The following is a 230,686-nucleotide window of genomic DNA, read 5'->3' as shown; positions in this document are numbered from 1 at the left end:
TCTGCCCGGACGGGAGCGTGACGGTCCTGGATTTCGGCCTCGCGATGCTGCGGGAGGCCGACGCGGCGCGCTTCACCAGGGCCGGGCAGATCCTCGGGACCCCCGCCTATATGGCGCCGGAGCAGATCCAGCGGGGTGTCGCCGGGCCGCACAGCGACCTCTATGCCCTCGGCTGCGTGCTGCACGAGATGCTCACGGGCAGACAGCTCTTCACCGGCCCGACCGCCTACGCGGTGTTCGAACGCCAGGTGAAGGAGCCCGCTCCGCCGGTGCCGGGCGTTCCCTTCGAGTTGAACCGCATCGTGCTGGATCTGCTGGAGAAGCAGCCCGCGGATCGACCCGCCGATGCGAACGCCCTGTACTCGCGGTTGGCACCGTTCGCCGTGAGTCCTCCCATGCTTCCCGGATTCCTTCACCCGCCGTCGACGCCCAGCCCCGGCCGGATGTACGCCCGCGCGTTGGGCGAGGTGCTCACCGACTCCGCGTGACGCGCCGAGGGCACGGGTTCGCCCGCCCGGCGTGGCCCGCGTCGTGGGCGGGAGCACGTACTCGCGCCGGGCGGCCCCGGACCGCCCGGCCCCGCCCGAACCGGGGCATCGCCCGCGGTTCGGGCCTGCCCTCGTCACACCATGGCCGACCATCCGCGGGGCCGACGGTCCGCGGGTGGCGGGCCGGCGCAGGCGACAGGCGAGTACTCCGACCTAGGGCAGTCCCCGCCGTCGGCCCCTCCTACGACGGACCCGGCCTCGACTCACCGGCCTCGACTCACCGAGAGCACGCCGCTCTGGACACCGCCCCGCGCGTCCAGCGGGTCAGCCCGCCTCGGCCGCCGCCGCCCGGAGCCGGGCCGCGCCCTCGCCGAGGATCGGGTCGCCGTGGCCGACCAGGACCAGGTCCACATCGAGCCCGGCCATCAGGTGCAGCGAGGCGGCGGCTCGCGCGCGATCGGTGTTGAACACGCCGAGCATGGTCCGACCGCCCACGTTCGCCACCGTGTCGCCCGTGAACAGGGCCCGATGCACGGGCAGGTGCAGGGCGATGCTGCCGTCGGTGTGACCGGGGACGGCGATCACGGCCGCGCCGCCCGCGAAGTCGAGCAGCTCGCCGTCGACCAGCTCCCGGTCGACCCGTACCGGCGGCGCGGCGGGGACGCCGGAGGTGACGCGGTCGTGCAACGGCCGTTCCCAGTCGAGCAGAACCGGCGGCGGCCCCGGCCGCTCGCCGCGAATCACCGGGGCGTCGGCGCGGTGGGCCAGGATCGTGACGCCGTCGTGCCAGTCCGCGACCTCCGCGGCCGAGCCGGTGTGATCGGGGTGCCAGTGCGTCAGGATGACGAGTTTCAGCTCCGTCGGCTGTCTCCCCAGGCCGCGGATCGCCGAGGCGATGTCCGCGCCGGAGCCCGCATGACCCGTGTCGATCAGTGTCAGCGAGTCCGGGTCGCTCCACAGATAGACCTGGCCGTGGTCGAAGACGATCACGTGCAGGCTCGGCAGCAGTTCGACGACCTTCATGCCGTCGACGCTAGCGGGCCGCTGCCCACTCGGCCGTTCCGTTCACGCGGCGCGCAGCCGGGACCGGACCGCCCGAGTCGACGGGACGGACTCGACGCCGGGGGCGGCGGTCGACCGACCGTCGTCCACGCCGAGCCGAGTCCGAGGCCGTCCGGGCCGATCCGGGTTGACGGTGTCCGATGGGAGAATCCCAGGTAAAGGATCGAGAGGTCACCCCACGATGACATCGAGGTTCGCAGTGGACACGTTTCGACGCAGACGACAGATCCAGATCGGCGACGACCTCGTCGCCGTCGCCATCGTGGACGGCAGTCTCGTCTCCCGGTTCAGCGTCCTGCTGAACGGACGGGAACTGGTGAAGACCAAGACCGCGCGGCTGATCACCGAGTTCGATGCCCGGTTATCCGACGAGAGCGCCGTCAACGTGTCGATCGAGCAGAGTTGGACGCGATCCAACCGCGTCGCCGTACATCACGAGAACCGCCTGATCGAGGAGTTCGCCCTCGTGACGGACTGACCCGGCGCGCCGGGCTCGTCGACGTCAGGCCGGACGCGAGTGCCCGCCCGTCCCTGCCCGCCTGTCCGGGTCCGCCCGTCCGGGTGCCACCCGCCCGGCCCGAGGTCGCCGCGGCGACGGCACGCCGCCGCACCAGGGCCGGGCCGGGCCGAAGGTCCGTCGCGTCGACGGCACCACTCCGTCAGGCCCCGGCCCCGATCTGATCCGGGATCCACGGCGCCGATCCGACGCACGACCGGTCGAAGCCGCCCGACGAGCGCCCGATCGGCGGGTCTAGCCGCTCAACGCCGTCGTCGGCGGGGTACGGGCCGCTCGCACCGCCGGATACAGGCCCGCCAGTCCGCCCAGCAGCACGGTCGCGGCGACGCCCGCCGCGAGCACCTCCACCGGGACGACCATCGGCCAGCCCTGTACCGCGGCGAACGCCGTGGTCACGCCGACGCCGAGGAGGGCGCCCGCGAGCCCGCCGAGCGTGGACAGCACGAGGGGCTCGGTGAGGAACCGGGATCGAATGTGCCCTCGGGTGGCTCCCAACGCCCGCCGGAGACCGATCTCCCGTCGCCGCTCCAACACCGAGATGATCACGGTGTTGGCGACGCCGATGCCGCCGACGAGCAGCGCCACCGAGCCGAGGCCGACGAGCAGGCCGGTGAAGGCCTGGTCCGCCGCGTTGCGGACGGCGAGCGCGTCGACGGCCTGCTCACGGCCACGTCCTCCGGCGCGACCGGATTGGCCGTCGCGGGCAGCAGCTCCCGAACCGCCTCGGCGCGGTGATCGAGGGACCGCTCGTACACAGGGTCACGGCCCGGGTCTCACTCTCATCGCGGCCATCGTGGCGGCCCACGACGGAACATTGGAGCTGATCGCCCAGCCCGCGGGCGGCCTCGCCGCCACGGTATGGATCCCGGATGCCGGGCCGGGCGGTGCGGCAGGCTGATCTCGTGTGGCCGGGCCTCGTCTAGAGCTCGCCTGGCCGACTTCGTCCAGTCAGCCTCGTCCAGTCGGTCGCGGCCGGGTCCGGCGCGGACGCCGCCTCGTCGGGCGGCCGCGGCGTTCGGCACGCCACGACGCCTCACGCCGGCGACGGGCAGGCCGGCCGCCGCGGAGTCGGACGGCGGGCGCGGGCACCGCCGCCCACGCCTGGCGGACGCGCTGACCACGCCTGCCCGAGCACCGATCGACGAGCGTCGGCGCCCGCCCCGATCCCCGGGTGCCACCGAGGCTCGCTCAGGACCGCAGCTCCATCGTGCAGCACTTCGGGCCGCCACCGGACTTGCGGAGCTCGCCGACGTCGACGAACACGGGTTCGAATCCCCGCTCGGCGACCTGGGCACCCAGCCCGGTCGCCTCCGTCGGCAGCACGACGTGCCGACCATCGGAGACGGCGTTGAGCCCGAGACAGGCCGCGTCCTGCTCGCTCGCCAGGATCGCGTCGGGGAACAGCCTGCCGAGCACTTCCCGGCTGCCGGGCGAGAACGCGCTTGGCAGGTAGGCCACCAGCGGCGTACGGCCGAGGCCGGCCTCCGCGAGCACGAAGAGCGCGACGTCGAGGTGGTAGTACCGCGGGTCGACGAGTCGCAGCGACACCACGGGGACGCCCAGCGCCTCCTGCGCCTCGCCGTGCGCGGCCGGGTCGGTGCGGAACCCCGTCCCGGCGAGCAGCAGCGATCCCGTCCACGTGAAGTCGCCCTCCGCCTCGTTCGTGCAGGCGGGCATGATCACGTCACGAAAGCCGTTCTCGAGGAACCACCGGCGGTAGTGCTCCGCCTCGGCGGCCCGCTCCGGAGCGCGGAAGCGGGCGCCCAGGACACGGCCGTCCACCACGGTGCCCGAGTTCGCGGCGAAGACCATGTCCGGCAGGCCGGGCTCCGGGTTGATCACCTCCACCGTGTGGCCGAGCCGCTCGTAGACCGCCCGCAACTCCTGCCACTGCCGCATCGCCTCGGTCCGATCCACCGCGACGTCGGGGTCCATCCACGGGTTGATCGCGTAGGCGACCTCGAAGTACTCGGGCGGACACATGAGGTACCGCCGGGCACGGGGCAGTCTCGGTTCGGCGGGCGCCGAGGGCACCGGGAGGGTCGTGAGACCGCCCGTCTGGTCGAGAGAGCCGAGACCACGCACATCAGCCACCGTCATGGATCGAAATGTAAATCGTCGAAGACGAACGAACAACGCCGCACTATTGCGTCTTGATAGGCAGAATGTTTCGTATGGACAAGACTGACCATCGAATCATTTCGTGCATGGTGGCGGATGCACGCTCCAGCTTCGCCGACATCGGCGCCCGCGTGGGCCTGTCCGCGCCCGCGGTGAAACGGCGGGTCGACCGGCTGCTCGATCTCGGGGTGCTGCGCGGCTTCACGGCCGTGGTGGACCCAGAGGCGCTCGGCTGGGGCACGGAGGCGTTCGTCGAGGTGTACTGCCACGGCAACGTGACCCCCGGCCAGATCCGGGTCGGACTGGAGCCGTTGCCCGAGGTGGTCGGCGCCTACACGGTCTCGGGGGCGGCGGATGCGATCGTGCATCTTCGCGCGGCGAGCATCCAGCATCTGGAGACGGCGTTGGAACGGCTGCGCGCGGTGGACTTCATCGACCGCACCGTCTCCACCGTGGTGCTGTCCAAGCTGCTGGAACGGCCCGCGATGCCGGAGGGCACGGCGGGGTCCCGGCCGGGCGGCCGACCGGCACGATAGGCCCCCGAAAGATCTAAGGCGTACGACCTTCATACGTCGGTACGCTGGTGGTCGAGAGACGAGCCCGCGCGAGACGAGCCCGGGCAGGAGTCCTAGGGGGAGCCGCGACGACCTGAGCCTGTCGGCCCGATCCCGCGTCGAGTGCCGCCTTCTACGCTCCAGCCGGTCCCCGGTAGCGCCGTCTCACACGTCCGCGGGGACCGAACACGGGCCGGACATCGGAGTTCGCCCCCGCGCTCCCCGCCCGACCACGCCGTTGTCCCCGACAGCTGTGAGGAACCGAGCCATGACGGTGACCGATCACGACGACACAGGCCATGCCGAGTCCGCGACGGGGTCGGCGGCCCGTACGGCGGGCAGACGGCTCGATCGCGTCGTCATCCGCTTCGCGGGTGACTCCGGCGACGGAATGCAGCTCACGGGCGACCGATTCACCTCGGAGGCGGCGGCGTTCGGCAACGACCTCGCGACACTGCCGAACTTCCCCGCCGAGATCCGAGCGCCCGCCGGAACGCTGCCGGGCGTGTCGAGCTTCCAGCTGCACTTCGCCGACTACGACATCCTCACCCCGGGCGACCGTCCCGACGTGCTCGTGGCGATGAACCCCGCCGCGCTCAAGGCCAACATCGCCGACCTGCCAGAGGGCGGCATCCTGATCGTCAACACCGACGAGTTCACCAAACGCAATCTCGCCAAGGTCGCCTACGCGGCCAATCCGTTGGAAGACGGCTCCCTGGCGGGGTTCCAGGTGCACGAGGTGGCGATGGCGACGCTCACGAGGACGGCGCTGACCGAACTGGGCGTGTCGAAGAAGGACGCCGAGCGGTCGAAGAACATGTTCGCCCTCGGCCTGTTGTCCTGGATGTACAACCGGCCGACCGAGGGCACGGAACGCTTCCTCCGGGAGAAGTTCCGCCGCAGGCCCGACATCGCCGAGGCCAACGTCGTGGCCTTCCGCACCGGCTGGAACTACGGCGAGACCACCGAGGCCTTCGCCGTCACCTATGAGGTGGCGCCCGCCAAACTGGCGCCGGGCACCTACCGCCAGATCACCGGGAACGCCGCGCTGGCCTACGGCATCGTCGCCGCGGGCAGGCTCGCGGAGCTGCCGGTGTTCCTCGGCACGTACCCGATCACGCCCGCCTCCGACATCCTCCACGAGCTGAGCAGACACAAGGGCTTCGACGTCACGACCTTCCAGGCCGAGGACGAGATCGCGGGCATCGGGGCGGCGCTGGGAGCGGCCTACGGCGGCGCGCTGGGCGTGACGTCCACCTCCGGTCCGGGTATCGCCCTCAAAGCCGAGACGGTGGGTCTGGCGGTGATGACCGAACTGCCGCTGCTGATCTGCGACATCCAACGCGGCGGCCCGTCGACCGGCCTGCCGACCAAGACCGAGCAGGCCGACCTGCTCCAGGCCATGTTCGGCCGCAACGGCGAGGCGCCCGTCCCGGTGCTCGCACCCGCCTCGCCCGCCGACTGCTTCGCCGTCACCCTCGACGCCGTGCGGATCGCCCTCACCTACCGGACTCCGGTGCTGCTGCTCTCGGACGGCTACATCGCCAACGGCTCGGAGCCCTGGCTGATCCCCGAGGTGGACGATCTGCCCGACCTGCGGGTGCCCTTCGCGACGGAGCCGAACGCGCCGGACGGCTCCGCCGAGTTCTGGCCGTATCTGCGTGATCCGGAGACGCTGGCCCGGCCGTGGGCGGTGCCGGGGACATCGGGGTTACAGCATCGGATCGGCGGGCTGGAGAAGTCCGACGGTCGGGGGGACATCTCCTATTCCCCCGACAACCACGATCGCATGGTGCGGTTGCGACAGGCCAAGATCGACGGCATCACCGTGCCGGACGTGCCGGTGGACGACCCCGACGGACGGGCTCGGGTGCTCGTCCTCGGCTGGGGCTCCACGTTCGGCCCGATCGGCGCGGCCTGCCGTCGGGTGCGGGCCGCCGGGCTGTCGGTCGCGTCCGCGCACCTGCGGCACCTCAACCCGATGCCGGGCAATCTCGGCGACGTGCTGGCCGCCTACGACAAGGTGATCGTGCCGGAGATGAATCTCGGTCAGCTCGCGATGCTGATCCGCGCGCGGTATCTCGTCGACGTCGTCAGCCACACGAAGGTGGCCGGGCTGCCCTTCAAGGCGGAGGAGCTGCAGGACGTGCTGACCGAGATCATCCGGCAGGTCGGCGCATGACGCGCGGCCGTGCGGGTGCCGCCCGTCGTCGACCGCAGGCACCGAGCCAGAACTCAAGGACCCGACTTCGCGCCGAGCGCCTGCTGTCGAGGAGGACAGATGACGGCTGTTGACCTGGGCCTGCCGCTGATCGGCGGGACCGAGGGAGTCCCACGAACCGACGAGAAGCAGACCGCGAAGGGCTTCACCTCCGATCAGGAGGTGCGGTGGTGCCCGGGCTGCGGCGACTACGCCGTGCTGGCCGCTGTGCGGTCCTTCCTGCCCGAGCTGGGGCTGCGGCAGGAGAACATCGTGTTCGTGTCGGGCATCGGTTGTTCGTCGCGGTTCCCGTACTACCTGAACACCTATGGGATGCACTCCATCCACGGCCGGGCGCCCGCCATCGCCACCGGGCTGGCCACGTCACGGCCCGACCTCTCGGTCTGGGTGGTGACCGGCGACGGCGACGCGCTGTCCATCGGCGGCAACCATCTCGTGCACACGCTGCGGCGCAACGTCAACCTGAAGATCCTCTTGTTCAACAACCGCATCTACGGATTGACCAAGGGCCAGTACTCGCCGACCTCGGAGGTCGGCAAGGTCACCAAGTCGACTCCGGTCGGATCGGTGGACACGCCGTTCAACCCGGTGTCGCTGGCGCTCGGCGCGGAGGCGACATTCGTGGCCAGGGCGCTGGACTCCGACCGCAAGCAGCTCACCGAGGTGTTGCGTGCGGCGGCCGAACACCGGGGAACCGCGCTGGTCGAGATCTACCAGAACTGCCCGATCTTCAACGACGGCGCGTTCGACGTGCTCAAGGAGCCCGGTGAGCGGGAGCGGCGGATCATCCCGCTGCGGCACGGCGAGCCGATCGTCTTCGGCGCCGAGGGCGAATACGGAGTGGTGGCCGACGGCTTCGGTCTGCGGGTGGTCAAGACCTCGGAGACCGATCGGGCCGCCCTGGTGGTGCACGACGTGACCCGTGCCGATCCCGGCTATGCGTTCGCGTTGTCCCGGTTGGGCGGTCAGGACCTCGATCCGACGGTCACCGGGGTGTTCCGCGCGGTGTCCCGGCCGACCTACGACGATCAGGCTCGCGCGCAGGTCGCCGAGGCCGCCACGACGCCGCCGGACCTGGCCGGGCTGCTCCGTGGTCGGGAGACCTGGACGGTCGTGGGCTGACGCCGCCGTCCGCAGGCCGCCACCGGCTGCGGAGACGAACCCGGGCGGGCGCCGATCATCGATCGACGCCCGCCCGTCTCACGTCACCGCCGAGCCCCGCCACGGTCGGCGATTGGCTCGGGTCAACGACCGGCGGAACCCGACCTGCGCGTGTGCCAGGGCGCGAAGCCCGCACGCTGGGCGTCGGTCTCACTGCGGAACCAGACCTGTGCCTTGGCCGTGGCGAACTGCGGCGACTGCTCGGTGTAGTAGGTGCGGCTCTTCGCGTTGGCCTTGATCCGATAGTCGGCCGTGGGCGCGGACCCGTCCGGGGCGGCGGGTGCCGAGCCCGGTCCGAACGGCTGCGCGCCCTTCGGGGCGAGCGTCGCCGCGTCCAGCTCGTTTCCGTCGACGTCCTGGATCGGAATCCAGGGCTCCCGGCCCGGGGTGCTGGACGGGGTGGGGATGACGGGCCTCGGGATCGCGGGCGGCGGGCCCGGCGGAACGGGCGAGGCGGGGCGGGGCGGGGTGCCGCCCTGGCCGCCGCTCTGCCCCCGGCCCGCGAACCAGACGAACTCCGCGGCGCCGCCGCTGGGTGCCGGGCCCGGCACCGCGCTGTCGGCCTCCAACACCGGTTCGAACAGCGACCTCGGTCGATCCGGCTCGACCGCCTCGTCGACCTCGCGTGCCTCGTCGGGGGTCGACGGCGTCGCATCGCCCAGTTCCAGGTCGTCCAGGCCGATCAGCGGGTCCACGGTCGGCTCCGGTCTGCGAGCCGACGACCGCCCGGCGACATGCGGGATGTCATTCGAGAACGGCCTGCTCTCCCCGCCCGAGGCCGGCGTGGAGACGTCGTCATCGGAGATCGACACCACCGGGATCATCGCCGTCTCCTCGGCCGCCCGGTCTCGGTCCTCCCGCTGTTCCCGGTCCGGCCGGTCCGATCGACCCGGCCGGTCCCGGTCGTCTTCCGGTTCGGCGTCGGTCACGGGCGAAGGCTCCGCGTCGGCTACGGGCACGGCCACCGCCGCAGGCTCGTCCCCCGCCGCCTCGGCCCCCGCCCGCTCCTCGGCAGCAGCGCTGAGCGCATCGGCGGACAGTTCCATGGCGGGCAGTTCCGCGGCCGGACGGTCCTCGTGGGCCTCCCTCGCCGAATCGCGCGTCGAATCGGCTGAATCGGGCGTCGAAGCGTCGACCGACGGCAGGTTCGCGACGTCCCTGACGGGCGGCGTCGGTGCCAGGGACTCGCCCACGCTCGGTTCGGCGGGGGATTCCGACCCGGTGGCGGGTTCCGGGGACTGCTCCGCCTCGGGCCAGCCGGTCTCCGCGGGCGACTCGTCGACGTCCGCAGGCCAGACCCCGTCGTCCTCTTGGTCGAACGGCCTCGTCCCGGTCGCCCCGTCGTCGTCCGGACCGGTGGCCTGCGGCGAGGCGAACTCGGGCAGGTCCGGACCCGACGGCCAGGCCGTCGTCTCCTCGTCCGCCTGCCGCTCACCCGATGTGGCCGCCCCCGACGGCCATTCGTGTTCCGCGGCGGACCGCTCGTTCAGCCCGGACTCATCCGGCCGGCGCTCGCCAAGCCGCTCGATTGCCGGCTGCTCCATCCCGGGTTCCTCGATCCCGTGCGATGCGAGGCCGTCCGGCTCGGGCTGCTCAGCGTGCAGGTCCGCGGAAGGGTCTGGGGGAAGGTCGGGCCGTCGGAAGAAGTCGGTGCGCGACTCGGTGCCCTCCTCCGAGGTCGAGCGGCCCCGAGCCGACAGCGAGCCCGTCGAGTCGGATTCGGTGAAGTCAGGCCCGGTCACGCCAGGCCCGGTGACGTCGGACCCGGAAAGGTCGGGCCCGGAGAGGTCGGGCCCGGCGGACTCGAAAGCATCGGCCGGTAGCGGCCGGCTGCCGTGCTGTGTCGCGGAGCCGAGGACGTCGGACCGGTCCGGGGCCTCGGTGGGAAAGTCGGCAGGACCCAAATCCTGGCCGCTCGTGGCCGTACGGCCTGACGTCCCCGCGTCGTCGCCGTCGGGCCACGCGCCCTCGAAGGCGTCGAACCGGGCACCACTCGCCGCCGGCGAACCCGCGGGTTCGATCTCGGAGACCGGTCGGCCGAGCGCCCCGGACGGAGTCCGGTCGTCGAGGCCGGTGGCGGGCCGTCGGTCCTGCGGCCGGGGCGTCTGCGCCGACGGGCGCTCACGTCCCTCGTCCGGCCAGCCGATCGCCTCGTCCCGTCGAGCGCCGTTCTGCGGCTGCGGGCGAGAACCGGCCGCACCGAGCGCCTGTCGCGACTGCCTGCCCGCCACGTCTCGCCCGGACTCCGGCAGCCCGGCCGGCCCGGCGGTGCCGATCACCGCGGTCTCGTCCGCGCGTGGTTCGGGACGACGGCGCTGCCCCTGCGGTTCGGCCCTCGGGCCCTGGTACTGGTCGAGCGGGCCCGCCGCACGCACGGTCCGCTGTCCTCGATGCTCGCCCGCCTCCTCCTCGTGGTGCGGCGCCGACTGCCGCTCGGTGAAGAAGTCCGACCGCGTCCGCTCGGGCGGGGCGGCACGCGGCGGCTCCGGCATCCTCGGCGGCAGCGGCGGGCGGGCGGCGGGCGCGGGCTCGGCCTCCCACAGCTCCTCGTAGGTCTCCGGGATCGGCTGCCGTTGTGTCGGGTCCGGCGCGGTGCCGCGCAGTCCCGCGAGCAGATCGTCACCGTCGGCGTCCGCACGCAGCCAGTCGGCGTCGCGTCGGGTGTGCTCCGGCGACGGGCGTGCCTGCGCGACGTCCACATCGTCGGGGACGTCGGCACCCGCCGCACGCTCGGCGTCGAGCCGCGCGAGCCGTTGTCGGGCCGGGCGGACCAACAGCGCCCAGGTGACGAAGGCTCCTAGGGCGAAGGCGAGCAGGCTCCACAGCCATACCTGCCCGAAGATCGAGGTCACAGGAAGTCCCTCCTAGCCGCACGGCCACGCCCGGAGCGTGCACAGTCCGGAACGCGCTGCCATGACCATCCGCCGCGGACGGCAGGCGGAGCCGCCGTCCGGTGGTCGACGTCGTCTCGTCGACCGTCCCACCTCATCGAACCGATCCGCCCACCGGCCCGGCCCTATCGAAGCAGACCCGATCGCCACGTCAAGCGCGATGTCGTCAAGAAGGCCCGCCTACCGAGACGACGACGGAAGATCCACGTCAGGACGCCGCCGCGGCCCGGGCCACGCGCTGTCGAGACCGGTTCTCTTCAGCGGTGCCCAAGCCTTCCAGGAATAGTGCCCGCGCATGCAATCGGGGTGGCGATATCCGGCGGATTCCAACGCGAGAAACGTGAGTTACGTTCGGCGTAGGCTCGCCGACGTGCCCGCCACGACTCCCGAAACCGGTCCGGCGTCCGACCGAACGAACACCGGCCCGAGTCGACGACGCGGCCTGGCGGCGGGAGTCGCGGCCTACGTGCTGTGGGGCGCCACACCAGGCTTCTGGGCACTGGTCGATCAGGCCGGCGCGGTCGAGATCCTGGCGCATCGCCTCGCCTGGACCCTCGTCCTGATGGCCCTGGTCTGCCTGCTGCTGGGCAGACTGTCCGCGTTACGCGGACTCGGCCCGCGCCGTTGGGCCCTGATCGCCGTCGCCGCGATACTGATCGCGGTCAACTGGGGCGTCTACATCTATGCCGTTCTCACCGAGCGCGTCATCGAGGTCTCCCTCGGCTACTACATCAACCCGCTGCTGAGCGTGCTGCTCGGCGTCATGGTGCTCGGGGAGCGGCTGCGTCGGATGCAGTGGATCGCGCTGGGCGTGGCGGTCGTGGCGGTGCTGGTGGTGACCCTCGACTACGGCAGACTGCCCGTCATCGCGCTCGTGGTCGCGAGCAGCTTCGCGGTCTACGGTCTGCTCAAGAAGACGGTGCCGCTGGACTCGTTGAACAGCCTCACCGCGGAGAGTATGGTGCTGGCCCCGTTCGCCGTGGCCTACCTGGTCTGGTTGCAGGTGACCGGCGCGGCCACCTTCCTGGTCGACGGCCCGCTGCACAGCGCCCTGCTTGTCGCGGCAGGTCCGGTCACCGCACTCCCGCTGCTGCTGTTCGGCTTCGCCGCCCAGCGCATCCCACTGACCGTGATGGGGATGCTGCAGTACCTGGCACCGACGTTGCAGCTGCTCTGGGCGGTTCTCATCGCGCACGAGCCGATGCCTGTCTCCCGGTGGATCGGATTCGCCCTCGTGTGGCTCGCCCTCGCCGTCTTCAGCATCGACGCGATGCGGACGGCACGCCGAGCGGGGGCGCCGACGCCGGACGCCGCCACCGCCGCCCGGCGTCAGACGGAGTCGACCGTCTCCAGGCCCGACCAGCTCTGATGCGGCGGCCTCGTCCGACACGACCACGGCCGTTCGTCGATCGGCACGCCCGACGCCGGGCTCACCAGGAGTCACGTCGACGTGGTCGGACTCCCTCGCCAGGGCAGGCCGCACCATCGCGGAGTCGCTGACGGCGGTCGCGACGCGGGCGGTCATCGTGGGAGGACGAGCACGCGCGGGCTCTCCCTCGCCGGACGGCCCGGTGCCCGCGGGGACGGACACGGGCGGCGTGCCGGGGCCGGGCTAGTTGCTGCGGGCCACCACGTACTCGATGAGGCTGCCCAGCGCGTCCCGCGCCGGATGGCGGGGCAGCACCGCCAGCTCACGCCGGGCCTCGTCCGCGTAGTCGGTCAGCGTCTTGCGCGCCGCCGACACCCCGGAGGAGGCTTGCAGCAGGTCGAGAGCCTCGTGCAGCAGGTCGTCGTCGCTGATCGGCCCGGCCAGCAGCTCGCGCAGCCGCTCGGTCCGCGGCGACTCCTCGGCGAGCGCGTAGAGCATCGGCAGCGTCAGCACGCCCTCGCGCAGGTCGGTGCCGGGCACCTTGCCGGACTCCTGCGCGGGCGAGTCGATGTCGATGATGTCGTCGGAGATCTGGAAGGCGATGCCGATCAGCTGCCCGAGCCTGCGCAAGGCCGCGGTCTGCTCGTCCGTGGCGCCCGAGAGCATCGCGCCGTACTGACCGGCCGTCGCGATGAGCGACCCGGTCTTCTCGCTGATCACCTGGAGGTAGTGCTCGACCGGGTCGGCGTCCGCGCTCGGCCCGACGGTCTCCCGCATCTGTCCGGTCACGAGTTCGCCGAAGGTCTGCGCGATGATCTTGGCGACCTCGGTGCCCAGATCCGCCACCAGGTAGGAGGCCCTGGCGAACAGGTAGTCGCCGGTGAGGATGGCCACCGCGTTGTCCCAGCGGACGTTGGCGCTCTGCGCGCCGCGACGCATGGTGGCCTCGTCCATCACGTCGTCGTGATACAGCGTCGCCAGGTGGACCAGCTCCACCGCGACCGCCGCCTTGATCACGTCCGATCTGCCCTGGCCGCCGAACTGCGCGGCCAGGAGGGTGAACGTCGGTCTGAACCGTTTCCCACCCGCGTCGACCAGATGCAGAGCCGCCTCGGTGACGAAGTCGAGATCGCTGCGCAGCAACCCGTGCAGCAGATCCTCGACCTCGGCCAGGCTCGCGGAGACCTCGTCCGCCAGTCCCGCGTCCGTGATGTCCAGTTGTGAGGTACGACCTCCACCGACCTGAGTCGGACCCGTGCCCGCCACGTCACCGCCGCCTTCTCGCCAAGGGCTCATCCCCGCAGAGCCTGTCGCAGATCACCGTCCCCCGGCGCCGCCGGGAACAGCGCGACGAGCGTCGGCGTGTCGCCGGACGTCTCGTCGACGCTGTTCCCTGAGAACGACGAGGGAGGGTCGACGCCAGGGATCTAGGAGATGAACCCACCAATGCCTGCCCAGTCCAGGGCCAACGTCGGCAGCACGCCGAGCAGCAGCGTGACCACCACACCGAGCGTAATCGCAGCGGTGGTGAAGGCTCCGGGCACACTCACCGTAGGACCGTCGGCGGCGGGCTCGCTGAAGTACATGAGCACGATGACACGCACGTAGAAGAACGCGGCGACGGCGCTGGCGATCAGCGCCACCACCACCAACGGAGCCATTCCGTCGGCCACCGCGGCCGAGAAGACCGCCAGTTTGCCCATGAACCCGCTGGTGAGCGGGATGCCCGCCAACGCGAGCAGCAGGAAGGAGAACACCGCGGCTACCAAGGGTGACCGCTTCGCCAGACCCGCCCACTTCGACAGGTGAGTCGCCTCACCATCGGAGTCGCGCACCAGGGTGATGACGCCGAACACGGCCACCGTGGTGAAGCCGTACGCCAGCAGGTAGAACATCGTGCCCGCCAGGCCGTCGTCGGTCAGGGCGATCGCACCAACCAGCAGGAAGCCCGCGTGGGCCACGGACGAGTAAGCCACCATCCGCTTGATGTCCGTCTGGGTGAGACCCAGCACGGCGCCGATCACCATCGAGGCGATCGCGACGGCCCAGAGGACGCCCTCCCACTCCCAGCTCGACGCCTCGAAGGCGACCGAGAAGACCCGCAGGATCGCGCCGAACGCGGCGACCTTGGTACACGCCGCCATGAAGGCGGTGACCGGTGTCGGAGCGCCCTGGTAGACGTCCGGAGTCCACGAGTGGAACGGACCGACCGACGCCTTGAACAGCAGGCCGACGACCAACAGTCCCAACCCGGCGAACAACAGGGTCTCGGACCGGTCGGTGCCCGCGGTCGCCTGGGCGATCGCGGACAGCTGCACCGAGCCCGCGAAGCCGTAGAGCAACGCGATGCCGTACAGGAAGAACGCCGAGGCGAAGGCGCCGAGGAGGAAGTACTTGACCGCCGCCTCCTGCGAGATCAGCCTGCGTCGTCGTGCCAGGCCGCACATCAGGTACAGCGGAAGGCTCAGGACCTCCAGCGCCACGAACATCGTCAGCAGGTCGTTGGACGCCAGGAAGGCCATCATGCCGCCGAGGGCGAACAACGCCAGCGGGAAGACCTCGGTCTGCATGCCGGGCACCGTCGTCTGCGCACGGTCCTGCGTGGAACCCGGCCGTAGGGCCGCCTGCGCCACGAACGCGCCGCCCGGTTCCACCGAGCGATCCGCGATCATGAGGAACGACGGCAGCGCCAGCGCCAGCAGGGTGCCCCACAGGAACAGCGTCGGATCGTCGACGGCCAGCGCACCGTTGAACGTCGTCACGGGCGCCACCTGGTGCGTGGCGTCGGCGAAGGCCGGGTCGACCGGAACCTCCTCCGACAGTCCGAGACCCACACGCAGATCCTCGTTGATGTAGAGGATCATCGCGAACGCCGCGATCAGCAGCGTTCCGATCGACAGTCCGACCTGGGCCGCCCACCGCCGCGACCTCGGCAGAAACGCCTCCAGCAGCACGCTGACGAAGGCGGCCAGGAAGACGACGAGCAGCGGGCTGATCGCCCACCAGTCGATCGAGTAGCTCTCCACGCTCTCGCTCTGCGCGAGAACGGACACGCTTGTCAACACCTCAGTCGCCTTCCTGACCGGTTGCCTCAGGTCCGCCTGTCGCAGGTCCGACCGTGGACTCCGCCCCCGTCACGGGATCGCTGAGACCGACCTCGGTCATCGTCGCCTCGACCGAGGGCGTGATCACCTCGAGCACCGGCGCCGGGTAGAACCCGAGCACCACGATCAGCACCACCAGGGGCGCCAGCACGCCGATCTCGCGGGCGCTGAGATCGGGCACCTTGCTCTTGAGCTTCGTGAGCAGCGACTCCGAGTTCGGATCGATCGCCGCCCCCGGGCCGCCCGCCAGCCCCGTCAGGGCATCGCCGCGCAGCGGCCCCTGCATCACCCGCTGATAGACCCACAGGACGTACAGCGCGGCCAGGATCATGCCGATCGCGGCGAGCACGGTGAAGACCGGCTCACGCGGGAACGATCCGATCAGCACCAGGAACTCGCTGACGAAGGAGTTCGTGCCCGGCAGCGCGAGCGAGGAGAGCCCCGCCACCAGGAACAGGCCCGCCAACACCGGGGTGAGCTTGGCCAGACCGCCGTAGTCCTGGATGAGCCGCGAACCGCCCCTGGCGATCACCATGCCCACCACGAGGAACAGCATTCCGGTGGAGATGCCGTGGTTGACCATGTACAGCACCGCACCGCTCTGTGCCTGCGTGCTGAAGGCGAAGATGCCCAGCGCGATGAAGCCGAAGTGTGCCACCGACGTGTAGGCGACGAACCGCTTCATGTCGCTCTGTCCGACGGCCAGCAGCGAGCCGTACAGCACGCCCGCCACCGCGAGGACCAGGATCAGCGGAGCGAGCTCCTGGCTGGCCAGTGGGAACAGCGGCAGGCAGTACCGGAGGAAGCCGAAGGTGCCGATCTTGTCGAGCACGCCGACCAGCAGCACGCCCGCCCCCACCGGGGCCTCCGCACCGGCGTCCGGCAGCCAGGTGTGCAGCGGCACCAGCGGCGCCTTGATCGCGAAGGCGATGAAGAAGCCGAGGAACAGCCAGATCTGCGTGCTCAGCGGCGCGTCGGAGATCGTGGCGGCCAGGGTCTCCCAGTCGAAGGTGCCCTGACCGAGCTCCTCGGTGCTGACCACGTAGACGCCGATGACCGACGCGAGCATGATCAGCCCGCCCAGCAGCGAGTACAGGAAGAACTTCACCGCCGCGTACTGCCTGCGCGGACCGCCGAACCGGCCGATGATGAAGTACATCGGCACCAGGACGGCCTCGAAGAAGACGTAGAACAGCAGCACGTCGGTGGCGGCGAAGACGCCCACCATCAGGGACTGCATCACCAGCAGCAGCGAGAAGTAGCCCGCCGCGGTGCGTCCCTCCGGCAGCCGGTCCTCCCACGAGGCGCCGATCACGATCGGCACCAGCACCGCGATCAGGGCGATCATCACCAACGCGATGCCGTCGACCCCGAGCGAGAAGTGCACGCCGAACGCGGGAATCCAGTCGACCGAGGAGGTCAGCTGCAACCTCGGGCCGCTCGGGTCGAACGCCGTCCAGGCCAGCACCGCCAAGACCAGCTCGACCAGTGAGAAGGCCAGGGCCGTCAGCTTCGCGGTCCGCTCGTTCCGACGCAGGAAGGCGACGACCAGCGCGCCGACGAGCGGCAGGATCAGCAGGGCCAAGAGCACCATCGGACCGCTCACCTTTCCTCCCTCATGCTCTCGGCCAGGTAGTTCTCGGCCACCGTGTTCTCGACGTTCTCGCCCTCTCCGACGAGAGGGATGTCACCCGACCTCGTGGTCACGAGAACCTCACCATCAACAGAGCCGCGATCACGAGGACCGAGCCTCCCAACATGCTCAGCGCATAGGAGCGGACGAAACCGGTCTGAGCCCGGCGGAGCCGTCCGGAGGAACCGCCGAGCAACGCGGCAGCACCGTTCACGACCCCGTCGACGCCCTTGTTGTCGACGTAGACCAGGGCGCGGGTCAGCCACGTGCCGGGGCGGGCGAACAGTGCCTCGTTCAGCGCGTTCCCGTACAGGTCGGCGCGCGCCGCCCGAACGGGGAACGAGACGCGGGCCGGACGCACGGCGGGCACTCGGCGGGCGCCGAAGACCAGCCAGGCGGCCACCACGCCCAGGGCGGAGAGGCCCACCACGATGAACGGGATCACCGAGTGCGGCAGGACGCCGTGGTGCTCCTCCAGCGTGCCGAGCGACGGCTGAAGCCAGTTCACCAGCCAATCGCCGGACTGGAGCAGGAAGCCGCCCGCGACCGAGCCCACCGCGAGCAGGATCATCGGCGCCGTCATCGACACCGGGGACTCGTGCGGGTGGAAGTCGCGACCGTCGGCGGACTTCTGGTCCTTCCACCGCTCCGGGCCGAAGAAGGTCATCAGCATCAGCCGGGTCATGTAGAAGGCCGTGAGGCCCGCGCCCAGGGCTGCGGCACCGCCGAACACCCAGCCGCGCCAGCCCGGCTCGGCGAACGCGGCGGCGACGATGGCGTCCTTGGAGTAGAAGCCGGAGAAGAACGGGAAGCCGATCAGCGCCAGGTACCCGAGACCGAAGGTGATGAACGTGACGGGCATGTACTTGCGGAGGTTCCCATACTTCCGCATGTCGACCTCGTCGTTCATGCCGTGCATGACCGAGCCCGCCCCGAGGAACAGTCCGGCCTTGAAGAAGCCGTGGGTCAGCAGGTGGAAGATGCCCAGCGCGTACCCTGCCGGGCCGAGCCCGACCGCCAGGATCATGTAGCCGATCTGGCTGACCGTCGAGTAGGCGAGCACCTTCTTGATGTCGTCGTAGGCGCAGCCGATGATGCAGCCGATCAGCAGGGTCAGCGCACCGATCGCGGTGACGATGAGCCTGCCGTCGGGGGTCAGCGTGTAGATCGGGTTCGCGCGGGCGATCAGGTAGACGCCCGCGGTGACCATGGTCGCGGCGTGGATGAGCGCGGAGACCGGAGTCGGGCCCTCCATCGCGTCCGGAAGCCAGGCCTGCAGCGGGAACTGGCCGGACTTTCCACAGGCACCGAGCAGCAGGAGCAGCGCGATCGCCAGCAGCACACCGGGCGAGAGCTCGCCCGCCCTGGCGAAGACCTCGGTGTACTGGGTGGTGCCCAGCTCACGGAACATCAGGAAGATGGCCACCGCGAGACCGACGTCGCCGACCCGGTTCATCAGGAAGGCCTTCTTGGCCGCGCTGGCCGCCGCGGGCCTGCGCTGCCAGAAGGAGATCAGCAGGTAGGAGGCGAGTCCGACGCCCTCCCAGCCCAGGTACAGCGTCACGAAGCTGTTGCCGAGCACCAGGACCAGCATCGCCGCGACGAACAGGTTGAGGTAGGCGAAGAACCGCCGACGCTCGGTGTTGGACCGGCCGACGCCGCCGTCGCTGTCGTGGCTCATGTAGCCGATCGAGTAGACGTGGATCAGCGATCCGACGCCCGTGATCAGCAGCACGAACACCATGGACAGCGGATCGATGCGCAGTCCGAACTCGACGTTCAGCGCACCGGCGGGAATCCAGTCGTAGAGGTGCAGCTCCTGAACCCGTTCGGAGCCGGACATACCTGCCATGGACAGGAAGACCGCGAGCCCGTAGACGAAGGCGGCGATCACCGTGGCACAGCCGAGCAGGTGCCCCCAGGCGTTGGTGCGCTTTCCACCGATCAGCAGCACGATGGCGCCGATCAGGGGCAGCGCGACCAGCAGCCACGCGTATTGAGCCACGCCCTCGGCGATGCTCGGTTCGGCGAGCGAGCCTTGGGCGGCCAGGAACGTCTCCACGCTCGACCCCTCAGTACTTCAACAGGTTGGCGTCGTCGACCGAGGCCGACCGGCGCGTCTTGAAGATCGACATGATGATGGCGAGGCCGACGACGACCTCGGCCGCCGCGACGACCATGACGAAGAAGGCCATGATCTGGCCGTCCAGAGTTCCGTTGATCCTCGCGAACGTGACCAACGTCAGGTTCACGGCGTTGAGCATGAGCTCCACGCACATGAAGACCACGATGGCGTTGCGTCGCACCAGCACGCCCACGGCGCCGATGGTGAACAGCAGCGCCGAGAGCAGCAGGTAGTAGGTCGGTGTCACGCCCTACCCTCCTCACCACTGGTGTCGGTCCCGTCGGCGTCCGCCGAGGTGTTTTCTCCCGCCGAGGCGGCATCGGACTCAGCCGAGGTGTCCTCCCCCGCCGAGGCGGCATCGGACTCAGCCGAGGTGTCCTCCCCCGCCGAGGCGGCATCGGACTCAGCTGCCGAGCCCGCCGCCTCAACGGACTTGCTCTTCTCCGCCGAGCCCGCCGACTCGGCCGGCTCGCCGCCGCCCGAGGTCAGCTCCCTGGCCTCCGGCGCGGGAACGCTACCCGAGACGTTCGCGGCGTCGGCGTCGAGGCGTTCCACCGCGGTGGACTCGATGAGCGCGGACAGCGACTCGGGAGCCACCGAACCGTCCGGCAGCAGGGCGGGCGTGGCCACCGAGTTGGCGGTGGCGAAGACACCCGGGCCGGGCAGCGGCGACGGGCGCGAGAGCTCGCCCCGGAAACGGGCGTCGGCCCGTTCCCGCTGGGTGAGCCGCACCTTGTCGCGCTTGTCCACCAGCACGAAGACCAACGCGCCCACGGTGGCGACCACCAGGAGCGCACCGGTCAGCTCGAAGGGGAACAGGTAGTCGGTGAAGAGGGCCTCGCCGATCGTCGCGACGTTGCCGTCCGGTGCGCTGTTGATGTGCTCCAGGCCGACCGACTGCACCGACTCCAGGGAGCGGGCCAGCGCGCCGACGACCAGGATGCCGAAGCCGATGCCGAAGAGCGCCGCCAGCAGCCGCTGACCGCGGAGCACTTCGACCACCGAGTCCGCGCTGTCCCGTCCGACGAGCATCAGGACGAAGAGGAACAGCATCATGATCGCGCCGGTGTAGACGATGATCTGCACGACGCCGAGGAACGGCGCGTGCTGGACCATGTACATGACGCCGAGCGACAGCATCGTCATCACGAGCCACAGCGCGGAGTGCACCGCGTTGCGGGCGAAGATCATGCAGAGAGCGCCGAGCAGAGCCGCGGGCCCGAGGATCCAGAAGGCGACGGCCTCCCCGGTGCCGATGACGTCCGCTGCCGGAGCCTGGTCGGGCGCCATGGCGGCGAACACCGAGCCGGGCAGGGCGGTGAGGATGTCGAGACTCACCGTCGGGCCTCCTCAGAACCGGTCTCCACCGTGGCACCGGCGGGCACGCCCGCCTTCCTGGCCAGCTCCGGACCGTGGACGTAGTAGTCCTGCTCGTCCTTGCCCAGGCGCATCGGGTGCGGCGGCTGCTCCATGCCTGCGAGCAGCGGCGCGAGCAGGTCCTCCTTCGTGAAGATGAGGTCCTGTCGATTGTCGTTCGCCAGCTCGTACTCGGTCGTCATGGTCAACGACCGGGTCGGGCAGGCCTCGACGCAGAGTCCGCAGCCGATGCAACGCAGATAGTTGATCTGGTAGTCGGCGCCGTAACGCTCACCGGGCGAGTAACGGGCCTCCTCGGTGTTGTCGCCGCCCTCCACGAAGATCGCGTCGGCGGGACACGCCCAGGCGCACAGTTCGCAGCCGACGCACTTCTCCAGTCCGTCGGGGTGCCGGTTGAGCTGGTGGCGGCCGTGGAAACGCTCCGCCGGAATCTTCTTGACCTCAGGGTATTCCTCGGTGGCCACCTTCTTGAACATGGTCGAGAAGGTGACGCCGAAGCCCTTGAGGGGATCAAACAGTCCCATCGCCGCCCTCCTTGGGGGAGCTGGCCGGTGCGGAAGAAGCGGAGTCGTCCGCCTTGCCCACGGAGCGAGTCGCGCCGCGCCTGGTGCCGCCCGCGATGCCTGCCGGCTTCTGCTCCGACGTCGCGGAGACACTGCGCCGGACCGGTACGTCGGGCACCTTGAGGTCCAGTGGCGGCAGCGGGTAACCGCTGCCCGACACCGGCGGGCCCTCGTCCTGCGGAGCCGCCCGATCCGGGAACAGGAAGCTGATCGCGACCACGATCACCAGCAGCACGGCCAGCACGATCATGATGTGCGTCGGGCTCACGCCCTCGGACTCGCGCAGCACGCGGATCACGGCGACGACGACGAAGAAGCCGAGTGCCGCGGGCACCAGGACCTTCCAGCCCAGGTGCATGAACTGGTCGTAGCGGAACCGAGGCAGTGCGGCCCGCACCCAGATGAACAGGAACAGACAGGCGCCCAGCTTCAGCGCGAACCACAGCAGCGGCCACCAGCCGGTGTTGAGGACGCCGTCGCCGATCTGCGAGAGCGGCCACGGCGCGGCCCAGCCGCCGAGGAACATCGTGGTGGCCAGCGCCGAGACCGTGACCATGTTGACGTACTCGGCGAGGAAGAACATGGCGAACTTCAACGAGGAGTACTCGGTGTGGAAGCCGCCGACCAGCTCGGACTCGGCCTCGGGGAGGTCGAAGGGCGCCCGGTTGGTCTCACCGATCATCGAGACGAGGTAGATCAGGAAGGCCGGTGCCAGCAGCAGGGCGAACCAGCCCTGCTGCATCTGTGCCTCGACGATCTGCGAGGTCGACAGCGATCCCGCGTAGAAGACGACGCTGACGATCGCCAGGCCCATGGCGATCTCGTAGGAGATCACCTGGGCGGCGGAGCGCAGCGCGCCGAGGAGCGGATACGGCGACCCGGAGGACCAGCCCGCGAGCAGGATGCCGTAGACGCCGATCGACGCACAGGCCAGCACCACCAGCACGCCCGCGGGCACCTCGGCGACCTGGAGCACCGTGCGCTCGCCGAAGATCGTGACCTCGCCGCCCAGCGGGATCACCGCCATCGCGAGCAGCGCGGGGATGGCGGCCAGGATCGGCGCCAGGAAGTACACCCACTTGTCGGCCATCGAGGGCCGGATGTCCTCCTTGAAGGCGAGCTTCAAGGCGTCGGCGAGCGACTGCAGGATGCCGAAGGGCCCCGCACGGTTCGGGCCGGGACGCTGCTGCATCCGGCCGATGATGCGCCGCTCGGCCCAGATCATCAGGATGGTGATGACGATCGGGATCGCGAAGATCACGACGACCTTGATCAGGATCAGCCAGATCGGGTCGTCGACCAGCAGCTCGGCTGCGGGGTTCATCGGGCTCCTCCGTTCTGGACCCCGTCGAGGTGAACCAGCGAACCGTGTCCGGCCGCCAGGCTGCGCCGCACCGTCGAGTCACCGGAGTTGGCGGGCAGCCAGACCACGTCATCGGGCAGGTCGGCCGGGCTCAGCGGCAGGGCCACCGAACCCCGCTCGGTGCGCACCGTGAGCAGATCGCCCTCGGCGAGTCCGAGCCGGGCGCTGGTCGCGGGCGACAGACGCGCGACCGGGGTGCGGGCGGTGCCCGCCAGGTTCGGCTCCTCCTCCTGGAGAGAACCGTTGTCCAGCATCTGCCGCCAGGTCGCCAGCGTGAGCTGGTCGGCCGTCGGCACGCGCCGGGTCGCGGGCGCCACGGTCGGCGCGGGCGGCCTGGTGCCGTCGTGGCGGCCGAGCCGGGCGAGGTCGCCCGCCGAGGCGGCAGGCGTCTGCGTGAACAGGTCGGCGTCCATCTCGACGGCCAGCGTGTCCAGCACCCGACAGTCCGGCAGCACGCCGGTGCCGTCGATCGTCGTGACGAACGGCCGCTCGCGTCCCTCCCAGTTGAGGTAGCTGCCCGACTTCTCCACCGAGGGAGCGATCGGGAGCACGACGTCGGCGCGTTCGGTGACCGCGCTGCTGCGCAGCTCCAGGCTGACCAGGAAGCCGACCTTGTTCAAGGCGCGCTCGGCCAGCTCTGGGTCCGCCAGGTCGTCGGGGTCGACACCGCCGACCACCAGGGCGTCGAGCTCGCCCGCCGCGGCGGCGGCGAGCACCGCCGAGGTGTCGCGACCCGGGGTCGCGGGCAGCGTCCCCGCCTGAAGCCCCCAGGCCAGCTCGACCTCGTTGCGGGCGGTCTCGTCGGTGACGGGCCTGCCGCCGGGCAGCAGGGTCGGGACCGCACCCGCCTCCAGCGCCCCACGCTCACCAGCACGTCGCGGAATCCAGGCGGCCCTGGCCCCGGTCCGTTCGGTGAGTCGCAGCACCGCGGAGAACAGGCCGGGCACCTCCGCGGCACGCTCGCCGACGAGGATCACGGCGTTCGAGGAGGTCAGCGCGCTCTCGATGTCCTCGGCATGGGTCGGCAACGCGTCGAGCGCCGCCGCCTCGCCGCCGGGAACGCAGGCGAGCAGCCCGCCGCCGGGGTCTGGCCTGCCGGGGTTCAGTCGGTCGGTGGTCTTGCGCACGCCCGGCGTGGACCACTGTCCGAGGTGGAAGACCTTGGTGCCCTTCTTCCGCGCGGCCTTACGCAGCCGCAGGAAGACGATGGGCGCCTCGTCCTCGGGCTCGAAGGCCACGCACAGCACCGCGGGCGCGGCCTCGAGCGAGGCGAACGTGACCCCGCCCGACTCCGGCGTGCTGCCGACCACCTGCGAGCCGAGGAACGCCAGCTCCTCGGCCGAGTGCGGCCGCGCGCGGAAGTCGATGTCGTTGGTGTTCAGGGCGATCCGGGCGAACTTGCTGTAGGCGTAGGCGTCCTCGACGGTGAGCCTGCCGCCCGTCAGCACGGCGGCGCCCCGGCCCTCTCGGGCCGCGGTCAGGCCGTCGGCGGCCACCCGCAGCGCCTCGGTCCATGAGGCGTCCCGCAGCAGACCGGTCTCGGCGTCACGCACCTGCGGGCGACGCAGCCGGTTCGGCGCCGTGGTGTAGCGGAACGCGAACCGGCCCTTGTCACACAGCCATTCCTCGTTGACCTCGGGGTCGTCGCCCGCGAGCTTGCGAGTGACCTTGCCCCGCCGCCAGTCGGTGCGCTCGGCGCAGCCGGAGGAGCAGTGTTCGCAGACGCCGGGCGTCGACACGAGGTCGAAGGGACGCGCCCGGAACCGGTAGGCGGCGCTGGTCAGCGCGCCCACCGGGCAGATCTGAATGGTGTTGCCGGAGAAGTAGCTCTGGTCGCCGCCCGCCACCGCGGCGGACTCGCCGCCCTCCAGCAGGGTCAGGCCGCCGCTGGCGGTGATGCCGCCCTCGGTCACCGCCGTCGACGCCGTGCCGATCTGCTGCTGCGCACCGCGCTCGAGCAGGTCGAGGAAGCTGTCGCCCGCGATCTCCTTGGAGAACCTGGTGCAGCGCTGGCAGAGCACGCAGCGCTCCCGGTCCAGCAGAACCTGGCTGGAGACCGCGAGCGGCTTGGCGAAGGTCCGCTTGTGCTCGTGGAACCGCGAATCCGTGCGGCCGTGCTTGAGCGCCTGGTTCTGCAACGGGCATTCGCCGCCCTTGTCGCAGATCGGGCAGTCCAGCGGATGGTTGATGAGCAGCAGCTCCATGACGCCCTGCTGCGCCTTGTCCGCCACCGGCGAGGTGCGCTGGGTGTTGACGACCATGCCGTCGGCCACGGTCATCGTGCAGGAGGCCTGCGGCTTGGGCATCTTCCGGCCGCCCATCTCCACGTCGACCAGACACTGGCGGCAGGCGCCGGCCGGGTCGAGGAGCGGGTGGTCGCAGAACCGGGGCACGACGATGCCCAGCCGCTCCGCCGTGCGGATCAGCAGCTCGCCCTTCGGCGCGTCGACCTCGATGCCGTCGATGGTCAGCCGGACGTGTCCCTCGGGCACCGGCGCGGCATCGGTCTTGTTCTCAACAGAGGTCATCAGCGGGCTCCTGCCAGAGCGGGACTCGCGGGGTCGGCCGCGGTGCCATTCCTGTTCTTCTCGCAGAGGTCGAGGAACTCCTGCTTGAAGTACTTGATCGCGCTGGTGATCGGGCTCACCGCGCCGTCGCCCAGCGCGCAGAACGAGCGGCCGAGGATGTTGTCGCAGACGTCGAGCAGCGTCTCGATGTCGGACTCCAGGCCCTCGCCTCGGACCATCCGCTGCAGGATCTGCACCAGCCAGTAGGTGCCCTCCCGGCAGGGGGTGCACTTACCGCAGGACTCGTGCTTGTAGAACTCGGTCCACTTCATCACGGCCCACGGCACCGAGACCGTCTCGTTGAAGATCTGCAGGGCGGTGGTGCCCAGCATCGACCCGGCCTCCGCGGCGCCCTCGAAGTCCAGCGGGACGTCGAGGTGCTCGGCGGTGAACAGCGGGGTGGAGGAGCCGCCCGGCGTCCAGAACTTCAGCGGGATGCCGTCCTTCATGCCGCCCGCGAGTTCCAGCAGCTCCCGCAGCGTGGTGCCCATCGGCGCCTCGTACTGGCCGGGCCGCTCCACGTGTCCGGACAGCGAGTAGATCTTCGGCCCCGGCGAGCGCTCCCGGCCCATCTTCCGGAACCAGTCGGAGCCGCCGTTGACGATGTAGGGAACACTCGCGATCGTCTCGACGTTGTTCACCACAGTGGGCGAGGAGTAGAGGCCCGCGGTCGCCGGGAACGGCGGCTTCAGCCTCGGCTGGCCGCGCTTGCCCTCCAGCGAGTCGAGCAGCGCGGTCTCCTCGCCGCAGATGTAGGCGCCCGCACCCGCGTGCACCACGACGTCGAGATCGAATCCGGAGCCCAGGATGTTCTTGCCCAGGTAGCCCGCGCGGTAGGCCTCGTTCACCGCGGCCGTCAGCCTGCGGATGCAGTGCAGCGCCTCGCCGCGCACGTAGATCGCGGCGAAGTTCGCCCGGATCGCGTACGACGTGATGACGACGCCCTCGATCAACGAGTGCGGGTCCGCCATCATCAGCGGGACGTCCTTGCAGGTGCCCGGCTCGCCCTCGTCCGCGTTGATCACGAGGTAGTGCGGCTTGCCGTCGCCCTGCGGGATGAAGCCCCACTTCATGCCGGTGGGGAAGCCCGCACCGCCACGACCGCGCAGCCCGGAGTCCTTCATCAAGGTGATGAGCTGGTCGGGGTGGGCGCCCAGTGCCTTGCGCAGCGCCGAGTAGCCCTCCAGCTGCTCGTAGGTGCGCAGCCCCCACGACTCGGGGGACAGCCACCGACGGGTCAGCACCGGGGTCAGGGGTGCCACCCCGTTCGACGAGGTCTTCGTCGAGTTCGGTTCACTCATCGCCGTTCTACTCCCTGCTTGCCCACCCGGCGCCAGCCGACCGGCGTCGGACACCACGCGGTTCTCGACAGCCCTACGGGTCTCGACGCGCGCATCACTTCTTCTCCGGGACCGGAGGAAGCTCGGCGTCCTCCGGCATCGGCGGTGCGGTCCAGCTCCGCTCGGCCGCGATCCGTGCTCCCCGCACCGTCTCGTCGGAGGCCGACGGTCCCGCGATGTCGGAGTCGCGCCCCTCGAAGAAGCCCGCGAGCTGGAGCTCCGCCTGCTTGAAGTCGGTGAGCGGCGCGCCCCTGGTCGGGGTCGGGCGCTCACCGCGCTGCAACGCCTCCACGAGTTCCAGCGCCGACTCCGGCGTCTGGTTGTCGAAGTACTCGTAGTTCACCTGGAGGACCGGCCCCAGGTCGCAGGCCGCCAGACACTCGGCGTGCTCCAGGGTGATCGAGCCCGGCGTGCCCGGCTCGCCCGCGGTCTCCTCGTGACCGACGCCCAGCCGCTCCTTGAGCCTGGCATAGACGTCGTCGCCGCCCAGCGTGGCGCACAACGCGTTGGTGCACACGCTGACCAGATGCTCACCGCACGGTCGACGCTTGTACATCGTGTAGAACGTCGCCACCGCGCTGACCTCGGCGGTGCTCAGATCAAGCTGCTCGGCGCAGAACGCGATGCCCGCCTGCGTGACACAGCCCTCGACGGACTGCACCAGGTGCAGCAGCGGCAGCAGCGCCGACCGGGACTGCGGATAGCGGGCGACGACCTGCGCGGCCTTCTCCCGGATACCGTCGAACAGGGCGGCGTCGGGCTGCTCGATCGGCCGGGCGGTCTCCGCCGTGTCCGCCGTCGTACCGCTCGTCCGCGCGCCCGCCTCGGCGGCCTGCTCGGAATGACTCGTCACCGGTCCACACCACCCATCACCGGGTCGATTGAGGCCACCGACACGATGGCGTCCGCGATCAGGCCGCCCTCGGTCATCGCCGGGAACGCCTGGAGGTTCACGAAGCTCGGCTCCCTGACGTGCACGCGCATCGGTCGGGTGCCGCCGTCGGAGACCAGGTGGTAGCCCAGTTCGCCGCGGGGCGACTCGACCGGCACGTAGACCTGGCCCGCAGGCACGTCGAAGCCCTCGGTGACCAGCTTGAAGTGATGGATCAACGACTCCATCGACTGGCCCATGATCTTGCGCACGTGCTCCAGCGAGTTGCCGAGGCCGTCCGGACCGATGGTGAGCTTCGCGGGCCAGGCGATCTTGCCGTCGGCGACCATCACCGGCTCGCCCTCGGTCTCCGCGAGCTTGGGCAACGTCTGCTCGATGATGCGCATCGACTGGTGGATCTCCTCGACACGCAGGAGATACCTCGCGAAGGCGTCGCCCTCGGTGAGCGTCGGGACGTCGAACTCGTACTCCTCGTACCCGCAGTACGGCTGGACCTTGCGCAGGTCCCAGGCCAGTCCGGCGGAGCGCAGGATCGGTCCGGTGACGCCGAGCTGGAGACAGCCGTCCAGCGAGAGGTACCCGACGCCGCCCAGCCTGCGCCGCCAGATCGGCTGGCCCGTGAACAGGTTGTCGTAGTCCTTCATCCGCTTCTCCATGACCTTCAGGAAGTCGCGGATCTTCTTCTCATAGCCCACGGGGAGGTCCTGCGCGGTGCCGCCGGGTCGGATGAAGGCGTGGTTCATCCGCAGGCCGGTCAGGAACTCCAGGAGGTGCAGGACCTCCTCGCGCTCCCGGAAGCCGAACACCATGCCGGTGGTGGAGCCGAGCTCCATGCCGCCGGTGGCCAGGTAGACCAGGTGCGAGCTCATCCGGTTGAGCTCCATGAGCAGCACACGGATGATGTCGGCGCGACGCGGTGCGGTGATGCCGAGCAGCTTCTCCACGCCGAGGCAGTAGGCGGTCTCGTTGTGCAGCGGCGCGAGATAGTCCATCCGCGTCACGAACGTGACGCCCTGCGTCCAGGTCCGGTACTCGGTGTTCTTCTCGATGCCGGTGTGCAGGTAGCCGATCACCGCACGGGACTCGGTGACGGTCTCGCCTTCGAGCTCCAGCACGAGCCGCAGCACGCCGTGCGTGGACGGGTGCTGAGGGCCCATGTTGATGACGATGCGCTCGTCGTTGTCGGCGGAGGTCGGGATCTCGTCCCAGTCGCCGCCGCTGACGTTGTAGACCTGACCCTCGGTGGTCCGCCGCGAGGTGGCCTCGTACGGGTCGCGGCCGCCGGACTGTCCCGCCGGGCTGGTGTCGGTGCCCGTGGTGACGTCGGCGACCGTGTCGCCGCCCTCGGCCTCGGGGCTGGTGCTGTGCGTTCTGCTCATGAGTAGGACCTCCGCTGGTCCGGCGGCGGGATCTCCGCGCCCTTGTACTCCACCGGGATTCCGCCGAGCGGGTAGTCCTTGCGCTGCGGGTGGCCGTCCCAGTCGTCGGGCATCAGGATTCGGGTCAGCGCCGGGTGACCGTCGTAGACGATGCCGAACATGTCCCAGGCCTCGCGCTCCTGCCAGTCCGCCGTCGGATACACCTCGACGACGCTGGGGATGTGCGGGTCGTCGACGTCGACGGCGACCTCCAGGCGGATGCGCCGCCGGTACGTCATCGAGGTCAGGTGGTACACCGAGTGCAGGCGCATCGGCACGTCGACGCCGTAGTCCACTCCGGACACCGAGCTGCACAGCTCGAAGCGCAGCGCCGGGTCGTCACGCAGCGTTCGACAGGTCTCCAGCAGGTGCTCACGCCGCAGGTAGAAGGTGATCTCACCGCGGTCGATGGTGATCTGCTGGATCGCGTCCGCCGGGATGCCGCGTTCCCCGAACGCGAGATACAGCTCGTCGGTCATCTCGTCGAACCAGCCGCCGAACGGCCGCTCCGCGGCGGGCGGGACGTAGGCGGGCAGCCGGAGGCCGCCGTAGCCGCTGGTGTCACCGCTGCCGCGCACGCCGAACATGCCCTGCCGGGCTCGTCCTGCGACGACGCCGCCGCGTGCCTCGTGCTCGGCCTCGTCCCGGCTGCTGAGCTCGGCGGAGCTGAGGCTGCCGTCGCCCGCGAGCGGACCTCGGTCCGGAAGCTTCTTGTCGATCTCGTCACTCACGAGTGCCTCACCCGCTCACTTCTTCTTCGCATAACGAACCGAGGAGGGCACCAGTTCGGTGCGGTGGCCGCTCTCGGCGAGCACGGCGGCGCGCTTCGGGCCGAGCGGCTCGTCCATCACCTTCGCGTGCAGCTTCAGGATCGCGTCCAGCAGCATCTCGGGGCGGGGCGGACAGCCGGGCAGGTACATGTCCACCGGCACGACGTGGTCGACGCCCTGCACCACCGCGTAGTTGTTGAACATGCCTCCGGTCGAGGCGCAGACGCCCATCGCCAGCACCCAGCGCGGCTCCGGCATCTGGTCGTAGATCTGCCGCAGCACCGGGGCCATCTTGTTGGTGACCCGGCCCGCCACGATCATCAGATCCGCCTGGCGCGGGGTGGCGCTGAACCGCTCCATGCCGAAGCGCGCGATGTCGTAGCGCGATCCGCCGGAGGTCATCATCTCGATCGCGCAGCAGGCCAACCCGAAGGTGGCGGGCCACATCGACGTCTTGCGCGTCCAGTTGACCAGCTTCTCCACGCTGGTCAGCAGGATGCCGTTCGGCAGTTTCTCTTCAAGTCCCATGGTCTCTCGCGTTCCTCCCCGACGACCGCTGCTGCTCGACTAATCCCAGTCCAGGCCGCCGAGTCGCCACTCGTAGACGAAGGCGATCGTGACGGCGATGAGGAAGGTCCCGACCGCGAAGAGTCCGAACACACCCAGTGCCTCGTGGGCCACGGCGTAGGGGTAGAGGAAGACGACCTCGACGTCGAACAGGATGAACAACATGCCGGTCAGGTAGAACTTGACCGGGACCCGGCCACCGCCGACGACCGGCTGCGGAGAGGGTTCGATCCCGCACTCGTACGCGTCGAGCTTGGCCCTGTTGTAGCGGCGCGGCCCGATGTATGGAGCTGCCGTCACCGAGAACAAGGCGAACAGAGCCGCCAACGCGAACAGCAACACGAGCGGGAGGTAAGACTCCAACACGTCGTCCGCCGTCCTTTCATCCTTGCCATCCAGGGTGGCTGAGCCGCCATCCGCTGGAACCCTAAGGGGTGGGTTTCGGTCTCGTTCTTGTTAGGCAGCCCTAAGTGATGGCTGTGCGCCGCAGGCCGAACCGCTGCCTGCCTGCCGGTTTCACGCGCTGGGGGTCAGCCGCGTGGCGGTGGTGATCAACCGGTCCATCACGTCGCCGTCCTTCGGGTCGTAGAGACCCGCGAGCAGCTTCAGCACGAACCGACGCATCAGGGGTTCGATCGGCATCCCGTATCGGGTCGCGACGCGCATGACCAGCGGGTTTCCGATCAGCTTCGAGAAGATGCCGCCCATGCGGTAGTAGCCGCCCAGCGCCTGCCGGACCGCGACGGGGTAGTGCCGCAGGGCCTGTTCCCGCGACGCGGCGGTGGGTCGGGCCAGCGCGTGGATCACACAGTCGGCGGCCAGCTTGGCCGACTCCATGGCATACGCGATCCCCTCGCCGTTGAAGGGGTTCACCATCCCGCCCGCGTCGCCGACCAGCAGGAGACCGGCCTGGTAGTGCGGGGTCCGGTTGAAGCCCATCGGCAGCGCGGCGCCCTGGATCTTCCCGACGGCGTTCTCCTCGCGGAAGCCCCATTCCTCGGGCGTGCCCGCCAGCCAGGTCTTCATCAGCGCCCGGTAGTCGGTCCTGCCGTAGGCCTTGGACGTGGAGAGGATGCCCAGGCCCGCGTTCACCGTGCCGTCGCCGACCGGGAACAGCCAGCCGTATCCGGGCAGCAGCCGGGGCTCGCCCGGGTCGCTGCGGTCCCACAGCTCGAGGTGGGACTCCAGGTAGTCGTCGTTGGTCCGGGGACTGCGGTAGTACCGGCGGACGGCGACGCCCATCGGGCGGTCGTCCCGCTTATCGATGCCCACCGACAGCGCCAGCCGGGCCGAGACGCCGTCGCAGGCGATCACCAGCGGCGCGCGGTAGGCGACCTGCGTGCGCTCGGGGCCGGTCTTGGCCCGGACACCGGTGACCCGACCGGTGCGGTCTTCGACGACGGCGCCGGTGACGGTGGTGTTCTGGAGCATCCTGGCGCCCGCGCGGACCGCATGGTCGGCGAGCAGCTGGTCGAAGTCCTGTCGGGGGCGGACGACGCCGTAGGGCGGGAAGGTGGCCAGCTGCGGCCAGTCCAGTTCCATCGTCACGCCGCCACCGAGGACGCGCAGGCCCTTGTTGTGCAGCCAGCCCGCCTCTTCGCTGGTGTCGATGCCGAGGTCGATGAGCTGCTTGACCCCGCGAGGGGTGAGTCCGTCACCGCAGACCTTCTCCCGGGGGAAGGTCGACTTCTCCAGCATCAGGACGTCGACGCCCGCCCTGGCCAGGTACGCGGCCATGGTCGCGCCCGCCGGGCCCGCCCCGACCACGATGACCTGGGCGTCGTCACCGGCGCGACGCCTGTCGGTCTGTCCCGATGAGGTCACGTCATCGCCCCCGCTCATTCCGCTCCTTGTGAACGAGTTCACTAAGTCTGCGGGGAGTCTAGGTCACGCCGCCACTGGAGCGTTCAGGCGCCGGCCTCCCGTGGCGGCCCGTCGGCCTGCCTCTTCCGGACGGGCTCCGCCGCGAGGCGCTCACTCGACCTCGGACCGGGGCGAGGCAGCCTCCGCGGACACGCGACGACCATGCCTGATCAGCGGATCCGCTCGATGTCGATCACGGCGCGACCCCTCGCGACCGCGGCGTCCTCTCGATCTTGATCGGCCGCCCTCCACATCGAGGACGCCGCCCATGTCGAACCGCCGAGACGGCGACCGCGCACCCCTGCGGGCGCGAGATCGAGACGAAACTCACGAAGGCTTCACACCGGCCGGTCGGCGGACTCAGGCCGACCGCGTGGCCCGGTGCACGGCGACCGCCCCGAAGGTGAGGTCGCGCCACGCGACCCGTTCCCAACCCGCGTCGCCGATCAGCCGCGCCAGGCCCTCCTGGTCGGGCCAGGCACGGATCGACTCGCTCAGGTACGAGTAGGCCACCGGATTCGAGGCCACCAGGTTCGCGACCTTCGGCAGCGCGGTCAGCACGCCCTTGAAGTAGAGCTCGCGCAACAGCGGCGAAGGCGGGGTGGAGAACTCGCAGATCACCAGCCTGCCGCCCGGCCGCACCACCCGGTGCATCTCCCGGAGCGCGCCCTCGGTGTCGGCGAAGTTCCGCAGGGCGAACATGATCGTCAGGCCGTCGAAGGCACCGTCGGCGAAGGGCAGCGCCAGTCCGTCCGCCGCGACCATCGGCACCTTGCGGTCACGGCCCCGACGCAGCATCCCCAGGGAGAAGTCCGCGGCGACGCAGAAGGCGCCGGACCGGCCGATCTCCACGGTGGACACCCCAGTGCCCGCGGCGAGATCGAGAATCCGCTCGCCGGGAGTCGGGGCCAGCGCCCCCAGGGTGACGCGACGCCAGTAACGATCCATCCCGGCGGTCAGCACCGTGTTCGTGCGGTCGTAGTGCTCCGCGACGCCGTCGAACATGTCGGCGACTTCCCGAGGATTCTTGTCCAGGCCTGCCCTCACCACGCCGCTCAGCCTACTGGGGCGGGGCAGGCCATGGGGTGCCATGAGCGAGGACGGCCGCGACTCGAAGGCGCCGAGGAGACCTCCGAACGGCGGCTGCCGTCCCGCGACATCGCCGTGAACGCCGTCGCACCCTGTGTGATCAGCTGTGATCGGCGTCATCGGCCACGCCACGACGCGCCGACGAACTCTTCGGCGTGTCTCGAAACCCGTGCCGTCGCGGGCGGTCGGCGCGCCGGGCGCGTCGGTCGGCGCCGAGACCGTGCCCGCGCGGGCACGCGGTGACCGGAAGGTCGATGATCCGAACTCTTGGCTCAGTGATCTGGCGCACGTCATCTTCTGGTCGCATCGGAGACACCGGCGGACGTCACGATAAGGCGGCATGACCCTCATGCCGTCCGTGTCAGGGCAGCCGATGGACCCCGGGCTGTTGTCCCGGGCGCTGGAGATCGCCGGGCGCCTCGCGGGCGACGCCGCCGACGTCATCATCGCCAAGGCGGGCCGCGGTGCCCGGCCCGCCGCACGTGACTCGCCGTTCGACTGGGTGACCGACACCCATCGCACGCTGGAACGGCACACCCGCCGAGTGCTCGCCGAGCACTTCCCCGACATCCCGCTGATCGGCGCGGACGGCGATCCGGCGGGCGCGGACCCACCCGGCCTCGACGGCGTCGTCCGGTCGAGTTCCCGGCGTTGGCTGGTCAGTGCCGTCGACGGCAACGCGAACTTCGTGGCGGGCGTGCCCTGGTGTGCCTACAGCCTGGCGATGCTCGACGAGACCGGGCCGCTGGTCGGCGCCGTCGCGGACCCGTTCCGGGGCCAGGTCTACGCGGGAGCGCGCGGGCGGGGCATGCGGGCGAACGGCGTCCCGGTGACGCTCGGCGGCGGGCGGAGCTCCACGGCCGGGGCGGTGGTGTGCACGGAGTTGACCCGCACCGGTCTCTGGCCGGGCCTGATCGAGTTCACCAGGCTCGCCGCCCAGGCACACGCCGGGGTGCGGGTCCTCGGCTGCTCCGCGCTGGCGATCACGCAGGTGGCGCTCGGTCATGTGAGCGCCGCCGTGCTGCACGGCTGTCCGGAACGCGACGTCGCGGGCGCGCTGGCCCTTGCTTCGGAGGCCGGTGCGGTGATCCGCCGACCTTCGGCCGCCGACGACCGCCGAGGCGATCCGCCGCCGGAGGTCCTGCTGGTGGCCGCGCCGGGGGTGGCCGAGGAGGTCGTCGGGTGGTGGCGGTCGGCGACCCGCTGAACCGGCCGCCCGAGGTCGCGATCTCCGAAACCGGCCCAACGGGTGCTATTTATGTGATATCTCTTTATGCGTCCGCTGATCCTCCCGGCCGCCACGGCGAGCGCGGAAGGATTCCTCGGGCGGGAATCGGCGTTGCCCAGCTTCGCCGCCACGACGAGCCAGAGAGGGAGGAACCGATGATGCGTACCCGTCGAGAAGGTTCTGACCACACTGCCGCTGACGACACGACCGCCGTCGGGCGACGGCCCATGTCCGCCCTGATCGGAGTGCTGGCGGCGGCCTCCATCGCCGTGGCCGGCTCGGCCGCGGCGTATGCCGAACAGGAGCCGCCCACCGTCACGAGTTGGACGGGCACCGATCGCGACGTCACCTTCACCGCACCCGACGGGTTGGAGCTGCATGGCAGCCTTCGGCTTCCCGCGCACACCAGGAAGCCGGTGCCCGCCGTCCTGCTCGTCGCGGGCAGCGGGCCGACCGACCGCGAGGGAAACAGCCCAGGTCTGCCGGGCGACATCGGCACGCTGCGAAGCCTCGCCGACACCTTCGCCAAGAACGGCATCGCCTCGCTGCGCTACGACAAGCTGGGCAGCGGTGAGACGGGACTCGGCCCCTACGCCGAGGACCCGGCGAGCATCGACTTCGACGTCTTCGTGCAACACGCCGCCGAAGGCCTGCGCCTGCTCGCCGACCAGCCGGAGGTCGATCAAGACCGCCTGATGGTCACCGGCCACAGCGAGGGCGGTTTGATCGCGCTCGTGCTCGCCCAAGACGAGACGCTCGACGTGCCGCCGATCAGCTCGCTCGGACTGCTGACGCCGCTGAGCACGCGGTACCTGACCCTGCTGACCGACCAGGTCACCGCGCAGCTCCACGCGCAGGTGGAGGCGGGACTTCTGCCCAGGGAGCAGGCCGACGCCCTGCTCGCCTCTCTCACCGAGATCGTCGAGTCGCTGCGGACGGAAGGCAGGCTGCCCGACTCGGTGCCGCCGGAGCTGGCCCCGCTGTTCAACCCGATGAACGAGCGGTTCCTGCACGACGCCGACCAGTACGACCCGGCCGAAGTGGCCGCCGTGCTGCCTTCGGACGTCTCGGTCTACGTCGCCTGTGCCACCGACGACATCCAGGTGTCCTGCACCGACGTCGACGCCCTCCGGGCCGGGCTGGCGGAGCGGGAGGCGGGTCACACCACCGCCTCGACCCTCTATCGCGTCAACCACGTGCTCAAGGAGGTGGGCTCGAACGGCTCCGACGGTTCCGAGTACGGCGAGCCGCTGCCCTTCTCCCGCCAGCTGCGCCTGGAGCTGTCCTGGTTCACCTTCACCCAGCTCCACCTGCGCTGACCGGCCGAGAGTCCGGCCGCTACAGCCGCACCGCGTGACGTTCGTCCCGGCGACGAGCCGAATGAGCGTCACGCGGGGGCGGGCGGTGGCAGGTGCCGAGCCCGATCCAGCCCGATCGGGGAACCGGTGCCGAGGCGGTGGGCACAGTCCACCGGGCGCGTTGTCGCGGACCGACGCCACCGACGACGTGCGGCAGACGTCAGGCGTCGAAGTCGACGACGAGCTCCGCCGACGCGGGCTCGGCCTGACAGGTCAGCACGAAACCCGCGTCGACCTCGGCAGGCTCCAGCGCGTAGTTCCGCCGCATCTCGGCCTCCCCCGTCACCACCCGTGCTCGGCAGGTCCCGCACACGCCGCCGCGGCATGCGAAGGGCAGGTCGGCCCGGACCCGCTGCGCCGCGTCGAGCACCGGTTCGTCGGCGGGCAGCGTCATCTCGGTGCTGCGACCGTCCAGGATCACGGTGACCCGGCTCGTCGGGCCTGCGGCGGCCTCGGCGGCCCGGCGGCGGGGAGCGGGCGGCGGCGCGTCGACGTAGAACAGCTCGCGACGAACTCGATCGGCGGGGACGCCCAGGGCGCCGAGTACCGTGCCCGCGTCCTCGACGAGCCCCACCGGCCCGCACAACCACCACCGGTCCACGTCGGGTGTGGGCACCACCGAGGCGAACAGTCGTCGTAGGCGATCCCGATCAAGCCTGCCGGAGAACAGTTCGACGGCGGTGGGCTCCCGGCTGAGCAGGTGCACGATCTGCAGCCGATCGGGGTACCGGTCCTTCAGGTCGGCCAACTCCTCCGCGAACATCACCGTGTCGCCGCGCCGGTTGCCGTAGAGCAGCGTGGCGCGATGTCCCGGCCTCGCCAACACGCTGGTCAGGATCGACAGCACCGGGGTGATGCCGGAGCCCGCGGCGACGAAGCCGTGGTGCGCGGGCACCGCCAGATCCGGGGTGAAGCGGCCCTGGGGCGGCAGCACCGACACCCGATCGCCGACGCGGGCCTCCTCCACCAGCCAGCTCGACCACACGCCGCCGTCCACCCGGCGAACACCGATGCGCGGCGGCTCGCCCGCTCCCGAGCAGATCGAATAGGACCGGCGGGCCTCGTCGGGCGTCGCCGAGGCCGACGCGGTCGACGTCCCCGCCGCCACGTCCGCCGACGGCCCGGCATCCTGATCACCGCCGACGGCCGCCGCCGCGCGGTCCGCGCCGGCCGAGCGCCGCAGAGTCAGGTACTGGCCGGGCCGGAATTCGAACTCGGCCGCATGCTCCGACGGAACGGCGAAGGTGACCGCGACGGCATCCGCGCACAACCGGTCGATCCGGCTGATCGTCAACGTCCGAGCCCTCGTCCGTGTGCTCCGCGGCGCCGCGACGCCCGCTGCCTGCGCCGTTCGCGCGGATTCGACACCGGTCACTACAGCTCCTTGACGTGCTCGAAGGGCTCGGCGCAGGCGACGCAGCGCCGCAGCGATCGGCAGGCGGTCGCGCCGAACCGAGACAGCTCCTCGGTGTCGAGCGAGTCGCAACGCGGGCAGCGGACGCGGCTCGGCGGCGGGGCCAGCCGCAGCGGCACCGGACCGGCCGCGCGGTCACCCGCCGGACCGGGCGGGGCGATGCCGTGCTCCCGAAGGGCGCGTCGACCCCGTTCGCTGATCCAGTCGGTGGACCACGCGGGCGTCAAAACAGTGCGCACCTCGACCTGCGCGCAACCCGCGTCGACGAGGGACCGATGCAGCTCCGCGCGCATCTCGGTGATCGCGGGACAACCGGAATAGGTCGGCGTGATCGTCACGAGCACCCGGCCGCCGGGTCGTACCTCGACATCGCGCAGGACGCCGAGGTCGGCGAGGGTGAGCATCGGCAGCTCGGGATCGAGGACGGACTCCGCGACCGCCCGAACCTGCTGCGGAGTCGGCCTGGTCATCACCACACCGCCGCCGGGTCCGCCCTGGCCTCGGACTGCATCTCGGCGAGCAGGTCGGCCAGCGCCGGGGTGTGACGTCCCTCGCGGCCGTGCTCGCCGGTCGGGACCGCCCCGAGGGCCGCGACCAGGTCGGACGTCCGGTCCGCGAGGTCGGCGGCGGCGAGCACCTGCCGCAGGACCGCCGCGACCTCGCCGCGCAGGCTCGACGGATCGACCGCGATCCCGGCCGTGGCCAGCGCCGACTCCACCGGATGCGGGACGAACAGCTCACCGAGCCACGGCCGCACCCGCTCCAGGCCGGCCGCCGTCCGGCGCGCCGACTCGGCCGTGCCGTCGCCGAGCCGGACCACCCACTGCGCGGCGTGGTCCCGGTGATAGGCCAGCTCCTTGACGCCCTTGGCCGCCACGGCGGCGAGCACCGGGTCCGCCGACTCGGTCAACCGCTGGAAACAGGCCAGCCGCCAGGTGGCGAAGATCAGCAGCCGGACCATCGTGACGGCGAAGTCGCCGCCGGGACCGGGCCCGCAGTCGGTCTCGACGAGGACGACGTTGCGAAACTCGGACGTGCCGCGGAGATAGGCCAGCGTGTCCTCGGTGCGGCCCTCGCCCTCCGCCTCGCCCGCCCGCGTCAACAGCATTCGCGCCTGGCCGAGGAGGTCCAGGGCGATGTTGGCGATCGCGACGTCCTCCTCCAGCTCCGGGCCCCGGGAACACCATTCGGCGAGCCGCTGCGCCAGGATCAACGCGTCGTCGCCGAGCATCAGGCAGTACCGCGCGAGTTCGGCGGGGTCGACGTTCGACGGCAGCGCACGGTCCACCCTGCTCAGCGCGTCGTCGAATCCCGTGCCGTAGGCCCAGCGCGTGTCCTCGTGCTCGTCGGCCAGCGCCGCGTAGGCGTTGTCGAAGGACACCTGTGCCGACCTCCTTCCGTCCGCTGGCGAATGGCCCCGTACGCCGCCGGTCTCACAGGTGGGGGACGTCGTCGGGAATGGCGTAGAAGGTGGGGTGCCGGTAGACCTTGTCGCCGCTGGGCTCGAAGAAGGCGTCCTTCTCGTCCGGACTGGACGCGGTGACCGCGGCGGCGGGGACCACCCAGATGCTGACGCCCTCGTTGCGCCGGGTGTAGAGGTCACGGGCGTTGCGCAGGGCCATCGGGGCGTCGGGGGCGTGCAGCGATCCGACGTGGACGTGGTTCAGCCCGCGCTTGCCCCGGACGAAGACCTCGAACAACGGCCAGGCGGCCCGAGGCGTCCCGGCGTCCTGCCCGGCGGGAGACTCCGTCATGCCTCGACCGCCGTCCGGTCGACCCGCGCGGTGCCCGCCGCCCGCTTGGCCGCGTGCACGGTCGCCGCCTCCCGGACCCAGGTGCCCGCCTCGTGCGCCTGCCTGCGATGGGCGATCCGCTCCGCGTTGCACGGACCGTCGCCGCGCACCACCCGATACAGCTCGTCCCAGTCCGGCGTGCCGAAGTCGTGTGCCTCGCGGTCGGGGTTCCAGCGCAGTTCGGGATCGGGCAGCCGGACCCCGAGCCGGTTGGCCTGCGGAACCGTCATGTCGACGAACCGCTGCCGAAGCTCGTCGTTGGTGTGGCGTTTGATCCGCCAGGCCATCGAGCGCGCGGTGTTGGGCGACGAGCCCTCCGGCGGGCCGAACATCATCAACGACGGCCACCACCAGCGGTCCACCGCGTCCTGCACGGCCGCACGCTGGCGGGTCGTGCCGCCCATCATGGTCATCAGCAGCTCGTAACCCTGCCGCTGATGGAAGGACTCCTCCTTGCAGATCCGGATCATCGCGCGTGCGTAGGGCCCGTAGGAGGTGCGGCACAGCGGGACCTGGTTGCAGATGGCCGCGCCGTCCACCAGCCAGCCGATCACTCCGACGTCGGCGAAGGTCGGTGTCGGGTAGTTGAAGATCGAGGAGTACTTCTGCCTGCCCTCGATCAGCTTCGTGGTCAGTTCCGCACGGTCGACGCCGAGGGTCTCGGCGGCGGCGTAGAGGTACAACCCGTGGCCTGCCTCGTCCTGGACCTTCGCCAACAGGGCGGCCTTGCGGCGCAGGGTGGGTGCTCGCGAGATCCAGGCGCCCTCCGGCTGCATGCCGATGATCTCGGAGTGCGCGTGCTGAGCGATCTGCCGGATGAGGGTGGCCCGGTAGGCGTCGGGCATCCAGTCGCGTGGTTCGATCCGGCTCTCCGACTCGACCAGCTGCCGGAAGCCCGCCTCGAGGGCCTGCTCCTCCGACGATCGGTCCGCCTCGGCCGGTCGGGCTAGTGCCACGTCGCACCTCCTGCCGCGTGATCCGTGCCACTGATGTTACACCTGGGCGCCGCGAAGAAGAGTTGCCGTCACAAGCGGATCGGTCGTCGCCGACGTCGAGCGCCGCGGGTGTCGGACAGGGCCGCACGGGCGGCCCGATCACGTGACGACGGCAGGCGAGGCCGCCGACGTCGAACGTCAGCGAGGCCGCCGACGTCGAGCGCGGGCGTGGCCGGCGTCGCAGGACGCCCACGGCAACCTGTTCGTGTCCCGACCGTCCCTAGATCGTGACCAAGACGACCGCCCACCCCGCGCCACCCGCCGACTTCGGACTGCTCCGGACCGCTGCCTGCCTCGCACACCAGGCCGGCCTGCTCGCCGCGAACCTCTTCCACGGCGATCGAAGACGGGCCGCGATCACGGACGCGGCGGGCGTGACCGCGGTGGAGCGCGCCGTCGAGGAGTCGATCCGCGCGGGACTCGGCGCCGACGCTCCCGGCGACGCCGTCGTGGGCAGGCTCGGCGACGACGAGCCCGGCGGCGGCGATCGACGCTGGCTGATCCATCCGCTCGACGGCGTTCCGTTCTTCTGCGGCGGGATTCCGTTGTTCACCCTGCTCCTCACCTGCGCCGATGCGCACGGCGTCGCGGCAGGCGTCCTCGTGATGCCCATGCAGCAGGAGCTGCTGTACGCGGGCCGAGGGCGCGGCACCCGCCTGTCCACGGGGCCGGAGTTCGTCCCGGAACAGTCCAGGCTCACCCGGATCTCGGCCGCGACGGCGGACGGCGACCGGGTGCTGTGGCCCGAGGACGTGGGCGGGGTGCCGTACAAGACCGCGCTGCTGGCCACGGGGCGAGCGGACGCCGTGGTCATCGCCGCGCCGCCCTCGGCGCGACGATGGTGGACGCCGCTGCCGTTGATCGTGCGGGAGGCCGGCGGGCTGATCGCCGACGCCGCGGGCGACGAGGCGGGCCGAGGCACCCTGCTGGCCTGCGGGCAGGCCGGGCACGACGAGCTGCGCGGCAGGCTGTTCGATCAATGAGCCGCGGCCTGGTCTCCCGTGGCGGACGGGCGCACGGTGGCGGGCGGACCGCCCGGCCGGGACGTCGCCGGCTAGCCCGCCGGGGGCGCGTCGGATCGGTCCGCCGCCGAGGCCGCGGCGCGTCGTGAGCGGCACACCAGCCAGACGGTCGTCAGCAGGACCGCCCAGGTCGACACGAGGACGAGCGACACGGGCAGCAGTGTGAGGGTGAAGTCCCGCCCGGCGACCCGGACGAGATCCGGCTCCTCACGGTCGTACTCGACGCGCACCAAATCCTGTTCGCTCAGTCCCGCCGGGTAGAGCACGCCGGTCTGCGGACTGTGTACGGCCCCCTCCGGCGTGTTGTACCTGACCAGCGTCCTGGGCAGCGAGACGGAGAGCACCTCCGCCGTGGTCTCGCCGAGATCGGCCTCGATGCGGGCGTCGCTGACCCGCGCCCCGGACACCAGCAGCACGCTCATCAGGGTGACCAGCACTCCGAGACCGAGCAGCACGATCGTGGTCCACCGACGGGGCCGCGAGAGGCGGGACCACCCGCTCCGCCGACCACCGCGCCCGGATCTCCTCGACTGAGACACGACAGCGAACTCTAGTCGTCATCTGCCGGCGTCCCGGCCAGGTCTGGCGTCTGGTGTCCGCTCGTCCTGATGGTGTGGCCAAGCCGACTAGCAGTCCCACGATGGCGCCTTTTACCCTCAACGAGTGAATACTGCCTCCCGTCAGGCGCTTGTGGGCAGGCTGCAAGCACGCACAGTGGCAGCTGATTCGGATGCTGACCTGCTGGCGCTGCTCCCCGACCCCGAACCGGTGTTCTCCTGGGTTCATGGCGGCGAAGGCCTCGTCGGCTGGGGCGAGGCCGCCCGCATCGAGGTCAAGGGAGCAGATCGCTTCGCGGAGGCCGAGCGGTGGTGGGCCGACCTGGTCGCCGCCGCCGACGTCGAGGACGCCGTCGGTCTGCCGGGTACCGGCCTGGTGGCCTTCGTCAGCATGAGCTTCGCCGACGAGCCGGGCAGCTCGGTGGTGATCGTGCCCAAGGTGGTGGTCGGCAGGCGTGACGGCGTCACCTGGCGGACCGAACTGCGGGACGACGACGAGCCCTTCGCCCCGGCCGTCCAGCCGGTGCGTCGTGTGCGGGTGACCCGTTACTCGGAGGGCAGGCTCTCCGTCACCGACTACCGCAAGGCGGTCGCGGGCGCGGTGGAACGCATGCGGGCGGGCGAGCTGGCCAAGGTGGTGCTCGCGCACGACCTCATCGCCGAGACCGACTCCCCGCTCGACCAGCGCTTTCTGCTACGGAACCTCGCCGACCGGTATCCGAGCTGCTGGGTGTTCGCGGTGGACGGTCTCATCGGCGCCACCCCGGAGATGCTGCTGCGCAAGACCGGCGAGACGGTCGAGTCACGAGTGCTGGCGGGTACCGCGTGGCCGGGGGCGGGCGAGTCGGCTGAATCGCGGCTGAGTTCGGCGAAGAACCGCAGCGAACACGAGTTCGCGATCCGGTCGCTGGCCGACACGCTGCGACCCTACTGCACCGAACTGCACGTTCCCGAGACACCGAGCGTGCTGCGGCTGCCGAACGTGGCCCATCTGGCCAGCGACGTCACCGGCAGGCTCGATCCCGACACCACGGCGGGCCCCGGCGCGCTGCTGCGGCTCGGCCACGCCGTGCATCCGACGGCGGCGGTCGGCGGCACCCCCAGGACCGAGGCGGTCGCGCTCATCGCCGAGCTGGAGGCCATGGACCGAGGCCGGTACGCGGGTCCGGTCGGCTGGATCGACGCCGACGGCGACGGCGAGCTGGGCATCGCCCTGCGCTGTGCCGAGCTGCGCGGCTCGCTGGTCCGCCTGTTCGCCGGTTGCGGCATCGTCTCCGGTTCGGACCCCGACGCCGAGGTCCGCGAGGCCGCGGCGAAGATGCTCCCGATCCGCGACGCCCTGGAGGCGACCTGATCGGCGGCGGGCACCGCCGCCGATCAGCGCGCCGCGCGCAGCGCCGAGGCGACCCTGTCCCGCAACGCGGTGTGCAGGGCTCGAAGATCGGAGCGGTCGGTGCGCACCTCCACGACCCGCAGGGCAGGTCGCGGCCGCAGCGCCTCGCGCAGCCGCTCCGGAGAGGCGACCAGCTCGTACTCGACCCCGTAGGCCGCGCACAGCGGACCCAGCGCCACGCCGTGCGGGGTGGCGAACACCCGCTCGAAGGACTCCCGATGCTCGGGGGCGCCCTGCTCCAGCAGCTCGAAGATGCCGCCGCCGTCGTCGTTGACGACCACGATGGTCAGCTCGGGGCGCCGTTCCGCCGTCCCCACGAGCAGTCCGTTGACGTCGTGCAGGAAGGTCAGGTCGCCGAGCAGCGCGTAGCAGGCGGGCGCCGAGGCCGTGTCGAGGTCGGCGGCCTCCGCCCCGACACGGTCCGCGCGCCCGGCGGCGCCGTCGACCGCGCCGCCCGCGTCGTCGGCCGCATCGGTCACCGCGGGCACCGCCGCACGCCGGGGCCCGGCGGTCACCGCCAACGCGGCGCCCGCCGCGACGGAGACGGTGCCGTCGATCCCCGCCGCTCCCCGGTTGCGCAGCACCCGCAGATCGGGCCGAGACCGTGCGCACAGGGCCACGTCACGGGCGGGGTTCGAAGACCCGACCGTCAGCAGGGCCCCGGCGGGCAGCGCCGCCACCAGCTCGGCCGTGTACCGCAGCGCGGTCGGTGCCGGCTGCTCGGCCAGCAACGCCGCCACCGTGGCCGTCGTCGTTCGGTCGGCCCGCTCCCAGGCGGAAGACCACTCCGGGTCGGCGGCGACGGTGGAGTCGCGGAGGTCGTCGCCGACGGCACGGACGTCGTTGGCCGGGGCCACCGCCTCGTGCGCGGCGAGCAGCAGCACGTCGACGTCCGACCGGGACAGGAGGCGCTGCACCTGTCGGAAGACCGTCGGCCGCCCGACGCACACCACCTGTTCCGGTCGGTGCGCGGCCAGGAAGTCCTCGTCCGCCAACAGGTGCATTCCGGCGGTCAGCGCGCCGTCCGGCACGCCGACGCCGCCGGTCTCGGCGAGCAGCGGCCAGCCGTTGCGCCGCGCCCAGGCCGCGATCGCCGCGACGTCGACGGTGTCGTCGGGCTCGGCGAGCAGCACCAGGCCGCGCGCGGTGGTCGGCCGCAGGGGCGACACCGCCGCCGGACGGTGCCGCCGGGTCCAGCCGCCGCCGTCGTCCCGGCCCGCCAGCGGCTCGCACCACGGGTCCTCGCCTCCCGGCAGCAGCGGCTCCCGCAGGGGGACGTTGAGCTGAGCGGGCCCGGCAGGCCCGGCGGCGCCCGAGACGGCATGCCAGATCCGGCTCGCCTGGCTGCGCCAGTACGCCTGCTGGCCCGGTCGGTTCTCCGCCACGCCCAGCTCGGCGAACAGCCGGGTGGCGGCACCGAACAGGCGATGCTGGTCGATCACCTGGTTGGCGCCCGCCGCCCGGAGCTCGGCAGGCCGGTCGGCGGTGACCACCAGCAGGCCCACGCACGCCCGGTCGGCCTCCGCGACGGCCGGATGCAGGTTCGCGGCCGCCGTGCCCGAGGTGCAGAACACCGCCGAGGCACGGCCCGTCGCCTTCGCCGCGCCCAACGCCAGGAAGCCCGCGCCCCGTTCGTCGACGCGGACGTGCAGTTCGAGGCGGCCCGACCTGGCCGCCTCGGCCAGCGCCAGCGAGAACGGGGCGTTGCGGGAGCCGGGGCACAGGACCGCGGTGCGCAGCCCGTGCCGGATCAGCTCGTCGACGATGACCCGCGCCTGGGCGGTCGAGGGGTTCACGGCCGTTTCGGGAACTTGTCGAAGTCGGGCGTGCGCTTCTCCCGGTAGGCGTCCCGGCCCTCCTGGGCCTCCTCGGTCATGTAGAACAGCAGCGTCGAGTCGCCCGCGAGCTGCTGCACGCCCGCCAGGCCGTCGTCGACGGCGTTGTGCGAAGCCTTGAGCATCCGCAGCGCCAGCGGCGAGTGTCGCAGCATCTGCCGGGCCCAGCTCACCGTCTCGCGCTCGAGTTCGGCCAGCGGGACCACCGTGTTGACCAGGCCCATCTTCTCGGCCTCCTCCGCGCCGTACTGCTTGCAGAGGTACCAGATCTCCCGAGACTTCTTCTGCCCGACGATCCTGGCGAGCAGCCCGGAGCCGTAACCGCCGTCGAAGGAGCCGACCTTCGGCCCGGTCTGGCCGAAGCGCGCGTTGTCCGCCGCGATGGTCAGGTCGCAGACGATGTGCAGCACGTGTCCGCCGCCGATCGCGTATCCCGCGACCATGGCGATCACCGGCTTGGGCGTCCGCCGGATCTGCACCTGGAGGTCGAGCACGTTGAGCCTGCCGATGCCCTTGCTCGCGACCGGGTCGTTCTCGTCGTGCCCGATGTAGCCGTCGTCGCCTCGGATGCGTTGGTCCCCGCCGGAGCAGAACGCCAGGTCGCCCTGTCCGGTGAGGATGATGACGCCGATCTGATCGTCGTCGCGAGCCCGGTTGAAGGCATCGGACAGCTCGAAGAGCGTCTTGGGCCGGAAGGCGTTGCGGACCTCGGGACGGTCGATCGTGATCTTCGCGATGCCGTCGGCGACCTCGTACCGGATGTCCTGGTACTCGCCTGCGGATCGCCAGTCACAGGCGAGTTCGATGGAGGAGTGCGCGGGATCGGTCACCCGCCTAGGCTAGCCGGCGGTGACACGAAAATCGCTTCTGGCCCTGGACGTCGACTCCACCGTGCCGTCGGCCGAGCTGGTCGTGGCGGCCCTGGCACGGGCGCTGGACGGCGGGCCCGCGCTGCTGCCGCTGCCCGCAGGCCCCGAGGACGAGCGGGCCCGGCTGCTGGCGGCGTTGCGGCCGGACCGGCCGTTGGACGACGACTCCGTGGCCGTGATCGTGCCCACGTCGGGCTCCACCGGCGTTCCCAAGGGGGTCCTGCTCACCGCCGCCGCCCTCCGGGCCTCGGCCGCCGCGACGCACGACCGGCTGGGCGGCCCCGGCCGTTGGCTGCTCGCCCTGCCCGCCCGGCATGTCGCGGGCATCCAGGTGATCAACCGTTCGCTGTCGGCGGGCGCCGCGCCCGTCGTGCTGGACTCGACGGCGGGATTCCGCCCCGGCGGATTCGCCGCCGCCGCGCATGCCGTGCTCGCCGACGGCGGCCGCTGCTACACATCCCTGGTGCCCACCCAGCTCATGCGGCTGGTGGCCGAGGGCGGCGCGGGCCTCGCCGCCCTGCGTCGGTTCGACGCGGTGCTGTGCGGCGGCGCGGCCACCTCGCCCGCGCTGCTGGCCAGAGCGCGCGCCGAGGGGGTCGCGGTGCAGACGACCTACGGCATGAGCGAGACCTCCGGCGGCTGCGTCTACGACGGTCTGCCGCTCGCGGGCGTCGGCGTCCGCCCCGCCGAGGGCGCCGGGCCCGCGGCGGTGGAGCTCTCCGGGCCGATGCTGGCGACGGGGTACCGGCTCGACCCGGCGGGCACGGCGGCGGCGTTCGTCGACGGCTGGTTCCGGACCGGCGACCTCGGCGAGGTGGACGAGCACGGCGTGCTCCGGGTCCTGGGCCGCGTCGACGACGTCATCAACACCGGCGGCGTCAAGATCGCCCCGACACCGGTGGAGGAGGTGTTGACCGCGCAGCCCGGCGTGGCCGAGGCCTGCGTGGTCGGCCTGCCCGACCCCGAATGGGGTGCGCTGGTCGCCGCGGCGGTGGTGCCCGTCGATCCCGCCCGGCCGCCGGACGCCGAGGCCCTCCGGGCGGCGGTCCGCGAGCGGCTCGGCGCGGCCTCGGCCCCGAAGGCCTGCCGGATGGTGTCCACGCTGCCGGTGCGCGGTCCGGGCAAGGTCGATCGGCGGGCGGTGCGGGCGCTGCTGCTGGCGGACCGGGACGGCTGAGCCGCTCGCGGGCGAGACGCCGCGCTCGACCCGACGCCCGGAAGCCCCCGGACACGCTCGGCCGTCGGGCGGAGCGCGGCCGCCGCACCCGGCCGCGGCGGCCGATCCACGTGGCGTAGCAGGCGAGACCCCGTTCGGGGAACACCTGACGCTGTGATGTGGTGAGGGCGGCCTCGCCCTAGGAGCAGGCGACGCCATGACAGAGGATGAGGCCATGGCGACAGTCGCACAGTGGATCGAGGGAGCCCGCCCGAGGACTCTGCCCAACGCCGTGTCTCCGGTGTTGGTGGGCACCGGGGCGGCCATCGGACTCGGCGAGTTCGTGTGGTGGATGGCGCTCGGGGCGCTGTGCCTCGCCGTGGCGCTGATCGTCGGCGTGAACTACGCCAACGACTACTCCGACGGCATCCGGGGCACGGACACGGTGCGGACCGGGCCGCTCCGACTGGTCGGCTCCGGAGCGGCGAAGCCCCAGCACGTCCTGCGTGCGGCGTTGATCAGCCTGGGGCTGGCGGCGGCCGGTGGTGTGGCGCTGACCGTGGCGTCGGCGCAGTGGTGGCTGGCCCCGGTCGGCGCGGTCTGTGTGGCGGCGGCCTGGTTCTACACGGGCGGGAAGCGACCCTACGGCTACGCGGGCTTCGGCGAGGTCGCCGTGTTCGTCTTCTTCGGGCTGGTGGCCGTGCTGGGCACGGTGTACCTCCAGGCCGGTCGGATCAGCGGGATCGACATCGGGGCAGCCGTGGCGGTCGGCGCGTTCTCCAGTGCCGTGCTCGTCGCGAACAATCTTCGCGACATCGAGACCGACGCGGCCGTGGGCAAGCGGACGTTGGCGGTGCTCTTAGGAGACCGCGACACCCGGAACCTCTACCTGGCCCTGGTGACCGTGCCGTTCCTCATCACCACCCTGATGGGTTTCCGCAACACGTGGGCGCTGCTCGGCTTCCTGGCCGTGCCGCTGATCGTGCCCGCGTTGCGAGCGGTGCTGGGCGGCGCGACCGGGAGGCGGCTGGTCGGCGTGCTCGGCGAGACGGGTCTGGCGATGCTGCTCTGGTCGACGACGACGGCCGTCGCGCTCGCGGTGGCCTGACCCCCCGTGAGGGTTCCGCCGGACTCCGCGATGCGGCGGGCCGCGGCCCGCCCGCCGACGGCACGACGAGGGGGCCGCGGCGGGCGTCAGCGCAGGAACGTGCCGCCGCCGTCCTCGTCCTCCTGCGCCTGCTCGGCAGCCCGGCGGGCGTCGATCACCTCGTCCAGGGTGAAGCCCTCCTGGAACTGCTGGAAGAGCTCACGGGCCTCGCCGAGCTGCGCCGTCATCGCCCGACGCACGTCCGGATCGTCGTAGGCACGCCCCTCCAGCACGTCGCGCCAGCTCAACGCGCCGCCGTCGACCTTCTGCGCCAGCTGCCGCAGCTCGGCGGGCGCGTCGCTCTTCTTGGCCGCCTCGGCCAACTGCCGCACGTCGTCCTCCGAGATCGACACCGGGGGCGGCGGTCGCAGCGTCTCCAACTGCTTGAGCAGCTCCCGCGCCTTGCCCATGGAACCGGCCATCTGCGCCTCGGCGGCCCTGACCTGCGGTGTCTTCCACGCCTCTGGATCGAATCGACTCGTCATGGCTCACTCCCCCATCGTCGGCACGGTCGCGATCACGACCGGCCGCGCAGCGTGTTCCAGGCGTCACGGGCGTTCGAGCCCGCTTCGCCGAGGTTCTGTCGGTGGGCGTCGGCCCCGGCCCAGTCGGAGGCGGCGCCGGTACCCGCGTTCCACGCCTGCGACGCGGCACCGCTCGGGTCGCTCCACACGTTCTGCGCCGCCGACGTGACGTTCCCCGGCGCGCCCGATGCCGTGTTCCAGGCGTTCTGTGCGGTGTTCGCCGCGTTCTGCGCCCCGTCGCGAATCGCGCCCGGCGCGTCCCGGACGGCGTCCACGTACTGGCCGACCCGCTCCTGATACTGCCCTTGGGCGTAGTTCGTCACACCGTCTCGTGCGGAGTTCCAGGCGTTCTGCGCGGCCGAGCCGTCCCGCACCGAGTTCCAGGCGTTCCGCGCCCCGTCGCGGGTGGAGTCCCAGGCGTTCTGCGCGCCGTCGGCGATGCCGTCCCTGGCGGCGTCGTAGGCCGCGCCGGGCGCGTCGCGGAGCCGCTGCCGCTGTTCGTCCCAGTTGTTCCTGGTCTCGTCCCAGCCGTCGCGCAGATCCCCGGGAAGGTCCCGAGTGCCCTGGGCGACGTCGACCGCCTGTCGGCTCGCCTCGTTGAGATCGCCGCTGATCTGCGAGGCGTTGTCCCGGATGGAGTTGGTCTGCTCCGCGATGCTCTGTGCGTCGGAGGCGATGCCGGTGGCCAGCGCGATCGCGTCGTCGACGCTGCGGACGTCTTTGATCTGCGCGAGCTGAGACCCGATGCTCTGCACCGACTGCATGATCGAGCGCGCGCTCTCGATGATCGCCTTGACGGCCTCGACGATGTCCATGATCTTGGTGTAGAGCTGGTAGGCGTCCCAGACGAGCTGAGCTGCCTTGACCCAGCCGTAGGCCGGAATCCAGATCTTGGCGATCGCGTCGATGAGCTTGTCGACCAGCCACGAGAGCAGGTCCAGCGCCTTGGCGCACAGCAGCTGCGAGCCCTCGGCGACCTTGTCGAAGGCCATGCCGATCAGGTTCGCGATCTGCGCCTCGACGAACAGCCCGCCCTGCCATACCGTGCGGACGAACATCTCATGCTGCACGGCGGCGTTGCCGTTCCACGTTTCGCGGACGGTGCCGACGTTGGCCTCCATCGTGTCGCCGAGCGCCCCGATGGCGGTGCCGACCGTGCGCCAGGCCTCGCCGTTCATGGCGATCCGATTGAAGTCCCCGGTGATCGGCATGATCACCTTCTCGACGATGCTCTCCCCGGTGACCTGGGTGAAGACCCAGTCCACCGCCGAGACCTGCCAGCCCGCCTCCCGCACCATGTCCTGAATGGACTCGCCCCCGGGCTGCTCGGGCGGCTGCAACGCCTCGGTGACCGCGCCCGCGTCCTGATACGACATCAGGCACCCCCGTTCCGGCGCTCGGCGGTGCTCTCGACGTGCGAGTTCCACGCCTGGGTCGCGGCGTCTCGCGCCGACTGCGGAACTGCGGACTCCACGGCAGCGGCACCGTCGACCACCGCGTCTCGTCCTGCGGAGAGTCCGTCGAGGAGCCGACTGAACATGCCCTCGATCTGAGCCTCGGCCTCGGAATAGACCTCGGCGTTGCGTTGAATGCCCTCCGCGGTGCCGGACAACCGATCCTGTCCGAAGTCGAGGGTCGAGTTGAACAGATCGCCCACTAAGTCGATGACCGGGTGCAACACCATCAGCAGGCCGGTGAAACCGTCCTTGTTGCAGCCCTGTTCATACATGTAATTCCGAATCGCGTCGATTCCGCCGTGCAGTCCGTCCAGGCTGCCCGCGTAGTCATGCAGCGCGTCGACCGCGACTTCGACCTCGTCACTCATGATCTTCCCCACCAGTTGTTATCGATTGCCAGGATATGGCTCATTCGACGGCGCCCCCGCCGTCGTTCCCGAGAGACCTCGACGAGGATCGAGGCGGCTCGGTTCCGCAGTGTCGTCGAGAAAGGCGACACCGGCCGCGCCCTGGCGCCGAGAGCCCTCGCGCGCCGAGACGTCCGCCGGTGTCGCCGCCCCGTCTCCGATCCCGACGTCGGATGTCGATGATCTCGTCGACGGCGGGCCCGCCCGCTGTCCTTCGGCGGTCAGCCCGCCCGCGGACCCCGTCCCGTCCGGCCGCGCACCCGCCCGATCACGATGCCCGCGACGAGGACCAGGATCGCGGCGCCGACGGCCTGCAGACCGACGACGACCGTCCACCATCGGTCGGCGACCGCCGCGGCGCGGTCCATGTCGGCGCCGGTGTAGATCAACACCTGTTCCCGCGCATCGTTCACGCAGCTGAGATCGGCGGGCGTCGCCACCGCGGGCGTGCCCCGGTAGACCAGCGTCCCGGCGTGCTCCGGTCGGTGCTCCAAGACGACCCACGCCGACTCCGAGCCGTCGACGGGCCGGAGCAGGCAGTTCAGGCTGCGTCGCTGTGCGCCGTCCTCGTCCGAGGCGAGATACAGCTCCCCACCCGTCCAGTGATACCTCGGGACGTCGGTCTCCAGGATCTCGTCCGGCACGGAGACATACCGGTCGTGCACCGTGCCGGTGGCGGTCCGCAGGGCCGTACTGCTCATGATCGTCGGCAGATAGGTGCCGATCAGATGGATGCCCGCCACCGCCAACGCCGCGGCCAACGCCACGAGCACGGTGATCCCCAGGCCACGATCTCTCGTGGTGTCGCCGCTCACGCTCTCCCCCACAGCCCCCGGGTCCGGCACCCTCAGCGTGGCGCGGACTCCGTCCACTCGCCGGTCTCGTGAAACCGGCGCAACACCTCGGTGTGCGGTGTGAGTTCCAGGCCCTGCCCGCTCACCCACTCGTCCGAGAAGTACGTCTGGGCATAGCGTTCGCCGCCGTCGCACAACAGCGTGACGAGGCTCCCGGTGCGTCCCTGTGCCCGCATCTCCGCGATGAGCCGGAACGCTCCCCACAGGCTGGTCCCGGTCGAGCCGCCGACGCGCCTGCCCAGTGGCCCCACGACGTAGCGGATCGTAGCGATCGAAGCCGCGTCCGGGACCTTGATCATCCTATCGATGGCCTCTCCGACGAACGAAGGCTCCACCCTCGGTCGCCCGATCCCCTCGATCCGGGAGCCACGGGTGCCCACCAGATCGGTGTCGCCGGTCCGCCAGGCGTCGAAGAAGACGGAGTGCTCCGGGTCGACGACGGCGAGCCGGGTGGCATGTCGTCGATAACGGATGTAGCGGCCGATGGTCGCGCTCGTGCCGCCCGTTCCCGCGCCGACCACGACCCACGTCGGTTCGGGGTGGGTCTCCAGGGCGAGCTGGTGGAAGACCGATTCGGCGATGTTGTTGTTGCCTCGCCAGTCCGTGGCGCGTTCGGCGTGGGTGAACTGGTCCAGATAGTGGCCGCCGAGTTCGGCGGTCAGCCGCCGCGCCTCTCGGTAGATCGCGTCGGGTTCGTCGACGAAATGGCAACGTCCCCCTTCGCGCTCGATCAACTCGATCTTCTGACAGCTCGTCGATCTCGGCATGACGGCGATGAACGGGAGGCCCAACAGCCGCGCGAAATACGCCTCGGACACCGCGGTCGAACCGGACGACGCCTCGACGAGCGCGGTGCCGTCGGTGATCCAGCCGTTGCACAGTCCGTAGAGGAAGAGCGACCGCGCCAGGCGATGCTTCAGCGAGCCGGTCGGATGTGTCGACTCGTCTTTGAGATAGAGGTCGATCCCCCACGCCGCGGGAAGCGGATAGCGCAGCAGATGCGTGTCGGCGCTGCGATTGGCGTCCGCCTCGATGATCCGCACCGCTTCGCTGACCCAGGCACGACTCACCGCACTACAACGATCGACGATGGTCACCCGCCGCACTGTACTCCCCGGCCGGGGCCTGCGGACCCGTATCGGAACGGACCGAGAACCGCCGCTTCCGCGCCGGCGGCGTGTGCCCGTCGGCGGGGCTCGCGTGCCTCGGGTGCGCGCCGCGGCGCCTGCGGCACGGATCGCACCGCCGCCGGGCACGGCGGGGCCGAGGCCGGAACACGTCTCGGTTCCGATCGCCGTGCCCGCGCCGGTGTCGTGGCTGGTCGGGCTGCCTCGGTCGCGCCCGATCAGGCCGCCTGGCCGCCGGTGGTCCGCCGCCTGCCGACGAACAGACCGGCGAGGAACGGGATCGCCACCACGATCGCCGCCGTCGTGATGAAGCTGCGCGACCCGGTCGCGTCCGAGACGGCGGCGACGAAGCCGCTTCTGATCAGCACGCTCTGCTGGCAGGAGACCTCGGCGGTGCCCTCGAACCACGGCGCTTGGACCAGTGAGGCCCGCGACCGCCCCGGATTGCTCGACTGCGGATTCGCCGGAACCGTCAGGTCGCGCACCTCGCCGCCGTCGGCGGGTTCGACGGTGCAGTTCGACCCGACGCCCTGCGCCGTGGAGGTCACGTGCAGATCCTCGGCCGAGTCCCACTGATACGGCGTCACGTTCGCCGCGTCGACCGCGTTGGTGGTGCCCTGCAATCGGGTGCCGCCCAGGGAGCCGAGCAGGTAGGCGCCCACCGCGAGCAGCGCCAACAGGAGTGCCACGCCGATGAGCACCCGTCCGGCAGGAGAGGTGTTCTTCAGCCGCGCACCGAAGCCGCCTGCCGCATCGGTCATCGAAGGCTCCGTTCCGTGGGTGGGAAGGGGGGTTCCGGGGCGAGCCCCGCGAAGGACACCGGGGCAAGCCCCGCGGAAGACACCGGGGCGAGCCCCGCGGAAGACGCCGCGACAGGCCCTGCGGGGTTCGCCGACGTCTGCCGCGGGGATCCGAGCCTACGAGGCCGCGCCGCCGCCGAGCTCCGGCTCACCAGCCGCCTCGACGGAAGACGCTGCCGCCCTCCTCGTCGTCGTCATCGCGACGCGGCGGGGCCTGCCTGCCGTCCGAGCCGGTGCCGCTGCTCGTGTCGGGGAGCGGGCCGCCGCTCGCGACCGGGCCCGGGCCCGCCGCGTTCGGGCCCGCGAAGGGATCGCCCGCATCGAGGATGTCGTCGATCGAGTGCCCCTCCTGGATCATCGTGTAGGCCTGCTGGAGCTTCGGCACCCCGCTGGCCAGCGCGCGCTGCACCTGCTCGTCCTGCACCGCGCTGCCGTCGGCGATGTCTCGCCAGGACAGGTCGCCCTTGTCGATCCGCTCCTGGAGCGCCCGCAGCTCGGCCGGGGCGTCCTTACTCCTGGCGAACTGCTCGATCTGGGCGATCTCGGCCTCGCTGAGACCGGATTCGGGAAGCTGCTGCTGCTTGATCTCGGCCATCCGGGCGTCCGCCACGGCCTCGATGCGATCCAGCTCGCTGCGTGCCGCGGCGAACTGGGCCAGTCGTGCCTGTTGGTCCACTGTGCCATCCTCCGTGCGACGGATCCGCTCCGTCGATCGCTACCGTATTGCCGACGCGGTCAGGAACTCGGTTGCGGCGAGTTCGCGTCCTGCCGTGCCTGTTGGTAGTCCGCGTAGTTCTGGTCGAAGCTGTCGGCGGCACGATTGAGGTTGCCCTCGGTGTCGACCGTACCGTCAGCCCGGGTGTTGCCCCCGGTCTCCGTCTGGAGCTTGGTCTGCGCGTCGTTGAAGCCCTGGGTGCCCTCGGCGACCTGGGCGACGCTGTCCCCGGCCTGATTCGCGGCGTTCAGCGCGCTGTTGATGTTGTTCACGTCGCCGACCTGCATCACCGCGGAGCCCATGCCGATCAGGCCGTTGATCACGGTGATGGTGCTCTCCACCATGGAGGTGATCGCGGAGATGATGTTGAGGATCGAGTTGACGATGGTGACGGCGTCGTAGACCGTCTTCACGGCCTTGGCCCAGCCCACCACGGGAATCGGAGCCAGTGCGATGGCCTCGATGAGCTTGTTCACCAGCTTCTCGACGAGCTTGAGCGCCTCGTCGCACATCTTCTCCGACGTCTTCGCGCACTGGTCGAACGCCAGTCCGGCCAGGTTCGCCATCTGAGCGTCCATCTCGATGCCCAGCGTCCAGTTCTGACCGATCTTGGTACTGAACGAGTCGGCGGCGGGTCCCTTCCACGACTGCATCAGCGTGTCGAGACCGGTGTTCAGGTTGTTCCTGGTGACCTGAAGGGCGTCGGCCGCGTTCTTCCACGCCTCGCCGTTGTTCTTCATCTTGCCGAAGTCACCGGTGATCGGTGTGATGACCATGTCCACCAGGCCCTGACCGGTGACCTGCTGCCAGATCCAGTCGACGGCCTGGACCTGGAGACTCGCGCCCTCGACCTTGTCCTTGGTGGCCGAATCGCCCGCCGATGGCTCGGCGAGCTGGATGGCCTCCGCCGGTGCGTAACTCATGCTTGGCTCCCCAGTGCTTTCAGTCAGTTCGGCGCGACCTGCGAGGTCTGATCGGTCAGCGTGGACATGGTGCCCTGCTCGCTGCGATCGACCGACTCGTAATCGGCTGCCGTGTCGTTCAAGGCGGCGGACAGGTTGCGCATCTTGGCGCTCGCGTCCTCCATGCAGCCCTGATACAGGCTGCCGATCGCGCCGACCAGCGGCTGGAGGATCACGAACAGCCCGGTGAATCCGCTCGTGTCCGCGCCCTTGTCCCGCGCGTACGCACCGATCTCGTCGAAATGACCCGCGGTCGCATCGGTCAGCCCGGTGTACCCGCGAAGCTCTTCCGGATCGACTTCGAAGTCGTCGCTCATCAGCCCTCAGATCCTCCTGTGATCGACATCGCCAACGTCGTTGACTCGACAGGCGCGGAGGTTGGACGTGACGAGTCGACGGCTGGTTCCCCCGGGCGAAGCCGGATGCCGCTGAACGGCGGTGTCGGCTGTTCGACCCGCAAGGCGGGGCGGTTCGGCCGTCGGCCTCGGGGGGTCCGCCGCCTCGGGGTGGATCAACTCGGGGGTCTCAGGGGCGGTGAGCATCGACGGCGCGGGCTCGGCGAAGGTAAAGAGAGTCCATGGGTCTTGCGGAAGGTGCGGCGAGGGAGCGGACCGACTCAGCACCGGACGGCGGTTCCCGACCTCAGCCGGGAGCGCAGGTCCGCGCGAACGCGACCGCGCACACCGAAGTCGGCCCGCCCGCCCCCTCGACGAACCACGATCGGCGCGGCCGGGTGGCCACCGGGCGCCGTCGCCCCTACGCGACGTTCTCAGGTCGCCGGTTCGTCTTCGCCACGCAGCTGGGCCTCCAGCTGCCTGCGCGCCGCACCCCGCCGTTCGGCACGCTCGGCGAGCGCCACCGAGATGCGCGCCCGCAGCGGCCGCAGCAGCACCAGCGACAGGCCGAGGCCGAGGACCAGCCCGACCGCCAGGGCCACGAGCACCGGTGTGTTCACCAGCACGAGGATCGTGGCGGGAACGGCCACCGCCAACACTCGGGCGACCGTGTACAGCAGCAGGTCGGTGCCGAGTGTGCTCCGCTTCGCGGCGGTGTCCTCGGTCATCCTCGTCTCCTTCCCCGCGTCGTCGACGGCCGTGCCGGACCGGGTGTCGTTCGAGCTCACGCCGTCGAGACTACGGATCGGTCCGGCGCGGGGCGGCGGCCCACTGCTCGTCGGGATCGTTGGGACGTCCCTCGAAGCGCGTGGAGAGCACGACGGTGGTGCGCGTGCGTGCCACCCCCTCGATGCGGCGCAGCCGTCCGAGCGCCCGTTCCAGGTCGTCCATGGTGGCGACCCGCACCTTGACGACGAAGGCCTCGTCTCCCGCCACCGCGTAGCACGACTCCACCTCGGCGAGCGTGCCCAGCACCTCGGCGATCCGTTCGTCGTCGCCCGCGTCGCTGGGCTGGATGCCGACCAGGGCCGTCACCCCGAGCCCGACCGTCCGAGGGTCGACGACGGCGTGGTACCCGGTGATGACCCCGGACGACTCCAGCTTGCCGACCCGTTCATGGACCGCGGAGGCGGACAGCCCCACCTGCCTGCCCAGATCGGCGTAGGTCGCCCGTCCGTTGACCCGCAGCGCCGCGATGATCCGCCGGTCCACACTGTCCATGCTCTGGGATTCTCCTCTGCCTCCCGAGGGCCGCGGGAGCGGACCCCGACGCGGGCGACGGGGGCGGCTGCCGCCCCTCGGGGAGCCGCCCCGCGTCCGAACCGAGTGATTCGTCCCTTACCTGGCCTTTACCTACGCACAAGCGTTCGAGTACCTGGGGGGCGAGCTGTCAGGATTGTGTCGGTAACGCCGGATTCATCAAGCGCTCACCGCCGGGCACCAGGCGACCCGACGCAGAGGGTGAGCGTTGCACTCCAGGGAGGTCACCTGTGACTGGGTCCGTCCAACACACCGAGCAGTACTCCGCTGAGCGGTTGCTCACTCCCGGAGAGGTCGCGACGATGTTCCGCGTTGATCCCAAGACGGTGACGCGCTGGGCCACCGCGGGTCGGATCGGTTCGATTCGCACACCGGGCGGGCATCGCCGTTTCCGCGAGTCCGAGGTCAAGGCGCTGCTGGCCAACCTGACCAGGGAGGCCAGCTCGCCGGTGGCGATGAACTGACCTCGTCCTTCGGCGGGGGACCGCCGAGATCGACGGCCTCGACAAAGGCGATCCCTCCTTCTCCTCTCACGTCCGCTCCCGGTGGGGGCCGACGGCGATCGCCGTGAGACGGGTTAACCTCGCAGGAGGAGAAGGAGGTGGCGCCAGTGCTGTATCTGCTCGCAGCGATCGGCGTGCTCAGTGTCGCCGTGCTGCTGTGGCGTGCGTTCGCATCGGAACGGGTCGGTGTGTCACGACCCAGGCAGACGGGCCCCGTGGCGCCCGACGACGATCCGGAATTCCTCCGCAGGCTCGATCAGCAGCAGTGGGAGGACCGGATGCGCAGGCAGCGCGGTTCCGATCAGGACGAGGGGAACCCGCCCGCCTGAGCGAGCGAGTTCGAGGCGATCCGGATCGGCCGAGCCGGCCTGAGTGTGCCCGCAGCGGTCAGCTGGTTCGAGACCGGCTGATCGCCTGCGGGAAGTCGTCCGCCACCGTGGCGGCGAGTTCCAACAGGCCGAGGCGGGTGTCCGGGGCGAGGCGGTCCAGCTCGATCTCCGCGCCCTCCTCGAGGTGCGCGTCGAACGGGACCCGGCAGACCGCCCGGCATCGCGCCGCGAAGTGCTGCGTGAGCTTGTCCAGGTCCACCTTGCCGGAGCCGGGCCGCACCGAGTTGATCACCGCGACCGAACGGGAGACCAGATTCCGGTACCCGTGCGCGTCCAGCCAGTCCAGGGTCGCCGAGGCGCTGCGGGCGCCGTCGATGGAGCCCGACGACACGATGATCAGCGAGTCGGCGATGTCCAGCACTCCCCGCATCGCCGAGTGCATCAATCCGGTCCCGCAGTCGGTGAGCACCACGTTGTAGAAGTGCTCCAGCAGCGTCACCGTGCGCCGGTAGTCCTCCTCGCTGAAGGCCTCCGAGACCGCCGGGTCCTGCTCACTGGCCAGCACCTCCAGCCTGCTGGGGCCCTGCGAGGTGTACGCGCGCACGTCGCTGTACTTGCGGATGCGGGCGGCGTCCCGAAGCAGGTGGCGGACGGTGGCCGTGGTCTCCAGCGGGATCTTCTGGCTCAGGGTCCCCCGGTCCGGATTGGCGTCGACCGCGATCACCCGGTCGCCGCGGAGCGAGGCGAAGGTCGATCCCAGGGTCGCCGTGGTGGTGGTCTTGCCCACACCGCCCTTGAGGCTGAGCATCGCGATCTTGTAGCAGCCCTGCAACGGCTGGTTGATCCTGGCGATCAGCTCTCGCCGTTGGCGTTCCGCCGGGCTCTCCCCGAGGTTCACGGTGTGGCCGCTGGCCTTGTACAGCATCCGACGCCAACCGCTCTGTGGCGGACGCTTGCCCTGCCGTAGCAGCCGAGCCGACGACAGGTCCTGCGGCGAGGAGGGCCTGCCCTGCTGCTGTTGCTGTTGCTGCGGATAGCCCCCGTACTGCGGCGCGCCGGGCGCCCCGTAGGCGGGCTGCTGATGCGGGCCGGACACGTTGGGATCGCCGTAATAGCCGCCCGCGACCGCCGGATCGACCTGGTATGGCCCGGACGCCGGTTCGACGGCATACGGTCCGGAGCCCGGCTCCACCGAGTGCGGGCCGGAGCCGCCCTCCACCGGATACGGCCCCGACCCCTGGTCCACGTAGTACGGGCCGGAGCTGCTTCCCTCCACCGGATAAGGACCGGACGCTCCCGGGTCCGGCGGTGCTGATGCTGCGGGTGCCTGCTCCCCGTAGTAGCCGTGCCCCTCGGCCTGCTGCTGCCCCCTGACGGGCGGCTGCCACATCGACTCCGTGGGCGACTCGGGCTCGTCTTGCCGTCCGGTCACCGTTCGGTCCCTCCATACCCAGCGCATCGGGCGTTCATCGATCCGCCACGACGGTAGCCCCACCGGCGTGAGGCCGTCGACACAGGGGTTGTCAAGAGTAGATCTCAGCCGACTCCCGCATAGGAGTGCAGACCCGCGACCACCAGGTTGATGAAGAACAGATTGAACAGATTCAGGGCGAAGGCGGTCACGTTCACCCAGGCGGCCCTGGTGCCGCGCCAGCCGGTGGTCGCCCGCGCATGCAGGTATCCGGCGTAGACGACCCAGCAGATGAACGCCACCGTCTCCTTGGGGTCCCAGCCCCAGAATCGGCCCCAGGCGGCCTCGGCCCAGATCGCGCCGCAGATGATGCCGAAGGTGAGGATCGGGAAGGCGAAGACCGCGCTGCGGTAGGCGACCCGGTCCAGGACGGCGATGTCGGGCAGCTTCTCGCCGACGAAGGCGAAGCGCTTCGGCTTGGCCAGGTGCGCGGCCTTGATCAGGTACGCGACGCTCGCGGTCCCCGACACCAGGAAGATCCCGCTGCCGATGATCGCCGCCGAGACGTGGATGACGATCCAGATCGACCGCAGCGAGGCGACCAGCGGCGCGGCCTCGGCGTAGAGCACCGTGCCGCCGACGAAGTAGAGGATGAAGACCGGCAGCAGCACGAACACGCCGAGCACGCGGATCGGATGCCTGCGCAGCACGAACAGCCAGGCCACGACGGCGGCAAGCGACAACGCCGAGATGTACTCGTACATGTTGCCCCAGGGCACCCGGCCGGTCGCGAAGCCGCGCAGCACCAGCGAGGCGAACTGGACGAGGGCGCCGAGGACGGTCAGCGAGACGCCCATCCGTCCGAGCCGCTCCGCGAGGGGACGTCGGGCCTGCGGCGCGTCGGAGTCGGTCGGGGTGGTCGCATCGGCCTCGGCGGAGCCCGCGCCGCCCGCGCCCACCAGCGCGGCCTTGTTCGCCGCCTTCGGCTTGCGGGTGAAGCCGTACTCGGCGGCCTGCAGCAACAACGCCAGCATGTAGATGACCAGCGCGCTGGTGAGGCACAGATCGCTGTAGATGGACAGGGTCTCGTCGACCGGCATCAGGCGTCCTTCCCGAGAGCCGAATCCGGCTCACTCACGGGCGGCTCGTCGGCCGCCCCTGTCGCATCGGCCGAGGCCGCGTCGCCGGCCTGGTCCGGTGGTTCCGCGGATGCGTCGCGCGCGGAGGGCGGCGCCACCGCCGTCGGCTCGCCGAGCCCGGCGATGACCTCCGTGGTCAGGCCGGTGAACTCCTCGCCGTATCCGGCCTGGTCGGTGCGGGCCAGCCCGCCGAACTCGACCACGGTACGACCGGTTCCGGCCCCGGAGCCCTGCGGGGTGATCCGCACCCACAGCCTGCGCCGCTTGACGATGAGGGAGAGTCCGAGACCCCCCAGGATGAACATGCTGGACACCAGCACCCACAACTGGGCCGGGTCGTAGGAGACCTGGAGCGACGTCCAGCGTTCGACGCCGTCGAAGCGGACGGTGGTGCCGTCGTCCAGCTCGATCTCCTCGCCGACGGCGAGGTTCTGCCTCGCCACCCGCTCCAGCGCGCCGTCCTCCACCATCTGTTGATCGATCTCGAAGATCGACTGGCCTCGGCCGTCGTTGTTGCCCAGGTCGCCGCGCATCACGTCGACCGCGACCATCGGCTCGTTCAACTCGGGGAAGCCGGAGGTGAGCAGGCCCTCCTCGGTGAACATCGGCGTCGGCGCGAGCAGGCCGGTGACCGCGATCTGGTTCTCCCGGCGTTCCTGCTCGTCCAGGGTGTTCGGCGGGTCGAACTTCGTCGCGCCCTCGGAGAGCATGGTGGGCAGGTCCACCGGCCGCCACTGCACGTCGCCGGAGCGCTCGGCCCCGTCGGGGAACGTCACCGTGAACTCCGGCGCGTAGCCGTGGCCCAGCAGGTAGACGCGATCGTCGGCCATCCGCAGCGGGTGGTTGACCCGCAGCAGGTGGTCGTGCCAGGTGCCGTCGACGGGGTCCGCGCCCTCGACGTAGGAGGTGTTGGACTCGAAGTACGTCGCCGTGCCCGTGTGGGTGTACTCGGCCCTGAAGTCGTGCACCCGGATGCAGAACGGATTGAGCTGGGTGCCGTCGACGGTGATGCCGGGCCGGAACGAGTCGTAGTTGTAGATGCCGGAGTTGCAGAACTCGCCGCCGTCGGCGCGCACGATGACCTGGCCCTCGTAGCCGAGCAGCCTGCCCGCCGCCATCGAGACCAGCAGGCCGACCAACGCGAAGTGGAACACCAGGTTGCCCAGTTCACGAAGGTAGCCGCGCTCGGCGCTGATCGTCTGTACGCCGTCGTCCTCGGCGCGGTGCACCGTCCGCCAGCCCTTGAGCCGTTCCTCGACGCGGGCTCGCACCGTCTCGACGTCGTCGGACACGGCGACGGTCCGATGGTGCGGCAGTCGGCCGAGGCGTCTGGGGGTGAGCACCGGTTCGGCGCGCAGCGACCTGGCGTGGTCGAAGGTCCTCGGCAGCAGGCAGCCGATCAGCGAGACGAACAGCAGCACGTAGATCGCGGCGAACCACACGCTGGCGAACACGTCGAACATCCCGAGCCTGGCCAGGATCGGCGCGAGGGTCGGGTAGTCCTCGTAGAAGTCGTCGACCAGGCTGACGTTGAGCGACTCCTGGGGCAGCAGGGCGCCGGGCACCGCCGCCAGGGCCAGCAGGAACAGCAGCGTCAACGCCGTTCGCATGGTGGTGAGCCCACGCCACGTGTTGCGCAGGAAGGCCAGGGGCGCAGGGGTCCGCCTGCGTGGCGTCGCGGTCACAGCGGCAGCTCGAAACTTCCGATGGGGCCCTGGATCAGGCTGATCAGCACGCCCCACAGCCCGGTGACGAGCATGATGCCGACGGCCAGCAGCAGCACGCCGCCCGCGATCTGGATTCGCCTGCTGTTGCGGCGCAGCCAGTCGCCGGTGCGCACCGCCCAGCCCGCGCCGAGGGCGAGCAGCACGAACGGCAGGCCCAGCCCGAGGCAGTAGGCGACCACCAGGACGACTCCCCTGGTCAGCATCCCGCCGTCGGCGTCGGTGGTCGCGGCGACCGCGATCACTCCGCCCAGGGTCGGGCTGAGACACGGCGTCCAGCCGAGCCCGAAGACGCCGCCGAGCAACGGCGCGCCCCAGACTCCCGTCCCCAGCCGACGATGCACCCGCACGTCGCGTTGCAGGGCGGGGACGAAGCCGAGGAAGACCAGACCCATGGCGATCGTGACGACGCCGCCGATCCGTTGCAGCAGCGGTTGGTTGGCGAAGATCAGGTCGGTCAGACCGAGGAGGAACACCGTGCTCGCCAGGAACACGGCGGTGAAGCCGAGGACGAACAGTCCGGCGGCACCGGCGACCCGGAGTCTGCCGGATCGGCGTTGGGCCGCAGCCTCGTCCGGCCCCGCCGCGGTCGCGCCGCCCGACCCGGTGGTGGACTCCTCCCGCGCCGCGATCCCGCCTGCGGGAACCGGCCGGGTCCGCGGTGCCTCGGCGCCGACGAGCCCTGCGAGATAGGCCAGGTAGCCGGGGACGAGCGGAATCACGCACGGCGATGCGAAACTCACGAGACCGGCAAGCACGGCGACTCCCGTGGCCAGCATCAGCGGCCCGGAGATGACGAACTCGGAGGGGTCCACGCATCGAGGGTAGGCACCCTACTCAGACGTCCTTCGCTCGGCTCCTCCTCGGCGAGACGTCGGTTACCTTGCGTCGGACCGCGTATCGCCGCCGGTCACGGCCGGCCGCCGCGTCTCGGCTCGGCCCGCCCGCCGCTCGGCGTGACGGCGGGCTCGGCTCGGCGTGGGAGGTCCGTCGGATTCCGACTCGGCATTCCCGGCCCGTTCCGGCCTCGTTCCTCATCGCGGTGCGCGAACCGTCCGGTGACGACGGGTCTACCGCCGGGAATCGCCTGCGCGATCCGATCCCGTCGATCGACACCGATCCCGATTCCACCGAGATGCCCGAATCATCAGGCGACTCCATCGCCGAAGTCGACGGATTCACCGTCGCACGGCCCGAGGGCCCGATGCCACCGAGACGGGCCCGACGCGCTCGCCCGGCGGGCACGGCTGTCCGGACGGCAGGCATGCGGCCGGAGTCGGCGGATCCACCCACGCCGTCGGAGCCGGTAGGCGCCGGACCGGCCGTCGTGAAAGGTGACGGCCGTCACCGCGTGGAACAGGTGCGGCGGGCGGAAGCACCTGAGCACGGGGTGCACGCTGGTAGCCTGACCGACAGAGCGAACCTGTCGTGAGAATCGTCGAGTCGGAGTGGGGAAACAGTTCAATGGAACCGCTTTCTGCGACCGACCCGCGACAGATCGGTCGTTATCGGGTACTCGGCCTGCTCGGGGCGGGCGGAATGGGGAAGGTGTATCTCGGTCGCTCGCCCGGCGGCCGCCCGGTGGCGATCAAGGTCATTCGTGAGGAGCACTCCGAAGACGAACAGTTTCGAATGCGCTTCGCCCGCGAGATCGACGCCGCGACCGCCGTGAGCGGTGCTTTCACCGCCGCCGTGATCGAGGCGGCTCCCAATGCCCGGCCACCCTGGCTGGTGACCTCCTATATCGAGGGCCCGTCGCTGCTCAAGGCGGTCAGCGATTTCGGACCGTTTCCGGAATCGTCGCTGCGGGTATTGACCGCCGGGCTCGCCGAGGCGCTGCGGGAGATTCACCAGAGCGGGCTCATTCATCGGGACGTGAAGCCGACGAACGTGCTGCTGGCCTCTGACGGACCGCGGGTCATCGACTTCGGTATCGCCTGGGCCGCCGAGGCGGTCTCGCTCACCCAGGTCGGCACGCATTTCGGGACGCCGGGTTTCATGGCTCCGGAGCAGGCGGTCGGCGAACGGGTGACCGCGTCGAGCGACATGTTCTCGCTCGGCTGCGTCATCGTCTTCGCCGCGACAGGTGTGAGTCCCTTCGGTGAGGGCAATTCCACGGCGCTGCTGTACCGGGTCGTGCACAACGAGCCGACGCTCGACGGCCTGCCGCCCTCGCTGCGCGACGTCGTCGGGGCCTGTCTGGCGAAGAACCCGGTGCACCGGCCGCGGCCGGACCAGATCCTGGCTCAGATCGACACCGGCTTCGACCACGCCTGGCTGCCCGCCCAGGTGACCACGGTGCTCGCGCAGAAGAGCGCCGAGACACGCGCGATGCTCGACGGCACGCGGGTGCGGCCGACGGGCACGGCGGGCGACCCGGCACAGGCGTCGCCTGCGCGGAACGGCCCGGGCCACCCTCGGACGCGGCTGCTCGCGGGCATTCCGATCCCCACGTCATACCCGGCCGAGGCGGTGGAGCAGCCGCCGCCGTACGAGACGGAGCAGCCGCCGCCGAAGTATCAGCCGGAGCCCGTCGGCTTCGCCGAGCCGTATTCGGCGGGCGATCCCCGGCATGTCGAGGCCGCCGCGGCTCCCCGGTCCGAGCCGCACGCCGAGCCTCACTCGGGCCCGTACGCGGACCCGTACGTCGCGGAACGCGCGCCGGTTCGACGCCCGGAGGTCTCTCGCCGTGCCGAGGCGCCGCGAGCGCGCCGCCCGGCGCAGCGGCAGACGATCGCACCGCAGCCCGAGCCGCGATACGAGGAGCCCGCTCCTCGGCGGTACGCCGACGACGGGGACGGCCGCGGACTGCTCGGGCGCATCCTGTTGGCGCCGTTCGCCGCCGTCGGCTACCTGCTGAAGGGCATCGTCGCCGTACTGCTGTGGCCCTTCAAGGCCCTGTGGAGCTGTCTGCTCATCACCGTCATCGCGGTCGGCGTCATCGTGTTCTTCAGCATGGACGCCATCTCCGGCATGTCCGACCTCATCGATCGCACGTTCGACATGCTGCGAAGCCTGTTCGACTTCCTCTGATCCCGGCAGGCGGCGGTCGAACCGCCGGTTGACCACCGTAGAGGTGCCATCGCCCCCCGTCCGGTGCGGTCGACAGGACAGCGCTGCGCAATCACATTCGACCGACCGTGGCGCTATGACCACTCAATCGTGTTGTGATCGCCCGCAACCATTTTCTCCGGCGGTCTGCTCCTACCAAGATTGCTCGCGGCGGGAATTCAACCGACCCGCCGCGACCTGAAATGTCATTACGATCGCCGGAGACGACAGCCATGACCGCTCTCGCCGACTCTCCGATACTCATCGGACTGGCTCTCGGTTCGATGCTATTCGGACCCCACCGAAAGAACTGGAAGGAGGCGCACCGTGGATTGAGAGAATACGGCTCGCCGTGGAACACGGCCATCCGACACGCCGAGTCCGTCGTGAAGCCCGCACCGGCCGCCGGAGCCGGGCCTGCTCGTCGGCCCCTCGGGGGTCAGGTGGTCCCGGCATGCCCCCCTCGGTCGACGAGAGGTCGCACGACACAGCCGCCCCTGTTCCCCCGCACCCTCCTGGGTAGAGCGCGACCGTTCCACAGACCAGGCGACGCCACGAGCCACAGCACGATCCTCGGCCCGAGGCGGCGGACGAGACCGCACCGCCACGAGGATCATCTCGACCCGCACAGACCAGCATCGGCCGGCCCGGAACGACACACGGCGACCCGCCCGCCGCGACACACACCGACGGTTTCCCCGGGTCGGACGACTCGGACGACGCAGGGTCGCGCCCCGCGAGATCGGGCGACCCAGGACCAGGCGATCCGGGACCAGGCGGCACAGGGCCGCATCCCGCTGGATCGGATCCCGTCCCCGCCCCCCTCGGTTCTCCCGATCTCCCCACGTCGCGTGGACCGCGGCCGATGGCGTTCGGTGCGGGACCCGGGCACAGCGGCGAGGCCGTGGTCCACCTCGGCCGTACCGCACCGTCGGACCGCCGACTCCGGCACGTCGACCGGCACGGGACGGCATCGGCCCGCCCCGGAACGGCCCGCCGTCCGCTCGGATCTCCGCTACCGCGTCCGGCGGGCCGTCACCACACGACAGGGCGTCGGGGAGCCGACCCCGTCGATCCCGGAGTCGTTGAGCCTGGAGAGAAGACCCAGGCGGGAACCCTCGGTTCCCGCTGACCGAGACCGATCAGCTCCCGCCCGACGATCCGACCGGCCGTCACTCCTCGGCGGCGATCTCCGCCACGATCGGCAGCAGGTCTTCGGTCAGCACCTCGTCCAGGAGCACCGCGGCGACGCGGTGGCTTCGATCAAGGATGATCGTCGCCGGCACAGCGGTACGCGGAAAGCCGCGCAACCCGAGCAGTGATCGACCAGAGGGGTCGTAGATCGACGGATAGGTGATTCCGAGATTCGACACGAAATCCATCGGCGCCGAACGCACGTTGTCTCTGACATTGATTCCGAGGAATGCGACTCCGTCTTCTGCCGTCTCCTCGTATACGTATTGCAGATGTGAGGCCTCAAGCCTGCACGGACCACACCAGGAACCCCAGATGTTGAGGACCACCACCTCGTCCTCGAAATCCCCGATGCCGATCTGCTCGCCCTCGCTCATCAGATCGTCGCCGCTGATATCCGGTGCGAGCTGCCGTTCCGCCTCGTCGTAACGGATTCGGGTCTCGCCGCCAGGGGCGACGAACTGGTATCGGCCGGAACCCGGGACGTCCCCGGCCTGCTCGGAGGTGCATCCCGCCAGTGTCAGCAGCGCGGCTCCGAGCAGGCCGAGGAGTCGAGAGCGCCTGCTCATGCGCCCGCGACCTGACTTCCGGACGGCCCGGCCGGCTCGCGATAGCTGATCCCGACCAGTCGCTCCGCCTCGAACTCCAGGCTGGTCAACGAGGCCAGGGCGCACTGCCGGTTCCTCGGGTCGTGCCAGAGTCGGTCACCCTGGAGGAACCGGCGCACCGTCCATACCGGAAGCTGATGCGAGACGCACACCGCCTCGTGCCCCTCGGCCGCGGCCCGCGCGCGATGCACGGCGGCCAGCATCCGATGCGCGATCTTCAGATAGGGCTCTCCCCACGACGGCACGAACGGGTTACGCAGCTTCGGCCAGTTCCGCGGCGACCGCAGCGCCCCGTCGCCCACCGAGACCCGCTGTCCCTCGAAGAGGTTGTCCGCCTCGATGAGCCGGTCGTCGATCGCGGGGGTGAGCTGATGCGCGGCCAGCAGTGGCAGCGCCGTCTGCCTCGCCCGCTCCAACGGCGAGGTCACCACGTGCACGATGTCGTGTCCCGACAGGAATTCCGCGACCCGCGCCGCCTGCTGCTCCCCCCGTTCGGAGAGCCGGAAGCCCGGCAGCCTGCCGTAGAGGATCTTCTCGGGGTTGTGCACTTCACCATGGCGAAGCAGATGAACGACGGTCCGGGTGCTCACCGATCTCCCTCCGGTCGGGCCTGGGCCGCCGCGGTCGCCGCGGCGGGCAGTGCGGCGGCGATGATGTCGAACGCCGCGTCGTCCAGCGCCGCCGAGACGAAGAACGCCTCGAACGCACTGGGCGGCGCGTAGACGCCCGCCGCGAGAAGGCTGCGGAAGAACGCGGGGAAGCGCCAGGTCTCGGCGGCCTGGGCGCCCGCGAAGTCGGTCACGGGCGACTCGCTGAAGAAGATGCTGACGAGGTTGCCCGCGTAGCCGATCTGGTGGGGCACGCCCGCACCGGTCAGCGCGTCGGCGAACAGGTCACCGAGGCGTCGTGCGTTGGCGTCGAGCCGCGCGTAGACCGAGGCGTCCGCGGTGCGCAGCGTCGCCAGTCCGGCGGCGACCGCGACCGGGTTCCCGGACAGCGTGCCCGCCTGGTAGACGGGGCCGACCGGGGCGAGCGCCGCCATCACGTCGGCCCGGCCGCCGAAAGCGGCGGCGGGGAGGCCGCCGGACATGACCTTGCCGAAGGTGTAGAGGTCGCCCGCCACGCCCTCCAGCCCGTACCAGCCCGCCGAGGAGACGCGGAACCCCGTCATCACCTCGTCCATGATCAGCAGGGCGCCCGAGGCGTGGCACAGAGTGCGCAGTTCGGCGTTGAACCCGGGCAGCGGCGCGACCGCGCCCATGTTCCCGGCCGCGGCCTCGGTGATCACGCAGGCGATGTCCCGGCCGTGCTCGGCGAACACCGCGCGCAGTGCGGACAGGTCGTTGTACGGCAGGACGATCGTGTCGGCGGTCTGCACGTCGGACACGCCGGGCGTCGAGGAGATTCCGAGGGTCGCCAGCCCGGAGCCCGCGGCGGCGAGCAGCGCGTCGACGTGTCCGTGGTAGCAGCCGGCGAACTTGACGATCTTGTTCCGCCCGGTGACGCCCCTGGCCAGTCGGATGGCGCTCATCGTCGCCTCGGTGCCCGAGTTGACGAGTCGGACCTGTTCGACCGGGTCCACCCGGTGGATGATCTCCTCCGCGAGGAGGATCTCGCCCTCCGTCGGCGTGCCGAAGGAGAGTCCGGCGGCGGCCGAGGTCCGGACCGCGTCGACGACGGCCGGATGCGCGTGCCCGAGGATCATCGGGCCCCAGGAGCTGACCAGGTCGACGTAGCGGTTGTCGTCGGCGTCCCAGAGATAGGCGCCCGCGCCGCGGACCATGAACCGAGGCGTGCCGCCGACCGAGTGGAACGCGCGGACCGGCGAGTTCACCCCGCCGGGAGTCACCCCGTTCGCTCGATCGAACAGGCCCTGCGAACGGGCCACCGGCTGCGCGGACGTCGAAGAGTCGGGCACCTGAGTCACCGGACCAGTCTCGCAAGTCCCCCGATCGGCCGGTGCCGGCGGGTCAGGCGGGCGGCGGGACCGGCCCGTGAAGCGGCTCCGGGCGCGGCCTCGTTCGGATCGCGAGGGTGAACTGTCGGATCGAGTCCAGTGCCAGGATGCCTGCGAGGCAGCCCGCGCCCACCGACAGGGCCAGCCGGTCGCCGACATAGCGCAACAACACTCGGGACTCGCCGTCGCCGACCGGCAGTTCGTCGCGCAGCACGCCGGTGCGCCAGAGCCACACGGCGAGGACGATCAGACCGGCGGCGATGAGCACCTCGACGCAGGCCAGCACGGCCCGACGCGGCTGATGCAGGCGATGCACCCCCGCCGGGCGGTCACCGAGCGTGGTCGTCGGCTGCGGAGCGGTCATGACCGAGAAGTCTGCCATGGGCAGGCCGAGGGGAGGCCTGTGCCCGTGAGGTCGGTGATCGCGACGTCGGCCGTCCCCGGGGATCGGTCGGCCGAGGCGAAGCGGGACCGCCGTGGGCACCGGCCGACGACCGGTCGGGGAGACCGACCCGCTCGTCAGACAGGCCGGGTGGGCTGCTCGCCGATGCCGCCGAGGCGGGAGGACGGGCAGCAGCACCCGACAGAGCAGGAGCCGACCGTGCACGATCGCCGCGGCGAGCCGACCCCTCCGGTGAAGTCGATCAGCCTGCCCGGTCGGGGTCGCCGCCGTTCAGCCAGATCGACGACTTCGGCAGCCACACGGCGACCAGACCGCCCACCACCAGCAGCAGGACCACGATGCCGACCGGGGTGAATCCCGCGCCGAGCTGGAGGAACAGCTGGAGCGCGCCGACGACGGTCAGGGCGATCCTCGGCCAGCGGCGTCGACGACCGAGCAGGAAGGCGAAGCCGCAGTAGAGCACGGCGAAGAACAGCGTGACCAGCAGGTTCTCCAGCACCAGCCCGGCCGCGAAGTCGGCCGCCTCCGCCGGGGTGATGTCCGACCGCCGCTGAAGCTGCTCCGCGATGCCCTGCGGCCGAAGCCACAGGAACAGGGCGTGCAGCGTCAGGAACGCGGCGAGTGCGTACCACAACGCCACCGCGGTCCGGATGACCTTCGGCGGGAGCGTCGTGGACGACTCGGCTGATTCGGGCATCTCTCAGCTCTGCTGGAAGTAGCGGTTGGACTCGGGACGGAACATCAGGAAGACGGCGGCGAGCGGGAGCGCGATGCCCACGATCGTCAGGATCAGCGTCAGCGGGTTGGCGGTCGCGTCTCCGAGCGAGTTGAGCGAGGAGAGCAGCCCGAGCGCGGAGAGCACGGTGAGCAGGATACGCGCCCAGTTCCGGCCGTTGCGCATCATGAACACGAACAGCAGGTTGAGTGCCGCGACGAGCAGGGTGATCACCACGGTGATGATGATGGCGCCCCTGACGACCTCGCCCAGGGCTTCGGCGTTCACGCCCGCCGCGGCGGCCTGCTCGTCGATGAGCGCGTTCATGGTGATCAGGAGGACGAGCGCGCTCAGGACGCCGATCGTGGCGTTGGCGAGGTACAGGTAGAAGGCGAGGTCCACGGTGCGGGGCCGCGCTGGGCGGCCGGGCTGTCCCATGCCGCCCGGGTAGGCGCCTGGCTGACCCTGCGGTGCGGGGTATGCGCCGGGGGGCCCGACGGGCGGCGCGGGCGGGTAGCCGCCCTGGCCTGGTTGCGGTGCCGGGCCGCCGAAACCCTGCGGTCGTCCCTGGCCCTGTGGATTGAATGGCGTGCTCACGAGCAGCACAGTAGGAAACGCTTCCTTGATCGTCCAGCGGAATGGGGATGACCGTCCCCGATAACGGGTCTTTCGCCTGTCGCGAATCGGGTGGCACGCGGACTCCGATCGCGGATCTCGACGAGCCGCTCGACCGACGCGGGCAGGGCTCGAACCTGCGGAAGCTCGCGCATCGGCCACCTCCGGAAACGAAGTGAGTGGACACTACACAGGGCTGGCCCACACCGAGCCGTTGTGATTCCCCTCACTCGTGCCAGTGTCGGTCCGCCGGCGCAGGCGAGGTCTCCCGCCGAATCGCCTCACTCCGCCGCTGGTCTCAGACGCCGGCCGTTCCTACGAGTTCACGCCCCGGGTGGGGAGGTTCTTCTTCAGAGCGAAGTAGGCACTGGAGTTCGGCAGATACAGCAGCACCACGGCGAGCGCTGAGACGAGGATCGACAACATGCTCATCAGATGGCCCGAGTTCGGCCCGCTGATGAAGGCGAGCAGGTTGAGACCGGTCACCACCGCCAGCGCGATCCGCGCCCAGTTCCGCCCCGCCTTGGCCTTGAAGGCGAACAGTGTGAACAGGAGGGCGACGGAGAGGTAGACGACGAAGAAGAGTCCGAAGGCGAGATCGACCGCCTGGTCCACCTCCTCCGGTGTCAGGCTGCCCTGGTTCTCCTGCATCGTCTGAGCCCTGATCTCGTCGCGCTGACCGAACAGGGAGAGCACCGAGCTGAAGATCACCACCGCCGTCACGATCCAGATCCAGAAGGAGATCTTGACTTCTCGGGGAATCGGGATCGTCTGCACACCCGAGTTGGCCGCGGGGGCGGCGGGGTACGACGAGGACGGGATCGACTCGTGCGAACCAGGACGATCCGGATCTTCGGGAGTGGACACGCCTGAACGTTAGAAGCCGCCCGCCGCGATGTCCACAGCCTGGCCGGACCGGGTCGAGGCCGGTGGCGAGATCGAGGGCTCCATCACCGCCGTGCCGCTCGGGGCCGGTCGGGGTCGATCGTCGGGTGCGATGCCGCGTCGTCGCAGGGTGATCGGTTCATCGCCCGGTCGAGTCGCGACCGCCGCGGTCGAGTCCGCCGCTCGTTCCGCCGCCTACCGCCGAACGGGTCGACGGCACGCCCGGGGACGAAGATCACCGGTTCGGATGACATCTTCGGCAGGCGGGCGCCGAGGCCGCCGCAACCGGCCGCGGTGCCGCTCTCGACGGCCCGACCCGCTGCCCGATCGCGCTCCGCCGACTGCCGTCCGGCGCGCCGCCCCGCCGCCCTCGCGCGCCGACATCGCACCCGGATCGGGACGAATCGTCGGCGTGATCGGGCATCCGACGATCGCCGCGCGGCCCGTCGGCGTACCGACGGAGCCCCGTCACGAGGGCCGAGAACCGCGGAGTGCGGGGCCGGCAGGCTCGAAATGGCTCCTCGAACCGGGCAGGAACAGCATGAGCACCGCGACACAGTGCAGGATCGCGGCGAACCCGAAGACCCGCTCCTCGGTGTCGGCCAGGAAGCCGAACACGGCCACGGCCGCCAAGACCAGCAGCAGGATCCGCGCCCAGTGCGCGCCGCGATACGCCGAGAAGCCGAAGAACGCGTACACGGTGAGGAAGCCGAACCACTGGAGCACGGCCAGTCCCACCGAACCCCATCGATCGGCAGGCACCCCCGCCAACAGCGTTCGGATCGGAACAAGCAGCTGAAGGACGACCACCACGCCCATCAACCCGGCCGCGACGCTCACCTCGATCGGAATGCCCGGCGGGTTCGACGGCGAGGTCTCGGTCTCGGCTTCGACCTCGGCTTCGTTCCCGGTCCAGGTCACGATCTCGGTCGGCTGCCCGGTCCCCGCCTCGGTCCCGGTTCCGGTCCCGTCCTCGTTCTCGGCCTCGTTCTCGATCTGGGCCGGCGTCTCGGTCCCGGTCTGCTTCCCAGCCTCGGTCTCACGCACACCGCTCTGCGGGCCCGCCGCCTCGGCAGGACCTCCCGAACCCTCGCCCGGCTCCACCGCACCGGTCCGCGCCACCCGCCGACCGGCATCCGTGTCGGCATCCGTGTCGGCGTCGACGGCCGCTTCGGGGCCGCGCTGCGAGGCGGCGGACGGTCGGGCGGACTCGGGGCCCACCGGCGTGATCATCGGCTCAACATAGCGCTCGACCGGGTCACAGGTGAACCATCATCGGCCATTCCGGACGCCCGGAGTCGAGATCCGACGCCGACGGATTCCCGTCCCCGGAGGGCCCACCGCAGTGTGCCGAGGCCGAGCCCAGATCGGGACCGAGACCGACGACGTCTCTTCGGAACTCCCGCCCCACGACGGGGAGACGGCTCCGGTGACCACCGCAGGCGGGTGCCGGCGGGAGAGCACACGCGGACCCACGCCGTTCATGCGCCCGGCCGCCGCTTCGGCCGCGACGCCGTGCCGGTCGACCGGTGCGGCGGCCCCGTCGAGCACACACCGGTCGACGCCCGAGCCGGTCAGTCCTCGCGCAGCCAGCGAGCGGCCTCGACCGCCCAGTACGTCAACACGATGTCCGCGCCAGCGCGGCGAATCGAGGTCAGCGTCTCCAGGACGGCCGACCGTCGGTCCAGCCAACCCTGGGCGGCGGCGGCCTCGATCATCGAGTACTCGCCGGAGATCTGATAGGCGGCCACCGGGACGTCGGCGATCTCGGCCACCTGCCGTACCACGTCCAGATAGGACATCGCGGGCTTGATCATCACCGCGTCGGCGCCCTCGGCGAGGTCCAGCGTCACCTCGCGCAACGCCTCCCTGGCGTTGGCGGGGTCCTGCTGGTAGGTCCGTCGATCACCGCTGAGCTGGGATTCCACGGCGTCGCGGAACGGGCCGTAGAAGGCGGAGGTGTACTTCGCCGAGTAGGCCAGGATCGCGGTGTCGGCGAACGCGGCCTCGTCCAGCGCCTCGCGAATGGCCGCCACCTGGCCGTCCATCATCCCGCTGGGCCCGACGACCTGAGCGCCCGCCCTGGCCTGGGCGACGGCCAGTTCCCGGTACGCGGTCAGGGTCGCGTCGTTGTCCACGCTGCCGTCCGCGGCGAGCAGGCCGCAATGTCCGTGATCGGTGAACTCGTCGAGGCAGCAGTCCGCCATGAGCACCGTCGCGTCGCCGACCTCGGCGGCGACCGCGGTCAGCGCGCGGTTGAGGATGCCGTCCGGATCGGTGCCCGCGGAGCCGACGGCATCCCGAACCGCGGGCACGCCGAAGAGCATCAGGCCGCCCACGCCCGCCTCGACGGCCTCGACGGCGGCCCGCCGGAGCGAGTCGAGATCGTGCTGGACGACGCCGGGCATCGAGGCGATCGGCACCGGAGCGGACACGCCCTCCTTGACGAACATCGGCAGCACCAGCTGTCGTGGTGCCACGCTCGTCTCGGCGACCAGTCGACGCACCGCCGGGGTGCGTCGCAACCGCCGGGGACGGTGCGTCGGGAACATGTCGGCTCCTTCGTCGATCCCGCGACTTCGATTCGGCGGACGCCGTCGCGGCCGGGCGCCCTCTCTTCTGGTCTCGATCCTGCCGGATTCCGGTGCCCTGGGGGCTCCAGGCCGCCACGCGGGGCGGCCCGGGCGTTCCCGCCCCGACGGCCTGTGCGCCGCCGCGGCGCGACCTCGCCGATCTCCGCCGCACCACGGGTGGTGATGCCCGATCCGACGGAAGGTCTCCGGCCTCCCCACCGGTCGAGAGTCGCCACTGACGACGAAACGGATCGTTCCCGCCCATGGTCGGGCGGGAACGATCCGTTCATCGAGTCGACGGCCGCGACAGGGCCGTCTCGGTCAGCGACGCGCCCGCTTGGCCTTCCGAGGCGGCGGCAGCGCGCCCTCGGAACGCAGTCGGGCGGCGTGCGAGGCGAGCGCGTCCACCAGGGACGACACCTGCGCGACCTCGGGCTGCACGTCGACACGCAGACCGAACTCGGTCGCCGTCTCGGCCGTGGCCGGGCCGATGCAGGCCACCAGGGTCCGCGAGTGCGGCTTACCCGCGATGCCGACCAGGTTCCGGACGGTCGACGACGAGGTGAAGCACACCGCGTCGAAACCGCCGGTCTTGATCATCTCGCGCGTGTCGGCGGGCGGCGGCGCCGCCCGCACCGTCCGGTACGCCGTGACGTCGTCGATCTCCCAGCCTCGATCGCGCAGCCCCGCCGCGAGCGTCTCCGTGGCGATGTCCGCCCTGGGCAGCAGCACCCGGTCGACCGGGTCGAGGATGTCGTCGTAGGGCGGGAAGTCCGCCAGCAGCCCCTCGCTGGACTGCTCCCCGGAGGGAACCAGCTCGGGGATGATGCCGAAGGACCGCACCTTCTCCGCCGTCGACTCGCCGACACAGGCGATCTTGACTCCGGAGAAGGCCCTGGCGTCCAGGCCGAACTCGCGGAACTTCTCCCACACGGCGCGGACCGCGTTGGTCGAGGTGAACACCACCCACTGGTAGCGCCCGTCGACCAGTCCCTTGACCGCCCGCTCCATCTGGGCCGGGCTGCGCGGTGGCTCGACCGAGATGGTCGGGACCTCCACGGGGATCGCGCCGTGCGCCCGAAGCCGCTCGCTCATCGCGCCCGCCTGGTCCTTGGTGCGCGGCACCAGGACCTTCCAGCCGTACAGGGCGCGCGACTCCCACCAGGAGAGCTTCTGTCTACCGGCCACCGCGGACCCGACGGTGATCACCAGGGGCCCCAGCAGGTCCCCGGCCACCGAGGCGAGCGAGGCGAGCGTGGTGTCGATCGTGCGCTGGGTGAACGTCGTCCCGTCCGCCGTGACGGCCACCGGGGTCTGCGGCGCGAGGCCGTGTTCCACCAGCGAGGACGCGGCCTCCGCCAGATGGCTGCCCGAGGCGTGCAGCACCAGGGTCCCCGGCGCCGCGGCCAGGGCCGCCCAGTCCATCGTTCCTCGGACGTCGGCCTCGGTGTGCACCGCGCCGAGCGCCACCCCCGCGTAGGCGGGCACCGCCGTGGCACCCGCGACGCCGGGAACGACGTCGAAGGCGATGGTCGTCCGCGACACCGCCTGGGCCTCCCGCACCACCGCGTCGGCGGTGAACGGGTCGCCGGAGACGAGGCGGACGACGGGGCGACCGTTCTTCGCCTCGGCGACCATGTCCTTGGCCACGTCGGCGGGATCGCCGACGGCGGGCCGGACCTCGGCCCCCTCGGAGACGAGCGAGGCCGCCTCCGCGGACACGTCGGGGTCGGTGACCACGAGCGAGGCCGCTTTCAGTACTTCTTTAGCCCGGACGGTGAGGAGTCCCGCGTCTCCGGGGCCGGTGCCCACGAAGGCGATACGTCCGGGGATCTTGCGTGCACGGGTCATCAGGGCACTCCCCACTCCCTTACTGCTCGGGGCCGCTGAGCACGGCGGCCCCGAGATCCAACAGCTCTGCGGCCACGTCGCGGCCTAGCTGCTCTGCTGCGGTCGTCTCGGCGATGGCGGAGGCTCGAAGCACATCGCTCTGCGATGTCGCCGCGACCCCTCGCAACGACAGGCGCAGCTTCACGCGCCCCTCGTCGTCGAGGTCCTCCACCACCTCGGCCAGTGCACCGACGGGCGCGCTGCAACCAGCCTCCAGCGCGGCCAGCAGGGCGCGCTCGGCGGTCACCGCGGCACGACTGGCCGGGTCGTCCAGAGTGGACTGGATCAGGTGCTCGATGTCCACGTCGTCGACGCGGCACTCCACGGCAAGGGCACCCTGCGCAGGGGCCGAGAGCATCTGCAGTGGATCGAGCGATTCGGTGATGACGTCGAGCAGGCCCAAGCGGGCCAGCCCGGCGCGGGCGACCACGATCGCGTCAAGCTCGCCGTCGGCGACCTTGCGAAGTCGGGTGTCCACGTTGCCGCGCAGCGGACGCACCACGAGCCCGAGGCCGAGGGCCTCCAGCTGAGTGGCCCGCCGCGGGGAGCCGGTGCCCACCGTCGACCCCGGCGGCAGCTCGACGAGGCGCAGGCCGTCGCGGGCGACCAGCGCATCGCGCGGGTCCTCCCGTCGAGGCACCGCCGCCACGGAGAGCCCGGGGTCCGGTGTGGTGGGCAGGTCTTTGAAGGAGTGCACGGCGACGTCGATCTCGTCGGCGAGCAGCGCCGTGCGCAGGGCGGAGGTGAACACGCCGACGCCGATCTCGGCGATCGGCGCCATGGAACGGTCGCCGGGGGTGCTGATCGGCACCAGTTCGACGTCGGCTCCCGCCGCCGTGAGCTGGTCTGCCACCCATCCGGTCTGGGCAAGCGCAAGCCTGCTGCCCCTGGTACCGATGCGAATCCTGCGGTTCACCGCTGCCCACCATCCAGGTCGGGGCGCTCCTGCGGACTCCGCTCCGCCGAGCCGCCCTCGCCACGTCGCCGTCGTTCGTCTGCCGCGGACGCCTCCGGCGTCTCGGTCGTCTCGCCCGCGGCCTGCATCGGTGCGGCGACCGTCGAGGTCGGCGCGTTCGTGACCTCGGTCAACACCGCCGTCGTGGGCGGCTGGGCGCCGGAAGCCGCCTCCGGAGGCACCATCGCCGGGGCGGCGGTCCTGCCGGACGGATTCGCCGCGCCTCCACCGTCGGAGGAGTCCGCGAACTCCGCGTGTCCCCTGCGATCCGCCCCGTCCCGTCCGGCCCGCGCGCCCTCGCCGAGTCCGGTCTTCGCCGCGCTCACCGCGTTCGGCAGCTGCTGATCGAGGTTGAACAGCTCGCGCAGCGCGTCGGCGTAGCCCACGCCCTGCGCACCCGCGGCCAGTTGCTTCACCCGCACGGTCGGGGTGTGCAGCAGCTTGTCCACCACACGGCGGACGGTGCGGCTCAGCTCGGCCCGCACTTCGGGTGCGAGGTCGGGGAGTCGAGAGTCCAGCCGCAGCAGTTCGGCGTCGACCACCTCGGCCGCCTGCCTGCGCAGGGCCGTGACCGTGGGCGTCACCGACGCGGAGCGCTGCGCGGCGAAGTAGTGCTCCACCTCGGCCGCGATCAGCGTGCCGACCTGGGCGAAGGCGTCGGCGTCCCCACGCCCGCGCAGCCGGGCGCGCAGCGTGTCCAGGTCCACCACCGACACCGCGTCCAGCTCGGCCACGCCGGCGTCCACGTCGCGGGGCAGCCCCAGATCGCAGAAGACCAGCGGCCTGCCCGGCCTCCGGTCCGCCAGCGCCGTCCGCACGGTGTCGACGTCGACGACGGTCTCCAACGAACCGGTGCAGACGACCACCACGTCCGCGTCGACGAGCTCGACCGCGAGCCGGTCCAGACCCACCGAGCGGGCGGGCGTGCCCGCCTCGACGGTGGTGGCGGCCAGCCGGTCACCGTTGTCGGCCGTGCGGTTGGCGATCACCAGCTCCGCGATGCCCGCTCTTCGCAGGTGCGCGGCGGCCAGTCCGCCCATCGATCCCGCACCGACCACCAGGCCCCGTCCGCCTGCCAGGTCGCCGAGGAGCGCGGCGGCGTCGGACAGCGCCTCGGAGACGACGGAGGCGCCCTCGGCGCCGATCTCGGTCTCGGAGTGCGCCCGCTTGCCGACGCGGAGCGCCTGTTGCAACAGCTCGTGCAGCGCGCGGCCGACGGTCCGTGCCGCCTCGGCGGCCGTGTAGGCGCCACGAAGCTGGCCCAGGATCTGCTCCTCGCCGACCACCATGGAGTCGAGTCCCGCGGCGACGGTGAACAGGTGCTCCACCGCGGCCGCGGCGTAGTGCACGTACATGCCGTCGGTCAGTTCGGCGCCGTCCAGCCCGGTGTGGCGGGCCAGGACGCCGGTGACCTCTTCGACGGCGCTGTGGAAGGACTCGACCATCGCGTAGACCTCGACGCGGTTGCAGGTCGAGAGCAGCAGCACCTCGTCGACGCTGGCGCAGCGCAGCAGCTCGTCGAGCAGCTTCTCGGTGTCCGGCGCGCCGACGACGGCACGTTCCAGCAGCGTCAGGGACGCACTGCGGTGCGACATCCCGATGGCGAGCAGGCTCATCGCGGGATCACCACGCCGGGAACCGACGCGACGCCCGGCTGGGGCGCGGCGTGTGCCGAGGAGAACGCCGCGTCCTGCTCCTGATCCGCCCGCCGGGCCACATGGAACGACAAGATCTGCAACTCCACCGCTAGGTCGACTTTGCGCACCTCGACGTAGTCCGGGACCTGAAGTACGACGGGTGCGAAGTTCAGGATGCACCGCACGCCGCCCTGAACCAAACTGTCGCAGACGTTCTGCGCCCCCTGAGCCGGCGTGGCGATCACGCCGATGGTGACCTCCAGCTCGGCGCAGACCCGCCTGATGTCGTTGACGTGGTGCACCGGCATCCCGCCGACAGGGACGCCCATCAGGTCTGGATCGACGTCGAACAGCGCCGCGACCGGGAATCCGCGTCCGGGAAATCCGCCGTAATTCGCGAGGGCATGGCCCAGATTCCCGATGCCGACGACGGCCACGCTGTGCTGACGGGTGAGACCGAGCGTTCGTTCGATCTGACCGACGAGCACGTCGACGTCGTATCCGACGCCTCTGGTTCCGTAGGAACCGATGTACGAGAGGTCTTTCCTCAGCTTCGCCGAGTTGACCCCCGTCGCCACGGAGAGTTCCTCGCTGGAGATCTTCGTCACTCCGTCGCGAGACAGATCTGAGAGGACCCGCAGATACACCGCCAGTCGCGCCACCGCCGCCTCGGGAATCGCCCTGGCCCGTTCTCGGACCACCGAGGCCTCCACGGGGGTCACGCCCGGCGCGGCGGTGTCCGTGGTGAAGCCATCACCCGCATCCCGCTGCGCTGCCACGCTGACTCTCCTCATGCTTGCTCACCGGGCGTCACGCGACAGTCGTTCCAGCTGAGTGAGTGAGTCGCGCGCCGCCGTGACGACTACACGGTAACCGCTTGTGAAGACTTGCACAAAGTTGCTAACGCAAACAGCGATCAAGGCGTCGAACAGTGAGACGCCGCGTCACCGAAGATCCACTTTTCGGTGACGCGGCGTGAAGGCGAGGTGAGGTGTCTGCGGCCCGCCACCCGGCCGCCACCGGCCCGCGCGGGGTGTTCGATCGTCGGGCCCGCCGCGGCCTCGGCGGAGACGGGGCGGGTCGTCGACCGTTCCCGTTCCGACCGGGCCCCGGGGGATCCCGACCCGCGTGAATCAGCTCCCGGGGGTCAGGACCGTGTCGATGACGAACACGGTGGCGTTGGCGGTCGGAATGTTGCCGCAGGCGATGGCCGCGCCGTCGACGGTCATCGACTCGCCCTCGCCCTCGACGGTCAGCTCGCCGCCCTGCAACGTCGGCAGCGTGCCCGCCTCGGCGACGCCGTCCGCGTCGAGACGCTCGCCCACGACGTGGTAGCCGAGGACCTCGCCGAGCGCGTCGGAGTCGGCGGCCAGGTCGTCGAAGGCGCCCTCACCGAGTGCGTCGAAGGCCGAGTCGGCAGGGGCGAACACGGTCAGCCCCTCAGCGCCGTTGAGGGTGTCGCCGAGCCCGGGAACGGCGCCCACGGCGGAGACGAGCCGGGTGAGCACGGGGTTGGTGCTCGCCGCGTCGGCCACCGGCTGCGGGCCCATCGACTCCAACGAGCCGGGCTCGTCGCCCTGTGGAAGGTCTCCGCAGGCCGGACCGAAGGTGTCCTCCGGGGTGGTGACGCCCGCGGCCTCGGACATGCCCGAGGAGTCCATGCCGTCGGAGGCGGCCGGTTCGGTGGTCTCGTCCGCGGTGGCGGCGCCCGCCGCCCCGGTGTCCTCGGCGGCCTCCTCCCCGCTGCCGCATGCCGTCACCGTGAGAGCCAGGGCGGCAAACACGCCGATGATCACGTTCTGCCTGGTCTTACGCACTGCCGATCACTCCTTGTCGGAAGTCTTCTTGCGCTGACGTCTGACCGGTGTTCGCGGCGGCCGTCGATTCGGTTCGCCTCGTTCGAGGACTTTCCGTCGAGAAGACGACCGCAGCCGCGGTCGTGCGGTGCGAAGGCGTGGACCGTCCACGGCAGAACGCGCCCGCGCCCGAATGCGCCTCGACGTCGCGACGACCGGGCTCGCGCCCCGCCGCGCATCGCGCGCGAGACAGCCCGCGGGCCGGCCATCGGCGAACGGCCGGATTCCCCCTGCGAGCACGGCGCCGCGGACGACCGCATCGGGGGACGCCGCGGCGACGCCCGGCGGAGACGGATGACCTGCGACGTCTCGACGCCGGACCCACGACCCGCGTCGAATCGAGAACTCCCGCTTCCGGACATCGAGCGCGGCGGCCCGTCGACGCCGTCTCAGTCGGTCGCGGTGAAGAGCACGGAATGCCGGCCGGTGGCGCCGTCGGGCACCGGCGCGACGCGCTCTTCCGGCTGTGTGATGCCGTCGCGGTCGGTCGCCCGACATTCGAGCCGTCTGCCGCCCGAGGGCACGTCGAGTTCGATGCGCCACATCCGCCAGGTCTGGTCGTTGACCTCGGTCGACAACTGGGCCTGGCGCCACGCGCCGCCGTCGAGCCGCACCTCGACCCGGTCGATGCCGGTGTGCTGTGCCCACGCGATGCCCGCCGCCGTCATCCGCCCCGCCCGAACCTCGTCGAAGGGACGAGGCCGGTCGATCCGGGACTGCGTCTTGATCGGCGCCTCTCGTGCCCAGCCACGCTGCTCCCAGTAGGCGGGACGGCCGAAGGTCGTCACCTCGGCGTCGACGATCCACTTGGTCGCGGAGACGAATCCGTAGAGACCGGGCACCACCATGCGCACCGGGAATCCGTGCTCGGCAGGCAGCGGCTCGCCGTTCATGCCGATGGCCAGCAGCGCGTTCCGATCGGCCTCCAGCAGCACGTCTATCGGGGTCCCGGCGGTCCACCCGTCGGAGCTGGTGCTGAACAGCTGCTCGGCGCCGGAGCGGACCCCCGCCTCCGCCAGAACGTCTCGCAACGGCACGCCGATGAAGTTCGCCGTGGAGATCAGATCGCCGCCGACCTCGTTGGACACGCACACGAGCGTGATCGTCTTCTCGACCAGCGGCCGATTCCGCAGGTCGTCGAAGGTCAGGGTCAGCTCCCGATCCACCATGCCGTGAATCCGCAGGCTCCAGTCCTCCACCCGGAGGCGCGGGACGCGCAGCGCGGTGTCGATCCGGTAGAAGTCCTCGTTGCGGGTGAGGAACGTCGGCGTGCCCACCTTGGCGAAGTCCGCCCCGGCGGGCAGCGGAGGCGCGGGCGTGTCGGGGACGAGATCGCCGATCGCGGCACGCTGTGCCTCGGGATCGACGCCGCCCGCGAGAGCCTGGCCGCCCAGTCCGGCCGCCCCCGCGCCCAGGACCACCGCACCGGTGGAGAGCAGCACGGTCCGCCGATCCGGGCCCGCCGACGGCTCCCCCGGCACGGCACGCACGTCGGCCTCGGCCGCCGAAGAGGCCGCGGAGTGCAGCAGCCGGAAGGACAGGACACCCGCCGCGAGGCTCGCCGACGGTGCGACGAGCGACAGGGGGCCGAGGTCGGGACGTGCCAGGACGGCCGCGGCGCCGAGCAGGCCGAACAGGGCGACCGCGGCCGTGCCGATGCCGGGGCCGCGACGCGAGAGCAGGCCCGCGGCGACGGCGAGCAGCCCGATCACCAGGGCCATGCCGACCAGCAACGCGATCTTGTCCGCCGTGCCGAACACGGCGATGGCGAAGTCCTTCACCGGGGCGGGGGTGAGGTCGATCGCCGTGTCGCCCACGGCCAGGAACGGCGAGGAGCCGGGATCGAGCAGCCCCGCGATCAGATGCCCGGCGGACAGGGCCGCCGCCGCCGAGGCGAGGGCGATCAGGACGGCGATGCCCGCGCCGAGGGGTTCGCCGCCGTCCGGCGGCCGGGCGGGAGCCCCGCCCTCGTCCCTCGCGGTGCCGTCGTCGGTCGGTCGTCCGCTCATCCGCGCCTCGCCGTCATGGTCCACGCCTTCATGTTCGTCGCGGCGGTCGGCGCGGTTCACCTCCTCGCCCGATCGGTCGGCCGCCGATCGGGCGGGCTCCGGCGGTCAGCGGGTCAGGGCGGCGCGGAATCGGGCCTCCTCGACCCGCCAGTACCCGTGCTCGACGTCGTCGATGAGGATGACCGGCACCCGGTCGCCGTACTCTCCACGCAGCTCCGGATCCGTGTCGACGTCGACCGCCGACCAGGGCACGTCGAGCTCCTCGCAGACGCGCCGGACGTCGGCCTCCGCCGCCACGCAGGAATGGCAGGACTCACGAACCAACAGGGTCACCCGATGTGCGGACATCTCACCCTTGTATCAGTTCGCGGCCGATCACCAGTCGTTGGATCTGATTCGTGCCCTCCACGATCTGAAGCATCTTGGCCTCGCGCATGTAGCGCTCGACCGGATGATCTTCGACGTAGCCGGCGCCGCCGAGCACCTGGACCATGTCGGTGGTGACCCGCATGCAGGTGTCGGTGGCGATGAGCTTGGCCATCGCCGCCTCGGTGGCGAAGGGCAGGCCGTCGTCCTTGCGGCGGGCGGCGTAGAGGTAGAGCTGCCGGGCCGCCTCGATGCCCGCCGCCGCGTCGGCCAGCAGGAACGAGACGCCCTGGAAGTCGGCGATCGAGCGGCCGAAGGCGGTGCGCTCCCTGGCATAGGCCACGGCGACGTCGAGGGCCGCCTGCGCGACGCCCACGGCCCCGGCCGCGATCCCGAGTCTGCCGCAGGCCAGCGCGGACATCGCCACGCCGAAGCCCTCGCCCGGCCCGCCGATCATCCGGTCGGCGGGCAGCCGGACGCCGTCGAAGGACACCTGCGCCGTGATCGAGGACCTGGCACCCATCTTGCGCTCCGGCGGCGCCGCCGAGATCCCCTCGTCGTCCGAGCGGACCAGGAAGGCGCTGATCCCCTTCGGCCCGTCGGCGCCGGTCCTGGCCAACACGAGGTAGAAGTCCGCGACGCCGCCGTGGGTGATCCACGCCTTCGTGCCGGTGAGTCGGTGGCCGCCGTCGGGCTGGGCCTCCGCGCGGGTCCGCAGCGCCGCGGCATCGGAGCCGGCGTGCGGCTCGGACAGGCAGTACGCACCGAGCTGCTCGCCGCCGAGCATCTCCGGCAGCCACCGGGCCTGCTGTTCCGACGTGCCGAAGGTGGCGAGTCCGTGACAGGCGAGGGTGTGCACGCTCACCCCGAGGCCGACGGCCAGCCAGTACCGAGAGAGCTCCTCGACGACCTGGAGGTAGAGCTCTTGGCGCAGGCCGCCGCCACCATGCTCCTCCGAGTAGGGCAGCCCGAGCAGGCCCGCTCTGCCGAGGTTCCGGAACGTCTCCCTGGGGAATCTGTGCTCGGCCTCGGCCTCGTTCACCTGGGGTTCCAGCTCGCGGCGGCCGATCTCTCGGACCAACGCGATCAGCTCGGCTGCCTCGGGATCGGGCGATCGATGATCAACGACGGGCGCACTCACAGCGTCCGACCTCCACCACTCGTCTGCTCTTCGGCGTCGACTCGCACTCGTGGTGCGGACCGCGCCGCCGGGTATCTCCCTGATTGTGGGGCGACCGACACTTGGAAGTCCAACAAAGAGCGGCGGACGGCTGGTCGGACCCGCGCCGCCGCCGGTCGAGCGAACCACGCGGGCACGCGCACGGTGCGGACACGGGGTGCACTCCCGCGGTCATCGGGGACGCATCGCCGCCGCCGTCCACGTGTGACACGCAGGCGACGAGCGAGGGGACGGCGAGGCCGAGGCTTCGTCACAGGCCCGCCGAGGCGGCCGCGGACCCACCGGACGGGCGGGCGTCCGCACCGACGGCTCAGTCGGCGGACACCGTCCGCACTCACCCGGACCGGCGAGAGGCATCCGCATCCCTCCGAGTACGAGTGACAAACGGACAGACCGCCGTCTCTCGTCACCGTGGGTAGGCGTCGGACGCCATAGACGAGCTACCTGGTGATTTACCGATCAGAAGTGGACGCGGCGACCGGAAAGCCGACAGAATCCAGACACTGGTCACAGTAAGCACATATTCGGTCACTCTTTGCAACATGAACGTCGGGGGGGTTCATGCCCAAGCCCGAGACGGATGCATGGGAGCTGGTCAGAGCCGCCCAGGCGGGCGATCCGCAGGCCTTCGACTCGATCTACCGGCGCTACTCGGGACTCGTCCACCGGTACACGCTGCATCGGCTGGGGGACCCCGGACTCGCCGAGGATCTCACCAGCGAGACCTTTCTCCGCGCGCTCCGGCGCATCGGAACGCTGCGCTACCAGGGCCGAGACCTCGGCGCCTGGCTCGTCACCATCGCCAAGAACCTCGTCTTCGACCATCTGAAGTCGAGCAGACACCGACTCGAGGTCCCCACCGAGGACCCGAACTCCCGGCTGCCCGCGCATCATCTGGCGCTCGACCCCGAACAACAGGTGCTCGCGCGGCTGACGCTCGTGGAGGTCACGGGCCACCTCGGCACGCTGGTCGCCGACCAACAGGAATGCCTGCGGCTGCGGTTCCTCTACGGGCTGTCCGTCGCCGAGACCGCCCACCTGCTGGGCCGCAACGAGGCGGCGGTCCGCGCGCTGCAGCAACGCGCGGTACGACGCCTGGCGGGACTTCTCCGGACGAGCCTGCGATGATCAATCCCTTCCCCCGCAGGCCCGAGCGATGACGATGCGCGGCGACGAGCCGGGCTTGGATCTCGCGGCAGCCCGCGAACGGGGATCGGCGACAGGCTCTCAGCTCGATCGCTAGGCTAGGAGCCGCATTACCTCGAATGTCCGATTCGAGGCGGAGGGGACCACCGGATCTGGAGGCGCTGCGGTGCCACTGTGGCGGAAGCGCGAGAACAGCCGGCAACTGGAGGAGCGGGCTGCGCGCGCGGGGCGGGCTTCGGCCGAGGCGGCCGCGACATCCCCTCCCCCGGAGGCGGGCGAACAGTATCTCCAGCGCCCCGACCTGACGGCTGCCGCCTTCTTCGACGTGGACAACACGATGATGATGGGCGCGTCGATGTTCCACTTCGCGAGGGGTCTGGCGGCGCGCAAGTTCTTCACCACCTCGGATCTGCTCGGATTCGCGTGGCAGCAGGTCAAGTTCCGGGTGGGCGGCCGGGAGAATCCCGGGGACGTGCAGGCCAGCCGCGAACAGGCTTTGTCGTTCGTCGCTGGTCGCAAGGTCGAGGACATCCTTCAGCTCAGCGAGGAGATCTACGACGAGCTGATGGCCGATCGGATCTGGACGGGCACCCGTGCCCTCGCCCAGATGCACCTGGACGCGGGCCAGCGGGTCTGGCTCGTCACCGCCACCCCGGTCGAGCTGGCTCAGACGATCGCGCGCAGGCTCGGGCTGACCGGCGCGCTGGGCACGGTCGCGGAGAGCCGCGACGGCGTGTACACCGGCAGACTCGTCGGCGATCTCCTGCACGGCAGGGCCAAGGCCCAGGCGGTCCGCGCGCTGGCTGCGGCGCAGGGCCTTCATCTGCGCCGGTGCAGCGCCTATTCGGACTCCTCCAACGACATCCCGATGCTCACCACCGTGGGCACCGCCGTGGCCGTCAACCCCGACCAGACGCTCCGTGAGCACGCGCGGCGGCAGGGCTGGGAGATCAGGGACTTCCGTACCGGCAGGCGGGCCGCGCGCATCGGGGTCAACTCGGTGCTCGGCGCGAGCGCCCTGGCCGGTGCCGTCGCGGCGGGCCTGCGCTACCGCAAGCGTCCCCGTGTCTGATCCGATCTGAGTCGGATTCCGCACAGCGTCCGGTTCACCCGCGTCCGGTTCACCGTGTCCGATCGCGCATGTCCGATCGCCCTGCACCCGATGTTCCGGCCCCGACCTCGGCCCCGGCCGTCAGGCCTCGGAGGACCACGGCGGCCCGTCCCACCGGCTCACGTGGTGGGACGGCCGTGTGAGGACACCGCCTGGGCACGACACCCGCGCTCCGCCGCCGAGGGAGACACGCGGTCAGTCGGCGAAGACCCCGCCCCGCCGGGCCAGCAGTCGGTACAGGGTCTGCTGGATGGTCTCGCGCACCTGGTCGGTCAGGTTGAACACCAGCATCGGATCCTCGCAGGCGTCCGCGCCGAAGTCGGTGGTGTCGATCGGCTCCCCGAACTCGATGTACCACTTCGACGGCAGCGGAATCGCGCCGAGCGGACCGAGCCAGGGAAAGAGCGGAGTGATCGGGAAGTACGGCAGACCCAACAGTCTGGCCAGCGGCTTGAGATCGCCGAGCAGCGGATAGGTCTCCTCGGCTCCCACGATCGAGCAGGGCACGATGGGCACCCCGGTGCGCAGCGCGGCGGAGACGAAGCCGCCCCGACCGAAGCGCTGGAGCTTGTACCGATCCCGGAACGGCTTGCCGATGCCCTTGAAGCCCTCCGGCCAGACCCCCACGACCTCGCCCGCCCGCAGCAGTCGCTCCGCGTCCGGATTGCAGGCCAGCGTATGCCCGGCCTTCCTGGCCATCGCGCCCACGACGGGCAGCCGGAACACCAGGTCCGCGCCGAGCATCCGCAGATGCCGCCGTCCCGGATGGTGGTCGTGAATGGCCACCGTGGTCATCAGGGCGTCCAGCGGCACGGTGCCGGAATGGTTGGCCACCACGAGCGCCCCGCCTTCAGCCGGGATGTTGTGCAGTCCGGTCGTCTCGACGCGGAACCACTTCTCGTACAGCGGGCGCAGCGGGGGAAGGAACAACGCGTCGGTCAGGTCGGGGTCGAAACCGAAGTCGTCCACTCGGTAGTCACCGGTGAGGCGACGCCGGAGGAAGGCCAGCGCCTCGGCCGCCCTGGCCTCCCAGTCCGTTTCCGCGGCCCCCGCCGTGCTCGCCGCCCCGGTGTCCCCCGCGCGGGCCGTCGAGCCCGCGACGCCGTCCTCCGCCCGTCGGGAGCCGTCCGGCCCCGCCTGCACGCGGTTCCCGTCGGCGGAGCCGCTCGTCCGTGCCGAGGGCCGCCGCGCCTCCGACGCCGAACCGGGCTGCTGCTCGGCGGCGGTCCCGAGGTCGGGCACCGCTGTGACTCGTCGTTGCGATCCCGCGCCGGTCGACGTCGTCCGACGATCGACGGCGTGCAACGGGATCACCCGAGCATCGGCCACCGTCTTCCTCCTCCTGGTCGCCACCTGTGTCGTCTGTTCGTGCCCGCCGCCCGGACGGCACATGGTCTCGTTCGCCGCACCACGTCATCCGACGTCGTTCGATGCCTGGTGAGATCGCGGCGACGCTGCCGCCTGGCACCCGGTGGGCCGGTCAGCCGTTCCGGTCGGTCGGCGCCCCGCCTGCCCGATCCCGGACTCCACGCTCGAGAGCCGTGAGCCAGTCGTGATCGACGATCGGACGGAGCCCTCGGCTCGTCACGAAGTCGTCGAAAGCCTGCCGGGTCGTCCACCTCGGTGTGAAGCCGAAACTCTCCTTCAGCCGCGTGGTGTCGAGCACTCGGCCGAAGTTCAAGAACCGCACCTGGTCCGAGGACAGGTCGAGCAGCCTGGTGCCCCGCAGCAGGTTGCCGACCGGTCGTACGGCGGTGCCCGGCACCGGAAGCGCCACTCGCCCGGCCCGACGGACGGCCTGCGACAACATGATGACGCCGTCGGCGCCCACGTTGAACACGCCCGGCAGCCTGCCCAGGCTGGCCCGCTCCAGCACCGCGAGGGCGTCCTCGGGATGCAGCAGCTGCACCCGTGCGTCGTGCCCGAGCACCGTGGGGACGATCGGCATGGCGAAGTACCTGGTGAGGGCCGTGTCGATGTCCGGGCCGATGACGTTGGCGAACCGCAGCGTGGTGATGTCCACATCGGGCCTGCGCCTGCCGAATCCGCGCAGGTAGCCCTCGATCTCGGCCGCGTCCTTGGCGTAGCCGCCGGAGGGCAGGTCCTTGGGACCCATCTGCTCGGTGAACATCGCCGGATCGCGGGAGCTGGCGCCGTAGACGGCGCTGGTGGACTTCAGGACCAGCCGATCGACGGTCGGCGCCGTCTGGCACGCGGCGAGGAGCTGCATCGTGCCGAGGACGTTCATCTCCTTCATCACCGACCGGCCGCCGCGCGAGGAGGCCGACGGTGTGACGGCGGTGTGCACGACGGTGTCGACCCTCGCCGCGGCGACCACCTTGGCGATCAGCGGGTTACGGATGTCGGCCAGGATGAATTCGGCACGGCCGAGCGCGCGCCGAAGCTCGGGGGCGGGCGGCACGACGTCCACGCCCAGCACGCGTTCGATCTCGGGATCGCGGGCGAGTCGCGCCGCCAGTCTGCCGCCGAGGAAGCCGGCGACGCCGGTCACCAGCACCACGCGAGGCTTCATCGCGTCTCCTCCCTCGGCGCCGGAATCACCGTGATGCTACCGAGGGGGCGATGCCGTCGCCGACGAACCGGCGGCGGACATGAGCGCGCCCGCACCACAGACGGTGCGGGCGCTGGCGCGGCTCGGGTCTACTTGCCCAACTTGCGCCGCTGCACACGGGTCTTGCGAAGCAGCTTGCGGTGCTTCTTCTTCGACATCCGCTTGCGGCGCTTCTTGATAACCGAGCCCATCCGGGATTCCTCGCTGTCCTCTGTGAGTGTGGTCGAACCTGGCTCGTGCTGGTGCGCTCAGAGCAGGTTGCAGGCACACGACACGAACGGCCTTCCAGGGTACCTGTGAGCTTCGGATCTTCTAGACCGGGCCGCGTCGACCTCATCCGGCGTCGAAATACGCCCGATCCAGATAGCTGTGCACTGCCTTCTCCTGGACGCGGAAGGACCGGCCGACACGCACCGCGGGCAGCTCGCCCGAGTGCACGAGCCGGTAGACGGTCATCTTGGAGACACGCATGAGCGCCGCCACCTCCGCGACCGTCAGAAACCGAACCTGCCCGAGTCCCTCTGTGTGCTCCTCCTGCATGGACATGGGTCATCGCACCCTTCAGCACCTGTCGCGCCGCCGGGCTTCCCCTCCCGACGGTATCGACACGCATGTGCTCCCTCGAGGGTAACGGGGCATCTGGGGTGACTGCGACAGCCGAGACCGCTCGCGAGGTCGTCACCAGGGCAGTACGGTCCCTCGCCGACCCGCCGCCCGGACGTCTCCCGAGGGCCGGCGGGCCGCGCGTCTCGGCGGCGGCCGCCGACGCGGTCCGGGCGCCGTGCCGCGTCGGAGGACGACGGACCGGGTGACGCCGGCTCCCGATCCGGCGAACGCACCCGGTCCGGTGAAGCGCGAGCGGGGCCGCCTGGACCGTCGGGGCCGCCGGCATCCGGCGGCACGCACCATCACGCGCCGCTTCGCCGGGGACCACCGGGTTCCGCGGCCCGGCGTCCCGCCGGGCCGCGTCGGTCGCGCCCGCCGCACCGACGGCGCGGCTCGCCGAGGCCGTCGCGCCTCGATCTCGCGAAAGGGCCTTCCGAGGCGATCAAGGCTCTGCGAGGCGATCCCGTCCCCGCCTCCCGAAGCCGTCACGTCTCCGGTTCCCGACGCCGTCACGTCCGGGGCCGACCGACGCCCCGACGAGCGAGCCGACGGCCGCGCGGGCGGCGTCACACGATCGTGTGAGCGCGCGGGCGGCCCGCCGGAGCTCCGACCACGTCCACGCCGCGAGAGGCCGTCGGAGGGCTCCAGACAGGCCCAGGACGGTCTCGGCACCTCGCCCCGGTCGCCGGGCCGTGCGATTGGCGTCCGGGCGGAGGCGGCCGGCACGCTGTGGCGCCATGACCAAGATTGCCGTGCTGGGAGCGGGCAAGATCGGCGAGGCGCTGCTGTCCGGACTGCTGACCGCGGGCCGCCGCGCCGCCGATCTGCTGTTCACCGAACGCCATCCGCAGCGCGCCGCCGAGCTGACCGAGCGCTACGGGGTGCGGTCCGTCGACGTGCCCGCCGCGGCCGAGGAGGCGGACGTGCTGGTCGTGGCGGTCAAGCCGCAGGACATCGAGCCGCTGCTGGACGAGCTCGAACCCCGGCTGGCCCGCCGAGACGCCGCCGGGCTGCCGCGCGGCCTGGTCGTGTCCCTGTGCGCGGGCCTGCCGACCGGCCTGTTCGAGTCGAGGCTGCCCGAGGGGACCTCGGTGGTACGGGTCATGCCCAACACGCCGATGCTCGTCGGCGAGGCCATGAGCGTGATCTCGGCCGGGCGGCACGCCACCGAGGAGCAGCTCGACCTCGTGGAGGAGCTGCTCGGCAGCGTCGGCAAGGTCCGCAGGGCTCCGGAGGGACAGCAGGACGCGGTGACCGCGCTGTCCGGCTCCGGGCCGGCCTACTTCTTCTACCTCGTCGAGGCGATGATCGACGCGGGCATCCTGGTGGGCATCCCCCGCGCGATGGCCGCCGACCTGATCGTGCAGTCGGCCGTCGGCGCGGCGACGATGCTCCGCGGCGCCGAGGGCCACCCGGTGATGCTCCGCGAGGCGGTCACCTCCCCGGCGGGCACCACCATCGCCGCGATCCGTGAGCTGGAGAAGCACGGCGTGCGGGCCGCCCTGCTCGATGCCATCGAGGCTGCCAGGGACCGGTCGGTGGAGCTGGGCCGCGCCCACGACATCGGCTCGGCGACCGACCGGGCCTGATCAGCGCCGCGACGTCAACGCGCGCAGGAACAGCGCGGTGTTGGCGGGCCGCTCCGCGAGTCGGCGCATCAGGTAGCCGTACCACTCCTGGCCGTAGGGCAGGTACACCCGGACGGCCTCGCCCGCCGAGGAGAGCCGAAGCTGCTCCTCGGTGCGGACGCCGTGCAGCATCTGGAACTCGTAGCTGCCGGGGGCCCGCTCGTGGAGCCGCGCCTGCTCGGTGAGGATCTCGATCAGCCGAGGATCGTGGGTGGCGAACATCGGATAACCCTCGCCTGCGAGGAGATCGTTCGCACACTGCACGTAGGAGCGGTCGACCTCGTGCATGGTCGGGAAGGCGACCGACTCCGGTTCGGCGTACGCGCCCTTGCACAGCCGCACCCGCGATCCCGGACCGGCCAATGCCTGCGCGTCCCGCCTGGTCCGACGCAGGTACGACTGGAGCACCGCGCCCGTACCGGGCCACGTCCTGCGCAGCTCGGCGAGCACTCGGAGCGTGGAGTCGGTGGTGGTGTGATCCTCCATGTCCAGGGTGACCGTGGTCCCGGCCTGCTCGGCGGCGGCGCAGATGCGCGCGGCGTTGTCCAGGCTCAGCCGCTCGTCGAAGACCTGTCCGAGCGCGGAGAGCTTGACGCTGACCTCGACGCGGGAGGCCAGCCCCTCCTCTCGGAGCCGCTCGAGGACGTCGAGGTAGGCCTGCACGGCGGACTCGGCGAGGGCCTTGTCGGTGGTGTCCTCACCGAGGTGGTCGAGGGTGACGGTCAGTCCGGAGGCGACGAGGTCGCGGGCGACGGCGACCGCGTCGGCGGTCGTCTCCCCCGCGACGAAGCGCCGTACGACGTCACGGCTGATCGGAGTGGTGGCGACCAGGCGGCGTAGGGCATCGTTGCCCGCCGCAGCGAGGATCAGACTGCGCAGCGGATTCACGAGCGGCACTGTACGACGCCGCTGATCGCGTCATGTCATCCGGGCTGGTGACAGGCACCCGGCGGGCCGAGATCGGTCGAGATCGGCGTGTCGGAGGGCCCGATCGGCGCGGCGCGGATACCGACCGCCGCGGGGCGACGATGCCGCCCGCGATGCCCACGCCGGGCTCGGGCGAACCCGGCGTGCGGGCCGCTGGACGTGAACCCGCCGCGTCGGCACGCGAGCAGGCGGCGGGGACGACGCCTCGGCACGGTCTGCGCGGGCACGTCGACACCACCCGGGTCGGGGCTCACGACACACCCCGCCCCGGTCGGGGCTCACGACACACCACCGCCCGAGTCGGGGCTCACGACACACCACCGCCCCGGTCGGCGTCCCCGACGATCCACCGCCCCGGCGAGGCTCCCGACGCATCGCCGGGGTCGGGTCTTCCGGCACACCCACCGCCCGATCGGGAGTACGCCCTGTTCAGCGGGCGAGCGAGCCCCGGAAGAGGTGCAGCCGTGCGAAGGCCAGCGCCTCGGCCAGTTCCGCGGCCCGGTCCTCGGGTGTCCTGGCCTTCCTGGTGTTGACCTCGATGACGACGGTGCCGTCGAAGTCGCTCTGCGCGAGATGCTCGCAGAGCAGACCGCAGGGCTGCTTGCCCCGCCCCGGCAACAGGTGCTGGTCCTTGGCCAGTCCGCTGCCGTCGGCCAGATGAACGTGCCGGAGCCCCGTTCCCATCCTGGCCGCCAGCTCCATGGCGTCGACGTGCGCGGCGGCGGTGTGCGAGAGGTCCAGTGTGTAGTGCCGGTGTCCCTGGTCGGTCGGGTCCGGCGACGGCCGGAAGGCCGACACCTGCAACGGTGCGGGCGCGGCCATCGGCCGAAGCCGGGCCGCCTGCATCCGGGCGCCGAAACGGCGAGGGTTGGGCGGTCGCAGGGGGAACATGTTCTCCACGGCGACGGCGATGCCGCTGCTCTGGTACAGCTCCTCGACGAGGTCGGCGAAGCCGTCGGCGTAGCGACGCTGCCAGCGGAACGGCGGGTGCACCACCACGGTCGTCGCTCCCAGGTCCTCAGCCGCCGACACGGCCCGACGGAGCCGCTCCTCCGGGTCGGCCGACCACACCCGCTGGGTGATCAGCAGGCAGGGCGCGTGCACCGCCAGGACCGGCACGCCGTGGCTGCGGGCCAGCCGCCGCACGGCCGCCGGGTCCTGACTGATCTGGTCCGCCCAGACCATCAGCTCGACGCCGTCGTAGCCGAGGTCCGCGGCGAGGCCGAACGCGGCTTCCACCGGCTGCGGCCACACCGACGCGGTCGACAGCCCGACCGGAATCCGGTGTCGTCGGAATCCGCCCGTCGCGGGGTCCCCGGCCGTCGTGCTCACAGCCCGAGGAGCAGCAGGGCGGCGGGCGAGACCGTCACGATCAGGCCGACCAGCACGGTGAACAACGTGGTGTTCAGGTCGTCGGTGCGGCGGATTCGTCGGACCGCGAAGACCAGTCCGGTGGTGACCAGCAGCGCGAGGCCGAGCGCCAACGGCGGAATGCTGTCCCACAGCCACTGGAAGGCCAGCCAGAGCGCCCCGCCGCCGACCACGCCGCCGATGAGCTGCCCGGCCATCACCAGCCATTCGACCAGCGGTGAGCGGCGCTCCTCCTCCTCGTCCTCCTCGTCCTCCTCGACGTCGATGTCGACGTCGGCCGCGTCGTCGTCGGCGAAGACCCGGTCCTCGGGGTAGGAGCCGTCGTCGTAGTCGTCGTACTCGTCGAGGTCATCCCGGGCGACGCGGGTGTCACGGCCGTCGTAGGCGTCGTCCTCCCCGCCGTCCAGCTCGCCGTACTCGTCATAGCGTTCGTCCGCGGGGTCCGCCGTCGCGGCCCGGCCCGCGAGTCGTCCGTCCATCCCGTCTCCGTAGAGACCGCCGAAGTCGTCGAGGTATTCGTCTCCGTCGCCGACGATCCGCTGCTGCTGGGTCTCCTCGGACGCGGAGACGCCCGCCGCAGGCGGTGCCAGACCGGGCAGCGGCGCGACGGCGGTCGCCGAGGCCCCGGCACCGAAGCCGGGGTCCTCCGGCGGGTCCTGGTACGGCGGGATCTCGCCGCCCGCGTAGCTGTCCTCGAACCAGTCGGAGCCCGCCATCGTCTGTTCCGCCGCCGCCGCGGCACGGGGGCCGGGCGTCTGGTCGGGGTCCTCGTCGAAGTCCGGACCGGCCGGGACGCGCGGCAGCTGCTCGGTCATCGGCTCGCGACGGGGCGGTGCGGTCTCGTCTCCGCCGAGCCTGCCCGCGACGGAGGTCGTCGGCTCCGGTTCGAGAGCGTCCCGCACCACCGGATGCTGAGCCGTCGCGGTCAGATCGTCCGGATAGTCGGGGTAGCCCGGCGCGGCGGCGGGCTGGGGAGGGTACGAGGCGGGCGGGCCTGGCTGCTGTCGCGGCTCGGGCCCCGGCGCGTCGTCGTAGTCCTGATCCGGGTAGTCCTGATCCGGGTAGTCCTGGCCCGGGTAGTAGTCCTGGCCCGGGTAGCTCTGGTCGGGGTAGTCCTGCGCCGGGTATCCCTGGTCGGCGTAGCCGCTCTCCGTCGGGTAGTCCTGCTGCGGGTAGCCCTGGCCGGGGAAGCCCTCCTCGACGGGATAGGGCTGCTGCGGATAAGGCTGCTGCGGGCGGTTGCGCTCCGGGTGTCCCGGTTGCGGATGCCCCTGTTGTGGGTGTCCCGGTTCCAGGCGACCCGGTTCTGGTCGACTCGGTCCTGGTCGGCTCGGTTCTGGGCGCCGATCGGAGTAGTCCTGCTCGGGATGGCCCTGATCCGGGTGAGGTCCTGCCGCGCCGCCGTACTGCACGGCGCCGTACGGATCCTCGTAGCCTTCGTAGGGCTGCGGAGGCTGCGCGGGCCGCGCGCCGGGCGGGGGGCCCGGGGCCGCCGCCGGATCGGGCCGGGCAGCGGGCTGCGGGGGGGAGACGGGCGGCCCCTGCGCCTCCAGCTCGTCGTCTCGGATACGACGCATTCGACCGCTGTCCGAGAGCACCCGTTCGATGATCTCCTGCGGAGCGGCCTCCGAGGCGTCTTCGGCTCGCCGCCGCCGACGCCTACCGCCTCCCTGCGCGTTCTTGCCCTCGCTGCTCCCGTAGGCGGCGAGCAGCTCGGCGACGCTGCGAGGGGCGTCCTGATCCGATCGGTCGTCCCCACTCATTGCTTCCACCGTGCCCCGGTCGGGCCCGTGCGTCCAGTGGAACACGACGGTTGTCGCGTGGGTCGCCCTGATGCGGGGGTCATCACGGTTGTCCGCACACTCCCATCAGTCTCTTCCAGACCTCGTCCAGACGCTGCGCATGCCCCCGCCGGGCAACGTCCACGGGTCGCTCGTCGCTCGGGTGGGCGACGCTCGCATGGTGGCCGGTGTCACCGCCGTCGCAAGGTCGCCTCGCCGTCCCCGACCGGGTCACGTCGAGTGGCGGTCCGCTCCACCGGCCACGTCGGCCCCGCCCGGCGTCGGGCAGGCCGCAGGGTCGAAGATCGTCGCCAGACGGTCCGACGTCACGCACCGCTCGGCGCATAGCGTGCAACGTTACCGCTTCGCTACCAGCGGGCCGTGCGCAGTGGCCGGTGTACGTCGGTCGCGGTCACCCGACATGGCCGAGGCCGTCGCGAACCGTCACCGATCAGGTCTCCAGCTTGTATCCCAGCCCTCGGACGGTGATCAAGAACGTCGGGTTCCCGGGATCGGGTTCGATCTTGGAGCGCAGTCTCTTGACATGCACGTCCAGCGTCTTGGTGTCGCCGACGTAGTCGGCGCCCCACACCCGGTCGATGAGCTGCCCTCGGGTCAGCACCCGCCCGACGTTGCGCAGGAGGTACTCCAGGAGGTCGAACTCCTTCAGCGGGAGACTGACCTCCGTCCCCGACACCGTGACGACGTGACGCTCGACGTCCAACCGGACCGGACCCGCCTCGAGGATCTGCGACGGAAGCTCGTCGGAGTCGCCGCCCCTGCGCAGCACCGCACGCACCCTGGCGATCAACTCGCGGGCGGAGTAGGGCTTGGTCACGTAGTCGTCCGCCCCGAGTTCGAGGCCGACCACCTTGTCGATCTCGCTGTCGCGCGCCGTGACCATGATCACTGGTACGGTCGATCGCTGGCGGAGCTGCCTGCACACGTCGGTGCCGCTCATCCCCGGCAGCATCAGATCGAGCAGGACGATGTCGGCGCCGTTGCGGTCGAACTCGACCAGCGCCTCCTGCCCGGTCATCGCCACCGCCGCGGTGAAGCCCTCCTTGCGCAGCAGGAAGGCCAGCGGCTCGGAGAAGGACTCCTCGTCCTCGACGATGAGCACCCTGGTCATTGCACTCCTTCATGTTGGACGGCCGTCGACCGAATCTCGCCGGCCGAGCCGATCGCGGCGGAGCCCACCTCCGCCGCGGCCACACCTGTGGTCTGCGCGCCGCTCGCCGCGGACTGCTCGGCCGAGACCTGCTTCGGCACGACCTTCGCGGGCACGCTGAGCGTGAACGTCGATCCGGTTCCGGGGCTGCTCCACAGCCGAACGGAGCCCCCGTGGTTGGCCGCGACGTGCTTGACGATCGCCAGGCCCAGTCCGGTGCCCCCGGTCGCCCTGGATCGTGCCTGGTCGACGCGGAAGAACCGCTCGAAGACGCGCTGCTGGAACTCGGGGTCGATGCCGATGCCCCGGTCGGTCACCGAGATCTCGACGTAGCCCGCGACCAGCCTCCGGCTCACGCTGACCGGGCTGCCCTTCGGCGAGTAGGAGATCGCGTTGTCGATGAGATTCGACAGCGCCGTGACCAGCAGCATCCGGTCGCCGTCCACCTCGAGGCCCGCGTCTTCGTCGGTGGTGACCTCGATGCCCGCGGACTCGGCGGCCAACCTGCATCGGCCGAGAGCCTCCTGGACCAGGTCCTCCACGTCCAGCGCGGTCAACTCGGGCAGTCGCTCGGCGCCCTGCAATCGGGAGAGGGCGATCAGCTCGGTGACCAGCGTCCCCAACCGGGTCGCCTCGTGAAGGATCTTGCCGCTGAACCGCCGCACCTGCTCCGGCTCGCCTGCCGCGTCCAGGATCGCCTCGGCGAGCAGCGCGAGCGCGCCGACCGGGGTCTTCAACTCGTGACTGACGTTGGCCACGAAGTCCCGTCTGGTCGACTCCAGCCGGACGGCCTCGGATTCGTCGACCGCGTCCACGACGATGAATCCGTCGCCGAGCGGACGGACCTCGGCGGCCACGGCACGCGGCGCGCGGCCTCGGTTGGTCGGTTCGGACAGGTCCACCGCCAGTGGTCGGTTCTCGGCCAGCGCCTGCTCGGCGGCCGCCCTGGCTCTGGAGTCGGGCACCTTGGCGCGGACCACGCCGAGGTCCACGGCACGTTCGTTGTGGAAGACGACGTCGCCGAAGCGGTTGAGCACCACGACGCCGTTCCTGGCCGAGCCGATCAGCCGCGACAGCAGCTCGGCGATCGTGACGACGGAACGGTCCCTGGCGGACGGTCTGCGTACCCGCCTGCCGATCAGGAGACCGATGATGCCGCCGACCAGTACGAGACCGATCGACAGTGCGAGTGAACCCACCGTGCCCACAGCCGAATCGTAAGCACGCCGGCACCCGCTGAGCCCAGAGTCGAAGGCGCAGACGTGATGCCTTCGACAGTCCCGAGGCAGGATGTTCGACGCTGTGATACCGGCCGTTCACCCTCAGTTTCCCCGGAAGGGTGAACGGCCGATGTCGAACCGACGGCGGGCGCCGGGCCGGGTCCAGACCGGCGGGCATCGTCGGGCCGGTGTCGGCGTCCGCCGAGGCCGCCGAGGAGCGAGCCGACGAGCGGGCGGACCGGCCGGCGCCGGGACACCTGGACGGAGCACCGGGACACCGAGACACCGCAGTGCACGCGGGCCCGGCCGGCGGCCGACACGGAGCGAGCCCGCCGGCCGCCGGTCGGCGGGAGAACGGACCGGTGCCTAGCGTCCCTGGCTGGCGACGGCGGCGATGGCCTCGTTCGCCGCGTCGGGGTCCAGGTAGGTGCCGCCGGGCCGCACCGGAGTGAGGTCCGCGTCCAGGTCATAGCGCAGCGGGATGCCGGTGGGGATGTTCAGCGAGGAGATGGCCTCGTCGGAGATTCCGTCCAGGTGCTTGACCAGCGCCCGCAGCGAGTTGCCGTGCGCGGCGATCAGGACGGTCCGGCCCGCCCGAAGATCGGGCACGATCGACTCCTCCCAGTACGGGAGGAGTCGGACCACGACGTCCTTCAGGCACTCGGTGCGCGGCATCGCCGAGCCGAGGTCCGCGTAGCGGGGATCGGTGTCCTGCCCGTACTCGTCGCCGAGGGCGATCTCCGGCGGCGGCGTGTCATAGGACCGACGCCAGAGCATGAACTGCTCCTCGCCGTAGGTCTCCAGGGTCTGCTTCTTGTTCTTGCCCTGGAGCGCGCCGTAGTGCCGCTCGTTGAGGCGCCAGTCGCGCCGAACCGGAATCCAGTGCCGATCGGCCGCGTCGAGCGCCAGGTAGGAGGTGGCGATGGCGCGGCGCAGCAGCGAGGTGTGCACGACGTCCGGCAGCAGGTTCGCGGCCGACAGCAGGTCGCCGCCTCGGCGTGCCTCCAGGTGCCCCTTCTCGGACAACGGCACGTCGACCCAGCCGGTGAACAGGTTCTCCGCGTTCCAGGTGCTCTCGCCGTGTCGAAGCAGCACCAGAGTGCCCACGTCTGAAGTCATGGTGCCCAGCCTGCCAGGCCCGTCGACGGGCGCCCGCGACAGCCACCGCGACGGCAGGGGGCCGGGCGGATCACCTTCGAATTCGACTACTCAGCGTGCGTTTGCGCCAAAGTTCCTCGCCTGAACGCAGCATGGATGGTGAGACATCTCACCAATGTCGACTACTGTCCGAGATGATGCAATAGATCCGTTACACAATCATGACCGATACACTCGAATGGAGCAGCGCCAACCCCTTGTGCCGGATGTGAAACTTCTGCCAAGTTGATAATGCTCTCGCGGATCGGCTCCCACGCACTCCCCGGTCCGACGAGGGTGCCTGCGGTTCGCCTCCCCCGTCGGACCGCAGACCCGTCAGGCGTCCTGAGTGCCCCCCGCTCAGTGACCCGACAGACGGGACCTGGCGCGGGGCGGCTTGAGTTCGCGACTCCCCCTCTCTCCCAAGCCGCTCCGCGCTTGTCCGGCGCCATCACCCGGAGAAGCCCCAGGTCAACCCGGGGTTGAATCCCGAAACAGGTGAGCGAAGGCCGCCAGGTTCCTGGTCGACTCGCCCCGTGTCGTGCGCCACTCCCACTCACGTCGAATGGCACTCGCGAAGCCGAGTTCGACGAGCAGGTTGAAATCTCCGTCGGCCGTCTCGAGCACCTGCCCGAGCACTCGGTCGAGTTCCTCCTCGTCGACCGCGGCGAGTCCGATCCGCCCGATCAGATAGATGTCACCGAGGGTGTCGATCGAATAGTGGACCCCGTAGAGCCGGGCGTTCTTCCGCAGCAACGCCCGATACACCTGCTCGTGGGCCTCGTCCGGTGCGCGACACACGAACGCCTCGACCCGCAACGCCTGCGCGCCCACCGTCAGCTGACAGGTCGTCTCCAGCTTCCGCACACCGGGAAGGGTGACGGTGAACCGTCCCGCGTCCTCCCGGCGATAGGTCAGCTCCCGCTCGTCCAGGACGGCGCTGATCAGTTCCTGGACCTCCCGCCGCCGATCCGCACCCGCACCGCTCACCCTGCCCTGTCCTCCCGTTCGTCCCGGCGGCCGCCGTCCTCGGCGAAGGCGCCGATCGCCTCACGATAGGTCGCGACCAGCGACTCCGTCGTGCTGTCCCAGGAGAACCGGCGGGCGTGGGCGACCGCGCCCGCCGCCAGGGCCGCCCGGTTCGCTCGATCCAGTACCACCGAGCGGATGACGCGCGCCCAGTCGGCGGGGTCGTGCGAGTACACCAGTCGACCGGACCGGCCGTCGGCCACCGCCACCGGCAGCCCTCCGACGGCGGCGGCCACCACGGGCGTTCCGCAGGCCTGCGCCTCCAAGGCCACCAGGCCGAACGACTCGTTGTGGCTCGGCACGGCCACCACGTCGGAGGCCCGGTAGACGTCCGCGAGGGCCGAGCCCGACCTCGGCGAGAGGAACCGCACCACGTCGCCGATGCCCAGTTCGGCGGAGAGCTTCTGCAGAGCCTCCGGCTGCTCCAGCCCGGTGCCCGACGGGCCGCCGACGATCAACACCACGAGACGACCCCGCAGCCCGGGATCGTCGGCGAGCAGCCGGGCCGCCGCCCGGACCAGGACATCGGGTGCCTTCAACGGCTGGATGCGGCCGACGAAGGTCAGCACCACGGCATCCGCCGTCAGACCCAACGCCGCGCGCGCCTGGCCGACGTCGTCGGGCGCGAAGGTGTGCAGGTCGACCCCGGGCGGCACGGTGGCCACCGACTCGGGCCTGGCGCCGTAGAGGGACACCAGCTGATCGAACTCGAACGCGGTGTTGGCGACCAGCCGGTCCGCGGCGGCGACGACCTGCTCCTCACCGATCACCCGCACCCGGGGCTCCGGCTCGTCGCCCTCGGCCAGGGCCGCGTTCTTCACCTTGGCCAAGGTGTGGGCCGTGTGCACCAGCGGCACGCCCATGCGCTCCTTCGCCAGCCAGCCCACCTGACCGGAGAGCCAGTAGTGCGAGTGCACCAGGTCGTAGTACCCCGGCTCGCTCTGCGCCTCGACCCGGAGCACGCCCGCCGCGAAGGCGCACAGCTGAGCCGGCAGCTCCTGCTTGCCCAGATCCTCGAACGGACCCGCCATCACATGGCGGACCAGGACGCCGGGGGCGTGCTCCACCACCGGCGGGAGCTCGGAGGAGGTCGCCCTGGTGAAGACCTCGACCTCCACACCCCGACTCGCCAGCCGTAACGCGGTCTGCATGATGTAGACGTTCATGCCGCCCGCGTCGCCCGTGCCGGGCAGCTCCAACGGGGAGGTGTGCAGGGACAGCACCGCGACGCGGCGCGGAGTGCGCTCCCGGCCCGCGGCGCGCAGTGTGGTCACCTCGCGCATGACCTCACCTGGCTGTCTCCGCTCGTCCCGACCGTCGACGGGACGCACGCGCCGAGTCCGGCCACGCCGCATCATCCTTTCCTCATGGCTCTGGTGAGCACCCGGTGTGTCTGAGCGCTCGGTGTTCTCCGGCCTCACGCGGTCCCGGCCCACGCACTGTTCCCGCGCCTCGACACGGCGGGCTCCCCGGATGACGCCCGCCCTGTGGCTCAACCACACTCTTGGGGCAGAGCTTCCCGCCGGGCAGGATCGATCTCCGGCACCGGTACGACACCATCAGGAGACCCACCATGCGCAGGCTCGCGGCGGCAGCTCTTCTCCTCGGCCTGCTGGCCGTGCTGTCGGTGATCCTGATCCGTCCCGCGCAGGAGACACAGCCCGACGCCGTCGAACCGCAGCCGGGGATCACGACCTGGTCGGCCGCGCCGCAGCCTCCGCAGGATGCCCAGGCGGAGTCGCTCGGCTTCACCGAGGTCACCGTCCGCACCGCCATCCGCGTCAGCGCGGGCGGCGACGCGATCAGCCTACGACTCGACAACACCTACGGAATCACGCCGTTGGACGTGGCGGCCGTCACCCTCGCCCGGCCGGTGGGCGACGGACCGGCGATCGAACCGGCGAGCCGGCTCCGCCTGCGGGCCGACGGACAGACCTCGTTCCGCATCCCGCCGGGCGAGAGCGTCTACACCGACCCGGCGGCCGTCACCGTCGCCGACTCCGCCCGGCTACTCGTCAGCTACCACCTGCCCGGCCCGACCGGACCGGTGACCCTGCATTCGATGACCGGCGAGCCGACCTGGCTCGCGGCGGGCGAGCAGGTCATGAATGCCACGGGAGGAGTCTTCGAGAGGCATCCGAGCAGGCCGGTGCTCGGGGCCGCCGTCGTCTACGGCGGACCGGCACGCGGCACCGTCGTGGTGCTCGGCAGCTCGACCGCGGATGGCGTCGGGGTCGACGGGGCGAGCTCCCGGCGCTGGCCGGATCTGCTCTCGGACCGACTGGCCGAACCCGGGCCACGCAGGCTCGCGGTCGCCAACGCCTCGATCTCCGGGAATCAGATCCTGACGTCGACGACCTACGGCGGCAGCGCCCAGCTGGACCGGCTCGACCGGGACGTCCTGGCCCTGCCCGGCGCTCGTGTGCTGGTCCTCAACTCGGGCAGCAACGACCTGCGCAACGGCGTGGACGCTCCCACGGTGCTGGCCGCGCTGGAGGACATGGCCGAGGCGGCCCGTGATCGCGGCCTGTTCGTCGTGGCGACCACGGTCACGCCGTTCGGGGAGCACCGGTCCTTCACCGAGGAGACGGAGGCCGTCCGCCTCGCCGTGAACGCGGCGATGTTCCAGTCGCCGTCCTTCGATCTGGTGGTCGACCTCGACGCCGTGACCCGCGATCCGGCTCGGCCCCAGCGGCTGCGGCCGGATCTCGACGTCGGCGACGGCTCACATCCGAACCAGCTCGGCGCCCGGCTGATGGCCGACGCCGTGCCGCTCGACGCGCTGCCCTCAACCTGAGCCCCAGACCCGGTCGGCAGTCGACGGACGCCGTGCCCCGCCACGAATTGAGCGGACCTCCTGGGGGCCGTAACCTCGGGACGACAGGCGCTGACCAGCGCTGACGGCTCGATCGGTCCGTGATCGCAGACGAGGCGGGGTCCATGGCGGCAGGCGCGTCGGCACATCCGGAACAGGCGCGACTCGACACCACCGCAGGCAGGCTGATCCTGCTCGCCACCGTGCTCGGCTCGGCGATCGCGGGCATCGACGCGACGGTGGTCAACGTGGCGTTGCCTGCCCTCGGCCGGGACCTGGACGCCGACTTCGCCGACCTTCAGTGGACGGTCAACGGCTACACCCTCACGTTGGCCTCGTTCATCCTGCTCGGCGGCTCGCTCGGGGACCGCTACGGCCGACGTCGGATCTTCGTGATCGGCGTCGTCTGGTTCGCGGTCGCCTCGGCGCTGTGCGCGGCGGCGACCGGCGTCGAGATGCTCGTCGCCTCGCGCATCCTCCAGGGCGTCGGCGGGGCGCTGCTGACGCCGGGCAGCCTGGCGTTGATCTCGGCGTCGTTCCATCGGGACGACCGGGCCAGGGCCGTCGGCGCCTGGTCCGGTTTCGGCGGGATCGCCACCGCCGTCGGCCCGTTCCTGGGCGGTTGGCTGGTCGAGGGGCCGGGCTGGCGCTGGATCTTCCTGCTCAATCTGCCGTTGGCCGCCGCCGTGGTGATCCTGGTGCTGCGGAAGGTGCCGGAATCCCGTGATCCGGCGGCGGCGCCCCGGCTGGACCTGTCGGGCGGGCTGCTCGGCGTCCTCGGACTCGGCGGGGTGAGCCTCGCGCTGATCGCGGCGGACGACGGCTTCTCGGCGACCGTGGCCGTGGGCGCGGTGGTCGGGATCGCCGCGCTGGCGGGTCTGGTGACCGTGGAGCGACGCGGGCGGTACCCGATGCTTCCGCCGGAGGTGTTCGCCAATCGACAGTTCACCTCGGCGAACGTCGTGACGGCCGCTGTCTACGCCGCCCTGGGCGGGGTCTTCTTCCTGTTGGTGGTCCAGCTCCAGGTCGCGGCCGGGTTCTCGCCGATCCTGGCGGGCACGGCGCTGCTGCCGGTCACCGTGATCATGCTGCTGCTGTCCGCGCGGATCGGCGGGCTCGCCGATCGGATGGGGCCGAAACTCTTCCTGAGCGGCGGACCGCTGCTCGCCGCGGGCGGGGTGCTGCTGATGCTGCGAATCGGCCCGGAGTCGTCGTATGCCCGTGACGTCCTGCCCGCCGTGATCGTCTTCGGCCTGGGACTGTCGTTGATCGTCGCTCCTCTGACCGCCACGGTGCTCGCGGCGGCCGAGACCCGCCACGCGGGGGTCGCCTCGGGGGTGAACAACGCGATCGCCCGTGCCTCGGGGCTGCTCGCGGTGGCGGTGCTCCCGATGGCCGCGGGCATCGGCGGCGACGACTACGAGGATGCGGCGACGTTCACCCGCGGCTTCCACATCGCGATGGTGCTGGCCGCGGCGCTGCTCGCGGTGGGCGGGATCATCGCGGCACTGCTGATCAGCGACCGGCCGAGGCGGCCGGGCGGCACACGGCCGCGCGGGCACTACTGCGCGATCGACGGTCCACCGGTCCAGGCGGGCCGCCGCCGCGGCCGTTGAGGGCGGCGCCCGCCGCGCACCGACACCGCGACGCCCTGATGCCGCGACACCCTGACGTAGACACGTCATCCGTGGCGCGTGTCACAGAGCGGCGCGATCGGTGTGCAGTGGGCGGATCGGGCACCATCGGGAGCCGTGAACACCAGTGAGGGAACCCGCACCGACCGCGCCGCCGTCGCGGCGGACGACGCGATGAAGACCGCGAACGACCTCAGGCCCGCCAACGACGTGGCGACCTCCGCGGCAGACTCGGGCAGGCCCGACGACCGCCCTGTCGCCGTGGTCACCGGTGCGAGCGCGGGCATCGGCGAGGCCACCGCTCGCGCGCTCGCCGAGGCGGGCTTCCACGTGGTCGTCGGCGCCCGCCGCGTCGACCGCCTGGAGCGCCTCGCCGAGGAGATCTCGGGCACCGCACTACGGCTGGACGTCACCGATCGGGACTCGGTGGCCGGATTCGTCGCGGCGGTCCCCGCCGCCAGGGTGCTGGTGAACAACGCGGGCGGCGCCCGAGGCCTGGCCCGAGTGGCCGAGGCGGACGAGGACGACTGGCGCTGGATGTGGGAGACCAACGTCATCGGAACGATGCGGATCACCAAGGCGCTGCTGCCCGCCTTGATCGACTCCGGGAACGGCCACGTCGTCACCGTCACGTCGATCGCGGCGATCGAGGCCTACGACAACGGCGCGGGCTACACCTCGGCCAAGCACGCCGAGAGCGCGATGCACCGCACGCTGCGTGGCGAGCATCTCGGCGACCCGGTCCGGTTCACCGAGATCCTGCCCGGCATGGTCGAGACCGAGTTCTCGCTGGTCCGCTTCGACGGAGACGCCGAGCGGGCGGCGGGCGTCTACTCGGGCCTGACACCGCTGAGCGCCGAGGACGTCGCCGACACGATCGCCTTCGCGGTCACCCGGCCCGCGCATGTGAACATCGACTCCATCGTCCTCAAGCCTCGGGCGCAGCACTCCGCGATGCGAGCCGTCCGGCAGCAGTGAGGACGCGGCTCGGGTCCGGCGGTCGGCCCGCCGCATCGGGACGTCGGCGGGCGGGTGGGCCCGCGGCGCTCCGGCAGTCGTGATCGGCCGTCGTCGGGTGACGCGGCCGAAGACCGGACACGGACGGCAGGCTCGCACGCGGGCATGGCCTGGCTCCGATTCGTGCCGCGATTCGTCACCGGGCCGGGACGGCGGCCGTGCTCCGTGCTCTCGGCTCGCTGACGTGGCCGCCGAGCCTGGTCGGCACCGGCTCGGCGAGCGCATGGGCCGGTCGGCACCGGTCGGGCGAACTCCCGGCCGTACGGACTCCCGCCAGGCGCGGCGGCGTCGGAACGTGGCGTCCCGGCAGTCGGCAGCCGGGACGGCTCTCATCCGTCCCGGCGGAAAACCGCAGCTCAGCCGACGCGCCCGCCGTCGTCGTGCTTACCGTTCGGCGACAGCATCGATTCGGCCGATCGGAGCAGCATGAGTGAGGTCACCAGCAACCAGCACGCCGGAACGCCGACCTGGATCGACCTGGGCATCCCCGACCTGGCGCGGGCCGTCGAGTTCTACCACGCGGTGTTCGGCTGGGAGTTCCGCACCGGCGGCCCCGAGACCGGGGGCTACACGATCTGCACGCTTCGGGACAAGGCCGTCGCCGGGATCATGGCCGACCCGAACGCCGACGCCACCGAGTTCTGGTGGAACGTCTACCTGGCCGCCGACGACTGCGACGCCACCGTCGAGCGGGTCGTCGCGGCGGGTGGCGCGGTGGTCCATCCGGCGATGGACGTGCTGGACAAGGGGCGGATGGCGATCGTGCGTGATCCGGCGGGCTCGCAGTTCGGACTCTGGCAGGGCAGGGCGCTGGTGGGTGCGGAGCTGGTCAACGAGCCGAACACGCTGGTGCGCAACGACCTGATGACGCGGAACCCGGAGCCGATCGCGGAGTTCTACGCCTCGGTCTTCGGCTTCACCCCGGAACGCAACACACAGATTCCCGGCATGGAGTTCCTCTCGCTGATCCGGTCGGACGGCCACGACCTCGGCGGAATCTTCGCCGCCGACGACAAGACGCCCACCGGCTGGGACACCACGTTCGAGGTCTCCGACGTGGACACCGCCGTGCGACGGGTCGCCGCGGCGGGAGGTCAGGCGAGCGACCCCGAGGACTTCCCCTTCGGCAGGCTCGCCATGATCACCGATCCTTTCGGCGCCCGGTTCAGCGTGCACGCGATGCCCTGATCGACGGACGGAGGCCCCGGACGGGGCGGACGCGACACCGGCCTGGTCCGACCCGGGCACCGCTGCGATCCGGCCCCGTTCCGATCGGTTTCGCGGCCTCTCGGATCCGAGGATCCGATGGTCGCCGGCCTGCCCGGACCTGTGGTGGCAGAAGGCGGGCTCCCGCCTGCCGCCGAAGGCCCGGCTGCGGCATCCCCGTCGAGGGTGCGGCCCCGCTCGCCGCCGTCGGCGCCCACGCGCCGAACGGAGTGGTCAGCCCGCCGAGGAGACCAGCCGGAGCCGAGGCCTGCTCACCCGGATGCCCAGCAGCTCCCGCAGCCAGGGCAGACCGATCCGCAGCCGCTCGGCCAGCAGCGACAGCGGCAGGCCCTGATCGGCCGCCAGGTCCAGCGCCTTCAGGAGCAGGGCGGGTTCCTCACCCGGATGTTCGCCCCGTACGGGCTCACCGGATCGCCAGCCCATCCTGGTGAGGGTGACCATGAGGCCGCGGTACTCCGAGTCGGAGTAGACGCCGAGGGTCCGCCCCCGGTACGCCATCGCGGCGATGGACACGCCCCAGCCGCCGCCCAGCTCGGCGAGGGCGGCGACGTCGGAGGCGGCGGGCAGCAGGTCGCCGAACACGGCCTCCGGCATCAGCAGTTCGGCGGCGAACGCGTTGGCCTCGCCCTCGTGGTGGGCACTCCCCGGCGCCGGATCGGGGTGCAGTGTCAGATGGCCGAGTTCGTGGGCGACGGAGAAGCGCCGCCGCAGCACGTCGCCCTTGTCGGTCAGCACGATGACGGGCCTGCCGTCGACCGGTGCGGAGAAGGCGTCGATGTTCTTGCGGCCACGTCGGCCGCCGGTGCGCGCCCGCGCGTCGGCGGCGGGATCGCATCGGGCGGGATCACGGGCCGCCGTGTTCCGAGCGCCCGCGCCCCGCAGCCGGGTGACCACCACGCCGCGGGCCTCGAGCTGCCGCACCAGATGCGGCAGCGGTCCGTCGCCGAAGCCCCAGTGGCGGCGGATCGCGCGCGCCGCGGCGGCCGGGCTCTCCGCCGCGACGGGGTCCAGTTCCACCATGGGGAGGTTCACGACCTCCTCCAGCCGCACGACGATCTCCCAGAGCAGTTCCACCTGGGCGAGCGCCTGGTCACGTTCGACCACGGTGGTGGCTCGCAGGGAACGGAAGTGCGCCCGGCCGGTGTCGAGCCGCAGCTGCGGGCGGCCCGGCTCGAAGAAGCCGACGGGCACACCGAGCGCCTGTGCGCACCGCTCCCGGATGTCGGCGGGCGGGGTGGCCAGCCCCGACTCGTAGCGGGCGAGGGTGGCGGGCGCCCGGTCGATCGCGGCGGCGAGGTCCCTGGTGTGCAGTCCTGCCAGCCGTCGACCGAGCACGAGCCGCGCCGGGTCGAACGGCCGGTCCCGCTGCGGGGAACCCGTGATCGTCAATTCCGCCCCCGGTCGGTCGCCGCTCGTTGCCAGGCGACCAGTCTCCCCCGTGGCGGCTCACGCCGTGCCACGAGGGTGGCCGGATGTCGATCTTGAGTTCGGCTCAGCCCGCCTCGGGTTCCGCCCGGCCCGCGACGGGGCGGTCCCGGCCAGCACCGGCGATGTCGCGGCGCGGTGTCAGGTCGAGATCGGGCAGGTCCAGCATCTGCTGAGCGGGTCCGACGGGGAACATCGCGGGCGCGGCCGATCCGATGCCGTCGACCACGTCGCGCAGCGGATGGACCCACGTCCAGTCGATGCGATTGCGGGTGTCACGAGTGCCCTGGCCGATCCAGGCGTCGGCGAGCCCGGCCTCCGAGCCCGTCCACAGCAGCAGGATCACCTCGCGTCCACCGGTGATGGCGAACTTCCGGGTGAACAATCCCGGATGGACGCCTGCGGGATCGTCATCCCGCAGGACCAGATTTCGCTGGACGTCGCCGTCGTCCAGGATCGGGTCGTCCGGGGAACCGCCCTTGGCCCGACATTGATAGATCACGGTTCGCGGCGTGCACAGGAATAACGACTGCCGGGACTGATCCACCTCGATGCCGGGGACCTCCTCGGCCACCGTCTCGGCCGTCCCCACCAGATAGTGATAACGATCGAAGCCGAAACTGTGCGGGTTCGCCCAGTCGCCTCTCGGGTCGCGTCGCCGCAGGTCCTGGGCCTCTCGCGCGGCCGAATGGCTGTCGTCGAGCCAGCTGAGCAGCGCCTCGGCGAGCCGCACCGGGGCGACCGGGGCGACGAGATCGGCGAAGCGTGAGGTTCCTCGACGGTATTCCTTGACCACGGGCACTCCTGACATCGCCGCCGTCGACTCATCGCCGCTACTGCCGTTGTACCGGGCGGGGGCGACAATTCGCGTCCGCCGACCGGGGAGTCCCTACGACGACGGGAAATCCACGGGACGAGGACGCCGGCGATCAACTTCGCGCCGATGCACCCGACCTCGCCCGCGCTTCGTCGGCATGTCGAATCCTTCCGGAATCACCTTCGACCGAGGAGGCACGAACTTCCCGACGACGTCACCGTGTCCGCGGCGGACGCCGTAGGAGGATGGCGTGCTCGATCCCGGCGAACAGGCGAGCGGCATTCGAATCAACACCGAAGGCGGCGCGGGAATGCGAATCCCGATGCGGAGGGCGTCCTGCCGGAGAAATCAACGACGCGGGCCGCGGCGTGCCCACCCAGGCGGCCCGACGTCGATTCTTCGATCCGACGAATCGTCAGGCGACCAGGCGGCTGCCGACGCCGATCTCCAGGTCGTCCTCCAGTGCCGCCAGCTCGTCGCCCGACACCAGCACGGCCAGGGATCGACCACGCCGCGTGTTCACCACGAGGCCGCCTCCCGACTCGGCGGGCACGATCGCCCCGATACCACGATCCACGCTGTCTCGCCCCTCGATCATGTTCATGCCGGTGTTCTACCCGAGAGGACCGACACTCAACCAACGATTTAGCCCAGCTGCGGACTGTGAGCACCCATACGGAGTAACCACCGACACGGACACGCACAGTGAGCTACCGGAGAGGGCTCGGGCGCCCGCGACGACGGTCGATCGGAGTCCCCGCTTTCGGGCTACCCGCGATCTCGTCGCGCCTGGATTTCTTCACCCGAGACGACTACAGACGCCTTCCTGCTCATCCAGCAGAATCACGGGAATGGCGCGAAGAAGGTCGCCGGCTCGACGCTGCGGACATCCGACACGCGACGGAACCCCATGCCGTAATCCGGTCGATCGCACGACGGCATTCCACCGCCGCTGCCATCACCATTCCTCTGGTGGGACGTCGCGAGGGAAATCGCCGCCCGCCGTCGTCCGCCGCCGAACGACACCGCTGTCGGGCCGCGCGACCTCCCCGAGGTCACGCCTCGGCCGCACCCCGCCACGACGCCGCGGAAGTCCGACGGCCCCGGATCGGATGCGCGCCGTCATCGAGCGGCACACCGCCCGCCCCGGGTGGCAGGGTCGAGTGCGATCCCGTTCGCGGGCGCTCATGGGCACCGCCGAATGGCGGGCTCTGGAATCGGCGGGCCCCTCGGTGTGCCCGGTGCTCGCCGACGTCGCCGAGGAACTGTGCCGACTGCGCAATCGTCTCCTGCGCCGCCTCCGTGACGTCGTACGGCAGGCACTGCGCGAGCGTCCCGAAGTAGTGCGCAGGGCCGTCACCTCGCTGGCGGAGCGCTACGCCGATCATCAGCTCGGAAACCCTCGGGAGGTGGCGCTCGCGCTGCGAGTGATCGGCGTCTATCTCTGCGTCGTCGGGGCTCGACTGGGCGGTTGCCGATGTCTACGCCCCATGGTGCGCGAGGCGACGCCGGAGGTGGTCAAGACACGGCTGGACGAGGCCCTGCCGGAGCCGCCCGCCCCGTGATCGCGACTCCGGTCGCGAGTGAACCCCGCCCACGGCCCGGCACCGCCTCGGCGACGACCGAGGCGGCGCGAGCCTCCCGCCGTCTGGTTCCGCCGCGAGTCGGGATGCGCGACCGGCCGCGAAGTCGTCGTCCCGTCCGGCCGGCCGCACGAGGCCGCGGCATCACGCTCAGCCCGACCGCCCATCGCGGCCGTGCGATCGGCGTCGACGTCGGAGCGCCGCACCGGGGACGACCGAGGCGGCGGCCCGCGCCCTGCCGGCCGCCGGAGTCAGAGCGAGCAGCCGACGAGCACCGGCTCCGGGTGTAGTTCGATCCCGAAGGCCGTCTCGACGCCGTCGCGCACCTCACGGGCCAGGCCGAGCAGTTCTTCGGTGGTGGCGCCGCCCCGATTCGTCAGCGCCAGCGTGTGCTTGCCGGACAGCGCCACCCGGCCGCTGGGCCCCGCGTGTCCCTTGTGGAATCCGGCGCGCTCGATGAGCCAGGCCGCCGACAGCTTCACGTGGTCGTCGCCCGCCGGATACCTCGGCACCGGGACGTCCGCGCCGACCTCGCCTGCGATGACGTCGAGCACGGTGGGCAGGTCGGCGCGGGCGACGAACGGATTGGTGAAGAAGGACCCGGCGCTCCAGGTGTCCGGGTCACTCGCGTCGAGCACCATCCCCTTGCCCGCCCGCAGACCCAGCACGGCCCGCCGGACGTCGGCGATCGGCGCGCGGTCGCCGATCTCGACGCCGAGGGTGCGGGCCAGTTCGGGGTAGCGGATCGGCCGGGACTCGGCGCGCTCGTGCAGCAGGAAGCGAGCCCGCAGCACGACGGCGTCGTCCTGTCCCTTGAGGATGCTGGTCCGATACGCCAGCCCCAGGTCGGCCGCCGCGACGGTGCGCAGCTCGCCGGTGCGGCGGTCGAGCAGGTCGACGGAGGTCAACAGCTCGGCCACCTCGATGCCGTAGGCGCCGACGTTCTGCACCGGCACCGCGCCGACCCGGCCGGGAATCCCGGACAGGCACTCCAGACCGGCCAGGCCGCGCGCCACGACGTCGGCGACGACGTCGTCCCAGTCCTCCCCCGCTTCGACGACGAGTTCCACGGCGTCGGGAGCGGCGGCGACGCGCTCGACGCTCCGGCCGCGTGTGGCGATGCGGACCACGGTGCCGGGGAAGCCGTCGTCGGACACGACCAGGTTCGACCCTCCGCCCAGCACGAGTACCCGGGTCGTGCTCGCGTCGAGGGCGGTGACGGCCTCGACGACCTCGTCGGCCGTCCGGGCCTCGATGAAGCCTGCGGCGGGTCCGCCGAGTCGTAGCGTGGTGTGGTCGGCGAGCGGCACGTCGGCCAGCGGGGCGGCGACGCCGGTCGCGGACCCCGACAACGGTGTGGTCACGGGGGCCAACGGTAGCCTTTCGTGTCATGGCCCGCCCCATCCAGTTCAGCGTCCGCACCGATGACCTCAAGCCCGCGAAGCTCTACCGGCTCCTCGTCGACGAGGAGTATCTGACGGGCAGGCTGCGGCGACTGGGCGGACCGAACGCCGCGTTGGTGAGCAGGCAGGCCGACGACACGGGCGCGACGGTGCGGCTGCGCCACGGAATCTCCGCCGACGACCTGCCCAAGGCGGTGCGCTCGCTGGCGCCGAACGGAATCGTGATCGATCGCACCGAGACGTGGACCCGCGTCGACGACCAGCGGTACGAGGGCGTCGTGATCGCCGAGGTGGAGGGCGCCCGTGTCCGGATCGACGGCCGGATGCTCGTCGAGGAGAACGGCATCGGGGCGCAGATGCTCGGCACCGGCACCGTCACGGCTCGCATCCCGCTGATGGGCGGCATGGTGGAGGGTCTGGTGGCCGAGGAGGTCGGCAAGCTGCTGAACGCCGAATCGCGCTTCACGCTCGACGTGATCGCCGGCAGGCCGACGGACTGACGCGGATCATGGCGAAACGGGCGCCCCGGCTGGCGGCCGGGCGGGCTCGCACGCTGGGGCTGCCGACCAGGGGGACGACGAATCCGAACCGGCTGCGGCGGGTGGACCGGTGGATGACCGGGGCGACGGTGGTGACGCGGACGCTGCGCGCCGCCGAGGACCCGCTGGTCGTCGACCTCGGCTACGGCTCGTCGCCGGTCACCACGCTGGAGATGGCGCGACGGCTGCGCGTGGTGCGCCCGGATGTGCGGGTGCTCGGGCTGGAGATCGACCAGGAGCGCGTCGCGGCCGCGATGCCGACGGCGGCGCCGCCCGCGTTGGAGTTCGCCAGGGGCGGCTTCGAGCTGGCGGGGCGCAGGCCGGTGCTGGTGCGGGCGTTCAACGTGCTGCGCCAGTACGCCGAGGCCGACGCGGCCGAGGCGTGGCGGACGCTGCTCGGCAGGCTCGCACCCGGCGGGCTGCTCGTCGAGGGCACCTGCGACGAGATCGGCAGGCGGTGCTGCTGGGTGACGCTCACCGAGGCCGGGCCGTCGACCCTCACCCTGGCGTGTCGTCCGGCCGACATCGAGCGGCCGTCGGATCTGGCCGAGCGGCTGCCCAAGTCGTTGATCCACCGCAACGTGCCTGGTGAGCGGGTGCATGCCCTGTTCGCCGACTTGGACGCCTGCTGGGCGAACGCGGCGCCGAGGAGCCCGTTCGGTCCACGGGCGCGCTGGGTGGAGACGACGGCCCGGCTGGCCGATCGAGGTTGGCCGGTGCGGGACGCCGGACGCGGCAGCAGGCTCGGGGAGCTGACGGTCGACTGGGCGAGCGTGGCGCCTGCGTCCTGAGCCGGTGCGCTGTCCGCCGCCGGTGTGCCGCCGGTCCTGTGGTTCGGTTCGAGTCGAGGCCGTTCGGCGTCGGGGCGCGGGGCGTCCGGTGCTGGAGTCGGGTCCGCTCGCCCGGCTCGTTCTCCGCAGGCCGCAGGAGCTGCTCAGGCCGCGACGTCCGGCGGCCCGCCTCGGCCGGCCTCGGTCGACATCGTCGAGCAGCCAAGGCGCGGCCGGCTCGCCGTCTGCGGCGGAGACCGACGGGGGAAGGGACATGGACGAGGATCGGCGGGGCCGTGTCGTGGGCGGGGCCGTGTCACCACGAAGTCTCACGTCGCCGCGAAGATCCATGCCGCCCTCGCAGCCGGTGGCGCGGCCGTCCTCGAAGCGTGTCCAACCGGTGCGGACGGCCCCGACCGGGTGCGTCGAGCACCATCGGACCGGTCAGGGCCACCGCGCCGCCCCCGCGTGCCTGAGCAGCGCGATCCGCACCGACGCGCGTCGCCCGGCCCCGATCCATCCTCGGCAGTGGGCCGCCTGCTCGCCGCGCGAATGACGACGTGACGGGGACGCGGGCGAGCCGAGCGGGACCCGCCGACCTTCGTCCTCACCTGTGGCACGAGGCTCCGTCGCCGTGCGGCCGGCGCGGAACACGCAGGTCCCATCGAGAGGCGCGCCGCGGATCACCGGAGACGCTGCGGAAAGCCTCTCGTGGCGGGCCTTGGCGCACGTCAGCGGTCGTCGCCGACCGAGCCGGGTATCAGCTGAATCCCGAGTGCGGCCGATCAGGAGAGCAGCGCGGGAGCCAGCGCTCGCCACTGGTCGACGTCGATCGCCGTCGGATCGTCTCCCAGCGCCTGGATGCAGACGTGGTCGGCGCCCGCGTCCAGGTGGGCCCGCACGCGGGCGCGGATCGTCTCCGCGTCGCCGCCCACGACCACGGCGTCCACCAGTCGATCGCTGCCGCCGTCCACGAGGTCGTCTTCGGTGAAGCCGAGCCTGATCCAGTTGGCCGGGTAGGCGGGCCGCGCCAGGTAGCTCGCCACGTGGGCCCGTGCCCGCCGCCGCACCACCTCGGGATCGGTGCTGAGCACCACCGCCTGTTCCGGCACGACCAGCGGGCCGGGGCCGAGTGTCCGCCGTGCCAGCTCGGTGTGCTCGGGCGGCACCAGGTAGGAGTGGGCGCCCTCGGCGTGGCTGCCCGCCAAGGCCAGCATCTTCGGTCCGAGGGCCGCGAGCACTCGGGGCTGCCGAGGTGCGGCGGGCTCGAGCCCCATGGCCACGGTGGTGGCGCGGGCCTGGTCGAGCCCGGTGAGGTAGTCGCGCATCGTGGCCAGCGGCCTGTCGAAGGGCAGGCCGAGGAGGTCTTGGACCAAGGCGGGGTTGCTGGTGCCGAGGCCGAGCAGGAAGCGGTCCGGATGGGCGTCGGCGAGGCGGGCGGTGAGCGTGTTGACCGCCCATGGCTGCCGCAGCGCGAGGACCGCGATCCCCGTCGCGAGGGTCAGCCGGCTCGTGGCGCGGAGCATGGTGTCGGCGTCGAGGAAGGGGTCGCGGGTCACGCCCTCGCTCAACCAGACCGCGCCGTAACCCAGCTCTTCGACCTCCACGGCGAGTTCGGCGTTGCGGGCGGGCGACTGCCAGGCCGTGCCGTTGGTCCAGACGCCGACGCGGCCCAGCTCGGGCAGGCGGCGCACGTCGTGTTCGGTCATCGCGTTCTCCTCGTCACCGTCGACTGCTTCGTCCCGCTCCCCCGACGTCGCGCGGCGGCGTCGGGGACCATGGCGGCGTAGGCGTCCCGGCGGAACGACCACTGGGCCGAAGGAAGCGGAGACTGTCTCCGCTACGAGACGAGCATAACCGGAGACAGTCTCCGGTAAACGCGGGAGTCCGATGACCGACCACGACACCCCGTCGAGCACCGGGGCGGCGCGACCCCTGCGCGCCGATGCCCGACGCAACAGGGAACGCCTGATCCTGGCGGCCCGCGAGCTCTTCGCCGAACAGGGCGTGCACGCCCCGCTCGACGCGGTCGCCACGCGCGCGGGCGTCGGCCCGGGGACCCTCTACCGGCACTTCCCCACCCGCCAGGCGTTGGTGGAGGAGGTGTTCCGCGACCGGATCGAGAGCCTGTCGGCACTGGCAGGCGAGCTGCTCGACGCGCCGTCCCCCGGAACGGCGTTGCGCACCTGGCTGAGCCGGGTACTCGCCGACGCGGGCGTCGTCGAGAGCATGGCCGCCACGGCGCCGATCACCTTCCGGGACGACGAGTCCGGCCGGGAGCTGTCCTGTCACGAGCTGCTGCGCCGGAGCGGCGCGGCCCTGCTCGCCAGGGCGCAGGAGGCGGGCGAGATCAGGCCGGATCTCACTGTGGCCGAGTTGATCCGGCTCGTCGCCGGCGTCCTTGCCGCCGCCGGGTTCCACGACCCCGACCGCGTCGGGCCGGACGACACCGGGATCGACCGGATGCTGACCCTCATGCTGGAAGGCATCGGGCCGAGGACGTCACCCGGCTGAGCCTCGGGGCCTCGGCCGGGTGGACCGCGCGGGATTCCGACGGCGAGGCCGACATGCCGGGTACCGCGCCGACGAGCCTGGTCAGCGGGGCTGCCACACTCAGTGACCGTGTCGAGAGCTGAACGCCGTTACGTGATCTCCCTGGGCTGCCCGGACCGCACGGGAATCGTCGCCACGATCGCGGGCTTCCTCGCCGAGCTGGGCGGCTGGATCGTCGAGGCGTCGTACCACACCGATCCGGACACCAACTGGTTCTTCACCCGCCAAGAGGTGCGCGTCGACTCGTTGGAGCTGACGGCGGACGAGCTGCGCGAGCGGTTCGCCCCGGTCGCCGCGAGCCTCGGCGAACGCACCGAGTGGCGGATCAGCGACACCGGCGAGCGGCAGCGCGTCGTGATCCTGGTGTCGAAGGCCGCGCACTGCCTGTACGACCTGCTGGGTCGGGTGGCGGCGGGCGAGCTGGACGTCGAGGTGTGCGCCGTCATCGGCAATCACGACGGGCTCGCCGCCGTCACCCAGGCCCACGGCATCCCGTTCCACCACGTCCGGTTCCCCAAGGCGGGGACCGACGAGACCGCGCGGCTGGCGGCGTTCGACGAGATCCGCAAGATCGTCGACTCCCATGACCCGCACGCCGTGGTGCTGGCCCGTTTCATGCAGGTGCTCCCGATGGAGCTGTGCGCGGCATGGGCGGGCCGGGCGATCAACATCCACCACAGCTTCCTGCCCTCGTTCGTCGGCGCGCGGCCGTACCACCAGGCGCACACGCGTGGCGTGAAGCTGGTCGGCGCGACCTGCCACTACGTGACGGCGGAGCTGGACGCGGGCCCGATCATCGAGCAGGACGTCATCCGGGTCGATCACACCGACTCGATCGACGACATGGTCCGCAAGGGCCGGGACATCGAGAAGGTGGTGCTGGCCCGAGGCCTGCGTTCGCACTTGGAGGACCGCGTGCTCATGCACGGCAACCGCACGGTGGTCTTCTAGCAGGTCCCGGACGCCGCCCGGACGGCGACCGTCGTGCCCGCCGGGTCGCATCAGCGGCCGGCGGGCTCGACGGAGGAACAGCGCGCGGCCGGCCGGCCGTCGCCGGAGGGCTTCAACCGGCTGACCGGCGCAGGCGCGCCGTCGGGCGGCCTTCGAGGGACGACCTCCGCCGGGCGGTATGAGCCGCCGGGGCGGTGTCAGCCGGTAGGACGACCGAGGCCGGGCGTGACCTCCACGTGCGGCAGTTCGGGCAGGACCGAGCCGGGGACCACGAGCTTGCTGCGTCGGAGGCCGCTGCCGATGATGACCCAGTCGGCGGCCACCACCGCCGAGTCGATCAGCAGCGGCCACTCGGCGGGCAGCCCGACGGCGGTGATGCCGCCGTACTCCATGCCCGCGAGGTCGACGGCGTCCTGCTGCGGGGCGAAGGAGGCCTTGCGGACGTCGAGCCGACGCTTGACGACGCCGTTCACGTCGGCTCGCGTGTTCGCCAGGATCAGGCAGGCGGCGAAGCGGCGCTCCCCCTCTCGTTTCCCGGCGACCACGACGCAGTTCGCCGAGACCTCCAGCGACAGCCCGTAGTGCTCGGTCAACGCGGCCGTGTCGGCGAGGTCCGGGTCGATGGCGGCGACGGCGAAGCGGGCGGCGGCGGCCTCGGGCAGCGCCCGCAACCCGGCGGCGACCGGATCGGCGAGCAGGTTCGGGTGCTCCAGGGCCGGGCTCAGCTCCAGCCCGCCGAAGGTGTCGGGGAAGGTCATGGCCGAGAGGCTAGCCGGCGGGCCGCACCGCGTGGCCTCCGACGTGCCTGCGTCGCGGGGCTGACGATCTCGGACGGCGTGTCAGGCGGCCTGCCAGGCCTCCGGTCGACGGCGTTCGCGGGCTGATCCTCCTCCATCGTGCCCGAAGCTCCGCGAAGTCTCGTCCCGGTCGTCTGTCACGCCGGCCGACCGCTTGCCGGGCGAGGGCCAGCCCGACGTCGATTCGGGGATCGCGCACCATGCCGGCAGGGCGAGGAGTGCTCCGCACTCGCAGTCCTGTTCCGCCGGGCGGTACGAGATCTCTCCTCCCCCCGTGCAGAGGCGGAGCGGCGTGGTGATCACGTCGACGACGGCGGTGTGCGCTGTTCTCCGAAGGAGCACGCGACGTTCGTGGATCGACCGGTCCCTTGCCGCGGAGCGACGAGGCATGGCGAGTGTGTCGTTCCGCGGTCCCCCCAGAACAACACACCCGCCTTCCTTCAATTCCCACGATCCGCCCGATCCGCTGTCGAAGGCGGCGCAAGGGATCGGTCGGTGGTCGTCCCGATCAGAGGTCGTCGGGATCGCTGACGCGCGGCGAAATCGAGCCGGGAGATCACTAGGCGGGCGCGAGGGCGAAGCGCATCTCGGGCGAGAAGTCCGGGGAGCCGTCGGTCTCCCCCGGCCCCGCCCAGTAGCGAATGGAGAGCGAACGATCTCCGGGTCGATACGCGGCCGACCAGAGAGTGCCGCCGAGCACCGACCCGTCTTCCGGCCGGCGAGTGCTCACCGCGACCTGCCCCGCGGCGGCGGCGAGCCGGTCGGAGCCGAACGATCCGGCGGAGTCGGCGACCACGGTGTCCGTCAGCACACGCAGGCGGTCGAGCGAGCCGAGGATCTCCGGGTCGTTCCGCGACGAGTCCGGCAACTGCCGGAGCAGGCTGTGATTCGTCGAGCACATCGGCCCGTCCCGCGTCGTCCGGATCTGCATCACCCCGGCGTCGTCGGGCTCGACCAGCATCACGGCGCCGTCGGCGTCGGCGATGACGTAATGACAAGGCAGCCAGGACAGGTAAGGCCGCTGCTCTTCGAACACCCGCTGGGCTTCCCCGACGGTGCGACAGCGATCGAGGAGGAAACGCAGCACCTCGAATTCGTTCAATCCGGGCTCGACGGCGGGTGGCGCGAACTCCGAGTCGGTTCGGTCGATGAGCTGCATCAACGAGACCACGAGGCCGGCTTCGTTCATTCCGTCGATCACGCCGTTACACAGGTCGAAGGCACACATGAACAGTGCGCTCATTCCGCCGTCGGTCGGGTGAATCTCCATCAGGTAAGGCTCGCTGAGCATCGCGGGCGCCTCCGGGTAGGCGCCCGGCCCGAGGATCATCTCCGGGAGCGAGAGGAAGCCGAAGTCGAAATTGCGCTGCAACACGATTCCCGAATCAGTCGTCGGAGCGGCGACCACCGAACAGCCCATCACCTGAGGAGGTACGGGCAATGCCACGTTGAATCCGACCCCGAGGGCGTCGACCTCCGGGTCAGACGGGTCCAGACCGAAGGAACGCGCGATCCCCGCACCACGTTGCAGCAGCTCCGGGTAATGTCGGGCTGCCCACTCGCGCCGGCCGGCCGCGACATCGGCAGGCAGCAGCAGATCTTGCGGAGACACCTGATATCGCGACCGGGCCGTCTTACCGAGCGATTCCCCGATCTCCTCGTTGGTCCCCTGAAGACGCACGTGACGCACCGTTAAACGCCCGTCTACCGAGCGATACATCAGTTCATCCATCTCTCGCCACCCCAGATCGACGACGCCATTATGCGTCGAGTATCACATGGGATCACGCCGGCCTCTCCGCCGCACAAGGTGTGGAGACCGACCCGAAAAGGCCCGATTCCCGATCACCATGTCGAGGGACCGCATACCTCGGCCTCGATCGCCCTATTGGCGCCGGCCGTTGACGGACGAATGACCGCCAAGAAGCCCGGCGAGCCGCCGGCACCGATCGGCATGAGCAGGACGGCCGCGATACCCGACCACTGACGAACGCGCCGTTCTCCTTGCCGTTTCGCGCGCCTCTGCCGCCGACCACACAGGGAACAGGTCGGCCTCGTGTGCCGAGCCCGTGCCGACTGTCACGTGTTCTGCCCGCACGTTGCCACCGGATTCGGCAACTCTCCTCGACAGGGATTCAGTGTTCGGACACCATGATCGAGGACACTGAGAGTAAGGGGCCGTGCGATGTCCGTGACGGAGGTGGTCGAACAGTTGCGCCGGGCACATGCCCGACTGACCGAGGCACGAGCCGCCGCCGTGGTGGCCGAGACGACCATCCGCGAGGGACGAGAGATCTTCGACCACGGCACCGCCGGATCCATCTGGCCACACGTCCACGAGATACGCAGACTCGGCGCCGAAGCAGGCGACGACGTACGCCTCGCCCACACCGCCATCATCCAGGCACAGGAGATCATCAACGACTACTGCGTCTCCATCGCAGGACACGGAATCGGCGGAGCAGCCGACCCGCCGGGGTCGATGCCGGAAGCATCGCGGACCGACGGTGAGGCGGACCGGTCACCCGTCGCCGCCGGACCCACCGACCACGGCGCTCCGTCCACCGAAGAACAGAGAGCGGACTGGATCGCCGACCGAGAACGCGCAGGCGCGGTAATCAACCCGCAGAACGTCACCCGCATCAACAAACTGCCAGACGGACGGATCGTCTGGGTGGAAGGAAAGAATCCAGATGGCGGCGAGGAACACATTCTGGACTCGCAGCGTGTCGAACAGTTCGGCACTATGCGGGTACCTAAAGAAGATATCATCCCGCTGGTGTTCGCCGCTCTCGAACGAGGTGAGGTCATTGGATATAGTGGCGTAAACCGCCGGGTGTACGAGGTCGTGTTCAAAGGAGAAAGGCGACGTATTGCCATCACCGTCACCCGCGACGGGTTGATTGTAGGCGCGCATCCGATCTCACTCAAGCACAAAGTCCGCACACGTCTTCATAGGAGCTAAATTGTCTCGTTCTATTGTAGTGGCACTGTTGGCCGGATGGGAAGAAGATCCCTTTTATTACCACGGGTCCGACCCGGAAGAGTATGGACATTCCATCGAGGACGCGGCAGAGGAATTGCAACTTCCCGACGACCTGGTCGCCGACATCGTAGCGTGGGATGCCGAGTATCAGGCCACGTTCAAGCCTGACGATCACCGAAATTCAGGCTTCCCGAGCGTCAAGGTGGAGGAAGCATGGCGCGAACGGGGGAAGGCGCTGGCGGAACGCATCAAACGTGAATCACCCGTAGTGTCGAGTGTGAATTACCGGGCCAACGGAGTGATCCCTGACTATTCTTGCATGTTCTGAGCGTGGGTCTACGCAGGAGAATCAGCAGCTCCACCTCGGTCGACTTCAATTCGATGTTCGGGCACCATGATCTCGGACACCGAGAGTGAGGTGGCGTGTGATGTCCGTGACGGAGGTGGTCGAGCAGTTGCGCCGGGCACATGCCCGACTGACCGAGGCACGAGCCGCCGCCGTGGTGGCCGAGACGACCATCCGCGAGGGACGAGAGATCTTCGACCACGGCACCGCCGGATCCATCTGGCCACACGTCCACGAGATACGCAGACTCGGCGCCGAAGCAGGCGTTCCCCAGGACATCCGGAAGACACTTCTACTTCAAAATTCCGATCTGCGTGAACTCAATTATCCAGCCGATGAGGCCGATAGATATATTCCTCAAGATCTGGGACTAGACCCAGTTCTCTCGGTCAGCATGTACGATTGGATGACAAGGGAGTGCGAACGGTGAACACCTCGCATGATGCCAACGAACGCCGATATAAGCGCATGCGGACGCAGACAGAGATCGTAGACCAGCATGCTACGTGGATTGCCGTGAACCCTATCCAGGGCTGCCCGAAGAGTTGCTCGTACTGTTTTTTAAATGAGCGAGGACAGACCGCAGTCCGGCCCGAGCAGTTGGCCGAACCAGCAGAAACAGTCGATTTGCTCACTGCGTCGCTGTACTATGCACCAGATCGCCCCGTCGCACTGTACACATGGACTGACGTGATGGCGTTGTCCAAATCCCGTGCACACCTCACCGATCTACTAGCCGCACTTGCCCATAAGAAGATTCATAACCCGATCGTCCTGATCACAAAATGTCCGATCCCCGAAGACACGCTCGACACAGTAGCGAACGCCCATCGATCCGGACTGCGAATTATCGTATACTTGAGCTATTCTGGATTGGGGCGCGAAGTGGAGCGCGGTATTCAACACGAAGGTTTGAAGGAAAATTTTCCACGCCTGGCGCATGCTGGCGTCCCAGTCGTACACTACTGGCGTCCTGCGTTCCCGGATTCTTCTACCACCGGAACGATGGAAGCGGTCTTCGATTGGGCGGCGGCTTACGCGCGTTGCACCGTGGCTGCTGGCCTGAAGGTAGAATCCGCAGCGTTGCCCCGGCTAGCCGGACTGTGGCCTGAATTGGCCCCCACTCCTGGGGTCACTACAGCCGAAGGCGTCTACCCGGAGGCGTTCTGGAAGTTCATTCACAAAACCCACCAGCGCCAGCCAGATTATCCGCTATTCCACACGAACTCCTGCGCCTTGGCCTACGTTCTCGGTCAACCCGACAGGTTCGGCGTATTCGGCAGTGACGTATGCACGGCACGCAACCACTGCCCAACCACCCAACGTCTCCGTTGCGAAGCGGACAACGTTCACCGTCCTGTCACTACGAACGCGACCATCCAAACTGCACTAACCCGACGTGGTCACGCCGACACGCCGTTCACCTTCGATCGTCACCGTGGAGAAGTTGTAATCCATGCGGCCCTACCCACTAACACCGCTGCCGCGCTGACGCACGATCTCGGCATTCGAGTCCGTATTGCCCGCCAGCACAGTGACCCTTATTGGAGCAGCGGAACGGCTGGTGCCCTGCCGCTGGTCATCGGAGATGCCGGATGACACCCGACGATCTGATCTGTGTGCTCGCCGACGTGCGCCGGCTCCGCGCGGGATTTGCGAGCACCGTGCGGCAACCGTGGACGGCGACCACGGCCGCCGCCGAGATGGCAGTCCAACTCGGGCACCTCGCCCTGTGCCTGCTTCGCCAGCGGGGAACCGACACCACTGACCTCGACGATCCGCATCGCCCGATCACCAACATCGGAGACGAGCTGGCTGACGTGCTCTTGGCCGTCCTCAGTGTGCCGATGCTCGCCGATCTGGAGCCTGCTGACCTCCCTGCGACCCGACCGGCGGGCTCTGCTGACGAAGTCGGGCAACTGCTAAGTCTGCTGATCGCTGTGGGCCAGCTCGCCGAAGCCGCCATGATTCAGGATGGCTATCGCCACCTGCCCACGGGCACACCGCCCTCGATTCAGACAGCCAGCGCCGCTGCGGCAACGGCCGCCAGCACCTTGGCTGACAGTCAGAAGCTCGATCTGGTTGCTGAATTCCGCGCGATGGCAGTTGATGCCGAAAGCTTCCTCCGTAGTAGGGATTCCTCCTGATGACCGGCCAGGGCGACTTCGCCACGCATCGGCGCGATGGCGAGGACGTAGTCAAGGTGCTGGACGTTCAGAACGCGGCTGCAATTCCTTTCACAATGGTAGCGCATCACATCGACGCGAGCAGGATGAACGTCTACCTATCCCGGCTCCGAGCAGCCGGTGTGACCCTACCTCCAGGCCTATCAGTGGAACACACTCGACCTCTGGCGGTGCGGCATCTCTGGGTCGCCGGACCCGTCTTGCTCGACTACGCCAGAGTCGACCCATCACGTTTCGTCGACGCCGTGATCGAGATCGCTGGGTGGGTGCGTGCTCTGGACTCCGCAGACGCCCGTGTAGACAGCAACCTGGCCAATTTCTGCCTCGCTGAAGATCGTGTCGTGCTAGTAGACGTACTGCCGCCGCTTATTCCGAGCATGCGCCCGAAGCCGTCGAATTTGTTCGATGTGCTCTTTACCGCCTTGTGCTTCGACACCACGGTGATCCTCGACGCGCTGATCGGCTATGCCGCACGTGCGCTGCTGACCAGCGGTATCAGCCTTGCCGGTCGCCGAGTAGAAGACCTCGCCCACCAGGTACCACAAGAATTCGCTCCGCTCGCCGAGACGTCATTCCCCGCGTCATGGTTCCAGGCGCGGGCCATGCTGGCCTTGCGCGGGTTGGCCGGGGAAATTGAACCCGCAAGCGTCCAGGAGTTCTTCACCCCGACCTCCGTTCGGGCGTTTCGTGATATCTCCGAGACAGAACGGGCTGACCGCATCCAACAGGTCGCCCAGACAGTGAAGGAGCTTCGCCCGACGTGAACTCGTCAGTTGGTTCATCTAGCGGTCTGTCCACGTGGACCTGTCATGCTGGAGATGTACCGTTCAGGATCTCCGCACAACCCGAATGGCTGTCCACGCAACGCGCATATCTGTCCGACTTCCTGACGACGCCGCCCGGAGAACGCGCCTTGGCCGCGTTCAACATCCGCGTGCACACCGACGACGTGACCTTTCGTCGAGTCACGGAGATCATCAGGCGCTCGCCGATCATCGGCATAGTCGAGCCGGTTGTCGGGCTCCTGATGCAAGAGGCACGTCAAGCGACCGGTCGCCGCTACTACGTCGTCGCCACGGACAACGTTGAACACAAGCCAGGCGCGTACGCCGTGGCCGCGCACGGTGAGGACATCGACCTGTTTGTCCATGCTGGCACTGGCGATGCACATCGGTACCCGATTCGGCTCATACGGGAGGCCATGCTACGCACCTATGAGGACGCGGGTGGAAGCATCTTCCACGCAGCCGGTGTCGACGTTGGCGGCATTGCCGTGATGGTCTGCGGGCCTCGTGGTGCGGGCAAGACCACTGTGGCAGCCGCTCTCCTCCGATCGCCCGGCGCTGCCCTGCTATCCAATGACCGGGTCGTCGTCCACCAGCGGGATCACGTCGTCGCTGTGCCATTGCCGGTACCCGCCGCAAGGGGCACGATTCACAACTTTCCTGAGCTCGAGCGCCTTTTTCACCGCCGAACGGCCTGCCACAGCGAATTGGAAAGGATGCCTGCAGAATTCGGTTCGGTGGTCAAGCATTCCTTTACCGCTCGGGAGTTCGCCGAGGCATTCGATGCCCGCTTAATCGCCCGGTCGAAGTTGCGCCTAGTGGTTATTCCTAGACTGACGAACACCAACGAGCCGACCCGCGCGCGTCGCCTGCCGATGGCCGCAGCCCGCCGAATCATTGCGGCGAGCTGCTTCACTCCGCGCGATGAGTTCTGGGTTCGACCCTGGCTAGTCCCTCGCAGGAAGACAGAGGAACAACTTGGCAGCCAGGCGAGCGCCGCTATCGAGCACCTCGCGACGACCGTGCCGTGTATTGAGATGAGCTTCGGCGTGCGGAACGCAGTGGGCGATCTCGTCCGCAGCCTGGAGAACGCGATGGAAGGTCTTCAATGAGTGGCATCGGCTGGACGGCAGTGGTTACCGCAGCGGGGCACGCGACGCGATTCCGGCCGTTCAGTGTCATCGTCCCGAAGGAGATGCTGCCGATCGGGCATCGGCCCGCCGTGGACCACGTGATCGCCGAGTGCGTGAGCGCCGGAGCCTCCACCGTCATCGTCGCTACCCGACCCGATGACCTTATCGTGTCCGCGTACGTGGACGTGCTGCGTGAGGAGGGCGTGCCGGTGGAGGCGGTCGCCGAGGACCTCGGGCACGGCTACGGCAACGGCACTCCGCTGCTCACTGTCCGGGACAGGCTCGCCGCCGAGGAGTCGTTCGGTGTCGCGTTCGGCGACGACGTGCTTCTGGGTGGATACGACCTTGCCGCAATGCATAACTTGGCCGCTAGCGGGGCCGACGCCGTGATCGCCGCGCAACTGGTCACTCATGCCGACATCGCCTCGTTCGGTGTCGTCGACATCCATCCCGACGATCCCGACCGCGTGATCGGCATCCGGCAACGGCCTGACCCCGCAACCGTCGCCGAGCCCTTAGCGGTCGTCTCCCGGCTGGTCCTGCGTCCGTCGATCTTCGATCTGCTCGTCCCAGCCGAGCGGGCTCGAGGAGAACTCGATCTCGGCGTTGCGGTCGGGGAACTCGCCCGGACCGCCGACGTACGGGTCCACCGGATCACCGGGCGCTGGGTCACCGTCGGTGAACCACGTCGATACCTCGAGGCCCTTCAGACTTACTGGCAACTCCAGACCGAACTCTCCGACCGCCACTGAGGACAGCTGTGAAACTGGTTGACATCTTCAACGACCGCTACGAACACATCGGCACCGAAGACAAGAAGATCGCCCATGCCAAGGGCTTGTGGCATCGCACTTTCTCGGCGCTCGCGATCAACTCCACCACTCAGCGCGTGGTACTTCAGAAGAAGGCTCCTGGGCGGTACACATTCGATCGACCGGACTACGCCGACATCACCGTAGGCGGCCACTACCAGGCTGGCGAGACGATCCCCGAAGGCGTGCGTGAGGTCCACGAGGAGCTCGGGCTGCATATCGCCTACGGCGACCTGTACCCAATCGGCCTCCGGCAGACAGCCGTCACCCTTGCCCCCGACTACATCGAACGCGAATTCCAGCACTGGCACCTGATCCCCTTGAACGTGGATTTGGAAGAGATTCCGCTCGCCGACGCCGAGGTGACCGGCCTAGTGGAGATCGCGCTGGACGATGCGATCACGCTTGCCAGCGGCAGCACCGACGCCGTGCCCGCCTGTTACGCCACTCGCACCAGCACCGGCCTTGAGTACAGCGAGGCAACTCTGACCACGGCCGATCTAATCCCCAACTATCTCAAACTCGACCAGCTTTACCTGCGTCTGTTCGTCGCCGCGCGTCGTTTCTGCGCGGGCGAACGCACGCACGTGTTCTGGTGACCGCAAGCAACCGTCCTTTGCGTATCGCCGTCGTCGTGGGCACCCGACCCGAAGCCATCAAGCTCGGCCCGGTCGCCGATCTCCTCGGTCGCGAGGCCTTGGTCGTGCATACTGGCCAGCACTTCAGCGCTGGCATGGCCGACCAGGTCACACCGGACATCATGCTCGACGCCCACGACGACCGCGACATCAGCCGTGGTCATCAACTTGGAATCCTCGTGACCGCCCTTGATAAGGTCTTCACTCTGCACGAACCGGATGCTGTGCTCGTGCAAGGAGACACCACGTCGGCGCTGGCCGGAGCGCTCGCAGCGAACGCCACCAGCACACCACTCGTGCATCTTGAAGCTGGCCTGCGCAGTTTTGACCGCGCGATGCCCGAAGAACACCACCGCGTGCTCATCGACCACCTCGCTGACCTGTGCTGCGCACCCAACTCACTCGCCAGGGACAACCTCCTCGCCGAACGCATCGTCCCGGAACGCATAGAAATCACTGGCAACACCATCGTCGAAGCTGTGACCAACGCACTGCCGGACGCACAGAAGCAGAAACATATCGTGGATGTTCTCGGACTGAAGCCCGGAAGATTCGTGCTAGCGACCATCCACCGACCAGAAAACGCCGACAGCCCCGTCAACCTCGGCGCCATTCTGCGCCAACTGGCCGCGTCACCCATGCCGGTCGTGTTCCTCCAACATCACCGGACACGGGGCAACATCAGAACATTCGGTCTTGACCACATCGCCTGCCAGCTCCGACGGACTGAACCACTCGACTATCCGGTGCTTCTCGCCCTCATTCGCCACGCAGCGGGTCTCATTACCGATTCGGGCGGCATCCAGGAAGAAGCCACGATCCTCAAGCGCCCCATCCTCATCATCCGACGCAGCAACGAACGGCCCGAAGTCGAGCACGGCTTCGGTAATAGGATGCTTCCCGGTGACGAGAGGATCAGCCAGACCCTTGTGACCTGGCTGCGCGATGCTCAAGAGATCAACGCCCGGCTGGCAAGCCTCCCCACGCCATTCGGAGACGGCACCGCGTCCAGCCGCACGGTACAGGCTGTACGCTCCCGATTCGGCCACAGCTGCTACCAGCACCCCACCGAAGGATGAGTTCGAGCGCAGCTCGGACTATTAGTCCGAGGGTGACGACAAGGTCGAGGATCTCGTCGGCACCGACAAGGACGATGCCTGACAGCATCTGAGGCCCTGATCTCCGAGCACCTCACCCCGAGTACACGTCGGGACGCTGTCGACAGCATTCCGCCTCGTTGTCGTGAGGCGACGGGGCGGAATGCTGTCGTGTGTCTGAAGTGAACCTGTTGCGGAAACCCGTCAACCGGGTGACGGCCGTGGGCTCAGCGGAGCCGGCCGGCCCGGATCGACGCGAGGAAGGCTCCGAACGCCGCCCGATCGACCACGAGCGTGCCGCCTTCCCGGTTCTTCGTGTCCCGGATGCCGACCCGGCCGGGGGCGTGGCCAACCTCGACACACCCTCCCTGTACGCCGCTGTAGGTGCTCTTATGCCATCCAGTTAGGTGTACCGTCACGATGCCTCGCTCTCTGCGTGGTGTTCTGCCCGCGCCGCGATGAGCGCAGCGGAGTCGGCGGTGCTCATCGCGGCGCCTAGAACGCTATCCCGCGTCGCGAGAAACCTGTCCACATCGTCTTCCTCATCGACGAACTCGCCACGTCCCAGCGACTCCAGGTAGATGATCGGCGAGGCATCAGGAAACTCCAGCACGTCGAACGGCCCTGACAAAGAGCCGTGGACTCCCGTCGAGAAGGGCAGGACGCGCACATCCACAGCACCTGACTCCATACGGCGCAGCAGGTGTCGGAGCTGCGCCGCCATCACCTGTGGCCCACCGATCGCCCGGGTCAGTACAGCCTCGTCCAGCACCGCCGTCATACGGACGGGGCTCTCTCGATTCAGGATGTCCTGCCGACCCATGCGAGCGACGACGCGTGCTTCCGGATCGGGGATCATCGAGCCGATGATCGCCCTCGCGTAGTCCCGAGTCTGGAGCAGACCGGGGATGAGGACGAGAGACACTGCGGTGATGGACTCAGCCTCTTGTTCGTACATGGCCAGCATCGAGATCTGGTCCGGGATGTGCGACTGGGAGACATACCAGTTCGGCTGACCGAGGCCCTCCGCAAGCTTCATGACGTGGTTAGCCTCTTCGGGTGAAGCTCGGAGTACTCCGAGCAGACGTGATACCTCGTTCGCTCCGAGCGATCTTGTGGCGTTTTCGATGCGGCCGATGACGTGAGAGTGGACGCCGAACCCCAGGCCGACCTGCCGTGCCGACAGTCCTTTCTCCTTCCTGAGTGTGCGGAGTGCGTGACCCAGGGCACGTGCGCGAGGCGTTTTGGTTGCGCGACTCATGTGGCACATCGTAATGCCAAATTAACGCTCAGCAACGGATTTCACCATTTGACGCACGTTCCACTGTGGCGAACCATCCGATGGTGCCCCCGGCAGACCGGGTGGCCCGTCTCACGGGGGTGAGCTCATGACCGTCTTCCTTCTCCTCCTCACAGCCCTAGGCGCCGGGTATGGCGCGCTACAGATCTGGTGGGCCGTCCGTTGACGGCACGCGGAGTCGAGACCGCGATGAGGTGGGCAGACGGCTGGCCTGTCGGTTTCGTTCGTTGCCACGGTCCGGCGTACCGAACCGCCGACGTCCCGGTCTGCGGCGCCATGCTCCGCACCACCGATGCCGGTGAACGGCGGTCTGACCGTCCCGACTACTTCCCCGGCGGTGACCGATGAAGCCGTGGATGCGCCTACGCGAGGGCGAGACCGAACAGGAACGCAACGGCCGGTTGACGCGCACCTGTTGTTGGTGCGGCCGCCAGGACACGGACTTCCCGGCGTCCGACGCCCACGAGATGCGTTGCGAGTCGCGGCCCGGAATCCACCGGCCCCAGGTCGACCACACCGGAAGCGAGGAGCCATGACCACGGCACTGTTCGCCGATCCGTGCCCGCCTGACTCACCGAACACGGCCGTCGCCGGAGAACCCACTCCACCGCTCACGGCGTCCCGCCGGCCGCTCCGCCTGTGCAGCGTCGGGCGGCCGTCGTGACTGCGGGCGGCGACCGGCTCTTCGCCCTGCTTCTCGCCCTCTGCATCGGGCTGCCGACGGTGGACGTCGTCTGGCGTTGGTGGCGAGGCACGCATCCGGCCCGGCGGTCGCCGTCGCGGTCGGACTGGGCGCGGCTTCGGGCCGCCGATCAGCGCGCCGCCCAGCGCCGAGCCCCGGCGCATCGGGCATCCGAGCCGCCAGCAGCTCAGCGGCAGGCGTCCGGGCGGCAGGATTGCGAACAGCGAACATCCGGGCAGCGGGCATCGGCCCAGCGCACGTCGACCCAGCACGCGTCAGCCCAGCGCACGTCGGCTCAGCACACGTCGAACCAGCGCACCTCGGCCGAGCACCAGGCCGCACATCATGCACCGGCGCAGCACGCGACCGGCCGGCAGTCATCACCCCGGCATCGGGCGCCTGGACAACAGGCACCGGCAGGCCGGCCTGCCCATCCCACGGGTTCGGCTCGGCAGTCGAGCGGTCGGCACTCCAGCGCGACCGGAATCGACGCCGCGACGCCAGACCAGGCACGGCTGCGGCGGCCCGCCGTGATCCGGCGGCTGGAGGTGGTGGCCGCGCGATGTCGACGGTCGGCGTCGAACGACACGAGTCCGGTGCTCGCCGAGCCGCCGTCGCCGGGGTGGCGGCGCGTGTTCGCGGGGACGCTCACGTGATCGGCCTCGCCGAACATGCCCTGCGTCGGGTGCGACGGTTCGCAGGCCCGGCCGGCCCGCGCCGTCGCGGCAGGGCGGCCGGGACCGTCGGCGAAGGTGCGCCGCCTGCGACGCTGCCCGGTCGGCTCGGTCGGCTGCTGGGGACGCGCTTCAGTCCGGCCTCGGGTCCGGGGAGCGCTCACCGGCTGTTCCGGCGTCGACGAGCGGGCTTGGCCCGGGTCTCGGCCACGCGGCTGATCGCGCCCGACCACTGCCTGCCCCGCCGGTGCTCGGCCGGTCGCCGCGATTCCGGCTGCCCCGTGTCCGGGCGGCTCGCATTCGCCCCTACCTGCGCGTCGCGTCCCTCCCGGCGGTGGACCCATGAGTGCCGGCGCCGCCCGCTCCCCCTACCCAGCCCGCACCGACCACCCGGCCCGCACCGACCACCCGGCCTACTCCGCCTACCCGGTCTACTCCGACCGTCCCGGTTCGGACCACCCCACCGGTTCCGACGACCACCCCGCCCGCTCCGAGGCTGATCACCCCGCGCGCCCCGACCACCCACAATGCTCCGACCACCCAGGCCGCTCCGATCACCCCGGCCGACCCCGGCATCCCGGCCGAGCCGAAGACGTCGGCCGCCTTGACGGCATCGGCGATCCCGGCCTCGACGATCCCGGCATCAGCGCCGGCGACGCCTGCTCACGGCGAACACCCGCTGCTGACGCCGGCTCCCTGCCGGCGGGCTCGGCCGAGCCGCCCGTTCCGGCGCCTCCCGAGCGGTGGGCGGGTCGGTTCCGTCGGCTGGAACATCGCCGGGACGAGTCGTATGCGTCGGTGAGCGTCGCACTGTGCGGGGCGGTGCTGGTCTCGGTCGCGGAGTGGGTGCGGCTGCTGCGCTGCCCGCGTTGTCTCCCGATGGAGGACTCATGACGGGCCTGGGCTGGTTCGTGCGCACGGTGCGCCCCGGCGATTCGCACCTCGCCGCCGCCGAGTGGAACGGCTACGGCCCCGTCCGCCGCTCCGCGCCCCAGAAGTCGCGTTCCGGCCGATGAACCGACGACCACTACGACTGTGCTTCTACGCCGAACAACGCTGCCCGCTGTGTCTGGGACGCGCCGCCACCCCGACGACGACTCCGCATCTGATCACGGCGCTGCCGCGCTGAACACCGGAGGGCCTTGACGGTCGCAGGACCGCTGAACTTCGCCGGCCGCCGAACACACAGGCCCGCTGAACACCGCAGGGCCGTCGGACTTCGCGTGCGCGGCCCGGCTCAGTCGCTTCCGCCGTTCCGCCGATCCGGCCCGGCCGCCGGTCACATCCGACCGGCCGGACACCTGAAGGGCTGTTCGGCGCGGCGACGCGAGATCCGAGCCGACCCGTGATCCCCCGCCAACATGACAAGGAGAGACACGCCCATGCCCGACACCAACCGGATCGACGCCGATTGGATCGACACCGACCGGATCGGCAGCAACCGGACCGACGTCGACCTGATCGGCACCGGCCCGACCGACCCCGCACGCGCCGCCGCCCTGCCCGACGGCACGGAACCCGGCAACGCCACGCCATCCCGGAACGCCACGCCACGCAATGCCCCGTCCGGCAACGCCACGCCGCAGCGCGGCACCACCCCGCCCGGCAGCGCGACCCCGCCCGGCAGCGCCATGCCACCGGACGACATCCCGTCCGCCAACGCCACGCCGCAGCGCGGCACCACCCCGCCCGGCAACGCCACGCCGCCCGGCGCCGCCGCACGCACCCGGTACACCGCAGGCGTGACAGCGAGCGATCTGCGGGCCGTCGCGTCGGTGTCGACCCAGGCGGCGGCCACCTCGCCGCCCATGTCTCGACCGTCGGCCGTCGCGGGCAGGAAGGCCTCGCCCGCCCACCGGGTGCCGCTCGACGTCGCCGTCGGCACGGGCACGGTCTCGGCGGAGCCGTGGGTGATGTGGGAGACGCTGATCGCCGCCGTCCAGCGGTGGACGGTGCGACCCGCCGACGCACTGCGCAACTGCCACGGCATCTCGGTCTACGACTTCCGGCTGCTGCGGCTGCTGGCCCGTTCTCCCGCGCCGATGCGCAAGGCCATCGCCGGCACCGCGCTGGACCTGCCGCCTCGAAGCCTGGATCACAGCGTGACCCGCCTGGCCGATCGCGGCTATCTCACCGTCGCCGGCCGAGGGGCAGAGAAACGACTGGCACTCACCGATTTCGGCATCGAGTTCCTCGAAGCCGTCATCGAGACCCTGCGCGCCGTGACATCGGACTCGCAGGCCGGCACCACGCTGCCGTCCCGCGACCGCTCGGTCCTCATCACGCTGCTCAATCGGCTCCGTCGCTGACGACGTCTCCGCCCCGAATCCCCGCTCCGACACCGTTCGGCGGGCGGGTGAGCGCGTGCCGGACGTCGCAGGGGCCGCCCGGTCCCGGCACGGTCCGCCCGGCCGGCCAGGTACTCGGTGTTCGAGCGGATTCGCAGAACGCGGTGCAGGCAGTTCGGGCGGGTGTGGCCCGCGCCGTCGGGCTCGTCAGGCCGTGCCGTCGAGCCGCCGACGGCCCGCGCCTCGCCTCACCAGCGTTGGCCGCGCTGCACGTCGGTGATCCTCGGCTTCACGTCCACCAGGTAGACGAGCGCCGCCACCAGGCCCGCGATCCAGAAGATGGTCCCCGTGCCGGAGGGGCGGAACAGGACCATGGCGGCGGTGGCGCCGCCGGTGATCCCGAGCCAGGCGTTCTTGCTCAGCTTGTCGGCGGCGACGAAGGCGTCGGCGCGTTGGGACAGGGCATGGCCGAAGGCGAACAACCCGGTGGGGATGCCCGCGAGCCAGATCGCGAAGATGATCCACATCTGCGGCACGAGCGCCGAACTCACGGACATGGGTACCACCCTACGATGCGACGCGGTCTGCTCTCATCATCAGCGGATCTCTTCCGGCGTCCAGACAGGTCGCGGGCGGGCCGCCGCCCCCGGCGCCCGCGCGTCCTGTCGCAGGCCGCCCACTCACGGCGGCGGGCGGCCGGGCCGAGACGCCGCCTCGTCAGGAGGTGGCGGCTCCGCCGTCCTCCTCCTGGGCCTTCGGCTTCGCGGTCTTCGCGGCGGCGGGCCTGGCCTTGGTCTGCGACCTGGGCTTGGCCGTCGTGCCGCTCTTCTTCGGCGCGGTCCGGTTCGCCGTCTTCCGGGCGGTGCTCCGCACGGCGGAACCCGTCTTGGCGCCCGCGTCGAGCACGGCGTCGGCCGCCGCGTCCGCCTGCTCGCTGGTCGCCTCGGCGAGGTCCTCGGCCGCCTTCTCGGTGGCGACGGCGGCCTTCTCACCCGCCGAGCGAGTGTTGCGCGTCACCTTCCCCAACACGTCGTCGGCGAGTTCCCGCACGTCGTCGACGGCGTGCTCGACCCGCTCCTGGGCCGTGCCGACGCCCGCCTCGACCTGGCTCCACGCGCGCTGGACGTCGGGGCGCGACCGCAGCCGGTCCAGCGTCGCCTCGCCGCGCTCGGCGAGATGTCCGTAGAGCTGAAGGGCGGCCTGGGTGTAGGCGTCGACCAGCTTCTTCAGCTCCGCCGGGTCGAGCTTCTGGCGCAGCTCCTCGAAGTCGTTCGGCAGGTCGCCCGCGCCCGCTCGCGCGGCCTCGGCGCCCTCGGTCACCCGGTCGCGCACCTTGCCCAGCAGGTCGACGACGGCCTTCGCCGCCAGGTCGCCCGCCCCGAGCGCGGCCAGCAGCGGAGTGCGGGCCTGCTCCGCGGCGGTACCGAGCGCCGAGTCCGACTGCTCGCGAACCGTCTTCACATCGTCTGAACCGGGCAGGGTGGGCATCGCTTCGGATCACTCCTTCTCTTGGAGGAAAGACTCGTACACGGCGAGCAGCGCCTGCTTCTGCCGCTCGGTGAGCTGCGGATCGGCCTGGATCGCGTCGGCGACCGGCCCGCCGCCTCGACGTTCGAGGAGGCCCGCCTGGAGATACAGGGTCTCGGCGGAGATCCGCAGCCCCTTGGCGATCTGCGCCAGGATCTCCGCGCTCGGCTTCCGCAGCCCCCGCTCGATCTGGCTCAGGTAGGGATTGGAGACGCCCGCCTGCTTCGCCAGCTGACGGAGCGAGATCTGCGCCTTGTTCCGTTGGGTGCGGATGTAGTCCCCGATGTCGGCGACCGCCTGATTGACGACCTTGTCCACTCGCTCCACCGGTTCACTCCCTCCGCACGTACTCCACGGTAACCCCAAGTGCTAACTACAGCAAGCGGGCAGCTTGCACTCGGCAGCAGGCCGATCCGCCCGCCGCCTCGGCCACGGCGGGCCTCACATCGGTCGCCGATCCGCGCAGGTCGACGCGCCGCGGAACAGCCGACACGCTCCGGCGTCCGCCCCGATCGCTCTAGAGTCACGGGATCATGCGTGTACTCGGCGACCTTTCCGTGCTCGCCGCCGTGGCGGCGGGCGGGGCCCTGGGCACCCTGGCGCGCTACGGGATCGGGCTGCTCACCGACCCCGCCGACCTCCCCGTCGGAACCCTTGCCGTCAACCTGCTCGGCTGCCTTCTCATCGGCGTGCTGACCGCGGTACCGGCCGCCGCGGCCCGCCACCGGCTGTGGCGGCCGTTCCTCGGCACCGGGGTGCTCGGCGGCTTCACCACGTTCTCCGCCTACGCGGTCGACGTGCATGGCCTCGTCGAGGCGGGCCGAGGGCCTGCGGCGGCGCTCTACCTCGTCGGGACGCTCGCCTGCGCGCTGGCGGCCACCGCCGCGGGCCGGGCCGTCGCACTGCGGACCCTCCGATGACCGTGCTGCTGGTGGCGCTGGCCGGGGCGGCGGGAGCGGTGCTCCGACATCTCGTCCACGTCCTGCTTCATCGCGAACGGCCCGGTGTGGCCTGGCCGACGCTGATCGTCAACGGCGTCGGCACCCTGCTGCTGGCGCTGCTCGGCTCGCTGGGCTCCGCCCCGACGGACGGCGTCACCGGGGCCGTGCTCGGCATCGGGTTCTGCGGCGCGCTGACCACCTACTCGACGTTCGCCGCGCAGACCGTGGCACTCGCCGAACACCGACGCCGGCGGGCGGCCGCGGCCAACGTCGCACTCACCCTGCTCGTCGGCGCGATCGCCGTGCCCGCGGGGATCCTGCTCGGCGGGCTGTGGGACTGATCGGGCCTCGGAGCGACGCCGGAGGTCGGGCGCCCGGCGGGCCGTGTGACGCCGATCGCCGCAGGCCGCCCGGTAGCGTGAGCGGCGATGACGAGCATCGACAAGACGATGGACGCGCTGCGCGGCGAGGCCGAGGCAGGCGATCAGCAGGCGGCACGTGAGCTGGGCAGACTGCTCTGTCTCACACCCACCCTCGACGACGGCGACAGCGCCGACGACCGCTGGCCGGGCGAGGTGTGGCTGCGCATCGCGCTGGCCAGGCGGCCCGACGACACGATCGCCGCCACGTTGCTGGCGAGCAGGCTGGTCCAACAGGTGACGGCCATGCTCGACGGCGAGCCCTCCTTCGACTCCGACTCGGCCGAGGAGGCGATCGAGCGCCGCGTCGACGAGGCCCGCGCCCTGTACGCGGGGGTGCTGGCCCTCGATTCCACCGACCCGGCCGCCGAGGCGGGCTCGGCCCTGCTCGACGAGGTCGTCGAAGGCGAGCAGACCGACCCGTCGAGCATCGGCTACAGCTACTACCTCATCGAGAACGACGCGGGCCACGGCTCCACCGGCCATCTGGAACAACTCGTCGCCACCGACCCGGACGAGCTGCGCTGGGCCTGCGGCCGCTGGTTCGATCGACTCGGCGGACTCGCGGGCTTCACGATGGCGACCTACGTCGACGGCGAACAGGTCGCCGTCACCGACCTCGGTGCGGTGACCCTCGACGCCGACGACCAGCCGGACTGGACGTCCGTCGACATCCCGCCGCTGCCCGGCGAACCGCTGCCCGTCGGACATCCGGTCGGCCCCTGCCACTACGGCTACACGGCACAGCCGGTGGACTGACCGCACCCCGCACCGCACCCCGCGGCCCGCCCGCGCCGCTCACGGGCCGGGCGCGGTCCGCTCCCGATCTCCGCCGAGGTAACGCAGCACGGCCAGCACCCGACGATGGCCGCTCTCGTCGGGGTTCAGGCCGAGCTTCTGGAAGATGTTGCCGATGTGCTTGTGCACCGACCGCTCGGTGACGACCAGCATCGTGGCGATCGCCGCGTTGTCCCGGCCTTGGGCCATCAGCCGCAGCACCTCCAGCTCGCGCGGCGTCAGGGTGTCCACGGGATCGCCGTCCCGACGGATGAGCAGCTGCGCGACGACCTCCGGGTCCATCGCCGTGCCGCCGTCGGCGACCCGCCGCAGGGCGTCGAGGAAGACCTCGACGCGGCTGACCCGATCCTTCAACAGGTAGCCGACGCCGCCCCGCCCGTCCCGCAGCAGCTCACGCGCGTACATCCGCTCGACGTACTGCGAGAGGACCAGCACGGGCAGGCCCGGTCCGGCGCGTCGCGCGGCCAACGCCGCCTGGATGCCCTCGTCGCGGAAGGTCGGCGGCAGCCGCACGTCGACCACCGTCACGTCCGGCCGGTGCTCGGCGACGGCGGCCAGGAAACTCGGCCCGTCCGCGACCGTCGCGACGACCTCGAAGCCCGCCGAGGCCAGCAGGAGGTTCAGCCCCTCCGCCAGCAGCACGTTGTCCTCGGCGATCACGACCCGCACGGCAGCTCCACGGTGATCGTGCTCGGGCCGCCCTGCGGGCTCTCCACCGTCACGGCGCCGTCCAGGGCCGCCACCCGGCGGCGGATGCCCGCGATCCCGGTGCCCGCCGTCTCGTCGATGCCGCCCCGGCCGTCGTCGCTGATCGACACGTAGAGATCGTCGCCGATCCGCCGCACCCACACCGTGACGAGGCCGGCGCCGCTGTGCTTGCCGACATTGGTCAGTGCCTCGGCCACCACGAAATAGGCGGCGGCCTCCACGGCGGCCGGAATCCGGCCCAGCGCCGACTCGACGACGGCCGGATCGAACTCGGCGAGCCCTGTGCCTCCCTCGCCCTCGGTGCCGGGCGCATCGCCCGCCACGCCTGCCACGTCCAGGGTCGTGGGCACCGTGCAGCGGGCCGCCAAGGCGCTGAGCGCCCCCGGCAGGCCCCGGTCGACCAGGATCGGCGGGTAGATGGCGCGCACCACGTCCCGCAGCTCCGTCATGGCCTCCTCGGCGCCGTCCCTGGCCTGCTGCATCAGCTTCACCGCCGCCGCCGGGTCGTCGGCGAAGGTCCGCTCCGCGATGCCGAGCCGCAGGGCGATGTTCACCAGCCGGGCCTGGGTGCCGTCGTGCAGATCGCGCTCGATGCGCCGCAGCTCGGCGCCGTGGGCCAGCAGGGCGTTCTCGCGGGTCTCGGTCAGGGTCTCCACCCGGTCGACCAGCTGCCGCCGGGTCGCCGAGGACAGCAGGACGAGATCGAGCCGGGCCTGCACGGCCCCCAGCCACGGCACGACGAAGGGCACCAGCAACGCGAAGACGATCGCCTGGATCGGCAGGATGAGGCCTGCCTGCCACCAGCCGTTGATCGTGATGCCCATGATCGTCGGGGACATCGAGAAGAGATGCCAGGTCGGGATCAGGCCGAGGAGCATGATCGGCACCAGCAGGAACATCAGGGCGAGGACGCCCAGGAGCAGGCCTCCGGTGAACCGCACGAACAACCAGGTGACGTCCCGGAAGATCAGCGGATCGCTCAACGCCTGTCGGAAGGCCGTCAGGCCCGTGCCCGCCGACTCCAGCGGCCTCGTGGCCACCGGTCGACCGGCGTGGGCTGCCGCCCGGCGACGCTCCCCGTTGCTCACCGCCCGCGTCGCCGCCAGGAGCGGCGGCGTGGTGGCGAGGCCGACCCCTACGGGAACCAGCGCCGCGCTCACCATGAGCAGACAGAACAGGGTGAGGGCGATCGGGAAGGAGACGATGGTGGTCAGGGAGTATCTGGTGGCACGCCCCACCTGGACTAACCGTTCCCGCACGAGGGTCATCTCCTTGCTATTCGATGGACGCTGACCAGTCTGATCGCGCGTCGCGCCCCGCACAGTGGAGCGGGCTACACCCTTTGCCGGTGCCGGGTCATCGTGCCGCAGGGCGCTCCGGCGGGGCCGGGGACTCTCCGTCGCCGCCCCTGGACGTCGGTCGGCCCGCTTTCCGACCCCCTCGACCTGCGATCCTTTCAGTCGGACGGGCGATCTTGCTTGACGAGAGACCGGGGTCGAACGGCACGATGGTGATCACACAACGTGATCTGCTGGAGGCTCTCCGTTGATGATCCTCGCGCGGACGGACCAGCGCGCATGACGCCCGACGACATCGCCGCCCGACTCCGCGCCGCGCTGAGCGGTCTCCGCTCGCATGAGCTGCGTGACATCCACCGTCACCTCACCAGGAATCTGCGTCCGTTCCTGGAGCAGCTCGACGACGACGATCCCGCCCGCCGCCCGGCGACCGCCCTGTGGGCGGAGGAGCCTCGGATCGACGGCCTGCCCACCGCCGGCCACGAGTCGGCGGTGATCGCCGACCGGCTCGACCGCTCGCAGGCCGAGCCCGGGATCGGGGCTCCCGGCCAGGCTCGACCAGACCTCGCCACCGCGAGCCGGGGCAGACCGGAGCGGAGACACCCCGAGCGGGGCGGTCCGGATCGCGACGGTCCCGGCGCGGATCGCCCGGAACGGCTGCCGTCCTGCCTGCTTCGGCCGGAGGGCGCCCGGACGGGGCCGGTGGGCACCGTCCGAAACGCCGCCACCCGCAGCCCTGCCGATCTCCACGCTGCCGCCCGGCAGGCCGCCGAACGGACCGCCGCGGGCTCGGCGTCCGTCGGTGACGGCGGTGCGGACCGCGTGGAGGTCTCGCCGGGCGAATCCCGTCCCGGCACGATGAGCCCGAGTGCGACGAGAGGGCGTGCGACAGGCCCGAAGGGGACCGGACGGGGCGCGACTGCTCGGGATACGACGACCCGAGCCGCGACAGCGCAGCGGACGACAGCTCGCGACGAGGATTCCGCTGAACGGCTGAGCGGGCAGGAAGTCGACGAGGGCGGCCCGGGCCGCCTGATCGCCGAGACCGTGTCATCGGTGTCGTCCTGCGGCCGCCGAGCGGGCGGCCACTCCTTGACAGCCAGGGTGGACGCCCCCGGCCGGGTGGCGGGCGGCGCCGGAGAGGAACGACGCGGTGCCGCGGACGAGCGCGCGCGATACCGGCGACCGGCGCCCCTGCCGGGATGACGGGGCGGCATCCGGGCGGCGGTACGGCTCCGCTCAGACAGGTGGGAGGCCGAGCCCGCCTTCCTCGTCCGCTCCGCCTGTCCGCTCGGCGGTGTCGTCCGACCGCCGCTCCGGCCGGGCCGGACCGCCGGCCTGATCGGTCCCCGACAGGCAGGCCGGCAGGGCAGGCCGATCAGACAGGCGCCGCAGGCGGGCGGTTCCGACTCCACCGCCGGAGGCCGCGATCCGGCGACGAGCCGACCCCGGCGACCCCGGCGACTCGGCCCGGCGCCCCTGCGACCCGCCAACCGAACCGGGCCCGCCTCTCCCGGCGCGGTCAGCGCGTCTTCGTCACCTTGTTCAGGCCGCGCGGCCGGTCGGGATCGAAGCCGCGGGCCACCGACAGGCCGAGGGCCAACCGCTGCACGGGAAGCACCTCGATGACGGGGGCGACCTCCTCCGCCGTCGCGGGCACGCCGATGTGCACCGAGGCGGTCAGCGTGTGGGCCGCCGAGCCGACCGCCACCACGTCGGCGCCCCGCGAGCCCACGACGTCCAGCACCGACGAGGTGGCCGTGCCGCCCGCGCCCTGCCCCGCGACCGCGAGCACCGCCGTCTCCTCGTCGACGGCGGCCACCGGCCCGTGCAGCAGATCGGCCCCGCTGTAGGACCGCGCCGACAGATAGCTCGTCTCCGCCAGCTTCAGGGCCGCCTCGGCCGCCGTCGCCGAGGAGAAGCCCCGACCGGTGGTCACGACACGGTCGACGAAACGCCAGCGCCGCACCGCCTCCGCGACCGGCTCCACCGAGTCGGCCAGCGTCTCGGCCGCCAGGTCGGGCAGCGCGGCGGCATGCTCCCCCGAACCGCCCCGCACCGCGTCCACCAGCAGATACAGCGCCAACAGCGTCGCGCTGTAGGTCTTGGTGGCCGCCACCGCGACCTCCGGACCGGCCTGGACGTCCACGCCGAGTTCCGCGACCCCGCTCAGGTCGGACTCCGCGGTGTTGGTGACGGCGACGGTCAACGCGCCCGCCGCACGGGCGCGCTCGGTGACCTCGACCAGGTCCGGTGAGCCGCCGCTCTGGCTCACCGTGATGAGCAGGACGTCGCCGAGGTCCGGCCGCGCCCCGTACAGAGTGGTGGTGGACGGCGAGACCAGACCGGCAGGCAGTTCGAGCAGCACCTCGATCAGGTACTTCGCGTACAGCGCCGCATGATCGCTGGACCCGCGCGCCGCCAGCAACGCGAAGCGAGGGCGTCGCCGCGCGATCACCGAGGCGACCTCCGACGTCGCGGCCCGAGCCGCCAGCAGCCGGGCGAACACGGCGGGCTGCTCGTCGATCTCGGCGGAGATGTGACGGCCCGCGGGCGAATCGGTCATGACGATCCCTTCGACGACGGCTGCGCGTCGAGAAGCAGTTCGGCGACGGCACGCAGGCAGACCAGCGAACCGCCGTGCGAGTCGATCCGGGGCATCACCCCGAGGGCCGGCCCCGGCACCCCTGTCTCGACGTGTACCAGTTCGACCCCGGCGGCGACCAGTCGCCCGATCAGCTCCCGCACCCAGGGATGCCGGTGCGCGTCACGGGTCGTGACGACGACCGGGCCGCCCGCCGCCGCCGAGATCACCCGGTCCGGGGCCGACTCGGTCAGCCGCAGCACCCGGACGTCGGCCGTCGGGCCCGCCGTCTCCCGCAGGACCGGTCCCAGACCCCAGGGGACGTCGCCGACGGCGATGGACGGCGCCACGGCCAGATCCACCACCAGCGGCGCGCCGGACAGTCGAAGGTCGCCGTCGACGCGCAGCGCCCGGCGGGCCGCCACCAGACCGACCTCACCCGCGAGCCGCGCCCCCTCGCGCGACGCGACACGCGGCGGGGTCAGACCGATCGTGGCCAACCGAGCCGCCGACTCCGCGATCCGCTCCGGGGTGAGGAGGTCCGCACGCACGGCGGCCAGGATCGCCTCCTGGGCGGCCAGCGCGACGCCCTCGTCGGCCAGCTCACCACCCAGGCACAGCCCGTCGGCGCCCGCGGCCAGGGCCAGCACGGCGCCCCGGCCGATGCCCTCGGGCACCACCGAGTCCACCGCGATCACATCGGGACTGTGCCCGGAGATCGCCGCCATCTCCAGGGCGTCGGTGATGATCGGCCCGTCGAAGCCGAGTTCGGTGCGCAGCACCCCGCCCAGCACCCGCGGATTGAGCGTGGCGGGCTCCGGCCCCCAGTCCGTCACCACCAGGTGCCCGGTCATCACCGACCGCGCTCCGGCCAGGATGCCGGCCTGGAAGGGCACCAGATCGTGGGCGAACATCTCCCGCTCGGTGCGCGGCAGCACCGGAAGGGCGTGGTGCGAGTCCGACTCGGCCGCGCCGTGACCGGGGAAGTGCTTCAAACAGGCGGCGACGCCCGCGGTCTGAAGGCCCTCGACGAACGCGGCCACCTGCGCGGCGGCCGCCGTCGGATCGGCTCCGAAGGACCGCACGCCGATCACCGGGTCCGTCGTCGGATAGAGCAGATCCGCGCTGGGGGCGAAGTCCACCGTCACGCCGCAGTCGGCCAGCCGCCTGCCCATGGCCTCGGCGACCGATCGGGTCAGTTCGGCGTCGGCGGCGGCGCCGAGCGCCAGGGAGCCCGGCACCGTCGACCCCGTCCCGGCGTCCAGCCTGGTGACGTCGCCGCCCTCCTCGTCGATGCCGATCACGACGTCCTCGCGTTCGTCGCGCAACGCCTCGGTGAGCGAGGCGACCTGCTCGTCGTCGACGACGTTGCGGCCGAAGAGGACCACCCCGCCCAGGCCGGCGTCCAACCACGCCCGCACCCAGTCCGGCGGCGGGCCGCTGCCGAGGAAGCCGGGCAGCAGCACGCCCTTGATCAGTCGCCGGAGTTCGGCGTCGCTCACGGCGTCATCCCTTCACGGCACCGGCGGTCACGCCGGAGACCAGGTTGCGCTGCACGATCGCGAAGAACGCGACCACCGGCAGCATGAACAGCGTCGAGGTCGCCATCGTGGCGCCCCAGTCGGTCCCGAACACGGACTGGAAGGACTGAAGGAAGATCGGCAGCGTCTGGCCGCTTCCGCTGGGCATCAGGACCAGCGCGTAGAGGAACTCGTTCCACGCGGTGATGAAGGCGAACACCGAGCAGGCCACCAGACCGGGGCCCAGCAGCGGGAACGTCACCTTCCAGAACGCCTGGAACCGGCCGCAGCCGTCGACCATGGCCGCCTCCTCCAGCTCGATCGGGATGCCGTTGACGAAGTTCCGCAGCGTCCACAGGGTGAAGGGCATGGTGATCACCCAGTAGACGAGGATCAACGCGGGCAGCGTGTCGAGCAGGTTGGTGTCCCGCATGAACAGGAACATCGGGATCAGCAGCGCCTCGAACGGCGCCATCTGCACGATGAGCACCATCAGGACGAAGCCCTTGCGGCCCCGGAAGCGGAACCGCGACAGCGCCAGGGCGGCGACGAGTCCGACGATCACCGACAGGAACACCGCGACGAGCGTCACGATCAGACTGTTGCGCAGATAGATCAGGAAGTCCGACTCGGCGAGCACCGTCACGTAGTGGTCGAGGGTGAAGCCCAGCGGGATCAGGTCGTAGGCGAGCGAGGTGATCTGCCCGGCGGGCTTCACCGAACTGCTCACCATCCAGTAGACGGGGAACAGGTACACGACCGCGATCACGACGGCCAGGACGGACAGCCAGGTCCTGGTGGCCTTGCGGGGCTTCATCGCTCACTTCCCTGGGAACGCAGCAGCAGGCGGAGGTACTGGGCGCTGATCGCCATCAACACGATCACCATGAGCACGCTGATGGCGGCGGCGACGCCGAAGTTGCCCCTGGCGATGCCCTCGACGTACTGGAGCACCGGCAGGGTGGTGCTCCCTCCGTTCGGGCCGCCCTGGCGGAACGCCCACACCTGCGCGAACACCTTGAAGTCCCACAGGATCGACATGAAGGTGACCAGCGCCAGCATCGGCGCCAGCGGCGGCAGCGTGACGTTGCGGAACGTCTGCCAGGCGCTCGCCCCGTCGAGTCCGGCGGACTCGTACTGGTCCTGCGGGATGCCGACCAGCGCCGCGTAGAGCGTCATGGCCACGAACGGCACGGCCTGCCACACGATCAGCGTCGCGATGATCGCCATCGTGGACAGCCCGGTGGTGAACCAGGAATAGCGCTCGAAGCCCTCGAACCCGATCGCCACCAGGGTCTTGTTCAGGATCCCGTAGTTCTGATCGAAGATCCACTGGAAGACGGTGGTGGCGGAGAGCTGCGGCATGGCCCAGGCCAGCAGCAGCGAGACCTGGAGCAGCAGCCGCACGCCGCCGGGCAGCCGACGCATCAGCAGCGCCAGCAGCAGCGCGATGCCGATGGTCAGGGCCACGCAGGTGGCGGTGAACAGCACCGTGCGCAGCGTGATCATCCAGAACTCGGAGTCGCCCAGCACCTCGACGTAGTTGTCGAAGCCGGTCCAGACGACCTCCCCCCGCACCAGTTCGCCCCGCCCCAGCTCACGGAAGCTCGTCGTCAGCACCGACACGGCCGGATAGCCGAGCAGCACGATCAGGGTGATCAGTGCGGGCGCGAGCAGCAGGTAGGGCATCAGCCGCTCAAGCCGGCGGCGCGGAGCACGGGGCTCGGCCGCCGGCTTGATCATGGTCGTCGTCATCGCAGGTGGATCAGTCGTTCAGCGTCTCGGTCAACGCGGCGGAGGCGTCGGCCGCCGCGTCCTCCAGCGACGCGGTGTCCGTCAGGTACGCGGTGAGCATCGTCTTCAGCGGGTTCTGCACCTCGACGGCGGCCCAGTTGGGCGAGGCGGGGACGGCGCGGCCGTGTGCCGAGGCCTCGGCCATCGCGGCGGTGGTCGGGTTGTCCTCCAGCGGGCTGGTGTCGGTGGAGGCCCCGGGCACCGCGCCCGCCTCGGCGAGCATCGTCTGGTAGTCGGCGCTGGTGAACATCTCCAGGTAGGCCTTGGCCAGCTCGGGGCTGTTCGTGCCCGCCGGGACCGCGAGATTCTGACCGCCGAGGAACACCGGGGCCGGGCCGCCGTCGAGAGACGGGATCGGGAAGGCCGACACGTTCTCGGCGAGTTCCGGCGCCGCGTCGATCGCGCTGGCGACCTCCCACGGCAGGGCGATCATCTGGGCGACCTGCCCGCCCGCGAAGACCTCGAACTGCTGCGGCTCTGCCTCGTCGGTGTCCATCGCGGCCGTCGTGTCGGAGGTCTCCACCAGCTGGCGGTAGGCCTCGATGCCCGCCATCGACTCCGGGGAGTCCAGCGTGCCGGTCCAGGTGCCGCCGGACTCGGTCGCGATCTCGCCGCCGTTGTCCCAGATCAGCGACAGCAGGGCGTACCAGGACTGGCCGGGGAGGTAGAGCGACTGGAAGCCGCTGTCATCGCCGTGGACGTCCTCCAACGTCTCGATCGCCGTGATCCACTCGTCCCACGACGTCGGCGGCTCCACCTCGGCCTGTTCGAACAGGTCGGTCCGGTAGACGACGACCCGGTTCGCGGCCAACAGCGGCACGCCGTACACCGCGTCCTCGTATTCCCCGGAGACGGCGAGGCCGTCGAGCCACTGGTCGCCCGCCAGGTCGGCCTTCCAGTCGCTGAGGTCGAGTAAGACGCCCTCGGCGGAGTACGCCGGGTTCTGGGTGTTGCCGAGTTCGATCACGTCCGGCGGGTTGTTGCTCGCCAGGGCGGTGGTCAGCAGGTCCTGGATGCCGTTCCACTGCTGGACGACGTGGTCGACCTGGACGCCGTGCTCCTCCTCGAACTGAGCGTGCAGGGCGGCGGCGTGCTCGTCGCTGAGCGAGCCGTCCATCGTCCAGACTGTGAGTGTGTCGGCGTCGCCGCCGTCGGCCGAGCCGCCGCCCGTTCCGGCGCAGCCGGTGGCGAGCAGGGCCACCGAGGCCGCCCCCGCCGCCATCGTCGTCCAGCGCTTCATGTGTGTCCGCCCTTCCGCCCGACGACATCGTCGGGCGACCCAGTAGATCTGATGACCACCGACAGTGGTGTAGACCAATGTGACGAGGGTGGGTCGCGGTACAAGGCATGTCAAGACCGTTGCCGAAGACGTTGCAATAGGGCGATCCGGCGGCGAGGAGATCCGAGGGGGCCCACCACTGGTGACCACGAGGTCCGACGGATCGGCCGTGCCGCCGATCGAGCTCCGCCCCGGCCCGGCGTCGCCGAGACGATCGATCGACCGGTGCGAGCCGAGCCGCCGGACGGGAGTGTGCGGCAGACTGATCATCGGTCACGGACCCGGGTCACCGTGATCCGGCACACCACGGAGCGGGACGCGCTCTGACCGTACTCGTCGAGAACCGCATGATGGAGAGGCGATATGCGATATGAACGTGCGGTTCACAGCGAGGAGGAGGCCATGCTCGGTACCACGGCGGCAGGCAGCGGCGGCGGATCGCCCGTCCGCGTCCAACGGGAGCCCAAGTACTGGGGCCTGAAACGCCACCTGCTCGACCTCCTGCGCTCCATGCCGCCCGGCACCCCGATCCCCACCGAGCGCTCGCTGGCGGCCGACTTCGACGTGTCGCGGACCACCGTCCGCCAGGCCCTGGCCGAGTTGACCGTCGAGGGCCGCCTGCTCCGCGTGCAGGGCAAGGGCACCTTCGCCGCCGAACCCAAGGTGGCGCAGCGGCTCCAGCTCTCGTCGTACACCGAGGACATGCGGGCACAGGGCAGACAGCCCGCCTCCCGGATGCTGGAGTCCGACGAACTGCCCGCCGAGACCGAACTGGCCCGGCTGCTCGATGTGAAGGCGGGTGCCAAGGTCTTCCGGCTGCGCAGACTGCGGCTGGCCGACGGCGAGCCGATGGCCATCGAGACCACCCACCTCGCCCTCGGCCGATTCCGGGGCCTGCGCAGGCACATCGCCAACGGCGGCTCCCTCTACGAGGTGCTGCGGGAACGCTTCGGCGTCGAACTCGGCCACGCGGAGGAGACCATCGAGACGGCGCTGGCCAGCCCGGAGGAGGCCGAGCTGCTCGGCTCGGACATCGGGCTGCCGATGCTGCTGCTGTCCCGGCACTCCTTCGACACCACCGGTGAGCCGGTGGAGTGGGTCCGTTCGCTGTATCGAGGGGATCGCTACAAGTTCGTCGCCCGGCTGAATCCGCCGCTGCCCGACAGCAGGCGCGACTGAAGCGGCCGCGGGCACGCCGGGGGACGTGCCCGCCCACACCGTGATCGACGGAACCTCGTCTGCTCCGGGACCGACGATCCGGGGGACCCGGCAGCCGGCGCCAGGGTCTTCAGGCCCCGCGAGCGCTTCGTCGGGTCTCGCGCGTGCGGGCCTCTCCGGCGGCGGCCGCCTCGGCGGGCGGCCGCACCCGGCCCGGCCACGCCTTCGCCGCCGATCCGCACCCCGATCGCGTCTCGCGCATCGACGCGCTGCGCGTCGAGCAGGATTGGTACGTCTACTTCTGACGGACTGCCACGCGTCACAGGTTGCCCGGCAACGACAGCGGGCAACAGATCATCACTTTCCGTGAACCTACCGGAGGGTAGATCACTCCCTGTAGGTCAAATGCGTGCTAATTCTGGGCCCGTTCCCCCAGATGGCGGCTTCCACCACGAGGTCACGGGGCCATAACTTCAACCCCAACGGGTGACGGTTCACCCGAAATGGTCTGAGAAGTTCGCTCAGGCGGCGGGCTCGTCGAGCACGTCGGCCCGACCTCGCAGACCCTGACGAGACGGTCCGCATCGGACGTCGAGACAGGACGGCAGGCCGGGGCGACGCGCGAAGCGGTCGGCCTTCACGTCGAAGAAGTTCCCGCGGGCAGGCCCCTGCCAGAGTCCCTGCCCGCGGGGTTGTCCCAGCACTCGTATCCACGAGGAGACAACTGATGAATCGCAGATTCGCGGCTCGCGTTACCGGAGCGATGGTCCTCGCGGCCGGAACCGCCGTCGGACTGTCGTTCCCCGCGGTGGCGGACCCCGCCGCGGCCGATGCCGCACCACAGGCCACGGCGGCGCCGGAGATGCTGGCCGCCATGCAGCGTGATCTCGGCCTCACCGAGGCGCAGGCGACCGCGAGACTCGCGCAGGAGGCCGCGGCGGTGACCGCCGAGTCGACGCTGCGCGGCACGCTCGGGACGACGTTCGGTGGCGCGGTCTTCGACGCGGAACTCGGAAAGCTCGTCGTCGGCGTGACCGACGAGGCCGCCGCCGACGCCGTCCGGGCCGCGGGCGCGGTCCCCACGGTCGTCGAGTTCAGCGCGAGCGAACTGGACGCGATCGCGGCGCGCATCGACGGCCTCGCCGCCGACGTGCCCTCGGGCGTGAACTCCTGGGGCGTGAACCCCGCCGACAACAGCGTGGTGCTGACTATCGACTCCTCGTCGACCGACGCCGCCACCGAGGCGTTCGTGGCCGAGGCCACCGCGCTGAGCGACGCCGTGACGGTGGCGGAGGAGGCGGGCTCCCCTGTCCCGCTTGCCGACATCGTCGGCGGCGACCCGTACTACTTCGGCAACAGCCGCTGCTCCATCGGCTTCTCCGTCCAGGGCGGCTACGTCACCGCCGGACACTGCGGCGGCGTCGGCACGGCGACCCAGGGCCACGACGGCAGCGCCATGGGCACCGTCGCGGGCTCGTCCTTCCCCGGCGCCGACATGGGCTGGGTCGAGACGAACTCGAACTGGACCCCCACCCCCCAGGTCAACGACTACGCCGGCGGCTCCGTCACGGTGACCGGCTCCGCAGAGGCGTCGGTCGGCGCGTCGGTCTGCCGCTCCGGCTCCACCACCGGCTGGCAGTGCGGCGAGATCCAGGCCAAGGGCCAGACGGTCAGCTACCCGCAGGGCACCGTCTCGGGCCTCACCCAGAGCAACGCCTGCGCCGAAGGCGGCGACTCCGGCGGCTCCTGGCTCAGCGGCACCGAGGCGCAGGGTGTCACTTCCGGTGGTTCCGGCAACTGCACGATCGGCGGGACGACCTTCTTCCAGCCCCTGAACCCGATCCTCTCCGAGTACGGCCTGACGCTGACGACCGGCTGATACATCGGTCGATCACATACGAGGCGGCATCCTCGCCACGACTCCGACGAGTCCTCTCAGGACGCCCTCACCCGTTCGGGTGAGGGCGTCCTGTCGTCGTGCCTGGGCTGTGCCGAACGGAGGTCTCGCGACTGCGCCGACCGGTGGCACAAGAACCCACGGACAGCATCCGATGATTGGTCCACGCCTTCTGACCAGCACTTTTGATCTTCGTCGGCGTTACGTTCCGTTAACCGCCCGCCCGTTGTTATGACACTTTTAACCTCGAATGGCGGATATTCGTAACAAGATCATCGGCCAAAACTCCCATGGCAGGGGGCTTCTCGAATCACGTGACCGGATCCGAACCGACAACGGAGAGGACGTCGATGAGACCTCCGCCCAGTCGTTCCCGGGTGACGCTCCACCAGAGCCGTCGACCCCGAGAGACCGGCAGTCGTTCCCTCGCGTCCCCTTCGGTACGGCCTTCGGCCCACGTGCGTCGCCCCCCGCACCGGTGGTGCTCCGCCGGCGCCTCCGCCCGCACCGCCCGGTGCGGAACGGGAACCGGTTGATCACCAGGCCCGGTGCCCGGGCGGACCCTGCCAACCCCCTGCATCCCGCCCGGTGCGTCCCTGTAGCGAAGACCATGGGAGACACAAGATGAAGCAGCTCAGCGCGGCGCGGATCGCCGCCGCGTTCCTGGCGGCGGCCGGCACCACGGCCGCCCTCACCCTCCCCGCCGCGGCCGCCGACCCCACCACGGACCCGGCGACCCAGGCGGTGAACCCGCAGATGCTCTCCGCGATGGAGCGTGACCTGGGGCTCACCGAAGCACAGGCGTTGACCCGCCTCGCGCAGGAGGCGGACGCCGTCGAGATCGAGGAGGACCTGCGCTCCACCCTCGGCACGAGCTTCGGCGGTGCCAGATTCGACGCCGACGCGGGCACTCTCGTCGTCGGCGTCACCGACAGCGCCGACCTCGCCGAGGTACGGGCCGCGGGCGCCGTCGGCGAGGTCGTCGACCACAGCCTTCAGAGCCTGGAGGCCGTCACCGCCAAGATGGACGCCGAACTCGACTCGATTCCGGACGGCGTCACCGGCTGGTACGTCGACGTCGAGCAGAACACCGTCGTCATGACGGTGTCGCTGGGTGCCGAGGAGGCGGGCGCCGACCTGCTCGCCGCCGCAGGCCTCACCGAGGCCGACGTCACGATCGTCGAGAGCACCGAGGCGCCGAAGACGCTCTATGACATCCGCGGCGGCGACGCCTACTACTTCGGCAACAGCCGCTGCTCCATCGGCTTCTCCGTCCAGGGCGGCTACGTCACCGCCGGACACTGCGGCGGCGTGGGCACCGCCACCCAGGGCAGCAACCGGGTCGCCTCCGGCAGCGTCGCGGGCTCCGTCTTCCCCGGCAGCGACATGGGCTGGGTTCGCACCAACTCCAACTGGGTCCCCCGCGGCGTCGTCAACCGCTACAACGGCGGCACCGTCGCCGTCGCAGGCTCCACCGAGTCGGCCATCGGCGCATCGATCTGCCGCTCCGGCTCCACCACCGGCTGGCGCTGCGGCACCGTCCAGGCCAAGAACCAGACCGTCAACTACGCGCAGGGCGCCGTCCGCGGCATGACCCGCACCAACGCCTGCGCCGAGGGCGGCGACTCCGGCGGCTCGTGGCTGAGCGGCAGCCAGGCCCAGGGCGTCACCTCCGGCGGCTCGGGCAACTGCTCGTTCGGCGGCACCACCTACTTCCAGCCCCTCAACCCGATCCTCAGCCGCTGGGGCCTCAGCCTCGTTCGCGGCTGACCTCGGTGTAGTCACCCGCGGTCCTCCTCGGTGACGAGGACCGCGGGTGACCCCGCCGACCTTCCCTCCCGCTCCACCCCACGCGAGACGACGGCGACGCCCCGCTTCCGGCCGCCGCTCGTCTCGCGGGCACCCCGAATCTCCGGCCGGGCCACACCACGACGCACCGACCGGACCGCCACGACACCGGGAGAACAGATGAAGCGCACCACGGTCGGCCGACTGGCCGCCGCCATGATCGCGACGGCGGGCACCGCCTTCGCCATCGCCCTGCCCGCCACCGCGACCGCCGACTCGCAGGACGTCGAGTCCCGCACCTCCGCGGCGGCGAACCTCTCACCGAGCATGCTGACCGCCATGGAACGCGACCTCGGACTCACCAAGGCCGAGGCCCTCACCCGACTCGACCAGGAGGCCGAGGCGAGCAAGCTGGCCGAGACCCTCAAGGCCGACCTGGGCAGCGCCTACGCGGGCGCGAGCTTCGACGACGCCACCGGATCGCTCGTCGTCGGCGTCACCACCGACGCGGCGGCGGCCGAGGCACGTGCCGAGGGAGCGACCGCCGAGGTCGTCACCTTCTCGGAGAACGACCTGACCGGCGTGATCGACGCGCTCAACGCCGTCGAGGAGCAGCCCGCCGGGGTCACCGGCTTCTACCTGGACACCATCGAGAACACCGTGGTCCTCACCACCTCGATCGGCAGCGCCGCCGCAGGTGACGCGCTCGTCGCCGACGCAGGCGTCGACGCCGCGGCCGTGACGGTCGTGGAGTCGACCGAGTCCCCGGAGCCGTTCTTCGAGATCTGGGGCGGCGACCCGTACTACCCGGGCAACAGCCGCTGCTCCGTCGGCTTCGCCGTGACGGGCGGCTTCGTGACCGCGGGCCACTGCGGCGGGGTCGGCGTCTCCACCGTCGGCTACAACGGTGCCGCGCAGGGCACCGTGGCAGGCTCGATCTTCCCCGGCCGTGACATGGGCTGGGTCCGCACCAACGCCAACTGGCAGTCCGACCCGTACGTGTACCGGTACGACAACACCGTCGTGGTCGTCAGCGGCTCCAACTCCGTGCTGCCCGGCAGCTCGGTCTGCCGCTCCGGCTCCACCACCGGCTGGTGGTGCGGCCAGATCCAGGCCCTCAACCAGAGCGTCACCTACCCGCAGGGGACCGTCACCGGCCTCACCAGGACGAACGTCTGCGCCGAGCCCGGCGACTCCGGCGGCTCGTTCATCTCCGGCAACCAGGCACAGGGCGTCACCTCCGGCGGATCGGGCAACTGCTCCTTCGGCGGGACGACCTACTTCCAGCCCGTCAATCCGATCCTCTCGCAGTACGGCCTCACCCTGACCACGGGCTGAGCCGACGACGTCGGTGAGTCCTCCCTGCGGGGCTCACCGTTTGAGAGGGGAGTCCCCGTTCGGCCGCGACGCCGAACGGGGACTCCCCCGGCCGCTCGACACGGCCCCCGGTTCGTGCCCCGGGGCGCCGTGCCGGCCCGTCGGGCCCCGGCACACCGCTCACACGGCTGAGCCGCGACCGGCGTCGGACGTCCGGCGACCACCGCGTGAGCCGCCGCCACACGCTCGCGGCATGTGGACCGCCCGCCGGCCCACGCCACACCCCGCACCCCACGGCCCCCACGCGATCGACGTGGCGGCCGACGGCATCGCCGCATCTTCTGGAGCACGTCATGAGAAGTCTCCATCGCCTCCTGATCGCACTCACCGCCTTGGCGCTCCTCCTCGGCGGCGCCCCGAACGCCCTGGCCGAGACCACCGAGTCCGCCGTGACCACCCCACCCACCGAGACCGCGCAGCTCGTGCCCATCGCGGGCGGCACGCTGGTCACCGTCGGCACACCGGGCGTCCCCTGCCGGGTGTCGTTCACCGTCACCGGCGGCTTCCTCGCCCCGCCGAACTGCGGACAGCCGCCCGCCGTGGTCCGCGTCGGCTCCACCGTCGTCGGCAGCATCGCGCACAGCAGCGCTACCTTCTCCTACGCCACCACACTCCCCAACGTGACGCTCCAGGGCTGGGTGATCAACCCCGGCACCGGGAACATCCCCATCACCGGCTCGGTGGAGACGCCCGTCGGCGGACAGGTGTGCCGCGTCGGCTACACCACCGGCATGATGTGCGGGACGCTCCAGGCCAAGAACCAGAGCGTCAGCCACCCCGGCGGGACGCTGCACGGTCTGACCAGGACGAACATCTGCCCCGACCCGGGCGGCACCGCCGCGGCACAGTTCTTCAGCGGCTCGCAGGCCCAGGGCATCCCGGTCGGCGGCTCCGGAAACTGCTCCTCCGGCGGGACCACGTTCTTCCAACCAGTGAACCCGATCCTGTCCTCGTTCGGTCTGTCGCTGGTGACGAGTTGAACCGCGCGCGAACGCGACCACGTCGCAGGCACGCCCGGCTGCTCGCCGCCCTGTGCCTCGGTCTGCTCGCGTCGACCGGTCCGGGCGTCGCCGCGGCGGGCCAGTCGGCACCCGCCGAGCAACCCGCACTCACCCTTCGCGGCGGGCAGGCCATCGAGATCGCGGGCAGGCACTGCGCGGTCGGCTTCACCGTCGCGGGAGGCTTCCTCACCGCAGGGCACTGCGGCTCGGTCGGCGCCCCGGTGTCCGCAGGCGGCCAGAGCATCGGCACGGTCGCGGGCTCGGTCTTCCCCGGCTCGGACATGGCCTGGGTGCGGACGACCGCATCGGTCGGCCTGGCACCGGAGGTCGACCGGCACGACGGCACCGCCGAGGTCGTCACCGGAGTCGGCCTGCCTACATCCGGCGGCGAGGTCTGCCTCACGGGCCCGGTGGGCGGCTGGCGCTGCGGCTCGCTCCTCGGGCTGAATCAGACCGTCGCGACGCCCGGCGGCACCGTCACAGGCCTCATCCGCACCGACATCCCGGCGTTCCCCGGCGAGTCGGGCGCGCCGCTGATCGCGGCGGGTCGGGCTGTGGGGACCCTGGTGACCGCGACGGCGACCCACAGCCACTTCCAACCCGTGACGCCCGCCCTCCACCGGTGGGGGCTGCGGATCAACACCGGCTGAGGTCGGACTCACGCCGCCACGCACGCGGGCGCCGGGCCCGGAGCGAACGCCGCCGAGGACGCGGCCCGGCCGCCCGCGTGATCCACGTGGAGCGAATCCGGTGGGGAGAGACGCCGTCGGCAGGCGCCGCGTCGACGATGGTTCGGGCGAGGCGGGCCTGCGTCGGCCCGATCGCGACTCGGGTCGACGCCGGATCCCGACGGCCGCCCATCTCCGCCAGCGGCCGCGCCTGCCGAGAACTCACGCAGGCGCGGACACCGACGGGCGCGGATCGGTGGACAGCAACGCCATGAAGACGGCGTCATGCCACCGGCCGTCCCAGCGCAACGCCTCGCGGTGCACTCCCTCGACGGTGAACCCGCACTTCTCGTAGACCCGCCGTGCCCTCGGGTTGACGTCGAGGACGTCCAGGCTGATCCGATGCAGGCCCGCGACGTCGAAGGCGTAGTCGACGACCAGCCGCGTCGCCTCGGTCCCATAGCCTCGGCCGAAGACCTCCGGGCCCGCCAACCCGATCCGGAGGTTCACCGAGGCGTTGTTCACGTCGAGGTCGTTGAGGACGACCTCGCCCACGACGACGTCGTCGGCGCGACGGACGATCGCCCAGTCGGCCCGGTCGTGGTGCTCATGCCTGGTCGCGAGCCATCGGCGGATCTGCGGCTCGGAGAACTTCTGATGCGTGCCCGTCAGCCGCGTGGACTCCGCGTCGCCGAGCATCCGCCAGATGCCGTCGAAATGCCGTTCCTCCTGTGGTTCGAGCCGGATGGACGCTCCGTGCAGGACGGGCTGATCTCGGAAGACGTCCGCTCGGATCATCCGAGAAGTCAAACAGCGTCGGCCGTCGGGCGTCCACCGAATTGACGCCCGCCGCCGCGGACTCGCCATCGAGCACGCCTGCTCCGCTCGATGTCCACTCCGTGCGGAGATTCTCTCAGCCAGTGGACCGCAGGCAATGTATTCGAGGCCGTCGGCGTTGTACGAGAGACAGCGTCGCACGAGCAGGCAGAGTTGCACGCGAAGTGGGCGTCACAGGCGAAGGAAGCGTCGCCGAGAAGACAGCGTTGCCGAAGAGGCAGCGTCGGGTGAGAAGACAGAAGGGAGACGCCACATGGGTGTCACGTTGGGCAGGATCGGGATCTGGCGCGCCGCTCCGGCGGTGACGGAGGAGTTCGCCGTGGAGCTGGATCGACTCGGCTTCGGCGCGCTGTCCATCGGCTTCTCCCCGCCCGGCGACCTCCGGCTCGTCGAGTCGGTGCTCGACGCGACCGAGCGCCTGCCGGTCGCGACCTCGATCGTCAACGTGTGGCAGGTGCCCGCCCACGAGGTGGCGGCCTCCTATCACCGGATCGCCGAGCGGCACCCCGGTCGGTTCCTGCTGGGTGTCGGGATCGGACATCCCGAGGCGACCTCCGACTATCGCCGGCCCTACGCCACGCTGGTCGACTACCTGGACGAGCTCGATGCCGAGGGCGTCGGCGTCGACGCGCGGGCGCTGGCGGCACTCGGACCGAAGGTGCTCCGGCTGGCCGGGGACCGGACGGCGGCGGCCCTGCCGTACCTGACCACCCCGGAGCACACCCGGCAGGCCCGCGAGATCCTCGGTCCGGACACGACGTTGGCCGTGGAGCAGAAGATCGTCCTGGAGACCGACCCGGAGCGGGCCCTCGCGATCGGACGGCCCCCGGTGGCGAACCCGTACCTGTCGCTGAGGAACTACCTGAACAACCTGCGCAGACTGGGCTTCTCCGACGAGGAGCTGGCCGACGGCGGCAGCGACCGGGTGATCGAGGCGCTGGTGGCCATGGGCGACGCCGACGCCGTGGCCGCCAGGGTCGACGAGCACTTCGCGGCGGGGGCGGACCACGTGAGCCTCCAGGTGCTCACCGCGCAGGACGAGGACCTCTTGCCCGCACTGCGCACCCTGGCCGACCGGCTGCTCTGACGCGGCGGGCCGATCGGTCTGCTCGTGGTCGATCGGTCACCCGGACCTCGGGCGGGCGGTGTCCGACACGCCGCCCGCCCGGCCGGCCCTCGACACGGCGTCGCAGCAGGGACCGGATCGCAGGCCGGCGGCGCGAACTCGGCGGGACGGGACACGACGGCCGCTCAGGACACGACGCGGTGGTACGGGATCCGGCGGGGCCGGCAGCGGTCCACGCCGCACACGCGACCCCGCCGATCACGCGGCGCTAGGACGCGCGCAGCCGGGTGGACAGCGCCCGCGCGGCGGCCTCCGGGTCGGCCGCCTCGGTGATCGCCCGCACGACGACCACCCGCTCGGCGCCCGCCGCGATGACCTCGTCCAGCCGCGAGAGGTCGATCCCGCCGATCGCGAACCACGGCCGGCCCGCGCCGTCGGACCGGCGGACGGCCGTCGAACGCACCAGGTCCAGACCCGGCGCGCTCCGCCCGGGTTTGGTCGGCGTCGGCCAACACGGCCCCGTGCAGAAGTAGTCGACGCCGGGCTCGGTCGCCGCCGCGGCCGCCTGCCGTGCGTCGTGAGTGGACCGACCGATGATCGGTCCGTCGCCGAGCAGCCGTCGCGCCCAGCTCACGGGGAGATCGCCCTGTCCGAGATGCAGGACGTCGGCGCCTGAGGCCGCGGCGATGTCGGCGCGGTCGTTCACCGCGAGCAGCGCGCCGTACTCGGCACAGCACTCGGCGATCACCGCCAGCGCCGCCAGTTCCTCCGCCGCCTCCAACGGCGCGGCGACGGACCCCTTGTCACGCAACTGCACGATGTCCACCCCACCCCGCAGCGCCGAGGCGACGAACTCCGCGAGGTCACCGCGTTCTCGACGCGCGTCCGTGCAGAGGTACAGCCGCGCGTCGGCCAGCCGGTCTCGACGCTGTGCGGCGCTCATCCCAGGCATGCCGCCCAGCGTAGAAGCGGTCCGTGCCCGGCCTCGGTGCCGGGGGACGGTGGCCCGGCCCCGCCCCGGCGCGTTACGGTGAGGGCGGTCCGCACGGGAGCCTGTGGAAACAGGCTGAGAGGGGGTCTGCGGCGACCCCGACCGTCGAACCTGATCCGGGTCATGCCGGCGCAGGGAGCGTGGTGTCTTGTGGTGACGAAGGTGTCGTCGAGCCGACGGCGGCTCGCGGTGATCGGCGGGGGCGTCATCGGCCTGTCGACGGCCTGGCGGGCCGCCGCCCGCGGCTTCGAGGTCACGGTGATCGATCCGCGACCGGGTTCGGGCTCGTCCTGGGTGGCGGGCGGAATGCTGGCCCCGGTGTCCGAGGCCTGGCCGGGTGAGGACGCGGCGCTGGAGCTGGGCGCGGCCTCACTGCGTGGCTGGCCCGACTTCGCGGCCGAGCTGGCGGCGGCGTCCGGCCGGGAGCCGGGCCTGCGTACCGAGGGCACGGTGGTGGTCGCCGCCGACCGTGCCGATCAGACGGACCTCGATCGACTCGCCGACTACCTGGCCCACCTCGGCCGGAAGGTGGATCGGTTGAACGGGCGCGAGGTGCGCGGGCTGGAGCCGAGCCTGGGCCCCGCCGTCCGCGCGGGTCTGTCGGTTCCCGGTGACCTCGCGGTGGACAACCGCGGGCTGATGGCGGCGTTGCGCACGGCCTGCGATCGTGGCGGGGTTCGATTCCTGGCCCGGCGGGCGATGTCGGTCACGGAGACGACCGACGTCCGGGTCTCGCTCGCGCGCGAGGACTCCGGCGACCAGGCTCCGGCCGACGCCATCCCGGCTGACTCCGCTCCCATCGACTCGACCGCAGCCGACTCGATCACGGCCGATCAGGCCGTCATCGCCGCGGGCCCGTGGAGCACCACGCTGCACGAACGGCTTCGCGGTGCCCTGCACCCGGTCAAGGGCGAGGTCCTGCGGCTGCGTGCCCGGCCGGGAACGCTGCCGCCGCCGCGCCGCACGATCCGAGGGCGGGTCCGGGGCAGACCGGTCTACCTCGTGCCGCGCGACGAGGACGGCCTCGTCGTGGGCGCCACCCAGTACGAGGCGGGCTTCGACACCGCCGTCACCGCGGGCTCGGTGCGCGACCTGCTGCGCGACGCCGAGGTGCTGCTGCCCGCCCTCGCCGAGTACGAGCTGATCGAATGCGCCGCGGGCCTCCGACCCGCCACCGGGGACAACCTGCCGATCATCGGCCGGCTGTCCGCCGGCCTGCTGGCGGCCACCGGCCACCACCGCAACGGCTTCCTGCTCGCGCCGATCACCTCGGCCGCCGTGGTGGATCTCCTGCTCGGGCGGCCGACGGGCGAGGTCGTGCGTGCCGCGGACCCCGCACGACTCGCCGCCGCCTCGGTGCCCGCTCTTCGCGATTCGGAGGATCCTGACCGATGAACGTGCTGATCAACGGCGTCGACCGGGAGCTGGCCGACGGCGCCACCGTCGCCGACGCCGTCCAGGTCTGCGACGCGCCCCGTTCCGGGGTGGCGGTCGCCGTCGACGGCTCCGTGGTGCCGAAGACGCGCTGGGCCGAGGTCACGCTCCGGCCGGGCGCCGCCGTCGAACTGCTGACCGCCGTCCAAGGAGGCTGAGGCGACGTGGACGACATCCTGCGCATCGCGGACCGGGAGTTCTCCTCACGGTTGATCATGGGCACCGGCGGCGCGTCCGGACTCGACGAGCTGGAGCGGGCCCTGGTGGCCTCGGGAACCGAGCTGACCACGGTGAGCATGCGCCGCACCGACACCTCGGGCGGCCCCGGAGTGCTCGACCTGCTACGACGGCTGGCCGTCGACGTCCTGCCCAACACAGCGGGATCGCGCACCGCCGCCGAGGCGGTGCTGACCGCGCGGCTGGCCAGAGAGGCCTTGGAGACCCGCTGGGTCAAGCTGGAGGTCGTCGCCGACGACGACACGCTCCTGCCCGATCCGGTCGAACTGCTGGACGCCGCCGACCAGCTGGTCTCCGACGGTTTCGTGGTGCTGGCCTACACCAACGACGATCCCGTGCTGGCCTTGCGGCTGGCGGATCTCGGCTGCGCGGCCGTGATGCCGCTGGGTTCGCCCATCGGGACGGGCCTGGGCATCCGCAATCCGCACAACATCGAGCTGATCGTCTCGCGCGCCACCGTGCCGGTGATCCTGGACGCAGGCATCGGAACGGCGTCGGACGCGGCGCTGGCGATGGAGCTGGGCTGCGATGCCGTGCTGCTGGCCACGGCGGTGACCAGGGCGAACGAACCGGCGCGGATGGCGAGGGCGATGCGCGCGGCCGTCGCGGCGGGCCGGGACGCCCGCCTGGCGGGCCGGATTCCCCGCCGTTTCTGGGCACACGCCTCCAGCCCGGACCGTGACAGCGTGGACCGCGATGGCCCGGACCGCGATGGCTGAGCGACAGCCGAATGACGGCGGGGATATCGCCGAGCTGCCCTCCGACCGAGTGAAAACCCTAGACGCGGCACCGGCACGAACGACCACCATGGATCACCGACCGTGATCATGTGGAGGCAGCCCGTTGCACGTCCTGGCAGATTCGGCTCCCTCCGCATGACGTCGATCGGCGAGGTCGTCGCCCGGCTTCGCACCGCCCTCACCGGCCTGCGCACGGGCGAGCTCCGCGAGATCCACCGCCACCTCGGTGAGAACCTCGGCCCCTGGCTGGGCCTCGCTCGCGGCCGAGACGACCGATTCCGACCTCACCGCCTCCCCTGCGCTGCTCGCCGAAGCTCTCGACTTCATCGACAGTGCCGCCACCAGGTTCGAGCACGCCCGTGTCCTGACCGAGTCCTACATCGCCGACCACAGCACCGAGGTCCCGTCGATCGCCGACATCGCGGTAGGCAGGCACGACCGGGACGGCGGGGTTGAGCTCGCCGGCTGCTCAGACATCCCATCGGATTCCTCGCCTCCCTCCGGGCGTTGGGATGGCAGGACAGCCACCGAGTACGCGCAGACAGCAGGCGAGGGCATCGGTCGTAAGGCGCACGGCTCTAAGAAGATTCCCACTCGCGAGGTACGTACCGCTGAGGAGATCACCGACATCTTCATCGCACTCGCCCGCGGCGGAACCCGCCTGGACATCCCCGGCTACAAGGGAACCATGGTCCGGCTGCCCGATGGAAGCACCGTCGGGTACCGCACCCAGTCCCGAAGTTCCACCGAGCCCACGGTCGACATCGCCACCGCGCTCGACGCCTTCCTCAAGATCCATGTGAATCCGGAGAAGTGGGGCTGACCTTGATATCAGCAGAGATCGTCGACGCAGTCATGGAGTCCGTGGCGGACGACTACATCAGCATTCCTGAGATCATCTACTTCGTGCGCCACCAGGCTCCAGACCACTTCTCTCGACTGCGAATAGCAGCAACCGTAGCTGAGAAGCTGGTCATGGAAGGCCGGATAGTTCCGGGAGAACTGACCGCAGGCGGCTTCGCACCTTGGCGACAGAGTCGAGAGGAGTCGGCGGAATACATCGTCAGCGAGTGCAACAGAAGAGCCGATCGTGGCGAACGGGTCCGCCCCGGCGAGATCGCCTGGTTCGACATCCCGGGTCAAGGACCTGCCCGAGTCGAAAGCGAGGAGAAGCCCAGACTGGACTCACCACCCACAGGACGCCCACCGAGCTGAGCAGGCTCGGCGATGGTGCGCCTGCTCGATGTGAACGCCGGAATCGGATGACGAGAACGGAGTCATGAAACTGAGATGCATTCCTCCGGCGAGATCCGCACGCTGATGAACGCCGCTGTCGACGATCTGCCCGTGGTCGCGCTCGCCGGGCAGCACACAGCCGCGACCACCGCAGGTGCGGAACTGCGCGCCGCGTGCCGCAGCAGCAGGGACGATCGCACGGAACAGGCCGTCGACCTCGTGGACGGCGGGGCACACGACGTCGACTCGGCAGGCCGTTGTCTGCACCGGCTCGGCGACATCCTTCAGTCGTACGCCGCCGCACTCTGACCAGACCGCCGCTCGCCGTCCGCCGTCAGTCGTCAGTCGTCAGTCGTCAGTCGTCAGTCGTCAGTCGTCAGTCGTCGACCGATCCGACCGCGCCCTCCCGGGACAGCCATCGGCGCTCGGGCTGCCGGGGGTCGGCGGTCATGCCCAGGGACTCGCCGTCGGAGTCGAAGGCGCTCGGCTCGGTCCAGTCGACGGCCCGGACCTCGTCGATGGCGGCCCTGGCGATCAGGGTCGACTCCAGGATCGGCGCGACCAGCAGGGTCGGGCCCGCGAGACTGCTGAGATCGATCCGCGCTGGCTGTCTGCTCTCGTAGTCCAGCACCCGTTCCGCCGTCACGGCCGCCGGCAGCGCCTGCCGCCGCTCCTCGTCGGAGCGGAACGCCATCTGCGCCAAGGCCGCCCGCAGCGCGTGCACCGCCGTCGCGGCGCGGCGCACCGTCCACTGTGCCTCCGGTCCCGCCTCCTCCAGCCGGGCCTGGAGGCCCAGCAGATCCTGGGTGCGCCGCAACGCGACGACGTTCGCCGAGCGCAGCGCCCGTCTGCCCTCCTTGGTGTCCACCGCGCCGTGCGCCCCCGCCGCGAGATCCCGCACCGCGTAGACCGCGCGGCGCAGCGTGCCCGGCACGTCCGGGGCGATGCCGCCGGGCAGGACCAGATAGCTGAGGAAGCCGACGAGCAGGGCGATCGTCGCGCCGATCGCGCTGATCGCGGTGATGTTGATGGCCAGCGCCGTGGGGGCCCGATCCTCCTGAAGCACGCGCACCACCACGATCACGCCGAGCAGACAGAACAGCAGCAGCGGCAGGCTGGCTCGCAGCCGCGCGGCGCCGAGGACCATCGCGATCAGGCCGAACGGCAGCAGGACGCCGGGCCAGGGCAGGAAGGCGGCGACGACCGAGAGCAGCGCGACGACGAACACCACCACCCCGGTGCGTTGCAGCGCGCCCTCCATCGTGTCGCGCAGCATCGGCTGCAACACGGCGTACAGCACGAGCAGCAGCGGCGCGGCGGACTCGTCCGGCAGCCACAGCACCGCCACCATGCCCGCGGTCACGGCCAGCGCGCAGCGCAGGGAGTGCCGGAACAGCGAGGAGCGGAACGACAGGTGGGCGAGCAGGACGCCGACCGCCCGATGCAGCGCGGCCCGGAAAGACGCCCTCGGCGCCCGACCGGGTACCCGCTCCAGGACGGCGACGCGCACCTGCTCCAGGCCGACGCGCATGGTGTCCACCGAGTCCGGCAGCTCCGCGTCACCGTGCAACCGGATCGCCCTGGCCGCCGGGTCGAGTCTGGCCTGTGACGGCAGCCCCGTGCACGCCCTGGCCCGCACCGCGACGGCCAGCTCCGTCGCCACCAGCTCGGCGTCGTCCAGCACCGCCTGAAGCCGCTCCTCCTCGACGCCCTCGGCCTGGTCGGCCTGCACCGCGAGCATGGCCCGGCCCGCCCGATACTCGGCGGTCCCCGTCAGGATTCGTCCCAGCCACTCCGGCGATCCGTCCGACCGCCAGACCCGGGTCGCGTAGTCGAGAGAGCCGGGGTCGCGATCGGTCAGGGTCCCCGCGACGATCGCCCTGGTCGGGCCGGACGGGTCGTCGCGCCCGATCGACACCCGCACCGCGACGGCGAGGGCGAGACCGACCGCACCGGTGAAGAGCACCGGCCCGGGGCCGTCCTCGGCGCTGATGCCGCCGGTGATCGCCACCAGCGACGCGGCGGCCAGGCTCTGGCCGACCACCGCGTAATGCCTGCCCAGCGTGGCGAGCATCCCCGAGCCGAAGACGATGACGAAGACGACGACCACCGCCGTCACCCCGCTCAGCAGCGGGCCCGCCGCCATCACGAGGATCAGCGCGGGCCCGGCCCACCACAGGGTGCGCAAATCGGCACGCAGCGGCCCGCCGCCCGCGATCACGAGGCTGAACACGGCGACGAGCGCCCCGACGATCGCCGCACCGCCGAACCCGAGCAGCACGGCGGGCAGCGCGCCGATGCCGATGACCAGCGTCGTGAGCACCACCTGCCGCAGCGGCACCGTGTCCGACCGCGGCAGCGACACCGGAATCCATACGTCTGTCAAGACCCGACCAGCCACGGTTCGATGATCCCTGAATCATCGGGGATTGTGGTGGCAGCGCGCGGGAGCGCCACCTGTCGAACCAGCGCGGATACGCCGATCGGACCTCGGAGAACGCCCCACACGGAGCGCCGAGGTCATATCGGATCGCCCGCGACCCGCCAGAAGGCCGAGACCGGGCCGGTGCCCGCGCCGAGCGGATACGCCCCCGCGACGGCACGCATGATGTAGCGCTTGCCGAACCGCACCGCCTCGGGAACCGGACAGCCGCGCGACAACGCCGAGGCGATCGACGCGGCCAGGGTGTCCCCGCCCCCGTGGGTGTGCGGAGTGCCCGTCCTCGGTCCGGGCAGCTCGACGAAGTCCGCGCCGTCGAAGAGCAGGTCGACGCACTCCGGGTCCGCCGCCAGGTGGCCCGCCTTGATCAGGACCCAGGACGGGCCGAGGGCGTGCACCGCCTCGGCCGCCTTGCGCAGCCCGTCTCGCGAGGTCACGTCGACGCCGGTCAGCAGCCGCACCTCGTCCAGATTCGGCGTGGCCAGCGTCGCGATCGGCAGCAGTCGGTCCCGCACCGCCGCCAGGGCGTCCTCGGCCAGCAGCGAGTCGCCGTGCATCGAGGCGGCCACCGGATCGACCACCAGCGGCGTCGACCGGCCCGCCCCGATCGAGGTCTGTGCGCAGGCCTCGATCACGGCGTCGACGATCGCCGCGGAGGCGAGCATCCCGGTCTTGGCCGCTCCGACGCCCAGATCCGCCGCGACCGTGCGGATCTGGGCCGCGACGAGGCTCGGCGGCAGCGCCAGGAAGTCGGCCACGCCGAGCGAGTCCTGGACGGTGACCGCCGTGAGCGCGGTCATCCCGTGGACACCACAGGCCAGGAAGGTCTTGAGGTCGGCCTGGATGCCCGCCCCGCCCCCCGAGTCGGAGCCCGCGATGGTCAGCGCCGTGCTCGGTGTCACGCCCGGTGCGGGCGGCACGCCCGGCGCGGCTCGCGTTCCGGTCACGGCATGCGTCCCGGTCACGGCCCGACCACCGGCAGATAGACCTGACCGCCGCCGCGGGCGAACTCCTCCGACTTCGCCCGCATCCCGGCCTCGATCGCGTCCGGCGAGGTCAGCCCGTGTTCCTCGGCGTAGCGGCGGACGTCCTGAGTGATCTTCATGGAGCAGAACTTCGGCCCGCACATCGAGCAGAAGTGCGCGGTCTTCGCCGGTTCGGCGGGCAGCGTCTCGTCGTGGAACGAGCGGGCGGTGTCCGGATCGAGGGCGAGATTGAACTGGTCGATCCAGCGGAACTCGAACCGCGCCTTGGACAGCGCGTCGTCGCGTTCCTGCGCGTGCGGGTGGCCCTTGGCCAGATCGGCCGCGTGCGCGGCGATCTTGTAGGTGATCACCCCGGTCTTGACGTCGTCCCGGTTCGGCAGGCCGAGATGCTCCTTCGGCGTGACGTAACAGAGCATCGCCGTCCCGGCCTGCGCGATCATCGCCGCTCCGATCGCCGAGGTGATGTGGTCGTAGGCGGGCGCGATGTCGGTGGCGAGCGGCCCGAGCGTGTAGAACGGCGCCTCCCCGCACAGCTCCTCCTCAAGCCGCACGTTCTCGGCGATCTTGTGCATCGGAACGTGACCGGGCCCCTCGATCATCACCTGCACGTCGAGGGCCCTGGCCCGATGCGTGAGTTCGCCGAGCGTGCGCAGCTCCGCGAACTGCGCCTCGTCGTTGGCGTCGGCGATGGAGCCGGGCCGCAGACCGTCGCCGAGGGAGAAGGTGATGTCGTACCGCTGGAAGATCTCGCACAGTTCGTCGAAGCGGGTGTAGAGGAAGCTCTCCTCGTGGTGAGCCAGGCACCAGGCGGCCATGATCGAGCCGCCGCGCGAGACGATCCCGGTGACCCGTCGCGCGGTGAGCGGCACGTAGCGCAGCAGGACGCCCGCGTGCACGGTCATGTAGTCGACGCCCTGCTCGGCCTGCTCGATGACGGTGTCCCGATAGACCTCCCAGGACAGCCGCGTCGGATCGCCGCCGACCTTCTCCAACGCCTGATAGATCGGGACCGTCCCGATGGGCACCGGGGAGTTGCGCAGGATCCACTCGCGCGTCTCGTGGATGCGCCTGCCGGTGGACAGGTCCATCACGGTGTCGGCTCCCCACCGCGTGGCCCACACCATCTTGTCCACCTCGTCGGCGATCGACGAGGAGACGGCGGAGTTCCCGATGTTCGCGTTGATCTTGACGAGGAACCGCTTGCCGATGATCATCGGCTCCGACTCGGGGTGGCATCGGTTCGCCGGGATCACCGCCCGGCCTCGGGCGACCTCGTCGCGGACGAACTCGGCGGGCACGCTTTCCCGGGCGGCGATGTACTCCATCTCCTTGGTGATCACGCCTGCCTTCGCGAGACCCAGCTGGGTCTGGACCGTCCCCGCCGAGGCGGTGGCGGCCCGCTCGGCCGCCCACTCGGCACGCAGGGCACGCAGTCCCCGGTGCAGGTCGATGTCGGGCTCCTCGTGGGTGTACGGCCCCGAGGTGTCGTAGACGTCGAGATGCGAGCCGTCGGTGAGCGACACTCGTCGCCGCGGCACCTGGAGCCCTGACGGGGTGTCGAGGTAGATCTTGTGTGATCCGGCGATAGGGCCGGTGGTGACCGCCGAGGCACTTGTCTCCGCCGAGGCGGCGACACCGTCCGCCGAGGCACTTGTCTCCGCCGAGGCGGCGACACCGTCCGCCGAGGCACTCTTCTCCGCCGAGGTCTCCGCCCTGGACTCGGCAGGCGCCGACCGGCTCCGCGACTGTGCTGACGATCGACCCGTTGACTCTGCTGACGCCGACATGGCATCCCCTCCCTACGCCGGCATTACCCGGACAGGTTCGTGCGGTCGGCGGCACCGGACTCGACAAGGTCCAGCCGCCCTCTCAGCCCGCTTTCGGCGCGAGCTCCCGCGATGTGGAGTTATGAGGTTGCGCGTCGGAGGCTAGCCGGCCCGGGCGCCCGGCGTAAACCCCGACGACGCCGGAACCCCCGATGGCATGAGTGCCGGGCCCCGACATCCGGTGGGCCGCCCGCCGCTCAGGCCTGCGACGACGGGCGGCCGAGCAGGAGAATCCCGGCCCTGGCCGTCGAACGAGGAGCGCGGAGATTCGCGGCGAGGACGGCGAAGGTCACGGCGCCGCGCGGCGCCCCGGTGAACGCCGAGGCCGCCGATTCGGCGCGGGCGCCGACGCCGCGTCTCCGGAAGACCGGTATCCCGGCGCCGGACGGTGCGAGCCGCGTCAGCGCGAGTCCGCCACGAACTCGGCCCGCTCCTCGGCCGGATTCCAGGAGAGCCCCGGAACGCCCCACTCGTTGGCCTTGAGCATCCGCTTGGCCTCGCGCTTGTTCCGGCCGATCAGCCGATCGAGATAGAGGTAGCCGTCGAGGTGGTCGGTCTCGTGCTGGAGACAGCGGGCGAAGAATCCCGTGCCCTCGACGGAGACCGGTGCCCCGTGGCCGTCCTGGCCCGTCACCTTCGCCCAGTCGGCTCTGCCGGTCGGGAAGACCTCGCCGGGGACGGAGAGACAGCCTTCGAGGTCGTCCTCCGGATCGGGCATCGACTCGGGTCGCGCGGAGGTCTCCAACACGGGGTTGACCATGACTCCCCGGTACCAGTTCCCCTCGTCGTCATGGCAGTGATAGACGAAGAGCCTGCGGTCGTCACCGATCTGGTTGGCGGCCAGGCCGACGCCCTCGGCCGCCGCCATCGTCTCGAACATGTCCTCGATCAGCGCCCGCAGCTCGTCGTCGAAGGCCTCCACGGGACGAGTGGGCTGATGCAGGACCGGGTCGCCCGCGATCCGGATCGGATGAATCGCCATGTCGAGAGCTTAAAGGCTGTCCGGGGACCCTCCTTCGGGTGCGCAGGCCAGGGGACACGTCGAGTGGGGACGGCGCGGTGATCAGCGCGGCCGAGTCGCGCTCGGGTGCGAGACCACCTCGCGGGACTCGGCTCGATCTTCCCCGATGCGGTGGGCGACCCGTGATGTAATGAGGAGGGCTCGGACGGCGGTGATGCCGTCCGGTACCGCCCAGGCCGTGCCGGTGTCCCGGCGGGGTCCGGGCATCGGCGACACCCGTGTCGGCAGCGGGTGTCGTCAGCACGACGGCCGGTCGAGGGAAGAGGTCGATGCGCCATGGCCTGTCCGGATGACGACCGTCCGACCACAGGAGACGGTGTCCCCACCTCGGACGCCTGCTCCGAACGGCACCACCGCCGGTTCAGGCCACCGCCTGTTCGACCCGCCGTCCGCCCGCTGCCCGATCAAGGTCTTCCCCACCAGGACGTTTCCCACTCGGACGTCTCGGATCCGGACGTCTCGGACCCGGACGTACCGGGCTCCGACGTCCCCGACGTCCGAGCGCACGATATCCACGATCACGAGGCGAGGAGCCCGATGGAGGCCGCAGAGGCGTATCCGCCTGCCCCTCGGCGCGACGCCGAGCTGACCACGCGGGAACGTGCGATCCTGGCGTTCGAACGCCAGTGGTGGAAACAAGCGGGCACCAAGGAGCAGAAGATCCGCGAGTTGTTCGACATGTCGGCGACCCGCTACTTCCAGATCCTGAATGGACTGCTCGATCGCAAGGAAGCCTTACAGGCCGATCCGATGCTGGTCAAGCGGCTCCTCCGACAACGTGGCGGACGGGCGAGATCCCGAGCGGCCCGGCGACAGCGCCTCGACTTCACTGATCTCGGTTAGACGTTGAACACTGTGCAGCAGCATGCAGGAGGCCAGGGATGAGCAGCGTGGAGCCCTCCGGCTCGGCACGACCACTGCGGGGGGTCGCCTTCGGCCTGTTCGGCTTGGCCGCGATCGCGCTGGTCATCGGCGTGATGAGCCTGACCAGCGGCGAGAGCTCGCTCGCCGAGCAGAACAGCACGACCAGCGTGCCCGCCCCTCCCCCTGACCCGTCGACCGACGCCGCCGACCCCTCCCAGGGCGGTGTGGGCGGCTCCGGCGACGATGCCGAGGACGGCGACTCCGACGCGGCCGACGACGCCGATGGGTCCGGCGAGGGCACCGACGCGGGCGGGGACGACGGCTCCGACGGCGGCGACGCCGAGCTGGGCTCGCCCTCCACGGACACCCCACTGCGCATCTTCAACAACAGCACCATCCGAGGCCTCGCCGCCGACGCGGCCGAGGACTTCGAGGGCGCGGGCTGGGAGGTCGCCGAGGTGGAGAACTACTCGGCCGGGATCATCGAGACCACCACCGCCTACTACCGCCCCGGCACCGCGGAGGAGGGTGCGGCGGGCGAGATCGGCAGCGCCTTCGGCATCCGGGTGGAACCCCGTTTCGACGGCATCGCCGATCTCGGACCCGGCGTGATCCTCATCGTCACCAACGATTACGGCTCCACGGAGGTCGATCCGAAGTAGGCGCCGAGCGCGCGGCCGGGGCGTCCCCTCCGCATGACGGTGGTCCGACCCCCGTGGGAGAAGGACCCGGCCACGCCGCGCGTCCCTCTCGTCGTGAATCCGGATGTGAAAGAGCCCGCCTCACCGAGGGGGCGGGGTGAGACGGGCCCCCGCAGGCTACCCCGATCGGAGTAAGTCCGCATCACCCGTGCAGCCCATGTGATCAGGCCGTTCGGCGCATCGGATCGGCTTATCCTGACGGTTGCCCTGCCCGGTACGGCGACGCACGGGGGTGTCCGATGGCCGTCACCGACGACGCGATAGCCCGACTGCGCGAGATGATCCAGCGCGGGGAGCTGGTCCCCGGCGCCCGCCTTCCGCCGGAGGCCGAGCTCGCCGAGGGCCTGGGCCTGTCTCGCAACTCCCTGCGGGAGGCGATACGAGCCCTGGCGCTGGTACACATCCTCGACGTCCGGCAGGGCAGCGGCACCTACGTCGCCAGCCTGCGGGCCGAGGAGCTGCTCGACTCGCTGGCCTTCGCGCTGGAGATGTACCGGGACCACGACTCGGCCCTGGAGGTGCTTCAGGTACGCCGCATCCTCGAACCCGAGGCGACCGCGATGACCTCGACCCGGATGACGCCGCCCGTGCTGCACCGGCTGCGCACGCTGTGCTCGTCCATCCGGCCCGACGACCCCGTGCCCGACCTCGTGCGTCATGAGCTCGACTTCCATCACGAGATCGCCAGGACGGCGGGCAACGCCTATCTGGGCAGCCTGCTGGCGGCACTGCACAGTCCGACGGTCGACGCGAGCCTCTGGCGTCGGCTGGCGCAGGACGGTAAGACAGGGGAGACGCTCGACGAGCATCGGCTGATCGTGGACGCGCTGGCGGCAGGCAAGGCCGAGCTCGCCCGCTATCACGCCCGTACCCATCTGACGCACATCGAGCAGGCGCTGCGCGGGTCGGCCGAGGACGAAGCCGGCCCCGACGCCCGCGGTGAGGGGCAGCGCCATGGCAGACCCGCGTGACCTGGTGATCGGCGTCGACATCGGCGGCACCTCGACGACGGCGGTGCTCGCCTCGGCCGACGGCCGTCGACACGCCTGGGCGAACGGCGAGGGCGCGAACCCGAACGCCCACCCCGTCGACGTGGCGACGGCACGACTCACCGAGGTGCTGCGGGAGCTGCTCACCGACGTCGACGCCGGTCGAGTGTCGACGGGGGTGCTCGGCATGGCGGGTGTCTCGCGGTTGAGCGATCCGGCGGTCGACACGGCGTTCCAGCAGGCGTGGGCGGCCGCCGCGGGCCCGGCGGCGCGGCTGCGGGTCCTCAGCGACGTGGAGACGGCTTTCGCCGCCGGGACGCCCGCGGCCACGGGCGTGGTGCTCATCGCGGGCACCGGAGCGATCGCCGCCCGCATCGAGAGGAACGCCCTGCACAGGATCTCGGGCGGACACGGCTGGCTGCTCGGCGACGAGGGCTCCGCGTTCTGGCTGGGTCGGGAGGCGGTCCGCCATACGCTGCGGGCCGTGGAGGGCGCCGACCGGCCGGGCGAGCTGACGGACTCGGTACTCGACGCGGCGCTGGGAGCCGGCTCGGCCTTCCTCGACGGGTCGAGGACCGACGGCGAGACCCGTCGCAGGCTGATCGCCTCGGTCAACTCCGCGCCGCCGGTCCGGCTGGCCGAGTACGCGCCGCTGGTCAGCGCGGCCTGCCTGGCCGGCGATCCCGCGGCGAGGAAGATCGTGCGCCGGGGCGCCACCGAGCTCGCGACACTCGTCCGTCGGTTGCGGACCTCGGACGACACGAGTCCGGTGATCCTGGCGGGCAGCCTGCTCACCTCGGGCAGTCCGCTCGAGGCCGAGGTGCGGGCCGAGCTGGCGGACTCGGCGGACGTGCTGTCCGAGGCCTGGGTCGACGGGGCGCCGGACGCGGCCACCGGAGCGGCCTGGCTCGCCGTCGCGGCGACGATCGACGATCCGACGACCGCTCGGCAGGTCCACCGCAGGCTGACGGAGCGGCGGACCTCGGTCGGCGGGGCGCCGCCCGAGGCGTGGGCAGGCGACACGGCGGCATCGGCATCGACCGGAACGCGGGCCGCCCGAGCCGCAGGCGCGAGGGCATCGCGCGCCCAGGCGCCGCCGCCGGCCGCCCCCGTCTCGCCCTGAACCGCGGCTCGCCCCCTGAACCCTCCGGCCCAGCCTGCACCCGTCGCGTCCTGATCCGTCTCGCCTGCCGACCTCGGGCCCCGTCACGGGCCGCGCCGGGATTCGCGAAGGAGCCGAGGGCCGTGCCGTCGACGGGCTTCGGGGCAGCGGCGGCGGGTCCGCAGGCGGTGACGCGCCGCCCGCTGCCCGGCAGGCCCGGATGCGGGCAGCCAGCGCGGCGGCGTGTCCGCGAGGCTCCGCTCCGGCACCGTCCCACCACCCCGTCAGGCACGGCGTCACCGCCGCCAGGCGGACTACGACGAGACGCTGCGCTCCTGTCTCCGCAGGGCACGGAGACTCCAGAGGCCGTGCAGCGCCAGCAGCGGCTTGGCGAGCAGCCATTCACCGGGACGGCAGTAGGCCGCGCGCACCAGTCGCTCGGCGAGATCCGGCCGCAGGCGCCGCAGGTAGGCGCGGGCCTTGAGCGCGTGTGCGGGCTGCGAGACGATCTTGATGTGGTCGGCCTCCTCCAGCAGCGGAATGCAGTTGGTGATGTTCTCCCACGTCGTCGCGCTCCGGTCCTCCAACAGCACCGTGCCGCCGAACCTCAGCACCGACGTCGCGTAGTCGGCCATCACCTTCGCCTCCGAGACGGCGCCGCCCACCGCACCGCCGCTGAAGATCACCTGCGGATTCCGGGCGCCACTGACGGATCGAATCCCGGCACGGACTCGCCATCGGTTCACGACGTTGGCCGTGGGCTGCGGATTCCGGTACCCGAGGACGACCGCGACCACGCGCTCGGCACCGTCCGCGTCGTCGGCCACCTGGGTTCGCGACCATCGGCGGTTGAGCCGTTCGCCCCAGATCAGGACGGCGGCCCCGACGATCGCGGGCACGACGCCTCGCCACCGGGGATGCCGCCCCGAACGCCGTGAGCGACGCGACCGGACCGAGTCGGTCCGCTCCGCCCGCCCGACTCGCCGAGGGCGGCGATGCGCGACCACCGGGGAGTGCCGCTCGATCACGGGGCGCCGCCCGACGACGGCTCGGGAGCCGCCATCCCACCCGACGACGCCTCGCCCTGCGACGTCCCGGACTGCGACGAGTCCGGTGCAGAGCCGCCTCGGGTCTGCCCCAGGGACGGTCCGGCGGCGTCTCCGGTCTCCCGCCGGTCGCGCGCCCCCGCCTCGGCCGAGGCGCTCTCGTCCGGCCCCGCCCCACTCGACACGGCCTCACTCGACACGGCCCGGTCCGAACCGGCGGTGTTCATCTCGTCGGTGTTCACCCCGTCCGTGTTCACCCCGTCCGTGTTCATCCCGGACCGGGCGGTCGCCTCGGCCGGCGTGTCGGCGGTCCGCTCCCCCGGCTGCTCGTCCGTCCTCGGATGGCGGAGCCCCGGATGCCCCGGCGGCAGCGACTTCCGCAGCACGGCCCAGCTCACCGCGAGACACAACGTGACCAGCGGGAGGCTCAACGCGGCCCTGGCGATGACCAGCGCCCCGGCCTGCTCGGCGAGCCACAGCGGCAGGAACACCGCGAGCCTGGTCAGATACTGGCCGACCCACACCCAGCTGGACCGCCCGTAGGCACGCAGCAGGTCGGTGTCCCGCCGCCAGCGCATCCGCTGCCCCAGCAGGACGCCCACGATCACGCCCAGGAGGGGACGTCGCACGAGGATGCTCAGCGCCCAGACCAGCGCGCTTCCCGCGTTCGAGAGCAGCTGCACAAGGAAGTAGTCGACGGCCCGTCCGGTGTACAGCGCCACCGCCGCCGCGACGGCGACGCCGAGCATCCCGAGCAGGGCGGCCACCGGCCGGTGACCTCGACGTAGTCGGAGCAGGGCGACCACGAGCCCCGCCAGCAGCGCGGCGCCCGCACCGATCGGAACCGAGCCGTCCCCCAGCCACCAGCCCAGGACGAAGACCAACGGCGGGACCGAGGCGTCGGCAGCACCACGCCTGCCGCCCAGTAACCGGGGCAACGAGTCCGCATCGGCTGCCGGGACCCGTTCCGCCCTCCCGCGCTCCTCCAGCTGTTCCGTCACGCCACCAGCCTGCCCGATGCGGGCGTCGGCCGGCGGCATCGGCCTGTGGCTCTCACCACGCCCGCTCCGACTCGTCCTGGGCAGCCAGCTCGGCGAGCCGCTGCTCGACCTCGGCGCGGATCGGCGAACTGCTGCCGTGCACGAGCGCGAGGGCCTGTTCCCAGCGGAACCTCGCCGAACAGACGTCCCCGTCGCGCAGGTGCACCTCGCCGAGGTGGCTCAACGCCTTCGCCTCCTGCACCGACGCCCCGCAGGACACCGCGACGGAACGGGCCCGCCGGGCGAAGTCCTCCGCCGCCTGCCAGTCGGCCAGCTCGGCGGCCAGTTCGCTCAGGTTGTTCAGGACCACCGCCTCGTTGGCGGGCTCGTCGATGCGCCGATACAGGTCGAGCACCGCCAGACAGCGCTCGTAGGCACGCTCGGTCCGGCCGCACGACTGGTCGATCATCGCGAGGTTGTTCAACGACATCGCCTGCCCGGTGAGGTCGCCGAGGCGCCGGTACAGGGCGACCGCGCGTTCGCCGCCGCGTCTGGCCTCCTCATAACGCCCCAGCCTGGTCTGCGCGGTGAACACGCTGCTCACCGTGGGGGCCAGGATCACGGGGTCGCCGATCTCCTCGGCGATCGCCAGCGCCTCCATCGCATGCCCGAGCGCCTCCTCGGGCTGCGCCGAGCGGTAGAGGTCGACGTTGACACGACAGCGCAGCATCAGGCACTGCCCGAGTCTGTCCCGCGCTGTCCGGGCGGCGGCGAGTCCCTGATCGAACAGCTCGGTCGACTCGTCCAGCAGATGCCGGAACAGCACATAGGGCGCCGCTGCCCAGGCGATCCGCCAGGCCGACTCGTACCGGTCCTGCCGTACCGCGGTCCTGGCCGCGTGCAACAGGTTCGTCCATTCGGCGTCGAACCAGGCCACCGCCTGCTCCGTGGTGTTCAGCGGGGGCGGCTCGCCGTCCCAGTCCGATGACGGACTCCCCGGCATGGGGCGGATCAGATCGCGCCCCCGCTCCGCCGCCGCCAGGTAGAAGTCGACGAGCGCCTCCGCGGCGGCCTCGCGTTCCGCGGGCGCCAGTTCGTCGGCGGCGAGCTGCCTGGCGTAGAGCCGGATCAGATCGTGGGTGCCGAACCGGCCGTCGCCCAGCGCCGACATCAGGTGAACCGACTCCAAGACGTGGAGCTGCTCGGCGACCGAGGCCGACGACGTTCCCGCCATCGCGGCCAGCACGGATCTGCTCATCTCGACGCCGGGATGCACACCGACGAGTCGGAAGAGCCTGGCCGCCTCCGGTGCCAGCCTGCGGTAGGTCAACTCGAACGCGCCCCGGACGCTGATCTGCGAATCGCCCGCCCGCAGCGCGCCGAGACGGCGTCGCTCGTCGGCGAGCTCGTCGATCAGCTCGCCGACCGTCAGGCCCGGATCGCCCGCCAGTCGCGCCGCGGTGATCCGCAGGGCGAGCGGCAGGTTCCCACACAGGTCGGCCAGTCGATCCCGCTCCGACTGCGTCAACACGACGTCGCCGACCACCCGGCTGACGAGTTCCCCCGCCTGGGCGGCGGGCAGCGGACCCAGCCGGATCAGTCGGGCCCCGTTGGTGACCAGCAGGCCGTCCAGCATCCGTCGACTCGTGATCAGGACCGTGCAGGACTGCGCCGCCGGAAGGAGCGGCTGCACCTGCTGGTGATCGACCGCGTCGTCGAGCACCACGAGCATCCGCCGCTTCGCGGTGATCGACCGGTAGAGCGCCACGCGCTCGGTGAGACCCGCCGGGATCTGGTCGGCCGTCTGACCGAGCCCGATCAAGAACTGCCGCAGCACGTCGGCGGGCGCCGCGGGCTGCTCGTCGGGATCGACGCCGCGGAGCGACGCGAAGAGCTGACCGTCGGGGAACTCCGCGGTAGGCGCGGTGCTCGCGCGATGCGCCCAGGTGACGGCGAGCGCGCTCTTACCGAGACCCGCCACGCCGCTGACCACGGCGATCCGCGAGCCGACGTCGTGGTGCCTGCTCGGCAGCAGCGAGTCCAGGACGGCCAGCTCGCTCTCCCGTCCGACGAAGCCCCCGATCTGCGGCGGGAGCTGGGCCGGGATCACCGCGAGGCTCGGGGCGAGAGCCGGCCGATCGATGTCGGCGGGATCGTCCGCGTCGACCTGCTCCTCGCTCCGCGCCGCGTCGTCGGCCACCGGATCGTCGCGGAGGATGCGCTGGTAGGTGTTCTGCAACTGGGGTGAGGGATCGACGCCGAACTCGTCGGCCAGCCGTTCGCGAAGCTCGTGGTAGCGCCGCAGCGCATCAGCCCGCCGGCCGCTGCGATAGAGCACGACCATGAGGTGGTCGGTCAGGCGTTCCCGCAGCGGATGCTGGGTGACGAGTTCATTGAGTTCGGCGAGGAGATCGGAGCCCACGCCGACGGCCAGCTCCGCCTCGATCCGATCCTCGACCAGGCCGAGCCGGAACTCCTCGATCGACATCGAGGTCGCACGCAACAGCGGCAGGCTCTCCATCTCGGCGAGCGCGGGGCCGCGCCACAGCCGCAGCGCCGCCCGCAGCACGACGATCCGCGCGGTCCCCGTCGTCTCGCCCGCGCTCCGCGCCAGTTCCCGAGCCCGGTGCAGGTCGATGCGATCAGGATCGGTCCGCAACAGATAGCCGGGCGATCTGGTCACGATCTCGACGTCGTCGCCTGCCGCCGCGGCGCCGCCGATCAGTTTACGGAGTCGTGACACGTAGCCCTGCAAGATCGTCCGCACGCTCGCGGGCGGGTCCCCGGTCCAGAGCACTCTGATGATGCGGTCCACCGAGACGACCTGGTTGGCGTTGAGGGTGAGCAGGGCCAGCAACCGGCGCATCGCAGGACTGCCCAGCACGATGGGCGTGCCGGAGCTGAGCACTTCGAAGACCCCGAGCAGGCGGAACTCCAGGCCGTAGCCGGCGGCAGGCATCGTCCGAATGTCCATGGACGACCTGCCTCCTCGACCTGGCTCGACCGGCGCCGTTCGCCGCGCACCGCCAACGTAGATCGTGGTCGCCGGGTTCGGACCGGAAACCCGGAATCCTGTCGCGGACCGGCCGAGGCGCGATCAGGGTGCCGAGGACCATGAGACGTAGGCGGGCCCGTTCTCCAGCGGACCGCTATTCACCCGTTAGAGAAAGGCTACTGTCGTGTCCCGCGCGCCCGGCGTCGCGGCGCCGGGCACTGGCAGCGCAGGGAGGGGATCGTGACGGCAGCACAGCCCACCGTGGTGGACCGTGCGGCAGGCTGTCTGCTGGCAGGCGCCATGGGCGACTCGCTCGGTGCTCCAGTGGAGTTCTCTCGTCTCTCCGAGATCCACCGCGCCTACGGCCCGGAGGGCATCGTCGAGCTGCCCAAACCCGCCTTGATCACCGACGACACCCAGCTCACCCTCTTCACAGCCGAGGGCTACATCAGCGCGTGGGTGCGCGGCAAGCATCTCCAGACCTGGAACCCGGCGCATGAGGTGTGGCTGGCGTATCGGCGCTGGCTGTCCACGCAGCAGGGCAAGGGCCCGGGGGAGAGCCCCACCGGGCTGCTGGCCGAACGCAGGCTCTACGCCAACCGCTCCCCCGGCCTGGCGACGCTGCGGGCACTGGCCAACGATCAGCCGCCCACCGACGACGTCCAGTACGAGACCGCCAACGGCTGCGGCGGCGTGGTGCGCACGGCACCCGCAGGCTTCGCCCCGACGGGCGAACTCGCCTACCGGATGGGCTGCCAGTTCGCCGCGTTGACCCACGGCCACCCGGAAGGCTGGGCGCCCGCGGGAGCGCTGGCACTGCTGGTACACCTGCTGGCCGTCCGCCGCCGCTCCCTCGGCGAGGCGGTGGACCAGGTGACCGGCCGTGTACTTCGCGACGATCCGACCACCGCGAGCCTGCTGGCCGCCGCCGCCCGCGCGGCCGACCGGGACAACGAGGACGCACGAGCGGCCAGGGAGGCACGGGCGTTCGGCAGGCCCCCGCACACCGGCGGACCCTCGTCCGACTCCATCGCCGAACTCGGTGCCGGCTGGGTGGCCCCGGAGACCCTGGCCATCGCGGTGTACGCGGCGCTGACCCATCGCAAGTCGGCCCAGTTTCCCGACGCGCTGCGGTTGGCGGCGAACCATTCCGGCGACAGCGACTCGACGGCGGCGCTGACCGGCAACATCCTCGGCGCTCTACACGGCACCGCCGTACTGCCCAAGCCGTGGCTGGCCCGGCTCGAACTCGCCGATGTGATCGCCGACATCGGTTACGACCTCGGCGCGACCTGCGCGGGCGAGGAGTTCGAGGAGGGCCGCTACCTGGTGGCCTGATCGGGATCACGACGGCCGGGCGGCCTGTCGCGGCGCCGAACGTCGTCCGCCGCGCCGGCGTCAGGTCGCCGACGATCGACACCGCCCCGCGCCGAGGGTGTCGGGGTCGCGTCGGGGCCGGAGTCCCGCCGAGGAATCACCCGCACCTCGCCAGTCTCGACGACGGCTCGGACGGACGTGGCCCCGTCTCGCGCGGGCCGCCGCGGGCGGTGACGGCGCGGGCGGTGCGGTTCGCCCGTCCTGGCACGAATCGCACCGCCCGCCGTCCGCCGTCGTCAGCGCTGAACCGGGATGAAACTCCGGTCGGCGATGAACGTCGGCCGAGGCGCCGCAGCCGCGTAGGGATCGTGCAGCCGGTTCTCCACGCTGTTGAACACCAGGAAGATGTTCGAGCGGGGGAACGGGGTGATGTTGTTGCCCGAGCCGTGCATCGAGTTCGAGTCGAACATCAACGCCGAGCCCGCCGAGCCGGTGAACTGCTCGATGCCGTGCTCGGCCGCCAGCCTGGTGATGCTGTCCTCGTCCGGAACGCCGATCTCCTGTTCCTTGAGCGAGGCCTTGTAGTTGTCCTCCGGGGTCGCGCCGACGCAGGACACGAACGTCCGATGCGCGCCCGGCATGAGCATCAGCCCGCCGTTGAACGGATAGTTGTCGGTGAGCGCGATGGACATGCTGACCGCACGCATCCGCGGCATCCCGTCCTCGGCGTGCCAGGTCTCGAAGTCCGAGTGCCAGTAGAAGCCCTTGCCCTTGTACCCGGGCATGAAGTTGACCCGACTCTGATGGATGTAGACGTCGGAGCCGACGATCTGCCTGGCACGGTCGAGCACCCGCTCGTCGGCGGCGAGTCTGCCGATCGCCTCGCTGATCTTGTGGACCTCGAAGATCGACCTGACCTCGTCGGACGCCTTCTCCACGATGGTCCGCTCATCCGCCTTGACCTCGGCGTCGCTGGAGAGCCGCTGCAATTCCTGCCAGAACTGCTGCACCTCGGCCGGCGTGAGCAGACCCTCGACGGTCAGGAAGCCCTTCTCGTCATAGCTCGCCAAGGTCTGTCGGTCGATCGGGCCGGACGACACACCCGGCCACACCACCGGGTCCTGGCGGCGGATGAGGGAGGGCTCGGTACCCACCCGGGTGGGGTAGAGGTCCCCGGTCTCGACGTCGACGACAGTCATGCGCTCTCCAATCTCCGTGGCGAATTGCCGATAGGGGTCCGCGCCTCGCGGGCGAACCGCTCTCTTGGTTCGTGGTGGGAGTAAGCCTCGGGTCCGCGGCATGTCCGGTGTCTCCTACCGGATCTCATACCCTCCGGAATCTGTGGGCAATCGCCTCCAACAATGGTCGGATGTGTGGGGTCGGTGGTCGTCGAGCGCTCAGGCGGTCTCGACGATCAACGGGTAGACGCCGTCGGCGTCGTGCACCTCGGCACCGGTGACCGGCGGGTTGAAGACGCACACCGTCTTGATGTCGGTCTCGGCGCGAACCTGGTGCCGTTCATTGCCGTCGAGCAGGTACAGCGTGCCCGGAGCCAGCGGGTAGACCTCGCCGGTCTCCTTGTCCGTCAGCTCGCCGCGTCCCTCCGTGACGAAGACCGCCTCGACGTGGTTGGCGTACCAGAAGTCGTTCACCGTGCCCGCGTAGATGGTGGTCTCGTGGACCGAGAAGCCCACGCCCTCCTTCGCGAGGACGATGCGCTTGCTGCGCCAGTTCGGCGTCTTGACGTCTCGCTCCGTGTCCTCGATCTCACCTAGCGAACGAACGATCACGTGGTCACTCCTAGCACTCGATTCACATCAGATCAACGAGGTGGCGGCCGGTCAGCCGGCCTTGCCGCACACGGAGCGGACCGCGTCGGTGACGATCGACAGGCCGCGCTCCACCTCTTCGTCGGTGACCGTGAGCGGCGGCATCAGCTTCGCCACCTCGCTCTCCGGCCCGGAGGTCTCCATCAGCATCCCGCGCTCGAAGGCGGCGCGGCAGACCTGCCCGGCCTGCTCGGGGACGTCGAAGGCGAGTCCCCTGGCAAGGCCCCGGCCGCGGGCCTCCACGCCGGGAGTCGACTCGGCGATGCTCTCGAGCGCACGGCCGATGTGCTCGCCCTTGGCGCGGGTGCCCTTCTCCAACAGGTCGCTGGTCCAGTACTCCTGCAAGGCCGCGGCGGCGGTGATGAACGCCGGGTTGTTGCCGCGGAACGTGCCGTTGTGCTCCCCCGGCTCCCAGACGTCCAGCTCAGGGCGCAGCAGGGTCAACGCCATGGGCAGGCCGTACCCGCCGATGGACTTCGACAGGCAGACGATGTCCGGGACGATCCCGGCCGCCTCGAAGCTGAAGAAGGGCCCCGTGCGCCCGCAGCCCATCTGCACGTCGTCGACGATGAGCAGCATCTCGTGGCGCTTGCACAGTTCGGCCAGCGCGCGCAGCCACTCCGGCCGTGCGACGTTGATGCCGCCCTCGCCCTGCACGGTCTCGACGATCACGGCGGCGGGCTCGTTCAGGCCGGAGCCGCTGTCCTCCAGCAGACGTTCGAACCACAGGAAGTCGGGCGTCCGCCCGTCGAGGAAGTTGTCGTAGGGCATCGGCGTCGCATGAACGAGCGGGATGCCCGCACCCCCGCGCTTCATCGAGTTGCCGGTCACCGACAGGGCGCCCAGCGTCATGCCGTGGAAGGCGTTCGTGAAGTTGATGATGGACTCGCGCCCGGTCACCTTGCGCACCAGCTTCAGCGCCGACTCGACCGAGTTGGCGCCGGTCGGGCCAGGGAACTGCACCTTGTAGTCCAGCCCGCGCGGCGACAGCACGACGTCGCGGAAGGTGGTCAGGAAGTCGCGTTTGGCCACGGTCCCCATGTCCAGGGCGTGGGTGACCCCGTCGCGCTCCAGATAGTCGATCAGCGCGCGTTTCAAGATCGGGTTGTTGTGCCCGTAGTTCAGCGCTCCCGCGCCCGCGAAGAAGTCCAGATACGGCTTGCCGTCGGCGTCGTACAACCAGGTTCCGCTCGCCCGGTCGAAGACCGTCGGCCAGCTCCTCGAATAGCTGCGAACCTCGGATTCCAAGGTTTCGAAGACGTTCACGATACTCCGTCCGATCTCTGGTCAACAATTGACGACCGAATGCGACGACACGCCGACCGAGAACGGATCGATCCCCGACGATGCGCAGCAACGTCACCCCGGCCGAGGCGCCCGTCTCACCGAGCGCGAGAAGCCTGGCTTCGAAATGAATTCATAAATTGGGTGGGACGGCCACGAACGGGCCGATGCGATAAAGATCTTCGGCGGCGTGGCCTGCCGGGAACAGCTCGGCGGCGAAGAGATCGCGCCGCTCGATCGTGGTGGCCCGGTCGCGGGCCAGGCCGGTGAAGAGCCGGATGGAAGCCGCGTTGTCGGCGGTGATCGTGGTCTCGACGAAGCGCACTCCGGCAGGCGCCACCCGGTCGACCAGGGTCGACAACATGCGACCCGCCAGACCTTGACCTCGAAGTTCGGCGTCGACGGCGACCTGCCAGACCATGAGGACCTCCGGCGCGTCCGGCCTGCGGTACCCGGTCACGAATCCGCCGACGCGATCCCCCGTCCGTGCCACCACCGAGGTGGCCGCGAAGTCTCGACCCCACAGCACGTAGGCATAGGAGGAGTTCAGATCCAGCGAGCCGGAATCACGCGCGATTCGCCACATTGCCGCGCCGTCAGCCTGTGTCGGCGCCTCGATCATCACGCGCGCCCCTGACCCGCTTTCATCACTTGGTCGTGCTTGATGAGCCTTGGTCATGATGAGTCAACGTAACAGAGCCACTGAAAAGTGCGAGGTCAACGACCCACAGGCCACCCATCTACCAGGGGATTCACAAATACCCCGGTGACAAGCACAACAAAAAGCTTGCCCCCGACGTCGGACCGGTGTTAATAGCACACTACAGAATCGCACTCACAGGCACCCCCCGCAACAGGAGCCTCAGGCGACGGCGACGTCGATCTCGGCAAGCTCGGCATCGGTCAACGGCGGCGCCGTCAACGCACCGACATTCTGGTCCAGCTGGGCGGCCGAACTGGCTCCGACCAGCGCGGACGTCACTCGCGAATCGCGCAGCACCCAGCTCAGGGCGAGCTGGGCGAGCGTCTGCCCACGCCCGACGGCCACCTCGTTCAGCCTGCGCAGCGGGGCAAGCTGCTCCTCGGTCAGCTGCTCGGCCGACAGCGTGCCGCCCCGCGCCGCTCGCGAGTCGGCGGGCACGCCTGCCAGGTAGCGGTCCGTGAGCAGACCCTGCGCCAGGGGCGAGAAGACGACGCAGCCTGCCCCCAGCTCACCGAGCGTAGGCAGCAGCTCGGACTCGATCCCTCGATTCAGGATCGAGTACGAGGGCTGATGGACGAGAAGCGGGACACCGGCCCGCCGCAGGATGTCGGCGGCCTCCCGAGTGGCCGCCGCCGAATAGTTCGAGATGCCGACATACAGGGCCTTGCCCCGCTGGTGCGCCGAGATCAACGCGCCGATCGTCTCGTCCAGCGGAGTCTCGGGATCGAGACGATGGGAGTAGAAGACGTCGACGTAGTCGAGTCCCATCCGGCCCAGCGACTGATCGAGGGAGGCCAGCAGGTACTTTCGCGAACCGCCGACGCCGTAGGGCCCCGGCCACATGTCGTAACCCGCCTTGGTCGAGACGATCAGCTCGTCTCGGTACGGGGCGAGATCGTCGGCCAGCAGCCTGCCGAAGGTCTGCTCCGCCGAGCCGTAGGGCGGCCCGTAGTTGTTCGCCAGGTCGAAATGCGTGATGCCCAGATCGAAGGCGCGTCGGGCGACCGCGCGAGCCGCCTCGTAAGGACGTTCGCCGCCGAAGTTCTGCCACAGGCCCAGCGAGAGGGCGGGCAGTCGCAGCCCGCTGGCACCGGTGCGCCGGTAGGCCATGCCCTCATACCGACCGGGCGCCGCGCGATAGGACATCGGCGTTCCTCTCACTTCGACGGCACGGGGAGCAGAACAGCGTGGTTCTACCACGGCGAGAGCGAACCCGTCGTCATGAATCGATCATGATCAGGCATGGTCGACCGCCACACCGGGTCGACCCTCGATGACGCGATCGGCGGCGGCGACGACACGCGAGCCGGAATCGAGACCGCGACGGCCCCGCGGAGACGTCCACCGGGGCCGTTCGTGCTGGTCATGCCTGGAGCCGACGAGGGGGCTCGAACCCCTGACCTCTTGTTTACAAGACAAGTGCTCTGCCAGTTGAGCTACGTCGGCATGCCGCCGATGACGGCGGTCGCCTCACATCGTAGGACGCCGGGGCGGCGGCGCCCCACCTGCCCGTCGGCGACACGCGGTACGAGCCCCGGGGCCGTCGACCCGCAGGAGTGAGTCCGCGGTCACCCGGACGACGGGAACAAGGCCGGCTGACCTGTGTGTTCCCCCTCGAAGCCTAGCGTGAAGACGAGGTCCTCTCGAGTTCTGGATCAACACTTCACACCGACGACGTAAACGTGTCCAAGGCCACTGTCGACCACCTGCAACGGGCACGGCGTCCACGCCGATGACTCGGGCGGCTCCCCGTCACGCACGCAGGGGCCGCCCGGAGGATCCGACGTCAGCGGCGACCAGTCAGGAGACTCCCGACCACGACAGACACCCAGCCGACGTCGATCAAGAGACGGTGTAGCAAGACAAGGAGGCAGGCCCGTGGGTCTCGCCCAGCGGGCTCGTGACGTACTGCGCCGGAGGAACACGGCGCCTGCGACGAGCGAGCACGACGTCCAGTACGGGCCCGCCCTTCCCGCCATCCCGACCATCCATCTGGTCCTGGACCTCGCCCTGCGCATCGGCGAGGTCCAGATGGCCAGCGGCGCGGGCGCCGCCGACGCCACGGCGACGATCCTGGCCGTCACCAACGCCTACGGCCTGCCGCACTGCGAGGTCGACGTCATCTACACCTCGATCACCGTGTGCTGCCACCTCGGCGTCGACCAGGCGCCGGTCACGACGCTGCGGGTCGTGCGCAGCCGCTCGATGGACTACAGCAGGCTCTCCGCGACCGAGGACCTCGTCCGGCAGATCGCCTCGGGTGAGATCAGTGTCGGCGACGCGCACACCGAGCTCCAGCGGATCACCACCGCGCGGCACCCCTACCCGCGCTGGGTCTCGACGCTGGCCTGGGGCGGCATGGCCGCCTCCATCGCGGTGCTCATCGGCGCCGGGCCGTTCCTGGTGATTCTCGCCGCCCTGATCACCGTGGTGATCGACCAGGTGGGCAGGCTCCTCAATCGCCGGGCGCTGCCGTTCTTCTTCCAACAGATCGTCGGAGGGGCCATCGCCACCGGAGCCGCGATGGCGGTCTACGAATCCGATCTGCTCGGCGACGCCACCACGTCGCTGGCGGTGGGAGCGAACCTCGTCGTGCTGCTGTCCGGGCTGTCGGTCGTCGGTGTCGCTCAGGACGCGGTGAGCGGATACAACGTCACGGCCACCGGCCGGGCGGGCGAGACGCTGCTGATGACCGCGGGCCTGGTGACCGGCGTGGTGCTCGCGCTGCGGGTGGGCGTCGCGCTGGGCGCCTCCGAGGCGGAGGTCGCCGAGCGCCTGCCACCGGTGGCGGGCGAGGTCCCGCTGATGATGATCGCCGCCGCGACGACCGCCGCCTGCTTCGCCCTCGCCAGTTACGCGCCGCGACGCACGCTGCTCGTCGCCGCGGGCGCGGGCGCGATCGGACAGGCCGCCTACAGCGGGTTGATCCTGTCCACCCTGGTGGGTCCGATCCCCGCCGCGGCGGGCGCCGCCGCCGTGATCGGCTTCTGCGGCGGCATCCTCAGCAGGCGGCTGCGCGTCCCCGCGCTCGTCATCGTCGTCTCCGGGATCGCGCCGCTCCTGCCGGGACTGTCCACCTACCGCGCGCTCTACCAGCTCGCGGCGGAGAACGACGTGGCCAGCGCCCTGCCCGACCTGGTCATGGCGGCGGGCGTCGCGCTGGCGCTGGGCGCCGGGGTGGTGCTCGGCGAGTTCTTGGCCCACCCGGTCCAGCGCGGGCTCAGCAGACTGGAGCGGCGGCTCGCCGGGCCGAGGATGTCGGGGCCGTTGAACCCGACGCCTCGCCGACTCGAATGAGCAGACGTTCCACCAGGCGGAGCAACTGGTTACTCAGCGGAATGTGACGAGGACAACTCGATCAGCTCGCCCCGCCGGAAGCGGCTAGCCTCGTCCACACAGCTCTCACTCACGGAGCGTCCGCGCAGCGTCGCCGGTCCCGTGTCAGCCGGGCACGGCAATCGCTCCCCTGGACCGAGGAGGCGAACGGTGAGCAGCGCGAGCAGCACCTCTCCACTCGCGGATTTCATCGTTGTCGCGAACCGTCTTCCGGTGGATCTCGAAGAAGCCGAGGACGGCACGCAGCGATGGCGGCACAGCCCAGGCGGGCTGGTCAGCGCGTTGGAGCCCTTCCTGCGGGCCAGACGCGGCGCCTGGGTCGGCTGGCCGGGCGTCGCCGACGTCGACGTCGAGCCCTTCGAGGCCGCCGACAAGTACCTGCACCCGGTGTCGCTCAGTTCTGCCGAGTTCCGCGACTACTACGAGGGGTTCTCCAACGCCACGCTCTGGCCGCTGTACCACGATGTGGTGGCGCCGCCGGTGTTCGACCGCTCCTGGTGGGAATCATACGTTCGAGTGAATCACCGGTTCGCCGAGAGCTGTGCCGAGGTCGCGGCCGAAGGCGCGACCGTCTGGATTCAGGACTATCAGCTCCAGCTCGTGCCCGCGATGCTTCGCGACCTGCGGCCGGATCTGCGCATCGGCTTCTTCCTGCACATCCCCTTCCCGCCCGTCGAACTGTTCATGCAGCTTCCCTGGCGCACGGAGATCGTGCGGGGTCTGCTCGGCGCCGACCTCGTCGGCTTCCACCGCCCCGGCGGCGCCCAGAACTTCCTGTGGCTGGCGCGTCGACTCGCGGGCTTCGAACCGAGTCGGGGCAGCGTCGGCGTCCGCAACCGGCCCGGAGTGGTGCAGGTCGGCGACCGCCCGGTCCGGGTCGGCGCCTTCCCGATCTCCATCGACGCCACCGGATTCGACGCCCTGGCCCGCAGCAGGGAGACCCAGGCCCGCGCCAAGGAGATCCGCGCCGAGCTCGGCAATCCCCGCCGGATCATGCTCGGCGTCGACCGGCTCGACTACACCAAGGGCATCGACGTCCGGCTCCACGCCTTCGGCGAGCTGCTCAAGGAGGGCAGGCTCGACGCCGAGGACACCGTGATGATCCAGCTCGCCACGCCAAGCCGGGAGCGGGTGGAGCACTACAAGAAGATGCGCGAGGAGATCGAGCGCGAGGTCGGCCGGATCAACGGCCAGTTCAGCAGAGTCGGTCGCCCGGCGGTGCACTACATGCACTCGTCCGTGGAACGCACCGAACTGGCCGCGTTCTACTGCGCGGCCGACGTCATGGTGGTCACCCCGGTCCGTGACGGGATGAACCTCGTCTGCAAGGAGTACGCCGCGTGCCGCCACGATCTGGGCGGGGCGCTGGTGCTCAGCGAGTTCGCGGGCGCCGCGGCGGAACTCACCAGTGCGTTCCTGGTCAACCCCCATGACCTGGATGGGGTGAAGAATTCTCTAGTCGCCGCCCTGAACGTCGATCCGACCGAAGGTCGCCGTAGGATGCGCGCACTGCGCCGTCAGGTTCTCACCCACGATGTCGATCGCTGGGCAAGGTCTTTTCTTGAGGCGCTGGGAACGCAACTCACGCCCTGACCGCAGTTCACCAGTCCACCCCTGATGCCGTGAGGAGGAGGCGTTGACCGCCGAGGCCCTCCCCGCCGATCTTCGCCGCGCGATCATTCAGGCAGCTCGGACGCCCCGACTGCTGATCGCCTGCGACTACGACGGAACGCTCGCCCCGATCGTCGCGAACCCCGACCAGGCCAGACCACTTCCCGAGTCCGTCCACGCACTGCGATCGCTCGCGGCCCTGCCGACGACGACCACCGCGGTGATCTCGGGACGGGCTCTCCGTGATCTGGCCACGTTGTCCCGTCTGCCCGCCGAGGTCCACCTGGTGGGCAGCCACGGCTCCGAGTTCGACGTCGGCTTCGTCCACAAGCTGGACGCCGAGGCGACGGCGCTGCTCACTCGACTCAAGAAGCACATCGAGAAGATCACCGCGGGCTACGAGGGCGTTCACCTCGAGATCAAGCCCGCGAGCATCGCCGTGCACGTTCGCCGAGCCGAGCCGGACGTGGCCGACCAGGTGATGGAGATCGTCAGAACCGACCCGGCCACCTGGGACGGAGTCGAGACCACCGAGGGCAAGGCGGTCCTCGAACTGGCCGTGGTGCAGACGGACAAGGGCAACGCGCTCGACGTCCTGCGCCATCAGGTCGGCGCGACCGCCGCGCTGTTCATCGGCGACGACGTCACCGACGAGAAGGCGTTCCTGAGACTGCAGGGACCGGATCTGGGCATCAAGGTCGGCCCCGGTGATACGGCCGCTGGGTATCGGATCGACGACACCCCGGCCGTGGCCACGGTGCTGGCCTTCCTGCTGGAGGAACGGCGCACCTGGCTGTTCGGCGAGCAGGCGCCGCCGATCGAGCGGTTGACCATGCTCGCCAACGCGCGATCGGTCGCACTGCTCACGCCCGACGCGCGGGTCACCTGGATGTGCCATCCCGAGCCGGATTCGGCGGCCGTGTTCGCCGACCTGCTCGGCGGGCCCGGTGCCGGTCATTTCTCGATCAAGCCGGAACGCAACGGCCTGCCACTGGGTCAGCGGTATCTCCCCGGCACGATGACGGTCGAGACGCGCTGGTCACGACTGCTCGTCACCGACTACCTGCATCAGGACTGCGAGAGTCATCGCACGGACCTGACCCGGCTGATCAGCGGCACGACGCCGGCGAGCGTCGAGTTCGCGCCGAGGCCGGAGTTCGGTCAGGTGCAGATCCAGCTGGTCCGCGAGGAGTCCGGGCTGCGGGTCCTGGGAACCTCCGACCCGATCGCGCTCTACTCGCCGGGCGTCGAGTGGGAGATCCACACCGACGGCATCCACGAGACGGCACGCGCGGTCGTGCATCCCGAGGCGGACGAGCCGGTGGTGCTGGAGCTGCGCTGCGGCACCGACGATCTGACGCCGTCGGAGACCTCGGAGGCCGCCCGCCGTGATCGCGCGGGCCGCTACTGGTCCGAGTGGCTCCACACCCTGGAGCTGCCGCCCGTCCAGCGTGAGCTGGTCGGCCGGTCCGCGTTGACCCTGCGGGGGCTCGCGCATGAGGAGACCGGCGCGATCCTGGCGGCGGCGACCACCTCGCTGCCCGAGGAGATCGGCGGCATCCGCAACTGGGACTACCGCTACTGCTGGGTCCGGGACGCGGCACTCACCGCCCAGGCGCTGGTGTCTCTCGGGTCCACGGTGGAGGCGGAGGCGTATCTCGGCTGGCTGCATCGCATCCTGGACACGCTGCCCGGCCCCGAGCGGCTGCACCCGCTCTACACCCTCTACGGCACCGCGTTGGGGCCGGAGGCGGTGATCGACACGCTGCCCGGTTACGCGGGCTCGCGGCCGGTTCGCGTCGGCAACCTGGCGAACCAGCAGGTTCAGCTGGACGTCTTCGGGCCGGTGGTCGACCTCGTCGTCCAGCTGACCGAGGTCCGCGGCAAGCTCACCGACGACGACTGGGGCATGGTCAAGTCCATGGCCGAGGCGGTCTCTCGCCGGTGGAACGAACCCGACCACGGCATCTGGGAGGAGCGGCACGCACCGCGTCACCGGGTGTACTCCCGGGTCATGTGCTGGGTGACCGTGGACCGCGCGATCAAGCTCGCCGAGGCACACGATCGCGAGGCGAACCCGGCCTGGCCCGCGTTGCGCAGCGAGATCGCCGAGGACGTGCTCAAGCACGGGTGGAACGAGGAGGTCCAGTCCTTCACGACCGCCTATGACGGCACCGATCTGGACGCCGCGACGCTGCACATCGGCCTCGCGGGTCTGATCGAGCCCTCGGACCCCCGGTTCCAGGCCACGGTCACAGCGACGGAGGCCGAACTTCGAAGCGGTTCGACGGTGTACCGGTACAAGCGGGACGACGGTCTGCCCGGCACCGAGGGCGGCTTCCACCTGTGCGCCACGTGGATGGTGGAGGCGTACCTGCTCACCGGCAGGCGTACCGAGGCCGAGGAGCTGTTCCAGCAGCTCGTCGACGCGGCGGGCCCGACCGGACTGCTGCCCGAGGAGTACGACCCGATCGCGGAGCGCTCGCTGGGCAACCACCCGCAGGCGTACTCGCACCTGGGTCTGATCCGCTGCGCCCGGCTGCTGTCCGCCTGAGGATCCTTCGCTCGAGGATCGACGAAGGACGAGAGCAGGGCGAGGAGCCGCAAGCCCCGCCTGCCGTCGTGACGGCAGGCGGGGGGCGAGCGGTGGGCATCCGGTGCGATGCCCGCGCCGAAGGGCATGACGATCGGGTCTTCGCGGCGAATGCCGAGCGACAGGGGCCCTGACACGGCCGGCGCTCGCCAGCCGTGTCAGGGCTCGCGAGCGCTGTCAGGGCTCGTCATCCGGCGTCAGGGGCCGAACCAGCGCTCCTGTGCCGTCCTCGGCGCCGCCGAGGTGGTGCCGATGATGAGTTCGGTCGGCAGCGTGACGCGACGCGGCCTGCCGTGATCGGTCGGATCGGTGAGGAGCCTGCCTGCCGCGAGGCCCTTCTCTCGGACCGGCTGACGCACCGTGGTGAGGCCGATCCGCTCCGCCTCGGCCACGCAGTCGAATCCCGTGACGGTGAGGTCGTGCGGAACACGCAGCCCGCGCCGGGTCGCCTCCTGGATCGCGCCGAGGGCGAGGATGTCCGAGGTGCACACCACGGCCGTGATCTGCGGATCGCGATCCAGCAGTTGCGCGGCCGCGGCGGCCCCGTTGTCGATGTCATGGTCGAAGCGCTCGACGACCGACACGCCCGACCAGTCGACGCCCACGGAGGAGAAGGCCTCGGCGAGTCCGGCCAGGCGGGATCGCTGCACGTGGAAGTGGGCGCCACTCTGTCTGGCCTGGGGGACGACGTCGTCGTTGCGATCCCGGCTCAGGCGCATGCAGATCACGCCGATCCGCCGGTGTCCCAGCGCGATGAGGTGCGCGGCGACCTCGGTCATCGCCGCGTGATCGTCGATGCCGACGGAGTCGAACAGTTCCAGTTCCGGCTGGTCGCACACGACGGTGGGCACGGGCCGTTCGAGCACGGCGGCGAGATGCGGATCGTCGTCGGGCACCGAATAGACGACGAATCCGTCGACGCCCGCCCGCTGAACGGCCGCGACGTCCTCTCGCTCCGGATTGGCGGGTACGAGCAGCAGTCCCTGTCCCGCGGTCTCGCAGGCCAGGGCAAGCCCCTCCAGGAAGCTGACCGCCGCAGGGTCGCGGAAGGCGTAGGAGAGGTTCTCGGTCAGCAGCAGTCCGACTGCGCCCGCCTTTCGGGTCCGCAGTGAACGCGCCACCGGGTCGGGTCCGGGATAACCTAGACGCCGCGCGGTCTCCAGGACTCGCCGACGAAGCTCGGGAGAGAGCTGGTCAGGGCGGTTGTAGGCATTGGACACGGTGGTCCGTGAGACCCCGAGTTCTGCCGCCAACGAAGCCAAGGTAGCCGGGCGGCGGGCATTCATTGACCGCGCCATGAAGTGACCGTAACGGTCCAGAACCACTAGGTGAAGCATGCGCGACGCTCACCACTAGAACGAATGCATTTACGCAGTTCAGCACCTCCAGTTGGGCGAGAACTGGTTCAGACCAATTTGCCTCAGGGAGTGTTATGTGAATCAAGAAGTTCCTGCTGGCCGCCGGGGCCGCACCACCTGACGGCGATCTCATGACCCGACTCGCAGACCCCACGACACACCGAGCGGACGGCCGCCCGCCGGATGGCGAGGCGTCGCCGTCGGCTGATTCGGCGGCACCACCGGACGATCCGCCCTCGGGTACCGCCGACCTTCGATCGGCTGACCCGTGTCCGGCGCCCGACCCGCGAGGGCGTTCCGCGCCCGCAGGCCCCGTCGGCGGGCGCGGTGGCAGACAGCGCGGTGGCAGACAGCGCGGTGGCAGACAGCGCGGTGGCAGACAGCACGGTGGCAGACAGCGCGGCGACGGACGGCCCGGCAGACGCCGCGTGGGCACACCGACCCGTCAGCGGCCTGCCCGCGATCACCCCGGCCGCCCGCGACGACCGGGCCGTCCCCCGGAGATCACATGCCGTTCGCGGCGGCACCTCACCGTGCGGGCGGCGCGGTGGACTCCCGCACCACCAGGCGCGGCCGGAACACCCGACTGAAGGTGTCGGCCGTGGAATCGGACTCCGGCTCCAACCGCTCCACCAGTTCCGTGACCGCCGCCGCCGCCATCTCACCGATCGGCTGCGCCAACGTCGTCAACGGCGGTCCGCAGTGCGCCGCCAGAGTGCTGTCGTCGAAGCCGACCACCGAGAGGTCCGCGGGCACCGAGAGCCCCTGTCGCCGCGCCTCGGCCACGACGCCGAGCGCCATGTGGTCAGAGGAGCAGATGACACCCGTCACCTCGGTGCGGGCCAGCAGCTCGCGCAAGGCGCTCGCACCGCCCGTCGCACCGTAGGGGGCGTGGGCGACCAGCTCGGGGCGCGACACGTGCCCGGCCTCCTCCATCGCCGCCGCCCAGCCCGCGTGCTTGAGCCGGGAGGGCAGGGAATACGCCGGGCCGCTGACGAAGCCGATGCTCCGATGCCCCAGTTCGAGGAGATGCCGGGTCGCGGTGTAGCCGGCGAGCTGCTCGTCGACCCGGACGTCCGGCACGTTCAGGGAGGCCGCGCCCCCGTTGACGAACACCAGCTGCACGCCGTCGTCCACCAGCCTTCGGTAGTGACCGCGCACCCGGCCGATCTCGCCCTCGGCCGCGCCGCCCTGATTGGTGATGTCGGGCGACACGAAGATCATGCCCTCGACGCCCCTGGTGAGCAGCATCCGCACGTACTCCTCCTCGCCGAGGCCCTGCGGGCTCAGCGAGCGGGTGTTGCACAGCATCGAGGCGTAGCCCGCGCTGGCCGCCCTCGTCTCCAACGCCTCGGCGAAGGCGGGGAACACCGGGTTGGACAGTTCGGGAACGAGCAGGCCGATGACTCCGGTACGCCGCAGCGCGCCGATGCCGCGCGAGGTGTAGGGCATCTCCGCCAACACGGTGAGCACGCGCCGTCGAGTGTCCTGGTTGACCCCCGCCCGACGATTGAGCACCCGGCTCACCGTCGACACGCTGACACCCGCCGCCCTGGCGATCTCCGACAGTCCCGCCACCCGGCCGCCTCCTCTCGCTCGCCGCACCGCATCCGGTGGAGAGCAGCCTGCCGACCGTTGCAACTTTTTGCAACCTCCCGGCCGCCGATGCCTACCCGACCGCGAGCCGAATACCGGCCCGCTTCGAGCCGGCGGCGGCTCGTTACCAGTTGGTTACCGGCAGTCCCTTGACGTGAGCTGCGCAACAGGAGTGCAATCCGCGTCAACGAAACTGCAAAATCTTTCAGTCATCGACCTCTGCATGCCCGCGGAAGGTCCTTTCGGGAGGGTACGACAGCAACGATGCGACGTAGAACTCTCAACGCCATGTCCGTGATGGGGTTGGCCTCGGCATTAGCGCTCACCGCCTGCGGCTCCGGGGGCGGCGACGGCGACGGCCCGGCCGCGGTCACGTTCTGGGACACCAGCGGCCCGGCCGAGTCCCCGGTCTTCGCCCGACTCGCCCAGGACTGCGGTGAGGCGGGCGGCTACCAGGTCGACATCGAGCAGGTCGCCTTCGACCAGGCCCTCAACAACTACCGGAACGCGGCCCAGGGCGGACAGGGGCCGGACGTCTTCCGCGCCGAGGTCGCCTGGGTCCCGCAGCTCGCCGAGAACGGCCTCATCCAGGACCTCTCCGAGACCGACCTCGCCGACCCCGCCGACTTCCTCGAGACCCCGTGGAGCTCGACGCAGTACGACGGGCGGACCTACGGCGTCCCTCAGGTCACCGACACGCTCGCGCTGCTCTACAACCGGGACCTGCTCGACGAGGCAGGCGTCGAACCCCCGACGAGCTGGGCCGAACTGGCCGAGTCGGCACCCCCGCTCGGCGGCGAGTCGGCGATCTTCTTGAACAACGACGCCTACTACGCGCTGCCCTTCGTGTACGGAGCGGGCGGTGACCTGGTGGACACCGAGGCACAAGAGATCCTGGTCAACTCCCCCGAGGCCGTCGAGGGACTGACCACGGCGAAGGACCTGCTCGACGAGGGCGCGGCGCAGACCGCGCTCGACCAGGGCAACTCCTACGGCAACATGAAGGCCGCCTTCGTCGCGGGCGACGTCGCCATGATCATCGACGGTCCGTGGGCGGTGGCCGAGCTGCTGGAGGGCGACGCGTTCGCCGACCCCGAGAACCTGGGCATCGCCCCTGTGCCGGGCCCGGAGGACGGCGCGGGCAACTCCCCGGTCGGCGGCCACGACTACGTGATCCGGCAGGGCAGCGCCGCGACCGAGTCCGCGCAGGACCTCATCGCCTGCCTGAGCAGCACCGAGTCGCAGATCACCGTCGCCACCGAGCTGGGCCTGCTGCCCACCCGCGAATCCGCCTACGCGGACCCGGCGGTGGCGGCCCAGCCGATCGTCTCGGCCTTCTCCCCGGTGATCGAACGCGCGCATCCTCGGCCCTGGATTCCCGAGGGTGGCGAGCTGTTCGACCCGTTGAAGATCGCCTACTCCGACATTCTCGCGGGCAACGTCGAGCCGCAGGACGCGCTCGACGAGGTGGCCACGATCTACCAGGACACGATCCTCACCGAGTACTCCGTCAGCTAGGACGACCGCGCCGGTCGGGACTCGTCCGGTTCGCATGCGGCGACGCATCGAACCGGGCGAGCGACCCGGCCCGCTTTCGCCGACGAGCAAGGAAGGACGACACCGTGCGCCGGTTCCTGGACCGATACTGGTACGCCTACGCCATGGTGCTGCCGGTCGTGGTGGTGATCGGCGTCCTGGTGCTCCTGCCGCTCGGGCAGGGCCTCTTCTTCACCTTCACCGACATCAACGAAGGCAACATCGCCAACCCGTTCCTGGATCGACCCTCCACCTACGACGTCGTGGGGCTGGCCAACTACCTCAACGTGCTCTCCGGCGAGCCCGCCTACGGGGCGTTCTGGGCGACGCTGGTCCGCACGCTGATCTGGACGTTCTCCGGCGTCTTCTTCCACTACGTCATCGGCCTCGGCCTGGCGATGCTGCTCAACCGCCCCATGCGCTTCCGCAGCGTGTACCGGGTCCTGCTCATCCTGCCGTGGGCGGTGCCCGCCTTCATCAGCGCGTTCTCGTGGCGCTACCTCTTCAACGCCGACTACGGACTGATCAACTGGGCACTGGAGTCGGTCGGGCTGCCGACGCCGGTCTGGCTCGGTCAGTCGAACATCGCGCTCGTCGCGGTGATCATCGTCAACGTGTGGCTCGGCGTGCCGTTCATGATGGTCGCGCTGCTCGGCGGGCTCCAGGCGATCCCGGCCGACCTGTACGAGGCGGCGGAGATCGACGGGGCGACCCCGTGGCAGCGGTTCGTCCACGTCACCGTTCCCGCGCTGCGGTCGGTGTCGAACACGGTGATCCTGCTCGGCGTCATCTGGACCTTCAACATGTTCGCCGTCATCTATCTGATCACCGGACCGAACCCGAACACCCGAATCCTGATCACCTACGCCTTCGAACGCTTCTTCTCCGGCGCCACCAGGGATTACGCCATCGCCTCCACCTACGGCGTGCTGATCCTCTCGGTGCTGCTGGTCTTCGCCACCGTGTATCGCCGCGCGCTCAAGCGGCAGGGGGAGGTCTGGTGAGCATCGACGCCGCATCGTTACAGGTCAGCAGGCAGGCGGCCGCGCCGAGGCGGTCCTCGCGGACTCGGCGGTCCCGACTGGCGAGCTTCGGCCTGCACGCCACGCTGATCGTCGCCTCCTTCATCGCCGTGTTCCCGGTCTTCTGGGTGCTGGTGACCTCGTTCAAGCCGGACTCGCGGGCCATCGAGCCCACGCCGTCGCTGTTCAACGAGTCCAGCCTCGCCAACTACCGGGCGATCCTGGCCGGCGAGAAGGGGAACTTCCTCGCCTGGTTCGGCAACTCCGTGGTGATCGCCGGACTCACCACGGTGATCGGTCTCTTCCTCGCCGCCACCACCGCCTACGCGGCCAGCCGGTTCAACTTCCCCGGCCGCCGAGGGCTGCTGCTGGGCTTCCTGGTGATCCAGATGTTCCCGTTCGCGGTGCTGATCGTGCCGCTCTACAACATCCTGCTCGCCTTAGGCCTCCAGGGCTCGACCATCGGCCTGGTGCTCGTGTACTGCACCACGGCGGTGCCCTTCTGCACCTACATGCTGAAGGGCTACTTCGACACGATCCCCGTCGACATCGACGAGGCGGGGCGGGTGGACGGCCTGTCCCCGTTCGGGGTCTTCTGGCGCCTGGTGCTGCCGCTGTCCCGACCCGGTCTGGCGGTCACGGCGTTCTACGCCTTCCTGACCGCGTGGGGCGAGGTGGCGTTCGCTTCGTCACTCCTCTCGGCGGCCGACGAGTCCAAGACGCTGGCAGTGGGCCTGCAGATCTTCATCCAGCAGAACCGCACCGAGTGGGGACATCTCGCTGCCGCATCAATCCTTGTCGCGATCCCGGCGATCGTGGTTTTCTACCTGGTACAGCGCTTCCTGGTGTCCGGCCTCGCGGCCGGCGGCGTCAAAGGGTAATCGAACAAGAACCTCACGTAGCGGCGACGATGCTGCGGGCGGAGATGTCGACCGAATCGGCCGGCAGGGGTCCGGCTCGACGGCTCGGCGTTCGCTACCTACTGCGTGGAAGGTGCATCAGATGGCCGATGTGGCTTACAGGGGTGCTTCGCGGGTGTTCGCGGGAACGCCCCCGGTCAAGGCCGTGGACCAGCTCGATCTGGAGATCTCCGACGGCGAGTTCCTCGTCCTGGTCGGCCCCTCAGGCTCCGGCAAGTCCACCGCCCTACGCATGCTCGCCGGACTCGAGGACATCGACGAAGGCGCCATCCAGATCGGCGGCCGCGACGTCACCCACACCCCGCCCAAAGGCCGCGACATCGCCATGGTCTTCCAGTCCTACGCCCTCTACCCCCACATGACCGTCGCCGAGAACATGGGCTTCGCCCTCAAACTCCGCCGCATCCCCAAAGACCAGATCAAAGCCAAGGTCGACGAAGCCGCCCGCATGCTCGACCTCACCCCCTACCTCGACCGCAAACCCAAAGCCCTCTCCGGCGGACAACGCCAACGCGTCGCCATGGGCCGCGCCATCGTCCGCGAACCCTCCGTCTTCCTCATGGACGAACCCCTCTCCAACCTCGACGCCAAACTCCGCGTCGAAACCCGCGCCAACATCGCCGCCCTCCAACAACGCCTCGACACCACCACCATCTACGTCACCCACGACCAGGTCGAAGCCATGACCATGGGCCACCGCGTCGCCGTCCTCAAAGACGGCCTCCTCCAACAATGCGACACCCCCCGCACCCTCTACGACGCCCCCGCCAACGCCTTCGTCGCCGGCTTCATGGGCTCCCCCGCCATGAACCTCAAAACCGCCACCCTCCACCCCGACGGCGCCCACCTCGACGGACTCACCATCCCCCTCACCACCACCACCCGCACCACCCTCGACACCGACACCATCACCATCGGCATCCGCCCCGAGAACCTCCACCTCACCACCACCGAACCCGGCATCACCCTCACCGTCGACCTCGTCGAAGAACTCGGCGCCGACGCCTACGTCTACGGCACCACCACCGCCGACACCCCCGAACGCTTCATCGTCCGCGTCGACTCCCGCACCCCACCCACCATCGGACAACAAGTCACCGCCACCCTCACCACCCCCGACCACACCCACCTCTTCCACCCCACCACCGGAAACCGCATCACCACCAACTAACCAACCGGCGGGCGTCCGACTACTCCGTTCGGGGACCGGCTTGCGTCACAGCCACCCGAACGGAGTAGAGCCGGCGGCTACACTGGATTGACTATCGTTTCCATTTCCGAGTCAGTCTCAGGAGGCCGACGCATGAGATCCCGGATGAGGCGACCCGGTGCCCTGGTGGGCGGCCTGGCGGTCACCGTGCTGACGCTCGCGGCGTGCGGCGACGGCGAGCCCGCCGACCAGGGCGGCGCGGGCGACGGGGCGCTGCGGGTGACCACCTCCACCAACGTGTGGGGCAGCGTCGTGAGCGCGGTCGGCGGCGACGAGGTGGAGGTCGTCGCGCTCATCGACGACCCATCGGCCGATCCGCACTCCTACGAGGGCACCCCGCGGGACGCGGCAGAGGTGCAGGATGCCGACCTGGTCGTGCTCAACGGCGGCGGCTACGACGAGTTCATGACCCGCATCCTGGAGTCGACGGACGCCGACAAGCCGACCGTGGACGCCGCCGAGCTGTTCGGCTTGGACGACGCCCACGCCGAGGACGACCATGCTGAAGACGACCATGCCGACGAGGTGTCCCCGGACGACGACAGCCGGACCGGACCCGGCGGCGAGCCGGTGCCCGCGCCCCCGGTCGACGAGACCGAGGGTACCGACGACGAGCACGCCGACGACGAGCACGCCGACGAGACCCACGGCGACGACGAGCACGCGGACGACGAGCACGCGGACGACGAGCACGGCGGTGACGAGCACGGCCACGGCCATGACCACGGGCATGACCACGGGGACGGCAACGAGCATGTCTGGTACCACGTCGAGACCGTCGGCGCCGTCGCCGACGCGGTGGCCGAGGAGCTCGGCAGGCTGAACCCGGACTCCGCCGACGTCTACACCGCCAACGCCGAGGCCTTCCACGCCGAGATCCACGAGCTCGGCGACCGGATCGACGCCCTCGGCTCGGATCTCGACGGCGCGGCGCACATCCTGTCGACCGAGCCGCTCGGTCAGTACCTCTTCGCCCGTGCGGGGCTGCACGACGTGACTCCCACGGACTTCCTCCGGGCCGTGGACGCCGAGACCGACCCGCCCGCGGCGGCCATCGCCGAGATCAACGAGGCGATCGACGGCGGCGAGATCGACGCGCTGGTGTTCAATCCTCAGACGGAGACGGGCGTGACCGGTCAGGTCAGGGAGCGTGCCGAGGCCGCGGGCATCCCCGTGGTGGAGTTCACCGAGACCCTGCCCGAAGGCGAGGAGGACTACATCGCCTGGATGACCGGTCAGGTGGAAGCCCTGTCCACCGCGCTGAGGCCCTGATTCGGCGTCGCCGTCGAGTAAGTCGGCCTCGGCCCGGCGGATGCCGGACTCATCGTGAGAAGGCTGTGAGCCGGGCGGCTCGCGGGCCCGACGGTTCCGCCCCGAGAGGCCGGCTCGCGGGAGACCGGCGGCTCGCGGGAGTATGGGGCGGTTCTCGCGGGCAGGGCGGGCACCGGCGACGACCCGCAGTCAGTGCGACGCTCGGCCGCCCGGTCGTCGAGACCGGCCGCACCGGGCGGCCGCGGCAAGAACGAGGACAGTGATGACATCCGGCTCCGAAGACCCGACCGCGCTGCGCCTGCGGTCGGCCACCCTCGCGTTCGGCGAGCGAACGCTGTGGGACCGGCTTGACCTGGAGGTGGCCCCCGGCGAGTTCCTCGCGGTGCTGGGCCCCAACGGCTCCGGCAAGACGAGCCTGCTGCGCGTGTTGCTCGGCCTACAACCACTGACCAGCGGGTCGGTGCGGATCGGCGGCCTGCCTGCGGGCAAGGGGAACCGGCGGATCGGATACATCCCGCAGCAGCGCACCATCGAGCCGACCCTGACGGTCCGGGGGCGTGATCTCGTCGGCCTGGGGCTCGACGGGCACCGCCTCGGCCTGGGTCTCCGAGGCCGTGCCGAACGCAGGCGGCGTGTCGACGCGGCGTTGCGGTCGGTCGGCGCCTCGGCGTTCGGCGATCGGCCGCTCGGGCTGCTCTCGGGCGGCGAGCAGCAGCGGCTCCGGGTCGCGCAGGCCCTCGTCGGCGATCCCGCGCTGCTGCTGTGCGACGAGCCGCTGCTCTCGCTGGATCTCGCGAGTCAGCGCATGGTCAGCGAACTGGTCGCCGACTCGGCGCGCCGCAAGAACGCCGCCGTCCTGTTCGTCACCCACGAGATCAACCCGGTGCTGCCGGTCGTCGACCGGGTGCTCTACCTGGTCGACGGCCGCTTCCGCATCGGGACTCCCGAGGAGGTGATGACCTCCGAGACGCTGTCCGAGCTGTACCGGACGCCGGTCCAGGTCATCCGCCTGGCCGACCGCATCCTGGTCGTCGGGGGCGAGAACGGCGCCGCGCACCACCATCACCCGGCGGAGGAGACGCCGTGAACCTCACCGCCCTCTTCGACTTCGAGACCATGTTCCGGCTGCTTCAGCTGGACTTCGTCCGTCAGGCGCTGCTCGCCGCCGCGGTGCTCGGGCTGGTCTCGGGTGTCCTCGGTCCCCTCGTGGTCGCCAGAAACATGTCCTTCGCCGTCCACGGCACCGCGGAACTGGCCTTCACAGGAGCCGCCGCGGCACTACTGCTGGGGCTGAGCGTGGGCGTCGGGGCGCTGGCGGGCGCGGTGATCGCCGCCGTGATCCTCGGCGTCCTCGGCAGGCGGGGCACCGAGCAGGACTCGGTGATCGGCGCGGTCCTCGCCTTCGGACTCGGCCTCGGCGTCCTGCTGCTATGGCTGTATCCGGGCCGTGCCTCCAGCAAGTTCAGCCTGCTGGTCGGTCAGATCGTCGGGGTGGACTCGACCGATCTCGCGCTGTTGTCCGGGGCGTCCATCGCGGTGATCGCGGTGTTCGCGGTGCTGTATCGGCCGCTGCTGTTCGCCAGTGTCGACCCCGAGGTGGCGTTGGCCAGGGGCGTCCCGCTGGCATGGCTGACGCCGATCTTCGCGGTGCTGGTCGGCGTGGCCACCGCGCTCGGCGTCCAGACCGTCGGTGCGCTGCTGGTCCTCGCCCTCATGGTCACACCGGGCGCCGCGGCTGCTCGGGTCACGGCGAATCCGGTGACGGCCACCGTGCTGGCCGTGCTCTTCGCCGAGGCCGCCGTGTTGGGCGGGATCGTGCTCTCCCTCGCGCCCGGCGCGCCGGTGAGCAGCTTCGTCACCGCCATCTCCTTCACCATCTACCTGGTGTGCAGGCTGATCGGGCGCTACCGGCTGCGCCGGGTCGGCACCGCCTGAGCATGAGCCCGGCGGCGGGTGACGCCCGCGCCGATCGGCGGGGCGACTCCGGTCTCACGGCCGAGGCCGCGCCGCGAGGGCCGCACCGATGTCGGCGACCACGCCGGGGTCCAGGAACGGCGTGACGCCGCCCGCGATGAGCCGCTCCACCGACTGCACGACGATCACGTCGCCGTCGGCGAGCATGTCGAGCATGGCCGCCCGATCGCTCTGCGCCGCCGTATAGTTGATCAGGCTCAGGTCGGCGAAGACGGCGGGCAGGTACCGGCTGGTGGAGACCATGAAGGAGTCGCCGAGCAGGGCGACGGGCTCGGCGATCATGCCCGGCGTCGGCTCGCCCGCGATCCGCACCGGCTCATCGAAGCGATGAATTCTCGGGCCGGTCCGGTCTAGATCGCCGTCCGGCCGCAGCCGGTAGCGCATCCCGTCCTCCTCGGTCGGTCTGCCCTGCATGACCGCCAGGTCGGGCGTGTGCACCGCCGCCCCGTCCCGGTCGATCACCCAGCCGTCCGGGCTCCCCGGCTCGATCCGCTGCGCGACGGCGCGCAGTGCGGCGAGCGCGCCCTCATCCGTCCAGTGGGTGTCCATCCGGTAGTAGGCCGGGTCGCCCTCCCCCACCGCGGGCCGACGCAACGCGGAGCGCAGATCCAGCGCACCGGTCTCGGCGGGCACCCGAGCCCAGAACTCGTCGGTCGCCTGTCGCGCGCAGTCCAGGTCCGGATACCGATCAGGCAGGTTCTCCGGCACCACCGTCGACTTGTCCGGCGCGATGAGGATCACGAGTTCCCTCCCGGAGGCCTCGACCACCCGACGTAGCTCCTGTAAGGCGTCGATGGACTGGTCGAGGTCCCGATACGGGCGGCACTTCCCCTCGACGTCGTAGCCGAGGTACAGCCAGCCGTTCTTCCCCTCGATGACCTCACTGGACTCGGCCAGGATCAACGACTCGGTCATGTCCGACGGTCCCGCGCCGTCCCCGTCCGGGGCCCGTTGACGACCCGGCGGCGGAGCGATCGGGCCGGGCAGCTCCACCGGAGGGCCGCCGCGTCCCCTCGGCTCGGCGAACAGGCCTCGGCTGATGCCGTCGGCGGCTCGCACCGCGGCCTCGCGGAACACGAGGTGGTCGACGGCCCATTGCGGCATCCCGGTGAAGAGACCCCAGCCGTCCGCAGGGGTGGGCAGTTCCACCAACGGCCGATTCTCGATCTCGGCGGCTCGGACGCCCACCGCATAAGCGGCCAGCGGTGCCGCGAAGAAGACGACACCGGCGATCAACGCGGTGAGCTGACGTCCACCATGACGAGGCCGGTACAGCGCATGTTCCCTCGGCAGCCAGGACTCGTGCACCGCAGGCAGCGCGGACGTCTCGGGCGGCTCGCCTGGAGTGCCCTCCTGGAGCGTCACGTCGTACACGGTAGCCACCACCGAGGCCGAGAGATACGGCCGTCGGCAACCTTTGATCGAGTCGGAACGTGCCGCGGACGTCTGCTCCGACCGGGCCGCGGCGCGCATCGGGCGATTCCATCGCCGACGCCGAGGAACGACCGACCACGGCGCGATCGCGCGAACGTCTTCTCGATCGGCCGTGGAGCATCCGCTGGACAGCGCAGTCAGACATCGAGGGCGCGCGCCGGAAATCCCGTGGCAGCGCGGGAACACGCATCCTAGAATCCACCGGTGACGAACCCCGCCGCGATATTCGACGACCTCGCCCCCGATTACGACGAGAACGGCTATCACCGCGCCCTGGCCGAGACACTCGTGGCGGCGCTGCCCCGATCCGGCCGACCCGCGACCGTCCTCGACGTGGCCACCGGCACCGGGGTAGCGGCCTTCGCCGCGCTGCGGCACCTGAAGCCAGCACGGGTCACCGCGGTCGACATCGCGGGCTCCATGATCGCCAGGGCCCGCGAGTCCGCCGCCGTCGACGACCCGACAGGCGTGATCAGCTGGCACGTCGGCCCCGGTGTGCCCGCCCCCGTCGCCGGTCAGAGTGTGGACGTGGTGCTGTGCGCCTCGTCGCTGCACTTCCTCGGCTCGGCCGCGCTCGGCGACTGGCTGCGGGTGCTGCGCCCCGGCGGACGTGCCGCCTTCACCCTGCCCGCCGCCGGGCACTTCCGCCCCTCCGGCGTGTTCGCCGAACTGGTCAGCCCCGACCTGCCGATCCCGGCCGACGAGCGACAGGCTGCCGAGGTCGCCGTCACGGCGGGCTTCACCGAGGTCGTGGCCCGCCGCCACGAGACCGGGGGCGACCATCCCAAGGCGGTGTTCCTCGTCCATGCCGTCGCCCCGGTCCAGGGCGCGTCGGAGGCGCCGTGACATCGATTCGGGCAGCCGAGGCCACGATCTCGACCGGCACGCCGGCCGTGGCAGCGGAGAGGCGATGACCGGGGTCGGACAGCGGTGAGTCCGGTCCCGGCGGCGGACGTTCAGGGTGCCGAGGTGTCCAGCAGGACGGCGCCGTCGTGTACCCGAACCGCGACTCCCGACCGCGCCATCGCATCGCCGACCCGCACGGCGTAGGCGGGGAGCATCATCCGCTCGACCTCGTCCCGCGACATCCATCGGACCTCGCGGGCCTCACCGTCGCGCGGTCCGACGGGCGGGTCCACAGGACTCGCACCGCCGGAACTCCCCACCTCGCGGGCCGTCCGGGGAGTGCAGTGGAACACCAACGCCACCACGCCCCGCCGCAGGTTCTTGTAGACCCCGGTCAGCCGGGTGACCGTGACCGCCACGCCGGTCTCCTCACGCACCTCCCGGCGAACGCCCTCCTCGAAGGTCTCGTCGAGTTCGAGCACCCCGCCGGGCGGCTCCCACCGTCCGTCGTCGGCGCGTCGGATCACGAGTATTCGGCCGTCGTCGCGGACGACGACGCCCGCGACGCTGACGGAGTGGCGGGGCAGCTCGGCCATCGAGGTCCTGTCCATCAGTCAGTTGACACCCTGGGATCCCCGGAGCGGCCGGCGTACCTCGCCGAGCGAGTCCGCCGCGGTCGGAGGTCAGGAGGGATCAGTCTAGAACTGGTAATAGAGGAACGGGCTGAACGTCCCCGTCGCCACGAGGATCGCCGCGTACCAGAGGCCGACCGTCAGCAGCGCCACCCGTAGCACCGCGGCGGGCCTGGATCGGGCCGACTCCAGATACGGGCCCGTCACCGACCTGCCCGGCAGGAAGAACACGCTCACCGCCGCCAGCAGGATCACCAGCCGCTGATTGTTCAGCGCGTCGCCCACCTCGATCGACAATCCGTCGAGATCGGGCAGCAGCATGTTGCTCAGCACGGTCCACGCCGCCGCCATGTCCGGCGACCGGAACACCACCCAGCCGATCGTGACGAGCACGGTGGTCAGAACCCTGCGCGCGATCCGACCTCCCTGGCTCGCGGGAGCACGGTCCCGGCCCGTCGCCCGCTCGAACACCAGCAGCGCGCCGTGGAACACGCCCCACAGAACGAACGTCCAGGCGGCACCGTGCCAGAAGCCGGTCAATAGGAAGATGATCCAGAGATTGCGATAGGTCTTCGCCGCGCCGTGCCGGTTGCCGCCCAGCGGAATGTAGACGTAGTCCCGGAACCAGCGGGACAGCGACATGTGCCAGCGCCGCCAGAACTCCGTGACCGTCACCGAGGAATAGGGACGGGCGAAGTTCTCCGGCAGACGGAATCCGAGCATCCGGCCTAACCCGATCGCCATGTCCGAGTAGCCGGAGAAGTCGAAGTAGAGCTGGAGCGTGTACCCGATCGCACCCAGCCAGGCGATGGCGAAGGTCATGTCCTCGGCGGGCGTGTTGAAGCAGGCATTGACCACCGGGGCCAGCGAGTCGGCGACGATCACCTTCTTCGCCAGGCCGAGGGCGAATCGAGGCAGCCCGGCGGCGATGTCGTCCAGGCGGTGACTTCGCTGCTGCGGGAGCTGGTCGGCGATCTCGCGATAGCGGATGATCGGTCCTGCCACGAGCTGCGGGAACATCGCGATATAGGTGACGAACGAGACCGGATTGCGCAGCGCGGGCCGTTCGCCTCGGTAGATGTCCACCACGTAGGAGATGTGGTGAAAGGTGTAGAACGAGATGCCGATCGGCAGCGCCAGCTCCACCACCGGCAGCTCGGCGCCGAACCAGCTCGCCAGCACGGCCGCCTGCTCGGTGGCGAAACCGGCGTACTTCCAGACGAAGAGGATCGAGAGATTGAAGGTGATCACGCCGATGAGCAGCCAGCGTTTACGCCGACGCTCCAGATCCCACTCGTCCGGTTGTAACGCGGGTGCGACGAGGTAGTTGACGACGATGCAGGCCAACAGGAGGAGCGTGGTCCCGCCCGCTCCACTGGCGTAGAACACCAGGCTCGCCACCGCGATGACGCCGTTGCGCCAACTCCGGGGTGCGATCAGCACTGCCAGCAGGATGGCAGGCATGAAGTACCACAGGAACAGCGGACTGGCGAACGACATCCTCGGCCTTATCGACGTCTGGCGAACGACTCTAACCGACCGGAAGCCGCCGGGTGCCCGAAATGGGCGACCTGGAGGACTCCGGCGTCAGGAGGCGCGCCGACGACGAGCGACTTCGGCCAACACCACGCCCGTCGCGACCGAGGCGTTCAACGACTCGACCTCCGAGGCCATCGGGATCGACACGGTCGCATCGCAGCTCTCCCGGACCAGCCGGGACAGGCCGCGCCCCTCAGAGCCGACGACGACGACCAGCGGGCCGGTGGCCAGTTCGAGTTCGTCCACCGTCATGGAGCCGTCCGCGTCGAGTCCGACGATCATCAGGCCCTGCTTGGCCCAGTCCTTCAACGTCCTGGTGAGGTTGGTGGCCTTGGCCACCGGCAGCCGCGCCGCCGTGCCCGCGCTGGTTCGCCACGCCACGGCGGTGAGCCCGGCGCTGCGCCGCTGGGGGACCACCACGCCGTCGGCCCCGAAGGCCGCGGCGGACCGGATGACCGCGCCGAGATTGCGGGGGTCGGTGACCCCGTCCAGGGCCACCAGCAGCGGTGCGCGACCCGACTCCTGTGCCGCGGCCAGCAGGTCGTCGGGATGCGCGTAGTCGAACGGCGGGACCTGCAGGCCGATGCCCTGGTGCATGGCGCCCTGCGTGATGCGGTCCAGCTCCGTGCGCGAGACCTCGAGGACCGAGATGCCCCTGTCCGTCGCGAGGCTCACGGCCTCCGCGACCCGGTCGTCCGCGTCGATGCCGGTGGCGATGTGCAACGCCGTGGCAGGCACCCCCGCGCGGAGACACTCCACCACCGGATTGCGCCCGGCGATGGTCTCCGGCGCCGCGGCCGCGGCCTTGCTCCGCTGGACGCGCTTGGCTTCCGACCGCTTCGCCATCTCGGCACGCCGATGCGCCGGGTGGTAGGGCCGGTCTTCAGCGCGGGGCGTGGGGCCCTTGCCCTCCAGCGCCTTGCGACGCTGGCCGCCCGAGCCCGTCACGGCGCCCTTCTTCGTTCCCGGCTTCCGCATCGCACCGCGCCGCTGAGAGTTGCCCGCCATCAGTTGTCGTCCTTCACAGTCCATGTCGGCCCGTCCGGACCGTCCTCGACGGCGACCCCGACGGCGAGCAGTCGATCGCGGATCGCGTCGGCACTGCTGAAGTCGCGGGCTGCCCGAGCGGTCTGCCGCTCGGCCAACAACTGTTCCACGAGATCGTCGAGCACCTGCACCGCCCGGTCCTCCGTGCTGCCCGCCGCCGTGTGCCACTCCGCACCGAGCGGGTCGAGCCCGAGGCTCGCGAGCATCCAGCGCACCAGCGCGACGTGCTCCGCCAGGCGGTCGGCCCCGTCACCGTTCGAGGCCTCGGCCAGCAGCTGATTGCCCAGGCGGACCTGGTTGTGCACGACGGCGAGCGCCTTGGGCACGTTGAGGTCGTCGTCCATCGCGGCGCTGAACTCCAGGCGGGCGGCGGCGGAGGACGATCCGGCGTCGGCCGCGGCACGGCCGTCCGAGGCGCGGACCGCCTTACGCACGAAGGCCTCGATGCGCTGATACGCCTTCGCCGCTTCGGCGAGCGCCTCGTCGCTGTACTCGAGGTTCGACCGATAGTGTGCCGAGACGAGGTAGTACCGCAGTTCGGGAGCGCGTACCCGCTCCAGCATCACGGGGATGCCGACGGTGTTGCCGAGCGACTTCGACATCTTCTCGCCGCTCATCGTCACCCAGGCGTTGTGCAGCCAGTACTCGGCGAACCCGTCGCCCGCCGCCGTCGACTGGGCCAGCTCGTTCTCGTGGTGCGGGAACACCAGGTCGGCGCCGCCACCGTGGATGTCGAACCTCGGCCCCAGGTAGTAGGTGGCCATCGCCGAGCACTCGAGATGCCAGCCGGGGCGTCCCCGCCCCCACGGCGTCTCCCAGGACGGCTCCCCCGGCTTGGCGGCCTTCCAGAGAGTGAAGTCACGCGGGTCGCGCTTGCCCGTCGCGGCGGTCTCGCCCTGCTGCATCTCGGACAGGCGCTGCCCGGACAGCTCGCCGTAGGACGGGTGGCTCGTCACCGAGAAGTAGACGTCGCCGTCCGCCGCGTAGGCGTGACCCCGGTCGATCAGCCGCCTCATCAGCTCGATCATCTGCGGCACGTGACCGGTGGCCCTCGGCGTGATCGACGGCGGGAGGCAGCCCAGCGCGTCGTAGGCGTCCTCGAAGGCGCGTTCGAACCGCGCGGCCCACTCCCACCAGGGCCTGCCCGCGTCGGCGGCCTTGGTGAGGACCTTGTCGTCGATGTCTGTGACGTTGCGCACGAGCAGCACGTCATAGCCTGCGACCATCAGCCATCGACGCAGTACGTCGAAATTGAGTCCGCTGCGCACATGACCGATATGGGGAATGCCCTGCACCGTCGCCCCACACACATAGATCGACACCACGCCGTCCTGAAGGGGACGAAATTCCCGAGTGCTTCGGGTACCGGTGTCATGCAGGTGCAGGCTCACAGCGGAAATGGTACGGAATCACCGCATGGTCGGGCGGAAAGGGTTGACGAAAGGAGTGTTCGCCGTCCTCAGGCGGGCTCGGTGCGCAGTCCGTGCCTGCGTAGCGCGGCCACCAGCGCGGCAGGCCGCTCATCGGTCCGAAGCGGCGGCACGATCTCCACCCGGCAGCCCAACTCGGCGGCGGCGCCGTCCGCCTCCGGGCTGTCGCCGATCATCAGCGCCTCCTCAGGGGCGATGCCCAGGCGATCGCAGGCGATGGCGAAGAGCCGTCGATCCGGTTTCATCGCCCCTTCCACGTAGGAGAGGACGTACTCGTCGACCAGCTCGGCGGCGTCGATACGCGCCAGCGCCGCCCGCACGTCCCAGACGATGTTGCTCACCACGGCGGTGCCGACGCCCGCGGCGCGAAGCCCGCGCAGCGCGGGCGCGGTGTCCGGGTAGGCACGCCAGTAGTCGGGATGGATCAGCCGGTGGTAAAGCGGGGTGGCCAGTTCCTCGTCGATGCCCGCGCCGGTGATGATCGCCTCGTAGACGGTCCGATGCAGGACGGGGTCGAGGTCGCGGCGCCGCCAGGCGTCGGCCAGCGACGCGGGAAGGCCCGCGCCCTCGCCCGCGGGTGCCGTGAGAGCGACGATCAACTCCGCCTCGGCGTCCTCGGACAGCGGCGATCCCACCTCGCCCGGGGTCAGCCCTCGGAACCAGGCCGGACCGGGTTCGAGCCGGAACAGGGTCCCGGAGAAGTCGAACAGCACCCCACGAATCGCCACCAGACCACCGTACGGTGCCGACCGGTACGAGAGCGAGGGTCCGCACGCGGACGGCGCCCGCCCGGGCTCGGCCGAACCGGCGTGAGCAGGCGTTCTCCCGGCGTGGTGATCCGGGGCACCGACACCGGCGCCGCCTGTCCGCAGGCGCTGCGCCGTCGGCGGAGGTCAGGACTCGGCGGTCCGGGGAACCAGCAGTGCGGTGGCCATGGCCGCGACGCCTTCGCCGCGACCGGTGAGGCCGAGTCCGTCCGTCGTCGTCGCGGTGACGCTCACCGGGCCGCCCGCGGCCTCGGACAGGACTCGCTGCGCCTCGTCACGCCTCGGTCCGATACGGGGCGCGTTGCCGATGATCTGCACGACCGCGTTGCCCAGCCGGTATCCCGCCACCTCGAACCGCCTGCGCACCTCGGTGAGCAGTTCGACGCCGTGCGCGCCCGCCCATCGAGCGGCGGAGGTGCCGAACACGGAGCCGAGATCGCCGAGCGAGGCGGCGGAGAGCATCGCGTCGCACAGGGCGTGAGCAGCGACGTCGCCATCCGAATGGCCGGTGCATCCCGCGACGCCGGGCCAGTGCAGACCCGCCAGCCAGCAGTCTCGACCCTCCTCGACGGGGTGCACGTCGGTGCCGAGCCCCACACGGGGCAGCTCGAAGGTCATCTCGGGTCTCCCGACGGACGGGTCGCGGCCCCGACGGCCTGCTCCGGGCCGACGACGGGGGTGCGGAGCGACATCCCGCCCGCAGGGTGTCCGACGAGCAGCGCGTCGGCCAACGCGAGATCGAAGGGGGTGGTGACCTTGAAGGCATGCGCATGGCCGGGCACGGTCCGCACGGGCACACCGAGCCGCTCGACCAGTCCGGCGTCGTCGGTGGCCTGCGGGACCGACGCGACCGGCGACGCCGACTCGTCGTCCGCCGCCAGGATGTCGTAGGCACGCCGCAGCACGGCGGCGGCGAAGGCCTGTGGCGTCTGGACGATGCGTAGGGCGGCTCGTTCGGGAGTGGCGACCACTCGGCCCGTCTCGTCGACCTGCTTGACGGTGTCGGAGACCGGGAGCACCGGGACGACGGCCGCCGAGCCCGCCCGCACCGCGTCGACGACCGATCGGACGACCTCGACCGGGGTGAACGCGCGCGCGGCATCGTGGACGAGGACGACGTCGGCGTCCGGCAGCGTCCGGAGGCCGGCACGCAGCGCCAGTCGCACCGAATCGCCACGTTCGGCGCCGCCCACCACCACGCTGACCCGGGCCTCGAAGCGGCGCACCGCCATCGTGACGACCTCGACCTCGGCCGCAGGTGCGGCGACCACCACGTGGTCGACACACCCCGCAGCCAGCAGGCCGTGCACGGCATGTACCAGTAACGGTTCGCCTGCCACCTCGACCAACGCCTTGGGCACCTGGGCACCCAACCGCTCGCCACGTCCGGCCGCAGGCACGACCGCGATGACACTCACTGTCAGCTACTTCTCGATTTACTCAGGGTGTTCGACTACGAAGCGGTCGCCAGGACCTCGTCGAGCAGGCTCTCGGCCTTGCCTTCGTCGGTGCCCTCGGCCAGGGCCAGTTCGCTGACCAGTATCTGTCGTGCCTTGGCCAGCATGCGCTTCTCGCCCGCGGACAGACCGCGATCCTTCTCACGCCGCCAGAGATCGCGCACCACTTCGGCAACCTTGTTCACATCGCCGGAGGCGAGCTTCTCAAGGTTGGCCTTATACCGCCGAGACCAGTTGGTCGGCTCCTCGGTGTGGGGAGCACGCAGCACCTCGAAGACCCGGTTGAGGCCCTCCTGTCCCACGACGTCCCGCACGCCGACGATCTCGGCGTTGTCCGCGGGAACGCGCACGGTGAGGTCGCCCTGCGCTACCTTCAGGACGAGATACTTCTTCTCCTCGCCCTTGATCACACGGGTCTCGATTGCTTCGATGAGAGCGGCACCGTGGTGCGGGTAGACGACGGTCTCTCCGACCTTGAAAACCATGTGTCCTCTGCCCCTTTCGCTGGTGCCATCTTAACACGCAGGACAATTCACGTCCGGCCGACCGACCAACCTTCGATGCAGGTCAGCGCCAGTGTCCGGGGTTGACAAACGGCCGAGGGCCATGCAAGGGCGTCGGCAGAAGATCCACCAGCCAGTCCATTGTGGACTAATACCTCGGACACGTCATCGGGACTTGATGTCACGGGGCCCGTCGCGGTTGGTTAGGCTGCGCAGGAGGTCACGGGCTCGGGCCCGTCACGAGCCGGTCTGGCACGGTCTACGAGGAGGACCCGCATTGGGACGCGAACAGCAGACGGTGCGGAATGGGATCGGCGCGGCGCGCTCGTCCCGGGCACGCCTTGTCCCCGCGGCGCTGGTGGCAGGGCTTGCCCTGGTGGTGAGCGGCTGCAGCGCAGGTCAGATCACACAGACCGCCCGCAAGGAGCCGGTGATCAACGGCATCAACGGCGACGTCGGGAACATGGCGGTGCGCGACGCGCAGCTCCTCTTCCCGCCCGGTGACGAGCAGTTCTACCCGGCGGGCTCCGACATCCCGCTGAGCCTGACCCTGGTCAACACCGGCACGACGACGGACCGACTGGTGGAGGTCACCAGCCCCTCGGGCCTCGTCGAGCTCGAGGGCGACACGGTGATCCCCGGTGGGACCACGGTCGTCGCGACCGTCGATCCCTCGGAGTGGGCCGACGCACAGCGCAGGCTCGCCGAGCAGGAGGAGCAGGACTCGACCAGCCCCTCCGGAACGACCGAGGCCGACGACGCGGACGACGCGGACGACACCGATACGGACGCCGACACCGAGGACGCCGACACCGAGGACGGCGACGCTGCGGGTGACGACGCAGACGGTGACGACACCGGGGGTGACGACGCCGCCGATGCCACGGCGCCGAACAGCACGCCGTCCGACCAGGCGAACCCGCAGAACCGGCTGCCGTTGGAGGACGACGTCATCACGGTGACGCTGACCGACCTGATCAACGACCTCCAGCCCGGCACCAACCTGGAGATCGTCTTCGTCTTCGAGAACGCCGGACAGGTCGCGCTCCAGGTTCCGATGGGTCCGCCGTCTCAACCACGCGCCACCCGACAGGACGACCAGCACTGAGGTTCGCCCGTCGAACCCGGCGACAACACGAGCGGCAGGCACGCCCGGCCCTCTGCGAGCACTGCGCAGGCGGGCCGGGCTGCTGCGTGGAGGGCGCCCGTGTCCGAGCGAAGCAGGCCGGCGGGGACGTGAACGTCCGATCGGGCGGTCCGCAGGCGCAGGGGCCGTGGATCGGGGCTGCGCCCGGCCGCGTACCGACGATGACGTTCCCGTACTCGGGGCGGGCCGCCGGCCCGGTGCGGTCCGTCGGAGCACCCGCCTAGTCTCCGTGATCGTGGCCCCGACGAAGAACGCGAAGCCCGCACGTCCGAGGTACCGCTGTGGCGAATGCGGTCTCGAGGTGCCCAAGTGGGTGGGTCGCTGCCCGGAATGCCAAGCGTGGGGCAGCATCACCGAGAGCGCCGCACCCGCCCGGTCCAGTCTGAGCCGAGTCGCGGCGGGTGCCCCGGCACTGCCCGCCCGACCGATCGCCGAGGTCGACGTGGAGGCCGCCAGGGCACGGCCCAGTGGCGTGCCGGAGCTCGATCGCGTGCTTGGCGGCGGCATCGTGCCCGGCGCCGTCATGCTGCTCGCGGGGGAACCCGGTGTGGGCAAGTCGACGCTGCTGCTCGAGGTCGCCCACCGCTGGGCGGCCGGGCCGGGCGGGCCGGCCCTGTACATCACCGGCGAGGAGTCGGCGGGACAGGTTCGGCTGCGGGCGGAGCGCACCGGCAACGTGCACGACGCGCTGTACGTGAGCGCCGAGAGCGACCTCTCGGCCGTGCTCGGCCACGTCGACGCGGTCCGGCCCGGCCTGCTCATCGTCGACTCCGTGCAGACCGTCCAGTCGCCCGAGGTGGAGGGCAGCCCCGGCGGCGTCACCCAGGTGCGGGCCGTGACCGTCGCGTTGACGGCGCTGGCCAAGGAACGCGGCCTCCCCGTGGTGCTGGTCGGCCACGTCACCAAGGACGGGGCGGTGGCGGGCCCGCGTGTCCTGGAGCACCTCGTGGACGTGGTCCTGCACTTCGAAGGCGATCGACACTCGACGCTGCGGATGGTCCGAGGCGTGAAGAATCGCTTCGGCGCGGCCGATGAGGTGGGCTGCTTCGAACTTCGTGACGACGGCATCGTCGGACTGGCCGACCCGTCGGGGCTCTTCCTCAATCGGCGGGAGACCGCCGTGGCGGGCACCGCCGTCACCGTCGTGGTCGAGGGGAAGCGACCGCTGTTGGCCGAGGTACAGGCCTTGGTCTCGAAGTCGACGCTGGCCATGCCCCGACGGGCCGTGAGCGGGCTCGACTCGGCGCGCGTGTCGATGGTCCTGGCCGTGCTGGAGCGACGCGGCCGGGTGCGGCTCGGCGAGTCGGACGTCTTCACCGCGACGGTCGGCGGCATGAAGGTCACCGAGCCCGCGTCGGATCTGGCGGTCGCCCTCGCCGTGGCCTCGGCCGCCAACGATCAGCCGCTGCCCCCGGACCTGGCCGTCGTCGGCGAGGTGGGGCTGGCAGGCGAGGTGCGTCCCGTGGTCGGCGCGGGCAGGCGCTTCGCCGAGGCGGCGAGGCTCGGCTTCACCAGGGCGCTGGTACCGCCGGAGTCCGGGCCGCTGCCGCCCGAGCTGCGGGCCGTGGTGGTGCCGGACCTGCGCTCCGCGCTGGCCGAGCTACGCCGGGGCCGCTGAGCCTGCGCCGCCGCACCGCGACCCGACGCGCGGGCAGTGGTCCCGGCGCCGCCTCGCGGGGACGCGAGCACGAGCGCCGGGACACGACGGCCAGGCCGCATCGCCGAGATGGTCGGACGTCTCGAGTCACGGCCCGCCGCGGCGGCGGCGCCGAGCCGGCGAACGGCCGCCGGGCGTCGACGACGCAGGCGGCGCGGCCCGGTTCGAGTCCGCGTGACGGCCGGCGGCGCGGCGATACGGTGACTCACCGGACACGCCGGGGCCAGGTGCGGCCTGCCTGGACGACGGAAGCAGAGGGCGGGGACGCCCTGCGACGGGGAGGCATGCGGCGGGCGACACCGACCGGGGCGATTCGCGGCGGTCGGCGCCGATCTAGTCGGGGTCCGTCGCGTCGGCGGGCCCCGCCAGGCGACGCCGGTGACGCAGCACGAGCACGGCCCCGATGACCAGCCCGGTGGCGCCGAGCAGGCTCGCGAACACCACGGCGGACACTCCGGTGTCGGCAAGGTCGCCGCCCGGCGGCGGGACCGAGGGGCCACCGGGTTCGGATGGCGGCGACGTCGGCGAGCCGTCGCCCGGCAGCACCGTGTATCGCACCGTGCTCGGATTGGACCGCACCTCGTCGACGACCTGCACCGCGCTCAAGGTATGTGTTCCGACCGAGAGCGGTTCGATCACCGTCACCGACCAGTCGCCCGCGCCGTCGGCGACGGAGGAGCCGACCTCCACGTCGTCGATGGTCACCGCGACCAGGGCCGACGGCTCGGCGCTGCCGAGGATCATCGGCAGCGCCTCGGTGCTCTGCGTGCCGTCCTCCGGCGAGTCGATGACCGGCTCGCCGGGGGCCACGAAGAAGCCGCTGGTCGTCGTGGCCGACTCCCACGACGAGAGATTCGGCGCGATCCATGACTGAGCGACGGTGATCTCGTAGTGCCCCAGCGGCAGCTCGCTCCGCGCGGGCAGCTCCCAACGCCCCTCGTCGTCGGCGTCGACCTGCCGGGCCGTCCCCTGGTGGGTGACGGTGACGACGGCGTTCGGTTTCGCCGTGCCGATGATCGGCAGGCTGCGGTCGGTGTGCCGCGATCCGTCCTCCGGCGAGGTGACGACCGGGACGCTCAGTTCCGGCTCGTCGCGGTCGAGGTAGGCGGGGATGCCGTCCCCGTTGTCGTCCCGGATCATGGTCGGGTCGGCGGCGAGCTCCTGGTAATCGGGGATGCCGTCGCCGTCGGTGTCGGCCGTCGTGGTGAGCAGCCGCAGTTCCGCGCCGAAGTCGCCGAGGACGTCGGTGCTCAACGGCTCGGCGAACGCGATGTCATCCTCGCCCACGGTGGAGAGGCAGCGCTGGTCGGCGGGCGTCAGCGCTCCCGCCGCGTGCAGGCCGACGGCCAGCGTCCCGGCGAGGACGGCGCCGCCGCTGTCGCCGCGCTCGGTACAGGCGTCGTACCAGAACATCCGCTGTGCCTTGACGCCGCCGTCGAAGTCATTGACCCGTACCTCGACGTTCACCTGCTGGATCTCGCCGCACTCCCATTCGGTGGTGCGGCCGGACTTGCAGACCTGCATGCCCTCGATCGGCTCGACGACTCCCTCCACCGGCAGGCTGCCGCCCTGCCAGTCGACGACCTCGGGCCGTACCGTCAGCGCCGAGTTCGTCAGTCGCACACTGGCGTAGTCGTCGCCCTCACCGCCGTCGGTGATGCTGTCCCAGACCACTCGGTCGACGGTGCCGATCTCGCTGCCGTCGGCGGCGGCACGGACGGTCTCGGCGCCGGACAGACAGTGTCCGCTGGTCAGGGCGAGCGCCCTGCCCTGGGCGTCGATCGCGTTGAAGCCGAGTGAGCAGCTGCCCACCTCGTCGCCCGAGGAGTCATGGGCGGTGATCCCTTGTCCGCCGCGCAGTTCACCGCCCTGCTGTGGGTCGGGACGCTCGGCGACGAAGTCGACGTCGACCTCGGCGCCTCGGTCGACCGGCAGCTCGGAGGCGAGCGCGCGCCCCTCGGCGGACGAGGAGAGCACTAGGGTGACGGAGCTGTTGCGGGCGCTGGTGGACAGCCCGTAGACGAGGTCGCGCCGGTCCGGGGGCAGCCCGCCGACCCACTGGCGGATGTCGGCGGCGACCTGGGTGAGCCGGGCCTCGTCGATGCCCCGGATGTGTGCCTCGGCGCCGCTCTGCCGCACCACGTCCGCGGCGCTCTGACTGGTGACCGCGACGTTCAACTTGCCGGAGGAGGCGTCGAACCATGCTCCGCCGAAGTTGTCGCCCAGCTGGGCGCGCAGTTCCTCGCTGGTCGCGGAGGCCGCCGCCGAGGCCAGCGAGTTGGCGGCGTAGGTGATGGGCTCGGTCCCGAGATCCCGTTCGATCGCGGTGCGAAGGCCCGCCGGATACTTCGACACCTGTTCGGCCGCGGACGAATCGGCTGCGTCGGACGACTGGGCGAGGCCGGACTGCGTCGCCGTCATGATCGATCCGGCAGCCAGCACCCCGGCGATCAGCACCGAGGCGACCCGTCTCGCCTGTTTCACCTGCTCCTCCAGCACCTCCCGGGCACAGCCCGACGAATGTCATCGAGACGGTATCCAGCCGACGGGGCTGTTTTTCTTAGCCAAGCGAAACGAGGCGTAACGGTGCCCTGCTCGTTAGCTACCGAATGTCACCAGATCTGCACATCGCTTCACTCCACTGCCCGAGTCGGCCGCATCGACGCAGCATGACGCCGCAGCCGCGATCACCCGGCCGGCCCACCCGGTCCGACAGCCGATGTCCGCTGCGACGGCGGGACTGGTCGACTCGGCTGAATCCGCCGCACTCCGGTCGGGGGCCATGTCGATCACCGCGGTGGAAGCTGCCAGGATCGGGGTGCGATGAAGACCAACGTGTTAGCCCCCGAGACGCTGAACGACTGGTTCGACGAGGCAGGTCGTGACCTGCCCTGGCGCCGTCCCGAGACGACGGGATGGGGCGTCCTCGTCAGCGAGATCATGCTCCAGCAGACGCCGGTCGTCAGGGTGCTACCGATCTGGTCGGAGTGGCTCGCACGGTGGCCGAAGCCTTCCGACCTGGCGGCCGCCACCGCCGCCGAGGTGCTGCGAGCCTGGGGGAAGCTCGGCTACCCGCGCCGCGCGCTGCGCCTGCATGCCGCCGCGGCGGCCATCGCGAACAAGCACGGCGACGTCGTGCCCTCCGACGTCGACACCCTGCTGGCGCTGCCCGGCATCGGCGCCTACACGGCGCGCGCGGTGGCCGCGTTCGCCTACGGCCTGCGTGCTCCCGTCGTCGACACCAACGTGCGCCGCGTCGTCGCCCGGGCCGTGCACGGATCGGCGGAGGCAGGGCCTCCGTCGACCACCCGTGATCTCGCCGACGTCGACGCGCTGCTGCCCCAGGACGACGCGGAGGCCGCTCGCTACTCGGCGGCCCTGATGGAGCTGGGCGCCCTGATCTGCACCGCGCGGACTCCGCGCTGTGTCGACTGCCCGGTGCTCGCCGACTGCGCCTGGCAGCGCGCGGGCCGGCCGGCGTACGCGGGCCCGGCCCGGCAGGCGCAGCGATTCGCGGGCACCGACCGGCAGGTGCGCGGCCTGCTTCTCGATGTTCTGCGTGCGGCACCGGGGCCGGTGGAGCGGGCCAGGCTCGACCTGGTCTGGCGTCAGGACGCGCAACGCGATCGTTGCCTGGACTCGCTGTTGGTGGACGGGTTGATGGAGCAGACCGAGGACGGCCTGTTCGCGCTGCCCGGCGAGGCCTGAGCACGCCGCCGGATCCTCGACGCCGAGTCCACGGGCGATCAAGGCGGCACCACGCTTCGGGCCTCTCCGCGGACCGACCGATGCGAGTCTCTCGGCCGGGCACATCGGGCGGTCTCGGCTGCGGCAGACTGACGCCGTGGCGGTGACGCTGGACTTCTTCTTCGACGCCGACTCCGAGGCGCGCATCCGGGCCCTGTGGCGGCGACTGGCGGCGGCCGACCTGCGCGGCGCCGAGCAGCACGCGACAGGCGTGCGACCCCATGTCCGCTTCGCCTCCGCCGCCGAGGTGCCCGCCGCCGTCCGCCGAGACCTGCGTACCGAGCTGGCGGCCCTGTCGCTGCCCGCCTTCTGGCTGACCACGCTGGGGACCTTCGCCGCGTCCGAGCCGGTGTTGATGCTCGGTGCCGTCGTCGACGCCGAGCTGCTCGCGGTGCACTCCGCGGTGCACGACGTGCTGGCAGGCCGAGTCCGGCAGCCGTCGGCCTACTACCTGCCCGGTGCCTGGGTGCCGCACTGCCCGCTCGCCGAGGGAGTCACCGGGGAGCGGCTGGCCGCCGGATTCGCCGCCCTGCATCCGGTGCGCGCCGTGCACGCCCGCGTCGGCGGCGTCGGCATCACCGACAGTCGGACCGGGCGGACGGAGGACCTCATCGCGGTGCCCTGACGCCGCCGTGTCACCCCGGCGTCGTCGCGGCGCGGACCACGCCGGTCACTTCGGCCGCCCACCCGGGCCCGGTCGGCGCCCCGGTCAGGGCCGCCCGCACGACGCGACGATCCGCCCGCACCGACTGCCGGTAACGTCGGGGACATGGCAGTCGTGAAGATCAACGCTATCGAGGTCCCCGAGGGCAGCGGCCCCGAGCTGGAGAAGCGGTTCGCCGCCCGTGCGGGCGCGGTCGAGAACGCCCCCGGTTTCCTCGGCTTCGAACTGCTCCGGCCGACCGCGGGCGAGAACAGGTACTTCGTCTACACGAAGTGGGAGTCCGAGGAGGCGTTCCAAGCCTGGTCCGGCGGGCCCGCCAAGGAGGCGCACGCGGGCGAGCGAGCCAAGCCGGTCGCCTCCGGTGCCAGCCTGCTCGAGTTCGAGGTCGTCCAACGGGCCGAGCCGACGGCACAGTGAGCAGGAGCGAGCCCGTCGCAGCAGCCGGGCCGGTCGAGACAGCCGAGACGACCGAGACGGTCGGCATCGCCGAGGCCGCAGGGCTCGTCGCCGACGCCCATGCCCTCCTCGTGTGCGCGGGTGCGGGGATGGGCGTCGATTCCGGGCTGCCCGACTTCCGCGGCCCGGAGGGCTTCTGGCGGGCCTATCCGGCGTATCGAGACCTCGGCCTCGACTTCGCCGAGCTGGCCGACCCCGTGCACTTCGAGGCCGATCCGGAACTCGCCTGGGGCTTCTACGGGCATCGGCTGGAGCTGTACCGCCGCACCCGACCGCACGCGGGGTTCGCCGTCCTGCGTCGGTGGGGCTCGGCGCTGCCCGGCGGCCTTCGGGTCTTCACATCGAACGTCGACGGTCAGTTCCAGCGGGCGGGCTTCCCCGCCGAGACGATCGCCGAGTGCCACGGCTCGATCCACCACCTTCAGTGCACCGTGCCCTGCGTCGCACGGTCCTGGTCCGCCGCCGATGTGACCGTGACGGTCGATCCCACGACGATGCGTGCGGTCGGCCCGCTGCCCGTCTGCCCGCACTGCGGTGGCCTGGCACGGCCGAACATCCTGATGTTCGGCGACGCGCGTTGGGTGGGCGACCGCAGTGAGGAGCGGTTGACCGAGGTCAGCCGATGGCGGCGCGGACCGCACACGGCGAAGCTGGTCGTCGTCGAGCTCGGCGCGGGCACCGCGGTGCCGACCGTGCGCAGACAGGCGGAACTGGCCAGCGCCGCCAGCGGGGCGTTGATCCGTGTCAATCCGGTCGCGCCCGAGGTCCGGCACGGGCGCGGGGTGGCCCTGCGGATGGGCGCCGCCGACGCCCTCGCGGCCGTCGACGAGCTGCTGCCCGCCGCGTTCCGAGCCTGACACGAGGGCCGTCGCCCGCGGCTCCTCGTCGCTTCCCGGGTGGATCGTCGACGCCTGTCGGCAGGCCCCTCGCCCACTCCGTGGTCAGGACGGGACGACGAACTCCGCCGACACGGCACGGTGGTCGGTGCCGGGGACGTCGAACACGTCGAAGTCCTCCACCGAGCATCGTCGGTCCACCAGGATGTGGTCGATGGTCAACGGCGGGGCGAACACCGTGTCCGGTGCGGGCCAGGTCGGGCGCAACCCGTCGCCGGTCTGGTCGGCGGCGTCCTGATAGCCATGCGCCAGCAGGCCGCGCAGCGGGCCGTGGTCGAGAGTGGCGTTGAAGTCGCCTGCGAGCACTCGGATCGGTCCGGACGCGCGAGCGGCGGGCAGACCGGCCAGTTCACGCTGCCACGTGTCCGTCGTGCCCGCGCCGATCGGCCAGAGCGGATGCACCACGACGATCTCCAGTTCGGCGCCCTTCGGCAGGCTCACCCTGACGATCGGCTGCCGGTTCGTCGCAGGGGCATTGCCGACCAGCTCCGCCGGATGCCGTGAATAGAGACCGGCGCCCGGTGCCCCGGTCCGCGCGTCCAGCACGTGATGCGGCAGTTCCTCGTCCACGCCCGCCTCGGTGAGCGCGTCCACCGCCGTGGGTGTCAGCTCCTGGAGGCTCAGCACGTCGATCCGCCGCTCCCGGACCAGGTCGACGAGGACGTCGGCGTCGGCGGTGCCGTAGCGCATGTTCAGGCTCAGCACTCGCACCGACTCGCCCTGCACGAAGGCCCTGGCGTCCGGTGTGGCCCTCGGCAGCACCACCGCCGCCATGAGCACGGTCAACAAACCGGCGATCAGCGCCACCGCCCATCGCCGCAGCGAGAGTCCCGCGATGGTCAGGAACGCGCCGAGCGGCACCGAATACGGCGTCAGGGCCGCCGCGACGACCGCGGCGCGAATACCGCCCACCTCGATGAGCCGATTGATCGCGACCAGCACGAACGGCACGGTCAGCGCCACCAGCAGCACGGTGACCGCGGCCCCGCCGGGCCTGTGTCGGCCCGCGTCGACGGGCTCGTCCTCCTCATCGAGGTCGCGGTGATCCGCCTTCGTCGACAGCGCCATACCCTCGATTCTCGACCATCGCGGCGCCGGATTCGCCCGAACCGGGCGATGCCGGATTCGCCCGAACCGGGCGGTGCCGTCGACGATCGGGCTCGGGCCGGGCACCGGGTCGCAGTCGGCGGCTGCTCGGCCGCCGCTCCGCGCGGGCGGCAGCGGCCGTCGACCACCGACGCACCGCACGGCACAGCTCACAGCGGTCACGAAGCCGCGCCCCGACGCATCAAGCCGGGTGAGTACACGGTCGGCTCGGACCCGATCCCGGAAAGGCGACGGGGCCGATGCCTGCTCGGCATCGGCCCCGTCGCACGGGTGTCATCGAATCACTCGGACTCGCCCTCCGCGGGGGTGTCCTGCCCCACTCCGCTGGAGCTGGACAGCTCCACCGGCGGGACGTCCGGCACCTTCGACGGCTTCGGCTCGCCCCGGAAGACGAAGCGCGCCTTGTCGTCGCTCTTGCCCTCCTCGTAGCCCTCGACGTCGCCGATGATGATCTGTCCGGCCTCCAGCTCGCCGAACAGGATCTTCTCGGACAGCTGGTCCTCGATCTCCCGCTGGATCGTCCGACGCAGCGGCCGGGCGCCGAGCACCGGGTCGAAACCGCGCTTGGCGAGCAGCTTCTTCGCGTTCGCGGTCAGTTCGAGGCTCATGTCCTTGTTCTTGAGCTGAACCTCGACCCTGGCGATCATCAGGTCGACCATCCGGATGATCTCGTCCTCGGTGAGCTGGTGGAAGACGATGATGTCGTCGATCCGGTTGAGGAACTCCGGACGGAAGTGCTTCTTGAGCTCGTCGTTGACCTTCTGCTTCATCCGGTCGTAGTTCGAGTTCTCGGTGCCGCCGCCCGCGAAGCCGAGGCCGACCGCCTTGGAGATGTCCTGCGTCCCCAGGTTCGAGGTGAAGATGATCACCGTGTTCTTGAAGTCGACCGTGCGGCCCTGACCGTCGGTGAGCCTGCCGTCCTCCAAGACCTGGAGCAGCGTGTTGTACACCTCCTGGTGGGCCTTCTCGATCTCGTCGAAGAGCACCACCGAGAACGGCTTCCGGCGCACCTTCTCGGTGAGCTGGCCGCCTTCCTCGTATCCGACGTAGCCGGGGGGCGCGCCGAACAGCCGCGAGGCGGTGTAGCGGTCGTGGAACTCGCCCATGTCGATCTGGATGAGCGCGTCGTCCTCGCCGAACAGGAAGTTCGCCAGAGCCTTGGACAGCTCGGTCTTACCCACACCCGACGGTCCCGCGAAGATGAAGGAGCCGGAGGGGCGCTTCGGATCCTTCAGGCCCGCGCGCGTACGGCGGATCGCCTGGGAGACGGCCTTGACGGCGTCCTCCTGGCCGATGATCCGCTTGTGCAGCTCCTCCTCCATCCGCAGCAGCCGAGTCGTCTCCTCCTCGGTGAGCTTGAAGACGGGGATGCCGGTCCAGTTCGCCAGGACCTCGGCGATCTGCTCGTCGTCCACCTCCGCGACGACGTCCAGGTCACCGGACTTCCACTGCTTCTCGCGCTCGGCCTTCTGGCCGAGGAGCTGCTTCTCCTCGTCCCGCAGGCGCGCGGCCCGCTCGAAGTCCTGCGCGTCGATCGCGGACTCCTTGTCCCGACGCACGTCGGCGATCTTCTCGTCGAACTCGCGCAGGTCCGGCGGCGCCGTCATCCGGCGGATGCGCATCCGCGCACCGGCCTCGTCGATGAGGTCGATCGCCTTGTCCGGCAGGAAGCGGTCGTTGATGTACCGGTCCGCCAGCGTGGCGGCGGCCACCAGCGCCGAGTCCGTGATGGAGACGCGGTGGTGCGCCTCGTAGCGGTCGCGCAGACCCTTGAGGATCTCGATGGTCTGCTCCATGGTGGGCTCGCCCACCTGGATCGGCTGGAAGCGACGCTCCAGGGCCGGGTCCTTCTCGACGTGCTTGCGGTACTCGTCGAGCGTGGTGGCGCCGATCGTCTGCAGCTCGCCCCTGGCCAGCATCGGCTTCAGGATGCTCGCGGCGTCGATCGCGCCCTCGGCGGCACCCGCACCCACCAGGGTGTGGATCTCATCGATGAACAGGATGATGTCGCCGCGCGTGCGGATCTCCTTGAGCACCTTCTTGAGGCGCTCCTCGAAGTCGCCTCGGTACCGGGAGCCGGCGACCAGCGACCCGAGGTCCAGCGTGTAGAGCTGCTTGTCCTTGAGCGTCTCGGGCACCTCGCCCTTGACGATGTTCTGTGCCAGGCCCTCGACGACGGCCGTCTTGCCCACGCCGGGCTCGCCGATGAGGACGGGGTTGTTCTTGGTGCGGCGGGACAGCACCTGCATGACCCGCTCGATCTCCTTCTCCCGGCCGATGACCGGGTCGAGCTTGCCCTCCCGAGCGCTGGAGGTCAGGTTGCGACCGAACTGGTCGAGCACCAGCGAGGACGACGGAGTCCCCTCGCCGCGACCGCCGGTCTCGGCGGGCTCCTTGCCCTGGTAGCCCGACAGCAGCTGCAGGACCTGCTGACGCACCCGGTTCAGGTCCGCACCCAGCTTGACCAGCACCTGCGCGGCGACGCCCTCGCCCTCGCGGATGAGACCAAGCAGGATGTGCTCGGTGCCGATGTAGTTGTGGCCGAGTTGCAGAGCCTCCCGAAGCGACAGCTCCAGCACCTTCTTCGCCCGAGGCGTGAAGGGGATGTGGCCGCTCGGGGCCTGCTGCCCCTGACCGATGATCTCCTCAACCTGCTGACGGACGCCCTCCAGGGCGATCCCCAGCGACTCCAGCGCCTTGGCGGCGACACCCTCACCCTCATGGATCAGGCCCAGGAGGATGTGCTCGGTGCCGATGTAGTTGTGGTTGAGCATCCTGGCCTCTTCTTGGGCCAGGACGACCACCCGCCTCGCGCGGTCGGTGAACCTCTCGAACATTCGCACTCCTCGACAGCGGCGGCAGCGGCTCTCGCCCGGCCACGCACCAGTGAATCAGTCTCTGGCGCTCTGTGACGGGGTCGGCACCCTAACAACCACTGTAGTCGGCATTACCGTGACATCGAGTCCGTGTCGGCTTCTCATGGGCCGTTCTGTAGCACTCGCCCCCCGCACAACGCAGGGTGACCCGGCCCCATTCCTGGTCAGGCCCCCGCAGGGGCGATGTCCGCTGAGAGCGAACACGCTTCGTGTCGGGGCTGCGGGTCCCCGTCGGTCGTCTCCCGTCCCGGAGCCCGCGGCGCGCCACCAGATAAGCTTAGGCAAGCCTGACATGACCCGCCGACGACGCGGAGCCCCACGCCGTCGTCCCGTGACGAAGGTGAGACATCGTGCCGATCAGCGCCGCAGACACAGGCCCGGGAACAGACCGATGACGACAGCCTTCCGCAGGTCGGCACCGCGCGGCCCCGCGGGGGACGACGGCGCGCCATCGCCGTTGGCCGAGTCGATCGCGCGGCTCGACCTGCCGCCATGGCTGGAGGCCCGCCACGGCGACGCCTCGATCGGGACGGACTGGTCCCGCTGCTCCTCGCTGCTCGACGATCCCACAGCGTTCACTCGATGGCGTGATGTTCTGGGCGGCTGGCTCATCGAGAACTACGGCGCCGCCCCCGAGCGGACCACCGCCGGCTACGTCATGTCCTGGTATCTCAGCGTCCCCGGCTACCTCGGCGCGCTGCTGTTCCACACGGCGCGTCGCGTGCCGTCGCTACGCCCCGAGCACACCGCGTTCCGGATGGCCGCGGGCCGCCCGCACCTCGACGGCATCGCGCTGACCGGCCGGGACTTCGCCTGTCTCCCCGACGACCCGGACTCCGACCATCCGGCGGCCACCGTCGTGGGCGACGAGCAGGCCCTGGCCACGCTGCTGCGCGCCAGGTTCGCCGGGCACGCCGCGCGCTTCGTGGCGGCCTACGCTCCCGGCACCCGCCTGGGCAGACGAATGCTCTGGGCCGCCGCGACCGACGTGCTCGACACCACACTGTGGCTGAGCGGACAGATGTGCGGCGACGAGGACGGCGGCGTCGCCGACGCCGCCCTCGTCTTCGGCACCGAGGCCGAGCCCTTCACCGCGCTCTCGACGATGTACCGCGTCCCCGGACCCGACGGCGGGGACCGCTGGACCCGGCGTCGCGAGAGCTGCTGCTTCCACTACGCCCTGCCCGGTTCGCCACAGGCCTGCACCACGTGCCCGCGCGTCGGCACCGAGGAGCGCGCCCGGCGGGTGCGCGAGACGGGCGGCTGACCGGCGGAGTCCGGCGATCTCACGGGACTCCGCCGACGTGCCCGCCCCGTGTGCCTCGACGTCGGCGACGCGGCGCTTCGACGGCGAACAGGCAGGCCGCCGCACGGGGCTGCCCATGGTCCCCGTCCGACGCCCGCCCGCGACCCCTGCGGCACGTCACCGCCGATCGCCCGTCACCGCGATGAGCGTCGAGCCCCGAACCGCGGTGTCCGAACGGCCGGGTCCGTCAGTTCGCCTCGTGGTAGGCGTCGATGACCTCGGCCGGGATGCGACCCCGGTCCGACACCTTCATGCCGCGCTTGCGCGCCCACTCGCGGATCGCCTGGTTCTGCTCGCGGTCGCTCGCCGCGGTGCCGACGCCGTCCGGGCGGGCACCGGGCCGCACGTTGCGCTTGCGCCCGCCGGAACGGCGCGCATGTCCGACGAAACCGGCGAGGGCGTCGCGCAGCGCCCCGGCATTCGCCGCAGATAGATCGATCTGGTAAGCGGCTCCATCGAAAGTGAACTCGACCGTCTCGTCTGCCTTGGAACCGTCCAAGTCATCGACCAGTGTGACCGTGACCTTCTGTGCCATGACCCATGCCCTTCCACTGAAAAGATCTGCCGAGGCTGCCCACGCGCCTCATTTCGGCCGATATTACCGCAGAAATGGTTCTGGTCACCCTTGATTCCAAGAACGCTATGCAGTCGACCCGCCGATCGGCGCCCACAGGCGCCGATCGGCGGCAGCTCATTCCGGACGGACCAGCGGAAACAGGATCGTCTCCCGGATTCCGGCGCCGGTCAACGCCATCAACAAACGGTCGACGCCCATTCCGACGCCGCCGGTCGGGGGCATTCCGTACTCCAGCGCCCGCAGGAAGTCCTCATCCAGCCGCATGGCCTCGACATCGCCGCCCGCTGCGAGCAGGGCCTGCGCCTCCAGTCGTTCCCGCTCGACGACCGGGTCGACGAGTTCCGAGTAGCCGGTGGCGAGCTCGAAGCCCCGGATATACAGATCCCACTTCTCGGCGACGCCGGGATCGGTGCGGTGCTGCCGAGTCAAGGGGGACGTCTCGATGGGGAAATCCTTCACGAAGGTGGGTTCGTGAAGGTGATCGCCGATCAGGTGCTCCCACAGCTCCTCGACCAGCTTGCCGTGTCCGTACCCCGGATGGACTTCCAGATCCCGCTCGGCCGCCCGCTCGCGCAACCGTGCCACCGACGTGTCCGGAGTCACCTCTTCCCCGAGAGCCTCGGAGAGCGACCCGTACATGCTGAGCCAGGTCCATTCTCCGGACAGGTCGTACTCGCTGCCGTCGGTCAACGTGACGACCTCGCCACCACAGGCCGCCCGAGCCGCATCCTGGATGAGTTCCCTGGTCAGCCTCGCCATGTCGTGGTAGTCGCTATACGCCTGGTAGAACTCGGTCATGGCGAATTCAGGAGAGTGAGACGAGTCACTGCCCTCGTTCCGGAAGTTCCTATTGATCTCGAAGACCCGCTCGATTCCGCCCACCACGCAGCGCTTGAGATACAGCTCCGGCGCGATTCGCAGGTAGAGGTCGATGTCGAAGGCATTCGAGTGTGTCTGGAAGGGACGAGCCGCCGCACCGCCGTAGAGGGTCTGCAACATCGGCGTCTCGACCTCGGTGTAACCGTGCCGATGGAACGACTCCCGCAGCGAGCGCACGACGGCGGCCCGGATCTCGACGATGCGCCGAGCCTGCGGCCGGACGATCAGGTCGACGTAACGCTGTCGGACCCGGGTCTCCTCGCCGAGATCCTTGTGCACGACCGGCAGCGGTCGCAGTGCCTTCGCGCCGAGTCGCCATTCATCGGCCATCACCGACAGCTCGCCACGCCGAGACGTGATGACCTCGCCGTGCACGAAGACATGGTCGCCCAGATCGACATCCGCCTTCCATGCCGCCAATGCCTCCGCGCCGACCTGCCCGAGACTCAGCATCGCCTGGAGTTCGGTGCCGTCGCCGGAACGCAAGGTCGCGAAACACAGCTTTCCGGTGTTCCGCAGGAACATCACCCGGCCCGCGATGCCGACGATCTCGCCGGTGGCGGTGTCCGGCTCCAGTCCGGCGTGCCGCGTCCGGATGTCCGCGATGGCGTGTGTGACCGGAAGCACCACCGGATACGGTTCCGTGCCGGATTCGAGCAACCGCGACCGCTTCTCCCGACGGATACGCATCTGCTCGGGAAGGGTGTCCTCGCTGGTCGTGGCGTCGTTCTCCGGAATCGCGTTCACGGAGACACAGCGTAGGCGTCCGGCAGGCACGTCGAATCGACGGGTTGGGCGTCCTGCGGGGCCACGCCCCCGTCGAGCGGCCCCCGTCCAGGCGGCCCTCGACGGTGCGCGGACCGGAAGGGCTCAGGCCACGTTGCGCTCATAGACCAGCCGCAGCCCGGTCAACGTCAGGTCGGGCACGTGCTCGGCGATCGTCTCCGACTCGCCCAAGACCAGCGGCGCGAGGCCGCCGGTGGCGAGCACGGTGATCGGCCCGCGCTCCGTCGCGGCCAGCTCCGCTTTGATCCGTCGCACCAGTCCGTCCACCTGGCCCGCGAAGCCGTAGAGGATGCCTGCCTGCAGGCACTCCACGGTGTTCTTGCCGATCACGTTGCGCGGCCGCATCAGCTCGACCTTGCGCAGCTGGGCCGCCCGTGACGCGAGCGCGTCCACCGAGATCTCGATGCCGGGCGCGAACACGCCGCCGAGGAACTCGCCCTTGGCGGAGATCACGTCGATGTTCGTGGAGGTCCCGAAGTCGACGACCACGCACGCCGTGCCGAACAGATGATGGGCCGCCAGCGTGTTGACGACCCGGTCGCCGCCGACCTCCTTGGGGTTGTCCACCAGCAGCGGGACCCCGGTGCGCACTCCCGGCTGCACGATCAACGTCGGCACGTCGGCGTAATAGCGACCGAGCATCACCCGCAGCTCGCGCAACACCGCCGGGACCGTCGACAACGCCGAGATCCCCGTGATCCGGTCGGCGTGCTCGCCGAGCAGCCCGCGCATGGTCAGGGCGAGCTCGTCGGCGGTGGCCCTGGCGTCGGTGCGCATCCGCCAGTCCCGGACGAGTCGAGCGTCCTCTCCCTCACCCGCGTACAGGCCGAGGACGATGTTGGTGTTCCCGACGTCGATGGCGAGCAGCACCGGACGTCCTTCCCTTCGTATGGGTACCGGCCGCGCGGCCGGTTCAGCGTTCGGACTGCAGCAGCGCGTCCAGTCGGGCCGCGTCGTCGGTCTCCGCCTGGGTCGCGCGGTCCTCAACGGCCTGGTCGGCGCCCGAAGGGCGTGCGACGGCCGAGCCCGAGGTCAGTCCGGAACCCGCCGGAGCCGCCCCCGGATCGGCGTCGCGGCTGATCACACGGTTGTCCGAGTCGACGAAGATCACCGACGGCCGATGCTCGCGGATCTCCGCCGCGTCCATCAGCCCGTAGGCGATGAGGATCACCAGATCGCCGGGATGGACCAGATGCGCCGCCGCGCCGTTGATCCCTAACACCCCGCTCCCCCGCTCGCCGGGGATGACGTAGGTCTCCAGCCGCGCGCCGTTGGTGACGTCGACGATGGCGACCTGCTCGCCCGCCAACAGATCGGCGGCGTCCATCAGATCCTCGTCGACGGTGACCGAGCCGACGTAGTGCAGGTCCGCCTGTGTGACGGTGGCGCGGTGGATCTTCGACTTGAGCATCGTCCGCAACATCTGCTCTCCCCTCTGCGGCGCGCCCGCGAGGGGCGCGGTGACCGGTGGACTCTCACGCGCCCGCCGGGGCGGATGCCGCCTCGTCCGGGGCCGGGCCTGCCGCCGTGTCGGGCTCCCCGAGGCGGACGGCCGTGTTGTCGATCAGTCGGACGCCGCCGAGCCGCGCCGCGACCAGCAGTCGCGCGTCGCCCTGTTCGGGAGCGGCATTCAGTTCAACGTCACGCAGCTCCAGGTAGTCCAGGTCGAGAGCAGGCTCACTGGCGAGCACGGCCCGGGCGGCGGCCAGCACCGCGTCGGCGCCCCCGGCCCCGGCGTGCGCCCCGGCCGCGAGCGCGGCGGACAGGGCTACGGCGGCGGCGCGCTGGTCGTCGTCCAGGTAGACGTTGCGCGAGGACAAGGCCAGGCCGTCATGCTCGCGGATGGTGGGGATGCCCACGATCGAGGCGTCGAAGTTCAGCTCCCGTGCCATCCGCCTCAGCAGCACGAGCTGCTGGTAATCCTTCTCGCCGAAGACCGCGTAGTCGGGCCGGACGATGTTGAGCAGTTTCGCGACCACGGTCAGCACCCCGTCGAAGTGGCCGGGTCTGCTGGCGCCCTCCAGCTCGGCACCCGACGGGCCCGCTGTCACCGCCACCGAGGCGCCCGCCGCGTACATCTGCTCGACGCCGGGGGCGAACACGAGCGCGGCCTGTTCCTCTCGGCAGACGGCGACGTCGACGTCCAGGTCCCTCGGATACCGGGTGAAGTCCTCGCCCGCGCCGAACTGGCGAGGGTTGACGAAGATCGAGACGACCACCACGGTGTTCGGAATCCGACGAGCGCGTCGGATCAGCTCGCGGTGTCCGCGGTGCAGGGCACCCATCGTCGGCACGAGGACGATCTTGCGGCCGGTGGCGCGCAGCGCCCGCGTCACCCTGGCGAGTCGGCCGGGGTCGTCGTGCACCGTGGTGCCGCCGGGCACGAAGAGAGCGGTCTCGGCGTCGGTCATCGGTTCTCCTCGTCGAGCAGGTCGTCGACCTCGGCGGCGGCGGACTCGGGGAGCACCCCGGCCGCGCGGGCCCGGTCGGCCGTGCGGGCCGCGAGCACGCGGTAGCTCGGCAGCACCTCGGGGGCACTCGCGCCGAGGACGTCGAGGTGGGCACGCAGCGTGCTCAGGTCGCCCCTGGCCACCGGACCGGTGAGTGCCCGGTCGCCGTGTCGCAGCGCGTTGTCCAACGCCGCCCCGCACAGCGGGCCCAGCAGCCGTTCCGGCTCGGCGATACCGGCGGCCGAGAGCAGGCTGACGCATTCGGTGATCAGGGTGGCCAGGTGATTGGCCCCGTGTGCGAGGGCCGCGTGATACAGCGGGCGGGCGGCCTCCGGGACGAACACCGGGTCCGCGCCGATCTCCACCACCAGCGCCTCGCCGACGCTCCAGCCCGGATCGGCAGGCGAGTCGCGATCGCCCGTCGCGGTGATCCCGATACAGCAGGCGGCCAGGCGGACCAGGTCTTCACCGCGGCCGGTGAAGGTCATCACCGGGTGCAGGGCCAGCGGGAGGGCCCCGATCCGGGCGGCCTCGGCCAGCACCGCCACCCCGTGGGCGCCCGAAGTGTGCGCGACGATCTGGCCCGGCCGCAGCGACCCGGTCGCGATCAGACCGCTGACCAGGCCGGGAAGCACGTCGTCCGGCACCGCCAGCAGCACCAGGTCCGCCATCGCGGCCACCTCGTCGGGAGGCAGCACCGGAACGCCGGGCAGTAGTTCCTCGGCGCGCCGCAGCGAGGCTCGGGAGACGGCCGACGCCGCGACCACGACGTGCCCGGCCCGGGCCAGCGAGGCGCCCAGCACCGCGCCCACCCGGCCCGCGGAGATGACGCCGACGGCGAGCCTGGCAGGACGCACGTGCGTGGTGTCGATCATGTGGGTGGCGACTCCGTTCCGACTGTTCCGGTCCCGCCGTTCGCCCTGCGGGTACCGGACGGCGGCGAGCGTATCGGGCAGCGGGCGCCCGCGCCGTGCTCAGGTGAGCAGGTTCACCGCCTCGCCGCCGCCTAGAGCCTCGCCGTGGATCGGCTCAGGACTCGGCGGGGCGGGGGCTCGGCGGATCGGCCGGGCTCGCCGCCGCCGGTGACCGGAGGACCGGTATGACGACGGTGTCCGCCGAGGCCGCGTCCGTGGTCGTGAGGACGGGCAGGGGTGTGGTGTCCTCGGCGGTGATCGCGGCGGCAGGCGTCCTGGGCAGCGGCGCGGTGGAGCCGGGGCCGCCGCGCTCGCCCGGGAGCGGGCGCCCGCGGCTCGCGGCTCGGACCGGCGTGCCCCCCGGCCTGGTGTCGACGGGAGCCTCCTCGGCCGACGCAGGGTGCGGTGCGCTCCGCCTCGGCTGATCCGCCCTCGGCTGCGTCGGTATGCCGGGTCGCGACGACGGCGGCCCGTCGGTCTCGCCGGCCGACCACCCTGCCTCGGCGACCCGCGTGGGGCGGGGGACCTCGGTCGGTACGGGGGCCGAGGGCGCCCTGGAGTCCTGGCGATCGTCGATCCGGCCTCCCGGTGGGAGAACCCGAGGCTCGACACGACGGCGCGGGCGGGCCGCCCTGCGGATGCCCGTGATGTTCCGGGCGGCGACGTCCCATGCCTCGGGGGACCGACGAACGGTCGCTCGGCAGCGCAGCAGGTGCTCGACGGCGGCCCGAAGCCGGGCCGTCGCCGCCCGCGAGGGCCTGCCCCGGGCCGTCCGGTCTCGGAGGAAGGCCAGTTCGGTGACGGCGGCCTGGTAGTCGGCCACGGCCCTGGCCGCGGACTCACCCCGACGACGCCGGACGGCCCGGCGCCACCCCTTGCGGCCCGTGAGGCTGGCGAGCAGGGCGATCTCGCTCGCCGCGATCCAGCCCTCCGCGGCGAAGCCGGGCAGCTGGGCCACCACGATCCGCTGTTCTCGGCGACGCTGCCACAGCACCAGGGCGACGGTGGTCAGGAAGATCGGCACCATCACCAGGAAGTAGACGTTGATGAAGACCCGGCCACCGCCCAGTACCGCGGCTCCGTTCCAGAGGGCGTGCAGCAGGACTCCGGCCAGATAGCCGAGCACTGGAGCCGTGACTCGCGAGGAGCGACGGGCGGTGCTCGCGGCGATGCCGAGCCCGATGCCGAACATCGCGCCGAACAGCGGATGGGTGAACGGCGAGAGGACGCCGCGGAGGATGAACACCGCGATCACTCCGCTGGTGGCATCGCCGAAGCCGTCCTGTACGTAGGCGAGCCCGAAGTAGGTGATGTTCTCGGTGAAGGCGAAGCCGACTCCGGTCATCCCCGCGTAGACGATGCCGTCCACGATGCCGTCGAACTCCTGTCGTCGGCGGAGGTAGACGCCGAGCACGAACAGCCCCTTGGCCGCCTCCTCGAACAACGGTGCCGAGACGAGGGCGGCGGCGATGTCGCCACCGCCCGCGCCCAGCAGTGCCTCTCCGACGACCTGCGCGGTGTCGTTGATCAGCAGAGCCGCGATGGTCGCGCCGCAGGCTCCCCAGAGGAACGCGGTGAGCAGCAGCCTCGGCGGCTCCGGCTCCCAGCGGTCCACCCAGAGGATGGTCGCGATCACCGGACCGAGCGGCAGCAGGGCGGCGGTCGCGCCGACCAGCATCGCCGTCGCGCCCACGCGCGCGTGCGTCACGCCGAGCAGCACCAGGCCGCACAGCCCCAACACCACCAGGCCGGTCACCGGCCAGACGAGGCCCCGCCGCCTGCCCTCCTGCGAGCGTGTCAGCCCCGGTGACGTGGACGAGGATTCGCAGGTCACAGTTGGTGACTGTAAGAGCGGAACGCCTCACTCGGCCTGTTCGAGAAGCGGGTGACCGCCGGACGAGTGGAGTTCGCCGCGATCAGCGTGCGGACCTCCACGGGCGCCCACGACGCTGGGTGTCGGATGTCGACAGAGCGTGACGCAGCCGCCGTAGCCCGACGGCGGCGAGGAGGGCGGCGACGATCACCGCGAGGAGAACGGCCAGCAGCCACCAGGAGGCCGGATCGATCGTCAGTCCGACGACGGAGCGATACACGAAGTCGGCGGCCAGGAACACCGCGCCGATCACCACCAGCACGCACACGGCCGCCGAGAGGTTCAACCCCCAGTGCCGACCCCGCCAGACGGCGTGCGCCGCCGTCCCGAGCAGCGCGCCGCCCGCCGTGGGGACGACCGCCAGCAGACCGAAGAAGAGCACGCCGGGTGGCGAGACGACGACCTCGTCGAGCCACAGCCATCCCAGGACCAGAGCCGTGGCGGCCAGGACGGCGGCGGCGAGGCAGGCCAGCAGGACGGCGACGACGCGCACCGGTCTCGACAGGTCGGGCGGCGCCGGGTCGAGCGAGCCCCGATCGGGCGATTTCGCGCCGACCTGCTCATCACCCGAGCGGTGATCGCTCCACCGGGTTCCGGCAGCCTCGGCGCCCGCAGGCCGGCGTCGCCGAGTCCCCTGCGGTGGGCGCGGCCGATGCGATCCGCCCGGTCTTCGCTCGTCGAGCTGATCCCACGCGGTCCGATGACGCCCCGTCCTGACCGCCGCCGTGTCCGGCCCGCCTGCCAGGCCCTGTCGGGAGCGCGGCTGGTCAGAATGCGACCGACACCGCAGGCCGTCGAGCCCGACACGAGCCGCCGGAATGCGGTCGGCTCCCCATGCGCCGATCGAGTTGGTGTCGCCGGGCGCCGCGCTGTCCCCGCCTGCCTGCGAGCACCCCGCCGTCCGCGGACGATCGTCACCGCCCGGCCCGCCCGTCGTCGCCGACGGCCCGCCGTACCGTGTCACCGCGTCGTCCGTCCCTGCTCTCGGCGATGAGCCCGCGGGCTCCCACGGTGTCGAGCAGCCGGTGATCGAGCCCGGTTCCGACATCGGTCCTCCCCGTGACGACTCGGGCGAGGTCGCCCGGCACCGGTACGAGACGGACCGCCACGCCGAGCACGGCCCGCCCTCCAGTATCGAGAGGAGCGGGCGCCCGGGCCGCGATCAGCACCGATCGCCGAGCGAAACAGCCCGATCGGCCGTGACCGCCACCGAGGGTGGCCGCGACCGACGAGGTCTCGTCACCGACTTGGCGGTGACGGTCGAGGCAGTCGGCGGCATCGGCTGCTCCGTTCGCGGATCGACGGGATCGAGGGCCTCCCCGAGATCCGTCGGGAACCACGCCGACCAGCTCCCACGGCCTCACCATGCCCAGGACGACGCGGCCGACCGACCCCGGTGTCGATCACCACCACGCCCGCCGGGCAGCGTCGAGGTCGCCGACGAACCGGCCCGGCACCTGCCGTTCTCGCGACCGTGCATCAGCGCACACCGGTCGACCGCAGGTGTCGGTCTCCCGCCGAGGAACCGCCGCATCACCGGCGGTTCGGGCGGCCCAAGCACGGTGCGGCCGGGCCGCGACTCTACTCGGCGCGGCGGCGGTGCCGACGCGGCTGTTCGTCGCCGTAGGCCGCCAGCAGCTCGCTCACCGAGCGCCCGGAGGCGTGTGCGCCCGCGTCGGCATCGTCGTCGGGGGCCGCCCGTCTGCCGCGCGCCGCCCGACGACCCGTGGGGGCCTGCTCCGCCTCGACCTCGGGTTCGGGCTGCCAGCCGGCGACCGCGGTGTGGAGCGCCGCCTCGTCGACCACCTCGGGAGGCGGCATGGGCGGCGACGGCGCGGGTGTCCGCCGGGGCGGCCGGTCGATCTGCCGAGTCGGCTCCTCCCGCGCGGGGCGCTTCGCGGGGCCGCCCGACCGGGGCGGGCGGCCCGGTGGCTCCTGAGACGGCGGCGGCTGCGGCCCCCGCTGCGGCGGAGAGGGCGGCGGCGCATCGCGTCCCGGGGCGGGGGGCCTGCGCCCCGGGACGGGTGGTGGAGCTGCGGGCTTGCGCCCCGCCGCGACCTGCGGTTCCCGGCGCTCCGGCATCGGCGGCGCGACGGTCTCGGCGTCGATCGTCATCCGGTTCGGGCGAGAGCTCGTCTCCTCCGGCACCTCGGGCGGCCGCGACGGGCCCGGCCGCTGCTGCGGCGGAACCTGCGCCCGCTGCGGCGGGCGTCGGGTGCCCTGCCGTCCGGAGTCCTCCCGCCGCGGCCCGCCCGCGCCCGCCCGCCACTGTTCGACGGGATGTGCGCGGTCGGTGCGGCCGGTCCTGCCTCGCGACGCCGCGCCCGCGCCCCGGCCCTCGCCGGACCGCATCTCGGCGACGGAGTTCTCCATGCTGACCAGCGCGTCGATGATCTGCGTCTCCTCC

General features: G+C 70.8%; 210 protein-coding genes, 1 tRNA gene, 1 pseudogene and 1 riboswitch (2 of these 213 cut by a window edge). Of the genes and pseudogenes, 81 read left to right on the top strand and 131 right to left on the bottom strand.

Translation table 11 applies throughout. The features are described 5' to 3' along the window. Window positions 1-488: the 3' portion of a serine/threonine-protein kinase gene (locus AHOG_RS02615; RefSeq protein ID WP_093944095.1), read on the top strand. 415 nt of this gene lie to the left of the window's left edge; the window shows 488 of its 903 coding nt (coding positions 416-903); the start codon falls outside the window, past its left edge; its stop codon occupies window positions 486-488. 324 nt (window positions 489-812) lie between these two features. Here AHOG_RS02615 and AHOG_RS02610 read toward each other — a convergent pair whose 3' ends face one another. Then, window positions 813-1,511, bottom strand: coding sequence for an MBL fold metallo-hydrolase (locus AHOG_RS02610; RefSeq protein WP_093939933.1), 699 nt, complete (start codon window positions 1,509-1,511; stop codon window positions 813-815). 238 nt (window positions 1,512-1,749) lie between these two features. Between AHOG_RS02610 and AHOG_RS02605 the strand changes: the two genes are divergently transcribed. Then, window positions 1,750-2,028: a hypothetical protein gene (locus tag AHOG_RS02605; RefSeq protein ID WP_093939932.1), complete on the top strand. Its 279-nt coding sequence runs from the start codon at window positions 1,750-1,752 to the stop codon at window positions 2,026-2,028. A gap of 273 nt (window positions 2,029-2,301) precedes the next feature. On the opposite strand, the gene AHOG_RS02600 is transcribed toward AHOG_RS02605, so the two are convergent. Together AHOG_RS02600 and ddaH are read right to left on the bottom strand one after the other, a co-directional pair. Continuing rightward, window positions 2,302-2,652: an ABC transporter permease gene (locus AHOG_RS02600; protein WP_245856525.1), complete on the bottom strand. Its 351-nt coding sequence runs from the start codon at window positions 2,650-2,652 to the stop codon at window positions 2,302-2,304. A gap of 603 nt (window positions 2,653-3,255) precedes the next feature. Continuing rightward, window positions 3,256-4,167, bottom strand: coding sequence for a dimethylargininase (ddaH, locus tag AHOG_RS02595; protein ID WP_093939931.1), 912 nt, complete (start codon window positions 4,165-4,167; stop codon window positions 3,256-3,258). A gap of 74 nt (window positions 4,168-4,241) precedes the next feature. Between ddaH and AHOG_RS02590 the strand changes: the two genes are divergently transcribed. From AHOG_RS02590 to AHOG_RS02580, 3 genes are all read left to right on the top strand, one after another. Further along, a complete protein-coding gene (locus AHOG_RS02590; protein ID WP_093939930.1) occupies window positions 4,242-4,724 on the top strand; it encodes an Lrp/AsnC family transcriptional regulator in 483 nt (160 codons plus the stop codon). 286 nt (window positions 4,725-5,010) lie between these two features. After that, window positions 5,011-6,924, top strand: a complete 1,914-nt coding sequence (locus AHOG_RS02585) for a 2-oxoacid:acceptor oxidoreductase subunit alpha (RefSeq protein WP_093939929.1) — start codon at window positions 5,011-5,013, stop codon at window positions 6,922-6,924. Window positions 6,925-7,023: 99 nt separating this feature from the next. Next, entirely contained in the window at window positions 7,024-8,085 is a 1,062-nt protein-coding gene (locus AHOG_RS02580) for a 2-oxoacid:ferredoxin oxidoreductase subunit beta (RefSeq protein WP_093939928.1), read from the top strand. Window positions 8,086-8,207: 122 nt separating this feature from the next. On the opposite strand, the gene AHOG_RS02575 is transcribed toward AHOG_RS02580, so the two are convergent. Then, window positions 8,208-10,976: a sunset domain-containing protein gene (locus AHOG_RS02575; RefSeq protein ID WP_093939927.1), complete on the bottom strand. Its 2,769-nt coding sequence runs from the start codon at window positions 10,974-10,976 to the stop codon at window positions 8,208-8,210. Window positions 10,977-11,385: 409 nt separating this feature from the next. Here AHOG_RS02575 and rarD point away from each other — a divergent pair, with 409 nt between their 5' ends. Beyond that, window positions 11,386-12,384, top strand: coding sequence for an EamA family transporter RarD (gene rarD / locus AHOG_RS02570; protein ID WP_245856524.1), 999 nt, complete (start codon window positions 11,386-11,388; stop codon window positions 12,382-12,384). Window positions 12,385-12,627: 243 nt separating this feature from the next. Here rarD and AHOG_RS02565 read toward each other — a convergent pair whose 3' ends face one another. From AHOG_RS02565 to AHOG_RS02485, 17 genes are all read right to left on the bottom strand, one after another. Then, window positions 12,628-13,680 carry a polyprenyl synthetase family protein gene (locus AHOG_RS02565; protein WP_093939925.1) on the bottom strand — a complete coding sequence of 351 codons (1,053 nt, stop codon included), beginning with the start codon at window positions 13,678-13,680 and terminating at the stop codon, window positions 12,628-12,630. Window positions 13,681-13,811: 131 nt separating this feature from the next. Next, a complete protein-coding gene (nuoN, locus tag AHOG_RS02560; protein WP_093939924.1) occupies window positions 13,812-15,437 on the bottom strand; it encodes an NADH-quinone oxidoreductase subunit NuoN in 1,626 nt (541 codons plus the stop codon). 13 nt (window positions 15,438-15,450) lie between these two features. After that, complete coding sequence (locus AHOG_RS02555; protein ID WP_093944094.1) at window positions 15,451-17,082, bottom strand: NADH-quinone oxidoreductase subunit M; 1,632 nt, start codon at window positions 17,080-17,082, stop codon at window positions 15,451-15,453. Between the two features lie 109 nt (window positions 17,083-17,191). Further along, a complete protein-coding gene (nuoL, locus tag AHOG_RS02550; protein WP_093944093.1) occupies window positions 17,192-19,126 on the bottom strand; it encodes an NADH-quinone oxidoreductase subunit L in 1,935 nt (644 codons plus the stop codon). Window positions 19,127-19,193: 67 nt separating this feature from the next. Further along, the gene (gene nuoK / locus AHOG_RS02545; RefSeq protein WP_069846307.1) at window positions 19,194-19,493 is read right to left on the bottom strand and encodes an NADH-quinone oxidoreductase subunit NuoK; all 300 of its coding nucleotides are present in this window, start codon (window positions 19,491-19,493) and stop codon (window positions 19,194-19,196) included. Then, entirely contained in the window at window positions 19,490-20,584 is a 1,095-nt protein-coding gene (locus AHOG_RS02540; RefSeq protein WP_311770153.1) for an NADH-quinone oxidoreductase subunit J, read from the bottom strand. Before AHOG_RS02540 ends, nuoK begins: the two co-directional genes overlap by 4 nt. Next, a complete protein-coding gene (gene nuoI, locus AHOG_RS02535; RefSeq protein ID WP_093939923.1) occupies window positions 20,581-21,147 on the bottom strand; it encodes an NADH-quinone oxidoreductase subunit NuoI in 567 nt (188 codons plus the stop codon). The genes AHOG_RS02540 and nuoI overlap by 4 nt, the downstream gene beginning before the upstream one ends. Continuing rightward, the gene (gene nuoH, locus AHOG_RS02530) at window positions 21,134-22,510 is read right to left on the bottom strand and encodes an NADH-quinone oxidoreductase subunit NuoH (RefSeq protein ID WP_093939922.1); all 1,377 of its coding nucleotides are present in this window, start codon (window positions 22,508-22,510) and stop codon (window positions 21,134-21,136) included. The genes nuoI and nuoH overlap by 14 nt, the downstream gene beginning before the upstream one ends. Beyond that, window positions 22,507-25,077: an NADH-quinone oxidoreductase subunit G gene (locus tag AHOG_RS02525; RefSeq protein ID WP_093939921.1), complete on the bottom strand. Its 2,571-nt coding sequence runs from the start codon at window positions 25,075-25,077 to the stop codon at window positions 22,507-22,509. Before AHOG_RS02525 ends, nuoH begins: the two co-directional genes overlap by 4 nt. After that, window positions 25,077-26,417 carry an NADH-quinone oxidoreductase subunit NuoF gene (gene nuoF, locus AHOG_RS02520; RefSeq protein WP_093939920.1) on the bottom strand — a complete coding sequence of 447 codons (1,341 nt, stop codon included), beginning with the start codon at window positions 26,415-26,417 and terminating at the stop codon, window positions 25,077-25,079. Before nuoF ends, AHOG_RS02525 begins: the two co-directional genes overlap by 1 nt. 94 nt (window positions 26,418-26,511) lie before the next feature. Next, window positions 26,512-27,225 (bottom strand): NADH-quinone oxidoreductase subunit NuoE, encoded by a 714-nt coding sequence (gene nuoE, locus AHOG_RS02515; RefSeq protein WP_184451002.1) that lies wholly within the window; start codon window positions 27,223-27,225, stop codon window positions 26,512-26,514. A gap of 80 nt (window positions 27,226-27,305) precedes the next feature. After that, entirely contained in the window at window positions 27,306-28,727 is a 1,422-nt protein-coding gene (locus tag AHOG_RS02510) for an NADH-quinone oxidoreductase subunit D (RefSeq protein ID WP_093939918.1), read from the bottom strand. Next, window positions 28,724-29,497, bottom strand: a complete 774-nt coding sequence (locus AHOG_RS02505; RefSeq protein ID WP_245856523.1) for an NADH-quinone oxidoreductase subunit C — start codon at window positions 29,495-29,497, stop codon at window positions 28,724-28,726. The genes AHOG_RS02510 and AHOG_RS02505 overlap by 4 nt, the downstream gene beginning before the upstream one ends. Window positions 29,498-29,512: 15 nt before the next feature. Continuing rightward, on the bottom strand, window positions 29,513-30,064 hold the full coding sequence (locus AHOG_RS02500; RefSeq protein WP_093939917.1) for a NuoB/complex I 20 kDa subunit family protein: 552 nt from the start codon (window positions 30,062-30,064) through the stop codon (window positions 29,513-29,515). Between the two features lie 39 nt (window positions 30,065-30,103). Beyond that, on the bottom strand, window positions 30,104-30,469 hold the full coding sequence (locus tag AHOG_RS02495) for an NADH-quinone oxidoreductase subunit A (RefSeq protein ID WP_075738534.1): 366 nt from the start codon (window positions 30,467-30,469) through the stop codon (window positions 30,104-30,106). Between the two features lie 150 nt (window positions 30,470-30,619). Next, window positions 30,620-31,945 (bottom strand): geranylgeranyl reductase family protein, encoded by a 1,326-nt coding sequence (locus AHOG_RS02490; protein ID WP_093939916.1) that lies wholly within the window; start codon window positions 31,943-31,945, stop codon window positions 30,620-30,622. Between the two features lie 381 nt (window positions 31,946-32,326). After that, window positions 32,327-33,016, bottom strand: coding sequence for a demethylmenaquinone methyltransferase (locus AHOG_RS02485; RefSeq protein WP_184450979.1), 690 nt, complete (start codon window positions 33,014-33,016; stop codon window positions 32,327-32,329). A gap of 379 nt (window positions 33,017-33,395) precedes the next feature. Here AHOG_RS02485 and AHOG_RS02480 point away from each other — a divergent pair, with 379 nt between their 5' ends. Both AHOG_RS02480 and AHOG_RS02475 read left to right on the top strand, forming a co-directional pair. Next, window positions 33,396-34,262, top strand: a complete 867-nt coding sequence (locus tag AHOG_RS02480) for an inositol monophosphatase family protein (protein ID WP_093939915.1) — start codon at window positions 33,396-33,398, stop codon at window positions 34,260-34,262. Window positions 34,263-34,510: 248 nt separating this feature from the next. Then, on the top strand, window positions 34,511-35,602 hold the full coding sequence (locus AHOG_RS02475; RefSeq protein WP_157736598.1) for an alpha/beta hydrolase: 1,092 nt from the start codon (window positions 34,511-34,513) through the stop codon (window positions 35,600-35,602). Between the two features lie 199 nt (window positions 35,603-35,801). On the opposite strand, the gene AHOG_RS02470 is transcribed toward AHOG_RS02475, so the two are convergent. The 5 genes from AHOG_RS02470 to paaA form a co-directional block, all read right to left on the bottom strand. Further along, entirely contained in the window at window positions 35,802-36,935 is a 1,134-nt protein-coding gene (locus tag AHOG_RS02470) for a 2Fe-2S iron-sulfur cluster-binding protein (RefSeq protein WP_245856822.1), read from the bottom strand. A gap of 80 nt (window positions 36,936-37,015) precedes the next feature. Further along, window positions 37,016-37,525: a 1,2-phenylacetyl-CoA epoxidase subunit PaaD gene (gene paaD / locus AHOG_RS02465; RefSeq protein WP_093944087.1), complete on the bottom strand. Its 510-nt coding sequence runs from the start codon at window positions 37,523-37,525 to the stop codon at window positions 37,016-37,018. Further along, a complete protein-coding gene (paaC, locus tag AHOG_RS02460) occupies window positions 37,525-38,436 on the bottom strand; it encodes a 1,2-phenylacetyl-CoA epoxidase subunit PaaC (protein ID WP_093939914.1) in 912 nt (303 codons plus the stop codon). Before paaC ends, paaD begins: the two co-directional genes overlap by 1 nt. Window positions 38,437-38,488: 52 nt before the next feature. After that, entirely contained in the window at window positions 38,489-38,809 is a 321-nt protein-coding gene (gene paaB / locus AHOG_RS02455; protein WP_093939913.1) for a 1,2-phenylacetyl-CoA epoxidase subunit PaaB, read from the bottom strand. After that, window positions 38,806-39,732 carry a 1,2-phenylacetyl-CoA epoxidase subunit PaaA gene (gene paaA / locus AHOG_RS02450; RefSeq protein WP_245856820.1) on the bottom strand — a complete coding sequence of 309 codons (927 nt, stop codon included), beginning with the start codon at window positions 39,730-39,732 and terminating at the stop codon, window positions 38,806-38,808. The genes paaB and paaA overlap by 4 nt, the downstream gene beginning before the upstream one ends. Before the next feature lie 338 nt (window positions 39,733-40,070). Here paaA and AHOG_RS02445 point away from each other — a divergent pair, with 338 nt between their 5' ends. Next, the gene (locus tag AHOG_RS02445; protein WP_157736597.1) at window positions 40,071-40,826 is read left to right on the top strand and encodes an inositol monophosphatase family protein; all 756 of its coding nucleotides are present in this window, start codon (window positions 40,071-40,073) and stop codon (window positions 40,824-40,826) included. A gap of 71 nt (window positions 40,827-40,897) precedes the next feature. Here the strand turns inward: AHOG_RS02445 and AHOG_RS02440 are convergent, their stop codons facing one another. Next, window positions 40,898-41,320 (bottom strand): DUF3592 domain-containing protein, encoded by a 423-nt coding sequence (locus AHOG_RS02440; protein WP_245856522.1) that lies wholly within the window; start codon window positions 41,318-41,320, stop codon window positions 40,898-40,900. Window positions 41,321-41,579: 259 nt separating this feature from the next. Here AHOG_RS02440 and AHOG_RS02435 point away from each other — a divergent pair, with 259 nt between their 5' ends. Then, window positions 41,580-42,776 (top strand): isochorismate synthase, encoded by a 1,197-nt coding sequence (locus tag AHOG_RS02435; RefSeq protein ID WP_245856521.1) that lies wholly within the window; start codon window positions 41,580-41,582, stop codon window positions 42,774-42,776. 23 nt (window positions 42,777-42,799) lie between these two features. Here AHOG_RS02435 and menD read toward each other — a convergent pair whose 3' ends face one another. Then, entirely contained in the window at window positions 42,800-44,611 is a 1,812-nt protein-coding gene (menD, locus tag AHOG_RS02430; protein ID WP_093939909.1) for a 2-succinyl-5-enolpyruvyl-6-hydroxy-3-cyclohexene-1-carboxylic-acid synthase, read from the bottom strand. Beyond that, window positions 44,608-45,480, bottom strand: coding sequence for a 1,4-dihydroxy-2-naphthoyl-CoA synthase (menB, locus tag AHOG_RS02425; protein WP_093939908.1), 873 nt, complete (start codon window positions 45,478-45,480; stop codon window positions 44,608-44,610). The genes menD and menB overlap by 4 nt, the downstream gene beginning before the upstream one ends. A 19-nt stretch (window positions 45,481-45,499) precedes the next feature. Between menB and menE the strand changes: the two genes are divergently transcribed. Together menE and AHOG_RS02415 are read left to right on the top strand one after the other, a co-directional pair. Beyond that, a complete protein-coding gene (menE, locus tag AHOG_RS02420; protein WP_376700060.1) occupies window positions 45,500-46,696 on the top strand; it encodes an o-succinylbenzoate--CoA ligase in 1,197 nt (398 codons plus the stop codon). A gap of 214 nt (window positions 46,697-46,910) precedes the next feature. Next, on the top strand, window positions 46,911-47,783 hold the full coding sequence (locus tag AHOG_RS02415; protein WP_093939907.1) for a 1,4-dihydroxy-2-naphthoate polyprenyltransferase: 873 nt from the start codon (window positions 46,911-46,913) through the stop codon (window positions 47,781-47,783). 86 nt (window positions 47,784-47,869) lie between these two features. Here AHOG_RS02415 and AHOG_RS02410 read toward each other — a convergent pair whose 3' ends face one another. From AHOG_RS02410 to AHOG_RS02360, 11 genes are all read right to left on the bottom strand, one after another. Beyond that, window positions 47,870-48,307 (bottom strand): hypothetical protein, encoded by a 438-nt coding sequence (locus AHOG_RS02410; RefSeq protein WP_093939906.1) that lies wholly within the window; start codon window positions 48,305-48,307, stop codon window positions 47,870-47,872. A 32-nt stretch (window positions 48,308-48,339) separates the two neighbouring features. After that, window positions 48,340-49,722 carry a hypothetical protein gene (locus AHOG_RS02405; RefSeq protein WP_093939905.1) on the bottom strand — a complete coding sequence of 461 codons (1,383 nt, stop codon included), beginning with the start codon at window positions 49,720-49,722 and terminating at the stop codon, window positions 48,340-48,342. Then, window positions 49,722-50,171, bottom strand: a complete 450-nt coding sequence (locus tag AHOG_RS02400; protein ID WP_157736596.1) for a hypothetical protein — start codon at window positions 50,169-50,171, stop codon at window positions 49,722-49,724. The genes AHOG_RS02405 and AHOG_RS02400 overlap by 1 nt, the downstream gene beginning before the upstream one ends. A gap of 260 nt (window positions 50,172-50,431) precedes the next feature. Then, window positions 50,432-51,025: a hypothetical protein gene (locus tag AHOG_RS02395; RefSeq protein WP_157736595.1), complete on the bottom strand. Its 594-nt coding sequence runs from the start codon at window positions 51,023-51,025 to the stop codon at window positions 50,432-50,434. A gap of 32 nt (window positions 51,026-51,057) precedes the next feature. Continuing rightward, a complete protein-coding gene (cds1, locus tag AHOG_RS02390; protein WP_093944084.1) occupies window positions 51,058-52,161 on the bottom strand; it encodes an L-cysteine desulfhydrase Cds1 in 1,104 nt (367 codons plus the stop codon). A gap of 248 nt (window positions 52,162-52,409) precedes the next feature. Further along, window positions 52,410-52,952, bottom strand: coding sequence for a hypothetical protein (locus AHOG_RS02385; protein WP_093939902.1), 543 nt, complete (start codon window positions 52,950-52,952; stop codon window positions 52,410-52,412). Window positions 52,953-53,139: 187 nt separating this feature from the next. Next, window positions 53,140-53,667, bottom strand: coding sequence for a hypothetical protein (locus AHOG_RS02380; protein WP_184450976.1), 528 nt, complete (start codon window positions 53,665-53,667; stop codon window positions 53,140-53,142). Between the two features lie 59 nt (window positions 53,668-53,726). After that, window positions 53,727-54,629: a WXG100 family type VII secretion target gene (locus AHOG_RS02375; RefSeq protein WP_093939901.1), complete on the bottom strand. Its 903-nt coding sequence runs from the start codon at window positions 54,627-54,629 to the stop codon at window positions 53,727-53,729. A 23-nt stretch (window positions 54,630-54,652) separates the two neighbouring features. Continuing rightward, entirely contained in the window at window positions 54,653-54,985 is a 333-nt protein-coding gene (locus AHOG_RS02370) for a type VII secretion target (protein WP_093939900.1), read from the bottom strand. Window positions 54,986-55,437: 452 nt separating this feature from the next. Beyond that, window positions 55,438-55,791 carry a DUF4229 domain-containing protein gene (locus AHOG_RS02365; protein WP_311770152.1) on the bottom strand — a complete coding sequence of 118 codons (354 nt, stop codon included), beginning with the start codon at window positions 55,789-55,791 and terminating at the stop codon, window positions 55,438-55,440. Between the two features lie 10 nt (window positions 55,792-55,801). Next, a complete protein-coding gene (locus tag AHOG_RS02360; protein WP_093939899.1) occupies window positions 55,802-56,284 on the bottom strand; it encodes an Lrp/AsnC family transcriptional regulator in 483 nt (160 codons plus the stop codon). 269 nt (window positions 56,285-56,553) lie between these two features. Here AHOG_RS02360 and AHOG_RS02355 point away from each other — a divergent pair, with 269 nt between their 5' ends. Both AHOG_RS02355 and AHOG_RS02350 read left to right on the top strand, forming a co-directional pair. Then, window positions 56,554-56,787: a BldC family transcriptional regulator gene (locus AHOG_RS02355; protein ID WP_075738491.1), complete on the top strand. Its 234-nt coding sequence runs from the start codon at window positions 56,554-56,556 to the stop codon at window positions 56,785-56,787. 146 nt (window positions 56,788-56,933) lie between these two features. After that, complete coding sequence (locus AHOG_RS02350; protein WP_093939898.1) at window positions 56,934-57,155, top strand: hypothetical protein; 222 nt, start codon at window positions 56,934-56,936, stop codon at window positions 57,153-57,155. A 58-nt stretch (window positions 57,156-57,213) separates the two neighbouring features. Here AHOG_RS02350 and AHOG_RS02345 read toward each other — a convergent pair whose 3' ends face one another. From AHOG_RS02345 to AHOG_RS02330, 4 genes are all read right to left on the bottom strand, one after another. Then, window positions 57,214-58,545, bottom strand: a complete 1,332-nt coding sequence (locus AHOG_RS02345; RefSeq protein WP_093944082.1) for a MinD/ParA family ATP-binding protein — start codon at window positions 58,543-58,545, stop codon at window positions 57,214-57,216. A gap of 146 nt (window positions 58,546-58,691) precedes the next feature. Beyond that, window positions 58,692-59,666 (bottom strand): c-type cytochrome biogenesis protein CcsB, encoded by a 975-nt coding sequence (gene ccsB / locus AHOG_RS02340; RefSeq protein ID WP_093939897.1) that lies wholly within the window; start codon window positions 59,664-59,666, stop codon window positions 58,692-58,694. Further along, on the bottom strand, window positions 59,666-61,315 hold the full coding sequence (gene resB, locus AHOG_RS02335; RefSeq protein ID WP_093939896.1) for a cytochrome c biogenesis protein ResB: 1,650 nt from the start codon (window positions 61,313-61,315) through the stop codon (window positions 59,666-59,668). The genes ccsB and resB overlap by 1 nt, the downstream gene beginning before the upstream one ends. 71 nt (window positions 61,316-61,386) lie before the next feature. Next, window positions 61,387-62,244 (bottom strand): cytochrome c biogenesis CcdA family protein, encoded by an 858-nt coding sequence (locus tag AHOG_RS02330; RefSeq protein WP_093939895.1) that lies wholly within the window; start codon window positions 62,242-62,244, stop codon window positions 61,387-61,389. Window positions 62,245-62,857: 613 nt separating this feature from the next. On the opposite strand from AHOG_RS02330, the gene AHOG_RS02320 reads away from it, so the two are divergent. Then, complete coding sequence (locus AHOG_RS02320; protein ID WP_211290513.1) at window positions 62,858-64,462, top strand: serine/threonine protein kinase; 1,605 nt, start codon at window positions 62,858-62,860, stop codon at window positions 64,460-64,462. A 1,190-nt stretch (window positions 64,463-65,652) separates the two neighbouring features. On the opposite strand, the gene AHOG_RS02315 is transcribed toward AHOG_RS02320, so the two are convergent. The 17 genes and pseudogenes from AHOG_RS02315 to AHOG_RS02235 form a co-directional block, all read right to left on the bottom strand. Then, entirely contained in the window at window positions 65,653-66,243 is a 591-nt protein-coding gene (locus AHOG_RS02315) for a TlpA disulfide reductase family protein (protein ID WP_093939892.1), read from the bottom strand. Next, the gene (locus tag AHOG_RS02310; RefSeq protein ID WP_093939891.1) at window positions 66,240-66,872 is read right to left on the bottom strand and encodes a histidine phosphatase family protein; all 633 of its coding nucleotides are present in this window, start codon (window positions 66,870-66,872) and stop codon (window positions 66,240-66,242) included. Before AHOG_RS02310 ends, AHOG_RS02315 begins: the two co-directional genes overlap by 4 nt. Then, window positions 66,869-68,170: a glutamate-1-semialdehyde 2,1-aminomutase gene (gene hemL, locus AHOG_RS02305; RefSeq protein ID WP_245856819.1), complete on the bottom strand. Its 1,302-nt coding sequence runs from the start codon at window positions 68,168-68,170 to the stop codon at window positions 66,869-66,871. Before hemL ends, AHOG_RS02310 begins: the two co-directional genes overlap by 4 nt. Window positions 68,171-68,252: 82 nt before the next feature. Then, the gene (locus AHOG_RS29690; RefSeq protein ID WP_245856519.1) at window positions 68,253-68,603 is read right to left on the bottom strand and encodes a hypothetical protein; all 351 of its coding nucleotides are present in this window, start codon (window positions 68,601-68,603) and stop codon (window positions 68,253-68,255) included. Window positions 68,604-68,883: 280 nt separating this feature from the next. Next, window positions 68,884-69,339: a hypothetical protein gene (locus AHOG_RS02300; RefSeq protein WP_093939889.1), complete on the bottom strand. Its 456-nt coding sequence runs from the start codon at window positions 69,337-69,339 to the stop codon at window positions 68,884-68,886. Between the two features lie 3 nt (window positions 69,340-69,342). Next, entirely contained in the window at window positions 69,343-69,954 is a 612-nt protein-coding gene (locus AHOG_RS02295) for a hypothetical protein (RefSeq protein WP_157736594.1), read from the bottom strand. A 333-nt stretch (window positions 69,955-70,287) separates the two neighbouring features. Beyond that, on the bottom strand, window positions 70,288-70,839 hold the full coding sequence (locus tag AHOG_RS02290) for a hypothetical protein (protein WP_093939887.1): 552 nt from the start codon (window positions 70,837-70,839) through the stop codon (window positions 70,288-70,290). Between the two features lie 486 nt (window positions 70,840-71,325). After that, window positions 71,326-72,090, bottom strand: coding sequence for a hypothetical protein (locus tag AHOG_RS02280; RefSeq protein WP_093939885.1), 765 nt, complete (start codon window positions 72,088-72,090; stop codon window positions 71,326-71,328). 341 nt (window positions 72,091-72,431) lie between these two features. Beyond that, entirely contained in the window at window positions 72,432-73,409 is a 978-nt protein-coding gene (hemB, locus tag AHOG_RS02275) for a porphobilinogen synthase (protein WP_093939884.1), read from the bottom strand. Window positions 73,410-73,751: 342 nt separating this feature from the next. Then, the gene (locus AHOG_RS02270) at window positions 73,752-75,281 is read right to left on the bottom strand and encodes a bifunctional uroporphyrinogen-III C-methyltransferase/uroporphyrinogen-III synthase (RefSeq protein WP_093939883.1); all 1,530 of its coding nucleotides are present in this window, start codon (window positions 75,279-75,281) and stop codon (window positions 73,752-73,754) included. 19 nt (window positions 75,282-75,300) lie between these two features. Beyond that, the gene (hemC, locus tag AHOG_RS02265; protein ID WP_093939882.1) at window positions 75,301-76,236 is read right to left on the bottom strand and encodes a hydroxymethylbilane synthase; all 936 of its coding nucleotides are present in this window, start codon (window positions 76,234-76,236) and stop codon (window positions 75,301-75,303) included. A gap of 308 nt (window positions 76,237-76,544) precedes the next feature. Next, a pseudogene (locus tag AHOG_RS02260) lies at window positions 76,545-77,891 on the bottom strand (glutamyl-tRNA reductase); the annotation flags it as partial. Further along, on the bottom strand, window positions 77,888-78,706 hold the full coding sequence (locus AHOG_RS02255; RefSeq protein ID WP_093939880.1) for a redox-sensing transcriptional repressor Rex: 819 nt from the start codon (window positions 78,704-78,706) through the stop codon (window positions 77,888-77,890). The gene AHOG_RS02255 and the pseudogene AHOG_RS02260, both read right to left, overlap by 4 nt. Window positions 78,707-79,045: 339 nt before the next feature. Then, complete coding sequence (locus tag AHOG_RS02250; RefSeq protein ID WP_245856518.1) at window positions 79,046-79,729, bottom strand: fasciclin domain-containing protein; 684 nt, start codon at window positions 79,727-79,729, stop codon at window positions 79,046-79,048. 428 nt (window positions 79,730-80,157) lie between these two features. Next, window positions 80,158-81,777, bottom strand: coding sequence for a molybdopterin-dependent oxidoreductase (locus AHOG_RS02245; RefSeq protein ID WP_093944080.1), 1,620 nt, complete (start codon window positions 81,775-81,777; stop codon window positions 80,158-80,160). A gap of 105 nt (window positions 81,778-81,882) precedes the next feature. After that, complete coding sequence (locus AHOG_RS02240) at window positions 81,883-82,125, bottom strand: glutaredoxin family protein (RefSeq protein ID WP_093939879.1); 243 nt, start codon at window positions 82,123-82,125, stop codon at window positions 81,883-81,885. Window position 82,126: 1 nt separating this feature from the next. Next, window positions 82,127-83,284, bottom strand: a complete 1,158-nt coding sequence (locus AHOG_RS02235) for an acyl-CoA dehydrogenase family protein (protein ID WP_093939878.1) — start codon at window positions 83,282-83,284, stop codon at window positions 82,127-82,129. Between the two features lie 600 nt (window positions 83,285-83,884). On the opposite strand from AHOG_RS02235, the gene AHOG_RS02230 reads away from it, so the two are divergent. Both AHOG_RS02230 and AHOG_RS02225 read left to right on the top strand, forming a co-directional pair. Next, entirely contained in the window at window positions 83,885-84,451 is a 567-nt protein-coding gene (locus AHOG_RS02230; protein ID WP_093939877.1) for a sigma-70 family RNA polymerase sigma factor, read from the top strand. 184 nt (window positions 84,452-84,635) lie between these two features. Beyond that, a complete protein-coding gene (locus tag AHOG_RS02225) occupies window positions 84,636-85,541 on the top strand; it encodes an HAD family hydrolase (RefSeq protein WP_093939876.1) in 906 nt (301 codons plus the stop codon). Window positions 85,542-85,775: 234 nt separating this feature from the next. Here AHOG_RS02225 and AHOG_RS02220 read toward each other — a convergent pair whose 3' ends face one another. The 4 genes from AHOG_RS02220 to AHOG_RS02205 all read right to left on the bottom strand — a co-directional run bounded on the left by AHOG_RS02220 (window position 85,776) and on the right by AHOG_RS02205 (window position 88,698). Then, on the bottom strand, window positions 85,776-86,909 hold the full coding sequence (locus tag AHOG_RS02220; RefSeq protein ID WP_245856517.1) for a lysophospholipid acyltransferase family protein: 1,134 nt from the start codon (window positions 86,907-86,909) through the stop codon (window positions 85,776-85,778). 151 nt (window positions 86,910-87,060) lie between these two features. Then, window positions 87,061-88,113: an NAD-dependent epimerase/dehydratase family protein gene (locus AHOG_RS02215; protein ID WP_093939874.1), complete on the bottom strand. Its 1,053-nt coding sequence runs from the start codon at window positions 88,111-88,113 to the stop codon at window positions 87,061-87,063. A gap of 128 nt (window positions 88,114-88,241) precedes the next feature. Then, window positions 88,242-88,343: a 30S ribosomal protein bS22 gene (locus AHOG_RS02210; RefSeq protein ID WP_010241351.1), complete on the bottom strand. Its 102-nt coding sequence runs from the start codon at window positions 88,341-88,343 to the stop codon at window positions 88,242-88,244. 142 nt (window positions 88,344-88,485) lie between these two features. Further along, entirely contained in the window at window positions 88,486-88,698 is a 213-nt protein-coding gene (locus AHOG_RS02205) for a helix-turn-helix domain-containing protein (protein WP_075738437.1), read from the bottom strand. 797 nt (window positions 88,699-89,495) lie between these two features. Between AHOG_RS02205 and proC the strand changes: the two genes are divergently transcribed. After that, the gene (proC, locus tag AHOG_RS02200; protein ID WP_093939873.1) at window positions 89,496-90,347 is read left to right on the top strand and encodes a pyrroline-5-carboxylate reductase; all 852 of its coding nucleotides are present in this window, start codon (window positions 89,496-89,498) and stop codon (window positions 90,345-90,347) included. On the opposite strand, the gene AHOG_RS02195 is transcribed toward proC, so the two are convergent. The 8 genes from AHOG_RS02195 to mshA all read right to left on the bottom strand — a co-directional run bounded on the left by AHOG_RS02195 (window position 90,348) and on the right by mshA (window position 100,305). Next, window positions 90,348-91,274 (bottom strand): proline dehydrogenase family protein, encoded by a 927-nt coding sequence (locus tag AHOG_RS02195; RefSeq protein ID WP_093944079.1) that lies wholly within the window; start codon window positions 91,272-91,274, stop codon window positions 90,348-90,350. It lies immediately after the preceding gene. 468 nt (window positions 91,275-91,742) lie between these two features. Next, window positions 91,743-92,645 (bottom strand): sugar phosphate isomerase/epimerase family protein, encoded by a 903-nt coding sequence (locus AHOG_RS02190; protein ID WP_245856516.1) that lies wholly within the window; start codon window positions 92,643-92,645, stop codon window positions 91,743-91,745. Continuing rightward, a complete protein-coding gene (locus AHOG_RS29685) occupies window positions 92,642-94,447 on the bottom strand; it encodes a hypothetical protein (RefSeq protein WP_093939872.1) in 1,806 nt (601 codons plus the stop codon). The genes AHOG_RS02190 and AHOG_RS29685 overlap by 4 nt, the downstream gene beginning before the upstream one ends. A gap of 469 nt (window positions 94,448-94,916) precedes the next feature. After that, window positions 94,917-95,597 carry a response regulator transcription factor gene (locus AHOG_RS02180; protein ID WP_093939871.1) on the bottom strand — a complete coding sequence of 227 codons (681 nt, stop codon included), beginning with the start codon at window positions 95,595-95,597 and terminating at the stop codon, window positions 94,917-94,919. Then, window positions 95,594-96,844 carry a sensor histidine kinase gene (locus tag AHOG_RS02175; RefSeq protein WP_093939870.1) on the bottom strand — a complete coding sequence of 417 codons (1,251 nt, stop codon included), beginning with the start codon at window positions 96,842-96,844 and terminating at the stop codon, window positions 95,594-95,596. The genes AHOG_RS02180 and AHOG_RS02175 overlap by 4 nt, the downstream gene beginning before the upstream one ends. 378 nt (window positions 96,845-97,222) lie before the next feature. Next, window positions 97,223-97,975 (bottom strand): phosphoglyceromutase, encoded by a 753-nt coding sequence (locus tag AHOG_RS02170; RefSeq protein WP_093939869.1) that lies wholly within the window; start codon window positions 97,973-97,975, stop codon window positions 97,223-97,225. 489 nt (window positions 97,976-98,464) lie between these two features. Then, entirely contained in the window at window positions 98,465-98,983 is a 519-nt protein-coding gene (locus AHOG_RS02165) for a type III secretion system chaperone family protein (protein WP_093939868.1), read from the bottom strand. Further along, window positions 98,980-100,305, bottom strand: a complete 1,326-nt coding sequence (gene mshA / locus AHOG_RS02160; protein WP_093939867.1) for a D-inositol-3-phosphate glycosyltransferase — start codon at window positions 100,303-100,305, stop codon at window positions 98,980-98,982. The genes AHOG_RS02165 and mshA overlap by 4 nt, the downstream gene beginning before the upstream one ends. 290 nt (window positions 100,306-100,595) lie before the next feature. On the opposite strand from mshA, the gene AHOG_RS02155 reads away from it, so the two are divergent. The 4 genes from AHOG_RS02155 to AHOG_RS02140 all read left to right on the top strand — a co-directional run bounded on the left by AHOG_RS02155 (window position 100,596) and on the right by AHOG_RS02140 (window position 105,676). Further along, window positions 100,596-101,819: a GDSL-type esterase/lipase family protein gene (locus AHOG_RS02155; RefSeq protein WP_157736593.1), complete on the top strand. Its 1,224-nt coding sequence runs from the start codon at window positions 100,596-100,598 to the stop codon at window positions 101,817-101,819. A 143-nt stretch (window positions 101,820-101,962) separates the two neighbouring features. After that, window positions 101,963-103,453, top strand: a complete 1,491-nt coding sequence (locus tag AHOG_RS02150; RefSeq protein WP_093944077.1) for an MFS transporter — start codon at window positions 101,963-101,965, stop codon at window positions 103,451-103,453. A gap of 135 nt (window positions 103,454-103,588) precedes the next feature. Next, window positions 103,589-104,449, top strand: a complete 861-nt coding sequence (locus tag AHOG_RS02145) for an SDR family NAD(P)-dependent oxidoreductase (protein ID WP_245856514.1) — start codon at window positions 103,589-103,591, stop codon at window positions 104,447-104,449. Between the two features lie 465 nt (window positions 104,450-104,914). Then, window positions 104,915-105,676, top strand: coding sequence for a VOC family protein (locus tag AHOG_RS02140; protein WP_093939865.1), 762 nt, complete (start codon window positions 104,915-104,917; stop codon window positions 105,674-105,676). Between the two features lie 252 nt (window positions 105,677-105,928). Here AHOG_RS02140 and AHOG_RS02135 read toward each other — a convergent pair whose 3' ends face one another. The 3 genes from AHOG_RS02135 to AHOG_RS02125 form a co-directional block, all read right to left on the bottom strand. Further along, window positions 105,929-107,104: an XRE family transcriptional regulator gene (locus tag AHOG_RS02135; protein WP_093939864.1), complete on the bottom strand. Its 1,176-nt coding sequence runs from the start codon at window positions 107,102-107,104 to the stop codon at window positions 105,929-105,931. Between the two features lie 103 nt (window positions 107,105-107,207). Next, window positions 107,208-107,936 (bottom strand): hypothetical protein, encoded by a 729-nt coding sequence (locus tag AHOG_RS02130; protein WP_157736592.1) that lies wholly within the window; start codon window positions 107,934-107,936, stop codon window positions 107,208-107,210. Window positions 107,937-108,372: 436 nt separating this feature from the next. Next, on the bottom strand, window positions 108,373-108,561 hold the full coding sequence (locus AHOG_RS02125) for a hypothetical protein (RefSeq protein ID WP_093939862.1): 189 nt from the start codon (window positions 108,559-108,561) through the stop codon (window positions 108,373-108,375). Window positions 108,562-109,120: 559 nt separating this feature from the next. Here AHOG_RS02125 and AHOG_RS02120 point away from each other — a divergent pair. Next, a complete protein-coding gene (locus AHOG_RS02120) occupies window positions 109,121-109,522 on the top strand; it encodes a hypothetical protein (RefSeq protein WP_157736591.1) in 402 nt (133 codons plus the stop codon). A 269-nt stretch (window positions 109,523-109,791) separates the two neighbouring features. Here the strand turns inward: AHOG_RS02120 and AHOG_RS02115 are convergent, their stop codons facing one another. Then, window positions 109,792-110,904 carry a UDP-N-acetylmuramate dehydrogenase gene (locus tag AHOG_RS02115; RefSeq protein ID WP_245856513.1) on the bottom strand — a complete coding sequence of 371 codons (1,113 nt, stop codon included), beginning with the start codon at window positions 110,902-110,904 and terminating at the stop codon, window positions 109,792-109,794. Between the two features lie 26 nt (window positions 110,905-110,930). Here AHOG_RS02115 and AHOG_RS02110 point away from each other — a divergent pair, with 26 nt between their 5' ends. After that, on the top strand, window positions 110,931-111,443 hold the full coding sequence (locus AHOG_RS02110) for a DUF2505 domain-containing protein (protein WP_093939860.1): 513 nt from the start codon (window positions 110,931-110,933) through the stop codon (window positions 111,441-111,443). 8 nt (window positions 111,444-111,451) lie between these two features. Then, on the top strand, window positions 111,452-112,273 hold the full coding sequence (locus AHOG_RS02105; RefSeq protein WP_093939859.1) for an SAM-dependent methyltransferase: 822 nt from the start codon (window positions 111,452-111,454) through the stop codon (window positions 112,271-112,273). A 764-nt stretch (window positions 112,274-113,037) separates the two neighbouring features. Here the strand turns inward: AHOG_RS02105 and AHOG_RS02100 are convergent. After that, window positions 113,038-113,961 carry a TIGR03620 family F420-dependent LLM class oxidoreductase gene (locus AHOG_RS02100; RefSeq protein ID WP_093939858.1) on the bottom strand — a complete coding sequence of 308 codons (924 nt, stop codon included), beginning with the start codon at window positions 113,959-113,961 and terminating at the stop codon, window positions 113,038-113,040. 181 nt (window positions 113,962-114,142) lie between these two features. Between AHOG_RS02100 and AHOG_RS02095 the strand changes: the two genes are divergently transcribed. Both AHOG_RS02095 and purU read left to right on the top strand, forming a co-directional pair. After that, complete coding sequence (locus AHOG_RS02095) at window positions 114,143-114,766, top strand: TetR/AcrR family transcriptional regulator (protein WP_093939857.1); 624 nt, start codon at window positions 114,143-114,145, stop codon at window positions 114,764-114,766. A gap of 108 nt (window positions 114,767-114,874) precedes the next feature. After that, the gene (gene purU / locus AHOG_RS02090) at window positions 114,875-115,756 is read left to right on the top strand and encodes a formyltetrahydrofolate deformylase (RefSeq protein WP_093944074.1); all 882 of its coding nucleotides are present in this window, start codon (window positions 114,875-114,877) and stop codon (window positions 115,754-115,756) included. A 197-nt stretch (window positions 115,757-115,953) separates the two neighbouring features. On the opposite strand, the gene AHOG_RS02085 is transcribed toward purU, so the two are convergent. Both AHOG_RS02085 and AHOG_RS02075 read right to left on the bottom strand, forming a co-directional pair. Continuing rightward, a complete protein-coding gene (locus AHOG_RS02085; protein ID WP_093939856.1) occupies window positions 115,954-116,514 on the bottom strand; it encodes a YbaK/EbsC family protein in 561 nt (186 codons plus the stop codon). A gap of 598 nt (window positions 116,515-117,112) precedes the next feature. Next, on the bottom strand, window positions 117,113-118,285 hold the full coding sequence (locus AHOG_RS02075; RefSeq protein WP_093939854.1) for a C45 family peptidase: 1,173 nt from the start codon (window positions 118,283-118,285) through the stop codon (window positions 117,113-117,115). Window positions 118,286-118,738: 453 nt separating this feature from the next. Between AHOG_RS02075 and AHOG_RS02070 the strand changes: the two genes are divergently transcribed. The 10 genes from AHOG_RS02070 (at window position 118,739) to wecB (ending at window position 126,518) form a co-directional block, all read left to right on the top strand. Then, the gene (locus AHOG_RS02070; protein ID WP_093939853.1) at window positions 118,739-119,518 is read left to right on the top strand and encodes a hypothetical protein; all 780 of its coding nucleotides are present in this window, start codon (window positions 118,739-118,741) and stop codon (window positions 119,516-119,518) included. A gap of 19 nt (window positions 119,519-119,537) precedes the next feature. Further along, on the top strand, window positions 119,538-119,867 hold the full coding sequence (locus AHOG_RS28205) for a hypothetical protein (protein WP_157736590.1): 330 nt from the start codon (window positions 119,538-119,540) through the stop codon (window positions 119,865-119,867). Between the two features lie 100 nt (window positions 119,868-119,967). Then, window positions 119,968-120,315, top strand: coding sequence for a hypothetical protein (locus AHOG_RS28200; RefSeq protein ID WP_157736589.1), 348 nt, complete (start codon window positions 119,968-119,970; stop codon window positions 120,313-120,315). Further along, window positions 120,312-121,484 (top strand): hypothetical protein, encoded by a 1,173-nt coding sequence (locus tag AHOG_RS02065; protein ID WP_245856512.1) that lies wholly within the window; start codon window positions 120,312-120,314, stop codon window positions 121,482-121,484. The genes AHOG_RS28200 and AHOG_RS02065 overlap by 4 nt, the downstream gene beginning before the upstream one ends. Beyond that, window positions 121,481-122,032, top strand: coding sequence for a hypothetical protein (locus AHOG_RS02060; protein WP_093939851.1), 552 nt, complete (start codon window positions 121,481-121,483; stop codon window positions 122,030-122,032). Before AHOG_RS02065 ends, AHOG_RS02060 begins: the two co-directional genes overlap by 4 nt. After that, complete coding sequence (locus tag AHOG_RS02055; RefSeq protein ID WP_157736588.1) at window positions 122,032-122,835, top strand: hypothetical protein; 804 nt, start codon at window positions 122,032-122,034, stop codon at window positions 122,833-122,835. The genes AHOG_RS02060 and AHOG_RS02055 overlap by 1 nt, the downstream gene beginning before the upstream one ends. Further along, on the top strand, window positions 122,832-123,968 hold the full coding sequence (locus AHOG_RS02050) for an AAA family ATPase (RefSeq protein ID WP_157736587.1): 1,137 nt from the start codon (window positions 122,832-122,834) through the stop codon (window positions 123,966-123,968). Before AHOG_RS02055 ends, AHOG_RS02050 begins: the two co-directional genes overlap by 4 nt. After that, on the top strand, window positions 123,965-124,741 hold the full coding sequence (locus AHOG_RS02045; protein ID WP_093939848.1) for a sugar phosphate nucleotidyltransferase: 777 nt from the start codon (window positions 123,965-123,967) through the stop codon (window positions 124,739-124,741). The genes AHOG_RS02050 and AHOG_RS02045 overlap by 4 nt, the downstream gene beginning before the upstream one ends. 8 nt (window positions 124,742-124,749) lie before the next feature. Next, the gene (locus tag AHOG_RS02040) at window positions 124,750-125,400 is read left to right on the top strand and encodes an NUDIX hydrolase (protein ID WP_093939847.1); all 651 of its coding nucleotides are present in this window, start codon (window positions 124,750-124,752) and stop codon (window positions 125,398-125,400) included. Then, complete coding sequence (gene wecB, locus AHOG_RS02035; protein ID WP_245856511.1) at window positions 125,397-126,518, top strand: non-hydrolyzing UDP-N-acetylglucosamine 2-epimerase; 1,122 nt, start codon at window positions 125,397-125,399, stop codon at window positions 126,516-126,518. The genes AHOG_RS02040 and wecB overlap by 4 nt, the downstream gene beginning before the upstream one ends. A 245-nt stretch (window positions 126,519-126,763) precedes the next feature. Here wecB and AHOG_RS02030 read toward each other — a convergent pair whose 3' ends face one another. Together AHOG_RS02030 and AHOG_RS02025 are read right to left on the bottom strand one after the other, a co-directional pair. Then, a complete protein-coding gene (locus AHOG_RS02030) occupies window positions 126,764-126,955 on the bottom strand; it encodes a DUF397 domain-containing protein (RefSeq protein WP_093939846.1) in 192 nt (63 codons plus the stop codon). After that, window positions 126,952-127,797, bottom strand: coding sequence for a helix-turn-helix domain-containing protein (locus AHOG_RS02025; RefSeq protein ID WP_157736586.1), 846 nt, complete (start codon window positions 127,795-127,797; stop codon window positions 126,952-126,954). Before AHOG_RS02025 ends, AHOG_RS02030 begins: the two co-directional genes overlap by 4 nt. Before the next feature lie 1,737 nt (window positions 127,798-129,534). On the opposite strand from AHOG_RS02025, the gene AHOG_RS02015 reads away from it, so the two are divergent. The 3 genes from AHOG_RS02015 (at window position 129,535) to AHOG_RS30190 (ending at window position 131,501) form a co-directional block, all read left to right on the top strand. Continuing rightward, a complete protein-coding gene (locus tag AHOG_RS02015) occupies window positions 129,535-130,086 on the top strand; it encodes a hypothetical protein (RefSeq protein WP_093939843.1) in 552 nt (183 codons plus the stop codon). Further along, window positions 130,083-130,208: a hypothetical protein gene (locus tag AHOG_RS30195; RefSeq protein ID WP_260404172.1), complete on the top strand. Its 126-nt coding sequence runs from the start codon at window positions 130,083-130,085 to the stop codon at window positions 130,206-130,208. The genes AHOG_RS02015 and AHOG_RS30195 overlap by 4 nt, the downstream gene beginning before the upstream one ends. Window positions 130,209-130,574: 366 nt before the next feature. Beyond that, complete coding sequence (locus AHOG_RS30190) at window positions 130,575-131,501, top strand: hypothetical protein (RefSeq protein WP_093939842.1); 927 nt, start codon at window positions 130,575-130,577, stop codon at window positions 131,499-131,501. Between the two features lie 227 nt (window positions 131,502-131,728). On the opposite strand, the gene AHOG_RS02005 is transcribed toward AHOG_RS30190, so the two are convergent. The 3 genes from AHOG_RS02005 to AHOG_RS01995 all read right to left on the bottom strand — a co-directional run bounded on the left by AHOG_RS02005 (window position 131,729) and on the right by AHOG_RS01995 (window position 133,334). After that, entirely contained in the window at window positions 131,729-132,037 is a 309-nt protein-coding gene (locus AHOG_RS02005; RefSeq protein WP_184450972.1) for a DUF2516 family protein, read from the bottom strand. Window positions 132,038-132,197: 160 nt separating this feature from the next. Then, window positions 132,198-132,968, bottom strand: coding sequence for a hypothetical protein (locus tag AHOG_RS02000; RefSeq protein WP_184450970.1), 771 nt, complete (start codon window positions 132,966-132,968; stop codon window positions 132,198-132,200). A gap of 9 nt (window positions 132,969-132,977) precedes the next feature. Continuing rightward, window positions 132,978-133,334 (bottom strand): helix-turn-helix domain-containing protein, encoded by a 357-nt coding sequence (locus tag AHOG_RS01995; protein WP_093939840.1) that lies wholly within the window; start codon window positions 133,332-133,334, stop codon window positions 132,978-132,980. 206 nt (window positions 133,335-133,540) lie between these two features. On the opposite strand from AHOG_RS01995, the gene crcB reads away from it, so the two are divergent. The 3 genes from crcB (at window position 133,541) to AHOG_RS01980 (ending at window position 135,126) form a co-directional block, all read left to right on the top strand. Continuing rightward, window positions 133,541-133,927 (top strand): fluoride efflux transporter CrcB, encoded by a 387-nt coding sequence (gene crcB, locus AHOG_RS01990; protein WP_093939839.1) that lies wholly within the window; start codon window positions 133,541-133,543, stop codon window positions 133,925-133,927. After that, entirely contained in the window at window positions 133,924-134,289 is a 366-nt protein-coding gene (locus AHOG_RS01985; RefSeq protein WP_093939838.1) for a fluoride efflux transporter FluC, read from the top strand. Before crcB ends, AHOG_RS01985 begins: the two co-directional genes overlap by 4 nt. Before the next feature lie 87 nt (window positions 134,290-134,376). After that, window positions 134,377-135,126, top strand: a complete 750-nt coding sequence (locus AHOG_RS01980; RefSeq protein WP_093939837.1) for a hypothetical protein — start codon at window positions 134,377-134,379, stop codon at window positions 135,124-135,126. Between the two features lie 39 nt (window positions 135,127-135,165). Here the strand turns inward: AHOG_RS01980 and AHOG_RS01975 are convergent, their stop codons facing one another. Beyond that, window positions 135,166-135,834, bottom strand: coding sequence for a response regulator (locus tag AHOG_RS01975; protein ID WP_093939836.1), 669 nt, complete (start codon window positions 135,832-135,834; stop codon window positions 135,166-135,168). Then, window positions 135,822-137,132 (bottom strand): sensor histidine kinase, encoded by a 1,311-nt coding sequence (locus tag AHOG_RS01970; RefSeq protein ID WP_169725798.1) that lies wholly within the window; start codon window positions 137,130-137,132, stop codon window positions 135,822-135,824. The genes AHOG_RS01975 and AHOG_RS01970 overlap by 13 nt, the downstream gene beginning before the upstream one ends. A 318-nt stretch (window positions 137,133-137,450) precedes the next feature. On the opposite strand from AHOG_RS01970, the gene AHOG_RS01965 reads away from it, so the two are divergent. After that, window positions 137,451-138,377 carry a hypothetical protein gene (locus AHOG_RS01965; protein ID WP_093939834.1) on the top strand — a complete coding sequence of 309 codons (927 nt, stop codon included), beginning with the start codon at window positions 137,451-137,453 and terminating at the stop codon, window positions 138,375-138,377. Between the two features lie 316 nt (window positions 138,378-138,693). Here the strand turns inward: AHOG_RS01965 and AHOG_RS01960 are convergent, their stop codons facing one another. From AHOG_RS01960 to AHOG_RS01940, 5 genes are read right to left on the bottom strand one after another with little or no spacing between them, the layout of a single operon-like run. Continuing rightward, entirely contained in the window at window positions 138,694-139,737 is a 1,044-nt protein-coding gene (locus tag AHOG_RS01960; protein WP_093939833.1) for an SIS domain-containing protein, read from the bottom strand. Then, window positions 139,734-141,257, bottom strand: a complete 1,524-nt coding sequence (locus tag AHOG_RS01955) for a glycoside hydrolase family 3 N-terminal domain-containing protein (RefSeq protein WP_093939832.1) — start codon at window positions 141,255-141,257, stop codon at window positions 139,734-139,736. The genes AHOG_RS01960 and AHOG_RS01955 overlap by 4 nt, the downstream gene beginning before the upstream one ends. Window positions 141,258-141,261: 4 nt before the next feature. Then, the gene (locus AHOG_RS01950) at window positions 141,262-142,092 is read right to left on the bottom strand and encodes a carbohydrate ABC transporter permease (protein ID WP_093939831.1); all 831 of its coding nucleotides are present in this window, start codon (window positions 142,090-142,092) and stop codon (window positions 141,262-141,264) included. Then, window positions 142,089-143,030 carry a carbohydrate ABC transporter permease gene (locus AHOG_RS01945; protein WP_245856510.1) on the bottom strand — a complete coding sequence of 314 codons (942 nt, stop codon included), beginning with the start codon at window positions 143,028-143,030 and terminating at the stop codon, window positions 142,089-142,091. The genes AHOG_RS01950 and AHOG_RS01945 overlap by 4 nt, the downstream gene beginning before the upstream one ends. Window positions 143,031-143,040: 10 nt before the next feature. Beyond that, complete coding sequence (locus AHOG_RS01940; protein WP_093939830.1) at window positions 143,041-144,309, bottom strand: extracellular solute-binding protein; 1,269 nt, start codon at window positions 144,307-144,309, stop codon at window positions 143,041-143,043. A gap of 441 nt (window positions 144,310-144,750) precedes the next feature. On the opposite strand from AHOG_RS01940, the gene AHOG_RS01935 reads away from it, so the two are divergent. After that, a complete protein-coding gene (locus tag AHOG_RS01935; RefSeq protein ID WP_093944070.1) occupies window positions 144,751-145,527 on the top strand; it encodes a GntR family transcriptional regulator in 777 nt (258 codons plus the stop codon). Window positions 145,528-145,670: 143 nt separating this feature from the next. Further along, window positions 145,671-145,811, top strand: coding sequence for a hypothetical protein (locus tag AHOG_RS28195; RefSeq protein ID WP_157736585.1), 141 nt, complete (start codon window positions 145,671-145,673; stop codon window positions 145,809-145,811). A gap of 216 nt (window positions 145,812-146,027) precedes the next feature. Here the strand turns inward: AHOG_RS28195 and AHOG_RS01930 are convergent, their stop codons facing one another. Continuing rightward, the gene (locus AHOG_RS01930; protein ID WP_093939829.1) at window positions 146,028-146,210 is read right to left on the bottom strand and encodes a hypothetical protein; all 183 of its coding nucleotides are present in this window, start codon (window positions 146,208-146,210) and stop codon (window positions 146,028-146,030) included. Between the two features lie 23 nt (window positions 146,211-146,233). On the opposite strand from AHOG_RS01930, the gene AHOG_RS01925 reads away from it, so the two are divergent. From AHOG_RS01925 to AHOG_RS01900, 5 genes are all read left to right on the top strand, one after another. Then, window positions 146,234-147,385 (top strand): S1 family peptidase, encoded by a 1,152-nt coding sequence (locus AHOG_RS01925; RefSeq protein ID WP_093939828.1) that lies wholly within the window; start codon window positions 146,234-146,236, stop codon window positions 147,383-147,385. A 642-nt stretch (window positions 147,386-148,027) separates the two neighbouring features. Next, window positions 148,028-149,173 (top strand): S1 family peptidase, encoded by a 1,146-nt coding sequence (locus AHOG_RS01920; RefSeq protein WP_093939827.1) that lies wholly within the window; start codon window positions 148,028-148,030, stop codon window positions 149,171-149,173. Between the two features lie 198 nt (window positions 149,174-149,371). Then, window positions 149,372-150,529: a S1 family peptidase gene (locus AHOG_RS01910; protein WP_093939825.1), complete on the top strand. Its 1,158-nt coding sequence runs from the start codon at window positions 149,372-149,374 to the stop codon at window positions 150,527-150,529. A gap of 332 nt (window positions 150,530-150,861) precedes the next feature. Further along, the gene (locus AHOG_RS01905; protein ID WP_093939824.1) at window positions 150,862-151,548 is read left to right on the top strand and encodes a S1 family peptidase; all 687 of its coding nucleotides are present in this window, start codon (window positions 150,862-150,864) and stop codon (window positions 151,546-151,548) included. Beyond that, window positions 151,545-152,219 (top strand): S1 family peptidase, encoded by a 675-nt coding sequence (locus tag AHOG_RS01900; RefSeq protein WP_093939823.1) that lies wholly within the window; start codon window positions 151,545-151,547, stop codon window positions 152,217-152,219. The genes AHOG_RS01905 and AHOG_RS01900 overlap by 4 nt, the downstream gene beginning before the upstream one ends. A gap of 240 nt (window positions 152,220-152,459) precedes the next feature. Here AHOG_RS01900 and AHOG_RS01895 read toward each other — a convergent pair whose 3' ends face one another. After that, window positions 152,460-153,035 (bottom strand): GNAT family N-acetyltransferase, encoded by a 576-nt coding sequence (locus tag AHOG_RS01895; RefSeq protein ID WP_093939822.1) that lies wholly within the window; start codon window positions 153,033-153,035, stop codon window positions 152,460-152,462. A 292-nt stretch (window positions 153,036-153,327) separates the two neighbouring features. On the opposite strand from AHOG_RS01895, the gene AHOG_RS01890 reads away from it, so the two are divergent. Continuing rightward, window positions 153,328-154,161 carry an LLM class F420-dependent oxidoreductase gene (locus tag AHOG_RS01890; protein ID WP_093939821.1) on the top strand — a complete coding sequence of 278 codons (834 nt, stop codon included), beginning with the start codon at window positions 153,328-153,330 and terminating at the stop codon, window positions 154,159-154,161. A 247-nt stretch (window positions 154,162-154,408) separates the two neighbouring features. Here the strand turns inward: AHOG_RS01890 and thiE are convergent, their stop codons facing one another. Then, complete coding sequence (gene thiE, locus AHOG_RS01885; RefSeq protein WP_093939820.1) at window positions 154,409-155,092, bottom strand: thiamine phosphate synthase; 684 nt, start codon at window positions 155,090-155,092, stop codon at window positions 154,409-154,411. 83 nt (window positions 155,093-155,175) lie between these two features. Further along, window positions 155,176-155,286: riboswitch (TPP riboswitch) on the top strand. A gap of 7 nt (window positions 155,287-155,293) precedes the next feature. Between thiE and thiO the strand changes: the two genes are divergently transcribed. The 6 genes from thiO (at window position 155,294) to AHOG_RS01860 (ending at window position 159,087) form a co-directional block, all read left to right on the top strand. Then, entirely contained in the window at window positions 155,294-156,526 is a 1,233-nt protein-coding gene (thiO, locus tag AHOG_RS01880) for a glycine oxidase ThiO (RefSeq protein ID WP_093944069.1), read from the top strand. After that, the gene (gene thiS / locus AHOG_RS01875) at window positions 156,523-156,723 is read left to right on the top strand and encodes a sulfur carrier protein ThiS (protein WP_093939819.1); all 201 of its coding nucleotides are present in this window, start codon (window positions 156,523-156,525) and stop codon (window positions 156,721-156,723) included. Before thiO ends, thiS begins: the two co-directional genes overlap by 4 nt. A gap of 6 nt (window positions 156,724-156,729) precedes the next feature. After that, window positions 156,730-157,521 carry a thiazole synthase gene (gene thiG, locus AHOG_RS01870; protein ID WP_093939818.1) on the top strand — a complete coding sequence of 264 codons (792 nt, stop codon included), beginning with the start codon at window positions 156,730-156,732 and terminating at the stop codon, window positions 157,519-157,521. A 247-nt stretch (window positions 157,522-157,768) separates the two neighbouring features. After that, entirely contained in the window at window positions 157,769-158,365 is a 597-nt protein-coding gene (locus AHOG_RS01865; RefSeq protein WP_093939817.1) for a hypothetical protein, read from the top strand. A 2-nt stretch (window positions 158,366-158,367) separates the two neighbouring features. Continuing rightward, on the top strand, window positions 158,368-158,757 hold the full coding sequence (locus AHOG_RS28190; RefSeq protein ID WP_157736583.1) for a hypothetical protein: 390 nt from the start codon (window positions 158,368-158,370) through the stop codon (window positions 158,755-158,757). 75 nt (window positions 158,758-158,832) lie between these two features. Further along, the gene (locus AHOG_RS01860) at window positions 158,833-159,087 is read left to right on the top strand and encodes a hypothetical protein (RefSeq protein ID WP_093939816.1); all 255 of its coding nucleotides are present in this window, start codon (window positions 158,833-158,835) and stop codon (window positions 159,085-159,087) included. A gap of 67 nt (window positions 159,088-159,154) precedes the next feature. On the opposite strand, the gene AHOG_RS01855 is transcribed toward AHOG_RS01860, so the two are convergent. The 4 genes from AHOG_RS01855 to AHOG_RS01840 form a co-directional block, all read right to left on the bottom strand. Then, on the bottom strand, window positions 159,155-161,164 hold the full coding sequence (locus AHOG_RS01855; RefSeq protein ID WP_157736582.1) for an FUSC family protein: 2,010 nt from the start codon (window positions 161,162-161,164) through the stop codon (window positions 159,155-159,157). Between the two features lie 134 nt (window positions 161,165-161,298). Continuing rightward, the gene (gene thiD / locus AHOG_RS01850; protein WP_245856509.1) at window positions 161,299-162,165 is read right to left on the bottom strand and encodes a bifunctional hydroxymethylpyrimidine kinase/phosphomethylpyrimidine kinase; all 867 of its coding nucleotides are present in this window, start codon (window positions 162,163-162,165) and stop codon (window positions 161,299-161,301) included. A 14-nt stretch (window positions 162,166-162,179) separates the two neighbouring features. Continuing rightward, the gene (thiC, locus tag AHOG_RS01845) at window positions 162,180-163,790 is read right to left on the bottom strand and encodes a phosphomethylpyrimidine synthase ThiC (protein WP_093944067.1); all 1,611 of its coding nucleotides are present in this window, start codon (window positions 163,788-163,790) and stop codon (window positions 162,180-162,182) included. A gap of 640 nt (window positions 163,791-164,430) precedes the next feature. After that, on the bottom strand, window positions 164,431-165,012 hold the full coding sequence (locus AHOG_RS01840) for a peptide deformylase (RefSeq protein ID WP_093939814.1): 582 nt from the start codon (window positions 165,010-165,012) through the stop codon (window positions 164,431-164,433). 576 nt (window positions 165,013-165,588) lie between these two features. Here AHOG_RS01840 and AHOG_RS01835 point away from each other — a divergent pair. The 4 genes from AHOG_RS01835 (at window position 165,589) to AHOG_RS01820 (ending at window position 168,728) form a co-directional block, all read left to right on the top strand. Beyond that, complete coding sequence (locus AHOG_RS01835; protein WP_093944066.1) at window positions 165,589-165,894, top strand: DUF3263 domain-containing protein; 306 nt, start codon at window positions 165,589-165,591, stop codon at window positions 165,892-165,894. 38 nt (window positions 165,895-165,932) lie between these two features. Next, on the top strand, window positions 165,933-166,577 hold the full coding sequence (locus AHOG_RS01830; RefSeq protein ID WP_093939813.1) for a LytR C-terminal domain-containing protein: 645 nt from the start codon (window positions 165,933-165,935) through the stop codon (window positions 166,575-166,577). A gap of 278 nt (window positions 166,578-166,855) precedes the next feature. Next, window positions 166,856-167,587 (top strand): FadR/GntR family transcriptional regulator, encoded by a 732-nt coding sequence (locus AHOG_RS01825; RefSeq protein ID WP_093939812.1) that lies wholly within the window; start codon window positions 166,856-166,858, stop codon window positions 167,585-167,587. Continuing rightward, window positions 167,571-168,728 (top strand): N-acetylglucosamine kinase, encoded by a 1,158-nt coding sequence (locus AHOG_RS01820; RefSeq protein ID WP_093939811.1) that lies wholly within the window; start codon window positions 167,571-167,573, stop codon window positions 168,726-168,728. The genes AHOG_RS01825 and AHOG_RS01820 overlap by 17 nt, the downstream gene beginning before the upstream one ends. Before the next feature lie 293 nt (window positions 168,729-169,021). Here AHOG_RS01820 and AHOG_RS01815 read toward each other — a convergent pair whose 3' ends face one another. The 3 genes from AHOG_RS01815 to AHOG_RS01805 all read right to left on the bottom strand — a co-directional run bounded on the left by AHOG_RS01815 (window position 169,022) and on the right by AHOG_RS01805 (window position 173,707). Then, a complete protein-coding gene (locus AHOG_RS01815; protein ID WP_211290511.1) occupies window positions 169,022-169,606 on the bottom strand; it encodes a YdcF family protein in 585 nt (194 codons plus the stop codon). A 125-nt stretch (window positions 169,607-169,731) separates the two neighbouring features. Beyond that, window positions 169,732-170,754, bottom strand: a complete 1,023-nt coding sequence (locus tag AHOG_RS01810; RefSeq protein ID WP_245856508.1) for a DUF3159 domain-containing protein — start codon at window positions 170,752-170,754, stop codon at window positions 169,732-169,734. 52 nt (window positions 170,755-170,806) lie between these two features. After that, the gene (locus AHOG_RS01805) at window positions 170,807-173,707 is read right to left on the bottom strand and encodes an AfsR/SARP family transcriptional regulator (protein ID WP_093939809.1); all 2,901 of its coding nucleotides are present in this window, start codon (window positions 173,705-173,707) and stop codon (window positions 170,807-170,809) included. A 261-nt stretch (window positions 173,708-173,968) separates the two neighbouring features. On the opposite strand from AHOG_RS01805, the gene AHOG_RS01800 reads away from it, so the two are divergent. Then, entirely contained in the window at window positions 173,969-175,066 is a 1,098-nt protein-coding gene (locus AHOG_RS01800; protein WP_245856507.1) for an ADP-ribosylglycohydrolase family protein, read from the top strand. A 275-nt stretch (window positions 175,067-175,341) separates the two neighbouring features. Here the strand turns inward: AHOG_RS01800 and thpD are convergent, their stop codons facing one another. The 6 genes from thpD to AHOG_RS01770 all read right to left on the bottom strand — a co-directional run bounded on the left by thpD (window position 175,342) and on the right by AHOG_RS01770 (window position 180,307). Then, a complete protein-coding gene (thpD, locus tag AHOG_RS01795) occupies window positions 175,342-176,244 on the bottom strand; it encodes an ectoine hydroxylase (RefSeq protein WP_093939807.1) in 903 nt (300 codons plus the stop codon). Between the two features lie 198 nt (window positions 176,245-176,442). Beyond that, on the bottom strand, window positions 176,443-176,835 hold the full coding sequence (locus AHOG_RS01790; RefSeq protein ID WP_093939806.1) for an ectoine synthase: 393 nt from the start codon (window positions 176,833-176,835) through the stop codon (window positions 176,443-176,445). Between the two features lie 51 nt (window positions 176,836-176,886). Continuing rightward, window positions 176,887-178,140 (bottom strand): diaminobutyrate--2-oxoglutarate transaminase, encoded by a 1,254-nt coding sequence (gene ectB / locus AHOG_RS01785; protein WP_093939805.1) that lies wholly within the window; start codon window positions 178,138-178,140, stop codon window positions 176,887-176,889. A gap of 151 nt (window positions 178,141-178,291) precedes the next feature. Continuing rightward, complete coding sequence (gene ectA / locus AHOG_RS01780; RefSeq protein ID WP_093939804.1) at window positions 178,292-178,837, bottom strand: diaminobutyrate acetyltransferase; 546 nt, start codon at window positions 178,835-178,837, stop codon at window positions 178,292-178,294. A 183-nt stretch (window positions 178,838-179,020) separates the two neighbouring features. After that, window positions 179,021-180,007: an L-glyceraldehyde 3-phosphate reductase gene (gene mgrA / locus AHOG_RS01775; RefSeq protein WP_093939803.1), complete on the bottom strand. Its 987-nt coding sequence runs from the start codon at window positions 180,005-180,007 to the stop codon at window positions 179,021-179,023. 224 nt (window positions 180,008-180,231) lie between these two features. Next, window positions 180,232-180,307: transfer RNA gene (locus AHOG_RS01770), tRNA-Thr, on the bottom strand. 432 nt (window positions 180,308-180,739) lie between these two features. On the opposite strand from AHOG_RS01770, the gene AHOG_RS01765 reads away from it, so the two are divergent. The 3 genes from AHOG_RS01765 to otsB all read left to right on the top strand — a co-directional run bounded on the left by AHOG_RS01765 (window position 180,740) and on the right by otsB (window position 186,362). Next, complete coding sequence (locus AHOG_RS01765; protein WP_093939802.1) at window positions 180,740-182,158, top strand: threonine/serine exporter family protein; 1,419 nt, start codon at window positions 180,740-180,742, stop codon at window positions 182,156-182,158. A gap of 189 nt (window positions 182,159-182,347) precedes the next feature. Beyond that, complete coding sequence (locus AHOG_RS01760) at window positions 182,348-183,790, top strand: alpha,alpha-trehalose-phosphate synthase (UDP-forming) (protein ID WP_093939801.1); 1,443 nt, start codon at window positions 182,348-182,350, stop codon at window positions 183,788-183,790. Window positions 183,791-183,833: 43 nt separating this feature from the next. After that, window positions 183,834-186,362 (top strand): trehalose-phosphatase, encoded by a 2,529-nt coding sequence (gene otsB / locus AHOG_RS01755; protein ID WP_093939800.1) that lies wholly within the window; start codon window positions 183,834-183,836, stop codon window positions 186,360-186,362. 236 nt (window positions 186,363-186,598) lie between these two features. Here otsB and AHOG_RS01750 read toward each other — a convergent pair whose 3' ends face one another. Both AHOG_RS01750 and AHOG_RS01745 read right to left on the bottom strand, forming a co-directional pair. Further along, window positions 186,599-187,699 carry a LacI family DNA-binding transcriptional regulator gene (locus AHOG_RS01750; protein ID WP_093944064.1) on the bottom strand — a complete coding sequence of 367 codons (1,101 nt, stop codon included), beginning with the start codon at window positions 187,697-187,699 and terminating at the stop codon, window positions 186,599-186,601. Window positions 187,700-188,287: 588 nt separating this feature from the next. Then, a complete protein-coding gene (locus AHOG_RS01745) occupies window positions 188,288-189,337 on the bottom strand; it encodes a LacI family DNA-binding transcriptional regulator (RefSeq protein ID WP_093939799.1) in 1,050 nt (349 codons plus the stop codon). 282 nt (window positions 189,338-189,619) lie between these two features. On the opposite strand from AHOG_RS01745, the gene AHOG_RS01740 reads away from it, so the two are divergent. From AHOG_RS01740 to AHOG_RS01710, 7 genes are all read left to right on the top strand, one after another. Then, entirely contained in the window at window positions 189,620-190,873 is a 1,254-nt protein-coding gene (locus AHOG_RS01740; RefSeq protein WP_093939798.1) for an extracellular solute-binding protein, read from the top strand. A 143-nt stretch (window positions 190,874-191,016) separates the two neighbouring features. Further along, complete coding sequence (locus AHOG_RS01735) at window positions 191,017-191,895, top strand: carbohydrate ABC transporter permease (protein WP_093944063.1); 879 nt, start codon at window positions 191,017-191,019, stop codon at window positions 191,893-191,895. After that, window positions 191,892-192,794 carry a sugar ABC transporter permease gene (locus AHOG_RS01730; protein WP_093939797.1) on the top strand — a complete coding sequence of 301 codons (903 nt, stop codon included), beginning with the start codon at window positions 191,892-191,894 and terminating at the stop codon, window positions 192,792-192,794. The genes AHOG_RS01735 and AHOG_RS01730 overlap by 4 nt, the downstream gene beginning before the upstream one ends. A gap of 121 nt (window positions 192,795-192,915) precedes the next feature. Continuing rightward, entirely contained in the window at window positions 192,916-194,004 is a 1,089-nt protein-coding gene (locus tag AHOG_RS01725) for an ABC transporter ATP-binding protein (RefSeq protein WP_093942968.1), read from the top strand. Window positions 194,005-194,136: 132 nt separating this feature from the next. Beyond that, on the top strand, window positions 194,137-195,315 hold the full coding sequence (locus tag AHOG_RS01720) for a metal ABC transporter solute-binding protein, Zn/Mn family (protein ID WP_211290510.1): 1,179 nt from the start codon (window positions 194,137-194,139) through the stop codon (window positions 195,313-195,315). A 262-nt stretch (window positions 195,316-195,577) separates the two neighbouring features. After that, window positions 195,578-196,402 (top strand): metal ABC transporter ATP-binding protein, encoded by an 825-nt coding sequence (locus tag AHOG_RS01715; RefSeq protein ID WP_093939795.1) that lies wholly within the window; start codon window positions 195,578-195,580, stop codon window positions 196,400-196,402. Between the two features lie 29 nt (window positions 196,403-196,431). Beyond that, window positions 196,432-197,250 (top strand): metal ABC transporter permease, encoded by an 819-nt coding sequence (locus tag AHOG_RS01710; RefSeq protein ID WP_093944062.1) that lies wholly within the window; start codon window positions 196,432-196,434, stop codon window positions 197,248-197,250. Window positions 197,251-197,304: 54 nt separating this feature from the next. On the opposite strand, the gene AHOG_RS01705 is transcribed toward AHOG_RS01710, so the two are convergent. Next, the gene (locus AHOG_RS01705) at window positions 197,305-198,654 is read right to left on the bottom strand and encodes an alginate O-acetyltransferase AlgX-related protein (RefSeq protein ID WP_157736581.1); all 1,350 of its coding nucleotides are present in this window, start codon (window positions 198,652-198,654) and stop codon (window positions 197,305-197,307) included. 273 nt (window positions 198,655-198,927) lie between these two features. Here AHOG_RS01705 and AHOG_RS01700 point away from each other — a divergent pair, with 273 nt between their 5' ends. Further along, entirely contained in the window at window positions 198,928-199,569 is a 642-nt protein-coding gene (locus AHOG_RS01700; protein ID WP_093939793.1) for a class I SAM-dependent methyltransferase, read from the top strand. Window positions 199,570-199,679: 110 nt separating this feature from the next. Here the strand turns inward: AHOG_RS01700 and AHOG_RS01695 are convergent, their stop codons facing one another. From AHOG_RS01695 to AHOG_RS01660, 8 genes are all read right to left on the bottom strand, one after another. Then, complete coding sequence (locus AHOG_RS01695; protein WP_245856506.1) at window positions 199,680-200,180, bottom strand: NUDIX hydrolase; 501 nt, start codon at window positions 200,178-200,180, stop codon at window positions 199,680-199,682. An 87-nt stretch (window positions 200,181-200,267) separates the two neighbouring features. Continuing rightward, a complete protein-coding gene (locus tag AHOG_RS01690) occupies window positions 200,268-201,701 on the bottom strand; it encodes an MBOAT family O-acyltransferase (RefSeq protein ID WP_093939792.1) in 1,434 nt (477 codons plus the stop codon). 87 nt (window positions 201,702-201,788) lie between these two features. Continuing rightward, window positions 201,789-202,748, bottom strand: coding sequence for a 23S rRNA (guanosine(2251)-2'-O)-methyltransferase RlmB (rlmB, locus tag AHOG_RS01685; protein WP_093939791.1), 960 nt, complete (start codon window positions 202,746-202,748; stop codon window positions 201,789-201,791). Further along, window positions 202,748-204,178 (bottom strand): cysteine--tRNA ligase, encoded by a 1,431-nt coding sequence (gene cysS / locus AHOG_RS01680; RefSeq protein ID WP_093939790.1) that lies wholly within the window; start codon window positions 204,176-204,178, stop codon window positions 202,748-202,750. The genes rlmB and cysS overlap by 1 nt, the downstream gene beginning before the upstream one ends. A gap of 68 nt (window positions 204,179-204,246) precedes the next feature. Continuing rightward, window positions 204,247-204,945 (bottom strand): HAD family hydrolase, encoded by a 699-nt coding sequence (locus AHOG_RS01675; protein ID WP_093939789.1) that lies wholly within the window; start codon window positions 204,943-204,945, stop codon window positions 204,247-204,249. A 165-nt stretch (window positions 204,946-205,110) separates the two neighbouring features. After that, window positions 205,111-205,602, bottom strand: a complete 492-nt coding sequence (gene ispF, locus AHOG_RS01670) for a 2-C-methyl-D-erythritol 2,4-cyclodiphosphate synthase (protein WP_093939788.1) — start codon at window positions 205,600-205,602, stop codon at window positions 205,111-205,113. Then, entirely contained in the window at window positions 205,599-206,402 is an 804-nt protein-coding gene (ispD, locus tag AHOG_RS01665; protein ID WP_093939787.1) for a 2-C-methyl-D-erythritol 4-phosphate cytidylyltransferase, read from the bottom strand. Before ispD ends, ispF begins: the two co-directional genes overlap by 4 nt. A gap of 35 nt (window positions 206,403-206,437) precedes the next feature. Further along, window positions 206,438-206,926 (bottom strand): CarD family transcriptional regulator, encoded by a 489-nt coding sequence (locus AHOG_RS01660; protein WP_093939786.1) that lies wholly within the window; start codon window positions 206,924-206,926, stop codon window positions 206,438-206,440. Window positions 206,927-207,221: 295 nt separating this feature from the next. Here AHOG_RS01660 and AHOG_RS01655 point away from each other — a divergent pair, with 295 nt between their 5' ends. Further along, complete coding sequence (locus AHOG_RS01655; RefSeq protein WP_157736580.1) at window positions 207,222-208,052, top strand: hypothetical protein; 831 nt, start codon at window positions 207,222-207,224, stop codon at window positions 208,050-208,052. A gap of 274 nt (window positions 208,053-208,326) precedes the next feature. Next, the gene (radA, locus tag AHOG_RS01650) at window positions 208,327-209,709 is read left to right on the top strand and encodes a DNA repair protein RadA (RefSeq protein WP_093944060.1); all 1,383 of its coding nucleotides are present in this window, start codon (window positions 208,327-208,329) and stop codon (window positions 209,707-209,709) included. 372 nt (window positions 209,710-210,081) lie between these two features. On the opposite strand, the gene AHOG_RS01645 is transcribed toward radA, so the two are convergent. After that, complete coding sequence (locus AHOG_RS01645) at window positions 210,082-212,232, bottom strand: trypsin-like serine protease (protein WP_157736579.1); 2,151 nt, start codon at window positions 212,230-212,232, stop codon at window positions 210,082-210,084. A gap of 339 nt (window positions 212,233-212,571) precedes the next feature. Here AHOG_RS01645 and AHOG_RS01640 point away from each other — a divergent pair, with 339 nt between their 5' ends. From AHOG_RS01640 to AHOG_RS01625, 4 genes are all read left to right on the top strand, one after another. Next, window positions 212,572-213,456 carry an HhH-GPD family protein gene (locus tag AHOG_RS01640; protein ID WP_093939783.1) on the top strand — a complete coding sequence of 295 codons (885 nt, stop codon included), beginning with the start codon at window positions 212,572-212,574 and terminating at the stop codon, window positions 213,454-213,456. A 136-nt stretch (window positions 213,457-213,592) separates the two neighbouring features. Continuing rightward, a complete protein-coding gene (locus AHOG_RS01635; protein ID WP_093939782.1) occupies window positions 213,593-214,120 on the top strand; it encodes a 2'-5' RNA ligase family protein in 528 nt (175 codons plus the stop codon). A 144-nt stretch (window positions 214,121-214,264) separates the two neighbouring features. Beyond that, entirely contained in the window at window positions 214,265-214,576 is a 312-nt protein-coding gene (locus tag AHOG_RS01630; RefSeq protein WP_093939781.1) for an antibiotic biosynthesis monooxygenase family protein, read from the top strand. Window positions 214,577-214,641: 65 nt separating this feature from the next. Further along, the gene (locus tag AHOG_RS01625; RefSeq protein WP_245856816.1) at window positions 214,642-215,472 is read left to right on the top strand and encodes an SIR2 family NAD-dependent protein deacylase; all 831 of its coding nucleotides are present in this window, start codon (window positions 214,642-214,644) and stop codon (window positions 215,470-215,472) included. Window positions 215,473-215,556: 84 nt separating this feature from the next. Here AHOG_RS01625 and AHOG_RS01620 read toward each other — a convergent pair whose 3' ends face one another. Together AHOG_RS01620 and AHOG_RS01615 are read right to left on the bottom strand one after the other, a co-directional pair. Further along, complete coding sequence (locus AHOG_RS01620; RefSeq protein WP_157736578.1) at window positions 215,557-216,579, bottom strand: endonuclease/exonuclease/phosphatase family protein; 1,023 nt, start codon at window positions 216,577-216,579, stop codon at window positions 215,557-215,559. A gap of 320 nt (window positions 216,580-216,899) precedes the next feature. Continuing rightward, a complete protein-coding gene (locus AHOG_RS01615) occupies window positions 216,900-219,455 on the bottom strand; it encodes an ATP-dependent Clp protease ATP-binding subunit (protein WP_093939779.1) in 2,556 nt (851 codons plus the stop codon). Window positions 219,456-219,885: 430 nt separating this feature from the next. Between AHOG_RS01615 and AHOG_RS01610 the strand changes: the two genes are divergently transcribed. After that, complete coding sequence (locus AHOG_RS01610; RefSeq protein ID WP_093939778.1) at window positions 219,886-220,761, top strand: (2Fe-2S)-binding protein; 876 nt, start codon at window positions 219,886-219,888, stop codon at window positions 220,759-220,761. Window positions 220,762-220,987: 226 nt separating this feature from the next. Here the strand turns inward: AHOG_RS01610 and AHOG_RS01605 are convergent, their stop codons facing one another. The 9 genes from AHOG_RS01605 to AHOG_RS01560 form a co-directional block, all read right to left on the bottom strand. Then, window positions 220,988-221,335 (bottom strand): histone-like nucleoid-structuring protein Lsr2, encoded by a 348-nt coding sequence (locus AHOG_RS01605; protein WP_093939777.1) that lies wholly within the window; start codon window positions 221,333-221,335, stop codon window positions 220,988-220,990. A 156-nt stretch (window positions 221,336-221,491) separates the two neighbouring features. After that, window positions 221,492-222,946 carry a lysine--tRNA ligase gene (gene lysS / locus AHOG_RS01600; RefSeq protein ID WP_093944058.1) on the bottom strand — a complete coding sequence of 485 codons (1,455 nt, stop codon included), beginning with the start codon at window positions 222,944-222,946 and terminating at the stop codon, window positions 221,492-221,494. Between the two features lie 180 nt (window positions 222,947-223,126). Beyond that, on the bottom strand, window positions 223,127-223,912 hold the full coding sequence (locus tag AHOG_RS01595) for a type III pantothenate kinase (RefSeq protein WP_093939776.1): 786 nt from the start codon (window positions 223,910-223,912) through the stop codon (window positions 223,127-223,129). Window positions 223,913-223,955: 43 nt separating this feature from the next. Further along, window positions 223,956-224,465, bottom strand: coding sequence for an aspartate 1-decarboxylase (gene panD, locus AHOG_RS01590; RefSeq protein WP_093939775.1), 510 nt, complete (start codon window positions 224,463-224,465; stop codon window positions 223,956-223,958). 52 nt (window positions 224,466-224,517) lie between these two features. Next, on the bottom strand, window positions 224,518-225,453 hold the full coding sequence (gene panC, locus AHOG_RS01585) for a pantoate--beta-alanine ligase (protein ID WP_093939774.1): 936 nt from the start codon (window positions 225,451-225,453) through the stop codon (window positions 224,518-224,520). Next, window positions 225,450-226,367, bottom strand: a complete 918-nt coding sequence (locus AHOG_RS01580) for a Rossmann-like and DUF2520 domain-containing protein (RefSeq protein ID WP_093939773.1) — start codon at window positions 226,365-226,367, stop codon at window positions 225,450-225,452. The genes panC and AHOG_RS01580 overlap by 4 nt, the downstream gene beginning before the upstream one ends. A gap of 154 nt (window positions 226,368-226,521) precedes the next feature. Then, window positions 226,522-228,240, bottom strand: a complete 1,719-nt coding sequence (locus AHOG_RS01575; RefSeq protein ID WP_245856505.1) for a PrsW family intramembrane metalloprotease — start codon at window positions 228,238-228,240, stop codon at window positions 226,522-226,524. A gap of 82 nt (window positions 228,241-228,322) precedes the next feature. Further along, the gene (locus tag AHOG_RS28185) at window positions 228,323-228,772 is read right to left on the bottom strand and encodes a hypothetical protein (protein ID WP_157736577.1); all 450 of its coding nucleotides are present in this window, start codon (window positions 228,770-228,772) and stop codon (window positions 228,323-228,325) included. Window positions 228,773-229,860: 1,088 nt separating this feature from the next. Continuing rightward, on the bottom strand, window positions 229,861-230,686 hold the 3' portion of the coding sequence (locus AHOG_RS01560) for a DUF6779 domain-containing protein (RefSeq protein WP_093939770.1). 563 nt of this gene lie beyond the right edge of the window; the window shows 826 of its 1,389 coding nt (coding positions 564-1,389); its start codon lies off the right edge, out of view; the stop codon is at window positions 229,861-229,863.

Origin of the sequence: Actinoalloteichus hoggarensis (assembly GCF_002234535.1) — a bacterium.
Taxonomy (GTDB): Bacteria; Actinomycetota; Actinomycetes; order Mycobacteriales; family Pseudonocardiaceae; genus Actinoalloteichus_A; species Actinoalloteichus_A hoggarensis.
The sequence above is the reverse complement of the archived record's forward strand: the minus strand, read 5'-3'. Positions and strand labels throughout refer to the sequence as shown.

Bases quoted from the DNA above. Each gene is read 5' to 3' on its own strand.
- AHOG_RS02410 (WP_093939906.1), bottom strand. From the start codon at position 48,307: ATGACGAGTCGATTCGATCCAGAGGCGTGGAAGACACCGCAGGTCAGG.
- AHOG_RS02510 (WP_093939918.1), bottom strand. From the start codon at position 28,727: ATGAGCAGAACGCACAGCACCAGCCCCGAGGCCGAGGGCGGCGACACG.
- AHOG_RS02475 (WP_157736598.1), top strand. From the start codon at position 34,511: ATGTCCGCCCTGATCGGAGTGCTGGCGGCGGCCTCCATCGCCGTGGCC.
- AHOG_RS01935 (WP_093944070.1), top strand. From the start codon at position 144,751: ATGCTCGGTACCACGGCGGCAGGCAGCGGCGGCGGATCGCCCGTCCGC.
- AHOG_RS02085 (WP_093939856.1), bottom strand. From the start codon at position 116,514: ATGACCTTCCCCGACACCTTCGGCGGGCTGGAGCTGAGCCCGGCCCTG.
- AHOG_RS01820 (WP_093939811.1), top strand. From the start codon at position 167,571: ATGGCAGACCCGCGTGACCTGGTGATCGGCGTCGACATCGGCGGCACC.
- AHOG_RS01940 (WP_093939830.1), bottom strand. From the start codon at position 144,309: ATGAAGCGCTGGACGACGATGGCGGCGGGGGCGGCCTCGGTGGCCCTG.
- AHOG_RS02415 (WP_093939907.1), top strand. From the start codon at position 46,911: ATGGCGACAGTCGCACAGTGGATCGAGGGAGCCCGCCCGAGGACTCTG.
- AHOG_RS02110 (WP_093939860.1), top strand. From the start codon at position 110,931: ATGGCCCGCCCCATCCAGTTCAGCGTCCGCACCGATGACCTCAAGCCC.
- mgrA (WP_093939803.1), bottom strand. From the start codon at position 180,007: ATGTCCTATCGCGCGGCGCCCGGTCGGTATGAGGGCATGGCCTACCGG.
- AHOG_RS02255 (WP_093939880.1), bottom strand. From the start codon at position 78,706: ATGAGGAGAGTCAGCGTGGCAGCGCAGCGGGATGCGGGTGATGGCTTC.
- ccsB (WP_093939897.1), bottom strand. From the start codon at position 59,666: ATGCCGGTCGACGAGACCCTGTCCATCTACAGCGATCTGTGCCTCACC.
- rlmB (WP_093939791.1), bottom strand. From the start codon at position 202,748: ATGGCGGGCAACTCTCAGCGGCGCGGTGCGATGCGGAAGCCGGGAACG.
- AHOG_RS02590 (WP_093939930.1), top strand. From the start codon at position 4,242: ATGGACAAGACTGACCATCGAATCATTTCGTGCATGGTGGCGGATGCA.
- nuoF (WP_093939920.1), bottom strand. From the start codon at position 26,417: ATGAGTGAACCGAACTCGACGAAGACCTCGTCGAACGGGGTGGCACCC.
- ddaH (WP_093939931.1), bottom strand. From the start codon at position 4,167: ATGACGGTGGCTGATGTGCGTGGTCTCGGCTCTCTCGACCAGACGGGC.
- AHOG_RS01660 (WP_093939786.1), bottom strand. From the start codon at position 206,926: ATGGTTTTCAAGGTCGGAGAGACCGTCGTCTACCCGCACCACGGTGCC.
- AHOG_RS02025 (WP_157736586.1), bottom strand. From the start codon at position 127,797: ATGAGTCGCGCAACCAAAACGCCTCGCGCACGTGCCCTGGGTCACGCA.
- AHOG_RS02385 (WP_093939902.1), bottom strand. From the start codon at position 52,952: ATGACCGATGCGGCAGGCGGCTTCGGTGCGCGGCTGAAGAACACCTCT.
- AHOG_RS01945 (WP_245856510.1), bottom strand. From the start codon at position 143,030: ATGACGACGACCATGATCAAGCCGGCGGCCGAGCCCCGTGCTCCGCGC.
- AHOG_RS01860 (WP_093939816.1), top strand. From the start codon at position 158,833: ATGCATTCCTCCGGCGAGATCCGCACGCTGATGAACGCCGCTGTCGAC.
- proC (WP_093939873.1), top strand. From the start codon at position 89,496: ATGACCAAGATTGCCGTGCTGGGAGCGGGCAAGATCGGCGAGGCGCTG.
- AHOG_RS02210 (WP_010241351.1), bottom strand. From the start codon at position 88,343: ATGGGCTCGGTTATCAAGAAGCGCCGCAAGCGGATGTCGAAGAAGAAG.
- AHOG_RS01740 (WP_093939798.1), top strand. From the start codon at position 189,620: ATGCGACGTAGAACTCTCAACGCCATGTCCGTGATGGGGTTGGCCTCG.
- AHOG_RS29685 (WP_093939872.1), bottom strand. From the start codon at position 94,447: ATGAGTGGGGACGACCGATCGGATCAGGACGCCCCTCGCAGCGTCGCC.
- AHOG_RS02000 (WP_184450970.1), bottom strand. From the start codon at position 132,968: ATGCCCACCCTGCCCGGTTCAGACGATGTGAAGACGGTTCGCGAGCAG.
- AHOG_RS01735 (WP_093944063.1), top strand. From the start codon at position 191,017: ATGGTGCTGCCGGTCGTGGTGGTGATCGGCGTCCTGGTGCTCCTGCCG.
- AHOG_RS01620 (WP_157736578.1), bottom strand. From the start codon at position 216,579: ATGGCGCTGTCGACGAAGGCGGATCACCGCGACCTCGATGAGGAGGAC.
- AHOG_RS02280 (WP_093939885.1), bottom strand. From the start codon at position 72,090: ATGATCACGCCGGTGGGCCCCGAGTCCGCCCGACCGTCCGCCGCCTCG.
- AHOG_RS02400 (WP_157736596.1), bottom strand. From the start codon at position 50,171: ATGAGTGACGAGGTCGAAGTCGCGGTCGACGCGCTGCATGACTACGCG.
- AHOG_RS01925 (WP_093939828.1), top strand. From the start codon at position 146,234: ATGAATCGCAGATTCGCGGCTCGCGTTACCGGAGCGATGGTCCTCGCG.
- hemB (WP_093939884.1), bottom strand. From the start codon at position 73,409: ATGTTCCCGACGCACCGTCCCCGGCGGTTGCGACGCACCCCGGCGGTG.
- AHOG_RS02205 (WP_075738437.1), bottom strand. From the start codon at position 88,698: ATGTCCATGCAGGAGGAGCACACAGAGGGACTCGGGCAGGTTCGGTTT.
- ispF (WP_093939788.1), bottom strand. From the start codon at position 205,602: ATGACCTTCGAGCTGCCCCGTGTGGGGCTCGGCACCGACGTGCACCCC.
- AHOG_RS02405 (WP_093939905.1), bottom strand. From the start codon at position 49,722: ATGTCGTATCAGGACGCGGGCGCGGTCACCGAGGCGTTGCAGCCGCCC.
- AHOG_RS01950 (WP_093939831.1), bottom strand. From the start codon at position 142,092: ATGAAGCCCCGCAAGGCCACCAGGACCTGGCTGTCCGTCCTGGCCGTC.
- AHOG_RS01980 (WP_093939837.1), top strand. From the start codon at position 134,377: ATGACGAGCATCGACAAGACGATGGACGCGCTGCGCGGCGAGGCCGAG.
- AHOG_RS02140 (WP_093939865.1), top strand. From the start codon at position 104,915: ATGAGTGAGGTCACCAGCAACCAGCACGCCGGAACGCCGACCTGGATC.
- paaD (WP_093944087.1), bottom strand. From the start codon at position 37,525: ATGACCAGGCCGACTCCGCAGCAGGTTCGGGCGGTCGCGGAGTCCGTC.
- AHOG_RS02045 (WP_093939848.1), top strand. From the start codon at position 123,965: ATGAGTGGCATCGGCTGGACGGCAGTGGTTACCGCAGCGGGGCACGCG.
- AHOG_RS01580 (WP_093939773.1), bottom strand. From the start codon at position 226,367: ATGATCGACACCACGCACGTGCGTCCTGCCAGGCTCGCCGTCGGCGTC.
- nuoH (WP_093939922.1), bottom strand. From the start codon at position 22,510: ATGAACCCCGCAGCCGAGCTGCTGGTCGACGACCCGATCTGGCTGATC.
- AHOG_RS02585 (WP_093939929.1), top strand. From the start codon at position 5,011: ATGACGGTGACCGATCACGACGACACAGGCCATGCCGAGTCCGCGACG.
- AHOG_RS01890 (WP_093939821.1), top strand. From the start codon at position 153,328: ATGGGTGTCACGTTGGGCAGGATCGGGATCTGGCGCGCCGCTCCGGCG.
- nuoI (WP_093939923.1), bottom strand. From the start codon at position 21,147: ATGGGACTGTTTGATCCCCTCAAGGGCTTCGGCGTCACCTTCTCGACC.
- AHOG_RS02360 (WP_093939899.1), bottom strand. From the start codon at position 56,284: ATGGACAGTGTGGACCGGCGGATCATCGCGGCGCTGCGGGTCAACGGA.
- AHOG_RS02525 (WP_093939921.1), bottom strand. From the start codon at position 25,077: ATGACCTCTGTTGAGAACAAGACCGATGCCGCGCCGGTGCCCGAGGGA.
- paaB (WP_093939913.1), bottom strand. From the start codon at position 38,809: ATGACGGAGTCTCCCGCCGGGCAGGACGCCGGGACGCCTCGGGCCGCC.
- AHOG_RS02500 (WP_093939917.1), bottom strand. From the start codon at position 30,064: ATGGGACTTGAAGAGAAACTGCCGAACGGCATCCTGCTGACCAGCGTG.
- resB (WP_093939896.1), bottom strand. From the start codon at position 61,315: ATGCGAACGGCGTTGACGCTGCTGTTCCTGCTGGCCCTGGCGGCGGTG.
- mshA (WP_093939867.1), bottom strand. From the start codon at position 100,305: ATGCGCGAGGTGACCACACTGCGCGCCGCGGGCCGGGAGCGCACTCCG.
- AHOG_RS01640 (WP_093939783.1), top strand. From the start codon at position 212,572: ATGAAGACCAACGTGTTAGCCCCCGAGACGCTGAACGACTGGTTCGAC.
- AHOG_RS02075 (WP_093939854.1), bottom strand. From the start codon at position 118,285: ATGGATGAACTGATGTATCGCTCGGTAGACGGGCGTTTAACGGTGCGT.
- AHOG_RS01695 (WP_245856506.1), bottom strand. From the start codon at position 200,180: ATGGACAGGACCTCGATGGCCGAGCTGCCCCGCCACTCCGTCAGCGTC.
- crcB (WP_093939839.1), top strand. From the start codon at position 133,541: ATGCGTGTACTCGGCGACCTTTCCGTGCTCGCCGCCGTGGCGGCGGGC.
- AHOG_RS02270 (WP_093939883.1), bottom strand. From the start codon at position 75,281: ATGACCCGTGCACGCAAGATCCCCGGACGTATCGCCTTCGTGGGCACC.
- AHOG_RS02095 (WP_093939857.1), top strand. From the start codon at position 114,143: ATGACCGACCACGACACCCCGTCGAGCACCGGGGCGGCGCGACCCCTG.
- AHOG_RS02055 (WP_157736588.1), top strand. From the start codon at position 122,032: ATGACCGGCCAGGGCGACTTCGCCACGCATCGGCGCGATGGCGAGGAC.
- AHOG_RS01710 (WP_093944062.1), top strand. From the start codon at position 196,432: ATGTTCCGGCTGCTTCAGCTGGACTTCGTCCGTCAGGCGCTGCTCGCC.
- AHOG_RS01905 (WP_093939824.1), top strand. From the start codon at position 150,862: ATGAGAAGTCTCCATCGCCTCCTGATCGCACTCACCGCCTTGGCGCTC.
- AHOG_RS01720 (WP_211290510.1), top strand. From the start codon at position 194,137: ATGAGATCCCGGATGAGGCGACCCGGTGCCCTGGTGGGCGGCCTGGCG.
- AHOG_RS01715 (WP_093939795.1), top strand. From the start codon at position 195,578: ATGACATCCGGCTCCGAAGACCCGACCGCGCTGCGCCTGCGGTCGGCC.
- AHOG_RS01835 (WP_093944066.1), top strand. From the start codon at position 165,589: ATGGAGGCCGCAGAGGCGTATCCGCCTGCCCCTCGGCGCGACGCCGAG.
- AHOG_RS02370 (WP_093939900.1), bottom strand. From the start codon at position 54,985: ATGAGCGACGACTTCGAAGTCGATCCGGAAGAGCTTCGCGGGTACACC.
- AHOG_RS02490 (WP_093939916.1), bottom strand. From the start codon at position 31,945: ATGAGCGGGGGCGATGACGTGACCTCATCGGGACAGACCGACAGGCGT.
- AHOG_RS02180 (WP_093939871.1), bottom strand. From the start codon at position 95,597: ATGACCAGGGTGCTCATCGTCGAGGACGAGGAGTCCTTCTCCGAGCCG.
- AHOG_RS01985 (WP_093939838.1), top strand. From the start codon at position 133,924: ATGACCGTGCTGCTGGTGGCGCTGGCCGGGGCGGCGGGAGCGGTGCTC.
- AHOG_RS02245 (WP_093944080.1), bottom strand. From the start codon at position 81,777: ATGAGCGGACGACCGACCGACGACGGCACCGCGAGGGACGAGGGCGGG.
- thiS (WP_093939819.1), top strand. From the start codon at position 156,523: ATGAACGTGCTGATCAACGGCGTCGACCGGGAGCTGGCCGACGGCGCC.
- AHOG_RS01630 (WP_093939781.1), top strand. From the start codon at position 214,265: ATGGCAGTCGTGAAGATCAACGCTATCGAGGTCCCCGAGGGCAGCGGC.
- AHOG_RS01840 (WP_093939814.1), bottom strand. From the start codon at position 165,012: ATGGCGATTCATCCGATCCGGATCGCGGGCGACCCGGTCCTGCATCAG.
- AHOG_RS02300 (WP_093939889.1), bottom strand. From the start codon at position 69,339: ATGCCCGAATCAGCCGAGTCGTCCACGACGCTCCCGCCGAAGGTCATC.
- AHOG_RS02610 (WP_093939933.1), bottom strand. From the start codon at position 1,511: ATGAAGGTCGTCGAACTGCTGCCGAGCCTGCACGTGATCGTCTTCGAC.
- AHOG_RS01965 (WP_093939834.1), top strand. From the start codon at position 137,451: ATGACGCCCGACGACATCGCCGCCCGACTCCGCGCCGCGCTGAGCGGT.
- AHOG_RS02100 (WP_093939858.1), bottom strand. From the start codon at position 113,961: ATGACCGAACACGACGTGCGCCGCCTGCCCGAGCTGGGCCGCGTCGGC.
- AHOG_RS02005 (WP_184450972.1), bottom strand. From the start codon at position 132,037: ATGTCCGTGAGTTCGGCGCTCGTGCCGCAGATGTGGATCATCTTCGCG.
- AHOG_RS02345 (WP_093944082.1), bottom strand. From the start codon at position 58,545: ATGTGGCAGCCGCCCGTCAGGGGGCAGCAGCAGGCCGAGGGGCACGGC.
- AHOG_RS02070 (WP_093939853.1), top strand. From the start codon at position 118,739: ATGTCCGTGACGGAGGTGGTCGAACAGTTGCGCCGGGCACATGCCCGA.
- AHOG_RS02060 (WP_093939851.1), top strand. From the start codon at position 121,481: ATGACACCCGACGATCTGATCTGTGTGCTCGCCGACGTGCGCCGGCTC.
- AHOG_RS01605 (WP_093939777.1), bottom strand. From the start codon at position 221,335: ATGGCACAGAAGGTCACGGTCACACTGGTCGATGACTTGGACGGTTCC.
- AHOG_RS02555 (WP_093944094.1), bottom strand. From the start codon at position 17,082: ATGGTGCTCTTGGCCCTGCTGATCCTGCCGCTCGTCGGCGCGCTGGTC.
- AHOG_RS01920 (WP_093939827.1), top strand. From the start codon at position 148,028: ATGAAGCAGCTCAGCGCGGCGCGGATCGCCGCCGCGTTCCTGGCGGCG.
- AHOG_RS01960 (WP_093939833.1), bottom strand. From the start codon at position 139,737: ATGACCGATTCGCCCGCGGGCCGTCACATCTCCGCCGAGATCGACGAG.
- AHOG_RS02105 (WP_093939859.1), top strand. From the start codon at position 111,452: ATGGCGAAACGGGCGCCCCGGCTGGCGGCCGGGCGGGCTCGCACGCTG.
- AHOG_RS01805 (WP_093939809.1), bottom strand. From the start codon at position 173,707: ATGGACATTCGGACGATGCCTGCCGCCGGCTACGGCCTGGAGTTCCGC.
- AHOG_RS01825 (WP_093939812.1), top strand. From the start codon at position 166,856: ATGGCCGTCACCGACGACGCGATAGCCCGACTGCGCGAGATGATCCAG.
- AHOG_RS30195 (WP_260404172.1), top strand. From the start codon at position 130,083: ATGACGGGCCTGGGCTGGTTCGTGCGCACGGTGCGCCCCGGCGATTCG.
- AHOG_RS01610 (WP_093939778.1), top strand. From the start codon at position 219,886: ATGACGACAGCCTTCCGCAGGTCGGCACCGCGCGGCCCCGCGGGGGAC.
- AHOG_RS02150 (WP_093944077.1), top strand. From the start codon at position 101,963: ATGGCGGCAGGCGCGTCGGCACATCCGGAACAGGCGCGACTCGACACC.
- AHOG_RS28200 (WP_157736589.1), top strand. From the start codon at position 119,968: ATGTCCGTGACGGAGGTGGTCGAGCAGTTGCGCCGGGCACATGCCCGA.
- AHOG_RS01750 (WP_093944064.1), bottom strand. From the start codon at position 187,699: ATGGCGCGGTCAATGAATGCCCGCCGCCCGGCTACCTTGGCTTCGTTG.
- AHOG_RS02125 (WP_093939862.1), bottom strand. From the start codon at position 108,561: ATGAACATGATCGAGGGGCGAGACAGCGTGGATCGTGGTATCGGGGCG.
- AHOG_RS29690 (WP_245856519.1), bottom strand. From the start codon at position 68,603: ATGACCGCTCCGCAGCCGACGACCACGCTCGGTGACCGCCCGGCGGGG.
- panD (WP_093939775.1), bottom strand. From the start codon at position 224,465: ATGTTGCGGACGATGCTCAAGTCGAAGATCCACCGCGCCACCGTCACA.
- AHOG_RS02015 (WP_093939843.1), top strand. From the start codon at position 129,535: ATGAGTGCCGGCGCCGCCCGCTCCCCCTACCCAGCCCGCACCGACCAC.
- AHOG_RS02565 (WP_093939925.1), bottom strand. From the start codon at position 13,680: ATGAGCCCTTGGCGAGAAGGCGGCGGTGACGTGGCGGGCACGGGTCCG.
- lysS (WP_093944058.1), bottom strand. From the start codon at position 222,946: ATGCGTATCCGTCGGGAGAAGCGGTCGCGGTTGCTCGAATCCGGCACG.
- AHOG_RS30190 (WP_093939842.1), top strand. From the start codon at position 130,575: ATGCCCGACACCAACCGGATCGACGCCGATTGGATCGACACCGACCGG.
- AHOG_RS01615 (WP_093939779.1), bottom strand. From the start codon at position 219,455: ATGTTCGAGAGGTTCACCGACCGCGCGAGGCGGGTGGTCGTCCTGGCC.
- thiE (WP_093939820.1), bottom strand. From the start codon at position 155,092: ATGCCTGGGATGAGCGCCGCACAGCGTCGAGACCGGCTGGCCGACGCG.
- AHOG_RS02375 (WP_093939901.1), bottom strand. From the start codon at position 54,629: ATGAGTTACGCACCGGCGGAGGCCATCCAGCTCGCCGAGCCATCGGCG.
- ectA (WP_093939804.1), bottom strand. From the start codon at position 178,837: ATGACCAAGGCTCATCAAGCACGACCAAGTGATGAAAGCGGGTCAGGG.
- thpD (WP_093939807.1), bottom strand. From the start codon at position 176,244: ATGACTGTCGTCGACGTCGAGACCGGGGACCTCTACCCCACCCGGGTG.
- AHOG_RS02215 (WP_093939874.1), bottom strand. From the start codon at position 88,113: ATGAAGCCTCGCGTGGTGCTGGTGACCGGCGTCGCCGGCTTCCTCGGC.
- AHOG_RS02480 (WP_093939915.1), top strand. From the start codon at position 33,396: ATGACCCTCATGCCGTCCGTGTCAGGGCAGCCGATGGACCCCGGGCTG.
- AHOG_RS01725 (WP_093942968.1), top strand. From the start codon at position 192,916: ATGGCCGATGTGGCTTACAGGGGTGCTTCGCGGGTGTTCGCGGGAACG.
- AHOG_RS02315 (WP_093939892.1), bottom strand. From the start codon at position 66,243: ATGAGCAGGCGCTCTCGACTCCTCGGCCTGCTCGGAGCCGCGCTGCTG.
- AHOG_RS02240 (WP_093939879.1), bottom strand. From the start codon at position 82,125: ATGTCCGCACATCGGGTGACCCTGTTGGTTCGTGAGTCCTGCCATTCC.
- AHOG_RS02155 (WP_157736593.1), top strand. From the start codon at position 100,596: ATGCGCAGGCTCGCGGCGGCAGCTCTTCTCCTCGGCCTGCTGGCCGTG.
- AHOG_RS01830 (WP_093939813.1), top strand. From the start codon at position 165,933: ATGAGCAGCGTGGAGCCCTCCGGCTCGGCACGACCACTGCGGGGGGTC.
- panC (WP_093939774.1), bottom strand. From the start codon at position 225,453: ATGACCGACGCCGAGACCGCTCTCTTCGTGCCCGGCGGCACCACGGTG.
- AHOG_RS02170 (WP_093939869.1), bottom strand. From the start codon at position 97,975: ATGACTTCAGACGTGGGCACTCTGGTGCTGCTTCGACACGGCGAGAGC.
- AHOG_RS02230 (WP_093939877.1), top strand. From the start codon at position 83,885: ATGCCCAAGCCCGAGACGGATGCATGGGAGCTGGTCAGAGCCGCCCAG.
- AHOG_RS01895 (WP_093939822.1), bottom strand. From the start codon at position 153,035: ATGATCCGAGCGGACGTCTTCCGAGATCAGCCCGTCCTGCACGGAGCG.
- AHOG_RS01910 (WP_093939825.1), top strand. From the start codon at position 149,372: ATGAAGCGCACCACGGTCGGCCGACTGGCCGCCGCCATGATCGCGACG.
- AHOG_RS01690 (WP_093939792.1), bottom strand. From the start codon at position 201,701: ATGTCGTTCGCCAGTCCGCTGTTCCTGTGGTACTTCATGCCTGCCATC.
- AHOG_RS02580 (WP_093939928.1), top strand. From the start codon at position 7,024: ATGACGGCTGTTGACCTGGGCCTGCCGCTGATCGGCGGGACCGAGGGA.